Genomic DNA, 228,383 nt, shown 5'->3' with positions numbered 1-228,383 from the left:
ATTCCGTGCGCGGGCGCGATCACGGCCGTGCTCGGCACGCTGCTCGTCTATCCGGCGTTCCGGCTGCGCGGTCACTACGTGTCGATCGCGACGCTCGGCATCGGCGAAGTGGTGAGCCTCGTGATCCTGAACTGGGACGGCCTCACGCGCGGCCCGCTCGGCATCACCGGCATCGCGCCGCTGTCGTGGGCGACGACCGCGCGCGCCGCGTACTGGTTCACGTTCGCGGTGCTCGTCGGGTTTGCGCTCGTGCAGGTGCGGCTGCTGCGCTCGCATCTCGGCCGCACGCTGCGCGCGGTGCGCGAGGACGACGTCGCCGCGCGCGCGCACGGCATCGCGCCGAATCGCTACAAGGCGATCGCGTTCGCGGTCGGCGGGGTTGCGGCCGGCGTGAGCGGCGGTATCGCCGCGCATCTGTACAGCTACATCAATCACCAGACCTTCGATTCGCAGGTGTCGATCCTCGCGTTGACGATGGTGATCCTCGGCGGGCTCGGCAACGTGCTCGGCGGCATCGCCGGCGCGATCGCGCTGATCGGGCTGCCCGAGCTGTTCCGCTGGGCGGCCGACTACCGGATGCTGATCTACGGCGTCGTGCTGTTGCTGCTCGTCCGGTTCCGGCCGCAGGGCCTGCTCGGCACGGTGTGAGGAGGAATGCGATGACCACCACCCGACCCTTGCTCGACGTGCAGGGTTTGATGCGCCGTTTCGACGGCGTGACCGCGCTCGACGGCGCGAGCCTGACGCTCGCCGACGGCGAGCTGCTGAGCGTGATCGGGCCGAACGGCGCGGGCAAGTCGACGCTGTTCAACCTGATCGCGGGCGCGGACCGCCCCGACGCCGGCCGCGTGACGTTCGACGGCCGCGACATCACGGGCACGGCGTCCGAACGGCTCGCGGCGCTCGGCATCGCGCGCACGTTCCAGCACGGCCGCGTGTTCGGCAACCTGAGCGTGCTCGACAACGTGCTGATCGGCGCGCATGCGCGGCTGCGCGCGGCGCGGCCGGGCTGGCCCGTGCTCGGCGCGGCGGCCGAGGTGCTGCGCGCGCTCGTGCGGCCCGCGTCGGTGCGGCGCGAGGAAGCGGCGCTGCGCGACGAGGCGCGCGCGATCGTCGCCGGGTTCGGCGAACGGCTCACGCCGCGCATCGATCACCCGGCGCATAGCCTGTCGTATGCGAACCGGCGGCGCGTCGAGATCGGCCGCGCGCTCGCGCTGCATCCGCGACTGCTGCTGCTCGACGAACCGACGGCCGGGATGAACGAGACGGAGACGGCCGAGATGCTGCAACTGATCCAGTCGCTGAAGGCGCGCGGCCTGACGATCCTGCTGATCGAGCACAAGCTCGAACTCGTGATGCGCGTGTCCGACCGCGTGATGGTGCTCGACAACGGCGTGAAGATCGCCGAAGGCGCGCCGCGCGACGTGCGGCACGATCCGCACGTGATCGAAGCCTATCTCGGCCGCCGCCATGCGGGCGGCGCGCCGGCCGATCGCGCGGCGCAGGCGGCTGCATGACCGCTCCTTCTTCCGGACCCGACACGACCATGACCGACGCGCTGCTGAAACTCGAACACCTCGACACGTTCTACGGGCCGGTGCAGGTGCATTTCGACGTGAACTTCGAAGTCGGCCGCGGCCAGATCGTCAGCCTGCTCGGCGGCAACGCGAGCGGCAAGTCGACGACGATGAAGCTGATCCTCGGGCTGATGCGGCCGCGTCGCGGCGTCGTGCGCTTCGACGGCGACGACGTGACGGCGCTCGCGACGCCGCAGCGCGTGCGGCGCGGGATCGCGGCCGTGCCCGAGGCGCGGCGGCTGTTCGGCGACATGAGCGTGCGCGAGAACCTGCTGATGGGTGCGTACACGCGCGGCGATCGCGCGGCGGTGGCTGAAGACTACGAACGCGTGCTCGACCTGTTTCCGCGCGTGAGGGAGCGGCTCGCGCAGCGCGCGGGCACGCTGTCGGGCGGCGAGCAGCAGATGCTCGCGATGGCGCGTGCGCTGATGGCGCGACCGAAGCTGATCTGCATGGACGAGCCGACGATGGGGCTGTCGCCGCTCTATGTCGACAAGGTGCTCGAACTGATCGACGCGATCAACCGGCAGGGCGTGACCGTGTTCATGGTCGAGCAGAACGCGAGCCTCGCGCTGGAGATCGCGCACTACGGGTATGTGCTGCAGACGGGGCGCGTGGTGCTCGAAGGGCCGGCGAAGTCGTTGCTCGCGGACGAGCGGATCAGGGATGCGTATCTCGGGGGAGAGGTCGCGGCCTAGTCGCGTGAACCTGTCGCGGCGCGCGTCGATGCCGCACCGTGGCGCCGGCGCGGCTTGCCGCACGCACGCCGGGCCGCTCAGCGGAAGATGAACGCGACGACGGCGTCGCAATGCGCATCGATCGCTTTCTCGTCGAGCGCGTCGATGCCGTGCGCATAGCGCATTTCCGCCGTCAGCAGGTAGGGCACCTGCGCGATCGCGGTAATCATGTACAGCAGCACGACCGGGTCGATCCGCGCGAGCCCGTCGGTCGTCTCGCTGACGTAGCGGATCAGCGGCACCGAGCGGTCGTGGCGCGGCCGCACGAAGGTTTCCGCCATCCACTGCAGGCGTTCCGAATCGCGATTGGCTTCCTGCATCATCAGCCGCGCATGCTCGGGATGCGCGGCGCAATACCGCACGTAGTTGCGGATGTATTGCTTGACGGCATCGATCGAGAACGCGTCCGACGCCGGGTCCGGCAGCGCCACGCCCTCCATGAACCGGTCGAACAACTGCGTCACGCTGGCGCGCCACAGGTTCTCCTTGTTGCCGAAGTAGTAGCGGATCATCGCGTGGTTCACGCCGGCCGCGTCCGCGATGTCGCGCACGCTGACCGCGTCGAAACCGCGGGTCGAGAACTGTTCGAGCGCGATGCCCAGAATTTCCGAACGGGTCTGTTCGCTGCGTTCCTGCTGCGCCTGCCGGGCAATCTGCATCTGTCCTGTCCTCGATCGAATCCCCGGATTGTGCCGTCCGGCCGGATTGGCCGCAACGGGTCGTTCCGGTCCGATCCCGCGCGCCGGCGCGACATCGTGGCCCGCGCGGGTCGGGGAAAACCCCGCCGTCGATACCGCCTTTGCACGCTTGACATGCACGCCCAAAACAATAATTATCCACTCGGATAATTATTTGGCAGGAACTGTTCGGCTGACGGCGCAAGCGGGTGTCGGCCGGTCCCATTCATTCGAAGCAACGCGTGATGAAATCCTCGACCCCACTGCAGACTCCCATCGAATCTCCCGCGTGTTCGGGCGCAATCGCGGCCGGCGAAAGCGCTGCGCCGGCGGGTCGCCCTGACTCTGACCCCGACGCGCGTGCGCGAGAAACCGAAGCCCGCATGACCGACGACGAGAGGTTTTCGCTGCTCTACAGCCTGATGGTGCGGGTCTTCGGCCGCACCGGCCGCGAGCCGCGCGTGCCGGCCGACCTGCCCGTCATCGCCGGTTATGTCGGCGGCGTGCCGCGTCTCGGCGTGCCGGCGCTGAAGCTGGCCGACACCAGCCTCGGCCTGCGACATACCGAAACCCCGGACGAGCGCGCGACCGCGTTCCCGGCCGGGCTGGCACTTGGCGCGACCTTCCACCCGGCGCTGGCGCGCCGGATGGGCGCGGCGATCGGCAAGGAGGCGCGCGCGCGCGGCTTCAACGTCGCGCTGGGCGGCGGCATCAATCTCGTGCGCGACGTGCGCAACGGTCGCAACTTCGAATATGTGTCGGAAGACCCGCTGCTGTCCGGGCGGATCGGCGGACGCCTCGTGGCGGGTACGCAGCGCGAGGGCGTGATCGCGCTGCTCAAGCACGTGTCGCTCAATGCCAGCGAGACCAACAAGTTCTTCCTGAACGCCGTCATCGATCCCGACGCGCATCGCGAGAGTGACCTGCTCGCGTTCCAGATCGCGATCGAGGAGGGGCAGCCCGGCTCGCTGATGGCCGCCTACAACCTGGTCAACGGCGCGTATGCGAGCGGCAACCGGCATCTGTTGCAGGATGTCGTGAAGGACGCGATGGGCTTCAAGGGCTGGATCATGTCGGACTGGCGCGCCGTGTACGGCTGGGAGTTCGCGCTCGCGGGCCTCGACCAGCACTCGGGCGCGCAACTCGACGAGGCCGAGTGGTTCAACGCGCCGCTGCGGCGCGCATACGACGAAGGCAAGGTGCCGCCGGCGCGCATCGGCGAGATGGTGACGCGGATCCTGCGCTCCTGTTATGCAGTCGGCATCGACCGCGAGCGTGCGCCGGAGCCGGTCGATTTCGCCGCGCACGATGCGGTCGCGTTGCAGATCGCCCGCGAGGGCATCGTGCTGCTGAAGAACGCGCGGCAGGTGCTGCCGCTCGCGAAAGCCGCGCGACGCATTGCCGTGATCGGGGGCCTGGCACAGGCGGGCGTGCTGTCCGGATCGGGCTCCAGCCAGGTGATGCCGCAGGGCGGTTATACGGCGGTCGTGCCGATGCGGAGTCATCCGCTGCTCGGGCCGACCGCGATGTGCTTCGGCGGCGCGTCGCCGCTCGCGGCGTTGCGCGCGCAACTGCCGGACGCGATCGTCGAATACGACAGCGGTGCGCACGTCGCGGACGCCGTCGCGCTGGCGCGCCGCGCCGACGTCGTGATCGTCAACGCGATCCGTCACGAAGGCGAGCGTTTCGACTGCCCCGACATGACGCTGCCGTTCGGACAGGATGCGCTGATCGACGCGGTGGCGCGCGCGAACCCCGATACCGTCGTCGTGCTGCAGACCGGCAACCCGGTCGCGATGCCGTGGAGCGGCGAAGTCGCCGCGATCGTGCAGGCGTGGTATCCGGGTCAGGCGGGTGCGCAGGCGATCGCGGAAATATTGACGGGCCGCGTCAATCCGTCGGGCCGCCTGCCGGTCACGTTCCCGGCCGATATCGCGGATACGCCGCATCCGGTGCTGCCAGGCGCGGACGTCGAACTCGGCACGCCGATCGATGTGCATTACCACGAGGGCGCGGAGGTCGGCTATCGCTGGTTTGCGAAGACGGGCCGGCCGCCGCGCTTCGGCTTCGGTTTCGGCCTGAGCTATACGCGTTTCGCGTACGACGACCTGCGGCTTGACGGCGGCGACACGGTGACGGCGCGCTTCACGGTAACCAACACGGGCACGCGCGACGGCGACGACGTTCCGCAGCTCTATTTGACGGATGCGTGCGGCGCGCCGTGCATGCGGCTGCTCGGCTTCGAGCGCGTGACGCTGCGCGCGGGCGAATCCGTCCGCGTGTCGCTGACGGTCGATCCGCGCCTGCTGGCCCGGTTCGACGGGCAGGTCGGGCAGTGGCGGATCGTGGACGGCACGTATCGCGTCGCGCTGGCGCGCGCGGCGACCGATCATGCGATCGCGGGAGCGGTGCATCTCGACGGGCGGATGTTCGGGCGCTGAGCGGACGGCGGTGCCGCGGGCGCGGGCCGTCATTCGACGATGAATGGAGAGGGTATGGACGAATTGATGTGTGTATCGGCCCGCAAAGAGGGCAACCGGTATCTCGGCGTGACGCTGACGGTCGCTTTCGTCGGCGTCTGGCTGGCGATGTTGCCGTATCCGATGATGATCCTGCCGATGCTGGCGGAAAGGATTGCGCCGACCGACAAGGCAACCGTGCTGGCGCGGGCGCTCGGCATCGGCTCGTTCATCGGCCTGATCGCCCAGCCGATATTCGGTGTGCTGAGCGATCACACGCGATCGCGCTGGGGAATGCGCAAACCGTGGATCCTGGGCGGCATGCTGGGGGGACTTGGCGCGATGGCGATCCTGGCGACCGCTCGCACCCCCGCGCAACTCGCGCTCGGATGGGGGCTGATGGCGTTGACCTTCAATTCGACCTTGAGCGGCCTCAATGCGGTGCTGCCGGATCAGGTCCGGTCCGCCAAGCTGGGCCTCTATTCGTCGATCGTCGGATTCACGCCACCGATCGGCATTCTCCTGGGCGTCGGGATCGCGAGGCAACTGGCCCCCGATCTCGTTTCGATCGCGCTGATGCAGGGTGCGATCGCGTTGGCGGCCATTGCCTGCTTCGTCGTGCTGGCCGACGACAGGCGGCTGGACGAAAGCCAGGTGCAACCGCTGCGGTGGCGGCAGCTGGCGTCGAGTTTCTGGACCAATCCGGTCAGGCATCCGGACTTCGCGATCGCGTGGCTGTCGCGCGCGCTGGTGTTGTTCGGTGTAAGCAGTTTGCAGTACTACCTGCTGTTCTATCTGCGGGATCGAATCGGCCTGTCTGCGAAAGAGACGCCTCACGCGATGTTCGTGTGCCTGCTGGTGGCCACGACGGCCATGACGGCCAGTGCCCTGGTGTTCGGTCGCTTGTCGGACCGTCTGCGGCGCCGCAAGGTCTTCGTGATCGGGGCGGGCATCGGGATGGCGCTCGGGTTTCCCGCGCTCGTGTACTGCGCGACGTTCTCGCAAATGCTGGTTGTGATCGCATGGATGGGCGTGGCACAGGGCGCGTACCTGGCCGTCGACCTTGCGTTGGTGACCGAAGTGCTGCCCGACCGCAACGCCGCGGCCAAGGACATGGGTGTGTTCCATCTCGCGAACGTCGTTCCCCAGCTTGCCCTTTCCCTTTGTGCCACCTGGCTGACGACGCCGGGCGGCGCCATCCGATTCGACGCGCTGTTCATCGCGGCAGGTTGCGCGACGTTGCTCGGCGCGGTCGTCATTACCGCAATCAGGTCAGTTCGCTGACATCGACTCGTGTTTTGCTACCGGACATTTCATGACTACGAAGCCCAATTTCGTCATCATCGTTGCGGACCAGTTGCGTGCGGACTGTGTTCACGCGATCCATCCCGAGACACCCGTCCTCACCCCGAACCTGGACCGGCTCGCCGCCGACGGCGTTGCATTCACGCAGGCGTTCGGACAGCACAGTGTCTGTTCGCCGTCGCGCGTCTCGTTTCTGTCGGGACAGTATCCGCACGTTGCCGGACATCGAACGCTCGGTCATCTGCTCGGGCCGGACGAGCCGAATTTCCTGCGCGTATTCAAGGAAAGCGGCTATCACGTCGCGATCGCCGGCGGTCGCGGCGACTCGTTCGCGGCCGGCGCGACCGAACGCTCGGCGCATGAACATGGCTTCCTGCCGGAAGAAACGCGGCGAAGCGCGGCGGAATTCCTGCGGAGCAAGGCCCAAGGGGACCCTGCGGACCCGATGGTGCGGGCGTTTTATCGAGGGCAGCGTTCGCAGGAGCAAGCCGCCATCGAATACGACGAAGTGGTGATTCGCACGGCAGAGCATTGGCTCGCCTCTCCGCCGCGCGAACCTTGGGTGCTGTATGTCCCGCTGTTCGCGCCGCATCCGCCGTTCGAGGCAGAGGAGCCGTGGTTCTCGATGTACGACCGCGCCGCGGTGCCGGACCGCGCGGTCGGACGCGGCCGAATGCCGGGTTACGTCGATGCGCTGGCCAAAGCGCATGGATGGGATCGCCTCACCGACGCGCAATGGCGGGAGCTGCGCGCCGTGTACTACGGCATGGTGTCGAGACTGGATCACCACGTCGGCCGCGTGATGGAAGCGGCTGGCCGCGTCACCGAGCCGGGGCGCCTGATTACCACGTTCTTCTCGGACCATGGCGAATACATCGGGGACTTCGGGCTCGCCGAGAAGTGGCCGTCGGGCGTGCACGAATGTCTGTTGCGCAATCCGCTCATCGTATCCGGCGCGTCCGGGCCGGGCGTGGCCGGCACGACCTCGAGCGCGATGGTCGAGATGATCGACGTGTTTCCCACGCTGCTCGAGCTGGCCGGCCTCGAGGCGACGCATGCGCACTACGGGAAGAGCTTCGCGCCCTGCCTCCTGGTGGCCGGGGAGACGCATCGGGAGCAGGTATTCAGCGAGGGCGGTTTCCTGACCCGGGAAGTCGATCATTTCGAACAGGCGGGTTTTCCGTACGACATCAAGGCGAAACTGCAAAGCGGGCAGCCCGAAACCGTGGGCAAGGCCGCGGTCATCCGGACGCCGGAATGGACCTATGTGTGGCGACTCTACGAGGCGCCTGAACTGTATCGTCGAACGACGGATCCCGGCGAGACGACCAACCTGGCGGGGGCCCCTGAATTTTCCGACGTCGAGGCCCGGTTGCTGGAGCGCCTGCTGCGTTGGCAAGTCGAAACGGCTGACGTCCTGCCCGCCGCGAAAGGTGTCCGTTTCCCTTCCGTCGACTTGCCGCGACCAGGGGAGTGGCAAACGCAAGCAGATCGATAAGAAACAACCGGACGCGAAGGCGGTACGTCAGGAATCGATTCGCGTCCGGCTCGTATAGGGCTCGGAGAAGCCTGGTTCGATGCCTTCCGGTTAAGCCGGTAATTTAATAAGGATTATTGATTATTAAAGGAGTGGCGTGGTGAGGAGACTGACTTGGGGCGTGATTGCGCTCGCGGTTACCGGCACGGCGCACGCGCAGTCGAGCGTGACGCTGTTCGGCACGGTCGGCGGCGGCGTTCGATGGACGGATGGCGGAAAGGGCGGGCAGCAAGTCGGATTCGACAACAATCCGATGGCGGGCAATACCGTCGGCTTCACGGGCAAGGAAGACCTGGGCGGTGGCGTGAGGGCCGTCTTTCTGCTGCAGAGCGGATTCAATCTGGGCACGGGCGCGTTGAAAACGTCGAGTACGCTTTTCTCGCAGAGGTCATATGTCGGACTGGAGGGGGGATTCGGGCGTTTGACGCTGGGACGTCAACTGAACGCGGCTGAAGATATCGGCGTTCAGCTCGATCCGAACCAGGCCAACGGCCCGTCGCTCGCGATTTCGCCGGGTATTGTCTGGGGCGGCAATTTCTTTACGCTCGATGCGCGCTTCAACAACACGGTCAAATACGTCGGCCGACTCGGGGGATTCACGCTGAGAGCCAGCTATTCGCCGGGAGGCGTGGCCGGCGACTGGCACGCGGGAACGAATCTGGCGATCGGCACCAGCTACCAGTTCCGCACGCTGCTGCTTGCGGCCGCGTATCAGAAGACTTACAGCGCCACCACCAACCAGTGGGCGCAAACCGCAATGGGCGGCGCGACATGGCAACTCGGGCCGACGCGGCTTTATCTGAGCTACAGCGCACTGGCGGTCTCCGCGGCGAGTGCTAGCGGCAGCGAGCGGCGGGACAACATCCCCGGGGCGGGCATCGTCTACCAGATCACCCCGGCCTTGCAGTTCACCGGCGCCACCTATTACGACATGGCCAGCAACCTGAAAAACGTTGCCGGGGCCGATGGCCGCAAGGTGACTTCGTACGCGATGCTCGAGTATTTCCTGTCGAAACGGTCGGAGCTCTATGTGGAGTTCGACCGGAACGGGTTTTCGGGTGCTTACAAGAAGGATCCGACGAACGTTTCGGCACTGAATCTGCGTCCCGACGGGCGCACGGTGAGCGGCGTCTCGATCGGCGTCATGACGCAGTTCTAGAGGCATTGCCAGCGGCGTCGCGGCGCAAGGTGCGAGGGCGACGCCGGGGAATCACGGGAGAAACGACATGCAGGTTCGCAGAACGGGATGCCGGTACATCGTGGCATCGATGATGGTGATGATTGCGTTGAGTGCGGCGGCTCAGGAGTCGCAGGGCGTGGCGGCATCGACGCCTGCGTCGGCGTCGGGCAGCGAGTCGCGCAAAGTGACGAAGGCAGCAGACCGACGGTTGCGCAAACAGGTGGCGGGTGCGCTGGCTCGAACGAAGCGCCTGGATTCGAGCCGTCTGCTCATCTTCGCGCGGTCCGGTGTCGTCACGTTGTCCGGGGAAGTCGCGGATGCCGAGCAGGCCGCACTCGCCGCGTCGGTCGCGCAACGCGTGCCGGGTGTCAGCGAGGTACGCAATCGGCTCCGCATCAATCCGCAAGCCCGGTAAGACGGGAACCCTTCATTCATCGAATGCCGCGCATCACGCAAGTGGGCGCGGCCGTCCAGGCGGCACGACGCGCGTGAGCGAGACGACGCGCAAGCCCGACGGAACGAGCCACCCGCAACGAATCGAACGCAAAGAGAATTGAACCGATCATGAAAGCCATACTCGTCATGTACGACAGCCTGAACCGGCACATGCTGCCGCCGTACGGCAACACATGGGTCAACGCACCGAATTTCCAACGGCTCGCCGAACGCAGCGCGACCTTCGACAACTGCTATATCGGCAGCATGGCTTGCATACCGGCGCGCAGGGAACTGCACACCGGACGCTACAACTTTCTGCATCGAAGCTGGGGGCCGCTGGAGCCGTTCGACGATTCGATGCCCGACATGCTCCGCAAGAAGGGCATTCACGCTCATCTGGCGAGCGATCATCCGCACTACTGGGAAGATGGCGGCGCGACCTATCACACGCGATACAGCAGTTGGGAATTCTTTCGGGGGCAGGAGGGCGATCCATGGAAGGCGGAGCTGGGGCAGCCCCCGATGCCGGCCCGGCTCAAAGGCGCGCTGAAGGAGAAATCCGCGCGGCAGGATTTCGTGAATCGCCAGTATTACCCGACCGAGGATCTTCATCCGCAAACGCTGACATTCGATGCGGGGGAAGCGTTCCTGAGGAAGAATCACGACAAGGATTCGTGGTTCCTGCAGATCGAGACGTTCGATCCGCACGAGCCGTTTGCCAGTTATCCGAAGTATCGCGACCTTTATCCGTGCGATCGAGGCGACGTGCACTTCGACTGGCCGCCTTACGGCCCGGTCTCCGCCGGCGAGACGGACGGCGACATTCGTACGGCGCAAGCCGGGTACGCGTCGCTCGTGTCGATGTGCGACCACTCGCTCGGGCGGATCCTCGACCTGATGGACGAGCTGGATCTATGGCGCGACACGATGCTCATTGTCTGTACCGACCACGGATACATGCTCGGCGAACACGGGTGGTGGGCGAAGACGGTCCAGCCGTGGTTCAACGAACTCGCCAACACGCCGCTCTTCATTTGGGATCCGCGGTCTCGTCGGACGGGCGTGCGGCGCCAGTCCCTCGTTCAGATGATCGACATGGCGCCGACGCTGCTCGATTTCTTCGGTCTGCAACCCACGCCGGACATGCAGGGCCGATCACTCGGGAAAACGATCGACGACGACGTTCCCGTTCGACAGGCCGCGTTGTTCGGCATGCATGGCGAGCAGGTCAACGTGACGGACGGGCGTTACGTGTACATGCGCTCTGGCCCCGACCCGGACCGTAACGAACCGCTGTATGAATACACGTTGATGCCGACGCACATGCGGGAGATGTTCAGTGTCGACGAACTGCGCGATATCGAATTGTCGGAACCCTTTTCGTTTTCGAAGGGAGTGAGGACGATGAAGATCGCGAGCCGGCCCATCGGATACGCGTACCGTTCGGGGACGCTGCTGTTCGATCTGGATGACGATCCGCGACAGGAGCGGCCGCTGTACGACGAGTCGGTCGAATTGCGGATGGCCGAACTCATGCGCGATCTGATGCGGGCCAACGACGCGCCGCAGGAGCAATACGCGCGGCTGGGTTTGCCGCCCCAAGGCGCGATCGGGGGCGCGCAGCTTCTGGCCCGCAGCCACGCGGATCGAGCCGAACGGTTGCGCTCGCACCTGGCTGTCCAGGCGCAGGCGATGCGCGCCGAGGTCGAGCGCAAGCGCGCGGCCCCGGCCGGGTCGACGTCGGGCGGTTGACGTGCCACGCATGTCGGGATCCGGCATGCAGTGGCCGGCAAACACGAGGAACGGGTTGTCCAGCGGGGAGAAAAATTGAGCAGCGAGAAGCATCGATCGTGCTGTCCCGGAGCGGGACAGCGCCAGCAACTGTCGGCAGTCTCGGCGCATGCATCCGCGTCCGGCGCCCACAGTACAGGCGCCGGTGTGCCGTCGAGCCGGGACATCGTCTGGTTCGAAGCAGGCAGGAGTTGGGTCGGCACGGATACCCCCGTCATCAAGGCTGACGGCGAGGGGCCGCGGCGGCGCGTCACGTTGCGCGCCTTCGGGATGGATCGTTATGCCGTTTCGAATGCGCGGTTCGCGGAGTTCGTCGCCGCGACCGGCTATCTGACGGAAGCCGAGCGCATCGGCTGGAGCTACGTGTTTCGATCGTCCTCCGTGTCCGCGGACCATCTCGTGGGGGTCGCGGACGCACCGTGGTGGCTGGCGATCGATGGCGCCAGTTGGGCGGCGCCGGAGGGGCCCGGTTCGTCGATGGCGGGACGCGAGCAGCATCCGGTGGTCCACGTGTCGTGGAACGACGCCCGCGCGTTTGCGGCGTGGTGCGGCGGTCGGCTGCCGACCGAGGCCGAGTGGGAGCATGCGGCAAGAGGGGGCGCGCAAGCGCGCCGGTATCCGTGGGGGGATGAAGAGCCGTCCGACGAGATGCAGTGCTGCAATATCTGGCACGGCGTGTTTCCCCATCTCAACACGTCGCCGGACGGTTACGCCGGCACGGTTCGGGTCGATGCGTTTTCGCCGAATCCCGCCGGGTTGTACAACTGCAGCGGCAATGTCTGGGAATGGTGTGCCGATCCGTTCGCGACGCAGTCGCTGTCGAGCGCGGGAAAGGCCCGGAACCGTCAGGCGCTCGCGGAGCGGGAGCATACGCTGAAAGGCGGTTCGTATCTGTGTCATCGCGACTACTGCTATCGCTACCGCATCGCCGCCCGGACGGGGCGACCGCGGGATACGTCTACCGGACACACGGGTTTTCGGATTGCCTATGACATTGCGCGCGAGTGATTGACAAAGCGGTCATGGCACCACGATCCGAAACAGTCCCCTGAAACGTCGGGCACAGTCATGAGCTGCCTGGATCGTCCGGACAGGTTGAGGTGCCAGTGTTCGGCGAACCGATGCCGCGCGGCGGAAACCTGCTCAGGCGGCTGGCCGTTCGCGGAGTTTGCCGGTGCCGTCCGCGTGCCCCGCCGCGCGCGGAAACGTCAGCACGACCGCAAACCCGCCCGTTTTGGGAAACGCGAACCCGACGCGCCCGCCGTGCGCCTTCATCACTTCCTGCACGATCGCGAGCCCGAGGCCCGACCCCGTGCGCCGCTCGCTGCCGTCCGGTGCGATCCGCACGAACGGTTGCAGTGCCGCATCCCAGTGCTCGCGCGCAATTCCGCGGCCGTTGTCGGTGACGGTCAGCGTGACCGCGCCGTCGGGGTTGCCCGTGGTCGCGACCGATACGACGATGTCGTCCGCATGACCGTGCAGCAGCGCGTTGTGCAGCACGTTCGACAGCGCTTCCTGCAGGCTGATCGCGTCGCCGTCGATCCATGCGAGCGGCGCGTCGCTCGCGAACGCGACCGCCACATCGCGCTCGCCCGCGAGCGGAATCGTGCGGCCGAGCACGTCCTTCGCGAGCGCGACGAGTTCGACGGGCTGCAGCGGCACGGCCTCGGTGCGATGGATCACCATCGCATGATTGAGCAGCTGGCCGGTGAGTCGGCCGACATCCGCGCAGGTCGCGCGTAGCGCGTCGAGGCGCGCCGCGTGGCGCGCGGGATCGGACTCGCCGTCGAGCAGCTCGATCTGCGCGTCGAGCCGCGCGAGCGGCGTGCGCATCTGGTGCGCGGCATCGGCGATGAAGCGCTGCATCGCGTTGATCCGCTCGGCAAGGCGGTGCATCAGCCCGTTGATCGAACCGATGATCGCGTCGATCTCGCTCGGCGTGTCGACGGCCACGGGCCGCAGGTCGGCCGGGTCGCGCGCGGCGATGATCGTGCCGATCTGCGCGAGCGGACGCAGGCCGTGCCGGATCGCCAAGCCGCTCGCCACGATCGCGAGCACGCTCATCAGCAGGATCAGCGTCCACACCTTGATGCTCATGTCGTTGGTGAGCTGCTGGCGCGCGTTGGTGGTTTGCGCAACGGTCACGAGCGCCCAGCCCGGCGTGCTTTCCTCGGGCATGTAGCGCGCGATGGTCGCGGTGCGGATGCGGTGGCCCTGGTAGACGGCGTTCGCGAACGCGGGGCCCTGTTTCGCGGCGGCGAGCGTCGCGGTGCTCGAGAGGTCGTTGTAGCCGGCCACGACGATGCCGCGCGAATCGACGACCTTGTAGTAGACGAGGTCGTAGCGCGACAGCGTCGACAGCGCGGCCACCGGTGGATTCAGCGCGAGCACGCCGCCCTGCACGTAGAGGTTCTCCGCGACCTGGATCGACGCGCCGGCCAGCAACTGGTCGTACGCGCGTTCGGCAGCGACACCTGCGTAGTAGCGCGCGATCGCCGCGAGCGCGAGCGCGCCGGTCGCGACGACGAGCGCGATGAAGAGCAGCGTGCGCCCGAACAGCGTCTTCGGGAACCAGTTATTGCGCGGCAATCTGGTACCCCATCCCGCGCGCGGTGCGGATCTCGACCGAGCTGCCCTGAAGCTTCTTGCGCACGCGCGTCACGTACTGCTCGACCGCGTTCGCGGTCGGCTCGTTGCCGAAGCTGAACAGCTGGTTCAGCAGTTCCTCCTTCGAGAAGATGCGCTGCGGGCGGCTCGCGAGGATTTCGAGCAGCGCGAACTCCTGGCGCGACAGCGACAGCGGCTGGCCGTCGAGTTCCGCGAGGCGGCTGCTGCGGTCGATCACGAGGCCGCCGAGCATCAGCACGTCGTTCGCATGGCCGCTGTTGCGGCGCAGGAGCGCCTGCACGCGTGCATCAAGCTCACGGTAATCGAACGGCTTCACGAGATAGTCGTCGGCGCCGAAGCCGAGGCCGCTCACGCGGTCGTCGATCGCCGAGCGCGCGGTGACGAGCAGCACGGGTGTCGTGCTGCCGGACGCGCGCAGGTTGCGCAGCACCGCGAAGCCGTCCATGCCGGGCAGGTTCGCATCGAGCACGACGAGGTCGAAGCGCTCGACGCGCAGCAGCCCGTTCGCGGTCGCGCCGTCGGTTTCGAGATCGACGGCGTGGCCGAGCCGCGCCAGGCGGCTGCGGATCGCCGCGCCGATTTCGGCATCGTCCTCCACGACGAGAATGCGCATGGTGCCGTTTTGCAGGTAGGTGAATTAGGGGTTTTCCCGGGGACGGGATGTCAGCATTTTCTCAGACTCGGTCGATAACCTGTGTCGAGCCGGAAGCAGCACGCAAGGACGGCATTAATACCAGAAATACTCAAGGAGACGGCAACATGCAGCATGTCACGGGCACGACGCACGCGCGGCGCGGCACGACGCCGGCCTTCGCGTCGCTGTTTGCCGCCCGCCGCGCGGGGGCCCGCGCATGACGACGTCGCCGCGCCGCCGCGCGTTGATCGCCGCCGGGCTCGGCGTGCTCGCCGCGCCGTCGTTCGTGCGCGCGAAGCCGCGCACGGTCCGGATCTCGAAAGGTTATGGCGTGCTGTACCTGCCGCTGCTCGTGATGGAGAAGCAGCGGCTGTTCGAACGGCACGCGGCGCGGCACGGTGTGCGCGACGTCGCGGTCGACTGGGTGCTGCTCGACGGCGGCAATTCCGTCAACGACGCGATGATGGCCGGCACGCTCGATTTCGCGGGCGCCGGCGCGCCGGGCTTCATCGAGCTGTGGGCGCGGGCGCGCGGCATTCCGAATGTCGAGGTGATCGGCATCAGCGGGCTGTCGACCACGTCGCTGTCGCTGAACGCGAACCGTCCGGGCCTCGTGTCGCTGCGCGATTTCACGCCGTCCGACCGGATCGCGGTGCCCGGCATCCGCACGTCGCTGTCGGCCGTCGTGCTGCAGATGGTCGCGAGCCGGCAGCTCGGCCCCGCGCACTTCGCACAGCTCGATTCGATCACCGTGAACCTGCCGCATCCGCAGGCGATGCAGGCGCTGATCCGCCGCGAGAACGGCGTCACCGCGCACTTCACGTCGCCGCCGTTCTCGACGCTCGAGTTGCGGCAGCCGGGCATCCACCGCGTCGTGAGCTCGGTCGACGTGCTCGGGCCGCTCACGCTCGACGTCGTGTTCGCGCCGAAGCGGCTCGTCGATACGGAGCCCGCGCTGGCCGCCGCGTTTCTCGGCGCGCTCGACGAAGCGAACCGCCTGATCGCGCAGGACCCGCGCGCGGCGGCCGCGCTTTATGCGGCGTCGTCGGGCGTCGGCGTGTCGCACGACGACGTGATGCGGATGCTCGCCGCGCCCGACACGCGTTTCTCGGTGCGGCCGAACCAGCTGATGGACTACGTCGAATTCCTGTACCTGGCCGGCACGATCAAGGCGAAGCCGCGCGCGTGGCACGAGATGTTCGCGCCGATGCTCGACGACTACCGGTCGGGCTGAACGCCGCCGGCCTGCGCCGGACCCCATTCATCGAAACATCCCGCGCCCGCGCCTTCGTTGCGCACGGCGCCGATTCAACCGACACGCAACCGATTCACGTAAGGAGCCTGCAGTGAACGCTACCGAAACACTGGACCCCGCGTCCGCCGAAGAACAGCGCATCATGTCGAAGGTGGCGCGGCGCCTGCTGCCCATTCTCGTCGTGATGTTCCTGATCGCGTTCATCGACCGGCAGAACGTCGGTTTCGCGAAACTGCAGATGGTGCACAGCCTCGGGATGACGGAGGCCGCGTTCGGGCTCGCGTCGTCGCTGTTCTTCATCGGCTACCTGCTGTTCGAGGTACCGAGCACGCTCGCGCTGCATCGCTACGGCGCGCGCGTGTGGCTCGCGCGGATCATGCTGACGTGGGGCCTCATCACGGTGCTGATGGGTTTCACGACGTCGATGCCCGCGTTCTGCTCGCTGCGCTTCCTGCTCGGCATCGCCGAGGCCGGTTTTTATCCGGGCGTGATCTACTACCTGACGCTGTGGTTTCCGCAGAGCTACCGCGCGAAGGTGCTCGGCATCTTCACGCTCGGCAGCGCGCTCGCGAACATGCTCGGCTCGCTGGTCGGCGGCGTGCTGCTGAGCCTGAACGGCGTGTGGGGGCTGGCGGGCTGGCAGTGGGTGTTCATTGCAACGGGCATCCCGGCCGTGATCGTCGCGATCGTCGTGTTCCGCGTGCTGCCGGCATCGTTCCGCGAGGCGCCGTTCCTCGACGAGCGCGAGAAGCAGATCGTCGCGGCCGCGCTCGAACGCGAGAAGCCCGCGCAGGCCGAGCACGGGCAGCCGTGGAAGGCGCTGCTCGATCCGCGCGTGATGCTGTTCGCGGCAACCTACATGCTGATGTCGACGTCGCTGTACGGCGTGACGTACTGGCTGCCGACGCTCGTGAAATCGTTCGGCGTGTCGAGCACCACGAACGGCTTCCTGAGCATGCTGCCGTGGGCGCTCGCGGTGCTGCTGCTGGTGTGGCTGCCGGCGAAGCTGCGCCGCGCGAAGAGCATCCTGCGCACGATCGCGATCGTCGCGGCGCTCGGCGCGCTCGGTTTCCTGCTGAGTCTCGTGCTGCCGTCGACGCCGCTGCGCTTCGTCGCGCTCGTGCTCGGCGGCGCATGCATCCCGCTGCTGTATCCGTGCTTCTGGTCGATGCCGCCGCGCTACTTCACCGGTGCGCGTGCTGCCGCGAGCGTCGCGGCGATCAATTCGATCGGCAACCTCGGCGGTTTCTTCAGCCAGAACCTGATGCCGTTCGCGGGCAAGGTGACGGGCACCGCGTTCGGGCCGATGATCGTGCCGATCGTGTGTCTCGCGCTGCTCGGGATCGGTGCGCTGGTCGCGTGGACGCGCTCGGAACGGGGGATGGTGGCGGCGCGGGTGTGAGCGCGCGCGGCGTCACCGCATCATCACCTGGTTCCCGACGACCTTGAAGTTGGTCGATGCGTGCGTGTTCGACAGCAGGTACTTGAGCGCGGCGATGTCCGGCGCGGTCGTCGAGAAGCGGTTGTCGCCGTCGAATCTGAAGTCCCACGTGATGATGCCGCGGTTGTATTCGGGCATGTCCACGTGGATCTCCTTCAGCGACACGAGCGGATACGCGCGCTCGTGCCAGTCGAACAGGTGCCGCACGTAGAGGTGATCCTGCGTCACGATTTCGTAGCGCCGCAGGAACGGCGTCGCGACGACGAAGAGCACGGCGGTGAAGATCAGCAGCGAGCGGGCCGCGCGCCACCGGACGGCCCGCGATGTGCGGCCGCGCGGCCTGGTGCGGTAACGCTTGAAGGCGGACGGCACGATCAGCAACACGCCGAACCACCAGATGATCGCGATGAACCCGAGCGGCACATTCATGAACGGCACCGACAAGGCGCCGACGAAGCTGGTCGGGAAATCCATCAGCCGCGCGGTCGACACGAATCCGAGGCCGACGTAGCTGCCGGCCGGATGCGGGATGAACAGGGTGGTCGTCAGCGCCTGCAGTGCAAGCAGGACAGGCCAGCACAGCAGCGATACCGCCAGCCAGCCGGCCGCGACGACGACGAAGCAGAGTACGTAGGTGAGGATGGTTTTCATCGTGGTGAAGGGGGATTCGGGCGGCCGGCGCGTTGGCGCGAGAAGTGTGCGGACGGCGATGGCGGTGGATTGTAGCGCTGTGCCGATTCTGTCATCGGGCGCTCGGCGCAACGGGATGGAGGGCAGGGATGAGAACACCTCGCAAGCCGACTATTCCATATGGCCGACTCTTCAGGCTCATGCTGACGTGCTATCATGCATTACATATGTAATGCATGGAGTGTGCGATGAAAACAGCAACGATGCCTGCGCTGCGAGTCGACCCGAAACTGCGTGAAGAGGCGGAATCGGTTCTGGCAGAAAACGAGACGCTGTCTGCGTTCATGGAGTCGGCGTTGCGTGATGGCATTGCGCGCCGGCGCCTGCAGCGCGAGTTCGTCACACGCGGCCTGGCGTCGCGCGACGAGGCGCGGCGTACCGGCGAATACGTCGATGCTGCGGATGTGCAGAACGAGCTTGAGAGCATGCTGAATGCCGCACGTGCGGCGAAGGCGGCTGATTGAGCTACCCGGTCCGCTATACGCAAGCGGCGCGTGAAGATCTGGTTCGACTGTATCGATATCTTCTCGAACGTGATTTGGATGCGGCGGCGAGGGCCCTGGAGGCGATCGAACGCGGCGTCGCGATGCTGCGATTGTTTCCGTTCACTTGTCGCAAGATCGACGAGAGCAATCCGTTTCTGCGCGAATTGATCGTGTCCTTTGGTACATCAGGCTATGTTCTGTTGTTCGAGATCGAAAGTGCGGAGCAGGTAACGATCCTCGCCGTACGTCATCAACGCGAAGACGACTACCACTGACCACGTCAGCGACGCGGCGCTACCGCAAGCCACCGCACCTACCCCCGCGAAACCCCATCCCCGCCATGCGCGACCGCCACGGGTGCGTGCGGCAGCGGAATATCCACCTCGACGGTCGTACCCTCGCCGAGCGTCGTCGTGATCTGCAGCGTGCCGCCGACGAGATATGCACGCTCGCGCAAACCCACCAGCCCGAACGAGCTCGACTTGCGTGGCACGCCGGGATCGAATCCCGCGCCGTCGTCGCGAATCGTCAGCGCGATCGCATCGTCGCCGCACACGAGTTCGACGCTCGCATGCGACGCGGCCGCGTGCCGCGCGACGTTCGCGAGCGCTTCCTGCGCGATGCGGAACACGGCCGTCGCATACGGCTCGTCGAGCTGCAGCTCGGGCGGGTCGACGTGCAGCGTGCACACGATCGCGTGACGGTGCCGGAAATCTTCCACGAGCCATTGCATCGCCGCGGCGAAACCGAGATCGTCGAGCATCAGCGGGCGCAGGTCCGACGCGATGCGGCGCGTCGCGGCCACCGCGCCGCGCGACAGCGTGTGCATCGTCGCGATCTTGCGTGCAAGCGGCGCGTCGTCCTGCGGCACGTGGTCGATCAGCCATTCGAGATCGTTCTTCAGCGTCGCGAGCGTCTGCGCGAGTTCGTCGTGCAGCTCGCGCGCGATGCGGCGTTGCTCGGCTTCGCGCGCGGTTGCGCTGATCGCGGCGATCTCGCGCAGTTCCTCGCGCGAAGCCTGCAACGCCCGCTCCGCGCGCACGCGCTCCTCGACTTCGCGGCGCAGGTCGCGGTTCGACGCGCTCAGTTGCGCGGTACGCGCGGCGACGCGCTGTTCGAGCCGCTCGTTCGCATCGTTCAGCTGCGCGCTCTTCTGCACGACGAGCAGATGCTGGTAGCGCGCGCCGGCCAGCGCGCGCACCGTCTGCGCATGCAGCCGGCCGTTCTCGAACAGCATCGCGAACAGCACGACACCCGATGCGACCAGACCGTACGCGCGGCCCGCGTAGAAGCCCAGATCGTAGCGCCCGTGATTCAGCATCGACGACAGCGCAATGTCGAACAGCCACGCGACGAGCACGGTCATCACCCACAGGTCGAGCACGGAATGGTGGCGCCGCTGCCGCCACATCAGCATCAGCGCGACCAGGTTCAGCCCCCAGACGACCGTGATCGCGTTCGTCATCGTCGCGGCCATCCGGTTGCCGTTCATGATGCGCGGCAGCAGGTCGTGGCCGGCGGTCGCGAGCAGCGCGAGCGCGACCGTCGCGCCGCCCGCCGCGGCGATGCAGAGCGTGACCGGAATCGCTGCACGGCGCTTCGGGGCCGAGACCGGGATCGGGGCCGGACGCGCGCGTGACGCCACGCGCAGCAGCGCGTAGGCGGCGACCGCCAGCGGAAACCCGCCGTGCCAGAACAGGTAGAGCCACGCGGTGGTCTGGTCGCCGGCGCCGAGCAGGCCCGTCGGCGCGAACAGCCCGGGAAAGGTCAGCATGTGCGTGCCGGCCATGAAGCCCGTGAACAGGTAGCCGCCCGCGAGCACGAGCAGCGATTTCTCGCGCAGGATCGCGTACTGGCCGAGCAGGAGGCCGGCCGTCACCATGTCGTTGACGACGATCGCCGACTGATACACGGGGATGAACGCCCAGCCCGGCGCGAGCGGCACGCCCGCGAACGGCGCGAGCGCGGCGAAGAACATCGCCGACACGATGACCGTCGCGAGCGCGAGCCGCCGCTCGCGCCGGCGTGGCGGCAGCGACGACATGAACAGGCGCGACGCGTCCGGCTCGTCGTCGTCCGGGGGCGCGGGCGGGAGGTGAAGGGCGGCCGTCATGCGTCGTCGACGCCGGGGTCGAGATCGTGGCGCACCGCGTAGCGGACCAGCGCGGCTTCGTGCGGCAATTCCATCTTCTCGAGGATCCGCGTCTTGTACGTGCTGACCGTCTTCGCGCTCAGCGCGAGTTCGGACGCGATCTGCGTGACGGTCTGGCCCGCGATGATGCGGTGCATCACGTCGAGCTCGCGCGCGGACAGCCGTTCGTGCGGCAGCGCCGCGGCCGGCGCGCGCAGCGTGAGCGCGAGGCTTTCGGCCGCCGACGGGCTCACGTAGACGCCGCCCGCCGCAACCTTGCCGACGGCCTCGACGAGCTCGGCGGTGGCACTGTCCTTCGTCAGGAAGCCGGTTGCGCCGGCCTTGAACGCACGCGCCGCGTACTGCGCCTCCGCGTGCATCGTCAGCACGAGCGTGCGCAGCGACGGTGCGTGGCGCTTGAGCAGCCGGATCAGCTCGATGCCGGTCGGCGCGGGCATCGACAGGTCGAGCAGCAGCACGTCGGCGGCGGCGCGCTCGGCCAGCGCGAGCGTGGCCGAGCCGTCGCTCGCCTCGCCGACAATTTCGAAACCGCCGGCCATCTCCAGGATGTAACGCAGTCCGTCCCGCATGACTGCGTGATCGTCAGCCAGAATTACCCTGATCATCTTCTAGCGATCCTCTTCGGGATGACGCCGCGAACGGCTGTCCGGTTGCCGCCGCGGCTGTTCTTCTGACCAATATATTCCGCCGAATCCGAAAACGGTACACATCCGGGAAATTTTCGAGATAGCCGAAGGCGGAATGTGCATCAAAACGAAATAATCCACGGGAAAGGGTACGATGCGGAACGCGTGCGTGGCCGGGTATTCCCGGATGACTGCCGCGACCGGGGCGCGCCGGCCGGTGTGTCGAGAGCCGCCCCGCGAACCCTGCTGATTCGGGACTAAACTGGTGCCCGATGCCACTACGTCACCGAGGAGCCCCGCGATGATCGACCTTGCCGATATCCTGCCGTCCGCGCTGCCCGCCGCCGTCGCATGGGCCGAAGCGGAGGCGGCGCGCGGGATCGCCCGGGGCGCGCCGCTGACGCCGGCGCAAGTCGACGACGCGCGCACGGTCGGCGTCGCGCAGCCGGAGCGGATCCGCGTGGTGATCGTCGACCGCATGCCGTTTCCCGAAACGCCCACGCTCGCCGCGATCGCCCGCGACACGGGGCTGTTGTCGCCGGGGACGATCGGCCTGACCCTCGGCCATGCGGTGTATGTGCTGCGCGGGCACGATACGCGCCGCCTGCTGACCCATGAATTCCGTCACGTGCATCAATTCGAGGCCGCCGGATCGATCGGCGCGTTTCTCGCGCGCTATCTGCAGGAGATCGCGACGGTCGGCTACCACGACGCGCCGCTCGAGGCCGATGCGCGACAGCACGAGTTCGATTGACCGCCTACGCCGGCGCGACCGTGCGCATCCCGCGATGAACGTTTCCCACGCCACTGCCGACCCGGTGTTCGCCCGCCGCGCCGCACCGAGGTGGAGCGTGCGATGAGCGACACGATCCACGCGTGGATCGGCGCGATCGGTGCGCATCCGCTGCTCGTGCTGACGGTCGTGTTCGTGACCGCCTGCGCCGAGGCGATCGCGCTGATCGGCACCGTCGTGCCGGCCGGTGCCGTGATGTTCGCGGCCGGCGCGCTGATCGGCGCGGGCGCGCTCGACGGTTGGACGACGATCGGCGTCGCGGCCGTCGGCGCCGTGATCGGTGACGGGATCAGCTACGAGCTCGGGCGGCGCTACCGCGGCGTGATCCGCAATGCGTGGGCGCGCTTCGGTTATGCGGCCGCCTATACGCGCGGCGAGGAGTTCGTGCTGCGTCATGGCATGAAGAGCATCGTGCTCGCGCGCTTCCTCGCGCCGGTGCGCGCGGTCGTGCCGGTCGTCGTCGGCTGCGCGACGCTGCCGCGCCGGTCGTTCTATCCGGTCAACGTGATCTCGGCGCTCGTATGGGCGCCCGTGCATGTGGCGCCGGGCATCCTGTTCGGCGCGTCGGCCGCATTGGCCGCGGCGATCAGCGTGCGGGTCGCCGCGATCCTGCTGGTCGTCGCCGCGCTGGTCGCGCTCGTGTGGATCGGCGTGCGCGTCGCGCTGCGGCGCGGCTGGCCGCTGCTGCGCCGCGCGCTCGTCGCGGCCATGCATGCGTGTGCGCACCGCTGGCCGCGGCTCGGCGCGCGGCTGAACGGCGCGATCGCGCGCGTGCGCCGCCTGCCGGGCACGGTACCCGTGCTCGCGCTGCTGTTCATCGGCTGCGTGTGGCTGTTCGCGGGCCTCGTGCAGGATGTCGTCGCGAACGATCCGCTGATGCACGCGGACATCGCGCTGTATGCGTTCCTGCAGAACCTGCGCACGCCGCCCGTGGACGCCACGATGCGCGCGGTCGCCGTGCTGCACGGGCACGATACGGGGCTGATCGTCGCGGCCGCGTTTCTCGTCTGGCTGTTGATCCATCGCTGCTGGCTGACGGCCGCGTGGTGGCTCGCGACGGTCGGCATCGCCTTCGTGCTCGTGCCGGTGTTCGGCGCGGGCATGCCGGGCACGACGCCCGCGAGCCTGCCGCCCGGCGCGATGCACGTGCCGCTGCCCGATGCCGAAGCCGCGTTCGCGATCCTAGCGAGCAGCGGCCTCGGCTGGGTGCTGACGCGCGACCGGCCCGCACTGTGGCGCATTCCGGTCGTGACGGCCGTCGTGCTGTGGATCGTGCTCGGCGGTTTCGCGCGGCTGTACGTCGGCGACACCTGGCTGTCGGGCCTGCTCGGCGGCTGGAGCCTCGGGCTGGCCTGGTTCGCGCTGCTTGCCGGCGCCTATGCGTATTGGCATGTGCACGAGCATGTGCAGCCGCGGGGCGCGCTCGTCGCGGTGGTGGTGGTGCTGGCGACGGCGGGCGTCTGGACGGTGCCCGCGCAATGGCAGCTCGACCGCGCGTCGCGCCCGCATGTCGGCGACGTGGTTGCGATGACAGTCGACCAGTGGCTGCGCGGTGGGTGGGAGCGCGTGCCGACGCGGCGCACCGAGATCGGTGGCGACCGCGAGGAATATCTGCCGCTGCAATGGAGCGCGACGTCGGACACCCTCGACCGTCATCTCGCGCAGGCCGGCTGGCAGCGCGCGACGCCGTGGTCGCCGGCCACCGCGCTGCGCTGGCTGCTGCCGCAGGCGACTGCCGATACGTTACCCGTGCTGCCGCGCTACACGCACGGCGAAAGCACGCGCCGCGTGTTCGTCCACGTCGATCCGGGCCAGCCGGAAAGCCGCCTCGTGCTGCGGCTGTGGCGTTATCCGTACGTGTTGCAGGACGCGCTCGGCATGCGGCCGTTGTGGTACGGCGCGCTGTATCGCGAGGCGCTGCACCGGCCGGCGCGGTTGATGACGTTCGTGCGTACGACGCCGATCGACGATGCGGCGACGATCGCGCAGGCGCTGGCGGTCGAACCGACGATCGAGCATCCGCCGGCGGGGACGGATACCGCGCCGGCCGAGATGCTGCTCGTGTGGATGGTCCGGCCGTAGCGGGCCGTGTGCCGCTTACGCGTGCGCCGGCTGCGCGGGGACGACGGACAGGCGCAGGCCGACGGTCTTGAGCACCGCGAGCAGGGTTTTCAGCGTCGGGTTGCCGTTGGGGGACAGCGTGCGATACAGCGATTCGCGGCTGATGCCGGCTTCGGCCGCGACCGCGCCGAGCCCGCCGTACGCTTCCGCGACCGTGCGCAGCGCGAGCAGGCCGGCCGCGCGGTTGTCGGGATCGTCGAGCGATTCCATGGCGACGCGCAGATAAGCCACCGCGAGTTCGCGGTCGGCGCTGAGTTCGGCGACTTCCGCGTCGTGGTGCGATACCGCGCCTTTGAGCTTGTTCACATTTGCCTCCGTTTCCAGTTCAACCAGTGTTCCTTTGCGCGCCTGATGTCGTCGGGTTGACTGCCCTTGTCGCCGCCGGACAGCAGCAGCACCAGTGCACCGCCGTACCGGCCGAAGTACACGCGATAGCCGGCGCCGACATGGATGCGCAGTTCGATCACGCCTTCGCCGACAGGCTCGCAATCGCCGAAATTGCCTGTCTGCACGCGGCGCAGGCGTTCGCGAATCCGCGCCTGCGCGAGTTTGTCGCGCACGGCGTTCAGCCATTCGGTGAAAGGCTCGCGACCGTCGTCGCGCTGATAGCGAAGCAGTTCGAACTTGGATAGCATTGTAACTTATAAGCTACAAAAGGGGTGGTGGAAACGATGCGGCTTTTTGGCCTGCGACCGGCGGGGTGAACGGGGTGCGATGCACCGCGCTGCCGATTGCCGGCGCGAGACGGCACGCAGCGCGATGGCGTTGCGTCCGGCGCGCATGCGCTGCTTCATGGTTCGGGATGTCAGGCAGCGAAGCCGGCTTCCCGGACGAAGATCATTCTTTCATCCGGGGCGTACGGCGGCGATTCGGCCGAATGGCCTGTATCGATGACGCGATGAAGGGCACGCGCCGTGGGCGGGGCGTCGGGACGGAATGAAGCGAACGGCAAATCCGCCGGCGCCGGCGCATTGCGCAACCGGCAAGCCGACAGGTTTGTCGCGCGTTACGGCTTCGCGGGCGCGGTGCTGGCGACCTTGTCGAGCGCGGCCGGGATGTACGTGTCGAGCTGCGCGGTCACCGATTCGTAGAAGTCCATCGGCTTGCCCCATGCGTCGGGCACGTCGAGGTGTTTTCCGGTTGCGTATTCGGCGAGCGTGAACACCTTGCCGGCCGCCGACGGATAGAGCGCGAGCACCTTCTCCTTGTGCTTGTCGGTCATCGTCAGGATCACGTCCGAATGCTTGACGTCGTTCGCGTTCAACTGCACCGAGCGGTGCGCGGACGTGTCGATGCCGCGCCGCTTCATCAGGATCACGCCGTTTTCCTCGGGCTTCTCGTCATACGGATCCTCGTCGACCGCGCGCGAGATCACCGCGACATGCGCGTGGCGCTGCGCGATCAACTGGCCGGCAATCGCCTCGGCCATCACGCTGCGCCCGGTGTTGCCCGTGTCGACGAACGCGACCTTCTTCGGTTCGTCGGCGAACGCCGACGTCGCGCACTGGATGCCGACGCAACAGAGCAGCGCCAGCGTGTTGAGGGTGTGCCTTCTTTTCATCATCTCTCCGCCAGGGTGGGGGGCGCCCCGGCGGCGCGCCGGGGCTTGCGGGAGATCATGACGGCCGCGTGCGACAGAAAAAAATAACCGGCCGGTTTTCGCAAAACGGTGTCGCTTCGTTGCAAGCGCGCATGGCGGTCGCGCATGCGGCGTCCGGCCGAGCGCCGCATGTCACCGGTTCGTCGTCACGCCGTCGCGGCGACGCGTTCCATCGCAAACCCCGCCAGCGTCCGCAACGCGTCCCGTGCCGACCGCAGGTAAAACGCCTGCAGATGAAACACATGCCAGCGCGCCGCATGAATCTCCAGCCGGCACGGCACGCCGCACGCGATCGCATGACGCGCGAGCCGCTGCGCATCCGACAGCAGGACCTCCTGGTCGCCGGCCTGGATCAGCATCGGCGGCAGGCCGCGCAGGTCGGTGTCGAGCGGGCCGCGCGCCGCGGCCGAACCGGCGCCGTGATACCAGCGCAGCCCCTGTTCGAGCCAGCCGCGCCGGATCATCGGATCGTCGTGGCGGCGCGATGCCAGCGTCGCACCGCCGAGCGCCGGGTCGGTCACGGGCGAGATCAGCAGAAGCGCGGCAGCGGCCGGCTCGCCGCGATCGCGCAGCGCGATGGCGAGCGACAGCGCGAGCGCGCCGCCGGCCGAATCGCCGGCGATGACGATCCGGTGCGGCGCATGACCTTGCGCGCGCAACGTGTCGTACGTGGCCAGCGCATCGTCGAGCGCGGCCGGGCTCGGATGCTCGGGCGCGAGCCGGTAGTCGGGCACCCACACAGGCAGGCTGGCGTCGTTCGCGAGCCGCGTCGTCACGCCGCGATGCGTATGCGGCCCGCCGAGACAGAACGCGCCGCCATGCAGATAAAGGATCGCGCCGCCCGCATCACCGCGTTTCGGTGCGACGACTTCGACCGGCACGCGATGCGCGGACGTGCGGTAGCGCAGCGTGCCGCCCGCGCCGGGCATCAGCGGCGACAGCAACGCGACGACGCGGCGCTGCATGCGCGCGCCGAACGGCGGACCGATCAGCGGCCGGAACGCGACGCGCAGGAAGCCGCGCAGCGACGCGGCGGCGAGCGCCTCCAGCCGGCCTGTGGGCGGCGCGACCACCACGCCGTGCGTCGTCCCGGCGGCGTCGGGCAGCGGATGCGAGAAGCGGTACGCGGACAGCCCGGTGAAGCGCGTGAGCCACCGGTAGGTCAGCGTGAAGCCCGGCCAGTTCGTGCTGTTGTGCCCCGACGCATCGACGTACCAGCTCTTGCAGCTGCTCCACACCGAACCTGCGAGCCGCTGCTGCACGTGTACGTTGAAGCGCCGGTAGCGGCGCGCGTCGACGTCGATCGCGTTCGCGCCGTCGCGCCGCATCGCGCGCACGCAGCGCATCACATGCGCGATCTGGCTTTCGAGCATGTAGACGATCGAGTTGTGGCCGAGGTTGGTGTTCGGGCCGTACAGCATGAAGAAATTCGGAAAGCCGGGCACGGTGAGCCCGAGATACGCCTGTGCGCCGCGCCGCCACGCGTCGTTCAGATCGAGCCCGTCGCGGCCCGTGATGCGCATCGGCGACAGGAACTTGGTTGCCGCGAACCCGGTGCCGTAGACGATCGCGTCGACCGGATGGTGCACGCCGTCGACGGTCTCGATGCCGTCTTCGGTCACGCGCCGGATCCGCTGCGTGACGAGCTCGACGTTGGCGCGGCTCATCGCGGCAAGATAGTCGCTCGACAGCAGGATGCGCTTGCAGCCGATCGGGTAGTCGGGCGTGAGCCGGGCGCGCAGCGCGGCGTCCGGCACGTCGCGTGACAGCAGCTTGCGGAACGGCCGGCCGACCGCAAGATCCATCAGCCCGTGCAGGCGCGTGAACGCGATCGCGCGCGATTCGTAGCGCAGGTAGATCGATGCGCGATGCAGCTTCATCGCCCACGGCAGCCTGCGAAACAGCGCCTTTTCCCACGGTCGATACGCGCGGTCGGGGCGCGGCATCACGTACGCCGGCGAGCGCTGGAAGACAACCAGACGCTGCACGTCGCCGGCGATCGCCGGGACGAACTGGATCGCGGACGCGCCGGTGCCGACCACCGCCACGCGCTTGCCGGCCAGCGCATAGCCGTGATCCCAGTGCGCGGAGTGAAACGCGCGGCCGCGAAACGTGTCGATGCCGGGCAGGTCGGGCATCGCGGGGCGGCTCAGTTGGCCGGTGCCGCTGACGAGCACGGCGGCGCTCAGCGTCGTGCCGTCGGCGAGTGTGACGCGCCACAGCGCACTCGCTTCGTCGTACCGTGCGTGCTCGACTTCGGCGCCGAAGCGCAGATGGCGCGCGAGGCCGTACTTGCGTGCGCAATGCTGCAGGTACGCATGGATTTCGGGCTGCGGCGCGAACACGCGCGACCAGGCCGGGTTGGGTTCGAACGAGAACGAGTACAGGTGCGAGGGCACGTCGCACGCGGCGCCCGGGTAGCTGTTGTCGCGCCACACGCCGCCGACGTCCTGCGAGCGTTCGACGATCACGAAATCGTGGATGCCGGCGCGTTGCAGCGCGATCGCCATGCCGATGCCGGCGAAACCGGCGCCGATGATGATCGCCGAAAGCGGTGCGGTCGGTTCGATCGCGCGGGAAGTTTCAGGCGACAACATGACGGGTGTCCTCCGGCTGAATGGCAGCGTGTGCGGCGTACGATGCAAGTACGGCGTCGCGGTCAATCGATGCACCGACGGTATCGGCATGCGGTTGCGCAGACGTGCGGCAAACGCCGCGGATCAGGTCGACGGCCTTCTCGGCGATCATGATCGTCGGCGCATTGGTGTTGCCGCCGATGAGCGTAGGCATGATCGACGCATCGACGATGCGCAACCCCTGCAGGCCGTGCACACATAGTTGCGGATCGACGACGGCAAGCGCGTCGCGTCCCATCCTGCAGGTGCCGACCGGGTGATACACGGTGTCGGTGCGTCGGCGCAGCACGTCGCGGATCTCGTCGTCGGTCGTGACGTTCGCGGTGAACAGGTCGCGCGTGATCCATTCGGCGAGCGCCGGCGCCTCCATCAGCCGGCGCGTGAGCCGGAAGCCCGCGACCATGTCGTCGAGGTCGCGCGGATCATCGAAGAACGCGGGATCGATGCGCGGCGCCGCGAGCGGATCGGCGCTGTGCAGCGTGACCGAGCCGCGGCTGCGCGGCCGCAGCAGGCACACGTGGCACGACAGCCCGTGGCCGGCATGCAGCTTGCGCGCATGATCGTCGACGAGCGCGACGACGAAGTGCAGCTGGATGTCCGGCGCGTCGAGGCCGGCGCACGTCTTCAGGAAGCCGCCGCCTTCCGCGAAATTCGACGTCAGCATCCCGCGCCGTTCGCGACGAAAGCGCGCGAACTCGCGCAGCATGCGCAGGCCGCCGCGCGCCGATACGCCCATCGTGTCGATGCTGCGCGACCGGTAGCCGAGAATGAAATCCGGATGATCCTGCAGGTTGCGGCCGACGCCGGGCAAATCGGCGTGCACCGCGATGCCGAACTGCTGGAGTGCGCGGCCCGGGCCCACGCCCGACAGCATCAGCAACTGCGGCGTCTGCAGCGCGCCGGCCGCGAGCACGACTTCGCGCCGCGCGAGCAGCGTGCGGACTTCGCCGTGCTGCCGCACTTCGACGCCGACGGCGCGCGTGCCGTCGAACAGGATGCGCAGCACCTGTGCATGCGTCTCGACCGTCAGGTTGTCGCGGCGGCCGACGTGCGGCAACAGGTACGCGCGCGCCGCGCTCCACCGTTCGCCGTGCTTCTGCGTGACCTGGTAAATGCCGACGCCTTCCTGCTGCGCGCCGTTGAAGTCGTCGGTGAGCGGCAGGCCGGCCTGTTGCGCGGCTTCCAGATAGCGCGCGTGGAACGGGTTGCCGGTGCGCAGGTCGCTGACCCACAGCGGGCCGTCGCGGCCGTGCCACGCATCGTCGAAGCGCTCGTTGTGCTCGCTCAGGCGGAAGTACGGCAGCACGTCGTCGTATGCCCAGCCTTCGTTGCCGAGCGCGGCCCAGCCGTCGTAGTCGACGCGATGGCCGCGGATATAGACCATCGCGTTGATCGCCGACGAGCCGCCCAGCGCCTTGCCGCGTGGCTGGTAGCCGATGCGCCCGCCGAGCCCCGGCTGCGGCACCGTGTCGAAGGCCCAGTTGTTCACGCGGGTCGGCAACATCGCGACCGCGCCGGTCGGCACGTTGACGACCGCGCCGTCGCCGCGGCCGCCGGCCTCGAGCACGCAGACGGTCACGGCCGGGTCCTCGGTCAGCCGCCCGGCGACGACGCACCCGCCCGAACCGCCGCCGACGACGATGTAGTCGAAAATCTTGCTCATGAATCGTCTCCTGATGGTCGATGGATCAAGTGTTGCGCGTCGGCGCGCGGTCGAGGGCGCAGGTTTCGCGCCGCCGTTCGAAGCGGGCGGCGGGATCGGTCGGGCGACTCGGTCGCATGGTGTCTCCTAAGGGGGCGATGGCGTCGTTCGGACGACGACTGGATGACGCCGATGGTGCTGGCCGCATGGGAAAACACCAATGCTGCTTCGGGACAATTGTTTTAGTATTTGGGCCAAATCGGCGCTTCGAGGGTTTCTCCGCATGAGCTTCTGGGACTTCACCCGGAGTCCGGCCAGCGCCCGGCTGCTGGTCGATTTCGGCGACGAACGCGGCGTGCCGCACACGACGCTGCTGGCCGGCACGGGGCTCGGGAATGCGCAGCTCGACGATCCGAAAGTCGAGGTGACGGCCGCGCAGGAACTGCGGCTGACCGGCAACCTGCTGCGTGCGCTCGGGCGCGCGCCGGGCCTCGGGTTCGAGGTCGGCCTGCGCTATCACTTCTCGGCGTACGGCGTGTGGGGCTACGGACTGATCGCGAGCGCGACCGCGCGCGACGCGCTCGCGCTGGCGATGCGCTTCCTGCCGCTCACGTATGCATTCACCGTCATCACGTACCGCGAGGAACCCGACACGGGCGTGCTGAACTTCGGCGCGCCGGAACTCGACGGCGCCGTGAGCCGGTTCGTCGTCGAACGCGACATGACGGCCGCGGCCGTGCTGCTGCAGGAAATCGGCGGCGACGATTTTGCGTTGTCGCGCTTCACGCTGCAGGCCGCGCGCGCGCCGTCGCTACCCGCGCCGCGCATCGCCGGCATCGAACCGGTTTTCTCGGCGCGCGCGAACAGCCTCGCATTCGACCGTGCGTTTCTCGACCGGCCGCTGCCGCATGCGAATCCGCTGACGGTGTCGATGTGCGAGCAGATGTGCGGCCAGCTGGTCGAAGCGCGGCGCGCACGCGTGGGCACGTCCGAGATGGTGCGCCAGTACCTGACCGCGACGCCCGGCGCCGCGCCGTTCTCGCTCGAGGACATGGCGCGGCTGATGAACACGAGCCCGCGCACGCTCAAGCGCCGGCTGCAGGAGGAGGGCACGACGTTTCGCGCGCTGCTCGCGCAGGCGCGCGGCGCGCTGGCCGAGACGCTGCTCGGCGATGCGCGCCTGTCGCTCGCGGAAGTGGCCGAGCGGCTCGGCTTCAGCGACCTGTCGAGTTTCTCGCAGGCGTTCAAGCGCTGGTACGGCGTGCCGCCGGGTGCGTATCGGAGCGGCGTGCTGCGAGACGGCGGCCATCGATGAATCGCGGTACGATCGATTGCATGCCCGCCGACATCCCCTTCACGAGAGCATTCGCATGATCACGCTTCGCCCGATGACCGAAGACGATTTCCCGCGCTTCTGGCCGACCTACCGCGCCATCGTCGCTGCTCAGGAAACCTACGCATTCGATCCCGCGCCCACACCTGAAGCGGCACGCGCGCTGTGGCTCGACGCGCCGCTCTGCACGTGGATCGCCGAAGAGGACGGCGTGGTGCTCGGCTCGTACTACCTGAAGGCGAACGCGGCCGGGCCCGGCAATCACGTGTGCAACTGCGGCTACATGGTGAGCGAGGCCGCACGCGGCCGCGGCGTCGCCCGCCTGATGTGCGAGCACTCGCAGCAGGTCGCGCGCGAGCGCGGCTTCCTCGCGATGCAGTTCAACTCGGTGGTCGCGACCAACGAGGTCGCGGTCGCGTTGTGGCAGAAGCTCGGATTCGACGTCGTCGGCCGACTGCCGCGCGCGTACCGTCACGCGCGGCTCGGCTTCGTCGATTGCCTCGTGATGTTCAAGTGGCTCGGCAGCGAGGCGGCCGCCGAAGCCTGAGCACGCGACTGCCCGGTCAGATGGCGAACGCGCCGTCGAACACGATCCGGTCATCGAGCGCGAGCGTGCCGCGCGCGAAGATCAGGTCGAGATGATGGCTGCCGTTTTCGCCGCCGCCGAGCCCGAGATGCAGGCCCGGATGACGTTCCTCGAACCCCGCGTTGCGGCCGTACAGGCCGCGGATCCCGAGGTTCGTGCCGATGCCGAATTCCTCGATGCGCCGGTGATTCGCGTGCCGGTCGAGATAGGTCGCGAAATCGCGCCGGAAGCCGGGATCGTCGCTGTCGAAACCGACGAGCATGCTGCGTTCGACATGCAGCGTCGCGAGCCGCTCGGCCACCTTGTACTTGATCGCGAACGGCACGGTGCCGAGAAACGTGCCGCTGAACACGACCGAGCCGTTGAGGTCGGTGACGTGCGTCGCGATCTCGCCGGGCACGACGTCGAGATTGCCCATCCCGTCCACGCTCGTCCATTTCTGGTCCGGCGCGAGCGAGCCCGTCAGCGTGTTGCCCGCTTCGTCGATGAAGCGGATCTGCGACGCGTGCGCGGCCGCGTCGATCAGCCGGCCGTTGCGCGCCGCGATGTCGTCGAGCGACTCGGCGAACGCTTCGTCGAGGTGCGGGCCGTAATCCTTGAATAAAACCGACTTGCTCCAGTGCTCGACGATCGCGGGGCGGATCGCGGCAAGGAACGGCGGCCCGCTCGGCGATGGTGTCGGCAGGCACGACGAGTCGTACAGCAGCACGAACAGGTCGGCGCGCTCGAGCGCGGCGGCGATGTCGGCGGGAGGCGTGCTTTCGAGGCAGAGGGTGGTCGCGTCGAGCGAATCGGGCAGGGCGGAAAACGCGCGCAACGCGATGTCGCGATTGCGGGTGTCATGGCCGACCAGCAGTTTTCCCGACTCGCCGCGCGCAAGCTTGTCGCGCAGCGCGGGGTGAAAGCCGAGCGCGCGGTGCAGGTTCAGCATGCGTGTCTCCGGAAACGGCGGAAGGGCCGATGCCCTTCCGCGAGAACGGGTGGCCCGCTCAGACCGGCCAGAGCGCGGTGCCGAACGGCACCACGGCGTCCTCGACCATCATGTCGACGGCCTCGGGGTGCGTGTCTTCCTGCATCCAGTCAAGCAATTCGATCTGCTGGGTTTCCTGCATGTCAACTCTCCTGTGGTGAACATGAGTGCTTCAACATGAAAGCGCGGCTAAAAAGTTGCCACTCCTCATCAGGCATTTCGTGAATGCCGGCTGAGTGGCGTTGATATTAGTCTGACGAATTTGCGAATGCAATGCGTTGCAAGGTTTTTAGCCACAGCGTGCTAAACACGGGGGAGTGGCGAATCGCGCGCCGTAAAGCACGGATAAAGCGAATGACGGATTCGATATCTTTTTTTCAATCGTCGGAATCGGGATCGGTGCTTTGAATTCGGCGATTTTTCATTGGGAATTCGATCGCCTTGATCGTCGTGATCGACGTCGCTCGCGGCGGCCATGCGTGCGAACGTAGCGCCGCTCGGCAGGGGCACGCCGGCGGCCCGATGCCCGTGTCAGCCGAGCAGCGCCTTGCCGAGCGGTTTGGCCGGCTCGGAGCGGAGCACCAGCGACGTCGTGACCGCGCCGAAGCGGGCAATCGCGTCGATGATGGTTTCCAGTTGTCCCGGTGTCGGCACCAGTACCTTCAGCAGGAAACAATCCTCGCCGGTCATCCGGTGGACCTCGATGACGTGCGGCATCTCGGCGAACGCGCGCAGCGCAGGCTTGATGTGTTCGTGCGTCGTCTTCAGCCGGATGATGGCCATCATCCCCAACCCCAGCGCGGCCGGGTCGATGCGCGCGCCGTAGCCCGCGATGATGCCGCGTTCTTCCAGCCGCTTCACGCGCTCCGACGTGGCGGGCTGCGACAGCCCGATGCGTCGGCCCACTTCGGACAGCGGCATCCGCGCGTTTTCCTGAAGCGCCTCGAGGATCGAAAGATCCAGGCGATCGAGTTCTCCGTTCGACATGTCCGCTTTCCCGTTCCGTTAATTCATCGGCATATTGTCTCAATATCCGATGATTTGCCATTCCCGGCCGGCTTCCCGCAGACGAGACTGCGAACTCGCCTGTTCATGGAGAGGGAGACGGAGATGGACCACACGATCGTGATCGTGCCGGGGATCGGCAACTCGGGACCGGATCATTGGCAGAGCCACTGGGAGGCCGCGCATGCGGGTGTCATCCGCATGGCGCCTGCGTCATGGGATGTGCCCGACCTGCGCGACTGGATCGCGGCGCTGGATGAAGCCGTCGCGCAAGCCGACGCGCCGCCGGTGTTGATCTGTCATTCGCTGGGTTGCCTGCTGTTCGCGCACTGGCGTGCGGCGTCGACGCGCGTCGTGCGCGGCGCATTGCTCGTGGCGGTGCCCGATCCGCGCGGCCCGCGTTTTCCGGCCGCGGCCAGCGCGTTCGCGAAGTTGCCGGGCGGCGATTTCGGTGGCGTGCCGGTGCTGGCGATTGCCAGTTCGGATGACGGGTACGACCCGTCCGGGCGCGGCCTTGCATGGGCACGCGAGCGTGGCGCGATGCCGCTGCTGCTCGGCCCGCGCGGCCATCTGAATGCGGCAGCGGGATTGGCGGAGTGGCCTGAGGGACGTGCATTGTTCACGGCCTTCGTGGCCGGATTGCGCGGGTAGCGCAGGCAAGCGGCTGCCGTTCTCCCGCGCTTGCCCCGTGCCGGCTCAAGTATGATCGTTCGACAGGATCGGAAGCCTTGACAGCCGGGATGGGCGCGTGCGGAACGCCGGTTCCGCCGTGACGACTTGCCCGGCTTCGAACGACACAGGAGACACTCGATGCGCGCAGCACCGCAACCGGAGCATGCCGGCCCGTCGCGGCCGGACGCCGGCGCTACCGACCCCGACCGCATGGCCGCGTGGCGGCTCGCGATCGGCCTGTCGCTCGGCAGCGCGATCGCGCTCGGCCTCGCGCGCTTTTCGTATGCGCTGCTGCTGCCGCCGATGAAGGCCGATCTCGGCTGGACGTTCGCGCAGGCCGGTGCGCTGAACACGGCGAACGCGGCCGGTTACCTGATCGGCGCGCTCGTGTTTCCGCTGTTGTCGCGGCGCTGGCATGCGGGCACGCTGCTGGCGGCCGGTTGCGTGCTCACCGCGTTGCTGATGGCCACCTGCGGGCTCACGTCGGACATGCACGCGCTGCTCGTGCAACGCCTCGCGACGGGCGTCGGCAGCGCGCTGATCTTCATCAGCGGCGGCGTGCTGGCCGCACGGCTCGCGTCGGCGTCGCCGCGCGATGCGGGGCTGCTGCTCGGCCTCTATTACGGCGGCACGGGGTGGGGCATCGTCGCGGCGTCGCTGCTCGTGCCGGCGACACTCACGAATGGTGTGCACGGCTGGCAGCCGGCCTGGTTCGCGCTCGCGGTTGCGTGCGTGCTGTTCTCGGCGGTGGCCGTGTCGGCCGCGCGCCGCATCGAGCATGCGCACGCGGCACCGGCCGCACCGCGCGACGGCGCGCCATCGAGTGCGGCCGCGAGCCCGGCCCGCTTCGCGCTCGCGCTGGCCGGCTACGGCCTGTTCGGCGTCGGTTATATCGGCTACATGACGTTCATCGTCGCGCTGCTGCGTGGCGCGGGGATGAGCGGCACGGTGGTCTCCGCGTTCTACGTGATGCTCGGCGTGGCGACCATCGTATCGGCGCGCTTGTGGTCGCGGTTGCTCGACCGGATGCGCGGCGGCCAGGCGCTGGCCGTGCTCAACGCTTTGCTCGGCGTCGCGACGCTGATGCCCGCGATGTTCGTGCACCCGGTGGCCGCGTTCGCGTCGGGCGTGCTGTTCGGCGCGACGTTCCTGTCGGCGGTCGCATCGACGACCGCCTTCGTGCGGCACAACCTGCCGCCCGACGGCTGGGCGAAAGGGATCAGCGCGTTCACGACGGTCTTTGCATTCGGGCAGATCGCCGGGCCGGTCGCGATCGGCTGGGTGTCCGACAGCGCGGGGCTCGCGCGCGGGCTCGTGTATTCGGCGCTGACGCTGTTCGCGGGCGCCGCGCTCGCGGCCGGGCAACGCGCGTTGCGTGCCGCCGCGTAGCTATGTGACGGCTCAGCGCACGCACGCCGTGCGCGACACACGATGAAACGCGCGGCTGAAGTAGATCAGGCTGTCGCCGTCGTCGCGCACGCGGATCGACGTCGCCTCGATGAACATCACCGAATGCGAGCCGACTTCCTTCATCTCGGCGATCGTGCCCTGAAGGCTTGCGAGCGCATCGCGCAGCACGGGCACGTCCTGTTCGCCGCGATCCCACACGGGCAGGTCGAAGCGCCGCTCCATCGGCAGGTCGGTGAGCCCGGCGAAATGCCGCGCGAGCAGTTCGTGCTCGGCCGGCAGCACGTTGATGCACACATGGCGATTGCGCTCGAAGGTCGCGTGCATCGCGCTCGACCGGTTCAGGCACACGAGCAACGTCGGCGGCGCGTCGGTGACGGAGCAGACGGCGCTCGCGGTGATCCCGCAGCGGCCGTACGGCCCCGCGGTGGTGATCACGTTGACGGCCGCGCCGAGGTGGGCCATCGCTTGCCGGAAGGCTTTCTGCGCGTCGGACGGTTCGACGCGCGCCGGTCGCGGGAGTTCGGTCGTGGAGGATGTGGCGGACATGGGCGCTCCTGATGGGACGAAGGCGACGATCGCGCGGTCTGCCGATGCAGCGCCGGATCGTCGACGATGACCCAAGCGTACGTCGCGAAAATGCGGCCGACCATTCGCACGATTGACGATGGAGATGGCGTTCTCGCCAACGCGTCTAAAGGTTCTACCTAGGCGCGCCGCGCATCACGCGAAAAAAACGCGATTGTGCGTTCGTGCAGTACGTAAAAGGGTATTCAGCGGGTTTTCGGCTCGTTATGATGTGCCGCACACCCCCAGCGAACGACGCTCGCGACGAGCCGGCAACCGGCTACATGCGCGGCGCGTGCGATACCCATACCGATATTGAGCGAGACACCCGCGATGACGTCACCCGCACCGATCGTATACATCGTCGACGACGACAGCGGCATGCGGACGTCGCTCGCATGGTTGCTCGAATCGGTCGGCATCGCGTCCGAAGGGTTCGCGAACGCCGCCGACTTTCTCGCGCGCTTCGACGTGAACCTGCCCGCGTGCCTGGTGCTCGACGTGCGGATGCCGGAGAAAAGCGGCTTCGACGTGCAGGCCGAACTGAATGCGCGCGGCGCGACGCTGCCGGTGATTTTCGTCAGCGGGCATGGCGATATCCCGATGTCGGTGCGCGCGCTGCAGAACGGCGCGATCGATTTCGTCGAGAAGCCGTACAACTCGCAGCAGATGCTCGAGCGCGTGCAGCGCGCGCTGCGGCTCGCGCAGCAGCGGCATGCGGTCGGCCAGCGTCATCGCGAGCTGCGCCAGCGGCTCGATGCGCTGACCGCGCGCGAGAAGGAAGTGCTGCGCGGCGTGGTCGACGGCAAGGGCAGCAAGCAGATCGCGTCGGATCTGTCGATCAGCGTGAAGACCGTCGACGTGCATCGCGCGAGCATCAAGGAGAAGCTCGGCGCGACGTCGATCGCCGCGCTCGTGCGCGACGTGATGGTTGTGTGGGGCGACGACGGGGCGTCGTCGCGCTAAAGCACGGGGCGGGCCGCTGCGTTCAGCGCATGTACAGCCCGCCGTTGATATCCCAGCACGCGCCGTTCGCGAAATGCGCGTCGCCGGACGCGAGCAGCACGGCTGCATCCGCAACGAAACCGGCCGACCCGAGCTTGCCGCCCGGCAGGCTCGCGAGCACCTGACGCAGTTTCTCCGGCGCGACGCTTTCATACACGATCGGCAGATCGAGCGGGCCGGGCGAGATCGCGTTGACGGTCACGCCCTGCGCGGCGAGATCGCGCGCGAATACCTTGGTCAGCGTCAGCGTGCCGCCTTTCGCGGCCGCGTAGTGCGCGCCAGTCGCCGAGCCGCCGTTCTGCCCGGCGAGCGACGCGATGTTGACGATGCGGCCCGCGCCACGCGTCGCGAAATACTGGCCGAACACCTGGCAGCCGAACAGCACGCTGCGCAGGTTCACGTCGATCACCTGGTCGAATTGCTCGGCGGTGATCTCCATCGCGGGCACGACCTTCGATGCGCCCGCGTTGTTGACGAGCACGTCGATCGTGCCCCAGCGAGCGACGAGCGCGTCGCGCGCCGCTTCGAAATCGCGCTTCGACGTGACGTCGAGCGGCAGCGCGATTGCGCGTTCGCCGCTCGGGTCGAGTTCGTGTGCATGCGCATGAATGGCGTCGGCGGCGATATCGGCCAGCGCGACGCGATAACCGGCCGCATGAAAGCGCTCGGCGATGACGGCGCCAAGCCCGCGCGCGGCGCCGGTGACGAGGACGACTCGATCTGACATGGTGCGTGATTCCCTGGTTCGCGAGCGCGCGTTTGTCGTGGCGGCGCCCGCATCGTGATTCATGCGGCGAGCGCCGCTTCGAAGTGTGCGGCGATCGAGCATACCTGTTCGTCCGCGCCCTTGCGTCCGACGATCTGCAGGCTGGCCTTCAGCGGCGAACCGGCCAGCGGCAACGGCACGCTGAGCGCCGGATGGCCGCTGAGGTTGAACGGCCGGATCAGCGACGACATCGCGATCACCGATACGCCGTCGCGCGCTTGCTGCAGCGTGATCGGCAACGCGGGCAGCGTCGGCAGCACGAGCACGTCCGCGTGTTCGAGCGCGGCGTCGACCTGCGCGGTGAAGCGCGCGCGCACCGCCTCGGCTTCGTCGAGTGCGGCAGGCGTTGTCGTCGCGGCCGTGCGCAGCCGCGCATCGAGATCGGCACCGAGCTTGCCCGTCGCGACCAGATGCCCGAATGCGCGTGACGTTTCCGCGTTGATCACGGCGAGCCCCGCGGCGAACGCGGCCGGCATCTCGTCGAGCACGATTGCGTGCGAGCGCAGGCCCGACGCGCGCAGCGCCGCATCGAGTGCGGCGGCGATTGCCGGATCGGCGTCGACGGTGATTTGCGCAATCGTACAGTCCGCCGAGGATGCGGCTGCGCGCGCACGATCGAAGCCCGGCGCGATCGCGGCCATTACCGCGGCCAGCGTGTGGACATCGCGTGCGAACGGCCCGACGCAATCGAGCGTCGTGTCGGCCGGTGCGACGCCGCGCCGCGACACGCGGCCGAAGGTCGGTTTCAGCCCGAACACGCCGCAGCACGCGGCCGGCCCGCGAATCGAGCCGCCCGTGTCGGTGCCGAGCGCCGCGTCGACCGCGCCGAGCCCGACGAGCGACGCGGAGCCGCTCGACGAGCCGCCCGGAATGCGCGATGCGTCCTGCGGATTGACGGGCGTGCCCGTGTAGTCGTTGATGCCGGTCATGCCGAACGCGAGCTCGTGCATGTTTGCCTTGCCGGCGATCTGCCAGCCCGCGTCGAGCAGCTGGCGGACCACGTCCGCGTGTTGCGCGGCCGGCGGCGCATCGGCGAGCGCGCGGCTCGCCGCGCGGGTCGGATGGCCCGCGATGTCGATCGTGTCCTTGATCGCGATCGTGGGGCCCGGGCCGCCCAGCGTGAAGGTATCGATGAAGCCTGTCATGGTCGATCTCGTGCGGAAGCGGTGAGAAGCATCAGGACCGTGGCGCGGCGGCGAGCGGCCACGGGCCGTCGAGCACGCGTTCGGTGCGGAAATGACGGATCAGCCAAGTCGAGCCATCGGCGGCCGGCACGAAATCGACGGTCAGCCGCGCGGCGATCAGCTCGGCCGTGCCGCCCGCATAACACGACGCCTGCAGCATGATCCAGCGGCCGCGCGCGGTTGTGTTGCCGGCGCCGACGTCGATCGATTCCGACGTCAGGAAATGCAGGTTCGACGAGAAATGCGGATCGGGCGGCAGATAACGACCCAGCATCGCGACGATCGCGGCCGTGCCTTCGAGGCGGCCGAACTTGCGTGCGTACTGCGGGCCGATGCCTTCCCACACGGCGTCGGCCGTGAACAGGCCGGCAAGCGGCGGGCCGTCGCCGGCATCCTCGGGCACGTCGCACAGCGCCATGTAACGCGTGATTGTCGCGCGCACCGCGCGCTCGACGTCGAACGCCGCCACGCGCTGCGCGAGCGCGTCGAGCAGGCCGGGTGACAGGTCGGTCATCGCTCGCCTCACGACGCGGGCCGCGCGGCCGGCGGCACCGTCAGCGCGCGGCCGACCCGCGCCTCGATCTTGCCGTAGCGCCACAGGTTGTATTCGCCCACCGGCGTCGTGCGATACAGGTTGCACACGGCGACCGTCGTGTCGAAATCGGCGACGTCGGCCATGATGTAGAACGTCCACGGCGCGCCGTCGGCCTGGCCGACCACGAGGCGGTCGTCGTCCATCACGCCGAGCACGCGCACGCCGGGCATCGCTTCGACGGCGGCGAGCATCGCGCCGTACGCCTGCCACACTTCGCCGATTTTCTCGCGCGGCAGGTCGAAGAAGTTTTGCGACACACCGCAGCAGAACAGCACGCGCAGCGGCAGCGGATTCGAATCGGACATATCAGGTTCTCCAGAGGAATCGGTTGAGCGCATGAGCCGGCTGGCGACGGCGCAGCGGCTTCATGCATCTTCAAGAAAGCGGTTTCAGCCGATGCAAGTTACAGGTAGCCGGGAAACGGCGTGACGCCGGTGAATACCGCACCGGCGCCGTCGAAGTTGCCTTCGGCGAGAAACGCGTGCTGCGTGACGACCATCGCGTCGCGCAGCAGCCGCTGCAGCGGATGCGACCGATAGATGGCAGCGGTGCCGCCGAGGCGGTACGCGCGTTCGACGACGCTCGCGCCTTCGCGTGCGATCTGCGTGGCCGCGAGCCGCAGCAGGCTGACCTGGTCGGGTGTCACGGGGTTGCCCGCGAGGATCGATTGCCACACCGTGTCGGTCGCATCGTAGAAGAATGCGCGTGCCGAACGCAGCTGCGCTTCGGCCTTCGCGAGCTCGATTCGGAAATACGCGCGATCGGCGAGGCGCGGCGCGCCGGTCGTCGTCTGGCGTCCGCCCGACATGCGGTTCACGACGTCGAGCGCCGCGCGCGCCAGCCCGAGATTGACGACGGCCAGCACCTGCGCCGCATACGCGACGGTCGGATAGCGGTACAGCGGCTCGTCGACGGTCGGCTCGCCGCCGCGCACGAAGGTCCATGCCTCGGGCACGAAGCGGTCGTCGACGCGCAGGTCGTGGCTGCCGGTGCCCTGCATGCCGACCACGCTCCAGTTCTCGACGATCTCGACCTCGGCGGCGCGGAATACGGCCGTGCGCGGCTTGTTCGGCGCGGCGTCCTGCGCGCCCGGCACGGCGATGCCGACGCCGAGCCAGTCGGCGCCCTTGCAGCCGCTCGCGAATTTCCACGTGCCGTTCACGCGCCAGCCGCCGGGCGCGGGCTGCGCCGGCTGCACCGGAAACAGGCCGCCGGCGAACACCTGGTCGGGGCCGCTCGCGTACAGCTCGGCCTGCGTGTCGAGCGGCAGCGCGGCGAGATAGACGTTCGCGGAACCGAAGCTCGCGACCCACGCGGCCGAGCCGTCGGCGGTCGCGATCCGTTCGATCATGTCGAGGAACGCGGTCGGCGCAAGCGCATCGCCGCCGAAGCGGCGCGGCGTGCCCGCGCGATAGATGCCGGCCTGCTTGAACAGCGCGATCACGTCGCGCGGCACGTGCGACAGGCGGTCGAATTCTTCGCGGCGCGCGGCGACGGTCTCGATCACGGCGTCGAGCGGCGACAACTGCGCGGCCGAAGTCGGCGCGGGTTCGATAGCGAGGGCGGCGTGGGGCATGACTGTCTCCTGGGCGGATAAGGTTCGATTGCGGGGCGGCATGCGTGCTGTGCTTCGAAGCAACGCGGCACGACGATGCAGCCAGTCTAGAAACGCCGAAAACCCGCAGCAATTGGTGCGTTGGGCCGCGCGACTGGTGGCGATCCGTGCCGGCCTAAAGAAATCTTCAGATGCGGGCGGCGCGCGCCGGTGCTATGTTGGGTTTCCGGCCGCGCGACGCCGCGCGCCTTCCTCCGAATCCGATCATGAGTTTTCCCGACGAAGACGATTTCCACCGGCTGCTCGACGCGCTGACCACCTGCGTGCTGCTGCACGACGCGCAGACCAAGGCGATCGTGTGGGCGAATCGCGCCGCGTGCATCGCGCTCGGTTTTTCCGTCGAGGAACTGCTGCCGCTGAAGGCGCCGGACATGACGCGTCCCGAACCGAAGTACCGGCGCGAGATCGGCGTGGGCGCGATGGACCGCGCGATGGTCGACGGGCCGCAGGTGTACGAGTGGTGCTACCGGTCGCGCACGGGCGTCGACATGCTGTCGGAGGCGATCGCCACCTATGTGCCGCTGCGCGGGCGCGATGTCGTGATGGTGCAGTTCCGCGACATCAGCGCGGAGGAGGCGATCCGCCAGCAACTGCGTCGTTACGAGGCGCGGCTGCGCGAGTTCATGCAGGATCTCGACGAAGGCGTCGCGGTCGTGTCGCCGCACGGCGGCGCGCAGTTCATCAGCGAGTCGGGGCGCCGCGTGCTCGGGCTCGCGCCCGACGAAGCGCTCGGCGAGGTGCTCGACTACTGCACCGAGGCCGATCGCGACCGGCTCGTCGCGCAGTTGCGCGATGCGCCGTCGACGTGCCCGTCCGAGCCGCAGCGCTACCGGATCGTGCGGCGCGACGGCTCGACGTGCTGGCTGCGCATCACGTGCCGGCAGGTCGAGATCGAAGGCGATCTCGACGGGCTGCTCGTGCAGTTCCGCGACGTCAGCGACGAAGTCGCGATCGAGGACGCGCGCCGCGCCGAGGCGCGCATGCTCGAATACGCGGGCCGCTACAACGCGATGGGCGAGATGGCGACCGTGATCGCGCACGAACTGAGCCAGCCGCTCGCGGCCGTGCGCAACTTCATCGAGGGCGCGGTGCAGCGGCTGAACGGGCGCGGCGCCGTCGACGATGCGATCTGGGGGCTGCGCAGCGCGGACCGGCAGGCCGAGCACGCGGCGCTGATCATCAAGAGCGTGCGCGAGTTCATCGTGCGGCGCGACACGGTCGCCGCGGTCGCCGATTTGCGCGACATCCTGGCGGACGTCGCGTATTTCATCGAGCTGCGTGCGAAGGAGGCCGGCGTGACGGTCGCAATCGTGCAGGCCGATGCACCGCTGCCGATCCGCTGCGAACGCGTGCTGATCGGGCAGGTGATCCTGAATCTCGCGTTCAACGCGATCGAGGCGTTCGCCGGCTGCGAGCGCGTGCCGCGCACACTGACGCTCGGCACCGCGAACGTGGCCGGGCACGCCGAGCTGCGTGCGATCGACAACGGCCCGGGCATCGCGGAAGGTGCGCACGACCGGCTGTTCGACGGCTTCTCGTCGTCGAAGGCCGGCGGCAACGGAATCGGGCTGTCGCTGTGCAAGAGCATCGTGACGCGCCACGGCGGCCGGATCGGCGCGAGCCCGGCCGATGGCGGCGGCCTCGATTGCCGGGTGACGCTGCCGCTCGCCGGTGAGCACGTATAACGACGACCGGCGTAGCGACGCCCCGCACATCATCAGCGCCCCAGCGCCCGGGCGGTTTGCCCGCCGATGCCGAAGTCCGTGTTCGGAATGTCCTTGATGATCACGCGCGTTGCCTGCAGCGGCGCGTCGAGCACGTTCGCACCGGCATCGGACAACGCGGCGATCAGCGCGCGCTTCTGCGCGTCGGTGCGCCCGGCGATCAGGATCGCGACGATCACGGGCAGCGACGGCGGCGCGCCGTCCGCCGCAGTGCGGCCGCCGAGGCCGATGTGCGTCGCGGGCAATTCGGTGAGCAGCACGCGCACGGATTCGAGCGGCGCGCCGATCGCGTCGACGGTTGCACTGCTCAATCGTGCGATCAGTTCGGCCTTGCGTGCGTCGTCATGGCCGGTCGGCAGGAAAACTTCGAGTGTGGGCATGGTCGTCCGGAAAGGTGAAGGTTGCCGGTTCACCGTTGCGTTTTCGGCGGCGAACCGGCCACGGCTTACAGCAGGAAGCCGATCGCGCTGAGTGCTTCGGTCGAGTCGATCAGGCGCACGACTTTCTCGGCGATCCGCATCTCGCCTTCGGCGTCGACGTGCAGCTTGTGCGTGACGTCGGCCGCGAACAGCGTCGCGACGCCGCGCTTGTACGCGACGACGACCTGCGCGGATTTCAGCTCGACGGTATCGGCGCTGCCGCTTTCGAGCGTGAAGCGCGACACGGTGCGTACGGTGCGCGCCGCGTCGGTCGCCGATGCCGAATAACCGGACACCATCCGCTGCACGCGCTTCTCGCGCATGTCCTGGTCGTCGAACACGTAGTTCAGCGTGGCCGCGAAGTCGGTCGCGTCGGGATCGATCGGCACCACGTAGTGGCCGGCCGGATCCCACAGGTCGAGCCACGCGCGATAGTCGCGGCGATCGAGCATCTCGGCTTCGCGCCACACGAATTCGACCGCGCGGGCGAAGGTCTGCTGCGAGAAAAGGGCGTTGCGGTCGTCCATCACTGTTGCTCCATCATCTTGCGCCATTGCTGGTAGGCCTCGCGCATGCCGGTCTCGTCGGTCGCATGCGCGGTCTTTTCGCCGTTCGCGGCAGTCGTCTCGCGGTTCAGCCCGCGATTCACGAGGATCGGCACGTCGGGGCCCGCATGCGCGCCGCGCTGCACGCGCTCCCACGCTTCCGCGTCGTCGGGGCTGCCGAAGCCGAACGGGCCCTGGAAGTGCTCGTGGATGCGCAGACGCTCGCGGTTCGCTTCGTCGGGGCCGCCGTCCATCGCGAGCGCGACGTGGCGGATCTCGGTTTCGTTCGCGGAGATCGGCCGCAGCACACGGAAGAACGCCATCGACAGCGCGAGGTTCGGGAACAGGTTCAGGTTGAAGCCGACGCCCATCAGCGAGCGCACGATGCGGCGCACTTCGTCCGGCGCGTGGCGTTCGGCGAGTTTCGCGGCGAGCGGCGCGAAGCGCTCGGGCAGCGGCGCGCCGTCGTCTTCGTCGAGGTCGATCAGCTCGGGCATCAGCACCGCGAGGCTGTGGCCGTTGCCGAGCCCGCGGCAGAACGCGGCCTCGCTCGTCATGAAGCTCGTGATCGCGGCAGCCGTCTCGTCGTCGATCGACTTCATCCACGACTTGTGCACGACCGGGAAGTGATAGAGGTCGGTCGTGTTCTCGAGCTGGATCTTCCAGTTGCCCTTGAACTTGAACTTGTGCTCGCCGTTCGCCTTGATCGGGTAGCCGGCGCCCTGTTTCATGAACAGGTCGATCCACGGCTTCGCGCCGCCGAGGAAATCGTCGAGCGGTTCGATGTCGTCGTTGAAGCTCGCGAAGACCAGCCCCTGGTACACGCCGACGCGCAGCTTCACGAGCGGCAGGTCGCCTTTCTCGCACACACCTTCGTAACCGTCGCCATACGGCAGCGCGCGCAGCGTGCCGTCGAGCGCATACGACCAGCTGTGATACGGGCACGTGAAACCCTTCGCGTTGCCCTTGTGCGATTCGCACACGGTCGCGCCGCGATGGCGACAACGGTTCTGCAGCACGTTGATGTCGCCGGTCTTGTCGCGCACGACGATCACCGGCTGGCGGCCGATCGTCGTCGTGATGAAGTCGCCGGGCCGCGGCAGTTCGCTCTCGTGCGCGACCCAGATCCAGGTGCGGTAGAAGATGCGGTCGAGCTCGGCTTCGAACAGCGCGGGGTCGTGATACATCGCGGGCGCGATGCGGTCGGGCTGCGCGAGGCCGTGCAGCGCACGGGTGTCGATCGTCTGGTAGGGAATGTCGCTCATCGTTGTCGTGGGGAAGGAGTCGCGAAAACGGGCCGCGCGGGGCGCGGTATCGAGAGACCAGTCTCGTCTTCCGCTACATATCCGTCAAATTGATCTAAAATTAGCGAGTCAATAAATACGGCAAATGATGGAGGTCACGATGGCGTCGGTCGATCATCTCGATCTGAACCTGTTGCGCGTGTTCCAGGCGATCGTCGAGGAACGCAGCCTGACGAAGGCCGGCGAGCGGCTCGCGCTGTCGCAGCCGGCCGTCAGTTATTCGCTCGGTCGGCTGCGCACGCTGTTCGACGATCCGCTGTTCGTGCGTACGCGTTCGGGCATGCAGCCGACGCCGGTTGCGCTCGAGCTTGCGGGCATCGTCGGCAAGGCGCTCGACATGGTGCGCGTGGCGCTGCGTTATGCGGAGCGCTTCGATGCGGCGACCAGCACGCGCACGTTCCGGTTGTCGTTGTCGGACGCGGGCGAGATGGCGTATCTGCCGGCGATCTGCCAGGCGCTGCGCGAGCGCGCGCCGCGCGCGACGCTGAGCGTGCAGCCGATGCCGGTGGAGGAGATCGAGGAAGCGCTGCGCGCGAGCCGGCTGGATTTCGCGATCGGCAACCTGCCGGAACTGATGCCGCGCACGCGCCATCACGTGCTGTTCGAGGAAACCTACGTGTGCATGACGGGCCGCCGGCGCGGCTTGCCGGCCGGCGCCGCGCTGAGTCTCGACCAGTTCGTGCGCGCCGCGCACGTCAACGTCAAATCGGTCGAGCACAGCCATCACGCGCTCGACGACGCGTTGCGCGCGCAGGGTGTGGGTCGCAACATCGCGCTCGAAGTGCCGCACTTCGTCGCGCTGCCGAGCGTGCTGTCGGTCACGGATCTCTATGCGACGCTGCCGAAGCGGCTCGCGCAGATCCTGAACCGCGACAACGCGTTCCGGCTTTACGACCTGCCGGTGACGCTGCCGCCCGCGCCGGTGACGATGCACTGGCACGAGCACTTCCATGAGGACGAGGGCAACGCGTGGATGCGCGCGCTGCTGGCCGAGATCGTCGAGCGTTTCGACGACGCGTGACGGCCGGCCTGTGCGCGCGTCAGAGATCGAGGACGAGCACCGCCGAGCGCGCGCGCGACACGCAGCAGCAGATCACCGTGTTGCTCGCGCGCTCGGCCTTGCTGAGGCAGTGGTCGCGATGATCGGGTTCGCCGTCGACGACGGGCACCATGCAGGTGCCGCAGACGCCTTCGCCGCATGACGTGTCGACCTCGATGCCGATCCGCGCGAGCGCGTCGACGATCGACGTGTCGGGCGTGACACGCACCGATTGCCCGCTGCGCTGCAGCCGCACTTCGAAGCCGTCGACCGGGCCGGCATCGGCTTTGGAATCCGCATTCGCATTCGTATCGATGGCGGCCGGGTCCGCCGCGAAGCGTTCGAGATGGATCGATGCGTCGGGAACGCGCGTCGCGGCGGCCGCGACCACCGCATCCATGAACGGCCCCGGGCCGCATGTATAGACGTGGGCGCGTGCATCGATCGACGCGACGCAGCGGCCGAGTTCGGCCGCGAGCGCGTCGGGCTCGACGCCGTAGTGGAACGTCACGTGCGACGCAAACGGTTCGGCCGACAGTTCGTCGACGAATGCCGCATGTTCGCGGCTGCGCGCGAAATAATGCAGCCGGTAGCGCGCGCCGCGCCGGTGCAGCGCATACGCCATCGACAGCAGCGGCGTGATGCCGATACCGGCCGCGATCAGCACGTGCTCGCTTGCGTCATCGGTCAGACGAAACAGGTTGCGCGGCGCGCCGATCGACAGTTCGGCGCCAACCGTCACGTCGTCGTGCAGCGAACGCGAGCCGCCGCGCGACTGCGCTTCCTTCTTCACCGCGAACAGGTAGCTGCCGCGCTCGTCGGGGTTGCCGCACAGCGAGTATTGCCGCGTGATGCCGGACGGTGCGGTGACGTCGATATGGGCGCCCGGTTCGTACGCGTCGAACGGCTGGCCGTCCACGCGCGAAACCCGGAAGCAGCGAATGTCCTGCGCCGCGTCGATCAGCGCGTCGATCCGGACCTGGTGGCGGTTCGCTTGCATGGGAAATTCCGTGGGGTAAGGAAAAAGCGGCGCGGCAGACACCGCGCCGTCATGCGATCGAGAATAGGGATGGGCATCACATAAATCAAATCGATAAAAAATCGATGCCGGAATCAGTCGTGTTGATAATTGTCGGGCGGCCGGTTGCGGTCAGCGTGCGGCGACCGCGTCGCCCGCATCGGCCGTGTGCGGTACCACGGCCGATGCATGACCGCGTTCGCGATCGAGGCTGCGGCGATAGTGCCGGCACCCGGCGGCGAGCAGCAGCGCGGCGAGCGTGGCCGCCGCGACGTTGACGATCGACATCGAATGGCCGACCGCCGCCGGCGCGCCGAACACGCGATCGGTGAACAGCGCGACGACGGTCGTGCCGATCCCGAGCGCGATCAGGTTTGACACGAGCAGGAACAGCGCGGAGATCTGCGCGCGCATCTGGTTCGGCGCGAGCGTCTGCATCGCGGCGGTCGACGTCGGCATCGGGAACGACGCGAAGAACATCGCGACGACGAGCATCGCGAGCGACGCCGGCAGGGAGTCGAGCTGCGTGAACAGCGTCGCGGGGATCACCATGCACGCGGCGCCGATCGCGCCGGCGCGCATCGGCGCATCGTTGCGGCCGAGCCGCAGCAGCCAGTCGTTGAGCCAGCCGCCGCAGAACACGCCGGCGGTGTTCGCGACCAGCAGCACGATGCCGAGCGTGTAGCCGGCTTCGACGGCCGTCATCCCGAAGCGGCGGATATAGAACGCGGGCGTCCAGCTCAGCAGGCAGTACAGCGTCATCGCGTAGAACGAGAAGCCGAGGTAGTGGCACGCGAAGGTCGCGCGGTGCGTGCCGACGAAGCGCAGCGAATCGCGCATCGACACGCGCCGCACGGCACCCGAGCGATCCTGCGCGAGCCCCTTGCGCTGCGGGTCGCGCACGGTCGCGGCGAACAGCAGCGCGACGAAGAGCCCCGGCAACCCGACGATCAGGAACGTGACCTGCCACGCATGCACCTGCCCGACTACCGGCAGCGTGAACGCGCTCGCATGCTTGAGCAGCGCGATCACGTAGCCGCCGATCAGGAACGCCACGCCGCCGCCGATGAACGAGCCGAGCGAATACACGGCGATCGCGCGCCCGAGCTTCTCCTTCGGGAAGTAGTCGGCCAGCATCGAATACGCGCCGGGCGACAGCGCGGCCTCGCCGACGCCGACACCCATGCGTGCGATGAACATCTGCACGAAATGCTGGCTGAGCCCGCATGCGGCGGTCGCGACGCTCCACAGCGCGATGCCGATCGAGATGATCCGCGGGCGCGCGTAACGGTCGGCGAGATACGCGACGGGCAGCCCCATCACCGCGTAGAACAGCGAGAACGCGAAGCCGTTGAGCAGGCTGAACTGCGTATCGGACAGGTGCAGGTCGCGCTTGATCGGCTCGATCATCAGCACGAGGACCTGGCGGTCGACGAACGAAAAGACGTACGCGAGCATGCAGATGACGACGACATACCATTCGTACGTATAGCGCTTGCCGTCGGCAGCGCGGGCCGTGGATGCGGACATGCGGATTCTCCAGGAGCGGGCGGTGGGGATGCGCGGCATCGGCCTTGCTGGCCGGCACCGGCGCGGCGCGAAAGCGTGCGGGTGACACGATCGGAGACGCAGCGTAGTCGGCCAAATTCGGCCGCCATAGCCGGAGTGACAGCCGCGCCACACGGACATTTACCGACCCGGATAAAGAAAACACCGAGGCCGTGTGCGCAGGGCGCCGCGCAACACGCATGTGGCGGGGCGCGCGCGCTTCATGCGGCGCGTCTATAAGCGTTATAGATCGCATTGCGTCGACGTCCGAAATTGTCGTTCCTAGACTCGGCCCGTTTTGCATTGGCGGCGTTGGCCCTTCGCGGCGAACGCGCTTCACACCAGACGGCGCGATGCCGACAGGCGCCGGCACTTCTACGGGACGACAACGATGAACCATCCGAACAGGCGGGCCGACCGGCTTGCCGTACCGCTTGCCGTGCTGCTCGCCAGCGCGGCGCTGCCCGCCGCCGCGCAATCGAGCGTGACGCTCTACGGCCGCGTCGACACCGCGATCGAATACGCGAACGCCGGCCCGAACCACGTGACGCGCATGGGCAGCGGCAACCTGTTCGCGTCGCAGTGGGGGCTGAAGGGCGTCGAGGATCTCGGCGGTGGTTATGCGACGATCTTCAAGCTCGAGGACGGCTTCAACGCGGCGAGCGGCGCGCTGTCGAACAGCAGCGCGCTGTTCGGCCGCGAAGCGTGGGTCGGCATCACGGGGCCGTTCGGCGGCGTGCAGTTCGGCGAGCTTTATACGATCGTGCATACGACGCTCGTCACGTACAGCCTACCGGGCCTCGGCGCGGGGCTCGCATGGGGCAATGCGACCAACAACTTCGTCGGGCCGGCATTCCTGCGCGTGCGCAACTCGATGCGCTACACGTCGCCGCGCTATGCGGGCTTCATGCTGCGCGCGATGGCCGCGCGCGGCACCAACGGCGCGGCCGGGCAACCGGCGACGCTCGGCGATACGTATGGCGCGGGCGTCAACTACGCGCGCGGCGGCCTGTCGGTCGACGTCGACACCATGCAGCAGAAGTTCAGCCCGGTTGCCGCGTCCACCCTCGGCGACACGAGCCCGGCCGCGAACGGGAACTACACGGTCGGCGCGATCTCGTACGACTTCAGCGTCGTGAAGGTCGCCGCGCTGTATATGCGCCATCGCGGCGGGCCCGACGTCGCGACCGCGATCGACAGCCAGAGCGCGTATCCGCACAGCGACATCATGGAACTGAGCGCGACGGTGCCGATCGGGCGCGCGTCGCTGCTGCTGAGCGTCGGCCACTACCGCAAGGTCGCGGACAGCGAAGGCAACGCCGATTCGTACGGCATCCGCTTCGACTATCCGCTGTCGAAACGCACGGTGCTGTACACGGGCGCCGCGATGGTGCGCAACGGCGCGCATGCGCGCTTCGTCGTCAACGGCGCGGCGGGCGGCGGCGTCGCGGTTGCGAAGCCCGGCGCGACCGCCAGCTCGATCGTCGCGGGCATCCTCACGTCGTTCTGAGCTTCGCGGCCACGCCGGCCGGCCCGCGCCGGCGTGCGTCGTTATGCGCAGGCCGGCGGCTGCGGCGCGAGCCATGCGTCGAACGGCGCCTGCTGGCCGATGCTGAACAGTTCGAGCAGCAGCGCGCGCAGCCAGCGATGGCCGGGGTCCGCATCGAAGCGCCGGTGCCAGTACGCATTGACGGCCCATTCGCTGGCGTCGGCGATCTCGTACAGCGTGCACGGCTGCCGCGCCGCGAACGTGATCGCGATGGTCTCCGGCAGGATCAGCGCGTAGTCGCCGTCGCGCAGCAGCGCGGGCACCACCATGAAATCGGGCAGCGCCGCGCGTACGCGCGGCATCAGCCCGTGCCGTTCGAGCAACTGCATCGATTGCGGATGCGACGTGACCGCGACGAAGCGTAGCGCGTCGGGCGCCGTGCCGTCGAGCACGAAATCGTCGGGCAGCGCGACGCGCCGCGCGGTGCGGCGCGGCATCAACAGCACGCAGCGCTCGTGCAGCAACGCGGTGCGCTGGAAGTGGCTCGACGCGTCGGCGAAATGCCCGAGCGCGAAATCGATGCGCCCCGATTCGAGCGCGACGTTGAGCTGGCATTCGTCGACATGCAGCGTCTCGATCACCGCGCCCGGCGCACGGCGGTCGAATTCGGCGAGCATCGTCGGCAGGAACGCGCTCGCCGCGAAATCGCTCATGTGCAGGCGGAACACGCGCTGCGTGCTGTCGGGCGCGAAGCGCGAGCCTTCGTCGAGCACGTCCTGCAGGATCGCGAGCGCCTTGTCGACCGATAGCGCGAGCCGCTGCGCACGCGGCGTGGGTTCGACACCGGTGCCGGTACGCACGAACAGCGCGTCGCGGAACATCAGCCGCAGCCGGCCGAGCGCGTAGCTGACGGACGGCTGCGTGACGCCGAGCCGCAGCGCTGCGCGGCCGACATGCCGCTCCTCGTAGACCGCGCGAAACGTCTTCAGCAAGTTGAGATCGAGATCCTGCACGCGCAGGCCGTCGTGTGCGTCGGCGTCGCGCGCGGAAGGTTCGGTGCGGGCGGGGGCCGCGGGGCGGCCGGGGGCGGAGTGCGTCATCGTGTTTGCCTCGCGGTGACGGAAGGCGCGTGGCCGTAACGCCGCGCATACGCCTTCGCGAAATGGCCGAAGCCATGGATGCCGTGCGCGATCAGCACGTCGGTCACGCTGCGCGCGTCGCCGCGTTGCAGCGCCGCGTGCACGGCGGCGAGCCGGCGCTCGCGCACGTAGGCGGCCGGCGTGGTGTGCAGGAACGCGCGGAACGCGTGCTGCAGCGTGCGCGGCGCGACGCCCGCGACAGCCGCCAGCGCGGCGAGCGCGAGCGGTTCGCCGAGATGCGCGTCGACGTGGTCGCATGCTCGGCGCACGTGCGCCGGCAGCAGTGGCGTGCCGCGCGCGAGCGCGTCGCTGTATGAATGCGGCAGGTGCGTGAGCAGCAGCGACATCAGCCACGCGGTGAGATCGGCGCCGAAGGTGGTCTCGGCCGTGCCGATGCCCGGCTGCGCGCCGAGCCGGCACAGATACTCGAACGTCGGCAGCATGAGTGCGGCGCCCGTGCCGGTGCCGCCGGCCGCGAGTTCGAACTGCAGCGGTCGCGCGAGCGTCGCGTGCAGCATGTCCTGCAGCTTGCGTTCGAGCGCGCCGCGTTCGAGCCGCAGCACGAGGTTGCGGCAATCGGGGCTCGTGCTCAGGCGGCTCGCGAGCGCGGGCGACGACACGGTCAGTTCGCCGGGGCCCGCGTGCGCGACCGAGGCGCCGGCCTGCAACTCGCAGGCGCCCGCGAGCGTCAGCCTGAACAGGAAATGATCGGCGTCGCCGCCGAAATCGATGCGGGTTTCGCGGCCGTAGCAGAGTTCGAGCAGCGCGCCGTGATGCAGCGGCACCTCGTACAGTTCCGCGCGAAACGGATCGCGGCCGCGCGCGGCCATCCGGTGCGGTCCGAGCCGGTGCGCGACCGCGCGTTCGACTTCGTCGGGCGCCTGCAGCGTGCCGAGCCGGTTCGGCGCATGGCGGGAAAGGGCGATATCCATTCGTGGGCCTCGGAGCGGATGCGTTGGCGCGTCAACATGCGCGGGCGGCGCATACGTAGTGCCGCGATTGCGTTGCGCGAACGGGCGTGCCGTTGCGCGTTTTGAAGCGACGCGACGGGGGCGGCCGCGTAGTCTCGATCACACTTGATCAACCGGAGACGACGATGAAGGTATGTGTACTGGGCGGCGGCCACGGCTGCCATGCGGCGGTTATCGACCTGCTCGAGAAGGGGCACGACGTGACATGGTGGCGGCGCGATCGCGAGCCGCACGCGCGGCTGCGCGAGCTCGGCGTATTGAACGTGACCGACTATCGCGGCAAGCGGCCGGTTCCGCTCGGCGACGCGCCCGGCGCGATTCGCCTGACCGACGATCTCGCGGCCGCGCTGCGCGGCGCGCGGCTCGTCGTGGTGCCGCTGCCGGCCACGTCGCACGACGCACTCGCCGCGCAGGTCGCGCCGCTGCTGGAGGACGGCCAGGTCGTGTTCCTGCCGCCCGGCACGTTCGGCAGCGTCGTGTTCGCGCGTGCGGCGGCCGACGTCGGCAATCGTTCGCGTGTCGCGTTCGCCGAGACGGGCACGTTGCCGTACCTGGTGCGCAAGCATGGCGACAACGAGGTCGTGATCAGCGCGTATGCGACGCGCCTGCCGACCGGCGTGTTTCCGGCGAATGCGGCCGGCTGGGCGTTCGACGTGCTGCGCGCGGGTTATCCGTCGGTCGAGCCGGTCGAGGACGCGTTGTCCGGCGCGCTGATGAACGCGGGGCCCGTGATCCATCCGCCGCTGATCCTGATGAACGCGGGGCCGCTCGAACACTTCGACGCGTGGGACATCCATAACGAAGGCACGCAACCGGCGATCCGCCGTGTGACGAACGCGCTCGACGCCGAGCGCATTGCGGTGCGCGAAGCGCTCGGTTATCGCGCGCCGCATTTCCCGCTCGCGGATCACTACGCGGCCGACGGCGACGAGTGGATGTACGGGAGAGGCGCGCACGGCAAGCTGACCGATAGCGGCGACTGGCGCGAGAAGATCGATCTGCGCACGCATCGCTACATGCTCGAGGACACCCGGCTCGGGCTGTCGCTCATCGTGTCGTGCGGGCGCTGGGCCGGTGTGCCGACGCCCGTTGCGCAGGGGCTGCTGAGCATCGCGAGCGCGGTCGCGGTGCGTGACCTGTATGCGGAAGGCCGCACGCTGGAGCGGCTCGGGCTGGCGGCGCTGTCGCACGACGCGCTGCGCGCGCTGCTCGACGCGGGGTACGCGGCATGATCGCGGCCGCCGATGTGACGCGCGTGCACGTGCTCGGTGCGGGACGCATGGGGCAGGGCATCGCGCTCGTGTTCGCGTTCGCGGGGCTCGACGTGACGCTGGTCGACTTCAAGCCGCGCGACGCGGCCGGATGGCGCGCATTCGATGCACGTACGCGCGACGAGATCGCACGGCCGCTGCACGCGCAGGTCGCGCTCGGCCGCATCGATGCCGCGCAGGCCGACGCCGTCGTCGCCCGTATCGCGCTCGTCGCTCGGGACGGCGCGGCGGAAGCGGTACGCGACGCCGACGTCGTGTTCGAGGCGCTGCCCGAAGTGCTCGACGCGAAGGCCGACGCACTGCGCTGGCTTGGCGCGCACGTCGATGCACGCGCAACGATCGCGTCGACGACGTCGACGTTCGTCGTCACCGAGTTGCAGCGCCATGTCGAGCATCCGGCACGGATGCTGAACGCGCACTGGCTGAACCCCGCGCTGCTGATGCCGCTCGTCGAGATCAGCCGCAGCGACGCGACGGATCCGTCCGTCGTCGATCGGCTCGCGGCGCTGCTCGTGCGGGTCGGCAAGAAACCGGTGATCTGCGGGCCGGCGCCCGGTTATATCGTGCCGCGCATCCAGGCGCTCGCGATGAACGAGGCCGCGCGGATGGTCGAGGAGGGCGTCGCGAGCGCCGAGGACATCGACACGGCGATCCGCACGGGTTTCGGCCCGCGCTTCGCGGTGCTCGGGCTGCTCGAATTCATCGACTGGGGCGGCTGCGACATCCTGTATTACGCGTCGACGTACCTGGCCGGCGAGATCGGCCCGCGCTTCGCGCCGGCCGACAGCGTCGTGCACAACATGGAGGCCGGGCGCGACGGCGTGCGCACGGGCGCCGGCTTCCACGACTATGCGGAGGTCGACGTGCCCGCGTACATGCGGCAGCGGCTCGGCGAGTTCGCGCGGCTGCTCGACCACCTCGGGCTGGCGCCGGCGTTCGACGGCGCGCGGCGCACCGGCGCGCGCTGAGCGTTGCGCGGTCACGCCGCGTCGCCGCGCGAACCGTCGGGCTGCGTGGTGCGCGTCTCGCGCATCACGCACAGCGTCGCGACCGTGACGAGGCCGAGCGCGACGAGGAACAGCGAGACGGGCCACGACGCGTGATAACGCGCGAGCAGCGCGGTCGCGATCAGCGGCGACATTCCGCCCGCGAAGATCGACGCGACTTCATGGCCGAGCGCGACGCCCGAGTAGCGCACCTCGGTGCTGAACAGCTCGCCGACGAGCGCGGGCAGCGTGCCGATCATCGCGCCGTGGCTGACGGCCGTGCCGATCGTCAGCGCGAGCCACACGAGCGGCGTTGCCCGCGTGTCGAGCAGCCAGAAGAACGGGAACGCGCAGGCGACGAGGCTCAGCGCGCCGATCAGGTACACGGGCTTGCGGCCGATCCGGTCGGACAGCCGGCCCCACGCGAGCATCGCGCCCATCTCGACGATCATCGCGATCATCACGCCGGTCAGCATCACGCCGTTCGGGATGCCGACGTACTTGCCGTAGACGAGCGAGAACGCGAGGAAGATGTACGCGCCGCCGTTCTCGGCCACGCGCAGCCCCATCGCGAGCAGGATTTCCTTCGGGTGGCGGCGCAGGCATTCGACGATCGGCAGATGCGTGTGCGCGCCGCGCTTGCCGGCCTGCTCGAAGTCGCGGCTTTCCGGCAGATGGCGGCGGATATAGATGCCGATCGCGAAGATGGCGATGCTCGCGAGGAACGGCAGCCGCCAGCCCCACGCGCGGAACGCGTCGTCCGGCAGCGCCTGCGCGGCGAGAAACGCGGCCGACGACAGCACGAAGCCGCCGCCCACGCCGAGCTGGCTCCATGCCGCGTAATAACCGCGCTGCTCGGGCGGTGCGTTCTCGCTGATCATCAGCACGCCGCCGCCCCATTCGCCGCCGGACGCGATGCCCTGCAGCAGGCGCAGCGCGACGAGCGCCGCGGGCGCCCACAGGCCGACCTGCGCGTAGGTCGGCAGCAGGCCGATCGCGAAGGTCGATGCGCCCATGATCAGCAGCGTCCACACGAGCGACGCCTTGCGCCCGTAACGATCGCCGACGTGGCCGAACACGATCCCGCCGAGCGGCCGCGCGACGAAGCCAAGCGCGAACGCCGCGAACGCGGCGAGGCTGCCTGCGAGCGGCGACGCGCCGGGCGGAAAGAACACGTGGCCGAACACGAGCGCCGCGGCCGTGCCGTACACGAAAAAGTCGTACCACTCCATCGCGTTTCCGGCGACGGAGGCGATGACGATCCGGCGCAGTTGCCGGTCGGCGAGCGGCCGGGCGGCGCTCGGGGATTGCACGGTGTCGGTCGGGTACATGGCGGACTCTGAAGGGGGAGGCGGGCGCGCGCCGTCTGTGCGGCACTGCGGGCTAGTGTTGTCGGCACCGCCTTCCCGGTCAAATCCGCAGAAAAAGGGGAGTGTCATCACTCCCGCAAATGATGGTCGCGGCGGGGGCGCGCGGCTATTTCACGCGCGCCTGCAGCAGCGCGACGATGCGCTGCACCAGCGGCGGCAGGTACGCGCCCGCCCGATGCATCGCGGCGATGCGCCGTCCGAGGTCGAGTTCGCCGGGCAGCAGGTCGAGCGCGCGCAGCCCGTTGAGCTGATCGAGCGCCTCGGTTCCGCCGACGCAGAGCAGCGGCGTGCCGCGCAGCAGGTGCAGCAGCGACGTGCTGCCGAAATCCGTTTCGACACGCAGGCGCGGGCCGGCCAGGCCGCGCGCGCGGAACGCGTCGTCGATCTGGCGCCGCACGGGCAGCGTCGTCTCGGGCAGCAGCCATTCCTGGTCGACGAGATCGGCGAGCGTGAGGCCGCGCTTGCGCTGCAGCGGATGCGCTTCGTCGGCGAGCACCGACAGGCGGTCGCTGAACAGTTCGACGCGCGCGAGCGTCGGGTCCGGCTGCGTCGGCGCGGGCGCCACGACGAGATCGAGCTCGCCGGCCGCGAGCAGGTCGAGCAGCTCGCGCGCGAGCCGGCAGCGCAGCCGCAGCTTCGCGGCCGGCCGTTCGCCGATCAGTTGCCGGCACGCGCCGAGCACCAGCGCGGTCGGCACGGTCGGCGAGTAGCCGATCCGCACGACACCCTGCTCGCCGCCGCGGATCGCGCGCATCTCCTGCATCGCATCGTCGAATTCGAGCGCGATCCGCTGCGCGCGCGCGACGAACCGCGCACCGGCCGGCGTCGGCGTCATGCCGCTCGCGGTTCGCTCGAACAGCGTCACGCCGACCTGCGTCTCCAGCCGCTGCATGGCCTTGGTCAGCGCCGGCTGCGACAGGCCCAACGCGTCGGCGGCCTTGCCGATGCTGCCGTGCCGTTCGACGGCCAGCAGGTATTCCAGATCGCGCGTATCCATCAGGGGATTCCCACGGGTTATGACTTTATAGCCAGTGATGCATTGTGGTGATGCCCGTGCATCTTACAGACTGGCGGCATCGTTCGACCAGGAGAATTCGCTTGAGCTTCGCCTACTTCCTGCGGCGCGCGGCCCGTTACTGGGGCGACCAGCCCGCCGTGCTGCATCGCGACCGCGCCGTCACCTACCGCCAGCTCGACGAGCGTTCGACGCGCCTCGCGAACGCGCTGCGCGGGCTGGGCTTCGCGCCCGGCGCGCGGATCGCCGTGCAGGCCCGCAACGCCATCGAGCTCGTCGAGATCGAGTGCGCGCTGTACAAGGCCGGCCTCGTGAAGGCCGCGCTGAATCCGCGCTTCACCGCGGCCGAGGCGGCCGATGTCGTCGGCAACTGCACGCCCGTCGCGTTCATCGGCGGCCGCGGCTATACGCATTACACGCCGGACTCGCCGGGCTTCGCGTCGGTGGAGCGGTTCGTATCGATCGACGGCGCGACCGACGGTTACCTCGATTACGAAATGCTGCTCGCGCAGGGCAGCAGCGCGACGCCCGACTACGCGCCGGCCATCGACGATCTCGCGGTGCTGCATTTCTCGTCCGGCTCGACGGGGCGCATCAAGGCCGCGATGCAGAGCTACGGCAACCGGCTCGCATCGCTGCGCAAGATCGTGCTGGGCATGGACCGTCCCGCGCAGCCCGGCGACCGGCTCGCGCTGATCGGGCCGATCACGCACGCATCGGGCATGCTGATGCAGCCGTACCTGTTCTGCGGCGCGACGCTCGTGTTGTTCGATGCGTTCGAGCCCGCGCGCTTCCTCGCCGACGTGGCGCGGTTGCGCATCACGCACGCGTTCATGGTGCCGGCGATGATCAACATGGTGCTGAACGAGCCGGACCTCGTGCACGCCGACCTGCGCAGCCTGAAGGTGCTGGGTTACGGCGCGGCGCCGATGGCGCCGGCGCGCATCGAGGAGGCGTGGTCGCGCATCGGCCCGGTGCTGTCGCAGGGTTACGGCGCCAGCGAGTCGACATCGGGCGTCACGCGTCTCGGCATCGCCGATCACGCCTACGCGCTGCTGTCCGATCATGCGCGGCTCGCGTCGTGCGGCCGGCCGCTCGGCGAGACGGAGGTGCGCGTCGTCGACGCGAACGGACGCGAAGTCGAAGGCGACGCGATCGGCGAGATCGTGATTCGCGGCGCGGACGTGTTCCAGGGGTACTGGAACGCGCCGGAGCTGACGCGTGAGGTGCTGGTCGACGGCTGGCTGCATACGGGCGACCTCGCGCGCACCGACGACGAAGGCTTCATCTACCTCGTCGACCGCAAGAACGACATGATCATTTCGGGCGGCTTCAACGTGTACCCGACGGAAGTCGAGGCAACGCTGTACCGGCACGCGGACGTGCTCGAAGCGTGCGTAGTCGGCGTGCCCGACGAAAAGTGGGGCGAGGCCGTGAAGGCCGTCGTCGTGCTGAAGCCCGGCCGCGATGCGCAGGCCGCCGATCTTGTCGCGCATTGCCGCGCGCTGCTCGCCGACTACAAGCTGCCGCGTGCCGTCGATTTCGTCGCGGAGCTGCCGAAGAACGCCAGCGGCAAGATCGCCCGCAAGCTCGTACGCGAGCAGTACTGGCACGGCGTCGCGCGCCGCGTCAACTGAAGGAGACATCACCATGTTCGATCATCTGGACCGCCCCGAATTCGTCGCGCTGCGCGCGGCCGTATTGCGCTTCGTCGACGACGAATTGCGCCCGATCGAGCGCGAGCTGCGGCTCGACTCCGAAGCCGTGTGGCCGCGCGACGTGCTGCGCCGCGTGTGGCGGCGTTCGTCCGAACTCGGCTTCTACACCGCGAGCCTGCCCGTCGCGCTCGGCGGCAAGGGCCTGTCGATCGTCGAGACCTGTGCGCTGAAGGCCGACCTCGCCGCATCGGGCGCGGCGCTTGCGCCGCACGTGCTCGGCGAACTGGGCGGGCCGCCGCGCGTCGGCAACATGCTGAAGTACGCGACGCCCGCGCAGCTCGAACGCTATTTCAAGCCGGTGATGCGCGGCGAGAAATCGACCTGCTTCGCGCTGACCGAACCGCATTCGGGCTCGGACGCGATGAGCATCAGCACGAGCGCGACCGAGGACGGCGACTCGCTCGTGATCAACGGCGCGAAGCACTACATCAGCGGCGCGCCGTTCGCCGATTTCGCGATCGTGATGTGCGTGACCGACGCGGCCGCGACGCCGCCGCAGATCACGGCGGTGCTCGTCGATCTCGACCTGCCGGGCGTCACCGTCGAGCACGAGTACGTGCCGATGTCGGGCCAGCACATCGATGCGGACATCCGCTTCGACAACGTGCGCGTGCCGCGCGAGAACGTGTTCGGCGGCGTCGGCAACGGCTTCAAGCTCGGCATGTCGCGGATCAACGTGAACCGGCTGCTGCATTGCCCGACGATGCTCGGTCTCGCGATGTCGGCCTATCGTGCGTCGCTCGACTACGCGCGCACGCGCCGGCAGTTTGGCGGCCCGATCGCGCGCTTTCAGGCGATCCAGCACATGCTCGCCGACATGGCCGCCGCGCTGTGGGCGTGCGAGAGCATGATCGCGCACACGGCCATGCTCGCCGACGCGGGCGCCGACCTGCGCATGGCGGCGGCCGCGTGCAAGCTGTTCGTGTCGGAGCGCTGCTTCGAGGTCGCGGACAAGGCCGTGCAGATTCACGGCAACGTCGGCGTGACGCGCGGCCATCCGGTCGAGCAGACCTTCCGCAAGCTGCGGATGTTCCGGATCCTGACCGGCACGAGCGAGATCCAGCGCAACACGATCGCGAAGGCGATTCTCGAACCGGCCGGCGCGGGAGCGTGAGCGATGACGATCGATGCCCCGCGCGATGACGCTCCGGCGCAGCCGCACGCGAAACCCGCGTGGTCGTGCCTGAACGACGTGACGATCCTGGACCTGAGCCAGTTGCTGCCGGGCCCGCATGCGTGCGCGCTGCTTCGGCAGCTCGGTGCCGACGTCGTCAAGATCGAGCCGCCGCTCACCGGTGACGCGTCGCGCCTGCTCGGCGATGCCGTGTTCGCGCAGTTCAACCGCGGCAAGCGCTCGGTCGCGCTCGACCTGAAGGCGCCGGCGGATCGCGATCGCTTTCTCGATCTCGTGCGCGGAGCCGACGCCGTCGTCGAAGGCTTCCGGCCCGGCGTGATGGCGCGTCTCGGGATCGGTTACGACACGCTCGCGCGCATCAACCCTCGCATCGTGATGTGCTCGATTTCGGGCTACGGGCAGGATGGCCCGAATGCGGCACGCCCCGGCCACGACCTGAATTTCCTCGCGGAAGCCGGTTACTGGGCGATCCCGGCGCAGGTCGACGACGTGGTCGGGCGGCCGCGTGTGCGGCTCGCGGACTACGCGGCCGCGATGCATGCGGCGCTGGCGCTGTCGGTGGCCGTGACGAGCGCACGTGCGAACGGGCACGGGCAGCACCTCGATGTATCGATCCACGACGCGACGCTCGCGTGGACGGCGCCAGCCGCATGGGCGTCGCGCGCGCATCGCGCAGCATCGTCCGACGCGCCGTGGGTGATGCCCGACAACGACCTGTTCGAGACGGCAGACGGCCGCCATCTCGCGCTCGGCATCCTCGAGGACAAGTTTTGGATGACGCTGGGCGATGCGCTCGGCGACGCGTTTCCTGCACTGCGCGATCTGCGTTTTGCACGCCGCGCCGGCCGGCAACGGCACAAGTCAGAGGTCAGCGAACTGTTGAAGTCGGTATTCGCGAGCCGCACGCTGGACGACTGGATGCGCGCGCTGCGCGGGTTCGACCTGCCTGTGTCGCCGCTCCTGGACCCGGACGAACTGTTCGCCGATCCGCACGTGCGTGCGCGCGGCGTCGCCCGCGAGATCGACGGGGCGCTCGCCGTGCGCTTTCCGGTGAAGTTCTCGCTGGGGCTGCCGGACGGCGACGACCACGTGCCGGGCTTGGGCGAGCACGACGCGTAGCGGCCGCGCACGACGGCCCTGACAGAAAACACGGAGACACGGATGACGACAGGCGACACGCAATACCGCCCGGCACGGGCATGGTCGATCGCGATCATGCTCGCGCTGATGATGCTGGTGAATTTTCTCGACAAGGTGGCGCTCGGGCTCGTGTCGGTGCCGATGATGCGCGAGCTGCATCTGAGCCCGACCCAGTTCGGCCTGATCGGTGGCAGCCTCAACTGGCTGTTCGCGGTCGCGGCCGTCGCGGGCGGCATCGCCGCGAACCGCTGGCCGGCGAAGTGGCTGCTGTTCGGGATGGCGGCCGCGTGGTCGGTGCTGCAGTTGCCGATGCTGGTTGCGGGTTCGATCTGGGTCGTGATCGCGTGCCGCGTGCTGCTCGGCGCGGGCGAAGGGCCCGCGTCGCCGGTTGCCGTGCATGCGCTCTACAAGTGGTTTCCGGATGCGCGGCGCAACCTGCCGGTCGCGCTGCTGCATCAGGGCAGCGCGCTCGGGATGCTGATCGCCGGCCTGTCGATTCCGGTCGTGACGACGCACTGGGGCTGGCGCGCGAACTTCGCGGTGCTCGCGGCGCTCGGCGCGCTGTGGTGCGTCGCATGGGCCGTGTGCGGCGAGGAGGGCACGCTGGTGCGCGGCGGCCGCGTGGTGGGCACGGCCGGCATCGCGCGCGACGAACGTGTGCCGTACGGGCTGCTGCTGACCGATCGCACGGTGATCGGCAATTTCCTCGGGCATTTCGCGGCGAACTGGATCCTGGCGATGAGCCTGACGTGGATGCCGGCCTATCTGCAGCTCGGGCTCGGTTTCGAGCCGCATGCGGCGGGCCGGATGTTCGCGCTGTTCGTCGCGACGACCTCGCCGCTCAGCCTCGCGCTGGCGTGGCTGTCGCAGGTGCTGCTCGCGCGCGGTGTGCCATCGCGCTACGGGCGCGGCGTGTTCGTCGCGACGACGCTGGCGATCGCGGGGCTGCTGCTGGCGGCGCTCGCGCTGCCGGACCTGCCGCGCGCGGCGAAGCTCGCGGCGCTGACGCTCGGCAGCGGGATGACGCTGACGATGTATTCGATCGGCCCGGCGATGCTGGCCGAAGTCACGCCCGATGCGCAGCGCGGCGGCGTGCTCGCGCTCAGCAACGGCTTCGCGTCGCTCGCGGGCCTCGGCGCGCCGATCGTGACGGGCATGCTGATCGAGGCGGCCGGCGCGTCGACTGCGCGCGGTTTCGAGCAGGCGAGCCTCGTATGCGGCGTGGTGCTCGTGCTGTGCGGCGCGCTCGGCGTGCTGTGCCTCGATCCGCAACGTTCGCTGCGCCGCCTCGCGCAACGGCCGCACGACACGCCGGGCGCGATGCGCGAGTCGCGCGGCTGACGCCGCAGCATCGGCCGTACCGGAATAAAGAGTGTTCCTGAAAGGCAGTAATCCTTATCGATTGGCAGGGAAGCAAGAAAGCAAGAAAAGCGACGATTCGACAACAAGGAGGAGACGCATGAGAAAGGTGATGGTAGCGGCGCTGATCGGCGCGCTTTCGGGGGCCGCGCACGCGCAGTCCAGCGTGACGCTGTTCGGCCGGATCGGCGGCGGCGTGCGCTGGGTCAACGGCTTGCCGGGCGGCAGTCAGGTCGGCTTCAACAACAACATCATCGCGGGCAACGAGTTCGGGCTGCGCGGCAAGGAGGATCTCGGCGGCGGGCTGAAGGCGCTGTTCGTGCTCGATGGCGCGTTCAACAGCGGCACCGGCGCGGTGAAGACGGCCGGCACGCTGTTTTCGCAGGCCGCGTATGTCGGCCTGTCGGGCGATTTCGGCCGCGTGACGCTCGGCCGCCAGTTCAACGCGGCCGAGGATCTCGGCATCGCGCTCGATCCGCTCGGCGGGCGCGGGCAGTCGCTTTCGGTCGAGCCGGGCGTGCTGTTCGACGGCAACTTCTTCACGCTCGATTCGCGCTTCAACAACACGATCAAGTATCTCGGGCAGGCGGGCGGGTTGCGGGTCGGCGCGAGCTATTCGCCGGGCGGCGTCGCGGGCGCGTCGCGCGCGGGCACCAACTATTCGGCGGCCGCGATGTATACGCTGGCCGACCTGATGGGCGGCGCGTCGTACGCGAAGACGTACAGCCCCGACGGCTCGCAATCGGCGCAGACGATCCAGGCGGGCGGCACGCTGCAGCTCGGCCGCGCCCGCTTCTACCTGAGCTATGCATCGCTGAACGTCACCGCGATCAAGGCCGGCGCGCCGTCGCGGCGCGACGACATCCCGTCGTTCGGCGTCGTCGTGCAGCCGCTGCCGGCGGTGCAGTTGAGCGCGGCCGCGTTCTACGACCGCGCACGCAATCTCGGCAACGCGTCGGGCGCGGACGGCCACAAGCTGACGACTTATGCGATCGCCGAGTACTTCCTGTCGAAGCGCACCGAGCTGTATGTCGAAGTCGACCGCAACGGGATGACCGGCGCATACATGCGCGACCCCGCGACGATCGCGGCGCTGAACCTGCGGCGCGGCGCGAGCGCGACGACCGGCGTGTCGATCGGCCTGATGACGCAGTTCTGAGGTTTCCTTCAACCGCTTTTCCGGAGTGTGATTCGATCATGCGTACTTCATCCCGACTTGCCGCGGGGCTGCTGATGGCTGCATGCTGCACCGTCGCCGCCCATGCGCAATCCGATGCCGCGAGCGCGGCGGCCCCGTCATCGGCGCCGGTGCAGGAAGCCGCGCAGGCGCCTACGCCGGCCAGCCTGTCGCCGGCGCAACGCAAGGCAGCCGACCGCAAGCTGCAACGCCGCGTCGGCACGGCGCTCGCACGCACCAAAAACCTGAACGCGACGCGCATCCTCGTGCGGGTGCGCGACGGCAACGTGACGCTGGCCGGTTCGGTCACGGATACGAATCAGGTGAATCTCGCGGCGGCGGCCGCGCGGCGCGTCGACGGTGTCGCATCGGTGTCGAACCTGTTGCGAATCGACGGCCAGCAACCCTGATGGCCGGGCACGTCGCCCGTTCACTTTCCACTACGAGGCATGACTCGATGCGAATTCATCGACGCTTTACAGCTAGCCGGCGCACCCGCCGGCTGGCCGGCACCTTCGTGCTCGCCGGCGGGCTCACGCTCGCCGCGACCGCGCCCGCCGCGACCGACGTCGCCGCGCCGGGCGTGATGCAGGGCTTTCCGCCACCGGCCGACCAGGCCGTCAACAAGGCGAACGCGTTCACGCCGGCGCGACTGCGCTGGGCGTTGAGCAACACGCGGCTGCTCGCGCCGACGGCCGGCATCCGGCATGCGGCCGCGCCGATGCCGCTCCCCGCGCAACCGGCGCCCGGTCTCGACGCGCTGCCCGTCACGATCGGCGGCGAGACGCTGACGCTCGATGCATACCTGCGCGCGACCCATACCGACGGCTTCATCGTCGTGCAGCGCGGCCGGGTCATCTACGAGCGGTATTTCGACGGCTTCCGGCCCGATCAGCCGCACGCATGGGCGTCGATGACGAAATCGGTGACGGGCCTGCTGGCCGCACAGATGATCGAATCCGGTGTGCTCGACGCGGGCGCGCCGCTGTCGCGCGCGGTGCCGGAACTGGCCGACACGCCGTTCGGCAGCGCGACGCTGCAGCAGAACCTGGACATGGAAGTGCCCACCGCCTATACGCCGGGCGTGCCGCCCGATCTCGGCCTGTTCGGCGCCGTCGGGCTGGTGCCGCACCGCGAAGGCGCGCCGGCCAGCATCGTCGAGTTCCTGCAGACCGTGCGGCGCGTGCCGGACGTGGCGCCGGGCAGCCTGTGGTTCTACCAGAACGGCTCGCCGGAAGCCGTCGCGTGGGCGATGCAGCGCGCGACGGGGCAGTCGTGGAGCACGCTGGTCGAGCGGTGGCTGTGGCGCGATTTCGCGGAAGACGATGCCTACGTCGCCGTGGACCGCAACGCGATGGCGATGGCGAGCGGCGGGCTGTATACGACGCTGCGCGATGCCGCGCGCTTCGCGGAACGCGTGCGCACCGGGCTCGGCGGCGCGCCGGGCACGCTGCCCGCCGCGACGATTCGCGCGGCGCTGCAGCCCGCGCACAACGCGGCGCTGTTCGCGAAGGGCAACGTCGTGCCCGGCAAGGACGGTGATGCGTATCGCGACTACTGGTATCAGGTGAACGACGGCGATGGCTCGTTCGCGGCGGCGGGGCGCTTCGGCCAGTCGATCCTCGTCGATCCGAAGACCGCGCTGACGATCGTCAAGTTCTCGTCGTCGCCGGACTTCGCGCCGCGTGCGCTCGATGCGCACGGCGACGCCGTTCGGCCGCGCGCCGCGCTCGATGCGCACGGCGACGCCGTTCGGCCGCGCGCCGCGCTCGAACGCGGCGACGCGCTGAGCATGGTCGCGCGCGCGCTCGCCGAGCGGCTGCGGTAACGCACTCGCGCCAGTACGGGATCAGCGCTCGATCTGCCGGTTCCAGCGCGTATCCCACTGCGCGCGGCGTGCGTTGATCGCGGTCCAGTCGACCACCGTCACCTTGCGCACGAGATCGTCGACATTGCCGAGGCTCTGCTGCATCGCCGCGGGCATCTTCGCGAGCCGGTTGGTCGGGATCTGCTTGCCGGCCTCGGCGGCCTTCGTCTGCGCGGGCGCGGACAGCAGGAACTGCGCGAGCTTTTGCGCGAGCTGCGGATCGGGATTGTTCGCCACCACGCACAGGTCGACGAGCAGCAGCACGGGGCCTTCCTTCGGGTTCGCATACGCGACCGGAATGCCCTTGTCCTGCAGGTCGCCGACACCGGTCGGCGTGAGCGGGAACAGGCCGGCTTCGCCGGTCTGCACCATCTCGGAGATCTTCGCCGAGTTCGGGATGTACTCGACGACGTTCGGCCCGACCGTGCTTGCCCACTTGCTGAAGCCGGGCTCGACGTTCTGCTCGTTGCCGCCGAGCAGCCGGTTGATCGCGAGGAAGCCGTGCAGCCCGAACGTGCTGCTCGACGCCGACTGGAACACGACCTTGCCCTTGTATTTCGGATCGGCGAAATCCATCCACGACGTCGGCGGCGTCCAGCCTTTTTCCGCGAACAGCTTCTTGTTGTACGCGATGCCGGTCATCCCGAGCTGCACGCCCGCGCCGACGTCGTCCTTCATCCGTGCGAACGGATACAGCTCCTTCAGCACCGGCGAATCGTCGAGCTTCTGGCACACGCCGAGGCTGACCGCGCGCGCCATCACGCCGTCGTCGAGGAACGCAACGTGAATCTGCGGCTTGTTGCGGTTCGCGAGCAGCTTCGCGAGCACGTCCGACGACGTGCCGGGCACGACGACGACCTTCACGTTGTTCGCCTTCTCGAAGTCGGGCAGCACCTGGCTCGTATAGGCCTTTTCCATCGGGCCGCCGTTCATGCCGACGTAGATCGTCTTCGTTTGCGCGCACGCGGGCGCGCTGACGCCGGCCATGCAGAGTGCGGCTGCGGCCGCGATCGTTCCGAGCAGTTTCATCGAGAGGTCTCCTCTTGGGGGAAGGGGGCGGCCGGCGCGGCTTGCGGTGCAAAGCGGCCGATCGAGAAGGCAGTCAGGGGCGTGGCGGTTTCGCCGGTCGTGACGAGGTCGGCGAGTACGTCGCCGACGCCCGGCGCGAGCAGGAAGCCGCCGCCGGAAAAACCGAACGCATGCAGCAGGCGCGGCGTCGTGCCGCTCGCGCCGATGATCGGGTTGTGGTCGGGCGTGCAGCCTTCGACGCCGCTCCATGTGCGGATCAGCAGTGCGTCGCGCAACGCGGGCAGCAGTGCGCACGCATCGCGCATCACCGCGCGCGTCGTATCGACCGACGGCTGGCCGAATTCGCCGTCGCCACGGCCGCGCCCGCCGCCGATCACGCAGTTGCCGCGCGCTACCTGCCGCGCGTACACGCCGCCGCCGTACACGCCGAGGTTGTGTGTGATGAACGGCGGCAGCGGTTCGGTGACCCACATGTTCGGGTAGATCGGCTCCATCGGCACGGCTTCGCCGAACCGCTCGGCGATCGTGTTGGCCCAGGCGCCGGCCGAGTTGATCAGCCACGTCGCGGTGCATGCGCGGCCGCCCGCGAGAATGTGGAAGCGCGCGCCGTCGTGGCGAACGTCGTCGACGCTGGTGTGCTCGAACACGTCCGCACCGGCCGCGCGGGCCGCGCGCGCGAACGCGGGCGATACGAGGCGTGGGTTCGCATGGCCGTCGGTTTCACACAGCGAGCCGCCGAGCGCCGCGCGGCCGAGCCACGGATAACGACGGCGGAACGCGTCGCCGCGCATCACCTGCAGCGGCAAGCCGTGCTCGCCGGCGAGCGTCGCGTAGGCGTCGAGCGCGTCGAGATCGGCGTCGCTGCGCGCGAGCCGCAAGTGGCCCGACACGACGAATTCGCCGTCGATGCCGATCAGCTCGGGCAGGCGATCCCAGATGCGCCGTGCGCGCAACGCGAGCGGCAACTGCTCGGCCGGGCGGCCCTGGCAGCGCACGCCGCCGTAGTTCACGCCGCTCGCCTGCGCGCCGCAGTCGCGCCGCTCGAACAGCCCGACGCGCAGGCCGCGACGTGCCAGCGCGAGCGCGGCCGACGCGCCGACGAGGCCGCCGCCGACGATCGCGACGTCGTAATGGCGGGCATCACTCATCGCGTGCCTCGTCGGGAATCGCCGCGACGTCGTCGCCTGCGAGCGCGGCCGAGATCGGGAACGGCTTCACCGGCGGTTGCGCGCGCAACCGGCCGACATCGGCGAGCGGGCGGCCGGTTTCGGCGGCCAGTACGAGCGCGGCCGCGTCGCCGCACATGCGGCCCTGGCAGCGGCCCATCCCGACGCGTGTCAACGCCTTCAACCGATTGAGTTCGGTTGCCGCGCCGGCACGGATGCAGCGCCGCAGCGTGCCCGCGTCGATCTCCTCGCAGCGGCACACGATCGTGTCGTCGGGGCAGCGCGCGGCCAGCCCGTCGGGCGGCGCGAACGCCGCTTCGAGGCCTGCGCGGAATGCGCCGACACGCGCGAGCGTGCGTTCCAGCGTCGCCGCATCGGGTTTGCCGGACGGCGATGGCGAAGGCGATGCGATGCCGGCGTCGTCGAGCAGCGCGAGCGCCGCGCTGCGGCCCGACGCTTCGGCCGCGTCGGCGCCCGCGATGCCCGCACCGTCGCCCGCGACGTAGAGGCCGCGCACTGACGTGCGGCCGGCCGCGTCGCGTTCGGGCAGCCACGCGCGATTGACCGGATCGAAACCGAACCGGCAGCCGGCGAGATCGGCGAGCTGCGTTTCCGAACGCAGGCCGAAGCCGAGGCCGAGCGCATCGCAATCGAGCACATGCAACTGCGCATCGTCACCGGCCGCGCGCCATGCGAGCCCCGTCACATGCTGTTCGCCGAGCACGCGTTCGAGCGTGACGCCCGTTTCGATCGCCACGCCATGCGCGCGCAGCCAGCCGATGTAATAGAGCCCCTTCGCGAAAGTCGACGGCATGCGCAGCAGCGCAGGCGCGGCGGCGGCCTGGCGGCGCAGCGGGCTCGTGTCGAGCACGGCGGCGACCTGCGCGCCGGCCTTCGCATACTGGTACGCGACGAGGTAAAGCAGCGGCCCCGTGCCGGCGAACACGATGCGCCGGCCGATCGCGCAGCCTTGCGCCTTCAATGCGACCTGCGCGCCGCCGAGCGTATAGACGCCCGCGAGCGTCCAGCCGGGCACGGGCAGCATGCGGTCGGTCGCGCCGCTCGCGACGATCAGGTGCGAGTAAGGCACGGTCACTTCGTGGCCGTCCTGCAGCGTATCGACGCGCCCCGCGCCGCACGCCCACGCAAGCGTGTCCGGCCGGTAGTCGACATGTGGCAGCAGCGCGGCCATCGTCCGGTGCACGGCGTCGGCTTTCGCGGCCTCGAAACCGTACAGCGTGCGTTTGCCGCGTGCGAAGCCGCCGTCGGCCGGCGGTTGCCGGTAGATCTGCCCGCCCCAGCGCGCGTTTTCGTCGATCACGACCGGGCGTAGCCCGGCGTCGACCAGCGCTTCTGCAGCGCGCACGCCGGCCGGGCCCGCGCCGACGATCACCGGTTGCAGTGCGTGGTTCATTGCGCGCCTCCGTCCGGTGCGGGCGGCGTGCCGGTCACGATCCGCATGCCTTCGACGATTGGCGTCGAGCATGCGCGCACACGCGCGCCGGCCTCGGTACGCACCCAGCAGTCCTGGCATGCGCCGATCAGGCAGAAGCCCGCGCGCGGCAGGCCGCTGAATTCGCTGACGCGCACGCGGCGCTGCGCGACGAGGATCGCGGTGAGCACGGTGTCGCCGGCGAGCGCGTGCGCGGGGCGGCCGTCGAGCGTGAACGCAACGGCGGCGCGCTCGCGCTCGGCGACGCGCACGAACTGCGCGCCGTCGGCCGGGTCGTTGGTGGAACGGGAAACGGGAGTCGACATCAGTGTTGGCCGATCAGGATGCGGTTCAGGCCGTACACGCGATCGAGCAGCAGCATCGCGCCGGCGGTGATGAAGATGACGAGCGCCGACACCGACGCCATCATCGGGTCGATCGACTCGGTCGCGTACATGTACATGCGCACCGGCAGCGTGACCGTCTGCGGCGACGTGACGAAGATCGACATCGTCAGCTCGTCGAAGCTGTTGATGAACGCGAGCAGCCAGCCGCCCGTGATGCCGGGCACGATCATCGGCAGCGTGATGCGGCGGAACGTCGTCCACGGGTCCGCGCCGAGCGAGCACGCGGCCTGCTCGATGCTGCGGTCGAGGCCCGCGACGGATGCGAGCACGAGCCGCATCACGAACGGCGTGATGACGATCATGTGCGCGAGCACGAGCCACGCGAACGAGCCGGTCGCGCCGATCAGCGCGAAGAAGCGCAGCAGTGCGATGCCGAGCACGAGGCCGGGGATCACGAGCGGCGACAGCAGCAGGCCGTTCAGGAACGCGCGGCCGGGAAACGCCGCGCGGCCGATGGCGAGGCCCGCCGGCAACGCGATCGCGAGCGACAGCGTCGCCGATGCGAACGCGAGCTTCACGCTGTTGAAGAACGCGGTGACGAAGTCGGGATAGTCGAGGATCGCGCGGAACCAGCGCAGCGACAGCCCGTGGGTCGGCAGCGTCAGCGTTTCGTCGGGGGTGAACGCAACCAGCACGACGATCACGAGCGGCGCGAGCACGAACAGGATCACGAGCGTGTGGAACGCAAGGGCGAAGGGGCCATTCTTTCTCATCGCGATGCGCCTCCGAGGCTGCGCGCGTAGCGGCGTTCGAGCACGCGGTAGTAAGTGAGCATCACGACGAGGTTCGCGACCAGCAGCAGCACCGCGATCGTCGCGCCGAGCGGCCAGTTCAGCGAGCCGAGGAATTCGTCGTAGACGGCCGTGGCCGCGACCTTCAGCCGGCGTCCGCCGAGCAGGCCGGGAATCGCGAACGCGCTCGCCGACAGCCCGAACACCATCAGGCTGCCCGACAGCACGCCGGGCATCAGCTGCGGCAGCACGATGCGGCGCAGCGTCGTGAACGGCGACGCGCCGAGCGACAGCGCCGCGTGCTCGGTCTGCGGATCCAGCCGCTGCAGCGCGGTCCACACCGGAATCACCATGAACGGCAGCATCACGTGCACCAGCGCGATCACGATCGCGAAGGTCGTGTATTCGAGCTTGTAGGGCCCGAGGCCGACGAGCCCGAACGCCTGGTTCACGAGCCCGCTCGTGTTCAGCAGCATGCTCCAGCCGAACGCGCGCACGACGACCGACACGAGCAGCGGCGCGAGGATCGCGAGCAGGAACAGCGAGCGCCACGGGTCGCGCATCTTCGACAGCACGTACGCTTCCGGCGTGCCGATCGCGACGCAGATCGCCGTCGTCAGCGCGGCGATCCCGAACGTGCGCGCGAAGATCGTGTGGAAGTACGACGAACCGAGCACTTCCGCGTAATTGCCGAACTGGAACGCGGCGATCGGGCCGGTGGCCGGGTCGTAGCGGTAGACCGTCAGCATGAGCGTCATCGCGAGCGGCACGAGCACGAGCGCGGCGAACAGCGCGAACGCGGGCGCGCACATCAGCCACAGCGGCGCATGCGCGCGCCATGTCGCGCGTTTCGTGCGCCCGGAGGCGGCGCGGGCCGGCACGGCGTCGGGCGCGGCCGGCCGCGCGAGGCCGGCCGTCGCGCCGTCGGTGGGCAGCGGGCGGGAAGGCTGTCGCATTCAGGCCTCCCGGCGCATCACGCGCACCGCATCGCTGTGCCAGTCGATGCCGACCGGCGCGCCTTCCGCGAGCGGCTCCGCACCTTTGTTCTGGCAGCACACGAGCACTTCGCCGAGTGCGCTGTCGACGCGGTACAGCCATTGGCTGCCAAGGAAGAAGCGGCTTGTCACCGTCGCGGCGAAGCGGCCCGCATCGGGCGCGCACAACCGCAGCTTCTCGGGCCGGATGCAGACCGACACGGCATCGCCGACGCGCATGTCGCGTTCGCGCGGCGGCAGGTGCGCGGTGCGGCCCGTCTCGGCGAGATCGTGCCCGAGGTCGATGCGGATCGCGTCGCCGTCGTGCGCGACGATCGTGCCGGGCAGCAGGTTCGCCTTGCCGATGAACTGCGACACGAAGCGGTTTTCCGGGCGCTCGTACGCGCGGTACGGCGTGTCGGTCTGCGTGATGCGGCCGGCTTCCATCACGACCACGCGATCGCTGATCGACAGCGCTTCCGATTGATCGTGCGTGACCATGATCGTCGTCGTGCCGATCTTGCGCTGGATCGCGCGCAGCTCGAACTGCATGTCCTCGCGCAGCTTCGCGTCGAGGTTCGACATCGGTTCGTCGAGCAGCAGCACCGGCGGCTCGATCACGACCGCACGCGCGATCGCGACGCGCTGCCGCTGGCCGCCCGACAGCTCGCGCGGAAAGCGGTGCGCGAGCGCATCGAGGCGCACGAGCGCGAGCGCCGCGCGGATCCGCTCGGCGCGCTCGGCCTTGTCGACGCCGCGCATGTCGAGGCCGAAGCCGACGTTCTCCGCGACGCTCATGTGCGGAAACAGCGCATAACTCTGGAACACGATGCCGAGCCCGCGGCGGTTCGGCTTCAGGTGCGTGATGTCCTGCCCGTCGAGCGCGATGCGGCCGCGCGTGACGTCGACGAAGCCGGCGATCATCTGCAGCGTCGTGGTCTTGCCGCAGCCCGACGGCCCGAGCAGCGACACGAATTCGCCTTGTTCGACCGACAGGTTGACGTCGGCGACGGCGGTGAGGTCGCCGAAGGTTTTCGTCAGATCCGTAAGCGTGAGAAACGACATGGGGAGCTCCGGGTTCGCACACCGAGTGGCCGGTGCACCAATGACGCGGACTCTAGCCAGCCATATTTCGGAGCGTCAATTTCGAATTCTGCTCAACGGGATGAATTTCTGAAAAATTCCGATGACCGGAATGGATCGGCGAATCGCGTGCGAATCGTTCCGTTGAATGAAGGGCGACCGGACCGTGAAATGCACGCGTCAATCCCGTGCACACCCGGATGCCCGGCGAATTTCGGCCGGACGACAATGGCGGCTGACGTATTCCGTTCAATGAAATTGTCGAGGAGAGCCGGCATGCAGGAACCCCTTTCGTCCGGAATGCGCGGCACGCCCGCCGCGCACGCATCCGGCGCCGACGAGGACGCCGATCCGGCCGGCGCGCCGGGCACCGGCATGCTGCAGCGCGCGTTCGCGATCCTGCGCGCGCTGGCCGGCATGCAGCAGGACGGCGTGCGCGTCACGCACCTCGCGAAGGCCGTCGGCCTCACGCAGGGCACCGCGCACCGGATCCTGCAGTCGCTGATCGCCGAAGGGATGGTCGAGCAGGACGAGCAGTCGAAGCTGTACCGGCTGAGCGTCGATTTCTTCGCGCTCGCCGCGCTGGCCGGCAACCCGAGCAGCATGCGCACGCTGTGCCGCCCCGCGCTGCTGCGACTGTGCGCGAGCCTCGGCGAAACCATCTTCCTGCTCGTGAAGAGCGGCTTCGACGCGGTGTGTCTCGACCTGTGCGAAGGGCCGTTCCCGATCCGCTCGTTTACCGGCGATATCGGCGGGCGCATCGCGCTCGGTGTCGGGCAAGGCAGCCTAGCGATCCTCGCGTTCCTGCCCGAAGCCGAACGCGAGGAAGTGATCCGCTTCAACGTGCCGCGCATTCGCGGCTACGGCGTGCTCGACGAGGTGTACCTGCGCACCGAGATCGAACGCGTGCGGCAGCTCGGTTACGCGGGCCGCAACAGCGGCGTGCTCGACGGCATGGCCGGCGTCGCGGTGCCGATTCTCGATCGCACCGGTTATCCGGTCGGCGCGCTGAGCGTCGGCACGCTCGCGTCGCGCCTCGGCGACGACCGGATGCCGATGGTCGTCGAACTGCTGCGGCGCCAGGCCGACGCGATCGGGCCGCGCACCAACCCGTTCGACGCCGCGCTGCGCCGGCCGATGCACGGGCTCTCGGGGAAAACCGCATAGGCGCGGCGCGCGCGCCGTTCCGTCAGCTTGCTTACGCGAGCCATTCACGTCTGAGCAAATCGGGCCCCGTCCAGCGGGCCTGTTCACTTTCGTTTGTCTTGCGGGGTCGCATAGGCCCCGCGCGTTTCCCCTCCATTCGATTTTCAACTGCCGACCAGTTGAACATTTCATTTCTTGATGTGATTGCGGCTGGATACCATCCAGCGACTGTCTAGACAACTCGATGCAACGCGAGCGGGATGCATGGGCAGGACCAACAAAACACAACACAACATCAATGAGCAGGTTTGGAGCGGAGACGACGGAGATGATGCAAATGAAGGGTGGGAAGACGGGCGCCGCAAGCATGGGCGCCGCGATCGCGATGCTGTTTGCCGGCACCGCGCATGCGCAGTCGACGGTGACGCTGTACGGGATCGTCGACGCGGGCGTGACCTACACGAACAACGCGAAGGGCCATGCGCTGTGGCAGTTCACGGGCGGCAATGAATCGGGCCCGCGCTGGGGCTTGATCGGCTCCGAGGATCTCGGCGGCGGCCTGAAGGCGAACTTCCGGCTCGAGAACGGCTTCAACGTCGCGAACGGCGCGCTCGGGCAGGGCGGCCGGATGTTCGGCCGTTCGGCGTGGGTCGGCCTGAGCGGCGCGAACTGGGGCGCGGTGACGCTCGGCCGCCAGTACAACTCGACGCAGGACATCCTCGGCTCGCTGCAGATGAGCAGCTTCCTCGTGCAGAACTCGACGCACCCGTTCGACAACGACGACATCAACAACACGTTCCGTCTCAACAACGCGGTCAAGTACGTGTCGCCGACGATCGCGGGGCTGCAGGCGAACCTGGTGTACGGCTTCTCGAACTCGACCGGCTTCGCGAACGACAACAGCTGGAGTGCGGGCGTCACGTACGCGAACGGGCCGCTCAATGCGGGCGCCGCGTATGCGCGCGTGAACCATCCGGCGAGCAGCGCCGCGGGCGCCGTCGCCTCCGACAACTATTACCCGTCGTCGGCGTCGGTGTTCGGCGCGAGCCTGTCGAGCGCGGTGCGCCAGCAGATCTGGGGCGCGGGCGGCAGCTACGCGATCGGGCAGGCGACGCTCGGGCTGCTGTACACGGGCTCGAACTTCGGTCAGGTGACGGGCGGCGCGCTGCGCTTCAACAACTACGAAGGCAGCCTGCGCTACATGGTGACGCCCGCGCTGATGGCCGCGGCCGGCTACACCTATACGAAGGTCGCGCGTGGCGGCGACAGCGGCCACTACCAGCAGGTGTCGGCCGGCGTGCAGTACCTGCTGTCCAAGCGCACCGACGTGTACGTGAACGGCTTCTACCAGAAGGCGTCGTCGTCGGTCGGCACGGCGTGGATCGACGGCACCGACAGCCCGTCGTCGACGACGTCGCAAGTGGCGGTGGTGGTCGGCATCCGCCAGAAGTTCTGATGCCCTGATGCGCACGCGCGTCTTCCGGAGGAGGCTCACATGAAATTCAAACTGTTGCTGGCGTCGTTGCCGTTCGTCGGGATGTATTCGGGCGGCTCGATCGCCGAGGTGCGGCCGCTGCTGTTCGGGCTGCCGTTCCTGCTCGTCTGGAACCTGATCTGGATGGCGGCGACCGCCGCGATCCTCGCGATCCTGTTCCATCTCGACGAGCGCGACGCGGCCCGCGACGGCCGCACGGGAGACGCGCAATGAACGCTTCGATCATCATCATCGCGGCGTTCGCCGTGTTCGCGCTCGCGATCGGCGTGATGGCGCGCCGCGGCCGCAAGCTCACGCTCGAGCAGTGGGCGGTCGGTGGGCGCGGCTTCGGTTCGCTGCTCACGTTCCTGCTGATGGCCGGCGAGGCGTTCTCGACGTTCTCGTTCCTCGGCGCGAGCGGCTGGACCTACAGCAAGGGCGTGCCGGCGTTCTACATCCTGTCGTACGGCTGCCTCGCGTTCGTGATCGGCTACTGGATGCTGCCGGCGGTCTGGCGTTACGCGAAGGAGCGCGGGCTCGTATCGTTCGCCGATTATTTCGCGGCGAAGTACGACAGCCGCGCGATCGGCGTGCTGGTGTCGATCGTCGCGGTGTTCGCGATGGTGTCGCTGCTGATGATCCAGTTGCGCGGGCTCGGCGTGATCGTGTCGGAGATGTCGTACGGGCTGATTCCGCAGGCGGCCGCGATCTGGATCGCCGCGACGCTGATGGCCGTCTACATGGTCGTGTCGGGCATTCACGGGTCGGCGAGCATCGCGATCTTCAAGGACGTGCTGATCCTCGCGATCGCGATCTTCCTCGGCCTGTACCTGCCGATGCATTATTACGGCGGCCTCGGCGAGATGTTCGCGAAGATCGACGCCGCGCATCCCGAACTGCTGCGCATGCCCGAGCATGGTTTCAACCTGAGCTGGTACAACTCGACGATCCTGCTCACGTCGCTCGGTTATTACCTGTATCCGCACGGCTTCACCGCGATCTACGTCGCGAAGGACGAGCGCGCGCTGCGCCGCAACGTGATCCTGATGCCGCTGTACCAGGTGCTGATCGCGTTCCTGTTCCTCGTCGGCTTCGCGGCCGTGATGACCGTGCACGGGCTCGAAGGCGCGCAGACCGATCTCGCGCTGCTGCGGCTCGTGAAGCAGACCTTCCCCGCGTGGTTCGTCGGCATCGTCGGCGGAACGGGCTTGCTGACCGCGCTGGTGCCGGGCTCGCTGATCATGCTGAACGCATCGACGACGATCGCGCGCAACATCTACCGCGAAGGCTTCGCACCGAACGCGACCGACCGCGAAGTGACGCGCGTCGCGCGGATCGCGCTGCCAATCTTCACGCTGGTGGTTGTCTACTTCGTGCTGCGCGGCGGCGCGACCTTCGTCACGCTCGCGATCTTCTCGTCGAGCCTGCTCACGCAGCTCGTGCCGATGCTCGCGTCGAGCTTCCTGAAGCGGCCGTTCGGCACGCGTGAAGGCGCGTTCGCGGGCATCGTCGCCGGCGCGATCGTGATTGCGATGACGAACTACTACGGCGTGACGCTCGCGTCGCTGTTCCCCGGCGCGTCGAACACGCTGACGTCGATCAACCCGGGGCTCGTCGCGCTCGCGGTGAACGCGGTGGTGTTCATCGCGATCAGCGCGGTGCAGCGCAAGCTGAAGGCCCGTGTCGCGGCGCCGGTCGGCTCCGCGTGACAGCTGCTTCGTCATGACGATAGCGAGCCGCCGGGCACTCAACCGGCGGCTTTGCCGTTCAACGGCGTCATGACCCTCCCGAATCACAACAGGACAATACGCGATGACTACCGAGGTAAAACGAGAGGAAACACGAGAGGACCCGCGCGAAGCGATCGACATCCTGATCGCGAACGGCTGCGTGATCACGATGGACCCGCAGCGGCGCGTGATCGACAACGGCGCGGTTGCCGTGAAGGGCGATCGCATCGTTGCCGTGGGCGGCACCGATGAATTGCAGGCGCGCTACCGCGCCGCGCGCACGATCGATGCGCGCCGCAAGGCCGTGCTGCCGGGGCTGATCGATGCGCATGCGCACGCGGGCCACGCGATGCTGCGCACGATCGGCGGCGCGGACGGCGATGCTTGGTCGGCCGCGGCCGAGACGATCTACACGCGCGCATCGGACGAGGCGTTCTGGGAGACCGAATCGCATCTCGCCGCGCTCGAACGGCTGAAGGCCGGCGTGACGACGGGCGTGTCGTTGCTCGGCGGCGGCAACTCGATCATGCGTGTCGACGATCCCGTGTACGCGCGGCGCCATTGCGACGCGGTCGTGCGCACCGGCACGCGCTCGATCGTCGCGGTCGGCCCGTCGCGTCCGCCCGCGCCGCGTGTGTACACACGCCACACGCCGGACGGCGGCGACACGCGCGACATCGATTTCGACACGATGTATGACGTGTGCGAGGACATCATCGACGCATGCCACGGCGACGCCGACGGCCGGATCCGGATCGCGCTCACGCTGCCCGTGTACGGCCCCGAGCACGACCCGGAACTCGTGCAATACGAGCGCGACTTCCGCGACCAGGCCGCGCGCTACGTCGCCTTGGCGCGTGAGCGTGGGCTGACGTTCACGCAGGACGGCCACCGCGCCGGCACGCTCGCATTCGCGCATCGCGAGCTCGGGCTGCTCGGTCCGACGTCGTTCATGTCGCACAGCATCGACCTGACCGACGACGACATCGCCGCCTGTGTGGAGACGGGCACCGCGATCGTCCACAACCCGAGCGCGATCATGTCGATCATCGGGCGCTGCCCGGTGCCCGAACTGATCGACGCAGGCGTGACGGTGGCGATCGCGTCCGACGGCGCCGCGCCCGATCGTGGCTACGACATGTTCCGCCACATGTGGCAGTGCATGCATTACCACCGCCGGCATTTCCGCGACCCGGACGTGCTGCCGCACGGCAAGGTGCTGGAGATGGTGACGATCGATGCGGCGAAGGCGCTGTCGATCGATCACGAAGTCGGCTCGCTTGAAGCCGGCAAGTTCGCCGACGTCATCCTCGTCGACCTGTTCCGGCCGCACATGATGCCGATGAACATGCCCGTGTACCGCGTCACGTGTTTCGCGAACGCGGCCGACGTGTGCATGACGATGGTCGGCGGGCGCGTGCTGATGGAAGATCGGAAGGTGCTGTCGGTCGATGAGAACGCGATTCTCGAGCGGGTGAACGAAGTCGCGGAACGCACGATTGAACGCAGCGGCCTGCGTCATCTGCTCGACGAGCCGGCGACGCTGTGGGGGCGCAGTCACTATTGAGCGACGGCGGTTTGCGTGGCGCAAACGCGGCAAGGCCAGCCCCGATCGGGGCTGGCCTTTTTCGATTCCGGGTCTTTCGTCAACCGGTGATCGTCGCAGTCGGGCGCACGACGATCTCGTTCACGTCGACGTCGGCGGGCTGGGCGATCGCATACGCGATTGCCGCTGCGATCGCGTCCGGTTCGAGCGCAATACTGCGGTACGTCGCCATCGCGTCGGCGGCGACCGGGTCCGTGATGGTGTCGGCCAGCTCCGACGTGACGACCCCCGGACAAATGCTCGTGACGCGCAGCTTGTCGTTCTCCTGCCGCAAGCCATCGGAGATCGCGCGCACCGCATACTTCGTCGCGCAATAGACGGCGGCGGTCGGCGACACCCGCAGCCCGCCGATCGACGACACATTGACGATCTGGCCGAAACCCTGGCGATTCATCACCGGCAGCACGGCCGCGATGCCGTACAGCACGCCCTTGATGTTGACGTCGACCATGCGGTCCCATTCGTCGACTTTCAGCGACGCCATCAGCGACAGCGGCATGACGCCCGCGTTGTTGACGATGACGTCGATACGTCCGTACTCGGCGAGCGCGGCTTCGACGAAGGCGACGCTGTCGTCGCGACGCGTCACGTCAAGCGCGCGCCACGCTGCGGTGCCGCCATTGGCGCGAATGTCGCCGGCGAGGGCGGCAAGACGTTCGGTGCGACGCGCGCCGAGCATGAGCCGGGCGCCGCGGGCACCCAGATAGCGGGCAGTGGCGTCGCCGATGCCGCTGCTCGCGCCCGTGATCAGGACCACTTTCTGTTCGATGTTGTGGCTAGTCATATCCGTTCCTCGGTTCAGGTGAAGAAGCGACAGCATCGCGTGGAAGGGGCGGCGACCGGTATCCTGCGAGTCCGCATTTCTTGCACGATTCTCCGAAAATGCAGCGGCTGCGATGCGGGCCGCGATCGGGTATGCGACACTCGAACCATGGAAAAAATCACTGACCTCGCGGCGCTGATCGCGCGCCATGCGCCTGCGGACGGCGCGGTCGACACAGCAATTGAGGGTCTGGGCCTGCTGCGCTCGTCGGCCACGACGGAACCCGTGCATACGCTCTACGAGCCGTCCTGCTGCATCGTCGCGCAAGGGCGCAAGCGTGCGGTGGTCGGTGGCCGCGCGTATCAGTACGATCCGTCGAACTACCTGATCGTCGGCCTGGATTTGCCGGTGATCGGTGCGGTGATCGAGGCCAGCGCGGACAAGCCGTATCTCAGCGTGCGACTGCCGCTGAACCGTCAGGCGCTCGCCGACATGCTCATGCACGATTCAGCGAAGCCCGATCGCGGCGCGGAGCGCGCTTCACCCGCGATCGCGGTGGAAGCGGCGACGCCGCACCTGATCGATGCGGCAACGCGGCTGCTGCATCTGCTCGACACACCGGACGACATGCCCGCGCTCGCGCCGCTGATCGAGCGCGAGATTCTCTATCGCCTGTTGCGCGGGCCGCATGCCGGCATGCTGCATCAGATTGCGTATCAGACCGGCCGTATCAGCCGGATTCAGCGAGCGATCGTGTTCATTCGCCAGCACTTCACCGAAGATTTCGCCATCGACGAACTCGCCGCGCTCGCGGACATGAGCGTGTCGACTTTCCACGCGCAATTCAAGGCGGCCACGCACATGAGCCCGCTGCGTTTTCGTGCGCAGATCCGTTTGCAGGAGGCGCGCCGTCTGATGCTGGCGGAAGGACTGGGTGCGGCGGAAGCCGGGTATCGTGTCGGCTACGAAAGCCCGTCGCAATTCAGCAGGGAGTACGGGCGGCTGTTCAACGCGCCACCCAAGCGCGACGCAGAAAAACGAAAGGCCTTGGCACTCGCTTGACGATCAGGACGCACCGAAGCACGGGCGCAAGATGACGAGGTGGCACGTCGTCATCAACGCACGGAAACATTGCCGATGGTTGGCCGTCGGCGGACATGCTAGGATTTCCACCAAACAACTCCGGAGACTGCTATGCCGTTCATCTGCGAAAACGTTGAATGTCGTGCCGTGCTGGCTCGCGGTCAGGTCAGGTCCAGGCAGGAGGACAACGGGTGGTGCTTCTACTGCCCCGACTGCAATGCCAGAAACGAGTTGAAGGATGTCGGCGCACCCGGCGGTCCGGTTGAGCTGGTTCAGCCCGAACGATCCGATCTGCCGCACAAGGTGATCGCAACTGCCCGACCATTGGAGGACGGCAGATACGCCGCGCAATTGCGCGTTCAGCGGGCGCTCGGCGTGAAAGGAACGTACGCGGCCGAAGAGCACTGGGAGCAGCTCGGTGTATTCCCCGACGCGCAGGAAGCCGTCGCGCACGCGAAGTCGTTCGCCACCAACCTGCTGGAACGAACAGCCTAGCCGCTTACACCGTAACGGGTGTTGCGCGGATCGATACGGGCGGCCCACGACCGTGGGTCCGCGCGACAACCGGGCGCCGTGCGGCGTGCGCAAAGGGATACCGCATCACACCGAATCTCCCGCCAGACAGGATGTGACCGGCCTGAATTCGATCAGCGTCGATTCACGCAGCACCGCCGGTCGCGAGCTTGACGAAGAGCCGGGCCGCTTCGTTTTCATTGGACAACGCGCGCAGTGCGAGGGCGAGCGCCAGCTGGGTGTCGTGCGAGGCCGCGCTGCGATCCTGGTCGAACAGCTTGACCGCGTGACGCATGTGCTGCGCGGCCTGCGTGTGCAGCTCGACAGCCGCCGCATGAAGCTTGGCCACGTCCGCGGCACTCGCGTTCGAGCCGGACGATGAAGGTGTAGTGGATGGCGAATTGGCACCGTGCGCGCCGGCGTCGTGTGCCTGATCGATCGCATGCAACGTGTGGCCATGCGCGATCATCGCCTGATGGGCGGCGTGGGCAAAGTCCTTGCCGTCCTCGAAATGCCGCGACGCTTCGCGGTGATATCGCGCGGCCTGCTCGTGGTGCGACGCCGCAGCTTCGAGATGACCTTTCTTGCTGTGCTTCGTGTTCATGCCGGCTCCCGTGCAACTTCAGGATTGACTCGGACGGCGACCGATTCGAAGACACAGCGACAGGTCGCGGCGAGGTCCTAATCTACACGCACTGGCGCCCTGTGTGGCATTTGCGTGTCGCGGCGCATTGGCATCGCGTTCGGATTCGGCCAGGAGCCACCTTCACATGCGTCGTCGGCCGGACGTTCACGCGTCGGTCTCGTAAAACAGACCGTATTCCCCCGTCGTTCGCTTGATTCGCGCGAAACCGAGTTCGCCCAAATGCATGCCGGCGATCAAAAGCCCGTCTGAACTGACCCGGTCCAACAGCCGCGAGCGTGTGGTGGCTGCCAGCGACGGATCCTGATCGAATGCGATCGATACGTCTGGCCGTTTGATCTGGATGTGAGGGAAATGAACAACATCCCCCCACACGAGCAGGCTGCGATCGCCCGATTCGACGAGATAGCCGGTGTGCCCGTCCGTGTGACCCGGTAGCGACATCGCCATGATGCCGGGCAGCACTTCGCCGTCGTCGAACGTACGGAGCCTGTCGCGGTAGCCGTCGAATACCTGGCGCGCGATCAGGAAGTTGCCGCGGGCCCGCTCGCTGGCACGACTCAGATTTCCGTCGTCCTGCCAGAACTTGACCTCGCGTTGATGTGCTACGAGCTCCGCATTCGGAAAGGCCACTTGTCCGGCCGTATTCACCAGCCCGCCGACATGGTCGGGATGCGCGTGCGTGAGCAGGATCGTGTCGATCATGGCTGGCTCGATGCCGGCAAGCAACAAGTTGGTCTGCAGGCGGCCGCCCCATTGCTTGAACCCGCCGGCCCCACCGTCGATGAGAATCGTGCGGCCCGCGCCGCGTACCACGTAGCAGTTGATATGCACCGCGGCGGGCTCGTTCTGCCCGGCATCGCGCTGCATTCTGGAAGCCTCGGACGCGTCGATATTCGACAGGAAGTCGAGGCTGGCGGTGAGGTAACCGTCGCTGATCGCGGTGATCGTGAAATCGCCGGCTTGCTGACTGGGAAAGGTAACGGTGGACACAATGATTCTCCGGACCGATTAATTGCGGGCGTGAATGTTCGACGCGGCATGACCGAAACAACGGATGCGCGCGGTGAGACCGGTGCGGCGAACGATGGCGTTCTCCAGCGCTTCCATGAACCGGTCCATTACCGCGGGTGTGCGAAACGTCTCGACGCGATACTGCACTTCCGCGAAAACGGGATGGCCGTGCCCATGCCGAACCTCGACAAAGATCACGTGAACGTTCTTGAGCGCCGCTTCAAGGACGCGCGTGCAGAGTTCGACGCAGTCGCCGGACAGCTCGGCCAGCCGCTCGTCCGACGGCATTTGCCCCGCAGGGATATGGATGGTGACGTTGGGCATCGCGGATCTATTGTTCCTGTTCGGTCGACACGGTGCGGAAGCGGGTCAGTTGTTCCGTCATCGGCGCGTAGAGGTGGACGCCTTCGGGCACGCTCTCGGTCAACCGAGCGTTTCGCCGAGGCAGCGTGGCGAGCCAACGGCGTTCCGGGCTTTTCTCCAGCGCAACCGCGTGCATGGCCAGCGGCGTGACGCCCATCCGGATCAGCGGTTCGGGGCCGCTTGCACACAGCGCGAGGCGTTCGTCCGCATCGACCGCCGGCGCGGCGCCGATATCGCTGTACAGGTTTCGATGCCAGTCGGTGATGTGTTGCTGCCACCGGGCGAAATTGCCGCCGCCTTTCCGGCGATATTCGTCACCCGTCAGGATCTCGAGACCGTCGATCGTGTGGACGGCCAGGTAGACCGGGCAACCGTCGCTCAGCGCCTTGAAGCGCTGCGACGTGTGAAAGCCGGTAACCGAGATGAGGGCGGGCAGCTTTTCGAGGCTGTAGAAGTCGTTCCATTCGGCTTCGCTGCCGGGGTCGGCGAAGCTGCATTCCACGGTGTAGATCATCAGATTATCCTTCGGGCCGGATGAGTATTTTTCCGCGAACGATCGATGGTCGCTGCGGAAATGTAATGGTAGGCTGATGTTTCCAGCGTAGATAACGAAATAAAGTCAGCCTTCAGTGATCTTTGATCAAGCTGACGTCGGGTGCATACCCATCGGCGAGATTCCCATGCGACGCAAGATTCCAAGCAATTCCGCGCTTCAGGCTTTCGAGGCCGCGGCTCGACACGGCAGCTTCGCCCGCGCGGCCGAGGAGCTGGCGCTGACCGAGGGTGCCGTCAGTCGCCAGATCGGTCGACTGGAGGCGTTTTTAGGTGTCGCGCTGTTCGAGCGCGTGGGAAATCGGGTGCGGCTCGCCGCCAACGGCATGCGATACGCGGGGCAGGTTCGCGAGATTCTGGACCGGCTGGAACGGGACAGCCTGTATCTGATGGGGCAGCCGATCGAGGGCGCGAGCATCGACATCGCCGCCATTCCAACCTTCGCCACCCGTTGGCTTATCCCGCGACTGAAACGCTTTCAGGACAGGCATCCGAACATTACCGTGCATATCGCCGAACGGATGGAGCCCTTCCTGCTTGCCGGTAGCGGTTTCGACGCAGCGATTCATTTCGAGCATCCGGCATGGGCGGGCATGCATCTGCATCACCTGCTGGAGGAGGTGCTGGTGCCCGTCTGTAGTCCGGCGCTTCTCGAAGGCGCCGGTGCGAACGTATCGCTGGATGAACTGCCGCGCCTGCACCGGCGACAAAATCCGGACGCGTGGCAGCTTTATGCACAGGAGTCCGGCATCGCGTTGACCAATTCGGCGGTCGGCGCGCGTTACGACCTGCATTCCATGCTGATCGAAGCGGCGCTGGCCGGCTTGGGCGTGGCGTTGGTGCCGCGTCTTTACATCGAGACCGAGCTTGAACAAGGCCGTCTGGTCGCGCCCTGGCCGGACGGCAAGTCGATTGCCAAACACTTCTGTCTCGTTCTTCCCGAGCCGATCGAATTGAGCGAAGGGCCGCTACAGGCGTTTGCGAAATGGATGCTTCATGAAGCCCGGGGAATGGAGTCATGAAGCAGCGTTTGATGTTCGTCGCAAAATTGTCAGCCCTGCGGCGTTTCTTCCGCCAAGTGGTCGGCTCGCTTTGAGCTGACTTCCGTTCGCAGCGAGTCGGCGAATGGCCGCTGTATCTTGCAAGGCACTGAATATGTCGCGCCGGGTCGACGCGCCGATTCGGGAGGACATGCGCCTGACATGCCGGTAACACGCCGCCACCTTCAGTCGAGCAAGTTCGGTGCCTCGATCGTCAGCAATTGATGTGTAAGGAAGCACCGAGCGTCATTTTGACCATTGTTGACAGCACCACGCTCGATCTCGGGATACTGTTGATTCATATCACCCTGATGAACGTGAGTTTCATATTCATTGCCGGAGCTGCGAGAGGTGTGCTGCCCGGGCCTTCGTGTAGCGGCCGAATCGTTTTACAGTTTTCATGCATGCCAATGTGAAAGCCGAGCATTTTTCTCATCGAAGCGGAAACTCATGAGCCTCCGACTCAAATCGTGGTTACTGGCATTCGCAACGAGCGCCGCGTGTGCCGGCATTGTGGCATCGGTGAATCTGCTGCTCGCCACCCCAGGGCAACCGCAGCCCGCGTGGTTGATTGCTTTCCACGTGGCATGTGCGTTCGTCGGTGCGTTTGCCATCACTCGTTTCATTCAGGGCATTCCCGCTTCGCTGCAGGGGCCAACCACTCGTTCCACCATTGCACAAGGCGTTATCGCCAACAACAGGGTGGGCGTCGTGAACTTCGTCGTGCCCGGCAACAGTGCGTTCTTCTCGATGGCCCGCTGCGCCATGATTCTCTGCTTTGTGCTTTGCCTCATGGCGCAATTCATCCAGGTCGGCAAGTCGGCTGATGACACAAGTGGTTCGCCCGCTGGCGGCGGCCAGCAAATGCGGAGGCTAAGTACGTGACGCCAATCGGCAAGCGGCGCCACGACCCATCGACGACCGCAGACTTCCCGGAAGCAAAGAATAATGTGCGCCGCGGGTCTGCGCAGCAGATGCTTGCGGTCTTTCTACTCGCGCTGGGTATCGCGTCCATCTGCGCGGGACTCTACAGCCTGATTCAAGCCTTCGATGCCCTTGATATTCCGATGGCGTTCAAGGTATGGCTCTCTCGCGCAGTCGCCGCAATGGTGATTGGCTGGATTTGCCTTCACATCGGCGGTAAGCGCGTCGAGACCCTTTAGGGCGAAGCCGAGGAATGCATCTAGAGTTGGAGGTGTCTTTGTATACTCTCGCGCTACTGCCTTTCACGCTTCTGAACCGTGGGCAGACTGCCGCCGCAAGCATCTTCTTCTTCCTCTACGCTGTCATCCTCGTCTGCATCGTCAGGGCTTTATTCGACATTGCCAACTTTGCTGGAGTGAGAGTTCGGACGGGAACAGCTACCGTTGTCGCAAAACGAATTGTGCCGGCCCACTGGGAGTGGGTCGGTCGTGCGCTGGTTCGAGTAAAGGAGTACGAGACCCTTGATCTTCGGATCGACGATAGGCTCGTGACCTACCGACCGGTTCCGTGGATTTTGGAGCGAACCACTGAAAACGCGACGGAACCGGTTCAGTTCAAGGCTGGCCGACTCAATGGAAAAATTCAGGTCGAGAAGTTCAAGTACCTCTGATTGTTTTCAATGCCCGATCGAGACGGTTGACGGATAACGCAGATGCACTGAAGACAGACACGTATCCGTGAGGTAAAAGCCGAGAATGCCCGCTCTCGGAAATCTCGAGTGTTCCTTCAAAGTCGGCCACGGCAGGCTGCGTAAGTCATCGACAATGGAAGTCGGCGAGATACGTTACCCCGACAAAGTCTGCACGCAACTGATTCTAAGTTAGGCATCCGATGAATGCACAAGCCATGTTGATCGGCAGGCAGGAACAGAGCGGGGAAGAATCATCCTCGCGGCAGCGATATCCAGGCGAAAGGAAAAGCAGGAAACGCCACTTTTGCGTGCAAACGGCGTTGGCGCTCATACTCGCGTTGGTCGCAAATTGCGCGTTTGCCGAGAGCGACGTGAGCGACACGGATCAGCAGCAAGCCGCGTTGCGTTCGCTGATGGGCAAGGATCCGGCACCATCGGATAGCGTCAAGGGTCTCGCGCTGGCGCCGTGGACGCATGGGCCATCAACGTCAGGGCCGCTGTGGGTCGTGGCCGCATTGGTACAGCGCCCGAACGATGACGTCGAAGCGGCATTGTGGACAGGCGTCCTGACCCGCGACGAGCAAGGATTCCATCTGCTCGCGAGTGACCGAAGCGAGCGCGTCGATACGTCGCCGCTATTGTGGAACGCATCCGTTGCCATGGATCTTGTCCCGTACCGAATCAGCGACCGGGAAACGGCCTTTGGCGTCCGCTTCGACAACAACTACACATCGACCGCACATAGCGATACGACCGAGATACTGAGCTTGTATCGTTATGCAGAGGGTCGCGTGATGCCCATCTTCACCGCGCTGACGGATTGGTCGACCTATGACAAGGATGAGGCTAGCGATTGCGTGAAGAAGAAGGCCGGGAAGGGCACGAATTCGAGCGATGCCCGACAGGATGCGTGTGATGCGGAAAGTACGACGCAGGCGCACTACGTGCTGTCGTTCAGTCCACACACGACCAATGGGTACCACGATCTGCTAGTGCGCCCCAGGGGCAAGGCTGCGTCGGGCAAGTCCGCGCGTTTTACCTGGAACAACGATACTTATCAACCGCGTCGATTCGCCGGCGACTGGCACTGACATTCAACTGCGGGCCGGGTGAGACGGTCGTACTTTACGGCCGCTTCCCGTCTTTTCCGCCGTCTCGCGTTTCCCCGAAGACATACAGCAAATATTCAGGTCGGACGACGTCCGCCATCGGCTATCTCGCAAGAAAATATCGAATGGCGCTATTCGAGGGTTATCCGTAAAATACGTCACTTCGATGGTTTTCGATCACGACATCATCATGCATCGAATTGGATTCTTCGTTTGCCGTGGCTACGATGCGCTTGACCTGGCCGGACCCCTTTCGGCCTTCAATCAAGTGGTCAGAGCCGCCGGCGATACCCCATACGATCTGCAGGTCATCTCGCAGGCCGGAGGCCCCGTGCTTGGCAATGCGGGCTTTCCGATCGAGACGAAGCCGATCGGGCGGCGCGCGTTCGACACCGTCATATTCGTGGGCGGTGATATCGAACCGATGCAGACATCGGAGAACATCGCCGCTGCCAGGAAATTGGGCGCCAAAGCGTCGCGGGTGGCAAGCGTGTGTACGGGCGCGTTTCTGCTGGCGGAAACCGGCTTGCTGGACGGCCTGAGAGCAACGACGCACTGGCTGTATGCTGCCCAGTTGCAGGCGCGCTTCCCTCGCACCCGGGTCGAGAGCGACAGCATTTATATCGCTGATGGCCGCATATGGACGTCGGCGGGCATCGCCGCCGGAATAGACCTGGCGCTCGCGATGATTGAACGAGACATGGGCGCGGAAATCGCGCGCGCTGTCGCCAGGTATTTGGTCGTTCCGTATCGCCGACCTGGAGGGCAGTCCCAGTTCTCGGCGATGTCGCAAATGGAACCGGAGTCGGATCGTATCCGCATCGCGCTGAATTTTGCCCGCGAGCATCTTGCCGAAGCGCTGCCTGTCGAGCGGCTTGCCGATGCCGCCAGATTGAGTCCGCGGCAATTCGGACGCGCATTTCGCCGGGAAACGGGTGAGACGCCCGCCAAGGCGGTCGAGCGTTTGCGCGTTGAAGCTGCGCGGCTGCGCCTGCAGAGTGGTAGCGAGCCGATCGAACAGATTGCGCTCGCGGTGGGGTTCGCCGATCCGGAGCGGATGCGAAGGGCCTTCGTCAAATTGCATGGACATCCGCCGCAATCGATCCGACGCGAAGGCAGATTGAACGGTGAGCGCTGATCGAGGGCCGATCAGCGCGTCACTTCCCGGTTCCGATGGATCAGGCCACTGCGGTTTGACCTACCGCCCGGGAGACTTTCATCGACACCGACACCGACGAGCGTCGGGTTTCAGCGGGTGTAACTGTTCCAGATGTCGCGATGCAGCTTCCAGGTGTCGCCCTGCTTCACGAAGACAAGGATCTGCTTGCCGCGATATTTGAGCTTGCCGCTCGGATCACGGATCTCGGCATCCGACACTTCGGTCACCATCCGGTCGTTGCCGTAGAACTCGTAATTGTCGAAGGATACGGTGCCCGGCCTGGATCCCGCATATCCTTTGGTGAAATACGCGACGATCGCGCCGGGGCCGGTGACCCGGTCGCCCCCGGGCGGTAACAGTGCGCCGTCTTCGGTATAGAGGCGACCTATCGCAGCGTAATCACCTCGCGCGAAGGCGTCCGCCCATCGTGCATTTTCGGCTTTGATGGCCGCTTCGGGCGGACGCTGGGCGTCACTTGCCGTTGCAGGTGGCGCAACAGCGAAAAGGGCGATGCAGGCTGCAAGGGCAGCAACACAATGACGAGTCTGTCGCATTCGATGATTTCCGATCTTGGCTTGAATTGAAGTGGGCCGCACCGGCTTGGGCAGCCGGGGCGTGCAGACCATGCCGGTTGCGGCCTTCATCGAGGCCAGCGGTGTGGCCTCGCGCACAACGCGTGGAAGCGTTTCAGCGAACACCTGGAATGCGTGCGAGTCCCCTGGATGCGCCCGGCAGTTTCTTGTCGACCATCGCAATGAGTTCTGGCCGGGCATCTCGGGGATGGCCGGAATGGAACGGCGGCGCGGGATCGTATTCGATCACGAGTTGCGTGAATTCGGCGGCCTGTTGACCGCGCAGTTTCGCGGCCACGCGAAGGGCGAAGTCGATGCCCGCCGTCACGCCGCCGCCGCTCATGAAGCGGCCGTTATCGTCTTCCACGAAGCGATCCGGAACGGGGATGGCGCCATATTCGGACAGCTTGTTGACGAAGGCCCAATGGCAGGCGCTGCGCTTGCCCTTGAGAATGCCCGTTGCGGCGAGCACGAGCGACCCGTTGCACACCGACGTCACATGGTCGGCGCGCTCGGCCAGACGCCGGATCTGCGCTTGATATGCCGGCTGCATCGGCGCCGTCAGATTGGATCCGCCGGGAACCAGAATCAGGCCTGCCTTCTCGACGTCGGCCAGTCGTTCGGTCTTGCCATACATGACGCCGAATTCGAGCGGCACATAACCGCCATCGAGGCTCGCATAGCGAACGTTGGTGTTCGGTAGCCGGTGAAAGATCTCGCTGGGGCCGGCGAAATCGAGCAGTGTCCCGCCGGGATAGACCGCGATGACGATGTCGAGCGGATCGGTCGGCGAGAGCATCCCGTCGTTGCCCGCCTGCGCAAAAGCGGAAGCGGGGCGGCCAAGCAGGGTTCCGCCTCCCAGGATGGCGCCTAGCGTGGCGAGGCTGCCAAGCTTGAGCACATCGCGGCGGGAACGGTCCGCGCCAATCGGCCGCTGGCCGGACGCGTTGTTTTCGCTGTTGTCGGTCAAGATATTTTCTCCTTGTACATCGGCCCCGTCTGCGAGCGCAGCCAGGTCGGGCCGGATTGCCGGACCGCCACGACGAAAGGCGCGGCGGGCATGTGATTCACATGGGGAGGCGCCGGGATGTCGTGCATGGCTCCGACATCGGAAACCGAAGCCTTAAAGTTGCGACGCGCCGCCATCGACGACCAGTTCGGTGCCGATGACGTAGGAGGATTCGTCGCTGGCGAGATAAAGCGCCGCGTAGGCAACGTCCTCGGCCTTTCCCATGTGGCCCACCGGGATAGCCTTGGCGAACTCGGCCTTGCGGTCGCGAACCCATTCTTCGGACATCCCCCACTTGCTGATCAGGGGCGTGTCCATCGCGCCGGGAGCGATCGCGTTGAAGCGGATCTTGCGGTCGAGAAACTCGTAGGACCAGCTGCGGGCAAGGGATCGGACGGCCGCCTTCGCCGCGGCGGTCAACGAGATGCCATGCTTGCCGGTCTGCGCGACGAACGATGTATTGAGGATGACTGAGGAACCCTTTCGCAAGATCGGGAGTGCCGCCTGGAGCGTGTACACCACACCCTTGACGTTGATGTCCAGGATCTCGTCGTAGAGTGCCTCGTCGATGTCGTTGATTGCCGACGGGAACGCCCGACCCGCATTGGCGAACACGATATCCAGCCCGCCGAACTGCTCTTTCACTTCCGCGGCAATCGCCCGCATGTCCTCGATCGAACGGACGTCGCCCTTGAGAACGAGCGCATTCTCGCCAAGCTCGCCCTTCACGCGTTCAAATACGGCATCGTCGCGACCGGTAACCGCTACGCGGGCGCCTTCGGCGATGAAGAGCCTGGCGGTTGCAAGACCGATGCCACTCGTACCACCGGTGATCAAAGCTGACTTGTTCTTGAGCCTCATCGTGTGTTCCTTTCTCTGCCTCGTGATTGACCAAGCCGACGGATCAACGCGCAATCGTGTCGATGCGCCTGACTCGTCTTCCATGCCAATTATGAAAGGCGACACAGAAGGCTAAAAGGTCGTATAACCCTCAAAAAACGTCACGTGGTCGCAGGCGGCTGGTCAAACGTCGGGCGGACTCACTTCCACGTTTGATCCGCGAATGGTCGGCGAGATACGGACCGTGATGAAGACGCCGGCCCGCGAGGGAACATGACGAGGGTCGTCGTTGCGCACGCAACGGCCAAGGCTGGACCGAAGTCACCGTGATCGGCGAATGGCTGCTGCGTCTTCAGATACCGCCACTCCCAAAAAAAAGAGGCGCCGCACACTCATGCACGACGCCCCTTCGCCTTCTCCGCCGGCCGTCACCGGCCAACTCGTCACCGCGTCAATTGTAGATATCGAACGAGAAATACTTCTTCGCGATGCGCTGGTAGGTCCCGTCCTGAATCAGGCTCGCAAGCGCCTGGTTGATCTGCGTGCGCAGCGCATCATCGTCCTTGCGCACACCGATTGCCGAACCGACACCGAGCGTCTTCGGATCATGCAATGCCGGCCCCGCGAATTCGAAGTTCGCCCCCTTCGCGGTCTTCAGGAAACCGAGGTCGGCCTGCACCGACGATTGCAGCGACGCGTCGAGCCGGCCCGACAGCAGGTCCTGGTACACGAGATCCTGCGTCTGGTACGTGCGGACGATCACGCCCTTCGGTTCCCAGTACGTGCGCGCGTAGGTCTCCTGCGTCGAACCCTGCTCGACGCCGACGCTCTTGCCCTGCAGCGACTCGGGCGTCGGCTGCAGGTTCGAGCCGCGTCGCGCGACGAGGCGCGGCGGCACGTTGTTGATCTTGTCCGTGAACGCGATCTGCGCGAGTCGTTTCTCGGTCACGCTCATCGACGACAGCACGCCGTCGAACTTGCGCGCCTTCAACGCGGGGATCATCCCGTCGAACGCGTTCTCGACCCATACGCAGCGCACCTTCATCCGTTCGCAGATCGCGTTGCCGAGATCGATGTCGAAGCCGACGAGCTTGCCGTCGGGCGCGAGCGATTCGAACGGCGCATAGCTGGGATCGACGCCGAGACGCAGGACCGCCGGGTCTTTCGCGGCGGCGGCGCCTGCCGTCAGCGCGAGCGCGACGGCCAGAACGAGCTTTTTCATTTGTGTCTCCAATATCGATTGATTGTGTTTGTCGTGAAGCGAACAGCGGCCGATGGGCGTGACGGCCCGCGCCCGGCCATGCGCGGGCGGCTGGACGGTCGCCGGAAGAGTCTGGCGGCCGCCCGGATCAGGAAATCGGGTTCAGTGCGCGGCGCCGGTGATGCGCACCATGCTGTGCCGGTAGCCGGCGGGCGAGAACGCGGCGTTCAGCGCGGCCATCGCCGCGATCACGGCGATGTGCATCCACCACGCGATCGCGAAACCGCCGCCCGCGTCGCGCAGCCAGCCGATCAGCCAGGGGCTCGCCGCCACCGTCAGGAAGCCGATACCCTGCACGAACGCGGCGAGCGCGCCCGCGAGCCGCGCGTCGTGCAGGTGGTCGAGCGTGACGATCAGGCTCATCGAGAAGAAGCCGCCGAGACCGAGGCCGACGCTCGCGACCCACAGCCACGGCGCGAACGCGGGCAGCGTCGCGAACCCGACGAAGCCGGCCGCCTGCAGCGCGAGCGTGAGCCACAGCACGTTGCGACGGTCGGGCGAACGTTTCGCGAGCATCGGCATCGCGAGCGCGCCGGTCGCCTGGAACAGCGCCATCCATGCGAACAGGTTGCCGCTTGCCTGCGGGCTCATGCCGACGCCGCGGTAGAACGCGGGCAGCCACGCGACGAGGCTTGCGTAGCCGCTGTTGCTGAGGCCGAAGAACAGCGCGAGCTGCCATGCGCGCGGAATGCGTGCGAACGCGGTGATCGAGGCCGAGGTGGCCGTCGCGTGCACGGTGTCGCGCGGCGCCTTCGCGCGCCACAGCGCGAGCGTGACGAACGCGGGCACGGCCCATACGGCGAGCGCGAGATGCCAGCCGCCGTGCACGGCGAGCCACGGGCTCGCGACCGCGCCGAATGCGCCGCCGCCGACCAGCGCGGCCGAATAGAGCCCCATCGCGAGCGGCAGCCGGTCGACGAACCAGCGTTTCGCGAGGCCCGGCACGAGCGCCTGGACCACGGCGACGCCGGCGCCTGCGACGATCGCAGTTGCGATCAGGCCCGCACTGCCGCCGGCCCACAGGCGCGCGGTGCAGCCGGCCGCGATCAGCGCCAGCGCGGCACTCAATGCGCGCTGCTCGCCGAAGCGCCGCGCGAGCCCGACGCCGACACCGGCCACGACCCCCATCAGCACGAACGGCAGCGTGGTCAGCAGCGCGGCCGCGCGGAAGCCGAGGCCCGTGTCGGCGCGCACGACATCGAGCACGGGGCCGAACGCGGTCAGGAACGGACGCAGGTTGAGGCCGGCGAGTACCAGCAGCGCGAGCGCGCCATAGGACACGGAGGCCGCATGCGGGCGGTGTACGGCTTGCGCGGTGCCGGGATCGGTCATCGGGGATGCTCCAGGGAAGGGCCGGTGGCCCTGTGATGCGATGCCGAAAGGGTAAGCGCGCGCTACGCCAGGTGAAAATTAAATATTCGACTGGGAATCAGTGCGGATTGCGATGGGATCGCGCGGGGCGATGGGGACGGATGGGCGCGGCCGGCGGGGCGGGCGCCGCCGCGTGGCGCATGGCGCATGGCCCGCGGTGCAGCCGTCGCGCCGGATTACGCGTGGTTATGCTGCCGGCACTTGCTGCGCGCCGGCCTGTTCACGTGCCTGTTCTCGGGCCGCGACGAGCGCCCGGATGCGCGCACGGTCGGCCGCCGTCGAGGGCGTGAAGATCACGAGGCTCAGGTCGGGGCGGCCGATCACCGAGAACGCCGAATATTCGAGCGCGATCCGGCCGGCCTGCGGATGGCGGATCTCTTTCGTCCCTTCGTCATGCGAATGGATATCGTGGTCGCGCCACATCGCGTCGAATTCGGTACTCGCCGCGCGCATCTCGTCGACGAATGCCTGCACGGCCTGCGTCGCGCCGCTGCGCGCGACGTCGGCGCGAAACGCGCCCACCGCGAATTGCGCGACGCGCGCCCAGTTCGACTGCGCCGCGCGCACGCGCGGATCGACGAAGATCAGCCGCAGGATGTTGCGCGCGGACGGTTGCAGCGTTGCATAGTCGGTCAGCGTCGCGGCCGCCGAGTCGTTCCACGCGACGACGTCCCACGTCGCCGTGCGCACGATCGCGGGGCTCGCGTCGAGCGAGTCGAGCACGTGCTGCAGGCGCGGCGTCACGCTGGCGGGGGCGTGATAGCGCACCTCGGGCGGATGGCCGACGCCGATCAGGAACAGGTGCTCGCGTTCCGCTTCGTTCAGCATCAGCGCGCGGGCGAGCCGATCGAGCACGTCGGCCGACGGCGCGCCGCCGCGCCCCTGTTCGAGCCACGTGTACCACGCGGCACTCACGTGCGCGCGTTGCGCGACTTCCTCGCGCCGCAGGCCCGGCGTGCGGCGGCGCGTGGCCGGCAGCCCGAGCGCAGCCGGGTCGAGTTTCTCGCGGCGGTCCCGCAGGTACGCGCCGAGCAGGTTGTCGGGGGCGTCAGCCATATCCTGTTAGTTCGTTTACCGGTAAACCGTCACGACTTCACCGCGAGCGGCCATCGACAGATAGTAAGCCTCCATTCCACCCGGAGGGTTTGAACATGCGTGTCTTTGTCACTGGAGCGTCGGGATTCGTCGGCGCCGCCGTCGTTGCCGAACTCGTTGCCGCCGGGCACTCGGTGCTCGGTCTCGCGCGGTCCGATGCAGCCGCCGCGTCGGTTTCGGCCGCCGGCGCCGACGTGCATCGCGGGTCGCTGGAGGATCACGACAGCCTGACGCGCGGCGCCGACGCCGCCGATGCGGTGATCCATACGGGATTCAATCACGACTTCTCGCGCTTCGCGCAGAACTGCGAGCTCGACCGTCGCGCGATCGAAGCGATCGGCGCGGTGCTCGCGGGCTCGGCGCGGCCGCTGGTCGTCACGTCGGGCCTCGCGCTCGTCGCGCCCGGACGCGAGGCGACGGAGGACGATCCGCACGTGCCGGTGTCGTCGGGTTATCCGCGTGCGTCCGAAGCCACCGCGGCCGCGCTGGAAGCGCGCGGCGTGCATGCGTCGGTCGTGCGCCTGCCGCCGTCCGTGCACGGCGACGGCGACCACGGCTTCGTGCCGCGCCTGATTGCGTTCGCCAGGGAGAAGGGCGCGTCGGCCTATCTCGGCGACGGCGGCAATCGCTGGCCGGCCGTGCACCGGCTCGACGCGGCGCGCGTGTACCGGCTCGCGGTCGAGCGCGGCGCGGCCGGCGCGCGTTATCACGCGGTCGACGATACCGGGGTGCCGTTCCGCGAGATCGCAGCGGTGATCGGCCATCGGCTGAACCTGCCGGTCGTCGCGAAATCGAGCGCGGAAGCGGGCGAGCACTTCGGCTGGTTCGCGATGTTCGCGGGGATGGATGCGCCGGCAACCAGCGAGCGCACGCGTGCATCGCTCGACTGGGCACCGACGCAGCCGGGGCTGCTGGCCGATATCGACCGGCCGCGGTATTTCGAAAGCTGAGCGGGCGGCGCGGCGGCTCGCCGAGACCGCCGCCCGCCATGCGCCGCTCAGACCGTGACGACGATCTTCCCGACCTGCGCGCCGGCTTCCATGTACCGATGCGCTTCGGCGATGTCGTCGAACGCGAACGTGCGGTCGATCAGCGGCTTCAGTGCGCCGGCCGCGAGCCCGTCGACGATGAAGCGCTTCGCGCGTTCGAGCCGCTGCGCGTCGCCGGTGATCTCGAACAGCTCGTAGCCGCGCAGCGTCAGGTGGCGCGCGAGCAGGTCCATCACCGGCACCGGGATGTCGCGCGTGTCGAGCGCGCCGTACTGGAAGAACGTGCCGTGGGGGCGCAGCGCGCGCAGCAGGTTGGCCGCGTCGGGGCCGCCGACCGGATCGAACACGATGCGCGCGCCGCTGCCGCCCGTCATCTCCGCCACCTGCTGCGGCAGGTCCGCGGGGCTGCCGACGATCACGTGCGCGGCACCGGCGTCGAGCAGTGCCTGGCGCTTCGATTCGCCGCGCGTCAGCGCGATCGGCACCGCGTCGATATGGTTCGCCACCTGGATCGCCGCCTGCCCGACGCTGCTCGACGCGGCGCCGATCAGCACCGCATCGCCGCGCTGCAGCCCGCCGAGTTCGATCAGTGCGCCGTAGGCCGTGACGAACATCATCCAGGTCGCGGCCGCTTCCTCGAACGACAGGCTGTCCGGATGCCTGACGACCGCATGCGCGGGCACGTTGACCACCTCGCCGTACATCCCGTAGTCGGCGAACGAGAACGCCGGCACGACGCTCACCGCGTCGCCTTCGGCGAATGCCGTCACGTTGCGGCCGACCGCCGCGACGACGCCCGACGCCTCATAACCGAGCGATGCGGGCAAGCGCGGCATGAACGTGTATTCGCCGCTGCGGTACATGACTTCCGCGCGATTCAGGCCGATTGCCTTCACGCGCAACTGGATGTCGTCCGGCCCGGGCGCGGGCACGTCGACGGTGTCGATCTGCAGCACGTCGGGGCCGCCGATGCGATGGAAACGAACGATGCGGGACATGGATTGCTCCTTCGATGAACGGGGGTTGATGAAGGAGCACTGTAGGCGCGTGACCGCGCCGGATAAACGCGTGACGAAATCATTGATTGTTATTCGAAGAATAACAATCAACCGCGTGCGGTAGCGGACCCGGAACATCGTCGAATGCTTCGCCAAATGAATCAAATCATCCCGGCGTTTCGCGATGTGTGATGACCGCGTGTGAAATTGCTTTTTGTTTGTCGCCGCCTATATTGAGATCTGTTGTTTTCGATATGAGGAATAAAAACGATGACTACTCAATCGAACGTGCTCGACAAATTCAAAATGCGTGCGGCCTGCGGGGGACACAGGCCGGCCGTGGTCTCCGGGCACGAAACCCTGAGTTACGAGGCGCTGGACCGTTTGAGCGACGCGGTTGCCGATGCATTGCAGGACCGGGGAATCGGACGCGGCAGCCTGGTGCCGATCGAGGCGTCGCGCAACGCGCACTTCATTGTCGGCATCCTCGGCATCCTGAAAGCGGGCGCGACCTACGTGCCGATTGACGACCGCTATCCGGATGCCCGCAAGGACACCATCCTGCGCGAATGCAATGCCGCGCTGGTCTTGACGGCCGGCGCGGCACCGCGAAATGTGGCCATCCCGTTCGCTCGCGTGGCCGACCTGAGTGCGCGGCGACCGGATCGGGACGCCGCGCGTGCGACGCCCCGTTTCGATGCGCAGGATGGCGCGATCTATGTGATCTTCACGTCCGGTTCCACCGGGGCGCCGAAAGGCGTGATCGTCGAACACGCCGCGGTGGCGGCACTCGTCGATTGGCACAATACGCGTTTCGCGATGAACGCCGACAGCCGTGCGACGCTGATGGCCGGCCTCGGCTTCGACGTATCGCAGTGGGAAATCTGGTCGACCCTTGCTTCGGGCGCGACGCTGTTTTTGCCCGACGATGAAACGCGCCTCGACGCCGACGCGCTGGTGGGCTTCTTTGCCCGTCACCGGATCACGCATGCGTACGTGCCCACCGTGATGGTTGCCGATGTGGTGGGCGTCGGGCAGCCGGCGGAACTGGTGCTGCAATATTTGTTTACCGCCGGCGAAAAGCTTGGCCCGATCGATACCGGCGGGATCGATTACACGGTCATCGACTACTACGGGCCGACCGAAGCGACGATCTTCGCGACTTGCCACGTCGTTCCGGATGCGGCGCTCGGCCGTCCGGACTCGATCGGGCGGCCCATCGACGGCACGGAGATCCTGATCCTGAACGACGCACTGGAATCCGTGACGGCGGACGAGGTCGGCGAGATCTGCATCGGCGGGCGCAGCCTGGCCCGCGGCTACTTGGGCAACCCTGCGTTGACCCGCGAGAAATTCCGTCCGCATCCGCAGCGTCCGGACCAGATCGTCTATCGCACCGGCGACCTCGGGCGCTGGCTGAACGATGGCTCGATCCAGTTCCTCGGGCGCCTGGACGATCAGGTCAAGATCAGGGGCAATCTGGTCGAGCTGAGTGAAATTCACGCCGCGCTCGTCGGGTCCGGCGAGGTACGCAAGGCAGTGGTGCTGGCGTTGCCCGGCGTTACCGGAACCGGGCCGGAACTGGTCGCATTTGTCGTGCCGCGCGAATCCGGCGCGGCGCCCGCGCGTGTCGTCGACGCGCTCAAGGCGAGCGTGCGGCAAACGCTGCCCGATTACATGTGGCCCGTCAGCCATGTGCTGCTGGACGACCTGCCGATGACGGTGAACGGCAAGACCGACCGCGTCGCGCTCGAACATCGTTACCGTACGGAACAGCGCAACCGCACGGAGCGGGAACTGTACACCGCCGTCGAGCGGATCGTGGCCGATGCATTCGTCGCGTTGATCGGACATGCGTCCTTTCGGAAGACCGACAGTTTTTTCGACATTGGCGGAAATTCGCTGCTGACCGCCAAGCTCGCACGGGCGCTGTCGGATGCCGTGGGGACGAAGATGCTGATCCGGGACGTCTACGAGCATCCATCGGTGGAGCGGCTCGCGGGCGAGATCGAGCGGCGTGTCGCCGTGGTGGCGCCCGAGATCGAGCGCGAACCGGTTTATGTGCTGGCGAACGATATCCGCATACCGGAGCAGGCGGATTTCAGCGGTGCCTTCGACACGGCGCTGCTGGCGCGTCCGCGCACGATCCTGCTGACGGGGGCGACGGGATTCGTCGGGGTTCACTTGCTGGCCGAACTGCTCGCGACGACGTCGGCGGTGGTGCATTGCGTGGTGCGTGCGGCAGATGCCGCCGCGGCGCGCGTGCGGATCGACGAGAAGCTGCATGCCTACGACGTGAACCTCGGGCCGGATGCGCGATCGCGCATCCGCGTGTGGGCGGGCGACTTCACGCAGCCGCGCTTGGGCATGAACGAGCACGACTACGCGGTGCTGGCGGACGAAATCGACATCGTTTACCACTCCGCCAGCGCGGTCAATTTCATTCAGCCGTATTCGTACATGAAGAAGATCAACGTGGACGGCATGTTCGAGGTCCTTGCGTTCGCCGGGTGCCGGCGAACCAAGGCGCTGATCCTGCTGTCGACGATCTCGGTGTACAGCTGGGGGCATCGTTTCACCGGCAAGACGATGATGACCGAAGCGGACGACATCGATCAGAACCTGCCGGCGGTGCTCGAGGACATCGGCTATACGCGCAGCAAATGGGTGATGGAGAAGATGGGCGATCTGGCCGGGCAGCGCGGCCTGCCGCTGATGACCTTCCGGCTCGGATACGCGACGTTTCACGGCGAGACCGGCGTGAGCGCGGATTATCAGTGGTGGGGACGGCTGGTGAAGACATGCATTGCGCTCGGTACCGTGCCGGATCTGCAGGACCTGCGCGAAGGGCTGACGAGCGTGGATTACATGACGAAGGCGCTGGCACGGATTTCACGCAATCCGGCGGCGCTGGGGCGCAAATTCAATCTGATCAATTCGCCCGAGTCCGACCTGACGCTGAGGGAATTCTTCTCGAGGCTGGAACGCTACTTCGGTCTGCGGTTTCAGGTCGTGCCGTTCCGTGAATGGCGCGATGCGTGGAAGTCGGATGTCGACGCGCCGCTCTATCCGTTATTGAGCCTGTTCGACGACAACATTCGCGACGGCATGAGTACCGCCGAGCTCTACCAGAACAATTACGTATGGGACTGCCGCAATGTAATCGAATTTCTCGACGGCAGCGGGATCGAGCAGCCGGCATTTTCCCGGGAGCAGCTGGCGCGGTACCTGGAGCGATCGCTGGGTTATCGCGTCGCGCGGTGACGCACGCAACGCGGTCGCGTGGACGTCGCGCCCGGACCGTCGTCCGGCGTCATCGGGCTGCAAGCATATCGTCTTCGTCGACTGCGTTCGTGCAGGTCCATGACCGGTTCTACACCGGATAGCGGCGCGCGATCAGCTCGGTCAGCCAGTCGATGAACGCGCGCACCTTGTCGGGCAGATGTGCGCGGTTCGGGTACAGCACCGAAATCGGCTTCGGCACGGCCGGCACGCCGGGCAGCAGTTCGATCAGTTGCCCCGAGTCGATGCTCGGCTGCAGCGCGGGCCGCAACGCATGCACGATGCCGAGGCCGGCCAGCCCGCAGGACAGCAGCGCTTCCGAGTTGTTCGTGAGCAGGCTGCTCGCGAGCTTCAGCGCGACGGTTTCGCCGTTAGGGCGGAACGTCCATTCGAGCACCCGGCGATTGCTGCCGGTAAAGAAGTTGACGGCCCGATGCGTGCGCAGATCGTCGAGCGTGCGCGGCAAACCGTGGCGGGAAATATACGCGGGCGATGCGCACGTGACCATCGGCACGGCGCCGACCGTGCGCGCGACCATGCTCGAATCCTTCAGTGTGCCGACCCGCACGACGCAGTCGATGCCTTCGCCGATCAGATCGGACGGCTGGTCGCTCGCACCGAGCACGAGTTCGATCTGCGGATAGCGCTGCTGGAAATCGGGCAGCGCCGGAATCACGACCGTCTTCGCAAGCGCGAGCGCGATGTCGAGCCGCAGCCGGCCCTTCGGCGCCGCGCGCTGCTTGGGGAACGACGCGAACGCGTCGTCGATGCTGCCGAGCAACTGCACGCAGCGCGCGTAAAACGCCTCGCCTTCGGCGGTCACGCTGACGCGGCGCGTGCTGCGATTCAGCAGCCGGATGCCGAGTTCCTGTTCGAGCTGCTGCACGGCTTTCGTCACGGCCGGCCGATGCAGTTGCAGCGCGTCCGCGGCTTGCGTGAAGTTACCGCGTTCGACGATCTGTACGTAGATCTGCATCGTTTGCAGGCGGTCCATGGCGTTCCCGGGTGTCGTGGCGAGCGGCCATCTTCGCACACCGTCCGACCCCGGTGAAACGCCGATGCATGGCTGCCCGCCACGCATCATTCGACCGGATGCAGATCCTGCAGCAGCGTCGGCACCAGCTCCGACACGGTCGGGTGGATGTGCATCGCGCGGCTGATCGTCGTGTACGGCGCGCCGGCGGCCATCACGTCGAGCATGCCGTGCACGACTTCGTCGCCCGTCACGCCGAGGATCGACGCGCCGAGGATCGCGTGGCTGTCCGCGTCGACGATCACCTTCATGAAACCCTGGCTCTCGCCTTTTTCCACCGCGCGGCCGACGCGCGTCATCGGGCGCGTGCCGACCAGCAGCCGGCGGCCCGTCTGCTTCGCTTCCGCGAGCGTCATGCCGACCCGGCCGAGCGGCGGATCGATATACATCGCGTATGCGGTGATGCGGTCGGACACCTTGCGCGGATCGTCGTCGAGCAGGTTGGCCGCGACGATCTCGTAGTCGTTGTACGCGGTGTGCGTGAACGCACCACGCCCGTTGCAGTCGCCGAGTGCCCAGATGCCGGGCACGTTCGTGCGCAACTGCTCGTCGACGTCGATATAACCGCGCGCGTCGGTCGCGACGCCCGCGCGGTCGAGCCCGAGATCGTCGGTGTTCGGCACGCGCCCGACCGCGAGCAGCAGGTGCGAGCCCGCGACCTCGCGGCCGCCGCCCGCGCAGTCGAGGCCGACCACGACGTTGCTGCCGTCGCGCCGCGCGCTCAGGCAGTTCGCGTCGAGCTGCTCGTCGATCCCTTCGTTTTCGAGAATCTCGCGCACGGCCTGCGATACGTCGTCGTCCTCGCGGCGGATCAGGCGCGAGCCCTTCTCGACGATCGTGACCTGCGACCCGAAGCGGCGGTACATCTGGCCGAATTCGAGCCCGACGTAGCTGCCGCCGACGATCACGAGATGCTCGGGCAGGAAGTCGACGTCCATCATCGTCGAGTTGGTCAGGTACGGCACCGAATCGAGGCCCGGCATCGGCGGTACCAGCGCGCGTCCGCCGACGTTGATGAAGATGCGTTCGGCTTCGAGCAGCGCGTCGCCCACGCGCACCGCGTCGGCGCGTTCGAACCGGGCGTGACCCTGGAACACGGTCGTGTTGGCGAGCCCGCGCACCCATTGCTCGACGCCGTGGGTTGAGCGGCCGGAGATCTGGTCCTTGCGCGCCTTCACGGCCTTCATGTCGACGGTGACGGGGCCGCCGACCGACACGCCGTATTCGCTGCCCCGCCGCGCGAGGTGGGCGGCGTACGCGCTCGCGATCAGTGTTTTGGTGGGGATGCAGCCGGTGTTCACGCACGTACCGCCGAAGCGGCCGCGCTCGATGATCGCGACCTTCATCCCGGCGGCCGACAGCCGCGCGGCGAGTGGCGGGCCGGCTTGCCCGGTGCCGATGACGATCGCGTCGAAGTGTTGCGTCATGACGTCCTCCTGCGCGGGTTCTACGTGAGAAGGCGGGCGGGCGAGCCGCGTGCGGCGCCGGCGCACGGTCGCGCGACGGCGAGCGCTTATGTTAGTCCTGTTGGCATGTGTCCGCGAGTATCCGCGGGGCGGGGAGGTGGCGAGCGCGACAGACGGGCCGCGCACCGGTGCGGGCAGGCGGCGGCCGGCGCGCCGCGCTCGGTTGCGGCGCGTTTCGCCGGTCGCGTCAGTCCTTGCGTTTCCACTGCGCGAACGACACCGGCTGGTGCGTGTCGGCGCGCGTGACGGTGACGTGGTCGGGCTTGTCGTCGAGCGGATACGAGACGGTGACGATCTGGTTCGAAAATACCCAGCCGTGCGTGCGCGGGTCGTAGCGGAACGTCACGTAGTCGGTCCAGTGCTGCCCGCACGCGACGAAGTTCTGCACGGTGAAATAGCGGCCTTTCACCGAGAGGCCGTTGTCGGCGGCGTATTCGGGATCGAACGGGTCGCACTGGCCGCCGTCGTTCGCACGCAGGACGACCTCGTCGTTGCGCGCGGCGAGCCGGAATGCGTGATCGGGCTGTTCCTCGAAGATCAGCAGCGGGCGCGGCGACGGCTGCTCGCGCGTATCGACCGCGCGATGCACGACGACCAGAAAGCTGTGCCGGCCGTTGCCGAGATCCGGCCCGGCTTGCGCGAGCAGCGGTTGGTAGTCGGGCGGCAGCTGCGCGGCGATCGACTTCGGCAGCTCGGCGGCGCGGGCGCCGGCAGGCAGCGCCGCGAGCAGCGGGAGCAGCAGGAGGGACAGGCGGAGGACGCGCATGGCGGGGTGTCGGGTCGAAAGGAGGAAGGGCATGCCGGCCGCGCGGGTCACAGATCGCGCCCGAGAAACTCGGTGCCGGGCACCGGATTGAACGTGACGGGCGGCGCGGGCGTGAAGCCGAGCGAAGCATACAGTTGCCTTGCGGCGACGAACTCGGGCAGCACGTCGAGGCACATGCGCGCATAACCGGCCGCCTTCGCGTCGCGCAGCAGCCGTTCGACGAGCTGGCGGCCGACGTTCAACCCGCGCGCTTCGGGGCGTACATAGACGCGCTTCATCTCGCACGTTACCGCGTCGATCTCGCGAAACGCCCCGCAGCCGACCGCGCGTTCGCCGTGCCACGCGAGCAGCAGCAACCCGCGCGGCGCCGCGTATTTGCCGGGCAGCGCGGCGATCTCGGGCTCGTAGTCCTGGAATTCGAGGCTGAAGGTGGGGCTCGCGATGTACTCGCGGAAGATCGCTTCGACGACGCGGGCGTCGTCGGGATAGCGGGCGGCGCGGATCTCGATCATGGGCGGCGGTGCGGGATGACGGGAAAAACGGCCAGCATAGCAGCGCGCGGGCGCTTTCGGCCGCGCGGGAAGCGTGCCAGAATCAGCGCTTCGACCGTCGGAAACGACACGCAGGCGTCGGCGAATCGGCGTCGTTGACCAAGGAGACTTCGATGACTGCATCGGCTGCCGTACTCGCCATCCTGGCCGCGCTGTGGCTCGGCGCGATGATTCCGGGCCCGAGTTTCGTGCTGGTTGCCCGCAATTCGATCGGACTGTCGCGCCGCGACGGCCTTGCCACCGCGCTCGGCATGGGCCTGGGCGGCATCGTGTTCGGCGGCGTCGCGCTGGCCGGGCTCTATACGCTGCTGCAGGCCGTCGAATGGCTGTATGTGGGCCTCAAGGTGGCGGGCGGTGCGTACCTGATCTATATGGCATCGAAGATCTGGCGCGGCGCCGACCGGCCGATCGCGATGGACGATCCGCAGGCGATGGCCGCCGGCAGCGCGCGCAAGTCGTTCTGGACGGGCCTCACGACCCAGCTCAGCAACCCGAAGACGGCAATCTGGTACGGCAGCATCTTCGCGGCGCTGCTCCCGCAGCATCCGCCGCTGTGGTGCTACCTCGCGCTGCCGCCGCTCGTGTTCGGCGTCGAATTCGGCTGGTACACGATCGTCGCGCTGTGCTTTTCCACGCGTCGGCCGCGCGAGCTGTACCTGCGCGCGAAGAAGTGGGTCGACCGCATCGCGGCCGGCGCGATCACGCTGCTCGGGCTGCGGCTGATCCTGAACGCGCCGAAAGCGGGGATCTGACTGCTTTCGATTCTGGTTTGCATTGCATGGCGGCTGGCCATTTACGTGGCCGGCTGCCGGAGCGAGCCGCTCGAACCGCTCGAACGGCGCCAACGCGCATCGGGTTTCCGGAAACCGCGGGTCGTCCGGAAACGCCGTTTCTTCGTCATCACCGGCCGGGCTATGCGCCCGGCAGTCCGATTCCGGCGACTTGCCAGGCCGTCGCCGGCAGTCTTCCCGGCTTCCTGCCGCCCCCCGCCGAGCCTTGCGCGGCGGGCGTTCGCGCGTGTCGCCCGGCACGCGCGACAGCGCCGCTTTCCCGATTCTGGCGGTCGACCTCCCAGCGCCGTGTAAACTGCTGCCTTTTTTGACGGTTTGCAGCATGGTGCACGCTTCCCCGCGCCCGGCACTGACCGGCCCGACGCTCGTCCGGCTGCTCGCGCGCCTGGCCGACGCCGATGTCGCGGAATCCCGGCAAACGCTGTCCGACCGGCTGAGCCAGTGGCTCGGCTGGACCGACGCGATCACGCTGTCGTCCGCGCTGGGTGCGAGCCCGCCCGGCGTCGCGGCCGGCGTGCGCGGCTACGACGCGGAGCGCGACTTCGCGCGTGTGCGCCACGACCTCGCGCAGGCGATCGCGGCCACCAACCGGCCGCGGACGCGGCGCCGGCCCGGCGACCTGCCGCCGCCGGCCGCCGACACGGCCGATTTCGCGGACTTCCGCCAGCGTTATCTGTCCCTGCAGCAGGACATGGAAACGGCGATCGGCCAGTTGCGCGGCCGCCTGCGGGGCGCGCTCGCCGCCCGCTCGTCCGGGATGGCGCGGCTCGCGACGCTCGACGCGATCATGGAGCGCGTGCTCGGCGCGCGCGAGCGCAGCCTGCTGTCGGCCGTGCCCGCGCTGCTCGGCACGCGTTTCGGGCGGCTGCGCGACGCGGAACGGCAGGCGCTGGCCGATGCCGAATCCGCTTCCGCTGTCGCCCCCACCGATGACGGTGCGGTTGCCGACGGTGAGGCCGTCAAGGCGCTCGTGCCCGGCGCCTGGTTCGACACGTTTCGAGACGAGATGCAAGGCATCCTGCTTGCCGAACTCGAAGTCCGGTTTCAAACGGTAGACGGGCTGCTCGCGGCCCTTCGCACCTGCTAATCAACACGCTATGTCCAGAATTCGCATTGATCTCGTTGTCTTCGTCGCCGGTTTGCTCGCAGTGTGCTGGATCGGCGTCGGCTATGTCGCGTCGAACCCGCTGGCGTCGGCCGTCACGCTGCTGATCGGCGCGTGCTACGTCGCCGGCGCGTGGGAACTGCTGCGCTACCGGCAGGCGACCGCTACGCTGTCGCGCGCGGTCGCCGGCCTGACCGAGCCGCCCGCGAAGCTCGACTCGTGGCTCGACACGCTGCACCCGGGCCTGCGCAGCGCCGTGCGCGCGCGCGTCGAAGGCGCGCGCGTCGCGCTGCCGGGCCCGTCGCTCACGCCTTACCTCGTCGGCCTGCTCGTGCTGCTCGGCATGCTCGGCACGCTGCTCGGGATGGTCGTGACGCTGAAGGGCACGGGCGCCGCGCTCGAAAGCGCGACCGATCTCGACGCGATCCGCGCATCGCTGATCGCGCCGGTGAAGGGCCTCGGGTTCGCGTTCGGCACGTCGATCGCGGGTGTCGCGACGTCCGCGATGCTCGGGCTGCTGTCCGCGCTCGTGCGCCGCGAGCGGATCGACGCGGCGCAACAGCTCGACGCGAAGATCGCGACGACGTTGCGCGTGCATTCGTCCGCGCACCAGCGCGACGAATCGTTCCGGCTGCTGCAGCGCCAGGCCGACGTGATGCCGGCGCTGGTCGACCGGCTGCAGACGATGATGACAACGCTCGAGGCGCGCAGCGTCGCGCTGCACGATCGCCAGCTCGACAGCCAGCAGGCGTTTTTCGATCGGACCGAGCGTGCGTACGTGGGCCTTGCGTCGAACGTCGGCGACGCGCTGAAGGAAAGCGCCGCCGAAAGCGCGCGCGTGGCCGGTGCCGCGCTGCAACCAGTCGTCGCGGCGACGATGACGGGGCTCGCGCAGGAGATGGCCGCGCTGCGCGACACCGTGACGGGCGCCGTGCAGCGTCAGCTCGACGGGCTGACGGACGGTTTCGAGAAGAGCACCGGCAACGTGACGGCCGTCTGGAACCGCGCGCTCGACGAACAGCGCCGCGCCGGCGACGCGGTTGCGCAGCAGCTGCAGACGACGCTTGGCCAGTTCACCGACACGTTCGCGCAGCGTTCGACGGACCTGCTCGACGGTGTCGCGACCCGCCTCGAATCGACCGAAGGCCGCCTGTCGGACGCATGGCGCGATGCGCTGTCGCGCCAGGAGCAGGTCGGCGAGACGCTGGCCGGCCAGCATGCGCGCGCGTTGGGCGAAGCCGCCGCGACGTTCGAGCGGCATTCGGGCGCGGCGCTTGCCGCGATGCGCGAGTCGCACGCGGGGCTGCAGACCGAACTGGCCGCGCGCGACGAACAGCGCCTCACGGCGTGGAACGATTCGCTGGCCGCGATGGCCACGAAGCTCGGCGACGAATGGCAGCGTGCGGGTGTGCACAGCGCCGGCCGCCAGCAGGAAATCTGCGACGCACTCGCGCAAACGACGCGCGAACTCACCACGCAGGCAACGACCTTCGAACAACGCTCGAACGACTTGCTGTCGACGATCCGCGATTCGCACACGGGTCTGCAGACGCAACTCGCCGCACGCGACGAAGAACGCCTGTCGGCATGGAACGACTCGCTGGCCGCGATGGCCACGAAGCTTGGCGACGAATGGCAACGCGCGGGCGTGCACAGCGCCGGCCGTCAGCAGGAAATCTGCGACGCGCTCGCACAAACGACCCGCGATCTCACCACGCAGGCTTCAACGTTCGAACAACGCTCGAACGACCTGCTGTCGACGATCCGCGATTCGCACACGGGCTTGCAGACGCAACTCGCCGCTCGTGACGAAGAACGCCTGTCGGCGTGGAACGACTCGCTGGCCGCGATGGCCACGAAGCTCGGCGACGAATGGCAGCGTGCGGGCGTGCACAGCGCGGGCCGTCAGCAGGAAATCTGCGACGCACTCGCGCAAACGACGCGTGATCTCACTGCACAGGCAACGACCTTCGAACAACGTTCGAACGATCTGCTGTCGACGATCCGCGATTCGCATACGGGCTTGCAAACGCAACTCGCCGCACGCGACGAAGAACGCCTGTCGGCATGGAACGACTCGCTGGCCGCGATGGCGACGAAGCTCGGTGACGAATGGCAACGCGCAGGCGTGCACAGCGCCGGCCGCCAGCAGGAAATCTGCGACGCACTCGCGCAAACGACGCGCGATCTCACCACGCAGGCAACGACCTTCGAACAACGGTCGAACGATCTGCTGACGACGATCCGCGAATCGCACACGGGCCTGCAGGCGCAACTCGCCGCACGCGACGAACAGCGCCTGTCCGCGTGGAACGATTCGCTCGCCGCGATGGCGGCCGCGCTGCGCGACGAATGGGCGCAGACGAGTGCGCAGGCCGCGACGCGCCAGCAGGACATCTGCGACACGCTCGCCCGCACCGCGAACGACATCACCGCGCAGGCGCAGGTGCATGCAAGCGACACGATCAACGAGATCGCGCGCCTCGTGCAGGCCGCGTCGGAGGCGCCGAAGGCCGCGGCCGACGTCGTTGCCGAGTTGCGCCAGCGCCTGTCCGACAGCATGGTGCGCGATACCGCGACGCTCGAGGAGCGCAGCCGCCTGCTCGCGACGCTCGAAACGCTGCTTGGCGCGGTCAATCACGCGTCGACCGAACAGCGCACCGCGATCGATGCGCTCGTCAGCACGTCGGCCGACCTGCTCGATCGTGTCGGCGCGCGCTTCAACGACACCGTCGATGCCGAAACGCGCAAGCTCGACTCGGTGGCCGCGCAGGTCACCGCGGGCGCCGTCGAGGTCGCGAGCCTCGGCGATGCGTTCGGGATGGCCGTGCAGGTGTTCGGCGAATCGAACGACAAGCTGCTGAACCATCTGCAGCGCATCGAGGCCGCGCTCGAGAAATCGCTCGCGCGCAGCGACGAGCAGCTCGAGTACTACGTCGCGCAAGCGCGCGAGGTGATCGACCTGAGCATGATGTCGCAGAAGCAGATCGTCGAGGATCTGCAGCAGCTCGCCGGCCGGCGGGCGCCCGTCGGAGCGTAACGCATGCACGACGAAATCGACGGCGGCGCGCCATCCGCGCCGGTGTGGCCCGCGTTCGCCGACCTGATGTCGGTGCTGCTCGGCGCGTTCGTGCTGATCCTCGTCGGCGTGATCGGCATGCAGCTTCAGCTCACGTCGAAGCTCGAGGAAGCCGTGCGCGCGCGCCAGCAGGAAGCGCAGCAACGCAAGTCGCTCGAACAGGCGCTCGCGGGGCCGCTCGCGGCCGGCCGCGTGACGCTCGTCAACGGCCGCATCGGCATCAGCGGCAACGTGCTGTTCGCGCTGAACTCCGACCAGTTGCAGCCCGCGGGCCGTGACTTGCTGAAGACGCTAGCCGGGCCGCTGGCCGCCTACCTGAAGACGCGCGACGAGATCCTGATGATCAGCGGTTTTGCCGACGACCAGCAGGTGCATGCCGGCAACCGCCAGTTCGCGGACAACTGGGAACTGTCGGCCAAGCGCGCGCTGACGGTCACGCGTGCGCTGATCGATGCCGGCGTGCCGGCGCCGTCGGTGTTCGCGGCCGCGTTCGGCTCCGAACAGCCGGTCAGCTCGAATGCGGACGATGAAGGCCGCGCGAAGAACCGCCGCGTGGAGATCGCGCCGGTGCCGCGCAAGAGCGCATCGAACGGAGGGAAGGCGCAGTGACGGGCGACGCGACGCACGCCCGCGCGACGCTCGACGCATGGCGCGAGCGGGGCGCGGATCGACTCGATCCCGTGCGCTTTCACCGGATCGACGCACTCGAACGGCGCGCGGCCGCGCTCGATGGCGACGCGCGCGGGTTGCTCGACGCGCGGCTGGCGACGCTGATCGAAGGTTTTGCGGCGATCGTCGCGCAGGCCGATGACGCAGCGGTAGTGAGCGAGACGGCGGAAGCCGCGGCAGATGCGCCGCCGCGCGGCGCGCTTGCCGGGCTCGTCGATCGGCTCGCGCGCGATGCGCAGGCCGACCGGCGCGGGCTCGATCCCGAGCTGGTCGACTACTTCCGCACGATGTGGTCGAAAGTCCGCACGGAACAGCAGTATCGCCAGTCGCTCGACCAGGTGCCGCGCAACGCGGGGCCGCTCAATTCGAACAGCCTCGTGCACCGGTCGCTGGCGACGATGCGCGAGCTGTCGCCGGCCTATCTGCAGCAATTCCTGTCGTACGTCGATGCGCTCGCGTGGCTCGAGGATCTCGCCGGCGGCGGCGCGCAACCCGAGAAGGAAGCACCGCGCGCGAAGGTGGTGAAGAAGGGCACGCGGAGCAAGAGCCGGTAGCACGACCTCGCACCATTGCAGCCGGGGCAATTACATCGACACCCCGCCCGACGTCGTTGCGCTTTGATACCGGGCCGCGCTGATGAATTTCGAAAAGCGCTCGCACCAGATCACGACCGTCGTGTATTGCGCGGGATTCACGTCGTCGGGAAGCGGCACGACGAAATTGCCGAAGGTCTTCAGGTCGCCCACGCGCGCGGCACGCGCCTTGATCGCGAGGAACGACGCTCGCGTGTCGACGAATTCCGGAACGAGATAGATCTTGTAGTCGGGCCCCGGCGCGATGTCGCCTTCGAAGGCGATCGACGAGTCGGTGATCGTCAGCTTGCCATTGGCCCAGTGCAGCGGATCGCTTCCCGGCAGGTCGCGTTCGAAGCGGCCGGTATGTCGCGTATTTTCGGCGGCCACCTGCAGTTCGACGGCGCTTGCGCCTTCCGATGCCGTCAGGATCGGGAGCACGTAGATGCCCGCTGCGAATGCGACGAGACCCGTCGCGAGATGCGACGCGATCAGTATCCAGATTCTGCTTTTCATATCGGACCCTTTGAACGAGAACAGAGGGTGGCGCACGGCCACGACGCTTTAGTCGCGCGAGCCGGCGAAATCTGACAGTCGATCGGCATTCACATGCGTATGCCGTTTGCGTCGGACGCGACGTCGAAAAAATTTCGCCGACGCGTGTCATCTTTGCGCTCGCGGGTCGACTCACTCTCCATCGACAACGTCGTCGATGCTCAGGAGAGATCAGATGAACAAGCTTGCTCTGTATGTTCTTGCGACGGTTGCCGCGACCGCTTCCGTTTCCGCATGGGCCGCGCCGCAGTCCACCGTGACGCGCGCGGAGGTCACGGCCGAGCTGGCCGCACTGCACGCGGCCGGCTACCGTCAGACGGGTGAAGATCCGCACTATCCGGCGCGACTGGCGGAAGCGCTGACGAAGATCGGCTCGACCGGTACGTCGACGGCCGATACGAGCGGATACGGGACGATGTCGCCGACCGCGAGCGAATCGGGTTCGATTACCCGCGACAATCCGATCTATCGCGGACGATGATCCGGGCTGGACATTGCGCCTGTCGACAGGCGCAATGTCCGATTCGTTTGGACTGCGATGCGTTGCCGGATGCGCAACGTCAGTGCGGCGGCTCGCCTTCGGTTATCGCCGCGCCGAGCGCCTGCAATGCTTCGGCCAGCACCGACGCGAACGGCGGATGCGCGGCGATGCCCGCGGCGTCGAGCTGACTCCCGAGGATCGGCAGCGTGATCGACGCGGGCTCGATGATGCGCGCCGACATCACGGATAACGTTTCCCGCAGCGCCGCGTTCGCATGCGTTGCGCGCGGCGATGCGTTCAGCACCGCGACCGGCTTGTGAACGATGGCCTCGCACCCCACGACCCAGTCCAGCGAGTTCTTCATCACGCCGGTTACGCCGTGCGCGTATTCCGGGCTCGCGATCAGCACGCCGTCCGCCGCGTTCAGGCGATCGATCAGGTCGCGCACGGCGGCGGGCGACGGAAATTCCGCATCGGGATTGAACAGCGGGAATTCGCCGAGGCGATCGAAGCGCGTGATGCGCATGCCGCGCGGCGCGACGTGTGCGGCTGCATCGAGCAGCGCGGCGTTGTACGACTGCGACCGGAGGCTGCCGCACAGGGCGACGATGTCGATGCGGCGGTCGGCGTCGGTTCGGAATTCGGTGGTCATCGATGAGCGTTTCGGTTGGCGTGGTGCGCAGCCGCGTCACGCGGACCGGACGGATTATCGCATCGGCGTTCGATCGGCGTCGGCCATCCCGGCCGCGCGTGCGAATGCGCCGATTTCCCATCCGTTGCCGAGCAACAGCCGCCGCGTATGCAGCGCGCCGTGCACGTCGTCGGCGACGGTTTCGCCGAGATAGCGCAGCGCGCGGCCCTCGATATCGACGAAGCCGTGCCGGTAATCGTGCGCGAGCGTGGTCCACAGCTGCGCGGCGCCGACCGACTGGCGCGCGCCGCTGATCAGGCACAGGCCCGCGTCGAGCCCCCAGCGATACAGCGTCGTCGCGAGGCCCTTGCGTTGCGACGAGCCGCGCAGCCGCGTATGCGGCGCGCGCAGGTAGCGGTCCGCGCGGCGCGGGATTTCGGGAAGGCGGTTGAACACCGTGTAGCCGGCGAGTTGGCGCGCGGCCGGATCCTCGATGTACAGGAAGTATTCGCCGTCCGCCTCGCGGTGGCGGACGATCAGGCCCGAGCGGCCGAGCGCGACGGCCGGCAGGCCGTGCAGACGATGGCTCGGCTGGTGGAGGCGCGCGTAGAGCGTGTCGAGTTCATCGTCGATGTCGTGCTGGGAGTGCTGTACGTCGATGCGCATGGCAAAAGTCGCCCGTCCCGGGCGGTTCGAGAAAGGGGTTCATCGCAAAAAGGGGAGAGGAGCGGGTGCGGCCCCCGGGCTCGGCGAAGCGAGCCGGGGCCGCGAATCAGCTGGGGATGTGCTGGAAACCGGCGGCGATCGCGGCGAGGCCCGCGATGCAGAGTGCGAACAGGATCAGGACTTTGTGGATCACGCCTCTTTCCTCATGAATGCGCGGCGCCGGCGGGCGGCATCGCGGAGACGGTGAGCGGCGGGCACGGCCCGCGCGGCCGTCGTGCGGGACGACGGTCGGGTGTCCGGGCGACGGGGCGCACGCGGACGGCCGGAACCATACGCCAGGCGATCGAGCTGGGCAATCGGACTGGCGGGGAAAAGCGACGAAAAGCGGAGAAAAGCGTTGTTTCGCGACAATTGGCCGCAACGGAGCTGCGTATCGCGGGCGGTGCGCGAGTCGCGGTCAGCGCGGCACTGTGCGATTGGTTAGGGAGATTCGTCATCGCGACCCATCGAGCTTGAAAGACATCGATGCGACCCAGTGCCGAAAGGGTCGCGCTGCTGTTGCAGATCCGCGACACCGTGAGCGATGCGCCGCTTGTGTTCGACGCCCTGAACTCGCGGGCTAGGCACGTGATGCGAATGTCAATGAAAAAACTCAAGTTCCCATTTTGTGCTCCCGGGTTCGAACGCATTTTCACGCTGGATAAGTGACGTGAGCTGTAGGACAGATCCTTGATCTGAACGACGTCGATCCGCCGCTTTCCGATCAATTCAGTGCTGAATCGCGATGAGCGTACGCGATGCCGGTCCTGAAGATGATTTTCGTATTCGGATTATTAAAAATCGGAGGGCACCAATTAAATGGTTTCAAATCGTTAAGGAATCGAATCGGTCGATGAAGTTTTTGAGCTGAACTCCACGTGAAGCATGGCCGAAGGAACGGATGCTTAACCGAGAGCGCGGTGCGTTTTAGCAATTCCTGACACTGTGCCGACAAATATTTCGATAGATTACGCCACGAGAGACCAATCCATTTCGCCGTAGCCGGAGTGAAGAAGAGTCGGGGAAAGCTCGGCAGCGTTGTTCTTGGCGCTACTGTCCTCTTCTGCACTTGCGCGCGGCGTTTCGCATTCATCCGCTTGGCGCGTGATCGCGCGTCCGTCGCACCATGAACAAAAAACAATATCGTCTGGTATTCAGTTGCGTCCGGGGTATGTTGATCGCGGTCGAAGAGACCGCCAACTCGTCAGGAAAGGTACGCAATGGAGAAACGGTTCGGGCCGAGGGCGGCCGGTTGCAACGTGCGGCGGTGAGGTTTGCGCTGCGCCACGCGGCGTTTGCGGCGCTGGTTGCGACAGGGGCGACACCGCTTTGGGTGGGCGCGCAGGTAGTCGGAGCGGGGGCGAATGCACCCAAGGTCGTGCAGACCCCGAATGGCTTGCCGCAGGTCAATATCAACAAACCCAGTGGCGCCGGTGTTTCGCTGAACACCTATTCCCAGTTCGATGTTCAGAAGCCGGGCGTGATCGTGAACAACTCGCCGGTGATGACGAACACGCAGCAGGCCGGCTATATCAACGGCAACCCGAATTTTGGCGCGAACGACGCAGCCAGGATCATTATCAATCAGGTCAACAGCAACAATCCTTCGCAACTGAGGGGTTATGTCGAGATTGCTGGCCAGCGCGCCGAGATGATTATTTCGAATCCGTCCGGATTGGTCGTTGACGGAGGTGGATTTATCAATACCTCGCGCGCAATCCTGACAACCGGAGCGCCGAGTCTGAATGCGGATGGGTCGCTGGCCGGTTTCAACACGACGCGCGGCCTGATTGCGGTGCAGGGTGCCGGCCTGAATGCCACGAACGTCGATCAGGTCGATCTGATCGCCCGGGCCGTACAAACCAATGCGGCCATTTACGCGAATAACCTGAACGTTATTACAGGTGCGAACCAGGTAAACCACGATACGCTGCAGACGACGCGAATTCAGGGCGAAGGCGCCACGCCCGCCGTGGCAATCGACGTCGGTCAACTGGGCGGCATGTACAGCAACCGGATTTTCCTGGTCGGCACCGAGGGCGGTGTCGGGGTCCGGAATGCCGGGACGATCGCAACGGATGCAATGGGCCTGACGCTGACGGCGGACGGCCGGTTGGTGCAGTCGGGCAAGATCAGTTCTCTCGGCAACGTCGCAATATCGGCTGCCGGCGGTGTCGAGAACAGCGGCACGACCTATGGGCAGCAGTCGGTGTCGCTGAATACCGGCGCGGACGTGGTGAATACCGGTACGCTTGCCGCGCAGCATAACGTGGGCGTGACTGCGGGTTCGCTGAATTCGACGGGCCTGCTCGGCGCGGGGGTGAACAGTGACGGCGTCGCCACGCAGGCGGGCGATCTGCAGGTCACGACGACGGGCCAGTTGAACGCGACCGGCAAGAACATCGCGGGCGGCAACGTATCGGCGACAGGCTCCGCAGTGAACCTCGCAGGAAGCACGACGGCCGCGAATAGCGGCCTGTCGTTGACCGCAACAACCGGCGACGTGAATCTCGCGAACGCGACGACGAGCGCCCAGGGCCCGATTACGGCGAATGCGGCCGGCACGGTCAACAACGACCATGGCAACGTGACGAGCGGCGGCAGTACGAGCCTGACGGGCGGCCACGTCTCGAATCAGGGTGGCACGGTATCGTCGCGGGGGCCGCTGTCGGTGACGGCCGCGGGGCAGATCGCCAACCAGGCAGGTGTGCTCGTGTCGGAAAACACGATCGCGCTGCGCGCCAACACTATTGCAAACAATCAAGGCACGATCCAGGGCGCCGGACATGCGACTGTCGATGGCAACACGATCGACAACACGGCGGGCCGGATCACGTCGCTCAATACCGACGGGCTGGAACTTACCGCGACCGGTCAGCTCACGAACGTGGTCGGCACGACGGCGAACGGCGCACAAGGCGGCGTGATCGGCGGCAACGGCGATGTGACCGTGCGAGGCGGGAATATCGCCAACCACGCGACGATCACGTCGAACACGAACCTTCAGGTTTCCGGTCAATCGGTCGACAACCGCGGTGGCACGCTGAAGGCTGCGCAACAGGTGGCGGTCGATGCGGGCGCGCGGCTGACCAACAACGACGGCACCATCGTCGGTCAGACAGCTGCACTGACTGGCACGACCCTCGACAACAGCGCCGGCAATGTACAGGCCGATCAGATTTCGTTGTCTGCGACCGATGTGGTGAACCACGGCGGCACGATTACGCAGACCGGCGTCGGCGCGATGGCCGTCAACGTCTCGGGCACGCTCGACAATTCGAGCGGCGGCATGCTGCAAACCAACAGCACCGACCTGATGCTCGCGCCCGCTTCGTTGCTGAACGACGGCGGCACGATCACGCATGCGGGCGCCGGCACGCTGACGCTCGGCAATGGATCGGGTTCGGTGTCGAACGTCGGCGGCACGATCGCCGGCAATGGGCGTATCGCGGCTCAAACCGGGTCGCTGAACAATACGTCGGGTTCGATCAATGCGCAGTCCGGGTTGACCACCACGGTCGGCGGTACGTTGAACAACACGAACGGCAAGCTGCTGTCCAACACCGACCTTGACGTCACCGCCAGCGCTTTGACGAACAACGGTGGCCAGATCGGCGCGGGCACGAATGCGTCGATCCAGGTCGCGTCGATGACGAATCAGGGTGGCGCGATTGTCGGTCCGAATCTGAGCGTGCGCGCAAACGATTCACTCGACAACAGCGGCGGCAAGCTCGAAGCCAACCAGCTCGCGCTGACCACGCCGACCCTGACGAATCATGGCGGCACCATCACGCAATATGGTTCATCGGCGATGAGTGTCGATGTGAGCGACACGCTCGACAATTCCGCGGGCGGCGTGATTCAGACGAACAGCACTGACCTGACGCTTGCCGCTGCGCAATTGAACAATGCGGGCGGCACGATCACGCACGCGGGCACGGGCACGTTGACGATCGCACCGGGGCGTGGATCGAGTACGCTGGAGAACGCTGCAGGCACCATCGTCACGAAGGGGCAAGCTGTTCTCAATGCCGGCAACTGGAACAACGCGAACGGTATCCTCGCGGCACAGCGCGGCATCAGTGCCACCATTGCCGGCGACGTGAACAACGCGCAAGGGCTGGTGCGCGCCGGAACGTCGGTGTCGTTGACGAACGGCGGCGCGCTGCTGAACCGGGGCGGTCATATTCAGGCAGGACAGGCAACAGCGGGTGATGCGAGCACGCTCGCGATTCAATCCGGATCGATCGACAATGCCGACGGCTCGATTACCGATCTTGGCGCCGGCAAGATGACCGTGCAGGGCGGCAGCCAGATCGTCAACAGCCACGCGGGCGGCGTGTCGGGGATGGGGGCCATTACCGGTAACGGCGACGTGACGGTCAACGCGGCGTCGATTTCCAACACGCAAGGCGGGCAACTGAGCGGCGCGTCGCTGCATGTCCGGGGCAATACGCTGGACAACTCGGGCGGAAAAATCGGTAACGTCACGAATTCGAACGGCGACGTGGACGTGACGACGAGCGGTGCGGTCACGAACACGGGTGGGCACATCAGCTCCACGCACGACTTGGCGGTCACGGCCGCGACGCTGCAAGGCGGGGGCACGTACAGCGCGGCTCACGATGCCAACGTGAGTCTGCAAGGCGATTACACGACGACGCCCGACACACAGTTCAACGTCGGTCACGATCTCGCGTTCACGCTGCCCGGCACATTTGCGAACAACACAAACCTGCAGTCGGTCAACAACCTGAGCGTCAATGCAGGCAACATCGTCAACGTGGGCACGATGATGGCCGGCGGCTTGCTGCATACGCAGTCGGGCAATCTGACCAATACCGGTTCGATCATCGGCGGCAGCACGTCGATCAATGCGGCAGGAACGGTGTCGAACCTCGGGCCGACCGCATTGATCGGCGCATCGGACAGCAACGGCACGCTCGAAATCCTCGCGCGCGACATCGAGAACCGCGACGACACCACGGCGACCGATTCGATGGCGACAACGGCCATCTTCGGCATGGGGAAAGTCGTGCTCGCGGGTGGCAAGGACGCCAGCGGCAACTACACGAACGCGGCGCTCATCAACAATGCGTCGGCGTTGATCCAGTCCGGCGGCGACATGGAGCTGCATGCCGACAAGGTGACGAACACGCGTCACGTGATGACGACCACCGGCTACACGAACAATGTCGATCCGGCCACCCTGGAAAAGTACGGCATCAGCATGTCGGGCTGCGTAGCCTATTACATGGAAGCTTGCAGCGGCAAGGATGTCCACTGGATCAACCTTTCGCGCGATCCGAACTTTCCCGATTACGATCCCGCCCCAGTCATCGCTAAGCTAAAGGAACAGCCTGGTGGCGTATTCACCGTTCCGCCGAACGGCGGGCAGTGGAACAGCGGCTATCAGTACACGACCTACACGGGCGTTGCGGTCGCGAACATGATCAAGGACATCAGTCCAGCCGGACAAATCGTCTCGGGCGGTGCGATCGACGCATCGTCATCGGGCACGGTGCAAAACTACTGGAGCAATATCGCAGCGGTAGGCAATCTGAAGCTGCCTGCCAAGTACGATGGGGACGGCTGGGCGGCGACGGGCCAGCAAGCGCCGGGCGTAACGGTCACCTACTCGGGCCAGTATCACTACAACAACTACGACAACACCGAGCACAACTGGCAGTTGCCGTTTGGTGACGCACCGTTTGTCGGCGGTCACCCCGGCGGCTATACGCAGGCGGCGCCGGCCGATGTCAAGAAGTACGGCTTGCCGGATTACAGGTCGACGTTGGGTTCCAACGGGACGATCTCCGGAACCGGCGTGAGCATCAACAACACGGCCGCGTACGCGTCGATTCCGTCTCTCGGCCTGCTCCCCGGGCAGGCCGTGCCGGGCCTGACGATCGGTGGCTTGAGCGGCAGCGCCAACGGGGCGAAATCGGGGGCGTCGGCCGTGCATGGCGGCGTGACGACGATCGATCCGGTCATCGCGAGCGCAACGGCGCTGAACGTGCTCAACAACCTGACGATTCCGCAGGGCGGCTTGTACCGGCCGGACTCGTCGCCGAACGCGAGCTACGTGATCGAGACGAATCCTGCGTTCACGAATCAAAAGAACTTCATTTCGAGCGACTATTTTTTCAGCCAGATCGGCGTCGATCTCACGCATATTCCGAAGCGGCTGGGTGACGGGTTCTACGAACAGCAACTGGTTCGCAATGAAGTGACGGCGCTGACCGGCAGGGCCGTGCTGGGACCGTACACGGATCTTCAGACGATGTACCAGTCGCTGATGGCGGCCGGTGCAAGCGTGTCGAAATCGCTCGATCTGCCGATCGGCGCGAGTTTGTCGGCCGACCAGGTGTCGAAGCTGACCGGCAACGTGATCATGATGGAAACGCGCGTGGTCGACGGGCAGTCGGTGCTGGTGCCGGTCGTGTATCTCGCGCAGGCAAACCAGCAGAACGTCAACGGACCGCTGATTACCGCGACCGACATCGATTTGAAGGACGCGCAGAACTTCACGAACAGCGGCACGATGAAGGCGGACAACACGCTGTCGATTCAAGGCAAGCAGATCGACAACGCGTTCGGCACGCTGCAAAGCGGCGGGCTGATGTCGTTGACGACGACCGGCAATGTCGACTTGACCTCGGCCAAGGTGAAGGCCGGCAGCCTCAATGTGGACGCAGGCGGTAACCTGATTCTCGACACCGCGACGAAGACCGACACGCGGGTGAGCCGCGACGGTGCAACGAGCGTCACGACGACGCTCGGGCCGACGGCTCAGGTCGACGTGACGGGTGACGCGGCGATCAGGACAGGCGGCGACTTCCAGCAGAACGCGGGGAATCTGTCGGTCGGCGGCAATTTCGGCGCGAGTATCGGCGGCGACTGGACGCTCGGCACGCAACAGACCGGCGAGCACAAGATCGTGCAGCGTGCGAACGGGGTGTCGGATACGAACCTCAACAGTGTGGTCGGCAGCACGGTCAAGGTTGGCGGGGTCTCCAATATCGGTGTCGGTGGCGATTTCACGGCGAAGGGCGCGCAGATCGACCTGGGCGGCGGCGGCACGATCGCGGCAAAAGGCAATGTGACGCTTGGCGCGGCGAGTACGACGTCGACAGTGAACGCCAGCAGCTCGGGAGACGAGGGTAGCCGGAGCTACGCGGAAACCAAGCATGCGTCGGATCAAGCGCTGACTGGAACGACGCTGACGGGAGGCAATACCGTCAACCTCGTGTCGGGCAAGGACATCGCGCTTTCCGGCAGCGCAATCAGCCTCGACAAAGGCAATGCGAACCTGCTGGCGGCGGGCAACGTGAACGTCGGCGCGGCGACCGCGACGCGCGAATTCAATTCGCATGAAACGCATAGCCATAGCAATGTCGTCAGCGGGTCGAAGGTCGCGAGCGGGATCGATCAGACGGCGACCTATAGTCAGGGCAGCACGATTTCGGCGGATGGTGTCACGGTTACTAGTGGTCGGGACATCAACGTGACGGGCAGCAATATCGTCGGCACGAACGATGTGTCGCTGTCGGCCGCGCGGGACGTGAACATCAAGACCTCACAGGACACGGTTCAGTCGTCGACTTATTACGACAAGAAGGAAACCGGTCTGATGTCGAATGGCGGCCTGTCGGTGTCGGTTGGTTCGCGTTCGAACTCGGACAAGCAGCAGTCGTCATCGGTGACGAACAACGGCAGTGCGATCGGGGCGCTGAACGGTAACCTGACTATGAGTGCGGGCAATGATCTGCACGCGACTGGCAGCATCTTGCATGCGGGCAACGACGTGAATCTCACTGGCAAGACCGTGAAGATTGACGCCGCGACGGATACATCCAACTTTGCAGAACAGCAGCAGTTCCGTCAGGCCGGCGTGACGGTGGGCGTGACGAATCCGGTCGTCGCGGCGGTGCAGACTGGTCGGCAAATGACGAACGCCGCGCAAAGCGTGGGTGGCGATCCTCGCCTGATCGCGCTGGCAGCCGCCACGACGGGCCTTGCTGCAAAGAACACCTATGATTCGCTGAAGCAGATGGGTGGTGACCCGGTGAAAGCCGCGACAAGCGTCGGGATCAACATATCGGTTGGGGCAAGCAAGAGCGACAGTCAGATGCAGGCGCAGTCGAGCACGGCGGTGGGAAGTACTGTGTCGGCAGGCCGCAACGTTACGATCGCTGCCGCCGGTGCCGGCAAGGGTAGCAATATCGACGTGATTGGCAGCACGATTTCGGCAGGCAATAACGCGAAGTTGGCTGCCGAAGGCAATGTGAACCTGCAGGCGGCAGAAAATACCAGTAGCCAGCACAGTACGAACAGCGGGTCGAGTGCATCGGTGGGAGTGTCGTTCACCGTCGGCGACAAGACGGGGGTAGCGTTCACGGCGGGCGTCGCTGGCAATCGCGGCAACGCGGATGGGGATTCGTCGACATGGACGAATACGCATGTGACTGCGGGCAACCAGCTTACGATTCAGTCTGGCGCGGATACGAATCTGAAAGGCGCAGTTGCGTCGGGAAAACAGGTGATTGCCGATGTCGGCGGTAACCTGAACATCGAGAGCCTGCAGGACAAGGATCACTACGATTCGAAGCAGCAAAGCGCGGGCGTATCGGCGAGCGTGTGTGTGCCGCCACTTTGCACCGGGAAGTCGAGTGTGGCGGGCAGCGTTGGCCAGACGAAGATGAACAGCGATTACGCCAGCGTAATTGAGCAATCTGGTATCAAGGCCGGCGACGGTGGCTTCCAGATCGACGTGAAGGGCAATACCGATCTCAAGGGTAGTGTGATTGCGAGCAGCGACAAGGCCGTCCAGGAAAACCTGAACAGTCTGACCACCGCGACTATTACCCATAGCGACATCGAGAACCACGCAGTGTACGACGCATCCTCGATCGGACTCTCGGGCGGCTATGGCGGCACCATCGGCAAGGATCAGAAAGGCACGGCGAATAACGTGAATCCGGTGCCGGGGACGTCGCTGCCGAAGGGGGGCGGCGGTTTGCAGGTTGCGCCGCCAGTGGCGCTCAGTGCTTCCGGCGATGCGAACTCCACGACCAAGAGCGGTGTCAGCGGTGGCGCTATTGCAATTACCGACGGCACGAGACAACAGCAGTTGACAGGCCAGACTGCCGTCGAAACTGTGGCGAGCATCACTCGTGACACCTCGAACACCGGAGGTGCGCTTGCACCGATCTTCGACAAAGAGAAAATCCAGGCCGGGTTCGACATTACGAGCCAGTTCATCAATCAGGCGGGAACGTTCGTGGCGAATCGCGCGGCGGAAGCCGACGCAGCGAAGGCGGCCGCGAATAACCCGAATCTGACACAGGATCAACGTGCAGTTGCCCAGCAGCGTGCCGATGAGTTAAATGCTAATTGGGGGCCAAGCGGTACCTATCGTCAAGTACTGACGGCGTTGTCGGTGGCAGCGGGCGGCAATGTTACAGGAGGCGTGGGCCAACTCGCGCAGAGTGCGACGGTGGTGTATCTGCAAGAACTTGGTGCAAACCAAGTGAAGCAGATTGCCGACCACATGGGTAGCGAAGAAGCGCGTGCCGCACTTCATACGATTGTCGGTTGTGCAGGCGCGGCTGCCAGCAGCCAGAGTTGTGGCGCGGGTGCAATGGGGGCGGCGACTAGTTCTGTCCTCGGGAGTCTGCTTGCGCCGTCCAATGGACTGTCAGCATCGGAGCGTGAGGCGCGCGACAATTTAGTGACTAGCTTGGTTGCTGGCGCCGCAGCGGTGTCGAGTCAGAATGTAGCTACCGCGGCTGGTGCCGGTAAAGTTGAGGTCGAGAACAATCAGGTCGCACCGATGGCCCCGGTTCCCGGCTGGTTCGCTGGATTCAAGCTACCGGGGTACAAGGGCGAGACAGCAGGCAAAGGCGATGGCGTGATAGCCGATCCGGCTACTGTGCTTGATCCGAAGATCAAGCCAAATGGGCCGTTGATCTATCCTTTACCTGACGCCAAGACGGTTGGGGACTGGATTACGGCGATTTTCCCGGATCAGGCGAAGGGGTTGGTGGATTATGTCATCAACTCGTGGAAGACGACTGGAACTGGTGGTGAGCCAAATGGAAAGGGTGATGCACGTACGAACACTAAGGATCTTCAGAATTCAGCAGATCAACCCTTTAACGATTCAGGATTATCCGCGGCGGCCAGAGCGTGGGATAAGCACGCGGGTCGTCCAGGAGGGACATTCGAGCCGCTTTCTGGATCTATTGCTGATAAGAATGCCGCGGCAAGCGAGTTTGTGAGTAAAGTACTAAATTCCCCAGACACAACGAGGACGGATCTATCGCGTGGAGGTGTTGAATTTCGATTGCCTAGCGGACAGGGGGTGCGATTTAACGCGGATGGATCATTTTCTGGCTTTCTGGATCCAAGGAAATGAGGTGAATGTTATGAGTGGATTTGGTGTCGACTTTGTTAGTGATATGAGTCACGAACATCTGATGGCCGAGATCAGTTTTAATGGTCAGCGACTTTGTATTTTGGATAAGGAAAACGGAAATGACAAAATTGAAGTTGAATTCTTGGTTGATCTGTATGTCTTGGCTGAAGCTGTGAAAATGAAGTTTAGTCTTGATGAGTTTATTAAAGTGATGGAATTGGCGAAGTCTGACCTAGTGAAGTGCGTGTGATTGGTACTGTGAAATTGGATGGATTCTTTGTGATAGAGGATAAGGCGTGTGGAATTTCAAGGCGTTGTGCGAAATGCGATTAAGAAGCTCGGGATGTAAATGGCGTTGGGGTGTGAAGTAAGTGTCGTCGTTGAGGTGCGAAAATTTCTGGTTGTCGAGCACCATGCTTCGTCGATCGGGCGCTCGGGTTGGTTCGACATTGGCAAAAATCAGTAAGATGCTGCGAATATTCGGAGCCCGATGCCAGATATTTATCCGTCGAATGGAAATGTGGCCAAAATAGCTGTAGATCTTTATCCGTGAAGGTATGGCAATGAACCATGCAATGACGACGTTTCCGAGTTGGGGGCCGGTGGCTCTAATGATGTCGGCAATATTTTTTTGCCTGTTCCTTTATCCGTATGTTCGAATTTTGCATCGAACAGGACATTCGGGTTGGTGGGTGATTATGCTGTTGATTCCCGGTGTGAATCTCGCTGCGATTTGGATTTTTGCGTTTGCGGAATGGCCAGCGTTCAACCGAAAGTGACGCTTGATAAGCGTGTGACGCTGCCATCGGTCATGATCAAGTTTCTAAAAAATACATGAAAACCATTCACCGGGGAAAATCTGCAGCGGCAACGCTGCTGTTTGTCGCGACCAGCTTGTCTGCGCAAGAAGCACCGCGCCCTATTCTTCCTGGCAATGACCAGCAGGCGCGTCAGCAAGAAGAAGCACGCGAGCGTGAACGAACAGTTTCCGCGTCGGGCGTACGCTCGGGCGTGACGGCAAGCTCCGGGCATCCAATGCTGCCGTCGGAAGTGCCCTGCTTTCGCATCGACCGGTTTGTGCTCGACGTACCGAGTTCATTGCCCGATGCAGTAAAGGCACAAGGTGCCTCGGCATTACCGATGGATAGTTTCGCGTTTGCGCGCGAGTGGCTTGGCCACTACGCAGGGCAGTGCGTCGGCAAACAGGGGCTCGACGTGCTCGTCAAAGGCCTGTCGCAAGCGATTCTGTCGCGCGGCTATGTCACGACACGCGTACTGGTGCCCGAGCAGGATCTGGCCTCCGGTACGTTGAAACTCGCGTTGATCCCGGGAGTGATTCGTCATTTGCGCTTCGCCGATGAAAAACTTCGCGGTACCTGGAAAACTGCATTCCCGACGCGCGATGGCGATCTCCTGAATCTGCGCGACCTCGAACAGGGTCTCGAACAGATGAAACGCGTGTCGAGCCAGGACGTGTCGATGCAGATCGTCCCGGCTGACGTTCCCGGCGAAAGCGACGTAGTACTCGATGTAAAACGCAACAAGCCCTGGACCGTCGTCGCATCGATCGACAACTCCGGCACGCGCGCCACCGGCAAGCTGCAAGGCAACCTGTCGCTCGGCATCGACAACCCGCTCGGCCTGAACGACATGTTCAACGTCGGCGTCAGCCAGGACCTCGAATTCGGCGACAAGCGTCTCGGTTCGCATGGCTGGAACGGCTTCTATTCGATTCCATGGGGTTACTGGACAGCCACGCTGTCCGCGTACACGAACACCTATTACCAGCAGATTGCGGGTGTGAATCAGACATTCGTCGCGAGCGGCAACTCGAAGACGGTCGATTTCAAACTGGCCCGCGTGCTGGCGCGTAGCCAGAACGACGTGTTCGGCGGGTATTTCCGTTTGTCGCGCCGCTTCGGGCAGAGCTTCATCGAAGATACCGAGATTTCACAGCAGCGCCGCAACAATACGATCATCGAACTTGGCCTGACCGATCGCCACTACTTCGGCGGCGCGCAGTTCGACGGTTCACTTGCCTACCGTCAGGGTGTCGGCGGATTCGGCGCGCAGGACGACATGCTGGCGGCAGGCGGCGGCCCGACCTATCGCTTCAGGATGGCAGTGCTCGACGCGAACTTGTCGGTGCCGTTCGCGATCGACAAGCAGCCATTTCGTTACGTCGGCACGTTCCACGGTCAGTACACCGGAAACACGCTGTACTACATCGACGACTTGACCATCGGCAGCCGCTACACGGTACGCGGTTTCGACGGCGAAACGATGCTTGCCGCGGCGCGCGGCTTCTACTGGCGCAACGAGTTGCAAATGCCGATCGGCCAAACGGGGCAGGCGGTGTATGCGGGGCTGGACTACGGGCGCGTCTGGGGGCCGCAGCCGATCGTGCTGGTCGGGACGCAACTGGCCGGAGCGGTGGTCGGCGTGAAAGGCAGTATCGGCACGCGTTTTGGCGCATACGCGTACGACTTGTTCGCGGGCACGCCGATCTACAAGCCGTCAGGTTTCCCGACCGCGCGTGTCACGGTCGGGTTCCAGGTCACTGCACAGTTTTAAGCAGGGCATTTCGCGTCGCCGAAGATGTGACATTGAGGAATGTGGGCGGCTTGATGTTATTTGTTAGGAATATTTAACATTTTTGAGGGTGAGTCATGAAGAAGCAAGTGCTTTTGGCCGGTGTGATGGCGGCGACGGTCCTGCTGGCGGCATGTGGCGGTGACGACGGTGGGGTTGCCAATGCGGGCGGCAGCACATCGAACAGTAACGACGCAGGGACGCCGACCACCACGTCGCCAGGTGTGTCCCAGCCATCGGCCCAGGCGGCATGCCGACCGAACGGCCGTTTCACCTATTCGGGGTCCGCGTCTCAGGTAGCGGCGAACAACGGCCAACTGGCCGTGCTGGTTGTACCCAGTCTGCCGACGGCCTATCAGAAGAACAGAAACATCACCGCGTCGAACGCGCCCGCATCGAGTCAGGTGCAGCAGGCAAGTGGTGCGTTTACGACGCTTGCGTCATCGGCTGCTGCGACCGACTGTCTTGGGCTCGACCATGGGGCGGTGACCGAGATTCAGAGTGTCGGCAGCGATGTGGCGATCGGTCGGTGGAATCAGGCGATGGACACGGATGGCAATACCTATACCAGCGAGCAAGGCATTCATTACGCGGTCGGTACGCCTTTGTCGTTGTCTGCGACGAGCGGCACGCTCGCGTGTACCCAATTGATCGCGGACACGGTGGCACAAAACAATGGCAACGCATCCGGCACGCTTGGCACAAGCTCGGCCACGCTCGATCTCGGGGCGCGCAAGCTCACCAATCTGAGCCTGTCGATCAATCTGGCGAATACGCAATACACATTGACGAACACACAGGCACCGTTGAATGGTGTCTCGACGACCGGGCAGTTGTCGGTGCAGTCGGTTGTCGTGGGGCATGATGCGACGCAGCCGCTGATCGCCGTTGGTTACTCCGCGACATTGCCGAACACGCAAGGGATTGGCGGCGTAGTGATCCTGTCGTGCCGTTGATCGCGATCGGGGCTTTAGCGGAGCAAATAATGAAGATTCAATGGTTTCTGGCGGGACTGATGGGGTCGGCAGTCCTGCTGACGGCTTGTGGTGGCGGTGACGGCGGTGGCAGTTCGACGAGCAACAATGGTTCGGCAGGTTCGACCGCTCAGACCGGGACGAACAGCACAACCGATACAACCTCGCAGGCAGGATCGGATGGACAAGCGAATGCAGTCAAGTGTCCCGACAGCTATAAGTCGATACAGGTGACGAAGAGCGCGATTCCGAATGCAACGATGACGCTCGTCACCGACGACGGTATCGCCACGTTGACCTTCAAGACACCGCCTGATGGCGTAGTTCGCGACGGGACGATTTGCCTGGGCAAGCCCGACCCGGTGCCGGCCGGCGTGAAGGCCGACTATGTGTACGAGATCAAGGCGTACGGGGCTTTCGACAACATGTTCAACCGGACACTGACCTTGAACTTCAAGACGGACGTGGTCCCCGATCCGAACCCGCCCGTTGTGGAAATGGCGGATCTGTCGAGCGGGAACGTGACCTACAAGCCGACCATCCCCGGTTCGGTGTATTCGGTCCGACCGAACTACAGCCTGGCTGTTGCCGCAAACTTTCCCGGTCTGTACGTCGTGCGTCTGACGCGGTAAAGGCCGGCTCCGCACCGCATGGATCGTCGGCGGTGCGGGCGTGTTCGCGGTTCCGTTGCTTCGTTATGCCGGCTGCCGCGCGCCGGAGAACGCCTGCCTGATCCGCGCGAACAGCCCGTGCTCCGCGATCCATTCGGCATACGCGCGATAGTCGGGGTCGCGCATCAGGTGGCGTTCTTCCGTCTTCGCGCGCAGGTAATAGATCAGGTTGACCGCGACGAGCGCGGCGCAGTGCATGAGCCCGATCTGCCAGCCGAGCGGCTCGACGAACGGCACCGACACCATCCAGTACGACAGGTTCTTCGTGATGTACGCCGGATGCTTCGTGAAGCGGTACGGGCCCGACGTGATGATCCCGCGATTGGTGAGGTTCGAGAAGCGCAGCCCGAACGAGATCGTCGACAGTGCATACGTCAGCAGCAGCAGGATGATCAGCGCGCCCCAGATCACGCGCAGCGTCGGCGCGGACAGCAGCCAGTTGTCCCAGAACAGCGAGCCTTCGTAGCGGATGTAGTGGCCCGAGATCAGCGACCAGAACGGTTGGTAGCAGATCAGCGCGGCGCCCCAGCCGAGTGCCGTCGGTTCGACCGTGCGCACGTGGCTGTCGAGGATGCGGAACGTGCACAGATAGCCGACGGTGCCGAACATCAGGTCCATCGTGAACGACAGGTCGTACATGAACGTGAAGGTCGCGATCGACATCGGCGCGCTCATCGCGTGCGCGAGCGACGCGGTCAGATGATCGGCGTCCTTCGACAGGTAGACGGTCATCAGCGGCAGGAAGAACGACTTCACGCCCCAGCCGGCGAGCATCTCGCGCACCGGCTGCCAGCTCGCGGGCTTCTCGCGGCGGAACAGGAAGCGGCCCCACAGCAGGTACGCGTCGTCGGTTTCGCGCTGATGGCGGTCCATCCACATGAAATAGAACGGCGCGGCGACGATCACGTACGGCGCGAGCGCGCGCAGCAGCGACCAGAACGGCAGGTAGAAATCGCCGTGATATTCGGGCAGCAGCCAGTACAGCATCCCGATGCCCGCGTAGATCGACGTGAGCGCGCCGAGCCGTGTCGCGACGCGCGCGAGGCTAAGCGGCCGCACGGCCTGGCGCGACAGCCCCGCGCTCGGGCGCAGGTAGACGCGCGAGATGAGGATTTCGTGCAGCGCGATCGTGCCGATGATTGCGAGGCTCGCGATGATCGCGCGCGTCGCGGCGTCGAGGGCCGGCTGGTCGCGCGTGAACCACAGCGCGAGGAGCCCGGCCGTGATGCCGAGCAGGCCGGCACGGAACGGTGTGGCGGAACGGGGCGGGCGGTCCTGGACCGCGGCGATGCCGTCGAGCGTGGAATTCATGATCGGATCCTCGTCGGGATGAGGGCCGGCGCCCCCGCTTGGCGGGTGACGCCGGCCGTCGGCCGGGCTTTGTATTGATGCGTGCCCGGCCATTGGCCTGTGGTTCTGGTAGGTAAGACGTTACTTCTTGGTGCCGCCGCCCAGCAGACCGCCGAGGAGGTTCGTCACCGGCGACAGCAGGTTGGCTGCACCACCCGCGGCACCGCCGTTCGAGCTGCCGGTCAGACCGGCCGCCACGGTGCCGCTGCCGGCCGGTGTCGTCGCGGTGCCGGCCGCGCCGCTCGGGGTGACCGTCGCGCCGGCACCGGCGCCGCCGGCCGGCGTCGTCAGCGCGCCCGTCAGCGTGCCGACCGGGCCGCTCGTCAGCAGGCCGCCGAGGGTGCCCGTCACGTTGCCTCCCGGCGTCGTGACCGTGCCGGTGAGGCTTGCGCCGAGCGGCGTCAGCGAGTTGACGAGGTTGGTGACCGGCGCCAGCAGGCCGCCGACGCCCGACCCACCGGTGCCGCTCGTGCCGCCGGTTCCGCTGGTGCCGCCCGAGCCGAGGCCGCCGAGTGCGCCCGTCACGGTACCGAGCAGGCCGGTGACCGGTGCCAGCGGGCCGCCGCCGGTGCCGCTCGTGCCGCCGGTCCCGCTGGTGCCGCTCGAACCGAGGCCGCCGAGTGCGCCGGTCAGCGAGCCGAGCAGGCCCGTGACCGGTCCGAGTGGGCCGCCGCTCGTGCCGCTGGTGCCGCCCGAACCGCTCGAGCTGCCGCCGCCGAGCCCGCCCGTCAGCGTGCCGAGCAGGCCCGTGATCGGGGCGAGCGGGTTGCTGCCGCCGGTGCCGCTGTTGGAGCTGCCTGCGTTGTTGTCGTGGACGAGGCCGCCGGTGGACGTCACCGTATTGCCGAGCTGGGCCACGACGCCGCCGAGACCCGCGCCGAGCGGGTTGTCGGTCGCGCCGCCGACCTTCGTGCCGGCGGTTGCGAGGCCGTTGCCGAGCGTGCTCAGCAGGCCGTTGAGCGGCGTGCCGAGCAGCGTCACGCCGCCGAGCGTCTGCGTGGCGCCCGGTGTCGTGACGCCGCCGGTCAGCGTGTTCGTGATCGGGTTGATCACCTTGCCGACCTGCGTCTCGAGCTGCTGGACCGGCGAGCTGTTCAGCGCCGTGTTGAGGCCGGACGCGGTCGAGTTGACGGCGCCGCCGACGGTGTTGACGAGATCGCCGACGAGCGTCGTCACGGGCGACAGCGGCGACAGCGGGCCCGAGCCGAGGCTCTTCACCGCGTTGCCGAGGTTGTTGACCGTGCCGCCGGCGCCGGTCAGCAGGCCGGTGGTCGACGTCAGCGTCGGTCCGAGCGGGTTCGCCGACACGCCGATCGAGCCGAGACCGGCCGCGACGCCGTTGCCGAGCGACTGCACGCCGTTGCCGAGGCTCGTGACCGCGTTGCCGATGCTGGTGGCCGTCGTCGGGTTCGTGCCGGGGATCTGCACGCCGCCGATCTGCGCGCCGCCGTTCGCGACCGTCGTGCCGAGTGCCGTCACGAGGTTGCCGGATTTCTGGAGGACATTGCCGAGCGGGGTGACGCCGGTGCCGGAGGTGCCCGAGGTGCCGGAAGTACCCGACGTACCGGAGGTACCCGAGGTGCCAGACGTACCCGAGGTGCCGGAAGTGCCCGACGTGCCAGAGGTACCCGACGTACCGGAAGTGCCCGAGGTGCCGGAAGTGCCCGAGGTGCCGGAAGTACCCGAGGTGCCGGAAGTACCCGAGGTGCCGGAAGTGCCCGAGGTGCCGGAAGTACCCGAGGTGCCGGAAGTGCCCGACGTACCGGAGGTACCCGAGGTGCCGGAAGTGCCCGACGTGCCAGAGGTACCCGACGTACCGGAAGTGCCCGAGGTGCCGGAAGTACCCGAGGTGCCGGAAGTGCCCGACGTACCGGAGGTACCCGAGGTGCCGGAAGTGCCCGACGTACCGGAGGTACCCGAGGTGCCAGACGTACCCGAGGTGCCGGAAGTACCCGACGTACCGGAAGTACCCGACGTACCGGAAGTGCCCGAGGTGCCGGAAGTACCCGACGTACCGGAAGTGCCCGAGGTACCGGAAGTACCCGAGGTGCCGGAAGTGCCCGACGTACCGGAAGTGCCCGACGTGCCGGAAGTGCCCGAGGTGCCGGAAGTGCCCGACGTACCGGAGGTGCCCGAGGTGCCGGAAGTACCCGAGGTGCCAGACGTACCCGAGGTGCCAGACGTACCCGAGGTGCCGGAAGTACCCGAACTACCGCCCCCCGACGTCCCCGACGAACCGCCGCCCGACGTGCCGGAAGTCCCCGAACTGCCGCCCGTCCCCGACGTGGTCGGCTTGATCGTCGGCGGGGTCGTCGGTCCGTCGACCGAACCGCAACCATATAGCGCGAGCAGCGACGTGACGGCCATCGTTACCGTCGTCTTCTTGAAAATGTTGTGCATGTTGGCCTCGACATTGGAAGTGTGTCCAAGCCTGCACTGCAAATTCCGCGCCACGACAGGTTCCGCGAAACGGTGTCGCGCTTTGTTGCGAAAATCGGGAATATCAACGCGATTTAAACGCATGAATGACGGTTTCGCGCGGCCGGCGCGTAAGGTGCGTCAGTGCGTACATGGCGATGTTCCCGTGAGCCGCCGTAACGCGCGGCGCAATGTTACGTAGCGTTCGACATCGCGTCACGCGGTCGGCCGCGAACCGAGGGCCGCGTCTTTGACGAAACGCGGCGGCCCCGTGAACATGACGCGACATCTCCCGGCCGCCGGCGCCGCCGAAACGGTCACGACCTCACACAGGACACCGACATGAGCGAACAGGACAGGGAATACGGCAAGGCGCGGCGGATCGACGTGATGGGCGAGGCGTTCGTCGAGCGCGCGATGCGCGATCTCGACGGTTTTTCGCGGCCGCTGCAGAACTGGCTGAACGAACACGCGTGGGGCAGCACGTGGCAGCGGGGCGGGATCGACCTGAAGACACGCAGCCTGTGCACGTGCGCGATGCTGGCTGCGCTCGGCCGCAGCACGGAACTGAAAGGTCATATTCGCGGTGCGCTCAACAACGGCGCGAGCCTCGTCGAGATCCGCGAGGTGCTGCTGCACAGCGCGCTGTACGCGGGTGCGCCGGCCGCGGTCGAGGCATTCCGCAGCGCGCGCGAGGTGATCGCCGATCTCGGGCTGTCGGTGCCCGACGACGAAGCCTGATTCCGCCGCGGCGCCGGCTGTCCGGCACGGGATCAGGCCTCGTTTCGTTCCGGCCTGGTGCTGGGTGCTCAGTGCTCGACACGCGCCGTTTGCGCGGCGGCATCAGCGGGCGCGGCGGCGACTTCGAGCAGCCAGTCGGCCGTCGCATCGGCAATCGTGATCGGCAGCATGTGACCGCCTTCGACGACCTTCAGCCGCACGCGTGCCGATTTCTTTGCCAGCGCGTCGCCGTGCTCGCGCCAGTTCAGGATCGGATCGGCGCGGCCGTACAGCACGTCGACCGGCAGCGCGAGGTCCGCGTAGCGGCGCTCCATCGCGGGCAGGTCGACGGGCGCCGACAGCAGGTCGGTTGCCGTCGCGTAGAACACGTGCGGCCGCATGCCGAGCAGCCCGCCGCCCTTGACGGGGAAGTCGCGCGGCACGTCTTCCGGCGCGAACACCTGGCGCACGGCCTTGCGGCCGGTCAGGATCGTCAGCGGGATCGCGAAGGTCCACGACACGAAACGGCGCACGAGCGGCGACGGCAGCATCAGCGGCCGGAACGGCGCCGGCGGCTCGGGCTGCTGGTGCGACAGCGGCGCGATCAGCGCGAGCCGGCTCACGCGGTCCGTGTGGTTGAGGCCGACCGCGAGCGCGATCGCGCCGCCGAGCGAATGGCCGACGAGCACGGGCTTGTCGAGCCGCAGCGCGTCGATGAACGCGGCGACCGTGCGGGCCTGCGCGAACACGTTCGCCTGCGAGCCCGCACCGCGGATCGAGCGGCCGGCGCCGGGCCGGTCGATGAGGATCACGCGATGCTGCTGCGCGAGCCGCGTGAGCGGCAGATACGCGAAGTTGCGCAGTTGCCCCGCGAGCCCGTGCACGAACACGATCGGCGGGCCGTTGCCGTATTCGACGTAGTGGATGCGGTCGCCGCCGATGTCGACGAAGCGGCCTTCGGGCGGGAACGCGCGCGTCACGCGACGGGCCACATAACCGGAAAACAGCGCGAGCGCGGCGAGCACCGCGACGACGCCGAGCAGCACGTTCTGGATCAGATGGAGCGTATGGGTCATGTCGGTCTCAACGGGTTTCGAGTGCGGGTTCGGCAACCGGCGCGGTGGCGGCCGGGCCGGCTTTCGCGCGGCGTTCGAAATGCATCGCCGAATCGGCGAGCGCGCTGAACTTCAGCGATGCGAGATCGAGCACGTAGTTCTGATGGAATTTCCACGGCTTGCGGTGGCCCTGCTTCGGCAGGATGCCGGCCGCGCGCTGGATGTAGCCCGAGCTCAGGTTGACGGCCGGCACGTCGCCGAGATCGCCGGCCCCGAGCCGCGGCACGCACGTGTCGTAACCGTTCGCACGCATGTGGTTGAGCAACCGGCACACGTAGCGCGCGATCAGCTCGGCCTTCAGTGTCCACGACGCGTTCGTGTAGCCGAACGACGACGCGAGGTTCGGCACGTCGCTGTACATCATCCCCTTGTACGACACGGTGTCCGGCAGGTCGACCGCGCGGCCGTCGACCGTGACGCGCGCGCCGCCGAGCATCTTCACCTTCAGCCCGGTCGCGGTGACGATCACGTCCGCGTCGAGCTGCTGGCCGCTCTTCAGCTTGAGGCCGGTCGGCGTGAAGCGCTCGATCTCGTCGGTGACGATCGACGCGCGGCCCGCGCGGATCGACTTGAACAGGTCGCCGTTCGGCACGAGGCACACGCGCTGGTCCCACGGCATGTAGCGCGGCGTCAGGTGCTTCTCGACGTCGAAGCCGGGGCCGAGCTGCTTGCCGGCCGCGCGGATGATGAACTTCTTCGTTTGATCGGGTTTGCGGCGCGACACGTTGTACAGGTACATCGTCAGCAGCACGTTCTTCACGCGCACGAGCCGGTGCGCGAGCCGCGACGGCAGCACGCGGCGCAACGCGTTCGCGATCTTGTCGCGCGCGGGCAGCGACACGATGTAGGTCGGCGAGCGCTGCAGCATCGTCACGTGCTGCGCGTCGGCCGCCATCGACGGCACGAGCGTGACGGCCGTCGCGCCGCTGCCGATCACGACGACGCGCCGGTTCGCGTACGACAGATCCTTCGGCCAGTGCTGCGGATGCACGAGGTTGCCCTCGAACGTGTCCATGCCGGGCCAGTCGGGCCGGTAGCCGGCGTCGTAGTCGTAGTAGCCGCTGCACATGAACAGGAAACGGCAGGTATAGACGAGTGTGTCGGCCGCGCCGTCGCGCGTGCGCTCGATGCGTACCGTCCAGCGCGCGCGGTTCGAGTCCCAGTCGGCCGCGACGACTTTCTGGCCGTAGCGGATCGTCTTGTCGATGCCGTAGGTGCGTGCGGTGTCGCGGATGTAGTCGAGGATCGTCTGGCCGTCCGAGATCGCCTTGTCGCTATGCCACGGGCGGAAGCTGTAGCCGAGCGTGAACATGTCGGAATCCGAACGGACGCCCGGATAGCGGAACAGGTCCCAGGTGCCGCCGCTCGCCTCGCGCGCCTCGACGACCGCGACGCTCGCATGCGGGCAGCGCTGCTTCAGGTGGTACGCGGCGCCGATGCCGGACAGGCCGGCGCCGACGATCAGCACGTCGAGGTCGCGGTTGTCGCCGTCGTCGCGGCGGGCGCCGGGGGCGGGCGGCGCGTCGCGCCGGTCGGTCGTCGTCGAGGTCATGCGGGGTCCTTGGTCGGCGTGGTCGGGAGTGCGGCCGGGGCGTGGGTGCGTTCGAGGTTGCGTGCGCGGGCGCGGCGCACGTAGCGCAGCATCAGCCGCTGGTAACCGGCGCCGAGCACGCGTGCGATCCGGTCGAGACGGCGCGCGTCGGCGCCGACGAGCACGCGGCGCGCATTACGCTCGACGCCCGCGAGAATCTGCCGCGCGGCATCGTCGGCCGTCGTCGCGTTGATCAGGCGGTTCGCCTGCCGGCGATGGGTCGCTTCGTCCTGGCCCGTGAGCGCGTGGATGCTGGTATCGACGCGGCTCGCGTCGACGATGTTCGTCGCGACGCCGCCCGGATGCACGCAGGTCGCGCTCACCGGCGCGCCGTCGAGTTCGAGCTCCATCCGCAGCGCCTCGGTGAAGCCGCGCACCGCGAACTTGGTTGCGTTGTACGCGCTTTGCGTCGGCATCGCGACGAGCCCGAACAGGCTCGACGTGTTGACGACGTGCCCGTCGCCCGACGCGCGCAGATGCGGCAGGAACGCCTGCGTGCCGTGCACGACGCCCCAGAAGTTGATGCCGACGATCCATTCGAGATCGGCGATGCGCGCGGTCTCGGCGCTGGCGGCCAGCGACACGCCCGCGTTGTTGAAGACCAGGTTGACCTTGCCGTGTTCGGCGCGGACGAAGTCGGCCCACGCGAATACCGCATCGCGGTCGGCGACGTCGAGCCGCCGCGTGCTCACGCGCACGCCGTGCTGCGCACAGGCGGCCGCCGTGCCGGCGAGCCCGACATCGTTGACGTCGGCGAGCGCGACCGCGCAGCCGCGCCGCGCGAGCTCGACCGCGAGGCTGCGGCCCATGCCCGAACCAGCGCCCGTGATCGCGGCGACTTTCCCGGAAAACCCCTTCATCCGTCGTTCCTCCCGTTCCGCTTGCGCTGCGCCGGCGGCGCGTCTATTGTGGTGTTGATCGTCACCACTTTAGTTTTCGGGTGTCCTGATGTCAAATAGCGGAATGGAGAAAGCACTCGAAACGGAAAAACGGGGCCGCTCGTATGGCGGCGTGGCGCCCGAGGTGCGTGCCGCCGAGCGGCGCGATGCGTTGATCCGCGCGGCGACGCGCGTGTTCGGCACGGTCGGGTTCCGCAAGGCGACCGTGCGGTCGATCTGCCAGGAAGCGAAGCTGAACGATCGCTATTTTTATGCGGCGTTCGCCAGCACCGAGGATTTGCTGCGCTGCACCTACCTGCATCACGCGCAGCAACTGCATGACGCGGTCGCGCAGGCGGTCGCCGCGCGCGGCGGCGATCTGCGCGAGAGCGTCGACGCGGGGCTTGCCGCGTTCTTCGCGTTCCTGCGCGACCCGTGCGCGGCGCGCGTGCTGCTGCTCGAGGTGATGGGCGTGAGCCCGGACACCGACATGACCTACCAGCGCATGCTGATCGACTTCGGCAAGCTGATCATGGCGATCGGCGCGCCCGGCGAAGCGACGACGCCCGCGGAGCGCACCGAGCAGCGGCTGATCGGGCTCGCGCTCGTCGGCGCGATGACGAACGTCGGCGCGGCGTGGCTGCTTACCGACTATCGCGACCCGGAAGCGCAGATGGTGGCGAGTTGCAGGAAGGTGCTGCTGGGGACGTTGCGGGAAATCGGGTAATCGGCAGGCATTGCACCGTTCGCGTCACCGCCCGGCAATGGCAGGCTGAAAATGAAAAAAAGCGACAACTGCACGGCGCACTGGACGCTGCGTCGTTTGCGTGTGCGATTTAATCGTCTTTTGAGTAAATAAAAAGGCGGTCGATTTTTGATTGAAAAGCGGATGTCGGGAAGTCGTCATTTTTAATTTCGGTCCCATGTGACGATGAATTGATGCAATCAATGTGGAGCGAATTAAAAAGCAGCGCAATGCGAGAATATGTTCGCATTGCGCCGATCGTGGCGCAAATCCTTTGCGCCCCAGGCACGCTCGATCAGGAACCCGTATATCCGCCACGCGTCCAGCCATCACCATCCCAGCACCACTCGGTCGTCGAGCCCCCGCTGGTCGCGTAGACACGAATCGACGGTGTGGTTCCCGATGAAATTGTGGCGGCTTACATTTCAAACCCCTTGATTGATTTAATGAGTCGGAGAATTGAAGTGCTTCGGCAAGCGCAGGTCAGCGAATTGCCATGAACAAGTTTAGAGGATAAGCCGCAAATTAAATATCGGAATGTTTGGATTCAATAATCTCGTTTATTCACAGTTGCGGAGCGGTTCGAAAGCGAACTGGAAGCGTGGGGAAATCGCCGCATGCCGGCATTGCGCGGGCCGGATCCGGTCGGGCGCGCCGGGCGGCCGTATGCGGCACGCAAGCGCTTGCGTCCCGTGCCGATGAGCCGGCTCACGCGGGCCGATTGAAAACGGAGGTCTGGCGCTCGCGTTCGCCCGTGATCCAGTCGCCGAACAGCTGGATCTTCTGCTGCTGCTCGGCGCCGCCCGGATACACGAAGTAATAGCCCATCCCGGTCGGCAGCGACACGTCGAACGGCGTCACGAGCCGGTGCGCCGCCACGCTTTCGTCGACGAGCGTCCGGTCGCCGATCGCGATGCCGTAGCCGTCGATCGCCGCGTGGGTGGCGAGGTCGAGCGTCTCGAAGCTCAATCCGCGCGTCGAGTCGACGTGCGGTGCGCCCGCATGGTCGAGCCACCGTTTCCAGTCGCGGTGATCGCGGGTCGGATGCAGCAGCGTATGGTCGGCCAGGTCGTCGACGCTTGCGAGTGGATGCCGGTTCAACAGGTCCGGCGAGCATACCGGCGTGAGCCGCTCTTCGAACAGCGGGATCGCATGCATGTCGGGGCCGGCGCCGGGGGCGTAGATCACCGCGGCGTCGAACGGCTCCATGCGGAAATCGACGTGATGGCCCCAGGTCGTCGTGATCTGCACCTGGAGTTCCGGGTGCTCGGACTGAAACCGCATGATCCGCGGCAACATCCACTGCATCATGCAGGTCGGCACCTTCAGCGCAAGTTCGGTGCGCCGGCGCGACAGGCGCATCGATACCTCTTCGATGCGCGCAAAGCTCTCGCGCACCGTCGGTAACAGCAGTTCGCCTTCCGCCGTCAGCGTCAGTCCCTTTGGCGTGCGCTTGAACAGCGGGAATTGGTAGAACGCCTCCAGCGCGAGGATCTGCCGGCTCACCGCACCCTGCGTCAGGCACAGCTGTTCGGCGGCGCGCGTGAAGCTGCCGTGGCGGGCGACGATGTCGAAGATCTGCAGCGCGTTGAGGGAAGGCAGTCGTTTCATCGGAAAGGCCGGCATGGAACGGGCGATCGGAAGGGGCGGGTGCGGCGCGTCGTGCGGCACGACGCGTCGCGGCAGCGTTCAGTGCAGGATCTTCGCGAGGAAGTCCTTCGCGCGTTCCGATTTCGGATTCGAGAAGAAATCGTCCTTGCGGTCGTCCTCGACGATCGCGCCCTTGTCCATGAAGATCACGCGATGCGCGACCTTCTTCGCGAAGCCCATCTCGTGCGTGACGACCATCATCGTCATCCCTTCCTGCGCGAGTTCGACCATCACGTCGAGCACTTCGTTGATCATCTCGGGATCGAGCGCGGACGTCGGTTCGTCGAACAGCATCGCGATCGGGTCCATCGACAGCGCGCGCGCGATCGCGACACGCTGCTGCTGGCCGCCCGACAGCTGGCCCGGGAACTTGTGCGCATGCGCCTTCAGGCCGACGCGATCGAGCAGCTTCATACCCTTCTCGTTCGCCTCGTCCTTGCCGCGGCCGAGCACCTTGACCTGCGCGAGCGTCAGGTTCTCGGTGATCGACAGGTGCGGGAACAGCTCGAAATGCTGGAACACCATCCCGACCTTCGAGCGCAGCTTCGACAGGTTCGTCTTCTTGTCGCCGACCGACTGGCCGTTCACCAGGATCTCGCCCTGCTGGAACGGCTCGAGGCCGTTCACGGTCTTGATCAGCGTCGACTTGCCGGAGCCCGACGGGCCGCACACGACGACCACTTCGCCCTTCCTGACCGCGGTCGTGCAGTCGGTGAGGACCTGAAACTGGCCGTACCACTTCGAAACGTTGCTGATGGAAATCATGGGGGATACCTGCATCGTAATGAGGCGCGCGCGGCGCCGGTTCAGCGTGCCTTCGCGACGCGGTAGCGGCGTTCGAGCACGCGGGCGTACCACGTCAACGGGAAGCACATCGCGAAGTAGAGCAGCGCGACCATCGCGTAGATCGGAAACGGCTTGAACACCGCGTTGGTGATGATGTTGCCGGTCTTCGTGAGTTCGGTCAGCCCGATGATCGACGTCAGCGCCGTGCTCTTCACCGCCTGCACGAGAAAGCCGACGGTCGGCGGCAGCGCGATTTTCCATGCCTGCGGCCACACCGCATAACGGAGTTGTTGCGTCCACGTCATGCCGAGGCTGGCTGCCGCACTCCACTGGCCGCGCGGCACGGCGTCGACGCAGCCGCGCCAGATGTCGGCCAGGTACGCGCTCGCGTTCAACGTCAATACGACCGATGCGGCGACCCACGGCGTCACGTCGATGCCGATCAGCGGCAGTCCGAAGAAACCGAGGAACAGCTGCATCAGCAACGGCGTGCCCTGGAACAGCTCGACGTACAGGCTCACGAAGCGGCGCAGCGCCGGTACCGGCGAGATGCGCATCGCGAGCAGCACGAACCCGGCGACGCTGCCGCCGACGAACGTGATCAGCGACAGCAGCATGGTCCAGCGCGCGGCCAGCAGCAGGTTCCACGCAATATCCTGGAAGGTGAATTCGATCATCGGGCACGCTCCGTCGGGAGGCCGGTTTCAGGGGAGCGCGCGCGCCACGTAAAGCGTGCGACGCACGAGCGGCGCGGTGCGGCGGCCGCACTATTTGGCGCGCGGCCCGCGAACAGCCTGCGGCCGGCGCGATTGAGCAGCATGCGCAACGCGATCGACAGCAGCAGGTAGATCGCAGTCACGACGATGTAGATCTCGAACGCACGGAAATTGCGCGACTGAATGAAGTTCGCCGCATAGGTCAGGTCGGGCACCGAGATCTGCGACACGACGGCCGAGCCGAGCATCACGATCAGCACCTGCCCGAGCAGCGCGGGGTACACGTTCGCGAGCGCCTGCGGCAGCACGACCTGGCCGAACACCTGCCGGCCGTGCAGCCCGAGCGCGCGCGCGGCCTGCGTTTGCCCGTGCGGCACCGATTCGATGCCGGCCCGCAGGATCTCGACCGCATACGCGCCCAGGTTGACCGTCATCGCCAGCACGGCCGCCTGCGCTTCGTCGATGTGCACGCCGATCCCGGGCAGCCCGAAGAAGATGAAGAACAGCTGGACCAGGAACGGCGTATTGCGGATCAGCTCGACGTAGGCCGCGACGAGTGTGCGTGCCCAGCGCGGGCCGGCGAGCGCGGCCCACGCGCCGGCGGTGCCGATCAGGCCGCCGAGCGCGGTGGAGACCGCGGTGAGGCCGAGCGTCACGCCGATCCCGCGCGCGAGCATGCCGGCGTAGAGGCCGAAATCGCTGAAGTCGAACACGTAGGTCATGACGATACCTTTCGTCGTGAATGCGGGGCGGGCGCGGCGCGCATCACAGGTCGGCCGGCAGTGCCGCGTGCAGCCACTTCTGCGACAGCGTGTTCAGCGTGCCGCTTTTCTTCGCGCCGGCGATCGCATCATTGACCTTCTGCATCAGGCGCGGCTCGTTCTTGTTCAGGCCGACGTGATCGGGCGAGCTGAACAGCGAGAACTTCTGCTCCGGATCGATCGACGGATGGCGCGCGATGATCGTCGCGCCGACGTCGTTGCCGACCACGAGCAGTTGCGCCTGCCCCGACAGGAACGCCGCGATCGCGCCGTTCGGATCGTCGAAGCGCTTGATCGTCGCGTTCGGCGGCGCGACCTTGCTCACGCTCAGGTCCTCGAGCGTGCCGCGCGCGACCGCGACCGACTTGCCGGCGAGATCGGCGGTGCCTTTCACGGCGAGCGATTTCGGGCCGAATACGGCGAGATAGTACGGCGCATACGCGTTCGAGAAATCGATCACCTTCGCGCGCTCCGGCGTCTGGCCGACCGACAGCAGCATGTCGGTCTTGCGGTCGGCGAGATACGCCATCCGGTTGTCGCCGGTGACCTGCACGAGCTCGACCTTCGCGTTGAGCGCCTTGCCGATCAGCGTCGCCATGTCGATGTCGTAACCTTGCGGCTTCATGTCGGGGCCGATCGAGCCGAACGGCGGGTAGTCCTCGAACACGCCGATGCGCACGACGCCGGATTTCGCGATCGTGTCGAGTGCGTCGGCATGCGCGAGCGGCGCGACGGCGGCGAGACCCGCCGCGCAGGTGCAGACGAGGGCGGTGCGGGCGAGCAGGCGTCGCACGAGACGGTGGGCTTGGGTCGATGCGTTCATGGTGGAGTCCTTGTTGCTGCGCTGGGGAAAGAACAGGAAATCAAGCGCCGCGTGCGGCGATCAGCTTGCATGCATGCGCGGGTAGCTCGGCGGCGACCGGCATGCCGACGTGCAGGTCGGGCGTCTCGCGCGGCGTCGTCGCGGCCGTCAGCGTGAAGCCGCGGCAATCGATCGTCGCCTCGATCGACGCGCCGACGTCGCGCACGAACGTGACCGTGCCGGCGAGCGTGTTCGGCGCGGACGGCGAGGCCGGGGCCGCGCGCACGCACACGTCCTCGGGGCGAATCAGCAGGCGCACGGCGTCGTCCGCGCGCGGCGCGTCGGGCGCGCGCCGGATCGCGAGCCGTTGCCCGCCCGGCAGCACGATCGCGTCGTCGCCGTCGCACGCGACCGGCAGGATGTTGCCGAGGCCGATGAAATCCGCGACGAATTCGTTGACCGGATCGCGATAGATGTCGAGCGGCCGGCCGACCTGCTGGATGCGGCCTTTCTCCATCACGACGATCTCGTCGGCCATCGTCATCGCTTCGCGCTGGTCGTGCGTGACCATGATCGTCGTGATGCCGAGCCGTTGCTGGAGCAGCCGGATCTCGACCTGCATCGCCTCGCGCAGCTTCGCGTCGAGCGCCGACAGCGGCTCGTCGAGCAGCAGCAGGCGCGGCGACGAAGCGATCGCGCGAGCGATCGCGACGCGCTGGCGCTGCCCGCCGGACAGTTGCGTGACGAGCCGGTCGGCCAGGTGCGGAAGCTGGATGAGTTCCAGCAGCTCCGCGACACGCTGCGTTTGAGCCGTCCTGGCCGTCTTGCGCAGCCGCAGCGGATACGCGATGTTCTGCGCGACCGTCATGTGCGGGAACAGCGCGAGCGACTGGAACACCATGCCGAAGTCGCGCCGGTTGGCCGGCACGTGCGTGAGGTCGCGGCCGGCGAACGTGAGCGTGCCGGAAGTCGGCGTCTCGAGGCCGGCGATGATCCGCATCAGCGTGGTCTTGCCGCAGCCCGACGGGCCGAGAAAGCAGACGAGCTTGCCGTCCGGCACGGACAGGTCGACGTGATCGACGGCATACGCGTGGTGGAAGCGCTTCGTCACGCTCTGAAGGGTGAGCTGGGTCATGGGGAGTCCTTGGATGGGCGAGGGCGGAGTCGTGCGCGTATCAGAGCGCAACGCCCTTGTCGCCGACGAGTTTTTCGAGCATCCAGATCAGCGCGAAATCGATCGCGACGGTGAACACCGCGAAACAGAACACGGTCGGGTCGAGCGACGACACGGTGCGGCTGTAGAGCCAGACCGGCAGCGTCATCGTGTCGACGCTGTACAGGAAGAACGTCACCGTGAACTCGTTGAACGACACGATGAACGCGAACAGCATGCCGGCGAGGACGCCCGGCCGCATCAGCGGCAGGACGACATCGACGAACGCGCGGCGCGGGCTCGCGCCCATCAGGCACGCGGCTTCCTCGAATTCCGGGCCGATCGACGCGACCGATGCCGCGCAGTTCTTCACGGTAAACGGCAGCGTCAGGATCACGTGCGCGACGACGAGCCGCACGAGCCCGAGTTCGACCGGCAGCGCGTTGAAAACGAGCAGCAGCGCGAGGCCGAGCATGACGAGCGGATAGACGATCGGCAGCGCGACGAGCTGCTCGACGAACGTCTTGCCGCGGAAGCGGTAACGCGACAGCGCGTAGGCGGCGGGTACCGAAACCGCAGTCGCGACCAGCATCGTCGCGATCGCGACGACGAGGCTCGTCGTCAGCGCGGCGCCCATCGATTGCGCGCTGCCGGCATCGGCGGTCACGAAGGTCTGCCAGGCGGCGCGGTACCAGTGCAGGCTGAAATCGCGCGGCGGGAATTCGAGCGTGCCCGACGAGCCGAACGACATCGTGATCATCGTCACGATCGGCAGTGCGGCGAGGCACAGCACGAGCGTCGCGAGGGCGCCGGTCGCGCGGCTCAGGCGGCCGGGCAGCGGTGCTCGCGGCAGAAGGGCATTCATCGGTTCACCTCGTCACGTTGCAGGGCGCGCACGAGGCGCTGGGAAACCGCCATCACGACGAGCGTCGCGCCCATCAGCACGACGCCCGAGGCCGACGCGGCCGGCCAGTTGAGCAGCGGTGCGACCTGGTCGTGCACGAGCACCGCGAGCATCGGCACGCGCCGGCCGCCGAGCAGCAGCGGCACCGCGAACGCGCTTGCGTTGTAGGCGAATACGAGCAGCGCGCCCGATACGAGCCCCGGCATCGCGAGCGGCAGCGTCACATGCCGCAGCGTCTGCCAGCGCGTCGCGCCGAGCGTCGCGGCGGCTTCGTCGTACGCGCGGGACACGGCACGCAGCGCGCTCGACAGCGGCAGCACGGCGAGCGGGAATGCGGTCTGGATCAGCCCGAGCAGCACGCCGTGTTCGCGGTACAGCAGCTGCAGTGGCCGTTCGATGACGCCGGCCGCCAGCAGCGAGCGGTTGAGCAGGCCCGCCGGGCCGAGCATCACGAGCCAGCCGTAACCCTGCAGCAGCAGGTTGACGAGCAGCGGCAGCAGCACGCCGGCAAGCATGAGTCGCCGCGCGAGCCGCGATTCGGCGCGCGCCATCGCCAGCGCGACCGGGATCGCGAGCAGCACCGCGCACACCATGCTCTGGAACGCGAGGCGCAGCGTGAGCCACAGCGAGTGCATGAAGTACGGGTCGGCGAGATCGGCGTAGTTCTGCAGCGTGAACGTGCGCCATTCGTCGCCCGGCGTACCGACGCTCATCCGCAGAACGGTGAGCGTCGCCGCCGCGAGCACCGCGAGGAATGCGAGGATCGGCGCAAGCAGCAGCCACGGCGGCACGCCGGGCCGCGCGGCAGCGGCGGCCGAAGCGCCGCCGGACGGACCGGCGGCGACGGGTTCCGCGTGACGGGAGGAAGGCAGCGAGGCCATGTCGTCAGGCCGCGAAGAGGCTGGTATAGCGCTTGATCCACGCCGGCTGAACGGCCGCGAGCGCCTTGTCGTCGTGCAGGATGGCCTTCTCCGCGATCTGCTGCGGCGACGGCACGAATGCGCGGCTTTCCGCCGGGATCACGGCCTTCGAATTCACCGGCCCGTTCAGCACGTCCGCCGCCATCCGGCCCTGCACGCCCGCGTCGAGCGTGTGGTTGATGAACGCATGGATCAGGTCGAGGTCGCCCGGGTGCGCTTTCGGAATCACCGTGAACATCAGTTGCGTCGCGAAGCCTTCCTTCATCCCGTACGTCACGCCCATCTTGTAGTCGGGCTTGCGGATCTGGTCCGGGAAGAACGCGGGCGAATAGATGCCGCCGATGTCGAGCGAGCCGGTGCGGAACAGGTCGGCGACCTGGTTCGGGTTTTCGCCGAGCGTCATCACGCGATCCTTGAGCGCCGCGAGCTTGCGGAAGCCCGGCTCGATGTTCTGCTGCGAACCGCCGGCCAGCTTCGCGGCGACGATCGCGAGATCGACTGCCTCGGCCCACTCCGGCGGCGGCAGGAACAGGCGCCCCGCATATTTCGGATCCCACAGCGCTTCGTAGCTCGCCGGTGCGGTCTTGACGGTCGACGTGTTGTAGATCAGCCCGTCCGACCACAGCAGGTAGCCGACACCGAACCCGTTCGCGCCCGTGCGGTACTGCGGCGCGACGTCCTTCAGGTTCGGCAGCCGGTTCAGGTCCGGCTTCGCGAGCAGGCCCGCGTCGGCGAGGCCGGCCGCACCGACGCCGGCCAGCGTGATCACGTCATAGGTCGGCCGCTCGCCGGCGGCCTTGACCTTCGCGACCATGCCCGACGTGCCGTCCGCGCGGTCGGCGATCACGCGAGCGCCGGTCTGCTTGCTGAACGTTTCCGCGATGTTGCGCAGCGCGGCCGCACCGGTATCGTCAGACCACGTGAGGATGCGCAGCGTCTTGCCCGCGAAGCTGCTCGTATGTGCCTTCGCAGTACTGATGAACGGCATCGGAAGGGCGGATGCGGCGAGTGCCGTGCCGAGGGTTTTGATCACCTGCCTTCTGCCCGCCTTGAAGTGTTGCATGGCCGTCTCCTGATGAACGATGCCGGGTGGTTCGATGCCGGTCGCCGAACGGCGGCGCGGGGTGTGGATGAACTGTAGGGAGGTCAAATTTCCGCAACAAACGAAATATCCGCATGCGCGGCATGACATAAACGCATGGGCCGGACGGCCTCAGCGGGCCGGCATCATGACCTGCTTGATCTCCTGGAATGCGGCCAGCCCGAACGGGCCGAGCTCGCGTCCGACGCTGCTGCGCTTGTAGCCGCCCCATGAGGTTTGCGGATAGATCAGTTGCGGCGTGTTGATCCACACGACGCCTGCCTCGAGCGCGTCGGCGACCCGCTTGCCGCGTGCCGCGTCGCGCGTGACGACGGTCGCGACGAGCCCGTATTCGGTATCGTTGGCGGCCGCGATCGCGTCGTCCTCGGTATCGAACGTGCGGACGCACAGCACCGGCCCGAAGATTTCGTCGCGCCATAGCGCGCTGTCGGCCGGCACGTCGGCGAACAGCGCGGGCCGGATGAAGTAACCGGGGCCGACGGGCACGTCGCCGCCCGTCACGAGCCGCGCGCCGTCGGCGCGGCCTTGCGCGATGTGGCGCTTCACGCGTTCGTATTGCGCGCGGTTCGTCAACGGGCCCATCTGCACGCCGGGCGCGAACGGCGGGCCGACGACGGTTGCGTCGATCCGCCGCGCGAGGCGCGCGATCAGGTCGTCGGCGAGCGGCGCGGCGACGAGCACGCGCGAGGTCGCCGAACACATCTGCCCCGCGTTGAACAGACCGCCGCCCGCGATCAGCTCGACCGCGTGGTCGGGATCGGCGTCGTCGAACACGACGATCGACGACTTGCCGCCGAGTTCGAGGCCGACGCCCTTGATCGTGTCCGCGGCCGTTTTCATGACCTGCGCGCCGACCGCCGTGCTGCCGGTAAACGACACCTTCGCGACGAGCGGATGCGCGCACAACCGGGCACCGACGTCGGGGCCGGTGCCCGTCACGACGTTCAGCACGCCGGGCGGCAGGCCCGCTGCGGCGGCGATCGCGACGAGTTCGAGTTCCGGCAGCGGCGTGATCTCGGACGGCTTCAGCACGACGGTGCAGCCGGCCGCGAGCGCGGGCGCGAGCTTCCACGCGGTCGTCACCATCGGGAAATTCCACGGCACGATCAGCGCGGCGACGCCGGCCGGTTCGCGCCGGATCCATGCGCGGTGGTCGTCGCCGGGCAGCGCGACCTCGGTTTCGCCGTCGGTGTCGACGCGTTCCGCGAGGCTGGCGTAGTAGTCGAACGTGGCGATCACGTCGGCGACGTCGATCTCCGCTTCGGCGAACGGCTTGCCGTTATTGAGCGACTGCAGCGTCGCGAGCCGTGTGCGGTGCGTGTCGACGCCGCGCGCGATCGCGCGGAGCAGGGCCGCGCGCGCGGCACCCGTCGTGCGTTTCCAGCCGGGAAACGCGCGGGCCGCGGCCTGGACGGCGCGCGCGACGTCCGCGCTGCCGCCGGCAGCCACATGCGCGAGGACCGCTTCAGTCGACGGATCGACGATCGGCAGCGTGGCGCCGTCGGCGCCGGGCCCCCACGCGCCATCGATGAAAAGCCCGGTACGCAGCGGCGGATCGAAGTGAAAATCGGGGGCCCGACTCATCGTTGCACCTGCTCGAACCATGTCGCTTCGTCGATCTCGATCACGGTCGGAATCGCGCGCGCGACGGCGTCGCGCAACGTGGCAGCCAGTGCGTCGGGCGTCGCGGCCGCGTGCGCCGCGCAGCCGAAGCCGCGCGCGAGCGCCAGGAAATCGGGCGTGTACGGATCGACGCCGACCGGCGTGATGTCGCGCGCGACCATGTATTTGCGGATCTCGCCGTAGCCGCGGTTGTTCCAGACGATCACGATCACCGGCACGCGGGCCTCGACCGCGCTCGCGAGCTCCGGCAACGTGAACTGCAGGCCGCCGTCGCCGATCAGGCAGACGACCGGGCGTGCGGGCGCGGCGAGTTTCGCGCCGATCGCGGCGGGCAGCCCGTAGCCGAGCGTGCCGTAACCGGTAGACGAGTTGAACCAGCTGCGCGGCGCGTGCGCGTCGTGGGTGAAATTACCGACGTACACAGGGCTCGTCGAATCGCCGGCGACGATTACGCCAGGCAGCGCCGCGACGATCGTGTCGATCAGCCGCGCCTGCGCGCGTGCGGGGCCGTCGTGGCCGGACGCGATCGCGGCGCGCACGGCGGCCACGCGCGGCGCGCCCCAGCCGACTTCGGGGGTCGGCGCCGGTTTTTCGTGCAGGCGGGTCGACAGCGCGCCGAGCGCCAGCCGCGAATCGCCGGCGATGGCGATCTCCGCGCGCGCATTGCGCATCAGCTGCTGCGCGTCGATGTCGATGCGAATCAGCCGGCCATCGATCGCGAAGCCGCCGTCGAACGTGACGTCGTAATCCGTTTCGCCGAGCTCGGTGCCGACGGCGAGCACCACGTCGGCGTCGCGGATCGTCGCGCGGGTGGCGGGCAGCGATTGCGTGGAGCCGATCAGCAACGGATGGCCGGCCGGCAGCAGGCCCTTCGCGTTGATCGTCAGCGCGACCGGCGCGTGCAGGCGTTCGGCGAGCTCGCGCAATTCGGCCGCCGCATGCACGGCGCCGCCGCCCGCCAGGATCAGTGGCCGGCGCGCATGGGCGAGCAGGTCCGCGGCCGCCGCGAGCGCGCCGGCGTCCGGTGCGGGGCGGGCGGGCAGCGTGGGCGGCGCGGCGGGCAGCGCGGGCGTCGGCATCACGATCACGTCGAGCGGAATCTCGATGTGCACGGGCCGCGGCCGTGCGCTTTCGAAGACCGCGAAGGCGCGCGCGAGCACCTGCGGCAGATCGGCCGCGTCGAGCAGCGTGTGCGAGAACGCGGTGAGCCCCGCGAAGACTTCACGCTGCGACGGCAGCTCGTGCAGGCGGCCGTCGCCGCTGCCGAGCTCGCGCCGTGCGTTGACGCTCGAGATCACCAGCATCGGGATCGAATCCGCGTAGGCCTGTGCCATCGCGGTCGCGATATTGGTCATGCCCGGCCCGGTGATGATGAAGCAGACGCCCGGCCGTCCCGTGACGCGTGCGTAGCCGTCGGCCATGAAGCCGGCCCCCTGTTCGTGGCGCGGCGTCACATGGCGGATCGTCGACTCGGCGAGCCCGCGATACAGCTCGACGGTATGCACGCCGGGAATGCCGAACACGCATTCGACGCCATAACGTTCGAGCAGGTCGACGAGTGCTTCGCCGCAGGTGCGGGGACGGGCAAGGAACGGTGCCGGCGCGGCCGTGCGGGCCTCGGCGATGCAGGAGAGGGGGACTGGATGGTTCATGGATCGTGACGTGCCGATTGGGAGGGTGAGTGGCCCGTACCGCAAACGAAGGGGCATGCAGCGGATTGTCGGCGTCGATCCGGGGCGCCAACAATCGATTAGTTTTCATGCCGCGCATGAGCGCCTTGCATGGCGATGCGTGGTCGCGAGGATGTCGCGATACATCGGAGGAATGGAATGCGCGGGCCGGCAACGGCGGTCCGGTCGCCGGCCAGGACGCGGCGCGAAACCCGCAGCGACCGGCAACCGGCGCGGCGTGCAGCCGCAACGGACTTCGGCGTGCGCTAGCGTTCGCGTTTCGTCTTGCGTGCCGGCCGCGTGTCGTCAATCCTCTGCTTCATCGCATCGATGAACGCCCGCACCTTCGGCGAAGGCAGCCGCGTCGACGGATACACCGCATGAATCCCGGCCGGCGCCGCGCGCCATGCGGGCAGCAGCCGCACGAGCCGGCCGGCCGCGACGTCGTCGGCGGTCGAGAAATCCGTCAGCAACCCGAAGCCGCCGCCCGCGAGCACGATCGCGCGGCACGCCGTCGCGGTATTCGACACGACCGGCGCGACGCAGCGCACCGACGCGTTGCCGCCGCGTGCGTTGTCGAGTTCGAGCGTGTGCGGGCGCGGCAGCGTCGACAGCATCACGAACGGCAGTGCGGCGAGCGCATCCGTGTCGCGCGGCAGCCCGTGGCGCGCGACGAACGCGGGGCTTGCGACCAGCCATTTCTCGTACGTGCCGAGCTGCGCCGCGCGATAGTTCGAATCGGCGAGACGGCCGATGCGGATCGCGACGTCAAGGTTGTCCGCGACGAGATCGACGACGCGGTCGTTCGCGACGAGCTCGACGTCGAGCCCCGGATGCGCGTCGCGCAACGCGACGACGGCCGGCGCGACGACCAGCGCGCCGTAGTCGATCGGCACGCTCACGCGCAGCGTGCCGCGCAGCGGCCCCGTATCGGACGACACCGCGTCGAGCGCGCTTTCGGTGGCGCGGATGATGTCGCGGCACGCGTCGTAGAACGCGCGCCCCGCGTCGGTCACGCTCAACCGCCGCGTCGTGCGCACCATCAGGTTCGCGCCGACCTCGGATTCGAGGCGCTGCATGTGCGTGCTGACGACCGTCTTCGCGAGGCCGAGCCGCTCGGCCGCGGCCGTCAGCGAGCCGGCATCGACCACCGCGACGAAGATCGCCAGCCGGTTCAGGTTCACGTCGCGCAGATCGGCCATCGTCGATTGTCCTATAAGAGTGGATAATGTTTCAGCGATTATCCGTCTTCTGGCCGCGAACGGCGAGCGTTACGCTGGAGCCGTTCGTCGCCGATTCCCGGCGGCGCGAGATTCCGGAGTGTTTTCATGTCCGCCAAGCCCGCCGCCGGTAAGCCCGTCGCACCGATCCGCGTTTATTCGTTCCTGCTGTCCGGGCACGCGCACCGCGTCCGGTTGTTCCTGTCGCTGCTCGGTCTGCCGTCCGAGACTGTCGAGGTCGATCTCGCGGCCGGCGCGCAGCGTGAAGCGGCGTTCCTCGCGCTCAATCCGCTCGGGCAAGTGCCCGTGATCGACGACGGCGGCACCGTGATCGCCGATTCGAACGCGGTCCTCGTGTATCTCGCGAAGCGCTACGGCGACGCGCACTGGCTGCCCGACGATCCGGCCGGCGCGGCGGTCGTGCAGCGCTGGCTGTCGTATGCGGCCGGCCCGATCGCGACGGGGCCGGCCGCGGCGCGGCTCGTGACCGTGTTCGGCGCGCCGCTCGACCAGGATGCGGCCAAGCGCACGGCCGCCAAAGTGCTCGACGTGATCGACCGCGAGCTGGCCGGCAAGCCCTTCGCGGCCGGCGTGCAGCCGACGATCGCGGATATCGCCGCGTACACGTACATCGCGCACGCACCGGAAGGCGGCGTGTCGCTCGAACCGTATCCGCACGTGCGTGCATGGCTCGCGCGCGTCGAGGCACTGCCGGGCTTCGTCGCCATGCCGACGACACGCGTGGGCTTGCTCGCCGCGTAACCTCACTCAACGCCACGCCTTCTCAGGGAGAACGCGATGAACGCCCCGACCGCCGTCGTACCAGGCTGGGAACTCGATGCCGCGCCGTTTCACGCGGGCGAACTCGCCGTGCAGCAGCGCGCGGGCGTCACGGAGGCCGCAGGTTCGGCCGGCCGGCGCGGGATCCGGCGCTTCATGCCGGACCAGCACCGGACGTTTTTCGCGCAACTGCCGTTCTTCGTGCTCGGCGGCGTCGATGCGCACGGCCAGCCGTGGGCAACGTTGCGGGCAGGCGCGCCGGGGTTCGTGACGTCGCCGGACGCGCGTACGCTGCGCATCGCCTCGCCCGCGCTGCCGGGCGATCCGCTGGCCGGCGCGTGGCGGCCCGGTGCGCCGCTCGGCGGGCTCGGGATCGAGTTCGATACGCGGCGGCGCAATCGCGTCAACGGCATCGTGCGCGCCGTCGACGACGATGCGCTGACGATCGCGGTCGAGCAGAGCTTCGGCAACTGTGCGAAGTACATCCAGGGCCGCAAGCCGACGTTCGTCGCGCGCGATGGCCATGCGCACGGCGCGCCGGACGTGTCGGACCAACTGAACGATGCGGATCGCGCGCTGCTCGCGCAGGCCGATACGTTCTTCGTCGCGAGCGCGAACACGTCGGCGGACGCGGGTGCCGCACGCGGCGCGGACGTGTCGCATCGCGGCGGGATGCCGGGCTTCGTGCGCGTCGACGATGCGCGCACGCTGACGACGCCGGATTTCAGCGGCAACCGCTTCTTCAACACGCTCGGCAACCTGCAGCACGATCCGCGCGCGGGGCTGCTGTTCGTCGATTTCGACAGCGGCGACCTGGTCTATGTCGCCGCGCACGCCGAGATCGTGTGGGACGGGCCGCTCGTCGCGTCGTTCGACGGCGCGCAGCGCGTCGTGCGGTTCCATGTGCGGGAAGTGCGGCGCATGCGCGCGGTGCTGCCGTTCCGATGGTCGGCGGTCGAGCGCGCGCCGCAGTTCGCGGCGATGGCGGCGGGCGCGGCGACGACGGTCACACCCGCAGCCGTGCCTTCCGTATCGGCAAGCGCGTGGCGGCCGCTGCGCATCGCGAGGATCGTCGACGAAGCGCGCGCGATCCGCTCGTTCCATTTCGAACCGGCGGACGGTGGCACGTTGCCCGCCTACGAAGCCGGGCAGCATCTGACGCTGCGTATCACGCTGCCGGGCGGCGACACGCCGTCGATTCGCAGCTTCACGCTTTCCGATGCGCCGGGCGGCGCACATTACCGGATCACCGTGAAGCGCGACGGGCACGTATCGGCGTGGCTGCACGATCACGCGCAGGCGGGCATGACGCTCGACGCGCAGATGCCACGCGGCCGCTTCACGTTCGATGCCGCAAGCCCGCGCCCGGCCGTGCTCGTGTCGGCCGGCATCGGCATCACGCCGATGGTCGCGATGCTGCGCGGCGCGCTGGCCGACGCCGCGCCGTCGCGCCGCGTGGTGTTCGTGCACGGTGCGCGTGAAGCGGCCGACCGGCCGTTCGCGGCGGATCTGGCGCGTGTCGCGGCCGCCGATGCGCGGCTGTCGCTCCACTGGTTCGACAGCCGTCCCCAAGGCGACGCGGCAGCGCAGGCGGGCCGGATCGACATCGCGCAACTGAAGCGGATCCTGCCGTTCGACGACTACGACTTCTACCTGTGCGGGCCGTCGGCGTTCATGCGCGACCTGTACGACGGGCTGCGCGCGCTGAACGTGCCGGACGAGCGCATCCGTTTCGAGGCGTTCGGGCCGTCGAGCGTGGCCCGCACCGCGACCCGCGCGGCGGGCATGCCGGCGGTGCCGAGCGTGCCGGTCGTGTTCCGGCGCACGGGGCGGGAAGCCGCATGGACGCCCGTCGACGGCACGCTGCTCGAATTCGCGGAAGGGCAGCGCGTCGCCGTGCCGTCCGAATGCCGCTCCGGTTCGTGCGGCACGTGTGCGACGCGCGTGCTGTCCGGCGCGGTCGATTACGAGCAAACGCCCGATGCGGCGGTCGAACCCGGCTGCGCGCTGCTGTGCGTCGCGCGGCCCGCGCAAGGGGCCACGGAGCCGCTCGTGCTCGACCGCTGACGCGCCTGCGACATGCCGCCGCAGATGGCGTGCTGCGCGAAAATCGCGCGCAACTGCTTCTTTTTTCGGATGCCGGTCGGATCGACGATAGCGTCAACCGATAGACGAAAGGAGCAACATCATGAAACTGCTCGGCATGATCAAGCTGGTCCTGTGGAGTTTCTTCGGCGTGCGCAACAGCAAGGCGCACGCGGCCGATCTCGCGAACGTCAACTTCACGCTGTTGCCGTTCGTGGCGATCCTGCTCGCGCTGCTCGTCGGCGCGATCATTTACGGCGTCGTGCATCTGGTCGTCGATCCGACGGTGACGATGCAGGGGTTCTGAGCGGCCCGTGAACCGCGAGCGGGAGATCGTTCCCGCTCCGGTTTCCAACCGCATGACCGGCGCATGATCGCGCCGGTCTTCGCGGTTGCCGCGCACGACGAGCATCGCGGCTACAACGCCGCCGTTGCCGTGTTGCACGAATCGCGTTTTGCCCTTCCTGCTGTTCTTCCCCCCGTTCCGCCCAATTCCACGGCCTTCGGCCCCGCCCGGGGTAAAATGCGCGCCACGCCGCGATGTCGCGCGCGACGGGCAGGCCGCCGTTCCAGTGAACGGCGCGCGCCAGTGCCCGCCGTTCGCACCGTGGCGTTCGAAGCGCCCCCCGCATGACAAGACCGCGCGATGCAGCCGGCCGCCCGACAGGCACCCGACGAACCCGTCGACGGCTGCGTCGGTTCCCGGTGCGTCACCTGAATCCGATGTCCCATCCTGCGTCTTCCCGTCCGATCGGCCCGCATGCGTGCCGTATCGTCCGATTCGTCTGATGAATATCGTGCCGACGCATGCGTCCGGCGATCGGGAGCGGGTTCGTGCGCGGGCGCGCGCTTCGCAGCTTCGTAACGTGTTTCGACAGGGTCGAGTGGCGAGTTTTCCATCCAGAACAATGACGGTGAATAGAACAACAGCGTCGCCCGCACGGCGGCGGCGCGCGAAGGTCGGGCTCGGTGTCGGTCTCGGCATCACGCTTATCGCGGCGCAGGCGGCCGCGGCCCAGGGCGACACACCGGCACCGGATACCGATGCGGCCGGCAGCGCGACGCTGCCGACGATCACGGTGAGTGGCGAACGCGGCAATGCGTTTCGCGTGCGCAACGCATCGGTCGCGGGGCTCGACGACACGCCGCTGCGCGATACGCCGGCGTCGGTGAGCGTCATGACGCGCGCGCTGCTCGACGACCAGCAGGCGAAGCGGCTGAGCGACGTCGTGCGCAACGATGCGTCGGTCGTCAACGACTATGCGCCGGTCGGTTATTACGAAGGCTTCGCGATCCGCGGTTTCCCGGTCGATCTCGCGAGCGCGATCCGGATCGACGGGCTGACGGTGTCCGGCGAGCAGAACGTGCCGCTCGAGAACAAGGAGCGCGTCGAGATCCTGAAGGGGCTCGCGGGCATCGACAGCGGCGTCGTCGCGCCGGGCGGCGTGATCAACTTCGTGACGAAGCGCTCCGCGAACGTCGCGAGCGTGACGACCGGCGTCGACAGCCGCGGCTCGACGTCGGCGGCCGTCGATCTCGGCCGCCGTTTCGGCCCCGACAACCAGTTCGGCTTCCGGATCAATGCCGCGAAGGAGAACATGCACTCTTACATCGACGGCACGAACGGACGGCGCACGTTCGGTTCGATCGCCGCGGACTGGGACATCAGCCCGCGTGCGAGCCTGCAGCTCAACGCCGAATTCCAGCAGTGGATCCAGCGTTCCGCGCCCGGCTACCAGTTGCTCGGCGGCACCGTCGTGCCGTCCGTCAACACGACGTCGAAGGCGCTCGGCACGCAGCCGTGGGCGAAGCCGGTGACCACCGACGCGCTGAACCTGAACGCGCGTTTCGACTACCAGTTCAACGACGACTGGAAGGCCTATATCGCCGCGGGCCGCAGCCGCACGATGATCGACGACAACAGCGCGTTCGCGTATGGCTGCTCGTACGCGGCGAGCTGCACGGCCGGCGTGACGTCGCCGTTCTTCTTCGGCGCGAACGGCGACTCCGACGTCTACGACTTCCGCAGCCCCGGCGAGTACCGGCGCAACGACGACCTGCGCGCGGTCACGACCGGCAAGTTCGCGACCGGGCCGCTGCGGCACGAGCTGACGCTCGGCGTGAGCGTGCAGCGCCGTGTCGTGCACATGGCCGACGCCGTGTACGACTACGTGGGCAGCGAGAACATCTACGGGCCCGACGTGGCCTTCCCGCCGTCGCCGAATTCGCCCGGGCCGTCGTATCCGCGCCTCGATGCGTGGCAGTACGGCGTGTTCGGGCTCGACCGCATCAGCATCGGCGAACACTGGCAGGTGCTCGCGGGCGGCAAGGAAGTGCTGCTGCGCCAGCGCAGCTGGAGCAGCCTCGACGGCGCCGATACGCGCACCGACCGCTCGGTGTTCCTGCCGCAGGTCGCGCTCGTCTACAAGCCGGTGAACGTGCTGTCGCTGTATGCGTCGTACAGCAAGGCGCTGTCGCTCGGCGACCAGGCGCCCGTGCGCGCGACCAACGCGTATGCGTTCCTGCCGCCCGTCGAGTCGCACCAGATCGAACTCGGCGCGAAATACGACTGGCTCGACCGGCTGAGCCTCACGGCCGCCGTGTTCTCGATCAGCAAGCCGTTCCAGTTCGCCGATCCGGATGCATCGGGCACGACCTACACGTTCGTGCAGCGCGGCACGCAGCGGCACCAGGGGATCGAGCTCGGCGCGGCCGGGCGCGTCACCGAGCGGCTCGGGCTGACGGCCAGCGTCGCGGCGATTCGCGCCCGCGCTTACGATTCGGGTTCGCCGGCGTACGAAGGGCACCAGATCATCAACGTGCCCGCGCTGCGCGCGTCGCTATATGCGGACTATGCGGTGCCGGGCGTCGCGGGCCTGAACGTGCTCGGCGGCGTCGAGTACAGCGCGGCCCGCAACGCAAACGAGGAAGGCACCGCGCGCGTGCCGTCGTGGTTCGTGTTCAATCTCGGCGCGCGCTATACGACGAAGATCGGCGGTCATCGCACGGTGCTGCGCGTGTCGGTGGACAACCTGTTCAACAAGTTCTACTGGCGCGACGCGGGCGAACAGCAGGGCGATGCGTACCTGTTCCCGGGTGCGCCGCGCACCGCGCGCGTATCGTTGACCTATGATTTCTGACCGGCCGGAACCGGCCGCGTGACGCGCGGCCCCGGCAGCCAACCTGGAGAGCACAGACGATGTCCCCACTCGAAATCGCCGGCGTGATCGTCAGCGCGCTCGCGATCTGGCTGACCGCGAAGCGGCGCATGCTGTGCTGGCCGGTCGGGCTCGCGTCGGTCGCGCTGTACGGCTGGATCTTCTTCGATGCGAAGCTGTACTCGGACATGCTGCTGCAGGGCGCGTTCGCGGTGCTGCAGGTGTACGGCTGGCAACGCTGGCTCGCGCAGCGCGCGAGCGAGGCCGGCGGTGGCGCGGCATCGGCAGGCGACGTCGCGCCGGTCACGGGCGTGCGGCCGCGGCAGATGCTGCCCGACCTGATCGCGGCTGTCGTCGGCAGCGCGCTGCTCGGCGGCATGATGGCGCGCTGGACCGATGCGGCACTGCCGTTCGTCGATGCGTCGCTGACCGCGTTCAGCCTCGTCGCGCAATACTGGACCGCGCGGCGCTACATCGCGTCGTGGGGGCTGTGGATCATCGTGAACGTCGTGTACGTCGGGATGTTCGTGTTCAAGGAGCTGTATCTGACGGCCGGGCTCTATGCGCTGTTCATCGGGCTCGCCGTCATCGGCTGGCGCGACTGGAGCCGGACGGCCGCAACGCTGCGCGCGGCGGCCGGCGGCGCGCTCGCGCCGGGCGGCGGTGCGCGCTGATTCACGCGCCGATTCAACTACGGAGCAACGTCGTTCATGTCATTCCCACTCGAGCAGGACGGGCCCGTATCGCGTGACGTCGCGCCGCCGCAATTCGGCGTCGACGGCGTGCAGGCCGAACGCGACTGGCCGCTGATGACGCACGACGAGGTCGCGGCGGTGCTCGCGCGGATCGACGGCGCTGGCGAGCCGGCCCGGCTGACGTGGCACAGCCCGCGACAGTTCGCGGCGGCCGTGCTGGTGCGGATGGCGGACGGGCGCGGGCTGTTCGTCAAGCGTCATCACGTGAGCCTGCGCGATGTCGCGGGGCTCGAGGAAGAGCATCGCTTCATCGCGCATCTGCGTGAACGCGGCGTACCGGTGGTGGATGTGCTGGCGGATCGCGACGGCGCGACCGCGTTCGCATCCGGCGACTGGACCTACGAGGTGCATGTGCTCGCGCCCGGCGTCGACCCGTATCGTGGCGTGATGTCGTGGCAGCCGTTCACGCATCCCTCGCACGCGTACGCGGCCGGCCGCGCGCTCGCCGAGCTGCATCGCGCGTCGGCCGGCTACGATGCGCCCGCGCGGCCCATTCGCACGCTGCTGTCGAGTTTTCGCGTGCTGTCGTCGGCCGATCTGGCGGGCGCGCTCGAACGCTGGGTCGAAGCACAGCCGCTGCTTGTGCGCGCGCTCGGCACGCGCGACTGGCGCGGCGACGTGGCCGACGCGATCGGCCCGTATCACGCGCGTCTCGTGCCGTTGCTGCCCGCGCTGCCTCCGCTGTGGACGCACGGCGACTGGCATGCGTCGAACCTGTTGTGGACCGATGCGGGGCCCGGCGCGCAGGTGCGCACCGTGCTCGATTTCGGGTTGTCGGATTGCACCTGCGCGGTGATGGATCTTGCGCTCGCGATCGAGCGCAATACCGTCGACTGGATGGCACCGGCCGATGCGCGGCGCGTCGAATATGCGCAGATCGACGCGCTGCTCGACGGCTACGAATCGCTCGAACCGCTGAGCGACGATGCCTATGCGGCGCTGGTCGCGCTGCTGCCGATCGTGCATACGGAGTTTGCGCTGTCGGAAGTCGCGTATTTCGGCTGCATCATCGATGCGCCGGCGATCGTCGACATCGCGTACGACGGCTACCTGATCGGGCACGCGCGCTGGTTCGGCGAACGCGACGGGCAGCAATTGCTCGACTGGCTGGTGCAACGCCGGCGCGCGAAGCAAGGGACCGCCTGATTCGCATAGCGGGGAGGTCGGCACGCCTATGCCGATTCCCCGCACCGCTGCAGTCTTCCGTGCGGCCGTCGCGCCGCACGTTCACCGAATCCTCCTGATCGTCGACGCGGGACGCCGTTCCAGCGGGGTGCCGCACGCGTGCACGCAGCCGTGCCCAAGATGACGGAAATGTCATCTTCGCCTCATGTTCGCACTGCGGCCGGACCGTAGCATCGGTCGCAAACCGTTACCGCAGAACCGAACATGCTCAAGCTCACTCTCGCCGCGGCCATCGTCTTCGCGATGGCCGCGACGGCTCATGCGCAGCCGCCGCTGTCGCCGGAGCCGGCCCCGGCCCCGGCTGCTTCCGGCAGCGCACCTCCATCTGACGCACCTCCTGCCACGACACTGACGCTGCCCGATGCGCTCGCGGTTGCCGCCCGTAACAATCCGGCGCTGCGCGGCGCGCGTGCGGACGTCGATGCGTCGGCCGGCGCGCTGATGCAGGCCGGCGCGCGCCCCAATCCCGAAGTGTCGTTCCTGCAGGAAGGCTTCAGCCGCGCCGAGCGCACGTCGACGGCGCTGATCAACCAGACCATCGAGCTGGGCGGCAAGCGTCGCGCGCGGCTCGACGTCGCGTCGTACGGACGTGAGTCTGCCAACGCGTCGCTCGACGAGCAGGGCGCCGCCGTGCGCGCCGACGTGATCGCCGCGTTCTACGGGCTGCTCGCCGCGCAGCGCCAGCTTCAGGTCACCGAGGAATCGGCCGCGATCGCCGCGCGCTCCGCGGATCTCGCGGGGCGTCGCGCGCAGGCCGGCAAGGTGTCGCCGGTCGAGGCGACGAAGGCGCACGTGGCGGCGGCCGGCGTGCAGATCGAAGTCGTGACCGCGCGCGGTCGCGTCGACGTCGCGCGCGAGAAGCTGAACGCGGTGATGGGCGAAGCGCGCGGCGACCGGCTCGCGGTGCTCGGCGACCTCGAAGCCGTGCCGCCGGTCGAGCCGCTGTCCGCGCTGACCGCACAGCTCGACGACGCGCCGCTCGCGCGGATCGCGCGCGCCGAGATGCTGCGCTCGAACGCGGCCGTGTCGCTCGAACGCGCGCGGCGCATTCCGGACGTGACGGTCAGCGCGGGCGTGAAGCGGGTGACCACGGGCGGCGTTCCGGATAACCAGGCGGTGGTCGGCGTGTCGATCCCGATCCCGCTGTTCAACACGAACAAGGGCGCGCTGCTCGAAGCGACGCACAAGGCCGAGCGCGCGAATGCCGATCTCGATCGCGAACGCACGCGCCTGCGGCTGGAACTCACGCAGGCATACGCGAATTTCGAGGCCGCCGAGCAGGAAGCGCAGCGGCTGAAGGCCGACATCCTGCCGGCCGCGCGGCTCGCGCTCGACGCGATGTCGCGCGGTTACGAACTCGGGAAGTTCAGCTTCCTCGACGTGCTCGACGCGCAGCGCACGCTGTTCCAGGGGCAGTCGCAATACGTCCGCGCGCTCGCCGGCGCGCACGCCGCCCGCGCCGACATCGGCCGTCTCGTCGGCACACCGCTCGCGGCCGTCGCGCGATAAGCGCCCCTCTTACCTGAAGGATCATCATGTCACGCAGCAGAATCATCGTTATTGCGGCGGCCGTGCTCGGCGCCGCCGGGATCGCGCTCGGCGCGCTCGCCGTCACGCGGGGTGGGAGTAATGCATCCGCGCCCGCTGCCGCCGAAGCCGCGCGGCCGGCCGAAGGCGTCGGCGCGCGCGGTGGCGTCGTGCTGAAGCGCGGCAGGCTCGCCGTCGAGATCGTGATGACGGAAAAACCCGGCGACGCGCGCCTGGTCGTCTATCCGTTCGTCGACGGCAAGCCGGCCGACAAGGGCGTGACCGTGTCCGGCACGCTGGTCCGCTACGACCGCACGCACGAACCGCTGCGTTTCGACGCGGCCGGCCAGAAGTTCGTGTCCGCGCAATCGATCGCGAAGCCGCACGTGTTCGATGCGACGATCGACATCAAGGCGGGCAACGACGCCGCGTCGTTCCCGTTCGCGCGCGCCGACGGCGCGATCGCGCTGACCGACGCGCAGTTGGCGACCTCGAAGATCGCGCTCGCGAAGGCCGGTCCCGCGCAGATCGCGACGCCGTTCCAGTTGCCGGGCGAGATCAAGTTCAACGAGGATCGCACCGCGCACGTGGTGCCGCGCGTGGCCGGCATCGTCGAACAGGTGTCGGTGTCGCTCGGGCAGAACATCGCGAAGGGGCAGGTGCTGGCCGTGATCGCGAGCACCGATCTCGCCGACCGGCGCAGCGAACTGCTGACGGCCGAGCGCCGGCTGTCGGGTGCACGCGCGACCTACGAGCGCGAACGCACGTTGTGGAAGGAGCGCATCTCGGCCGAACAGGACTACCAGCAGGCGCAAGTGCAGCTGCGCGAGGCCGAGATCGCCGTGCAGAACGCGCGGCAGAAGCTCGCCGCGCTGAACGCGCCGGTCGGCGCGGGCGCGCTGAACCGCTACGAGCTGCGTGCGCCGTTCGCGGGCACGATCGTCGAGAAGCATGCGACGCCCGGCGAGGCGATCGCCGCCGATGCCAGCATGTTCGTGATCTCCGACCTGTCGACGGTATGGGCCGAGATGGCCGTGCCGGCGCAACGGCTCAACGACGTGCGGGTCGGCCGCGACGCGACCGTCAGCGCGACCGCGTTCGAATCGCGTTCGAGCGGCCCGATCGCGTATGTCGGGTCCTTGCTCGGCGAGCAGACGCGCACCGCGCCGGCGCGCGTCGTGCTGCCGAACCCGGACGGCGTGTGGCGGCCCGGGATGTTCGTGAACGTGTCGGTCGACGCGGGCAGGCAGGGCGTGCCGCTCGCGGTCGCGAGCGACGCGCTGCAGGACGTCGACGGCGCGCCGTCGGTGTTCGTGCGCTCGCCGAAGGGGTTCGTTGCGCAGGCCGTCGAGACGGGGCGGCGCGACGAGCGCGCGACCGAAGTGCTGAAGGGGCTCAAGCCGGGCCAGGAATACGCGGCGTCGAACAGCTTCGTGCTGAAGGCCGAGCTCGGCAAGGGGAGCGCGGAACATGAATGAGCGTCACGCGCGTGCCGTCGCACGATTCGCAGCCCGAAACGTGGCCCGCCCTGCGGCGCGCAATTCACCCCTCCGGGTGACCGGCCGGGCGGCCCGTCCGGTGCGGGCGACCGTCCCCCGTTTCAAGGATTTCCGTCATGTTTGAGCGCCTGATCCGCTTTGCGATTGCGCACCGCTGGCTCGTGATGCTGGCGATCGCGGCCGTGGCCGCGCTGGGCGTCTTCAGCTACCAGAAGCTGCCGATCGACGCGGTGCCCGACATTACCAACGTGCAGGTCCAGATCAACACGGCCGCGCCCGGTTATTCGCCGCTCGAGGCCGAGCAGCGCATCACCTATCCGGTGGAGACTGTGATGGCCGGGCTGCCGGGCCTCGAGCAGACGCGCTCGATTTCGCGCTACGGGCTGTCGCAGGTCACCGTGATCTTCAAGGACGGCACCGACATCTATTTCGCGCGGCAACTCGTCAACGAGCGCATCCAGGAAGCGAAGGACAAGCTGCCGCCCGGCATCGCGCCCGCGATGGGTCCGACGTCGACGGGTCTCGGCGAGATTTACCTGTGGACCGTCGAGGCCGACGCGGCCGCGCGCAAGCCCGACGGCACGCGCTATACGGCGGCCGACCTGCGCGAGTTGCAGGACTGGGTCGTCAGGCCGCAGCTCAGGAACGTGCGCGGCGTGACCGAGGTCAACTCGATCGGCGGCTACGTGAAGGAATACCGCGTCGCGCCGAATCCGGCGAAGCTGATGTCGTACGGGCTGACGCTCGCCGACGTCGTGCGTGCGCTGGAACGCAACAACGACAACGTCGGCGCCGGCTACATCGAGAAGCGCGGCGAGCAGTATCTCGTGCGCGTGCCGGGCCAGGCACGCACCGTCGACGACATCTCGAACATCGTGCTGACCAACGTCGGCGGCGTGCCGGTGCGGATGAAGGACGTCGGGGTGGTCGACATCGGCCGCGAGCTGCGCACGGGCGCGGCGACGTCGAACGGCGAGGAAGTCGTGCTCGGCACGGTCTTCATGCTGATGGGCGAGAACAGCCGGACCGTCGCGAAGGCCGTCGCCGCGAAGATGGAGGACGTGAACCGCACACTGCCGTCCGGCGTGAAGGCGATTCCGGTGTACGACCGCACCGTGCTCGTCGAGAAGGCCGTCGCGACGGTGAAGAAGAACCTGCTCGAAGGCGCGATCCTCGTGATCGCCGTGCTGTTCCTGTTCCTCGGCAATATCCGCGCGGCGCTGATCACCGCGCTCGTGATCCCGCTGTCGATGCTGATGACCTTCACCGGCATGGTGAACGCGAAGGTGAGCGCAAACCTGATGAGCCTTGGGGCGCTCGACTTCGGGATCATCGTCGACGGCGCGGTGGTGATCGTCGAGAACTGCGTGAGGCGGCTCGCGCATGCGCAGGCCGCCGCCGGCCGGCCGCTCACGCGCGACGAGCGCTTTGCCGAAGTGTTCGGCGCATCGCAGGAGGCACGCCGCGCACTGATCTTCGGGCAACTGATCATCATGGTCGTGTACCTGCCGATCTTTGCGCTGACCGGCGTCGAAGGCAAGATGTTCCATCCGATGGCCATTACCGTCGTGATGGCGCTCGCGGCTGCGATGGTGCTGACCGTCACGTTCATTCCGGCGGCCGTCGCGCTGTTCATCGGCGAGCGGGTCGAGGAGAAGGAGAACCGGCTGATGGGCTGGGCGCGGCGCGCGTACGAACCGGTGCTTGCCGCGTTCATGACGCGCCCGGCGCGCGTGATGATCGGCGCGGGCGCGATCGTGCTGGTTACGCTCGGGCTCGCCACGCGGCTCGGCAGCGAGTTCATTCCGAGTCTCAACGAAGGCGACCTGGCCGTCTCCGCGCTGCGGATTCCCGGCACGAGCCTGTCGCAGTCGGTCGAGATGCAGAAGTCGATCGAGAAGACGCTGAAGACGCGTTTCCCCGAAATCGAGCGCGTGTTCGCGCGCACCGGCACGGCCGAGATCGCCGCCGACCCGATGCCGCCGAACCTGTCGGACGGTTACATCATGCTGAAGCCGGCCGATCAGTGGCCCGACCCGAAGAAACCGCGCGACACGCTCGTGCGCGAGATCGAGGAAGCGCTGGCCGAGCTGCCGGGCAACGCGTACGAGTTCTCGCAGCCGATCCAGCTGCGCTTCAACGAACTGATCTCGGGCGTGCGCAGCGACGTCGCCGTGAAGATCTTCGGCGACGACATGGCCGTGCTGAACCAGACCGGCGAGCAGATCGCGGCCGCGCTGCAGAAGGTGCCGGGCGCGTCGGAGGTCAAGGTCGAACAGACCACGGGCCTGCCCGTGCTGACCGTCACGCTCGACCGCGACAAGCTCGCGCGCTACGGCGTGAGCGTCGCCGACCTGCAGGACACCGTGGCCGCGGCCGTCGGCGGGCAGAAGGCCGGCACGCTGTTCCAGGGCGATCGCCGCTTCGACATCGTCGTGCGGCTGCCCGACGAGCTGCGCTCGGACATCGAGGCGATCAAGCGGCTGCCGATCGCGCTGCCCGCGCCGGCGGCCGGCGCCCGCGCACCGCTCGCGGCGGCGCCGTACGTGCCGCTCGCGGAACTCGCGACGATCGACGTCGCGCCGGGTCCGAACCAGATCAGCCGCGAGGACGGCAAGCGGCGCGTCGTCGTCAGCGCGAACGTGCGCGGCCGCGACGTCGGCTCGTTCGTCGCCGATGCGCGTGAGCAACTGCAGCAGGACGTGCGCGTGCCGGCCGGTTACTGGGTATCGTGGGGCGGGCAGTTCGAACAGCTGCAAAGCGCGAGCGAGCGCCTGAAGCTCGTCGTACCGCTCGCGCTGTTCATGGTGTTCGTGCTGCTGTTCGTGATGTTCAACAACGTGAAGGACGGGCTGCTCGTGTTCACCGGCATACCGTTCGCGCTGAGCGGCGGCGTCGTGTCGCTGTGGCTGCGCGGGATTCCGCTGTCGATCACCGCGGCGGTCGGCTTCATCGCACTGTCCGGCGTCGCGGTGCTCAACGGTCTCGTGATGATCTCGTTCATCCGCAACCTGCGCGACGAAGGGACGCCGCTCGATGTCGCCGTGCGCGAAGGTGCGCTCACGCGGCTGCGCCCCGTGCTGATGACCGCGCTCGTCGCGTCGCTGGGGTTCCTGCCGATGGCGTTCGCAACCGGCACCGGCGCCGAGGTGCAGCGCCCGCTCGCGACGGTCGTGATCGGCGGTATCCTGTCGTCCACGGCGCTGACGCTGCTGGTGCTGCCCGTGCTGTACCGCGTCAGCCATGCGGTGTCGTGGCGCGCCGCGTTTCGCGGTGGTTTCGGCATGGGCATGCTGCGCCGGCTGGGTTTCTTCAAGGGTAATGCGTGATGCGAATTCTGATTGTCGAGGATGAACCGAAGACGGGCGCGTATCTGCGCAAGGGCCTGACCGAGGCAGGTTATGTCGTCGACTGGGTCGAGGACGGCATCACCGGCCAGCATCAGGCCGAGACCGAGGAGTACGACCTGCTCGTGCTCGACGTGATGCTGCCCGGGCAGGACGGCTGGACGCTGTTGCAGAACCTGCGGCGCAGCAAGTCGACGCCCGTGCTGTTCCTTACCGCGCGCGACGACGTCGGCGATCGTGTGAAGGGGCTCGAGCTCGGCGCCGACGACTATCTCGCGAAACCGTTCGACTTTGTCGAGCTGACCGCGCGCATCAAGTCGATCCTGCGGCGCGGCCAGCCGCGCGATTCGAACACGCTGCGCGTGGCCGATCTCGAACTCGACCTGACGCGCCGCAAGGCCACGCGGCAACGCGACACGATCCTGCTGACCGCGAAGGAATTCGCGCTGCTGTGGCTGCTGATGCGCCGCGAGGGCGAGATCCTGCCGCGCGCGACGATCGCGTCGCAGGTGTGGGACATGAACTTCAACAGCGACACGAACGTCGTCGATTCGGCGATCCGGCGCCTGCGTTCGAAGATCGACGACGCGTACGAACCGAAGCTGATCCACACCGTGCGCGGGATGGGCTACGTGCTCGAAGCGCGCGGCGGCGCGGCCGCATGATCGCGCGCCTGCTGCCGCGCACGCTGCGCGGACGCCTGACCGCGCTGATCATCCTGTCGACGTCGGTGATCCTCGCGTCGAGCGGCTTCGCGCTTTACGAAGCGCTGAGCAACCGCGTCGAGACGACGGCGGCCGAGCAGATGGCCGGCATTTCCACGGCGCTGGGCGGGCACCTGGCCGACGCGCGCACGACGGCCGAGGTCGCGCGCAACACCGATATCTGGATCGACCAGCTGCACGGCCATCCGAACATGGATCTCGCGATCTACGATGCGGCGGGCACGCGCCTCGTCGGTACGCCCGGTTTCCGCCTCTATGGGCCGCTGCTGTCGATGGACGCGGGGCGTGTGCCGGTCGGCGTCGCGCCCCCCGGTGCGCGGCACCAGTATCTCGTGACGACCGTGCCGCTCGCCGGCGCGGGCGCGCCCGTGGTGCGCGTCGCGGTGCAGTACGACCGCAGCGCCGACGTACTGCTGTTGCGCACGCATGCTTATACGATCGTCGTGATCGAGGTGTTCGGCGTGGTGCTCGCGGCCGCGATCGCGTACGGCATCGCGGCGCTCGGGCTGAGCCCGCTGCGGCGGTTCGCGGCGCGTGCCGAGCAGATGTCGTCGAGCCGGCTTGCCCATCCGTTGCCGGAGCTCGATACGTCCGGTGAGCTGAAGGAGCTGGAGCATGCATTCAACGGGATGCTCGCGCGGCTGGACGAATCGTTCACGCGGTTGAGCCAGTTCTCGTCGAATCTCGCGCACGACATGCGTACGCCGCTGACGAACCTGCAGGCGGCCGCGCAGGTCGTGCTGTCGCAGCCGCGCAGCGCGGATGAATACCGGAACGTGATCGAGTCGAGCATCGACGAATACCAGCGGCTGTCGCGGATGATCGAGGACATGCTGTTTCTCGCGCGCTCGGAACAGGCCGGCACGTCGATCGACGTGCAGCGCTTGAATGCGGCGGAGGAGGCCGGGCGCGTCGCCGGCTACTACGAGTCGCTCGCGGAGGATGAGGGCGTGTCGGTGAAGGTCGACGGCCATGCGTGGGTCGATGCGGATCTGATGCTGTACCAGCGCGCGCTGAGCAACCTGCTGTCCAATGCGCTGACCTATGCGCCGCGCGGCAGCGTCGTGACGATCGACTGCGTGGAGCAGGGCGGCGCGACGACCATCGCCGTGTCGGATACGGGGCCCGGCATCGACGCGCAGCATGTCGGGCGGATCTTCGAGCGCTTCTATCGCGTCGATCCGTCGCGGCACAATTCGGCATCGGGGACGGGGCTGGGCCTGGCGATCGTCCGGTCGATCATGGACAACCACGGTGGCGATTGCGGCGTCGACAGCGACCCCGGCCGGCGTACGACGTTCTGGCTGCGCTTTCCGCGGCGGCCGGCCGAACCACAGCGGCCACCGGCCAGCGCCGCCTGACCTGCGGGCAGGCACGCCCGCGCGTTCGCCGTGAGGCGGCCGCGCGCGACACGTTGCCCGCGATCGGTTGCCGGCGCAACATCAGCGCTTGGCCAGGTCGTCGTGGTTGTCGGTTTGCGGCGCCTTCTCGCCGCGATGCACCGAAATCCCGTGAAGCTCCTTGTTGCGCGCGACCATCTCGCCGGTCGGCGGGTACTGCGTCTTGCCCGTCGGCACGACACCTTCATGCTGCGCCTGCTTCAGTTCATTGACGACCTGCGTGCGGGTCTTGCCCTGCGTTTGCGTCTGCGACTGTGCAAACGCGGCCTGCGTGGCGAGGCCGAGCGACAGCGTGGCGGTGACGAACAGTGCTGCGAGTTTTGCGGTGTTCATTGAGTGCTCTCCTTGATCAGGGTCGCCGGGTGGCGAACCGTGGACCCAGTATGCGAAAGCAGCCGTGCGCCACCGTGATCGGCAGATGAAAAAAACGTCAGATTGCGCGGCGGCGCGCGGGTCGCGCTCGATCGGCATGACGCAATCGTCATGTTCGCGTCATGGGCGCAATGAGCGGGAAGTGGAACATGAAGTCTGCCGATGGCCGTCGCGGTCGTCGGCTTTTTCACCGCTCGCGACAGCAGCATCGAACGCGGGCGGTCCCGTTCAGACTTTCATTCCGGACCGAAAAGTGCATCGTCCCGCCATTCGCCTGTCTTTGATCGCAATCCTGATCGTCCCGTTGTTCGCGGGCTGCGTATCGACACGTTCCGATCCCGGCATGACCGTGTCGGCCGCCGCGCGCAAGCCGGTGCCGACCGACCTGATGCCGGGCGAGCAGATCGACTATGCCGGGCATCGCTGCGGCAATCCGAACCTGTACGTGAAAACGCATCCTTGCCTGTTCCCGCAACGCAATCCCGCACGGTGAGCGCCGAACCCGCAAAAAAAGGTTCATCGCGGATTACCGGGGAACGCGAGGCAGACTGTCGGCGATCGGCCGATTCCGTTGGAATACTCGGCTCGGACGACGTCCATAACTCACTTGCACTTGCGATGAGGTTCGGTTGAATCGATGCGCCTGACTTCGAAGAAGCTTTCGCCTCTCATCGCATGGCTACACCGCCATCGCAATCATCTCGTTGCCGAGCGGCGTCAACCGGTTAGCCATTCGTCGCAGGTTTTGCGCAGTTGTTGCCAACAGGAATTCGTCCTGCACTCCGCTCAGCTCTCGTGGCCTCAGCGATCGAGCTTCAGATGCGCGAACAGCATCTCGACCTTCTTTCGCTCGCGGCGCTATTGTTTGAACTCAGGTGTGCCGATAGCTTCCGCACCACGTCCCGAGCATTTTCGTGAACGCGCGCGCAATCTTGCGGAACGGCATTGCAAGGAACCTTATCGACTCGAAATTGGGGCGGCTTCATGTTCAACGACTGCCGGAGAGATATCGCCGCCCCCTAACGTCAATTGGATTCCGGTTCAAGCGTGGCAGGTAACTTTCGGGTCCCACTGATAATATCCAATCTTGCCGATATTTCCAGTTCTGCGATCAACCTCCATTAACGCAAACACTACAATATAATTATCTGTGCCAGTGCCAATAACAGAATAATCGATACGGTTATCCAAAAACTGCTTAATATCGTAAGGTTCACCTTTGTCAATGTTGTAACCCAAATAAGACCCCGGGACATCACACGGAGGGCCCTTAAATTGAAGGACATGTAGGACCCCATTAGGTTTGATCGCAACTAGGGCTCCCGCATGGTTGATGTTTCCACTGAAGGAGAGACCGCGCCAACGGACGGTATCGCCGGTAAGGCCATAGATCGTGAGATCCGGTGTCGCGTTTGTATCGGGCTCCACATACTCCTCAGGAGCAACCAGATACGCATATTTTACTGATTTTGGCCCGTGTTCGATCCACGTGGCGGTCTGAGGGGTATTATTATTCTTTATTGGATAATCGTGCAGAATTAATTCGACGTCAAACAATGCAATAATTTCGATTGTTGCGGGTGCGCCAGCGAGAATTTCGCGATGTCCCATGATTTTCTCCGAAGTAAATTTGTGTCAAAGCAAAGGTGCTTGCGGCACCCATTTCTCTTCTGGATTTAAAATCTTCTCGATCGAAGAATTCGAATCTTTCCAAAGAGTTCTTGCAGCGTAGGCGGAATTGGCGCGCGAATCGATTACACTCGATTACAGTCCGATGTGGCCGATAGAGGAGTATTGCCCACTAGCAGATTCCGCGCGATTCGCAGCAGTGGGGCGGACAGCGACATCCACGGAAATCCGCGATGAACCAAAAAAAAGCCCGGTACTCGACGAGTCCGGGCTGAACGCGTGATCGTGTCGTGCGACAGCGATCCGCTGCGTGGGTGGGAACGGGCCGCGCCCGTTACCGTTCCGATCGTAGCGGCACGACGCATCGTGAACCTGATCGGAACGTGACATTTTCGTCACGCAGGCGCGCGTGCCGCCGTCGCGATCAGAACCGGTGGCGCAAGCCGAGATTGACGATGCCTTGCGTGCGCGTGCCGCCGTAGCCATACGAGCCGATCGACGCCTGCGCCGTTTGCGTGCCGCCGTCGAGCGTGCGCTGTTCTCCGTTCGCGCGCTGCCATGCACCGACCGCATAAAGATCGGTGCGCTTCGACAGCACGTAGTCGGCGCCTGCGGACACCTGGTGATAGGTCGCACTCGTATCGCCGCGGGCCCGTGTGTAGCTGTAGCCGACGCCGACGAGCAGGCTGGGCGTCGCCTGATAGTTGAAGAAACCACGCGCGGTGTCGTACTTCTGCGTGCTGCGAAACGCGGACATCGCATCGGCCTTGTACAGCGCGTTGCTGTAGTCGACGCCGACCGCGAACGGCGCGAAGTTGTAGCGCAGCGCGCCGCGTGCGATGCCGATCGATTTCGCGGAGATGTAGCCGCCGTTGACCAGCGACCCGTCGAACGTTCCGTCGGAGGTGCCGTTCCAGCCGGTCCGGATCCCGTTGGCGAGCGACGAACGATTGGCCGCGTAGTAGTAGCCGCCGGCCATGTCGACCGGGCCGTTGCTGTACGACAGGCCGGCCGACCAGGTTTGCCCGGCGCCGCTCTTGCCGGCCACGCCGCCGAGCGCATACATGCCGACGAACTGGAATCCGCTGATTACGGGCGACGTGTACTTCACCGCGTTGTCGGTGCGTGACGACGTGTCGTAGTTGTCGACGTCGCCGGGCGTCGCGTACACGCTGCCGAAGTAGAAGTCGCCAGTCACCGGCCATGCGACATCGGCGAGCGCGTCGTACTGGCGGCCGAGCGTCAGCGTACCCCAGCGTGCGCTTTCGAGACCGACGAACGCTTGCCGGCCGAACATCCGGTTGCCTTGCCCGAGCGCGCCGGTGTTCGGATTGAAGCCGTTCTCCAGCGTGAAGATCGCCTTCAGCCCGCCGCCCAGATCCTCCGAGCCTTTCACGCCGAAGCGGTTGCCGAGCAGATTGCCGTTGCCGAGGCCGACGAGGTTTTTGCCGTCCGCGTTGGCGTTCCACACATACGTCAGCGACGTATCGAACAGACCGTACAGCGTGACTTCCGACGCGTGCGCCGCGTGGGCGGTCGCAAGCAGCGCACCTGACATCATGACGAGCCGAACTGGAGTTTTCATGGAGTGTCCCTGAGGTTCAAGATGATCGTTCCGCGCATCGGTCGATTCCGGAGCCGCGTCTTTTGCCGGCGAGCGGGAATGTCGCGAACGCGCTGGCGATTCTGGGAAGCGTTCGGATCGTGAAGGTGAGGGACAAATGAGAAAAATGTCATCGAGACGTCATGAGGACATCGATTCATGCGTAGGTTCATTCGCACTGCGATGGAGTGCATGCGGAAACCGTGACGAAACCGTCACGCTGCGCTCACGATTCCGCACCGCCGCCGGATCAAAGTGAAGGCTCCCGTCACGGATACCAGCAAGGAGCGAACCCCATGAACATTCGGCGACCGATGATCGTTCTGACCGTTGCCGCGCTGTCGATCGCGGCCTTCTCGCAAGCCGCGGCCGCGCAGGCGAAGACGCGGCAGGAAGTGCGCCAGGAGCTGGTGCGCGCGCGGCACGACGGCGTGATCCCGAGCCCGAATCACGACTATCCGGCGAGCCCGGCAACCGTCGCGCGCAACCAGGAAATCCATCGCTCGACGGTGCATCGCGGCGAGAAGGCGCCGACGGTCGATGTGCACGACAACCGCTTCGCGATGCGTTGATCGTTCATTCACGGCCGACCACGGTAACGCCGCTCGGCCAATTCCCCCTATGACAAGGAGCGCGCCATGCGCACTATCGCAACAGGAATCGTGTTTGCCGCCTGCTTGATGTCGACGGCGGCGATGGCGGCCGGCTGGCCGGAACGGGCGTTGTCGCATGCGTCGGCGCACGATGCCGGCAGCCGTGCGAACGAGCGGATGCGCTGCGAATTCGCGGCCGTGCCGGCAGGCGAGTGGAGCGCGACATTCACGCGCGGGCAATGCGAAGTCGACAACGGCCGGCTGACGTTCGTGCCGACCGACGCGGGCGGCGAGTCGAACGTCGCGGAGAAGCGGATTCTGCTGGGTGAAGTCCGTACCGCATCGCATCAGTCGCGCAAGCTGAAGGAACAGCTGCAACTGACGACACGCGACGAAGTGATCGCGCTGAACGTGCTGACCGACGACGGCAGTCGCAAGTCGCGCGAACACGCGATCGACCTGTGGGCCGCACTGCGCAACGAGGGTGTCACGCCCGTCAACGGCACGCGTTTCGTCGACACGTATCCGGCGGGCGCGACGACGTGGTAGCCGGCGCGCCGTCGCGAGCGGCTTACCCGGCCTTCACCGATCCTTCGATCAGGAAGAACACGATGAAGCCGATGAAGAAGGCGGCCGTCGCGAACGGTGTCTCAGGTACTTCGTGCGCTTCGACCAGCAGTTCCTCGGTGACGAGGTACAGCAGCGCGACGGTGCCCAGCCCCAGCAGCGCCGCGTAGATATTCGCCGGCAGCCCCGCGAACGCCGCGTTGCCGGCCACGGCCGCGATGCTCAGCAGCGCCGCGAGCGCGACCGGCACGACGATCGACAGCGTGCGGCCGATGCCGGCCGCCGCGAGCGCCGCGCTGACCGACAGCGCGAGGAACAGCACTTCGAGCGTCAGCGCGACGGTCAGGATGATGCCGCTTTCGTCGCTCGCGGAGAACGCGATGCCGAGCACGAGGCCGTCGACGACGAGGTCGATCGCGGTGACGATGATCAGGCTGAAGGGCAGGCGCGCTTCCTCGAAGCGCGTCTCGATCGCACCCGACAGCGCGCGGATCGCGAGCATCAGCGCGATGCCGAGCACGAAACCGACGACGACCGGAAACAGCGCGTGCGCGCGGTCCTGTGGCAGCAGTTCGAGCGCGGCGGCCGCGAACACGATGCCGCCGGTGAAATGCTGGATGACGCTCGACGTCTTCGGGCCGGGCGCGCGCCATGCGGCCGCGAGTGCGCCGAAACAGGCCGCCAGCACGGGCGGTAACGTGAGCAGCGCAAGCTTCGCGGTCGGTGTCATGTGGCCTCGGGCAGTAGGCGGGCCGCAGCGGGCGTACTGTCCTGCACCCGATGCGTCGCGCGGTTCGTACGCGCCGGGCGATGCCCCGGCGTCAACCGGGGATTGAACACCCTGAAGCCGCTCCAGGGTCAAGGCATTTGATGAGAGCGGGCGCGCGCCGGCCAGCCCGCGCGCCCGTTCCGGTCAAAGCTGCGCGAGCGCCTGATCGAGATCGGCGAGCAGGTCGTCGATATGCTCGATGCCGATCGACAGCCGCACCGTTTCCTCCTTCACGCCGGCCTTCGCGAGTTCGGCCGGCGACAGTTGCCGGTGCGTCGTCGACGCCGGATGCGTCGCGAGCGACTTCGTATCGCCGATGTTGACGAGCCGCGTGAACAGCTTCAGCGCGTCCTGGAATTTCGCGCCGCCGTCGCGGCCACCCTTCACGCCGAACGTCAGGATGCCCGGCGCGCGGCCCGACAGGTAGCGCGCGACGAGCGGATGGTCGGGGTGATCGGGCAGGCCTGCATAGTTCACCCACTCGACGTTCTCGTGGCGCGCGAGATGCTGCGCGATCTTCAGCGCGTTGTCGCTGATCCGTTCGACGCGCAGCGCAAGCGTCTCGATCCCCTGCAGGATCTGGAACGCATTGAACGGCGAGATCGCCGCGCCCATGTTGCGCAGCGGCACCACGCGCGCGCGGCCGATATAGGCGGCCGGCCCGAATGCTTCCGTATAGACGACGCCGTGATAGCTGACGTCGGGTTCGTTCAACCGCTTGAAGCGGTCGGCGTGCTGCGCCCACGGGAACTTGCCCGAATCGACGATCGCGCCGCCGAGGCTCGTGCCGTGCCCGCCGAGATACTTCGTCAGCGAGTGCACGACGATGTCCGCGCCGTGCTCGAACGGGCGCAGCAGGTACGGCGACGGCACCGTGTTGTCGACGATCAGCGGGATGCCGTGGCGATGCGCGACTTCCGCGAGCGCGGCGATGTCGGTGACGTTGCCGAGCGGATTGCCGACCGATTCCGCGAAGATCGCCTTCGTGCGCGCGTCGATCAGCGGCTCGAACGACGCGGGGTCGCGCGGATCGGCGAAGCGCGTCGTAATTCCGTACTGCGGCAGCGTATGCGCAAACAGGTTGTAGGTGCCGCCGTACAGCGAACTCGCGGACACGATGTTGTCGCCGGCTTCGGCGATCGTCTGGATCGCATACGTGACGGCGGATTGCCCCGACGCGAGCGCGAGCGCGCCAATGCCGCCCTCGAGCGCGGCGATCCGCTGTTCGAGCACGTCGGTCGTCGGGTTCATGATCCGCGTATAGATGTTGCCCTGGACCTTCAGGTCGAACAGGTCGGCGCCGTGCTGCGTGTCGTCGAATGCGTACGCAACGGTCTGGTAGATCGGTACCGCGACCGCACGCGTGGTCGGGTCGGGACGATAGCCGCCGTGCACGGCGATGGTTTCGAGACGCCAGTTCGAAGAGGCCTGATCGGTCATGGGTGCTCCGTTTGTTGTTGTGAAGGTCGAGAGTCCGGCTGTCCGGCGATTATAGGAGCACGTGCGCTGCTGTCCTTAGAACGAATGGTTTGTTGCTTATGGGGTCGCGGCGCATAGAATGCCTTTTTCCGCAGACTAGGGGTGCGCGATGGATCAGGATCAGTGGAACCAGGTGGATGCGTATTTCTCCGCGACGCTCGTGCCGTCCGACGACGCGCTCGACGCTGCGCTGGCGGCGAGCGACGCGGCCGGGCTGCCCGCGATCAACGTCGCGCCGAACCAGGGCAAGCTGCTGCAGCTGCTCGCGACGATCCGCGGCGCGCGGCGCATCCTCGAGGTCGGCACGCTCGGTGGCTACAGCACGATCTGGCTCGCGCGCGCGTTGCCGCCGGGCGGCACGCTCGTGACGCTCGAGCTGAACCCCGAGCATGCGAAGGTCGCGACGCAGAACATTGCGCGCGCCGGGTTCGCGGAAGTCGTGTCGGTGATCGTCGGCAGCGCGAAGGACAGCCTCGCGCGGCTCGTCGACGCGGGTGAGCCGCCGTTCGATTTCATCTTCATCGATGCCGACAAGGACAACAACCCCGTTTATCTCGACGCGGCGCTGAAGCTGTCGCGGCCCGGCACGGTGATCGTCGTCGACAACGTCGTGCGCGGCGGGCGCGTGGCCGATCCCGACAATCGCGAGCCCGATGTGGTCGGCGTGCGCGACGGGTTCGCGCGTCTCGTGGCCGAGCCGAAGCTCACGACGACGGCCGTGCAGACGGTCGGGCAGAAGGGCTGGGACGGGTTCTCGATCTCGATCGTCGGCGCGTGACGTGACGGCGGCACGCCCGCGCGGGCGGGCGTCGCGTTAGTTCTTGTCGGGGTTATCGGCGCTGCACTGGTCGGGATCGTCGCTCAGCACGATGCGGCGGATGCGGCCGTTGTCGTAGAACGGCACGTCGGGGCAGAACTTCATGCCGGCACGGGTTTGCGTACGCTTCCACGTGACCTTTTCGGTGCGAACGAGCGTCGGTGCGTGGCCGGGCGCACCCGGTTTCCAGATGTCGATATACACACGCGTCATCGACGGCGAATCGCTCGCGTCGCAGCCTTTCGGGTTGCCCAGCGTTGACCGCAGCCCGGTGCCGGTCTGTTCGATGCGCTCCGGAAACGCGATATAACCGTCGCCGTAACCGGGTATGACGTAGCAATAGCGGCGCGTGGTCCCGTCGAGCACGGGCAGCATGTAGCTGCTGGCCGAATCGATTTCCTTCACGTCGTTTCCCTGCCAGCGGTAGGTCGTCACGCCGTGCTCGCAGCAGCTCGCGCGCCAGCTCGTCCAGATGATCCGGTGCACGGGATCGAAGTCCGGCGACGTGATGTCCTGCAGCCCTTGCGGGGCGTCGGTGAAGCGGCGCGTCTTCGGGTCGAAGATCCACGTCTGGTACGGAATGTTCGGGCCGGCGCCCATCGATTGCGCGAGCATCAGGTCGGGCCAGCCATCGAAGTTCACGTCGGCGAATTCGGGCGTGAACAGGTTGCAGGTGCCTTGCGAATCGGTCTGCAGCGTTTGCACGAGGCGGCCATGATCGTACAGGCGGATCGCGCTGACGTGCGGCACGTCGTTGCATGACCCGCTATCGTCCGGCAGCTTGTCCGCAACGAGGCGGATCTCGTAAGGAAACGGCTGGCCGTCGTGTTTCAGCGCGAGCGAGACAGGCAGCGTGCGCTTGCCGTCCGGCGACGCCCACGTGCCGGTCGCCGTGCCGTCGAGCGACGCGACGCGCCATGTGCCTGTCGTGCGATCGGCATCCGTCTTTGCGCCGATGTCGCGTTCCGACAGCGTCGCGCCGTGCGCATCGAGCGATCCCTTCAGCGCCAGCCGATAGCGTTTGTCCGATGCGCAGGGCGCGTAGCAGTACCAGCCGGATACCGTGTCGGCGACACGCGACAGCGACACGTCGACGTGCCGGTTGCCGATCGTGCCGGTCCAGTTGCGCGACCAGAACGGGATCTCGACCGAATCGTCGGCGCTTGCCGCGTGAGCCGGCGCGAACGCGAATGCGGTGACGGCGACCAGCACGCACGAAAGCGCGAAGCGCCAGCCGAACGTGCGCTGCGTCGCGCTTGCGGTTGCGCCGCGCGACGCGTCGATGGACGGGAGATGCATGGGGTGGCCCCTCGGATTGTTGTGGTTTTTTCGGTGCGTATCGGCGCGATGCGCGCGTCAGCGGTTTCCTGTCGCGTCGGCCCGGCGATACAGGCGCGGCCATTGATCCTGGAACAGGCCGTTGCACGTGCCGTGCGTGGCGATGTCGTGGAGCACGAAGCGCCGGCCGTCGAAGATCCACGACGCGGTCGAGCCGCAATCGCCGGCACTGCGCAGCCTGACCTTGCTCGACAGCGTCGCGTTGGCGGAATCGTAGCCGGCCTCGGTCAGTTCGTTCGCGGACGACGCCGAATCGAGGCCCGCGTTCGCGTTCTCGCCGAAATTCATCGCCGTCGGCGCGTACGGCGCCGTACGTCGCACGCGGTACCACAGGTCGGTGTGGTTATACATGCTGCTCGTCTGGCACGGTATCGCGACGAGCGCTTCGTCGGCCGAGATCGCCACGGCGCGCGACATCTTCCTGCGATCACCGGCCGACATCTCGTCTTCGACATCGGCCGCACATTGCTTCACGTCGCTGCCGAATTTCGCGAGCACCGCGTCGACGAGCGGGCGCTGCTCGGCGGCTGGCAGGTCGGCGACGGGCGGCGCCGGCGCGATGGCGGGCGGCAGTGCCGGCGCGGCCGGCACCGACGACGCGGGCCGGGTGCCGGGGCGCAGCAGCGCGGTGACCGTGCCGACGCGGCCCTGCGTGTCGTCGATCAGCAGCAGCGCGGCATTCAATCCCGACAACGGCGTGCGTGCGGTTTGCGCCGACGCCGGATCGCCGAAGCTCAGCAGCTGCGCATTGCGCGCCGCCGCGAGCCACGCGGCAACCGTGGCCGGATCGCTCGTCCGGATCCGGAACGGGTGCACGTCGTCGTTGGTCTTGTCGCCGGACGCATGCCATTGAGCCGGCATCGCATCGAACGGGCGACCGTCGACGCGGGCGGTGCGCAGGTCCAGCGGTGCCGACGCGAAGATGTCGAGCAATGCTTGTGCGTCGGGGCCGGCATCGCGCGTCACGCGCAGGATGAGGCTGGTGCGTGCATCGTCGATATCGTCGGCGTGGCTTTCGGCGATGCAGCGGTTGCCGTTGTCGCAGACGACCGACCAGCTCTTGAAGTCACGCTCGACCGGCGGCCGCGAGAGCGGGCGAGCCTGCGCGGCGAGCGGGGAAGTAACGAGGAGGGCGGCGAGGGCGAGCGAAAGGCGGTGCGACATGACGGTTCGTATCGGCTGTGAATGGGCGGGCGGAAGACGTCGGACTGCAAGCGCATCGTCAGCAAGCGGTGCACGTCGAGTGCAGCGGCGCATGATGCGGCGCGCTTTGGCGAACGAGACCGAGTATACCGCCGCAACGGGTCGCGACCGGTGTGGCGATGTGCTGTGTGCGGGCACGTACGTTTCTTGACGGCAGCGGCCGGGCGTACGCACAAGTAAAAACGGCGCGATGCCCGCAGGCACCGCGCCGTTCTTTTTTCATCGACCGTCGATCACGTCGCGCAGGAACGTGTCGAGCATCGCGACGTCGCCCCACGGCCGCTTGTATTCGCGATCGTGTTCGGCATCGGCGAGCATCGATTCGACGAGCGTGTGGATCGCGGGTCGACGCGGCCCGTACTCGCTTTCGTTCGCGCTCATCTTCAACGCGAGCAACGCATCGAGTTCCGCGCGCACTGCCGCCTCATGCACGGTGCCTTCGACGAGATCCGCGAAGCGCATCGGCGGCATGCCGAGCCCCATGTCGATCCAGCGCACCGCGAGCAGCGGCCGCAGCACGTACAGGTACTTCTTGTAACGCACCGTGTCGCCTTGCAGATATCCGCGAAAGTTCTTCTTCGCCATCGCGAGGTAGTGATGACGCCCCCGCACCGGCGAGAAGAACGCCGACGCCAGCGACCGGAGCCGAGGTGCCCAGCGCGCGTCTTCGCGATACACGACGGGCGAGTCGAGCCATTCGAGCAGCGTCGGGTTCGAGCGGCGCAGCAGTTGCAGCGCCTTGCGCAGTTCCCAGCCGCTCACGTCGAGCTCGTCGTCGAGCGGCCGCTCGATCACGTCGCGTTGCGGTTCGACACTCAGGTACCAGTCGCGTCGATGCACGTACACGAAGCGCACGTCGTAATCGCTGTCCGGCGAAGCGAAGCCCCAGCCGCGGCTGCCCGATTCGCAGGCGAACAGCACGCTCACGTCGTGGCGGCGCTCGACCTCCGCGAGCTCCGCCATCACGCGCGCACGCACGGCCGGTTCGACCGGATGTGCGCTGCGCACGGTTGTCATTGCCTTTTCCGTTTTCATCTTGTTGTTTCCGTTTCGTTGTGCGCGGCCGCCGGCCATCGGCTGCGCACCGCGCTATCCCTTCACGCACACCACCTGACGCAGCGTATGCACGACTTCGACGAGGCTGCGCTGGGCCGCCATCACCGCGTCGATGTCCTTGTAGGCCATCGGGATTTCATCGACGACGCCCGCGTCCTTCCGGCATTCGACGCCTTGCGTCGCCTTCACCTGGTCGGCGGCCGTGAAGCGGCGTTTCGCTTCGGTGCGGCTCATCGTCCGGCCCGCGCCGTGGCTGCACGAGCAGAAGCTTTCCGGGTTGCCGAGCCCGCGCACGATGAAGCTCTTCGCCCCCATCGAACCCGGAATGATCCCGAGCTGCCCCTTCTGCGCGGACACCGCGCCCTTGCGCGTCACGAGCACGTCTTCGCCGAAGTGGTGTTCGCGCTGCACGTAGTTGTGGTGGCAGTTCACCGCGTGCTCGTCGACCGCGAATGGCTTGCCGATCACGCCGCGCGCCGCGCCGATCACCGCGTCCATCATCGCCTGCCGGTTGCGCCGCGCGTAATCCTGCGCCCAGCCGACCGCTTCGAAGTAATCGTCGAAGTGCCGGCTGCCTTCGGTGAAATACGCGAGGTTGCGGTCCGGCAGGTTCGCGATGTGCTGCCGCATGTCGGCCTGCGCGAGTTCGATGAACAGGCTGCCGATCGCGTTGCCGACGCCGCGCGAGCCGCTGTGCAGCATGAACCACACGTGGTCCGCTTCGTCGACGCACACTTCGATGAAGTGGTTGCCGGTGCCGAGCGTGCCGAGATGCGCGTAGTGGTTCGTCTTTTCCAGCTTCGGATACTTGTCGACGATCCGCTGGAAACCCGGCTGCAACGCCTTCCACGATTCGGTCACCGCGGCCGGCGTGCGATCGCCCCACGCACCCGGATCGCGGCGGCCCGGCGCGCGGCCGTGCGGCACCGCGCGTTCGATCGCGCTGCGCAGCCCCGCGAGCGAGTCCGGCAGGTCGGACGCCGTCAGCGTCGTGCGCGCGGCCATCATCCCGCAGCCGATGTCGACGCCGACCGCGGCCGGAATGATCGCGCCCTTCGTCGGAATCACGCTGCCGATCGTCGAGCCCTTGCCGAGGTGGACGTCCGGCATCACCGCGACGTGGCGGAAGATGAACGGCATCTGCGCGGTGTTGCGCAGTTGCGCGCGCGCTTCGTCTTCTACGGCGACGCCTTGCGTCCACATCTTCACCGGCTTGCCGTGCGCCAGTTCCATCAACTGATAGTCCATGTTGCTCATCTGCTTCACCTGATTCGTTCATTCGTGCGGCGCGGCTCTTCTATGCCGCGCCGTTTCATGCATTAAGCGCCCTTGATGCTGACGAGTCCGTTCAGCACCTGGTCGAGACCGCCGAACACCGAGATGCGGTCGATCCGTTCCGCGACGCGCTCGAGCGTTTCCAGCTCCTTGAGCCGCAGCGCGGTCGGGTTTTCTTCCATCACCTTCGCGGTGTTCAGCAGCGAACGCGTCGCCGCCGTTTCCTCGCGGCGGCGAATCACGTTCGCCTGCGCGGCCTTTTCCGCTTCGACCACCTGCGCGAGGATCGTCTTCATGTCGCCCGGCAGCACGATATCCTTCACGCCGACGCTGCGCACGTCCACGCCCGAGTTTTCGAGGCGTGCACGCACCTGCGCGATCACGACGTCGTCGATCGACTGCTTGTCCTCCAGCAGCTCGTCGAGCGAGCGCGTGCCGACGGCCGCACGCAGTGCGAACTGCAGCTCGCGATACAGGTGCTCGACCGGCTTCTGCAGCTGGCCGAACGCATGCAGCACGTCCGCATAGCACCACGTCGCCGACAGGTTCAGCCGCAGCGCGACCTTGTCGCGCGTCAGGATTTCCTGCCCGCCGACCTCGAGCGCCTGCACGCGCAGGTCGACGAGTTCGACCGCGACGTCGCGGTTGAAGCGCCAGAACGCCGACACGCCCGCGTCCAGCAGCCGCTCGATCTTGCCGTCGATCTTCAGCACGCCGACGTGGTACGCCGGCACCTGCGCCAGCAGCACGCCAGTCAGCCCCGCCACGCCGCGCGCACGCAGCGCCGGTTGCACGATGCGCTTCACGAGCGCGGCCGGCAGCATGCTGTTCTCCGCGAGATCGACGCGTTCGAGGCGGTGCGTGGTCAGGCCGCGCCAGTACAGACGGCGCGTGCCCGGTGCGAGGATCTCGACGAGCACGTCGTCTTCATAGCGCAGGCCGGCTTCGTCGTCGGCGAGATCCATCGCGACGAAGTATTGCGCGAGCACGTCCTGCGCATCGTGACGCAGGTAGTCGGCCAGCGCCTCGTCGGCGAGCGGCGCGTCGAGACGCGCGGTCTGCACCGACAGGCGCTTGAACGGATCGAAGGCCTTGAACACGCCCGGTTCCAGCACCTTCACGAAATCGCCCTCGCTCATCAGCAGTGCGCGTTCGTTCTTTTTCACTACATGACGCTTCCACATATTCTTGTCCTTTTTTTAAATGACCGCCGGGTGACGCGCATCGTGCGGATCGCGGTGCGACGCAATCGGGCGGGCGGCGCGGGGCCGGCACGGGTGCGGCACGGCAACGCATCCTGCCTCGCGTCGTCGTGCGCATTCGCGCGGGCCGTCCGGCCGCCCGGCCGATCGCGCGGAACCGCAACCGGTCCGACGCGCGGCGGGCCTTGCGGCCCGCACCGGCGGGTACTGCTTCCATCAAGAGACTGTCCTTGCGGACAGCGTTCGAGCGGGATTCGAACCCGCCACCGGCCGGCTTTCGCCGGCTGCTCGACCTATGAGCTTCCGAACAGCGGGCGCCCCGGGATTCGAACCCGGACGTGGCATGCCTCGCGCGCCCCTTTGCCTTCATCTGTCCATGGCGGCATGCGCTGCCGCGACGAACGAGGTTCGGCGGCGGCGCACCAGCAGGGCTTGGTGAACCCTGGCTCGCGGGCCAGCGGGACATCCGGCGCCTTCTATTTAGCGAGGAGCGTGCCAGCGGGCGTGGCGGCGCTCGAAAAATTTCTTAATCGATTGAAAGTAAAGGGAAATTGAGTTTGTGGAGAGGGTTCGAGACGGCCTTGCTTGTGCGGGATGATCGAGAAAATTCGATACAATCAGATCGCCTCTTATCCCGTGAGATAAACATGCGAAAGACCGTCGCAATCGGTTTTCTGGGCACCGTGCTCGACCAGGGCGGCCGCGCGCCGCGCCGCTACCGCAAATGGCGGCCGACGATCTCGCTGTGCGAGCAGCCCGACCTGCCGGTCGACCGGCTCGAACTGCTGCATCCGCCGAGCCACACGCGCCTCGCCGAACAGGTGCGGGGCGATCTCGCGCGCCTGTCGCCGCATACCGACGTGCGGCTCACGCCGATGACGATCCACGATCCGTGGGATTTCGAAGAGGTCTATGCGACGCTGCACGACTATGCGCGTGCGTATCCGTTCGACCTCGACCACGAGGATTACCTGATCCACATCACGACCGGCACGCACGTCGCGCAGATCTGCTGGTTCCTGCTGGCGGAAGCGCGCTACCTGCCCGCGCGCCTCGTGCAGACGGGGCCGCCGCGGCAGACCGACGAAGGGCCGAGCGGACCGGGCACCGTATCGGTAATCGATCTCGACCTGTCGCGCTACAACCGGATCGCGCAGCGCTTCACGCGCGAGCGCGACGAAACGGTGTCGTTCCTGAAGGCCGGCATCGCGACGCGCAACGCGCGTTTCAACGCGCTGATCGAACAATTGGAGCGTGTGGCCGTGCGTTCGCGCGCGCCGATGCTGCTCGTCGGGCCGACGGGCGCCGGCAAGTCGTTTCTCGCGAAACGCGTGTACGAGCTGAAGCGCGGCCGCCATCGGCTCGCGGGGCCGTTCATCGAGATCAACTGCGCGACGCTGCGCGGCGACGCGGCGATGTCGACGCTGTTCGGTCACGTGAAGGGCGCGTTCACCGGCGCGCAGTCGGCGCGCGCGGGGCTGCTGCGCGCGGCGGACGGCGGCCTGCTGTTTCTCGACGAGATCGGCGAACTCGGGCTCGACGAGCAGGCGATGCTGTTGAAGGCGATCGAGGAGAAGCGCTTTCTGCCGGTCGGCGCGGATGTCGAGGCGACCAGCGATTTCGAGCTGATCGCGGGCACGCACCGCGACCTGCGGCAGATGGTGGCGGCCGGCACGTTCCGCGAGGATCTTTATGCGCGGATCAATCTGTGGACGTACGAACTGCCGGGGCTGGCCGAGCGGCGCGAGGACATCGAGCCGAACCTCGAATTCGAGCTCGACCGGTTCGGCCGCGAGCAGGGCGAGCAGGTGCGTTTCAACGTCGAGGCGAAGCGGCGTTATCTCGCGTTCGCGGCGTCGCCGCGCGCGGCGTGGGCAGGAAACTTTCGCGAGTTGTCCGCATCGGTCACGCGGATGGCGACGCTGGCCGATGCGGGGCGGATTACCGAGGATCTGGCCGAACAGGAAGTCGAGCGGCTGACGCGCACGTGGTCGTTACCGGGTGGCGCGGGGGCATCCGACACGTGCGTCGACGCGGTGTTCGGTGCGCGTGCGGCGGAACTCGACCTGTTCGACCGCGCGCAGCTTGAGCGCGTGCTCGACGTGTGCCGTGAGTCGGCGAGTTTGTCGGAAGCCGGGCGCACGCTGTTCGCAGTGTCGCGGCAGAGCAAGAAGCAGCCGAACGATGCGGACCGGCTGCGCAAGTATCTCGCGCGGTTCGGGCTCGACTGGGAAGGCGTGCGGCAGGTGCTCGACGCGGTGCGTTAAGTGCGGCGGCGCGGATGCTGCGTGGTACCGGAAGGCTCCGCACGCACGCATGCGGGTTGGGTTATGCCGCCGCCGCTTGCCGGAACGGCGCCAGGAATGCCCAATCCGGCTGCGTTGCCGCGACATCCGCCAACCCGCGCGCGAACGCGTGCGCCGGCAGCCACGGATATCCGAACGACGCGTGCAGCACGTCGAGCTTCGACGACCGCGGATCGTCGATCGTATCCATTCTTGCGATATGAATGTGCAGCGCGGCGATCCGCGCAACGCCTTCACCATCGCACGCGAACTGCCAGCGGTACGCGCCATGCCCGATCCGCAACGCGCCGTTGTCCTTCTGCCGCATCACGACGAGCCACGGCATCGTGCTGACGCCATGCGCGTCGACGGCCGGTTCCGTGCAGAGGTAATAGGTCCGGCATCGCTCGAACCGCTCGCCGAATTCCTCGACCAGCGTGCGCGCAATGGCTGCCGCGCCCGCCACGCGCGGCGGAAAATCGATATCGTTGTTCGCAAGCGAAAAGCTCAGCTCGGCATCGGCCGCGAAGCAGTCGGCGATCAGCGCGGGCCGGTTCTGGTCCTTCGCGCGCAGATAGCATTCGAGCAGCGCGCGAACCGGCGCGGGATCAAGCGGGAAGGGCATGGTCGAGGCTCCTTAATCGGGAAATCGGGCCGCACGCTCCGGAATGCGGATGCGGTGGATACGCTGAACGTTGTGGGCTGACGTAATTGAACGCGCATTCATGCGCGGCAGATCGCGATGATCTCCGCGCTCGTCGCGTCGTCGAACGGCGCGCGTTGCCAGTCGCCGTACCAGTCGGCCGACGAGAATCCGGCGGCCGCCACGCGTGCCCGCAGTTCTGATTGCGCGATGAAACGCAGCCGGCTCGTGTTCGTGAGCCGCGATTCGTCGCGGCGGAAGCGGTAGTGCGTGTCGAACGTCACGATCGCGCCGTCGACCGCGCTCACTGCATGATGGAGATCGACGACGCCGAATTCGCGCGATTCGACGCTGCATGCCGAATGCTCGGGCGTCCACGCACGCCACGGCGCGACGCGTGGGTTGCGGGTATCGAACAGGAAGCGGCCGCCGTCGGCGAGCATGCGCCGCACGCCGCGCAACGCCGCGTCGATGTCGTCGTCGGTCAACAGGCACTGGAATGCGTGCCCGGTCATCACGACCGCGTCGAACGGCGCGCCGGGCGGCAGGCCGTCGCGTGCGCACGCGTGCCAGCGCACCGCGTCGGCACCCGGCTGGCGTCGTGCGTATTCGATCATCGCCGGCGCGGGATCGATCGCGACGACGTCGTGCCCGGCCGCCGCGAGCCGGCGTGCGAACGTGCCGGTGCCGCAACCGAGATCGAGAATGCGTTGCCGTGCGACGCCGATGACGGACGCGTAGAACGCGAAGTCGTGATCGCCCGCATTGAACAGGTCGTAGACCGCGACGAGGCGCGAGTCGGTGTAGAGGGCTTCGCCGGCGGGCGCCGTGCCGAACGTCATGCGGCCGCGCGCATCAGCGCTGCTGCACGGCCACGCGCAGCCCGAGCGTGATGAAGATCGAGCCGATGATCTTTCCCTGCCAGCGCGTGAGCCACGTGAGCCGCTTCACGATGCGGCCGAGCGGGCGGATCGAGCACGCGATCAGCGTCGTGTAGAGCGAGCTGAGCACGACGAAGATCAGCCCGAGCACCGCGAACTGCACGAACGTCGAGCCGCGTTCCGGATGCACGAACTGCGGCATGAACGCGAGGAAGAACAGCGCGGTTTTCGGATTCAGCACTTCGGCGGGAATCGCCTGCAGGTACGCCTTGAGCGGCGTGACGGGCGACACCATCGGCAGCGACGGATCGGACGCTTTCTCCAGCAGCGCGCGCACGCCGAGATAGATCAGGTACGCGGCACCCACCAGCTTGACGACGTTGAACGCGAGCGCCGACGTCATCAGCAGCGCCGACAGCCCGACGGCCGCGAACAGCGTGTGCACGAAATCGCCGCTCGCGACGCCGAGGCCGGTCAGGATGCCGGTCTTGCGCCCGCCCTGCACGGTGCGGCTCAGCACGAGCAGCACGGCGGGGCCGGGGATCAGGAACAGGCCCAGAACGACGGCCGTGAAGGTGGTCAGCGTGGTCAGGTCAAACATGGCGGCTCCGGCAGGTTGGCGCAGCGGCGGGGATCGGGGCATTGTATTCGGTTCGGCGCGCGGCCGCAGGCGCGGCTGGCGAACGGCCCGGCTGCGCCGGCGCCTTTCTGGTATAAGCACGAAAGGGCGCGCGGGCACGGCGTCCGGCTTCTTCCCTCGTCGACCGTTTCATGCGCAACCTTCCACCGCACACCGATCCCGCAGCGGACGCCGCCGTGTATCACGTGCCGCGTCCGCTCGTCGTCTTCGGCGGCTCGGTCGTCGAGCCCGAATGGCGGCTGGAGCGCCACAGCCATCGCCAGGCGCAGCTGCTCTACACGCTGAGCGGCGTCATCTATTGCGAGATCGACGGCGGCGTGTGGAGCGCGCCGCCGCAATGCACGGTGTGGATTCCGGGCGACGTCCCGCATGCGGCTCGCGGCTCGGCAGGCGCGACGTTCTACGCGGTGCTGGTCGAACCCGACGCCGCGCTCGACCTGCCCGCGCGCTGCTGCACGCTGTCCGCGTCGCCGCTGTTGCGCGAGCTGCTGCTGAAGGCGGCGAGCTTCCCGAACCTGTACGACGTCGACGGGCCGCAGGGGCGGCTGATGGCGACGCTGCTCGACGAACTCGTCGCGGCGCCGGTCGAGGATCTGTACCTGCCGATGCCGGCCGACCGCCGGCTGCGCAAGCTGATCGACCACCTGCTCGACGATCCGGCCGACAAGTCGCCGCTGCCCGAACTCGCGCGGCGCGCGGGCATCAGCGAGCGCAGCCTGACGCGGCTCGCTACCAAGGAGCTCGGGATGAGCCTCGGCGACTGGCGCCGGCGCCTGCACGTCGCGCTGTCGCTGCGAATGCTGACGACCGGCCGCCGCGTGCACCAGATCGCGATCGATCTCGGCTACGAGAGCGCGAGCAGCTTCGTGACGATGTTCCGCAAGGCGACCGGCAAGTCGCCGACGCAATTCCTGACTGACCGGCAACGCTGAACGTGCGGCCTCGCACCAGTGCGAGCACGTTTGGCCGGATTGAAAAAGCTCTTGGCCGGGATGAGAAATGACGTGTCGGGCCTCGATCCATAAAATGAGAATCGTTCTCATCTGGAGGCCGACATGCAGATCGTCACGACTGAATTCCCGTTTGTCTGGTTGCGTTACGCGCGCTCGCCGCACACCGATCCTACCCACCTGATTGATGCACTCGACGCGTTGCTGGCGCGCCGCGAACGCTTCGTTCTTCTGACCGACGACGCGCCGTCCGGCGACGATCACGACGCCGGCGATCACGAGCTGCGCAAGCAGCTCGCGAAGTGGAGCAAGGCCAACCGCGCGCAGTCGCACGAATGGATCCCCGCGATGATCGCGATCGAGCCTGATGCATCGCGGCGCGTTGCGCTCGACGCGTTTTCGGGCACGTTCGCGAAGGTCTGGGGTTATCCGCTGCACGCGGCGGCGACCCGCGACGACGGCCTCGCGCTGGCGCAACGGCTGCTCGACGAGCCGGCGCGCGGCGCCACGGCGGCGAACGGCTGAACCGGCTGAACCGGCTGAACTGACGGCCGCGCCGGCTGCGCGGCTTTCCTCGACACGCATGCACGGCGCGCGCGCACACGCGCGTCGCGGCATGCTGCAACCACGCAGGGGTGTCCGGTGGACAATCCGATCCGCGCGATGCGCATCTTCACGCGCATCGTCGAAATGAACAGTTTTACGCGCGCGGCGCAGGTGCTCGGCATTTCGCGCGCGACCGCGACGCGCACCGTGCAGGAGCTCGAGGCGGCGCTCGGCATGCCGTTGCTGGTGCGCACGACGCGTGCGCTGCGTGCGACGCCCGAAGGCGACGCATATTACCGGCGCTGCCTGAGCATCACGGCGGACGTCGATGAACTCGAAGCCAGTATCCGCGGCGCCGCGCTGCGTCCGAGCGGGCCGCTGCGTGTCGAGCTGCCGGGATCCGTGGCGGGCGCGATCGTGCTGCCGGCGCTCGGCGAATTTCACGCGCGGCATCCCGATCTCGTGTTGATGCTGGGCGTGTCCGGGCGCGCGGCCGATCGCGTCGGCGACGCGACCGACTGCAGCATCCGGCTCGGCGAGCTGCCCGATTCGTCGCTCGTCGCGCGCCGCCTCGGCGCGCTCGAACGCGTGACGTGCGCGAGCCCCGCGTATCTCGATCGCTACGGCGTCCCGCGCACGCTCGATGAGCTTGCCGCGCATCGCGCGGTCAGCGGGGCGTTCGTTCCCGGTCAACGTGTGGCCGAGCTCGATTTCACGGTGGATGGCGCGGTGCGCAAGGTCCGGCTCGACGGCATCGTCAGCGTGGACGACGAGCAAGCGTATCTGGCGTGCGGCGTGCATGGTCTCGGGCTGATTCAGCCGCCGCGTATCGCCGCGCAGCCGCTGATCGACGCGGGACGGCTGCGGGAAGTGCTGCCGCGCTGGCGGCCGGGCGCGATCGCCGTGTCGGCGGTCTATGTGAAGCGTCCGCATGTATCGCCCGGCGTGCGCGCGTTCGTCGACTGGATCGTCGAGCGGTTTGAGCAGGATCGGGAGGGCGTGGTCGTCGCGGGGGCCATGGCGCGACGGCCGGTGCCGGAGATCGTCGAGATGAACGACCGCGAGGACAGTCAGGTGGCGATGGCGTGAACGAGGCGCGCTGAACGAAGGTGGATCAATCGTTCGCGAGATGGAATGCGTCGGCCATGCGCTCCTGTTCCCGTGCGGGCAGTGCGAGTCGTGTCGCGAGCGTTCTCCATTGGCTGACGATGCCGCGGAAGTCATCGATGATCTCGTCGGCGTCCTGCAGCTTGAGCCGAAAGTATTCGCATACCTCGCGGGCGAGTTCGAGATTGAGCGCGTTGTCGGCTTCCGTAATGTTGAGCTTGAGACCATCGGCGACGGCGACAGGATTCATGTCGTAGGCCGCCGAAAGCCGCCAGCCCGAACCCGGCACCAGAATGAATCCATGATTGCGGAGATGATCGTCGGTGTTCGAGACCAGGAGGTTGAAGACGATCCGGGACCACAGCTCGCGCAAGTCGGCATTCGGTTGTGCGCCGTGCCGCATGAGCACTTCGGCCAATTCCAGGTAGCTGGCACCCGTCGACGCATCGTCGCCGTCGACATGGCCGGTCATGGTCATTGCCGACGCGAAATGCAGACGTCGGCCTTCGGCTGTCCGATCGAAGCGCCGAACCAGGAAGCAGTGATGGTCGCTTGCGAATTTTCGTGCCTCGGCGTGGGCGACATTCAGGCCGCAGCCGACCGCGAGCGCATTGACGACCATTTCCCAGCCGCCGACGTCGTAATCGTCTCTTGCGCTCGGGAACTTCGCGATATACAGATGGCCTTGATTGTCGGCCACGCTTGCCTTCGGTCTTGCGCCGCCGAGCGAGCCGCCAGGCGCGATGAGCATGGCTAGCCAATCGCGGCCATCTGGGGCAACGTTATCGACGTCTTCCTCCAGTGCTCGACTCGCGTGTTCCAGTTCACGAATCTCCGCAAACGGTGGCGCGGCGAGATCAAGACGGTCGTCAAGGAATTCTCCCGCGTCCTCGAGCTTGTAGCGCAACGCGCCGACGCGATAAAGATCATGAACGCCAAGCAGGTAGTCCGATTCGTGGAGTCGCGTGCCTTTCGGTCGCAGGCCGGCACGAATGTCTCGCTCCAGCCTGCGATCCATCAGCATGCGGCCCCACCGATCGGGGCTGGAATCGGCGAAGGCGCCGAATGCGTCCCGCGGCGGGGCCGGATATTGGGAGCCTTCAAAGAGACCGATTGCCGGATCGATCTGCACGTTGGCGAACTCGGGAGCCGCCAGTGCAGCGGAGGCGTACTGAAATTCGAACCGTTCGCTCGCCCGCGTCTTGCGACTGTGCAGGAGTCCGAGCTTTCGCGGTTCGGGCAAACCGTCCCAATCTGCGTAGACACCGATCGTTGTCATTTCCCGCGATGCTCCCCATGCCGTTTTCTTATCGGCTTCAGCAATGCAGCCAGATCGGCCGCCGTCGTGCCGTGGGCATCGCCGGGTTCGGTGGTTTCGAAGGTCGCCGTGCCTGCTTCGGTCGTTTTCTCGGCGGAGGAAGCGCTTGCGCGCATGCGCCGGCCAGGCGTGGGCGATGTGGCGGAGGAGAGGGATGGCGCGGTTCGTCGGGCGGATCGTGGTTTGACCAGGCGGGCGTCCTGAAGCTGACGGCCGAATTCGTCCGTGGCGGCCAGCTTTCCCAGATCGTCCTGGAGCCCCAGCACCTGCATGACAGATAGATAGGCACCGATGGTGACACCCGACCCGCCGGCTTCCAGCGAACGCAGCGTCATCGGCGACATGCCGGCGCGTTCCGCAACCTGCTTGGCCGTCAGCTTCCTGCGCAGGCGAGCAAGCTTCAGCCGCTCGCCAAATTCGGCGAGTAGCTGGCTCGATACCGGCAGGAGTGGGGCTGTCTTTTGTGCCATGAGGCTAATATTTCAATGCTTTGCTAACGAAGATGCCAAAATATTAGCACAATCGATGTGGCGCGTGAGCGTCTTGGGGGTGCATGTGAAAGTGTAAATATTTTGGCGATTAATCGATAAATTGGCCAAAATAATAGACATTTTTCATCCATTTCATGCGCGCGGAGTAGCCGTGCACCCCACCTCGATTCCTACACCGCCCTCAACCGCCCCAACTCCTCCGCCAGAAAATCGACGAACGCGCGAATCCGCGCGGACATCTGGTGACGCTGCGCATACACCGCATAGATATCGGCGCTTGGTGTTTCGTGGTCGGGCAGCACGATCACCAGGCGACCGTCGGCAAGATAGTCGCGGATATCCCATTCCGCGCGCATCAGGATCCCGTGCCCGTCGAGCGCCCACTTCACGGCGATCTCGCCGTCGTTCGTCGTCAGGTTGCCGTTGATCCGCACGGCTTCCGTGTTGCGCGCCGCGCCGCGGCCGCTCGTCAGCCGCCACACGCCGTAACCCTCGTCGCCTTGCCGGATGCCGATGCAGTTGTGCCGCGTCAGGTCGTGCGGCGTGGCGGGAATCCCGTGCCGCGCGAGATACGCGGGCGCCGCACACAGCAGCCGGCGGTTCGGCGCGAGCCGTCGCGCGATGACGCGCGTGTCGGGCGGCTCGCCGAAGCGGATGCACACGTCGAATGCATCGTCGGTGAGCGGCGGCGGCATCACCGACAGCTGCAGTTGCACCGACACCTCCGGATAGCGCGCGACGAAGCGCGAGATCGCGGGGCCGACGTGGCTGCGCCCGAAGCCGAGCGTCGCGTTCACGCGCAGCAGTCCCTTCGGGCGCTGCTTCGCGCTGCCGAGCAGTTCGCCCAGCTCGTCCATCTGGTCGAGGATCCGGCGCGCGTAGTCGAGATACACGTCGCCTTCGGGCGTCAGCATCATCCGCCGCGTCGTGCGGTTGACGAGCGTCACGCCGGCGCGCCGCTCCATCTGCGTGAGCCGCTTGCTGACGGCCGCCGCAGTCAGCCCGAGTTCGCGCGCGGCCGCGCTCAGGCTGCCCGATGCGGCCAGCGTCGAGAAGAAGCCGAGATCGGCCGGCTGGACGGTATCCGCCATGACGGGATTCGTGAATTGAAGTTAAAGATGCTTTGAGTCTAGCACCGGTTCCTGCACTGCCGGTTCGGTAAAGTGCGTTCACGCTCACGATCAATCGAGGATCTCCGCATGAAGACCTACCGTATCGCAACGATTCCCGGCGACGGCATCGGCAAGGAAGTGGTGCCGGCCGGCAAGCAGGTGCTGGAAGCGCTGGCCCGCGGCAGCGACCGTTTTGCATTCGCGTTCGAGGATTTCGACTGGGGCGCCGACTACTACCGCCAGCACGGCGCGATGATGCCGGCCGACGGCCTCGACGCGCTGCGCGACAAGGACGCGATCCTGTTCGGCTCGGCGGGCGACCCCGACGTGCCCGACCACGTGACGCTGTGGGGCCTGCGCCTGAAGATCTGCCAGGGCTTCGACCAGTACGCGAACGTGCGCCCGACGCGCATCCTGCCCGGCATCGACGCGCCGCTGAAGCGCTGCGGGCCGGACGACCTGAACTGGGTCATCGTCCGCGAGAACTCCGAAGGCGAATACGCGGGCGTCGGCGGCCGCGTGCACCAGGGCCATCCGATCGAGGTCGCGACCGACGTGTCGATCCTCACGCGCGCCGGCGTCGAACGCATCATGCGCTACGCGTTCCGGCTCGCGCAGTCGCGTCCGCGCAAGCTGCTGACCGTGATCACGAAGAGCAACGCGCAGCGGCACGCGATGGTGATGTGGGACGAGATCGCGAAGCAGATCGCGCAGGAATTCCCCGACGTGACGTGGGACAAGGAGCTCGTCGATGCGGCGACCGCGCGCATGGTCAACCGGCCGGCGTCGCTCGACACGATCGTCGCGACCAACCTGCACGCGGACATCCTCAGCGATCTCGCCGCGGCGCTCGCCGGCAGCCTCGGCATCGCGCCGACCGGCAACATCGATCCCGAGCGTCGTTATCCGTCGATGTTCGAGCCGATCCACGGTTCCGCGTTCGACATCATGGGCAAGGGGCTCGCGAATCCGGTCGGCACGTTCTGGTCGGTCGTGATGCTGCTCGAGCATCTTGGCGAAACGGAAGCCGCCGCGCGCGTGATGCAGGCGATCGAGGCCGTGACGGCCGACCCGTCGCTGCATACACGCGACCTCGGCGGCAGCGCGACCACCGCGCAGGTGACGGCGGCCGTCTGCGAGCGCGTCGCGAACGCGGTGACCACTGCCTGACAATCCCGACGATCACGGCGGTGCGTGCGCGCAACCGGTAGCGCGGCTGCCGCCCGTTCATCGTCCGCCGCATTTTCTTGCCCGCGACTCGCGCGTTCGACGCGAGCCGGGCGCCGGCCCGCACGCTTTGTGGCGGCGCCGGCGAGCATTCACAGACAGAGCACGGCTCGACCTCGAAGGAGGAGACACATGCAAGCGGAACTCGAAACCCGTGTCGCGCGGAAACTGATGTGGCGCATCATTCCGTTCGTGATGCTGCTTTACTTCGTCAGCTTTCTCGATCGCGTCAACGTCGGCTTCGCCGCGATGACGATGAACCACGCGATCGGCCTGTCGCCGACCGCGTTCGGATTCGGCGGCGGGCTGTTCTTCATCGGCTACTTCCTGTTCGAGGTGCCGTCCAACCTGATTCTGCACCGCGTCGGCGCGCGCATCTGGATCGCGCGCGTGATGATCACGTGGGGCCTCGTGTCGGCCGTGTCCGCATTCGCGGCCGGGCCGACCAGCTTCTACGTGCTGCGCTTCCTGCTCGGCGTGGCCGAAGCCGGGTTCTTCCCCGGCATCATCCTGTACCTGAGCCTGTGGTTCCCCGCGAAGCAACGCGCGGTGGCCGCCGCGTGGTTCATGGCGGCCGCGCCGATCTCGACCGCGATCGGCTCGCCGCTGTCCGGCGCGATCATGCAGATGCCGCCGATGTTCGGGCTCGCCGACTGGCAGATGCTGTACATCATCGAAGCGCTGCCGGCGGTCGTGCTCGGCTTCGTCGTGCTCAAGTGCCTGACCGATTCGCCGTCGAAGGCCGCGTGGCTGCGGGCGGACGAGCGCGACTGGCTGATCGCGAAGCTGAAGGCCGAAGCCGACGTGCGCCACACGCATGTCGGGCATACGGCCGGCGCGTGGCAGGCGCTGCGCGATCCGCGCGTGCTGGCGCTCGCGCTGATCTACTTCGGCACGTCGGCCGGGCTGTACACGCTCGGCCTGTGGGCGCCGCTGATGGTCAAGCAGTTCGGCTTCACCGCGCTGCAGACAGGCTTGCTCACCGGCATCCCGAGCATTGCCGCCGTCGTCGCGATGATCGCGTGGGCGCGGCATTCGGATCGCACCGGCGAGCGCACGTGGCACGTCGTGATTCCGTGCGTGCTCGCGTGCATCGGCTTCGTGTTCGCGGGGCAGGCGAGCACCGCGCTGCTGACCGTGCTCGCGCTGGTCGTCGTCAACATCGGGATCAGTGCCGCGAAGGCGCCGCTGTGGGCGATGCCGAGCGCGTTCCTGTCCGGCGCCGGCGCGGCCGCCGGGATCGCGATGATCAACTCGATCGGCAATCTCGGCGGGTTCGTCGGGCCGTTCGCGATCGGCTGGCTGAAGCACGTGACGGGCGGGTATGCGGCGGGGCTCTATGTGGTGGCGGGCACGCTCGCGGTGTCGGCGATCGTCACGCTGATGTTGAGTCGGAAGGGCGCGAGGGAAGAGGCCGTGGCGGGCGTGCGGCATCACCCGTAAGCGCGGCGCGTGCGCTGAAACGCCGGACCGGGCGCGCATCGCGTGCCGGTCCGGCGTACTGCGTCATGATGTGCGATTACGCATGCGTCAACGTCAGCGCATAGAACTTCACGACGGTGCCGGGTGTCGTCAGCGGTGTGCCTGACACCGCCGTCTGATCGTAGTCGCCGGCCTTGAAGTAGAAGCTCTCGCCGTCGAAGCTCGAATCCATCGTGAAGGTCTTGGTCGTGCCGTTCACCGTGACGGTGATCGTCGTGCCGCTCAGGCTCAGCGCATAACTGAACGTCGTGCCGACGCCGACCGTCGTGATCGCCGTGGTCTTCGCCGAGCCGCCCTGGTTGGTGTTTTCGAGCAGCAGTTGCACGACACCGCCGGACGTGACCTGCAGCTCGCACAGCGGCTTGCTCGGGCCGGTGCCCTGGAAGATCTGGCCGATCGTCGTGTGACTGGGTACCTGCGTGACGGCCACCGTCGCATTCAGCCGGTTGGTGCCGGACGTCGGCCAGATCGTGTTCTCTCGCAGTTCGGTGCGCGGGTGCAGCGAGCCGGACGTCGTCCAGCCCTGCGTCGGGTCCATCATCACCATCGAGCCGTCGCTCGCGTCCGTGTAGAAATACGTCGGGTTCACGTAGCCGCCCGCGAGCGATGAACCGCTCACCGTGTCGACCTTGCCGGACGAGCCGGTCGGCAACTGCAGCGTGAACGGCGCGAGGTTGAAGTTCGAGCCGGGCGGGTTCGACGGGCTGAGCGCCATCGTCGTGGCTTGCTGGCGGGCGACGGCGGCCGGGCTGGCCGGGTCGTCACCGCCGCAGGCGGACAGGCACGCAACGGACAGAACGGCGACGACGCAAGGGATGATCCTGTTCTTCATGGTGTCTCTCTCTGATGGTCCGTGGCTGGGCGCCACGTTGTGGATAACGTTTTCCTTTTATGGCGCACGATCGCCGGAGGGGAGATCGGTTGCCTGTAGAAAGCACTCCAAAATACAGAAAGCAGGTATGTCTAGAAGGCTGAAAGAATGAGGCAGTAAATCGCGGGATAAATGGAAAACGTGAAGCTTGCAATCGACTTTCTGCGGCGACTTCATCAGTCGATCGAGGGTGATGCTAGCAAGAAGCTCACGAAGAGTAAACGTTTTCCTTTTGTGGTGAATCGGGAGGGTGAATCCCTGCGTACGCAACGAATGATCGTCGCGATCGCAGCGACGGATGCCGCTTCGCGCGTCGGCTTGTCGTACGTCGACCAGCGGCCGTCAGGACGCCGCGTCGGCGACGTGCTGCGCGATACGCGCCGCACAGGCATCGGGCGTCGCGCCGGACGTATCCAGCACCATCTGGCTGAATGCCCGCGACGCATAACCTTCGCGATACATCTCGGCGATTCGGTTGCGCTCCCAATCCGTCAGCGCGCGCGAACCGCGATTCGACGCTGCGATCGCTTCGGGCGGCGCGAGCGTGACGACGAACAGCCGTGCGTCGCGCGCATCGCAGGCCGCGCGCAACCGTTCGAATTCCGCTTCGCCGATCGGATAGGCAATCACCAGGTGACGCTCGCGCGCATTCGCGACCTGCGTGACGAGACGTTCCAGCGCGATCGCCCATTGCACGTCGAACGGTGCGTCCTCGGGCGCATCGTGATCGTCGCCGTCGATGAAGCGCGCGTCGGGCAGCACGCGTGCGAGTGCGAGGCCGATCGTCGTCTTGCCGCTGTTGATCGGGCCGTTCAGGTGGATGACGGTGAGAGGGCTCATGAGGACGGACAGGAATCGGACGACTCGCAGCTTGCCATGACTGCCGTGGCGGTGCAGTGCCGTTTGGGCGTGGCGCGGGTTGGTGCGGGTGGTGCGATTGCGGAGGGAAAGCGGAACGGCGGGGAGAGGCGGGAGGAACAGCATGCTGCGTGCGCGATGATTTGCACACGCAGCCTGCTCGGCCGTGCCGCATTCAGCGATGCGGCACGGCGTCGAACGAAGCGACTTACTTGTCGTCGCTCTTGATCTGCGGCAGCGCCGACGATTCACCCGGCGTCAGTAGGCCGACTTGCGCATACACGCGCAGCTTGTCGCGCGTATCGGTGATGTCGAGGTTGCGCATCGTCAGCTGGCCGATCCGGTCGCGCGGCGAGAACGTCGACGCGACCTTCTCCATCGACAGGCGTTCCGGCTGGTACGTGAGGTTCGGCGACTTCGTGCTCAGGATCGAGTAGTCGTTGCCGCGGCGCAGTTCGATCTTCACTTCGCCGGTGATCGCGCGCGCGACCCAGCGTTGCGCGGTTTCGCGCAGCATGATCGCCTGCGGGTCGAACCAGCGGCCCTGGTACAGCAGGCGGCCGAGACGGCGGCCGTTCTCGCGGTACTGCTCGATCGTGTCTTCGTTGTGGATGCCGGTGACGAGACGCTCGTATGCGATGTACAGCAGCGCGAGGCCCGGGGCTTCGTAGATGCCGCGGCTCTTCGCCTCGATGATCCGGTTCTCGATCTGGTCGCTCATGCCGAGGCCATGGCGGCCGCCGATGCGGTTGGCTTCCAGCAGCAGCTCGACCGGGTCGGTGAACTCGATGCCGTTCAGCGCGACCGGCTGGCCGGCTTCGAAGCGCACCGTTACTTCTTCCGCGGCGATCTTCACGTCGTCGCGCCAGAACGCGACGCCCATGATCGGGTTCACGATCTTGATGCCGCTTTCGAGGCTTTCGAGATCCTTCGCTTCGTGCGTCGCACCGAGCAGGTTCGAATCGGTCGAATAGGCCTTCTCGGCCGACATCTTGTACGCGAAGCCCGCCTGGCGCATGAATTCGGACATTTCAGCGCGGCCGCCGAGCTCGTCGATGAACGTCTGGTCGAGCCACGGCTTGTAGATCTTCAGATCCGGGTTCACGAGCAGGCCGTAGCGGTAGAAACGCTCGATGTCGTTGCCCTTGTACGTGCTGCCGTCGCCCCAGATGTTGACGCCGTCTTCCTTCATCGCGGCGACGAGCATCGTGCCCGTCACGGCGCGGCCGATCGGCGTCGTGTTGAAGTACGTGACGCCGGCGGTCGTGATGTGGAACGCGCCGCTTTGCAGCGCCGCGATGCCTTCGGCGACGAGCTGCGCGCGGCAGTCGATCAGACGGGCGCCGGCTGCGCCGTATTCGATCGCACGCTTCGGGATCGCGTCGTAATCGTCTTCGTCGGGCTGGCCGAGGTTCGCCGTATATGCGTACGGGACGGCGCCCTTCAGTTTCATCCAGTGCAGCGCGGCGCTGGTGTCCAGGCCGCCGGAGAAGGCGATACCGACCTTCTGGCCGGTCGGGAGGCTTTCGAGAATCGTGCTCATAGGAATTACCGTGGATTGGGTCCGGTGGGATCGTATTTCGCGGAATATGCGAGTATCGGCTGTCCGGGAAGTTGGAGCAAGGGCTGATTTTCGCGCGGATTCGTCGTCGGGCCTGTCGCGGCGGGCCTGGCGGGCGGTTAACCAGGCGGAGAACGCCGTGCGAATCGGTGCGAAATGGCGGCCGAAACGGGCTGGGCAAGCTGCAGTCGCGGGTCGTATTTCCGGGGCCGGATCGGTGGAAGGGCGGGGCCGTCGTCGTCAGGTCGCCGACCCACCGTACCGAAAGGCATATGAAAGACAGGCGTGTGAAACCCGGATTCCCGCTTGCTTCAGATATTCCACGACTGGGCGGTATCGAGCAGCTTCTCGCGCAACTGATCGACTTCGCCGGCCAGCTTGGCCGTGATCGACACATAACCGGACAGTTGCGGCGGTGGCGCGTCGTGCGGCGGATCGGCCGGCCGGCGGCGCGGCGCGAGCCGGCCCGGCGTGCCGAACTTGAGCGCGCGGCTGGCACCGACGAGCGTGTCGCGGATGCGCCGGTTCACGGCTTTCATGTCGACGCGCATGTATTCGCGGGCCGCGACGTCGTCGCGGGCCGGCACCGCGCTCGACAGGATCTCCAGGTAGCCGATGCACAGGCGCAGGCTGCGCTGGATCGCCTCGAGCTGCATCATCGACGTCTCGCATTCCTTCGACACCGACGGCATCAGCGAACGCAGCTGCACGAGCAGCGCGCTCAGCGCGGCCATTTCCTTCAGGTGCGCGTCGTCGCTCACGTGGCGGTCGCCCGCGAGCCGCGCATGCACGGCCGCGCACGCGCGCAGCGCGTCGGCCAGCTTGTAGCGCCACGAGTAGGTCGCATAGAGCGGCAGCGCGAACGAGAACGCCAGCGCGATCGCGATGCCGGTCAGCACGTTCACCGCGCGCCACAGGCCGTCGACGATCTCGTTGTCGCCGTGCCCGGCCACGATCACCATCGTGATCGCCGACAGTAGCGCGATATAGCCGGCCTTGCCGATCGCGTGATACGCGCAGAAGCCGCAGGCCACCGCCATCAGCAGGTAGATCGCGAGCGGCGCGTGCACGACCGAATACAGCAGGATCAGCCCGAGCCCCGCGAGCGCGCCGATCGACGTGCCGAGCGCGCGCTCGGCCGCCTTCTTGCGGATGTTGCCGTGATGCTGCAGCCCGCCGACGACGATCAGCACGGTGATCGTCGACCACTCGCCGTGCGGCACGCGCAGGCCGGTGGACAGGCCGATCGACACGAGAATCGCGAGCGCGACGCGCGCCGCATGGATCAGCTTCGCGTGCCGGTAGCGGCGGTACGGGTCGAACAGCGGGCGAAGCGCGTTGCGCAGGAGCAGCGGCAGCCGGGTAGGGAGAGAGGCGGTCATGACGGAACTGGGGTGGCCGGATTGCGCACGGCGGCCTGCGCGGGCCGGCGCCGCGCCGCGTGCGCAGCAGACGTAACGTAGCCGAACGCGCGCGGGCTGTCCACGGCGGGGCGGTCCGGCCGGGCCGGCCGCCGCGTTACGTCACATCACGTCACGCCGCGTCCTGCGTCGGCTGCGCGTCCGACACGCGGTTGCGGCCGCCGGACTTCGCGCGGTACAGCGCCTCGTCGGCGCGCCGCAGCAGCGTCGCGGCGTTCATGCGGCCGTCGGCGGCGGTCGCCGTGCCGATGCTGGCCGTGACGCGCCCGTACGGGCTTTGCACATGGTCGATGTCGAGCCCCGCGATCGCGCGCCGGATGCCTTCGGCGACGGTCGCCGCCCCTTGCGCGTCGGTGTCGGGCAGCGTGACGACGAATTCCTCGCCGCCGTAGCGCGCGACGTGGTCGCCGTCGCGGCGCAGGCAGCGCGACGCCGATTGCGCGACGCGGCGCAGCACCTCGTCGCCGGCCAGGTGGCCGTAGTAGTCGTTGAACGCCTTGAAGTGATCGACGTCGACGAACAGCACCGACAGCGGGCGGCCGCTGCGCGCCGCACGCTGCGTCTCCTTCGTGAGCACCGCGTCGAACGTGCCGCGGTTGTCGAGGCCCGTCAGCGAATCGGTGTGCGCGAGCCGGTACAGCTTCGATTCGGCGATCTGCCGGCGCTTCAGCTCGCGCGACAGCGCCAGCGAACCCCACGCGATGAACCCGGTGAACAGGCACATCAGCACGACGGTCCAGACCGCGCGGTGGTGCCACGACGCGTAGATGTCGATCTCGGCGGGTGCGACGTCGACGATCAGCGGCAGGCCGGCGAGATGCTTGTAGACATAGACGCGCCGGATGCCGTCGATCGCGCCGGTGCCCGTCAGCTCGCCGGCGCGGCTGTGCAGCGACTCGATGAACAGCGGCGAATTGTGCAGGTCGAGGCCGACCACGCGTGCGTCGTACGGCAGGCGCGACACGAGCGTGCCGTTGTCCTCGACGATCGCCGCGCTGCCGTGCTTGCCGACCGCGAGGCCGTCCAGCAGCGCGCGGAAGTAGTCGACGCTGAGCGTGCCGACGACGATGCCGCCGAACGTGCCGTCGGACAGCGTGATCCGGCGGCTGAGCGCGATCGTCAGTGCGCCGCCGCGCAGCCGGGACGCATACGGCCGGCTGAGGTACAGCCCCTGGACGAGCCGGTCGCGATGCGCGGCGAAATAGTCGCGGTCGGCGAAATTGCCGTTGCGCGGCGGCGATGCGCCCGAATCGATCACGATATTGCCGTGCGGGTCCATCACGAAAATCGACCCGAGATACTCGCCGGTCGCCGCGCGGTCGAACAGCAGCCGGTGGCGCTGGCGCGGCGGCAGTGTCATGAGCTCCGGATCGGCGATGCCGTCGACGACGTTTTGCAGCGACAAATCGTAGAGTTCGATATTGCGCGCGATATCGCGTTCGATCAGCAACATCAGGTTGCGCGCATTTTCGACCGCATGGTCATACGCGTCGCGTCGCGCCTCGATTAATAGCGACGTGGAAAGTCCCCAACTGAACATCAGCAGGACGATGCCCGCAACGAGCACGCCGCGGGGCGACAGAACGCGTGCCACGATCGACGCCGTATGGCGGCGCAACGTGGCGGGCAGTGGGAATGACTTCATCCTCGAGGGGTGGCGGGCGGCGGATATTCGCGTCGTCGACGGTTCCGCGCGCTGATTATTTCGAATTAAGCCGCATTATCTCGCGAATTCCTGCAACTCGCGTGCGCATGCAAAACATGCATGCGGGAACGGCGATTCGAAACGATTACGCATCATTACCGCATTGCACGCGGGCGATTTGATTTGAATCAATTATCAGTATCGGTCGTTTTGTCTGAATAATGATGCGCTCATCGGTTGATTTGGCGTATCGACGCGGTATTTGGCGGATTGCGACAGGAAGGCGCGTACTTTTTACGAATCGGTAAACCGGATAACCCCCATGCATTCGTGGTTATTGCACCGGGACGCGCCATGCGTGGAACGGATGCCGCCAACTCCTTGATTCTGCGAAATCTCCCCCGCGGCGGCGGGCGTTTGCGCGTGCGCTGTCCCCGTGGCGAATCAGGTAGAATCCGCGCTTCGCCGCAGGCGCCCGCCGCGCAACGCGTATCGGGGCCGCATCGAATGCATCGCAGGACGCGCCTCGCGCTCCGATTCCGCATGCGCCGGCTACGGATGCCGGCCCGCTCAACGTTCGTCTCGTTTATGTCCGCAATTCCGAAATCCGACCCACCCGGTTCGTCCGCGAACCCACCCAAGCTTCATCGCGCGCTGAAGGCGCGCCACCTGACGATGATCGCCATCGGCGGCTCGATTGGCACGGGCCTGTTCGTCGCGTCCGGCGCGTCGATCTCGCAGGCCGGCCCCGGCGGCGCGATGGTCGCGTACATGCTCATCGGCCTGATGGTCTACTTCCTGATGACGAGCCTGGGCGAGATGGCCGCGTTCATGCCGGTGTCGGGTTCGTTCGCGACCTACGGCGCGAAATACGTCGACGAAGGCTTCGGTTTCGCGCTCGGCTGGAACTACTGGTACAACTGGGCCGTGACGATCGCGGTGGAACTGGTGGCCGCGCAGCTCGTGATGCACTACTGGTTTCCGGACGTGCCGGGCGTGTGGTGGAGCGCGGCCTTCCTCGGCGTGATGTTCCTGCTTAACGCGCTCACCGTGCGCGGCTTCGGCGAAGCCGAATACTGGTTCGCGCTGATCAAGGTCGTCACCGTGGTCGCGTTCATCGGCGTCGGCCTGCTGATGATCTTCGGCATTCTGAAGGGCGCGCCGAGCAACGGCTGGGGCAACCTGACGATCGGCGACGCGCCGTTTGCGGGCGGCCTGCCGGCGTTGATGGGCGTCGCGATGATCGCGGGCTTCTCGTTCCAGGGCACCGAGCTGATCGGCGTCGCGGCCGGCGAATCGGAGAACCCGCGCACGACGATTCCGCGCGCGGTACGCCAGGTGTTCTGGCGCATCCTGCTGTTCTACGTGTTCGCGATCTTCGTGATCGGCGTGCTGATTCCCTATACCGACCCGAACCTGCTGAAGACGGACGTGACCGACATCGGCGTGAGCCCGTTCACGCTCGTGTTCCGCCACGCGGGCCTCGCATTCGCGGCCGGCGTGATGAACGCGGTGATCCTGACCGCCGTGCTGTCGGCCGGCAACTCGGGCATGTACGCGTCGACGCGGATGCTCTACACCCTCGCGACCGAAGGCCGCGCGCCTAAGGTGTTCGCGAAGCTGTCGCCGGGCGGCGTGCCGCGCAATGCGCTGTATGCGACGACGGCCGTCGGCGCGCTGTGCTTCTTCACGTCGCTGTACGGTGACAAGACCGTGTACCTGTGGCTGCTGAACACGTCGGGGATGACGGGCTTCATCGCGTGGCTCGGCATTGCGGTCAGCCATTACCGGTTCCGCAAGGGCTACGTAAAGCAGGGTTATGCGCTCGACCAGCTGCCGTACCAGTCGAAGTGGTTCCCGTTCGGCCCGCTGTTCGCGTTCGTGCTGTGCCTCGTGATCGCGCTCGGGCAGGACTATCAGGCGTTCCTCGCGAACCGGATCGACTGGGCCGGCGTGATCGCGACCTATGTCGGCATTCCGCTGTTCCTCGTCGTGTGGCTCGGTTTCCGGTTCCTGAAAAAGAGCCGTTTCGTGCGCTACGAAGACATGGAAATCGCGCCGTGGATCGCCGCGAGCCGCGGCGCGCAACCGCAGTCGGTGACGAATCGCGAAACCGCGGGCTGACGCGGGCGCGGCACGCAGCCGCGCGACGTGCGATGAAACGGGAAGCCTTGCGCTTCCCGTTTTTTTTGCCCGGCTTTTGCCTGCACGGGGTCAAAGCCGGTTATATTGCCCGACCCTACCGGGCCACGGCCCGGCCGGCGCGACAGGCGCAGCGCGGATCGGCATCCGGCGCGCGCGGCGCGCGACGGCCGGCGGCGCCCGGCGTTTCCATCGTTCCATCCGGGCCGGCACGGCCCGCGGAGCGCGCATCCCAGAGGAATCCATGAGCGCATCACCCGCCGAGCGGAAGGCCGGACCCGTTTCCATCGTGCGAATCGAAGCCGCGATCAACGCGTGGCGCGAAGTGTACCCGCCGGCACCGGACGGCGAGGACGGCTACGCGCTCGACGCCGGCAGCAACTGCCTCGCCGAGCTGTACGGCACGATGATCTGCTATCAGCTGCCGGACGTGCCGCTCGACTCGCTGAGCAACGCGCAGCGCGACGCGCTCTACGCGACCGAGGTGTGATGGGCGGTCGTGACGCTGCCGTCAGGCGGCGTCGATGAAACAACGGGAAGCTCGCGGGCTTCCCGTTTTGCTTTGGGCGGCGCGGCGCGTGGCGGTTGGCGCCGCCTGGGGTATCGTCATGGCATGGTCCGGCGGTGGCTTGACGTCGGGACCCTGTCCGGGAGACATCGAAAATGGAGTTGAGACACCTCCGCTACTTCGTCGCGGTCGCCGAGGAGCGGAATTTCACGCGGGCGGCGGAACGGCTGCATATCGCGCAGCCGCCGCTGAGCCGGCAGATCCAGCAGCTCGAGGAGACGCTCGGCGTGCCGCTGTTCGAGCGTAACGCGCGGCCGCTGAAGCTGACCGACGCGGGGCGCTTCTTCTATTCGCATGCGGTGCAGCTGCTCGCGCAGACGACCGAACTCGAATCGATGACGAAGCGGGTCGGCAAGATCGAGCGCAGCATGTCGGTCGGTTTCGTCGGCTCGACGTTGTACGGGATGCTGCCGAAGATCATCCGGCGCTTTCGCAGCGAGTATCCGGCCGTCGAGCTGAGCCTGCACGAGATGTCGACGATGGACCAGATCAAGGCGCTGAAGGAAGGGCGCATCGACGTCGGGTTCGGGCGTATCCGCCACGAGGATCCGAGCGTGCGGCGCGTCGTGCTGCGCGAAGAGCGGATGATCGTCGCGCTGCCGGTCGGCCATGTGCTCGACAGCGCGAAGCCCGTGCTGTCGCTGCACGATCTCGTGAACGACACGCTGATCATCTTCCCGAAGGCGCCGCGCCCGAGCTATGCGGACCAGGTGCTCGCGGCGTTCCACGATCGCGCGCTGCAACCGCGGCGGATCTACGAGACGCGCGAACTGCAGATCGCGCTCGGCCTCGTCGCGATGGGCGAGGGCGTGTCGGTCGTGCCGCACAGCGTGTACGGGCTGAAGCGCGACGACATCAGCTACAAGCCGCTCGACGATCCGAACCTCGTGTCGCCGATCATCATGAGCATGCGGATGCTCGACGAATCGGAGGACATCCGCGCGATGCAGGCGCTGATCTACCGGCTGTACGACGAAGCGCAGATGGAGTACCTGCCGCCGCAGCCCGAATGAGCCCGCGCGCGGTGAGGGCTTGCTTGACGCCGCGCGCGCTCGCGGGCCAACATGCGGCGATTCGATGGGGCCGTCCATGGACGGCCGCTTTTACGCAGACGACAGACACATGACCGAGAGCCTGATCGAGGAGACCACCATCGAGACGCCGCAAGGGCGTCTCTTTGCGAAGCGCTGGCGCGCCCGTCCGCTGCAGGACGCGGCGGGCGTATCCGCGCCGGCCGCACCGATCGTGCTGCTGCACGATTCGCTCGGCTGCGTCGACTTGTGGCGCGACTTTCCCGCGCAACTCGCCAGCGCCACGCAGCGCGACGTGATCGCGTACGACCGTCTCGGCTTCGGCCGTTCGGACCGTCATCCGGGAACGCTCGGCACGACCTTCGTGCGCGATGAGGCCGACCACGCGTTCGACGCGTTGCTCGAACAGCTCGGCGTCGATGCGTTCGTCGCGTTCGGGCACAGCGTCGGCGGCGGGATGGCGGTCGGGTGTGCCGCCGCGCATCCGGATCGTTGTCGCGCGCTCGTCACGATCGCCGCGCAAGCATTCGTCGAGGATCGCACGCTGGCCGGCATTCGCGACGCCGGGCAACAGTTCGACGAACCGGGGCAACTCGACCGGCTCGCGCGTTATCACGGCGACAAGGCCGAATGGGTGCTGCGCGCGTGGGTCGACACGTGGCTGTCGCCGGCCTTTCGCGACTGGAATCTCGACGACGACTTGCCGCGCGTGCAATGCGCGACGCTCGCGATTCACGGCGAAGACGACGAATACGGGTCGGACGTGCATCCGAAGCGGATCGCCGCGCGCGTCGCGGGGCCGTCGTCGTTCCTGTTGCTCGGCCAATGCGGGCACATGCCGCACCGCGAGCGGACGGACGACGTGCTGGCAGCCGTGGCGACGTTCCTGCGCGACGCGGACGCCTGAGCGCCCCGGCAACCGGCGGGCCGGGCCCGCCGGCTGTCAGAACGCCAGCTGGATCGCGAGGTCGATCGCGAGCAGCGCGATCGAGCAGCCGATGCCGAGGATTACGTTCGGCAGCCGGTGTTCGAAATCGCGATTGTCGCGGCGCATCGCGGCGCCGAGCAGGAAGATCGCCTCGACGACGATCTGCAGCCCGACGAACAGCAGCATCAGCAGATACTCGTAACCCATCTGCTTGAACGCGGCGAATTGCATCCCGTGATCGCGGATCCACTGGCCGACGCGCAGCAGTTCGTAAACGAACAGCAAGGCGGGAAACAGGTAGCTGATGAAATAGGTCGGCGCGGTGGCGTGCCGTAGTTCGAGGTGGAAATACTGATGCGTGGTGGTCATCACGAATCCCTCCTTGCAACGCATGATTGCGGTTGCGACGGCGGCGCGACAACGTGCGAATGGCGGGGTTACCCGAGGCACCGTGCGCAGCCGTACGACACCAGCATACTGCTGCGCGGGAAATTTGGCATGCAGTGCGTGCGTTCGTCGTAAAAATCCGTCAGTGCCGCGCGACGCGCTCACGGCGCCGTACGGGCCGGATGCGTGGTGCCCGATACATTCGGTAACAACCATTCCGGATGCTGTTCCAGATCGCCGGCCAATGCGCGCAGCGCACTCGACGTTCGTGCGAATTGTGCCAGCGTGCGGTGGAGGTTCGATGCGCTCGCACCCTCTTGCCGCAGCGTCGCCTGCGCGGCTGTGAATGCCTGTCGCGCGTTGCTCAGCGCATCATGCGCATGCGGTGCAAGTTCGGTATCGAGTTGCGCGAACAGCGCATTGGTGTTCACGAGCGCTGCGTTCAGATTCGCACCCATCCGATCGAGCGGCAACCGGGACAGGGTTCCGGCGATGTCTGCAATTTGTACGCGCAGCACGTCGAGCGTGCCGGGCACGGTCGGGAGCGCGATCGGCTCGCGATTCGTGTCGACCGACGCGGGCGGCGCGTGCGGGAACATGTCGAGCGCGACATACGAGCGGTTCGCGATCGGATTGCCCATGCGCAACTGGCCGCGCAAACCGCGCGCGACGAGCGTGCGCAGCAGCGCCTTGCCGGCCTCGGTGTTGCCGTCGCCGAGCACGTCGCGGTAGCGCTGCCCGAGGCGATCGGGGTAGAGCGCCATCGTCACGCGCATCGTCACGTCGCCGCGTGCTGCGTCGTATTCGGTACCGACGGCCGTCACGTTGCCGAGTTCGATGCCGCGAAAATCCACCGGCGCGCCGACATCGAGGCCGCGCAGCGAGCGATCGAAACGCATCACGACGGGCGCGGCCGGCGCGTTCGGCGTGCGCATCGCATCGATTTCATCGTCGGCCACGCGAAAGCGCGCGCCGTCCGGCGCCGCGTCGATCGACGTGCGCCCCGGCGGCGCCGCGAACGCGAGCGCGCCGGCGAGCAGCGCGGCGAGCGATGGCGTGCCGAGTGTCATGCCGCCCGCGTCGAGCCGCAGGCCGAGGCCACCGGCCTGCCACCAGCGCGCGTCCGTATCGACATACCGATCGAACGGCGCGGCGACGAACACGTCGATCGAGACGCCGTGCCCGCCGGTATCGAGTGCATAACCGGTCACCTGGCCGACGCGCGCGCGCCGGTGATAGACCGGCGAGCCGATCGCAACCGAGCCGAGCGAGGTCGCGCGCAGCGTGTAGTGACGGCCGCGGTCTTCCGTGAGCGGCGGTGCATCGAGCCCGACGAACGTCGTGCGCGATTTGCGCGAATGGCCGAGCGCGGCCGCGATGTAGGCACCGGACTGCAACGAATCGAGACCGGAAAGGCCACCGGGCCCGATGCGCGGCCGCACGATCCAGAAGCGTGTGTCCGCAACCGCCAGTGCCCGAGCATCGGTGTCCAGTCGTACCTCGACGCGCACGCCCGGTTGCCCGCGCAACGCGCGTACGTTTGTGACGCGGCCGACTTCGACGTTGCGCAGCCGCAGCGTCGATCGGCCGGCTTCCAGTCCGTCGGCTGTCGCGAACGCGAGCGTGATCGTCGGCCCGCGACTGCCGAGCGACGTGACACCCCATGCGACACAGAACGCGGCGGCCGCGAGCGGAACGATCCAGAAGAGCGCCGCTCGCGGCCAGCGGGCATGCATCTGCGCGAAACACGCCAACGTGTGCCGGCGCGTGTCAGTCGAATTGCGCGACGAGTGCATCGGCGCCCTTGTCGATGCCGGTTTTCGCCGCGCTGAGCGCGCCGAAACTCGCGCCGATGTTCATCGCATTCGGATACTGCTTCGTCACGTACGCGTTGATCAACCGGTTCGTCGCTGCATCGCGGATCTCCACCGCGTAGATGACCGAGCCCGTGAACGCACCCTCGCGGCCACGGATCGCCTGCACACCGTTGTAGACGTTGCCCGCGAGATCGAAATGCGCGAATGCGCCGGCAAACGTCGTGGTCGTCACGGCGCCCGTCAGCGTCAGCTTCACACGCAGTGTGTCGGGGCCCGGCGTGCTCGTCAGCTCGAAGCGCTTGCCGAGCTTCTTCGCGAACGTGTCGCCCATGTACGCGGCAAGCGTCGATTTGTCCTGGTCGGTCAGGTCGCCGAACTGATGGTCGGTGCCGCGATAGACGGCGACCGGGTCCAGGATCAGCTTCCGGTACTGATGCCAGTCCGCCGGCAGCGCGTAGCGGTAGGGCACGCGGCCGGACTTGTCCTGCGGATCGCTGCGCAGATAGGGCGACGATTCGATGCCGCTGTAGCGGGCGGGCTGGACGCCGGCGCATCCGGCGAGCGCGACGCACAGTGCGGCATTGAGCAGGTGGCTGGGCTTGATCGATCGGTTCATCTGATTCTCCGGGTCGGGGTTCGCGCCGGGGGTGCCGGTGCGAAGGGTGGTGCAACGGGGTGGTGTCGCCGCTTGGGGTTCATGAAAAAAACCAACCAGACGGTTTGTTTTTGGGGCGTAATGACCGCATGAATATCGGGAGCGGCAGGTGGTCCGGCAGTGCTCATCGGCCCGGCAGTCGTGCCACAGGCGGCGATCGCGTACCGGTGACCGGTGCGCGAAACAGCCGTGAATCCGGCCGGAGCCGATGCGGGAGCCGATCGTAGCACCGCCATTTCCGGATGTAAACCGACCAGGCGGTTTGTTTGTGATAGACTCCGCGCACTTCCTGCATGCGACCGGGCCGGTTCGGCGCGGTCGCATTGCGCCACTCCATACCGGGGAAAGTTCATGGATAACCCGACGCGTTCCGAGCGAACGCGCACTGCCGCGATCCAGGCGGCGCTCGCGATCCTCGAGCGCGACGGCCCGGGCAAGCTCACGTTCGATGCGATTTCGCGCGAAAGCGGCATCAGCAAGGGCGGGCTGATGCATCAGTTCCGTACGAAAGGCGATGTGCTGAACGCGCTGATGGAACATCAGCAGGAGTACTACCAACGATTCCAGCGCGACTACCTGGCGGCACGCGATCCGGGTGAGGCGCAGCCGACGCTGTCCGCGCAGATCGCGACGATGCGCGAAGTGATCGACCAGCAGCCGTCGGCGGCGCTCGCGATCATGGCGGCGCTGGTCGAGGATCCCGCGCCGCTGCAGCGGGTTCGGGATATCGATGGCGAGAACGCGAAGCGCATCGCGGCTGAATCGGGCGATCCCGATCTTGCGCTGCTGCGCTGGAAGGCGGCCTGGGGCCTCGCGTTATCGGCGATGTTCGGGCTGTGTCCGCTGTCGGACGACGAACGCGCGCGGCTGTTCGATCGTTTGCTCGACGAGACGCAATGGCCGTCGGGCGGCGATGCTGCCGCCGCGCAACGCGGCACACCGGCGGCGAAAGCGTCGCGGAAAAAATGAAGCGCGCGTTTGTCGCATGCGGCGCGGCGGTCGCCCGTTTCGTGCGCTCGCTGCTCGCGGTCGTGCTCGGGCGCTTGTGAGTTGATGAGCTTATGACCGCCTGACCGGCGGTTTGCGCCGCTCAGCGCTTCGCTTCCGCGCCTTCGACAAACAGTTTCGCGACCGACTGAAACTCCCGTTTCAACGACAACCCCGGCACGGTCAGCCAGCGCAGCATCGCCGCGAGATACAGGTGATGAAACCACGTCGCGAGCTGGTCGGCCCGCAGCGTTGCGTTCAGTTCGCCGGATTGCTGCCCCGCGACGATCAGTTGCTGCCAGACCAGCGCGATATCGCTGCCGTTCTCTCCGCCGCTTTCCGGTTCGACCGTGCCGATGCTCAGAAAGCGGTGCCGCAGATAGGCGAGCAGGTACACCGGATGTTGCTCGCACCACGCGGCCGATGCATCGAGTACGCAGCCGATGCGTGACGCGAAGGTCTTGCGCCGCGCAACGTCACGCTGCAGATGCGCAAGATCGCGCGCGAGTTCGCCTTCGAGCCAGTGCGCGAGCACGGCTTCCTTCGTCGGAAAGTGGTTGTACAGCGTGCGCTTCGCGACGTCGGCCTGCGCGGCGATCTGCTCCATCGTGACGGCCTCGTAGCCGTGTGCATCGAACAGGCGCGCGCCGGTGGCGGCGAGATGCGCCAGCATCTGGATGCGCTTGCGCGCTCGGCGGCCCGGATCGTCGGTCGGAATCGGCATGGCGGGAGGGATTGACTGAAAGTGCACGAATTGCATTAGTATACGACGTGCACTTTTATGAATCCACCCGTTTCCATCCGTTTCTGCTGCGTACGAGGAGTCATGCATGAAGCTCGTCATCGCCACCTACGGCACCGAAGGCGACACGCGCCCGCTTGCGGCGCTCGGCCGTGCGCTGATGGACGCCGGCCACGACGTCCGGCTGCTGGCCGATGCCGCGACGCTCGGCTCGGCCGCCGCGCTCGGTGTGCCGTCGGCGCCGTTGTCCGGTGATATCCGCCGCGCGATTGCGCCGGATGGCGCGTTGTCGGATGCAGTGCGCGGGCGCGGCGGCTTCAACGACACGTCGAAGGCGCTTGCGGCGATCGCGAATGCGAACACGGCCGCATGGATGCGAGAAATCACTGACGCGTCGGCCGGTTGCGACGCGATCCTCGTGTCGGGCCTCGCGTCGTTCGTCGGGCTGTCGGTCGCCGAGTATCGCGGCGTGCCGGCAATCGGCACGGGCATGATCCCGATTACGCCAACTGCGGAATTCGCGTCGCCGTTCCTGCCGCCGGGCAAGTTGCCGCGCTGGCTGAACCGCGCGAGCCACCGGTTCGTGAACGCGCTGCTGTGGCAGGCATTCAGGAAGGCGACGAACGCGGCGCGCGCAAGCGTCTGCGGGTTGCCGCCGCGCAAGCGGGTGTGGACCGACCATCCGATGCTGTACGGCGTGTCGCCGGCGCTGTTGTCCGGGCCGGCCGACTGGCCGTCGCAGGCGCTTGCATGCGGCCAGTGGCGGATCGATGCGCGCGCATGGATGCCACCGCCCGAACTTTCCGCGTTTCTCGACTCGGGCGATCCGCCGGTGTATATCGGTTTCGGCAGCATGGCCGGGTTCGACCGGGCCGCGATGGCCGACGCGCTGGTCCATGCGCTCGCCGGGCGGCGCGCGCTGTTCTATCCGGGCTGGAGCGGCATCGATGCGTCGCTGTTGCCGGCGCACGTGTGCGTGATCGGCGAAACACCGCACGACTGGCTGTTCCCGCGCACGTCGATGGCGATCCATCATGGCGGGTCGGGCACCACGCATTCGGCCGCGCGGGCCGGCATTCCATCGGTCGTCGTGCCGTTCGCGGGCGATCAGTTCTTCTGGGCGGACCGGCTGAAGAGGCTTGGCGTGACGGATGCGCCGGTGGCGGGGCGGCGCATGGACGCCGCTGCGCTTGCACGGGCGATCGCGTTTGCCGAACGCGGCGACACGAAGGCGCGTGCCGTGGAACTCGGCACGCGTATCGCGCAGGAGGACGGTTTGAAACTGGCGGTCAGTGCGATCGAGCGATGGGGGCGGCCCGGCGCGCGCTGATGCCGCGCGTCAGAAATGCCCGGTGAACCGGTAACGGCTGCCCGGATGCCACAGGTTGGCGACCGACGCGACCATTCCTTGCGACCACGTGCGCCGATGCAGCAGCAGGCACGGCTCGCGGTCGTCCATCGTCAGATGGCGGCGCGTTTCGGTGTCGGGCATCGCGGCCTCGATCCGGTATTCGACGCGCTGCAGCGGCGCGACGCGTGTCAGGTACTGGTTCGGCGTCGTCGTCGTGAAGTCCTGCAACGCGTATTCGGGCGCGCAGGCCGGATTGACCCAGCGCTCCTCGAGCTGCACGGGCGTGTCGTTTTCGAAGTGCAGCACGCGCGAATGGAAGATCGGGCTGCCCGTGTCGAGCTGCAGTTCGTCGGCGAGCTTCGCATCGGCGATGGCCGCGCCGACCTGCAGCACCTGCGCGCGATAGCCGTGGCCGCGCGCGGCGACTTCGTCGGAGATGCTGCGGATCGCGACGAGCGTCGATTCGTATTTCGGCGACGCGACATACGTGCCGGAGCCGCGCGTGCGCGTGAGCACCTGCTCGGCCGTCAGCTCGCGCAGCGCGCGGTTGACGGTCATCCGCGCGACGTTGAATTCGCGCGCGAGCTCGTTCTCCGACGGCACCTGGTCGCCTTCCGCCCATTCGCCGGCATGAATGCGCGCGAGGATGAAGTCCTTGATTTCCTGATAGATCGGTGTGGTCATGGGATCACGGTTCGAGTGTCGGCAGCGGCCCGCCGCCGATTGCCGATCCGGCGCGCGCCCGGCGCCGAGTGTACCGGTTTCGCGGACGCGCGGGCCCGGATTTCCCGAATGATCCCTGTTCGGCCGGCGCGCGTCCATGCGGGATTGCACAGAGCGGCCGGCCTGCGACGATGCGCGCGCGGTCAGAACCGATGCCGGATCCCGACCGTCGCGACCACCTGCGTGTTCGTCGACGAAGCCGCGAGCCCCGTGACGTTCGCGAACCCGAGCGTCGTGCCCGACGGCACGCCGAACTGGTGCTGGTACACGGTTTCCGCATACACGTCGGTACGCTTGCTCAGCGCGTAGTCGGCCATCAGCGTCACCTGATGCCATTTCGGTCGGTGGCTGCCGGTTGCATCGTCGTAGCGGCCCTCGGTGAACGTATAGGCGCCCGCGAGCGAGACCGCCGGCGTCAGCGCGTAGCGCGCATTGACCTCGTAGTTGTCGAAACGCAGCGCGTTCAGCGCGCCAGGCAGCGACGATTCGGCCGTTTCGTCGAACATCGAATGCGTCCACAGCGCGCCGACTGTCAGCCGGTCGAACGCGTAGCTGCCGCCGGCGCCCATCACGCGCTGGCGCACGGCCGGGAAGTTCGCCCCGTCGTTGTTCGACAGCGCACCGCCGGCCGTCAGCCCGCCGCGGTTGAGCTGCAGGTACGCGGCGCCGAGGTTGACCGGCCCGTTCGCATACGACACGCCGGCGCTGTACGCACGGTTGTTCGCGAAGCCGCCGGCCGCGTTGCTGAACCCGTACAGGCCGCCGAACTGCCAGCCGGCGAGCGTCGGGCTCGTGTATTTCACCGCGTTGTCGATGTAGAACGAATCGTCGATGTTGTCGTTGTCGAACGGATGCGACGCGAGGTTGTTGCCGTCGCCGTTGTTCGCCATCGCGAGCGGGCCGAGATAGTCGACGACGGCGTCGTACTGGCGGCCGAGCGTCAGCGCGCCGTACTGGTCGCTCTGCAGGCCGACGTACGCACGGCGGCCGAACATCGTGTTCCGGTACGACTGCGTGCCGTTGTTCAGGTTGAAGCCGTTCTCGAGGCGGAACAGCGCATGCAGGCCGCCGCCGAGATCCTCGTTGCCGCTCAGGCCGAAGACGGTATTCGACAGCAGGCCGCTGCCTTGCTGCCACGCGCTTTTACCCGACTGGTTGTTCGTATAGACGATACCTGCGTCCAGCATCCCGTAGAGCGTGACGCTGCTTTGCGCATGCGCGGCGGCGCCGAAGAATGCGAGGGAGAGGGTACCGACGACTGCTTTTTTCATGGAGAGTGCTTCCTGGAAAGGCCCGTCACGACGGGAACGACGATCCGTCGCGCGCACCCGTCGCGAACGCACGCGGCTCGTGAAGAACCGTGCGCGTTCGCGCCGGATACGCGCGTTCGAATCGATGAAAGGGTGATGGACGCGTGACGCGTGTCACGTGTGGCCGCAGTAAACGCCGGCTAGTGCTGCAACAAGCGGATCGTGCCGAATTCGGCGGCCGGCAACAGGCGGAGGATCGACAGGATTGCCGGCGACGCCTGCGAGCGCGCGACTTCGAGCTCGATGCACGCGCGCCCGGTGCGGTTGTCGATCGCGGCGGTGTAGAAGTTGAGCGCGGCGCCGACGGCCTGATGCAGGCGACGCCGCACGAGCGCGAGGTTGTCCGATTCGACGCGGATCGACAGCAGCACGAGTTCGTCCGCGGGGGACCGGCGCCGCGAACGCACGGGCGGCAGATCGCGTGAAGCAGCGGATTCGGTTCTGGTCGGTTTCATGCTTTCATCCCCGGGTCGCATCATGCTCCGCACCGCGGAGATCTCGTGTTGTTCATGGCGCCCATTCTAGGAATCGCCGCGGCGATACGGTGTATAGACTCGCACCGACCCTGAAAAGAACGCGTAAAGACACCGGTTCCGCCGGCTTTCGTCTTTACGGCTTTTTTATTCCCTGTAAAGAAAATGAACACCGCTTTGATACGCGGATTTCTACACTGTCGCATCCCATTCGCCAGTCGAGCATGGGGGCGTCACTCGGGCCACCGCCGACACGGCAAGGCCGATGCGCCGACGATCGCGTGGATAAGCCGCGCAACCGAACAAAAAGGGGAAAGCCATGTTGTGGATCACCGGCGCGTTATCAATCGCGCTCTTTATCTATCTGTTTCATGCGTTGATCAAGCCCGAGCGGTATTGATCGGCGCGATTCAACAGAAATTCGAAACTATCGGTGGATGTCATGAGCGATCTGCTTTTCGTACTGTTCACACTCGCGTTCTTTGTATTGACGGCCGGTTTCATCACCGGCCTCGACCGGATCTGAGCGAGCGTCGACATGTTCAACAACTTCATTCAATTCGCGATCGTTCTCGCGATCATGCTGGCGCTGGTACCTGTCGTCGGGACATGGCTCGCGCACGCCTTCACGAGCCCGCGCCACGCGTGGGCCGAACGCCGTACCTATGCGCTACTCGGCGTGAATCCCGACGAAGCGATGTCGTGGCAGCGCTACGGCATGGTGCTGCTGCTCAGCAATGCCGGGATGATGCTGCTCGGTTATCTGCTGCTGCGGATCCAGGATGCGCTGCCGTTCGATGCGCTGCAGCGCGCTGCGCAAAGCCCCGACCTCGCCTTCAACACGGCCGCGTCGTTCATCACGAACACGAACTGGCAGGCGTATGCGGGCGAGAGCAGCCTGTCGAACTTCTCGCAGATGGCCGTCATCACGTTCCTGATGGTGGTCAGCGCGGCAACCGGCGTTGCGGCCGCGGGCGGTTTCATCCGCGGGCTGAGCCGCAAGAGCGCCGCCGACATCGGCAACTACTGGGTCGATTTCACGCGCGTGACCTATCGCGTGCTGCTGCCGCTCAGCTTCGTGATGGCGCTCGTGTACGTGTGGCAGGGCATGCCGCAGACGCTCGCGTCCGACGCATGGGCGACCACGCTCGAAGGCGTGCGCCAGCAGATCGTGATGGGGCCGGTTGCCAGCCTCGAGTCGATCAAGCATATCGGCACGAACGGCGGCGGCTTCTTCAGCATGAACGCCGCGCATCCGTTCGAAAACCCGACGCCGCTCACCAACACGCTGCACATGCTGTCGATGCTGCTGATTCCGTCCGCGCTGACCTACACGCTCGGCACGATGATCGGCCGGCGCCGCCAGGGCTGGGTGATCCTCGGCGCGTTCGTCGTGATGTTCGTCGGGTTCCTGGCCGTGATCTACCAGGCCGAGCAGCACGGCAATCCGTTGCTTACCGGGCTCGGCGTCGACCAGCAGATGAGCGCCATGCAGCCGGGCGGCAACATGGAAGGCAAGGAGATGCGCTTCGGCATCGCGCAGACGAGCCTGTTCGCGACCGTCACGACGGCTGCGACCACCGGTTCGGTCGACGCGATGCATGATTCGCTGACGCCGCTCGGCGGGCTCGTGCCGATCGCGCAGATGATGTTGAACAACGTGTTCGGCGGCGACGGCGTCGGGCTGATCAACCTGTTCACGTTCGCGATCCTCACGGTGTTCCTCGTCGGGATGATGATCGGGCGCACGCCGGAATTCCTCGGCAAGAAGATCGAGGCGCGCGAGATGAAGCTCGTGATGCTCGCGGTGCTCGCGCATCCGTTCAGCATCCTCGGCTTCACCGCGCTGGCGGCGATGCTGCACTCGACGATGGACAGCCTCGCGAACCTCGGCCCGCACGGCTTCAGCGAAGTGCTGTACGCATACACGTCGGGCACGGCCAACAACGGCTCCGCGTTCGCGGGCCTGAACGCGAACACGCCGTTCTTCAACACGACGATCGGCTTCGCGATGCTGATCGGCCGCTACCTGACGCTGCTGCCGATGCTCGCGGTCGCGGGCAGCCTCGCCGCGAAGAAGAGCGTGCCGGAAAGCGCGGGCACGCTGTCGACGTCGACGGGCCTGTTCGCCGGCCTGCTGATCTTCGTGATCCTCGTCGTCGGCGGTCTCACGTTCCTGCCCGCGCTCGCGCTCGGCCCGGTCGTCGAGCACCTGCTGATGTCGGGCGGCCAACTGTTCTGAGGGAAACATCATGATGCAAGGCAATCGCCAGGCAGCGGCCGCCGCCGCGCCGGCACCCGGTTCTTCGTTCGGCGCGGCGACGCGCGGCCTCGTGCGGCCGGTGATCGCATCGTCGGTGCTGTTCATGCTCGTCACCGGCATCGCGTATCCGCTGCTCACCGCGGGCGTCGCGAACGTGCTGTTTCCGTCGCAGGCTCGCGGCAGTCTCGTCCAGCGCGACGGCACGACGATCGGCTCGGCGGTGATCGGGCAGAACTTCACGCGCGCCGGTTACTTCCATTCGCGGCCGAGCGCGACGACCGGCACCGATCCGGCCGATCCGTCGAAGACGATCGACCAGCCGTACAACGCGGCCGGCAGCGGCGCGAGCAACCAGGGCGCGACCAGCAAGAAGCTGCTCGCGGATATCGCGCAGCGCGTGCGGGCGTACCGGCAGGAGAACGGGCTCGCCGACGGCACGCCGGTGCCGGCGGACGCCGTCACCGCGTCCGCGTCGGGGCTCGATCCCGAGATCTCGGTCGCGAACGCACGGCTGCAGGCGGCGCGGGTCGCGCAGGCGCGCGGCGTCGATGCCGCGCAGGTCGCGGCACTGGTCGACCGGATCGCCGCACCGCGCCAGCTCGGCGTGCTCGGCGAACCGCGCGTGCGCGTGCTCGACCTGAATCTCGCACTTGACCGCGCATTCGGCCACGCGGCCGGCGCGCGGCAAGCGCAGCAATAACGGAGTCACTCATGTCTCATATCGAAAGCCCGATCAACCAGGCAGCCATGCCGATCGGCGGCGCGCCGTCGATGCGCTGGACGGCCGTGCTGCGCGAGGCGTTCCGCAAGCTCGCGCCGCGGGTGCAGTTGAAGAACCCGGTGATGTTCGTCGTTTATCTCGGCAGCATCGTCACGACCGCGCTGTGGCTGCAGGCGCTGACCGGCACGGGCGACGCGCCGGCCGGTTTCATCTTCGCGGTCGCGTGCTGGCTGTGGTTCACCGTGCTGTTCGCGAACGCGGCCGAGGCGCTGGCGGAAGGGCGCGGCAAGGCGCAGGCCGACGCGTTGCGCGCGGCGCGCAAGCGCGTGTATGCGAAGGTGCTCGACGAGCCGAAGCAATTCGGCAGCACGAGCCATCGTGTGCCGAGCGACGAGCTCGCCGCCGGCAGCATCGTGCTCGTCGAAGCCGGCGACACGATTCCGGCCGACGGCGAAGTGATCGACGGCGTCGCGTCGGTCGACGAATCGGCGATCACCGGCGAATCCGCGCCGGTGATTCGCGAGTCGGGCGGCGATTTCTCGTCGGTGACGGGCGGCACGCGCGTGCTGTCCGACTGGATCATCGTGAAGATCACCGCGCAACCCGGCGAAGCGTTTCTCGACCGGATGATCGCGATGGTCGAAGGCGCGAAACGCGGCAAGACGCCGAACGAGGTCGCGCTGACGATCCTGCTCGTTGCGCTGACAATCATCTTCCTGCTCGTCTGCGTGACGCTGCTGCCGTTCTCGCAATTCAGCGTGCTGCTGAACGCGTCGGGCTCGGCCGTGAGCCTGACCGTGCTGATCGCGCTGCTGGTTTGCCTGATCCCGACGACGATCGGCGCGCTGCTGTCGGCGATCGGCATCGCGGGGATGAGCCGCATGATGCGCGCGAACGTGCTTGCGACGTCGGGCCGCGCGATCGAGGCGGCCGGCGACGTCGATGTGCTGCTGCTCGACAAGACCGGCACGATCACGCTCGGCAACCGCGAGGCCGTGCAGTTCCGGCCGGCGCCCGGCGTGGACGAGCGTGCGCTGGCCGAGGCCGCGCAACTGTCGTCGCTGGCCGACGAAACGCCCGAGGGGCGCTCGATCGTCGCGCTCGCGAAGCAGCGTTTCGCGCTGGACGTGAGGGCGGTCGACGGCAGCATCGCGGTGCCGTTCAGTGCACGCACGCGGATGAGCGGCCTCGATATCGGCGAGCGGCAGGTGCGCAAGGGCGCGGCGTCCGCGATCCGCGCGCACGTCGATGCGCTCGGCGGCGCATTTCCGCAGGCGGTCGAGACGGCCGTCAACGATATCGCGCGACGCGGCGGCACGCCGCTCGTCGTCGCCGACGGCGCCAGGGTGCTCGGCGCGATCGAGCTGAAGGACATCGTCAAGCACGGGATCGGCGCGCGCTTTGCCGAGCTGCGCAAGGTCGGCGTGAAGACGGTGATGATCACCGGCGACAACCGGCTGACTGCGGCCGCGATCGCGGCGGAAGCCGGCGTCGACGACTACCTGGCCGAAGCGACGCCCGAAGACAAGCTGCGGCTGATCCGCGAGCACCAGGCGAAGGGCCATCTCGTCGCGATGACGGGCGACGGCACCAACGACGCGCCCGCACTGGCACAGGCCGACGTGGCCGTCGCGATGCACAGCGGCACGCAGGCGGCAAAGGAAGCGGCCAACATGGTCGACCTCGACAGCAACCCGACCAAGCTGATGCAGGTCGTCGAGGTCGGCAAGCAGATGATCATGACGCGCGGCGCGCTGACCACGTTCAGCGTCGCCAACGATCTCGCGAAGTACTTCGCGATCATTCCGGCCGCGTTCGTCGCGACGTATCCGGCGCTCGGCGCGCTGAACGTGATGGGGCTGCACAGCCCGACGTCGGCGATCCTGTCGGCGGTGATCTTCAATGCGCTGATCATCGTCGCGTTGATTCCGCTCGCGCTGAAGGGCGTGAAATATCGGGCGGAGCCGGCCGAAAAGCTGCTGTGGCGCAACCTGCTGATCTACGGCGTGGGCGGGATCGTCGCACCGTTCATCGGCATCAAGCTGATCGACATGCTGTTGACGCCGTTTATCTGACCGAACGCGCCGTCGCGGCCCCGCTCACGCCCTCGCGGCGTGCGCGGGGCCGTTCGGCGTTTCAATTGCCGGAAGCGATCATGGATGTGAACGTGAACGAAGCGAATCGACGGGCCACGGGGCTGCGGGATACCGCCGCCCGCCACCGCGCGGCCGGTGCACGGCACGAGCGCTGGCGGATCGTGCTGCGCGCCTGTGCGGGCATGGCCGACCGCATCGCGGGCGCCGGGCCCGACACGCGGCCGGCGCTGGCCGTGCGCGAAGCGCGCCCGCACACGCACGTGTGGGTGTCGCAGTACGCGGTGCCGCTGCTGTTGGCCACGCTCGTCTGCGCGCTGGCGACGCTCGCGGCGAGCGCGCTGTTGCGCGTGTTCGATCTGTCGAACGTCGTGATGCTGTTCCTGATGACGGTCGTGCTGATCGCGCTGCGGCTCGGCAGGCTGGCCGGCGCGTGGGCCGCGTTCGTCTGCGTCGGCTGCTTCGACTTCTTCTTCGTCGAGCCAAGGCTGTCGTTCGCGGTGTCCGATACACAGTACGTGTTCACGTTCGCGCTGATGCTGGCCGTCGCGCTCGCGATCGGCCAGCTCGCGGCGCGCCTGCGTGCGGAGGCGCGCGCCGCGCGCGCGAACGAAAAACGCTCGGCCGCGCTCGCGCGGGTCGCGCACGATCTGTCGGCCGCGATCGAGACCGAGCAGATCGCGTCGATCTGCACCGGCACGATCGCGCCGCTGCTCGGCGTGCGCGTCGCGCTCGTGCTGCCCGATGCGGACGACCGGCTGGCGCCCGTGCCCGGCGCGTGGTTCGTCGATCTGTCGGCCGCGCACTGGGCATACGAGCAGGCGCGCAGTGCCGGGTGCGGGATGCCGCCGTTCGAGCGTGCGGCCGCTCAGTACCTGCCGCTGAAGGCGCCGATGCGCGTGCGCGGCGTGCTCGTGCTGTTCGGCGACGCGCAGCCGGTGCCGACGGATCCCGACGATCGCCGCCTGATCGACGCGCTGTGCTCGTCGATCGCGATGGCGCTCGAACGCGTGCACTACGTCGGCGTCGCACAGCACACGCTCGTCCGGATCGAAGGCGAGCGGTTGCGCAACGCGCTGCTGGCCGCCGTGTCGCACGACCTGAAGACGCCGCTGACCGCGATTCGCGGGCTGGCCGAGACGCTGGAGCGGCCCGAGCGTCTGGCCGACGGGCAGCCGGCGGCACTCGCGCACGGCATTCGCAACCAGGCCGAGGCGCTGCACGGGCTCGTCGTGAACCTGCTCGACCTCGCGCGGATGCAGAGCGAAGGCGTGCGGCTCAATCGCGAGTGGCACATGCTCGACGAGATTGTCGGCAGCGCGCTCGCGCATTCGGCCGGCGTGCTGGCCGGCCGCGACGTGAGTGCCGACTTGCCGGCCGATCTGCCGCTGATCGACGTCGATGCGCTGCTGATCGAGCGCGTGCTGATGAACCTGCTCGATAACGCCGCGAAGTATGCGGGCGCGGACGCGGCCGTGTCGGTGCGCGCGCGCGTGTTCGGCGAAACGCTCTACGTGTTCGTCGAGGACGACGGGCCCGGCTTCGTCGCACGCAACACCGAGCCGCTGTTCGAGCCGTTCGAGCGCGAACGCAAGGAATCGTCGATCAGCGGCGTGGGGCTCGGGCTCGCGCTGTGCCGCAGCATCGTCAACGCGCACGGCGGCTCGATCCGCGCGGTGCCGCTTGATCCGCACGGCGCGCGGTTCGAGATTCGCCTGCCATTGGGCGCGCCGCCCGACATCGAACACGAGAGCCGCACATGATCAGATCGAGGGTACTTATCGTCGAGGACGAATCGGACATCCGCCGTTTCGTCCGGATGGCGCTGGAACAGGAAGGGCTCGACACCTGCGAGGCGTCGACGGCTCGCGAGGCGCGGATGTATGCGACGAGCAGCAAGCCCGATCTCGTGATCGTCGATCTCGGGCTGCCGGACGACGACGGCAAGACGTTCATCCGCGAGCTGCGCGAGTGGTCGACGGTGCCGGTGATCGTGCTGTCGGCGCGGCAGCAGGAAGTGGAGAAGGTCGCGGCGCTCGACGCGGGCGCGGATGATTACCTCCCGAAGCCGTTCGGCGTGCCCGAGCTGCTGGCACGGGCGCGTGCGCAGTTGCGGCGCGCGGCGTTCGTGTCGGCCGACGGGCAAGCGTCGTCGGTCGTGCGCTTCGGCGACGTGACCGTCGATCTCGGCCGGCACGAAGTCGTCCGCGGCGGCGAGCCCGTCCACCTGACGCGCCTCGAATTCCGGCTGCTCGCCGCGCTGATCCGCGCGCGCGGCGGCGTGATCGCCGCGCGGCAACTGCTGGCCGAGGTCTGGGGCATCCACGACGCGGATCGTGCGCACTACGTGCGCGTGTACATGACGAACCTGCGGCAGAAACTCGAACCCGTGCCGGCGCGTCCGCGGCACCTGCTGACGGAACTTCAGTTCGGCTACCGGCTGGTCGGACTGGAAACGGTCGGCGCGGCCCGGGGAGTATAGACAGGTGCCACGTGCCGTCCGGTCTTGACTGTAGGCATCGAGAAAGTCTTAATTCAGCATTGCGTAATGCGTAATTAATTGAAATATAAGGATATTATCGACCCGCGACTAAAACTCGCCGACATAGAGATAAACACGGATTGCTGGTGATGCCCCCGGAAAGGCAAAGTTGTATGTACAACTTCGGGCGTCGCCAAAAGGGGCGATTTCCGGGTTGGAAGGGTTCGCGGCGGAGTCGCCGTGCCGGCAGCGCCGGCGCCCTTGCCCAGTTCGCCTCTGACAGGAACGCCATGAAGAAACTCGCGCTCAGTATTGCCCTTGCCTGCATCGCGGTCGGTGCCCACGCCAAGGATTGGTCGACGATCCGGTTCGGCGTCGACGCCAGCTACCCGCCGTTCGAATCGAAGGACGCAAGCGGCAAGGTCGTCGGCTTCGACGTCGATCTCGGCAACGAGATCTGCGCCCGCCTGAAGGCGAAATGCGTGTGGGTCGAAAACGACTTCGACGGGATGATCCCGGCGCTGAAGGCCAAGAAGTTCGACGGCGTGCTGTCGTCGATGTCGATGACGCCGGCGCGCGCCGAGCAGATCGCGTTCTCCGACAAGCTGTTCAACACGCCGACGCGTCTCGTCGCGAAGAAGGGCGCGAATCTGCAGCCGACGGCCGAATCGCTGAAGGGCAAGTCGGTCGGTGTCGAGCAGGGCACCATCCAGGAAACCTACGCGAAGGCGTACTGGGCGCCGAAGGGCGTGCAGGTCGTGCCTTACCAGAACCAGGACGGCGTGTACCAGGATCTGACGTCCGGCCGCCTCGACGCGGCGCTGCAGGACGCGGTGCAGGCCGACATCGGCTTCCTGAAGACGCCGCGAGGCGCGAACTTCGAATACGCCGGCAAGGACATCGACGATCCGAAGACGCTCGGCAACGGCGCCGGCATCGGCCTGCGCAAGGACGACGCCGACCTGAAGGCGAAGATCGACCACGCGATCGCCGACATCATCAAGGACGGCACGTACAAGAAGCTCGAGAAGAAGTACTTCGCGTTCGACGTCTACGGCGGCTGACCGACCATGCGGCGCGCATCGGCTGCGGTGCGCGCCGCGTCTGTTACCGGGCGCCGCCCGCGTCACGGGATGCGTCGGGCTTGATGAGCAGGTTGCATCAGGTAGTGCGTAGAAATCGTTTGATGCGCGGGTAATGGCTATTGACAATCCAGCCACATCGTTCTGGATCCCTTATATGATCTTCCAAGGATTTGGCCCGCTGCTGTGGGCCGGCACGGTCGAGACCGTGAAGCTCGCGGTGCTGTCGCTCGCCGCGTCGCTCGTGCTGGGCCTCGTCGGCGCGAGCGCGAAACTGTCGACGAACCGTGTGCTCAAGGCGATCGGCACCTTCTACACGACGCTGATCCGCGCGGTACCGGATCTCGTGCTGATGCTGCTGCTGTTCTACGGGATCCAGATCCTGCTGAACAACTTCACCGACATGCTCGGCTGGGACCAGATCGACATCGACCCGTTCGTGGCCGGCGTCATCACGCTCGGCTTCATCTACGGCGCGTACTTCACCGAAACATTCCGCGGCGCGTTCCTCGCGGTGCCGCGCGGCCAGCTCGAAGCAGGCTTCGCGTACGGGATGAGCGGCTGGCGCGTGTTCCGCCGCATCCTGTTCCCGCAGATGATGCGCTTCGCGCTGCCCGGCATCGGCAACAACTGGCAGGTGCTCGTGAAAGCCACCGCGCTCGTGTCGATCATCGGCCTCGCCGACGTCGTCAAGGCGTCGCAGGACGCGGGCAAGAGCACCCTCGATTTCTTCTTCTTCACGCTGGCTGCAGGCGCGATCTACCTCGCGATCACGACGGTGTCGAACGTCGTGCTGCATCACCTCGAGAAGCGTTATTCCGTCGGCGTCCGGAGGCTCGCACTGTGATCGAACTCGTCAGCCAGTACTGGCAAAGCTATCTCTACACCGACGGCTACCGTTTCAGCGGCCTTGCGATCACGCTGTGGCTGCTGGTCGTGTCGATCGCACTGGGCTTCGCGCTCGCCGTGCCGCTCGCGATCGCACGCGCATCGTCGAACCGCTGGATCTCGGGCCCGGTGTGGCTCTATACGTACGTGTTCCGCGGCACGCCGCTCTACGTGCAGCTGCTGATGTGCTACACGGGCATCTACAGCCTGCAGGTCGTGCACAACCACGTGCTGCTCGACGCGTTCTTCCGCAACGCGATGAACTGCACGCTGCTCGCGTTCGTGCTGAACGAATGCGCGTATGCGACGGAGATCTTCGCGGGCGCGATCAAGTCGACGTCGGCCGGCGAGATCGAGGCCGGGCAAGCCTACGGGATGTCGCGCTTCAAGCTCTATACGCGGATCATCCTGCCTTCCGCGCTGCGCCGCTCGCTGCCGAGCTACAGCAACGAAGTGATCCTGATGCTGCACGCGACGACACTCGCGTTCACCGCGACCGTGCCCGACATCCTGAAGGTCACGCGCGACGTCAATTCGGCGACGTACATGTCGTTCCAGGCCTACGGCATCGCGGCCGTGCTGTACGCCGCCGTCGTGTTCACGCTCATCTGGGTGTTCCGCAAGCTCGAGACGCGCTGGCTCGCGTATCTCTCGCCGCGCAGTCATTAATGCATTCGCAAGATTCGCAAGGAAGGACCAAGCATGTACAAGCTCACCGTTGACAACCTGCACAAGAAGTTCGGCGACAACGAGGTGTTGAAGGGCGTGTCGATGAAGGCGAAGGCCGGCGACGTGATCAGCATCATTGGCTCGAGCGGCTCCGGCAAGAGCACGTTCCTGCGCTGCATCAACTTCCTCGAGCAGCCGTGCTCGGGGCAGATCACGATCGGCAGCGAGCCGATCCAGACCACGCGCGACCGCAACGGCTCGCTGCGCGTGGCCGACCAGAAACAGCTGCAGCGGATGCGCACGAAGCTGTCGATGGTGTTCCAGCACTTCAACCTGTGGGCGCACATGACGGTGCTCGAGAACGTGATCGAGGCGCCGATGGCCGTGCTCGGGATCGGCAAGGACGAAGCGATCGCACGGGCGCGCAAGTATCTGGAGAAGGTCGGGCTGGCGCCGCGCGTCGAGGGCATGTATCCGTCGCACCTGTCGGGCGGCCAGCAGCAGCGTGTCGCGATCGCGCGTGCGCTCGCGATGGAGCCCGAAGTGATGCTGTTCGATGAACCGACGTCGGCGCTCGATCCGGAACTCGTCGGCGAAGTGCTGAAGGTGATGCAGAAGCTCGCCGAGGAAGGGCGTACGATGGTCGTCGTCACGCATGAGATGGGCTTCGCGCGCAACGTGTCGAACCACGTGATCTTCCTGCATCAGGGGAAGATCGAGGAAGAAGGGAATCCGCAGGAGATTCTCGTGAATCCGAAGAGCGAACGGCTCGGGCAGTTTTTGTCGGGGCGGTTGAAGTAAGTCAGCAGCGTTGCGGCCGTGGATCCATCCGTGCTGGAACGCTAAATGCTTGTCACGCGTGATCCTTTCGATGAAGGAGCATCGCGATGAGCACGCCGACGACCACCCATTTTTCCCATGTGAAGCCGCAGGACACCGCGTATCAAGGCGAAGGCCTGCGCGACTTCTTCCTGTACCGAGATCTCGGCATTGCCGCCGCGACGAACGGCAAGGTCGTCGCGCAGCTCGTCAGGGCGAATCATGCACCGGCGGCGGGCACCGGCTGGCACCGTCACGAGGCCGAGTTCCATATCGTGATCATGCTGAAGGGCTGGGCGCGCTTCATGTACGGCGAGCAGGAAACGCTGGTGTCCGCCGGCGACTGCGTGCATCAGGCGCCGGGGATCGTGCATTACCTGTTCGATTACTCGCCGGACATGGAGTATCTGGAGATCGTCGGGCCGGCCGATTTCAAGTCGATCGACGTCGACGGACCGTGCGAGGTGCCCGCGCCGACGCCGTGGGGAGAGACGGGGGCGTAGCCGCCGGTTGATTTCCTCTGCACGTCATGCGCATGCTCGCGACAAACCGCCTTCGGGCGGTTTTTTCTTGGGTTGTTCCGCCGCTCACGCTGCCGGCTCCGGTAACAACGACCGACTGCAACGCACGAGCGCTTCATTCGAATTCCGAAGGGTTTCAGTCGTGAAAGCTTCGAAAGCAGGCGGGGCGTTTTTGTCAGCTTCGCGTGACGATTTGTTACGCGCTGTCAAAGATCGTCAATTCGGCGCAAGTGCGTGCACGGCCTGTCGACGACCGGCGTTAAGGAGGTACCAGCCGGATCACCGGCTGCCCTACCCAGGAGAATGTCATGACCCGCATCGCGAAGATCCTGACCGCGACGGCCGTTGCCTGCGTCGTCCTCGTGCCGACGCTTGCCGAAGCCCATTCGCACCGCGTGTGCCATTACGATCACCACCACCATCGCGTGTGCCGCTGGGTGCGGTAACCGGGATATCCCTCGGGTACGCCCGGGACGCTTTCACCATTCAGGCAAATCAGGAGAGGACTATGAAAAAGACGATGTTGATCGCCGCGCTGGTCGCAGGCATGGGTATGTCGCTCGGTGCGTTCGCACAGGTTCCGGCCAGCGCGCCGGCCGGCACGACCGGTCTGTGCAAGGACGGTTCGTTCTACTCGGGCGCGTCGAAGAAGGGCGCATGTGCGGGCCACAAGGGCGTGAAGACCTGGTACGGCGCATCGGCTGCTGCAGCAGCCAGCGCGCCGGCCGCGATGGCCCCGGCGACGGCGGCTTCCGCTACGGCAGCATCGGGTGCCGCGCCCGCGAAGAGCGCGCCGGCGACGACCGCAGCCGCGGCGCCGGGCGGCGGCCCGGGCAAGGTGTGGGCCAACGACAGCACGAAGGTCTACCACTGCTCGACCGACAAGTACTACGGCAAGACGAAGCACGGCAGCTACATGACGGAAGCGGATGCGAAGGCGAAGGGCTACCACGCATCGCACGGCAAGGCCTGCTCGTAACACGGGCCGGACGCGCGAGGTCATTTCTTCGCGCGTCGCCTGAAGGCTGTCGTTTATCTCGCCCCGCCATCACGGCGGGGCGATTTTTTTTTGCGCCGCTGCACGGGTTCAGTGGGCGTGATGCGGTCGTGTTTCGGCCGCTGCATCGGGCCCGGTTGCGCGCGCATCGAGCAGCGCACGCAGCGTGACGTAGTGCGTGCCGTTCGCGTTGCCGTCCGCATCCGCCGTGCGATCGTACGGCTCGTTGTCGTGGATCGTCGCGCGCACGATCGGATAGATCTGCGTTTCCCAGCGACTGCCGTTGAACACGCCGTAGTGGCCCGCGCCCGTCTGCACGTGGTGGGTCTTCAGGTACGGCGGCAACCCCGAACACAGCTCCTGCGCGGCTACCGTCTGGCCGACCGCGCAGATATCGTCCTTCTCGCCTTCGATCGTCAATAGCGCGGTGCGGTGAATCGCCGCCGGTTCGACGAGCGTGTCGCCGACCGTCAGTTCGCCGCGCGCGAGCGCGTATTGCTGGAAGACCTTCTCGACCGTTTCCAGATAGAACTCCGCGGTGAGGTCGGCCGTCGCGAAGTATTCGTCGTAGAAGTGCCGCAGCGTGTCGGCCTTCGCAGGGTCGCCTTTCGCGCGCTCGTAATACAGGTCGGCAAACGATGCCGCATGACGGTCGGGGTTCATCGACATGAACGCGCCCACCTGCACGAAACCCGGATACACGCACCGCTGCGCCCCGACGAAGCCCGCCGGCACGACGCTGATCAGGTTCTGCGCGAACCATTCGATCGGCTGGCTCGTGGCGAGCGCGTTGACCTTCGTCGGATTCACGCGGCAGTCGATCGGGCCTGCCATCAGCGTCAGGCTCGCGGGCTGCGCCGGATCGCCGCCGGCCGCCATCAGCGCGACCGCCGCGAGCGCGGCGACGGTCGGCTGGCAGATCGCGAGCACATGCGCGTCCGGGCCGATATGGCGGATGAAATCGATCACGTGCACGACGTATTCGTCGAAGCCGAAGCGTCCGGCCGTCAGCGGGATGTCGCGCGGGTTGTGCCAGTCGGTGATGTACACGTCATGGTCCGCGAGCATCGTGTGCACCGTGCCGCGCAGCAGCGTCGCGAAATGCCCGGACATCGGCGCGACGATCAGCACGCGCGGTTGACGTGCGACCGGGTGCGCCTTGCGGAAATGCAGCAGCGTGGCGAATGGCGTGACCGCCGCGGCTTCCTCGACGATCGGCACCGTTTCGCCGTCGACGACGATCGACGTGATGCCGAACGGCGGCCGTCGATGCGAGAACGCGCAGCATTCGAGCAGTTCGCACAGCGCGTCGAGCATGCGGCCCGTCGGGGTCGACGTGGCAGGCGGCCACAGCGACATCGTCGCGCGTGTGGTGGCGGCCCATGCACGCGCCGGGCGCAGGCATTCTGCAGACCATTGGTAAAACGGATAGGCAAGCAGATTCATGACCTTCGCTCGTTGCGCCGCGTTGCATTGAACGAGGCAAGCCGTGTGCCAGCACGCGGCTGGCACGCGCGTTGCACGCGGTACGGGAACGCTGTGGCGCAGGTGGCACGCGACGACGGCTGGCCGGGGGCGATGCATTGCCGTACCGGTCCGGCGCACGATGCGTGCCGCGACATCGTGCGGCGCTGCGCCAGTTCGGCGAATCCGCCGCACAGGCATGGTGCGGGTTACGTCACGCGGCGTCCGTTATCGGTGCAGGGGTACGAACGGCATTCAGCAGAGGAGCGACATGGAATCCACCGGACAGACGACGTTGACCATCAGCAGCCGCAATTACTCGTCGTGGTCGATGCGCGGCTGGCTGCTCGCGAAGCTGAGCGGGCTCGCGTTCGACACGGTCAGCGTGCCGATCGATGCTGCGTCGCGCGCGGAGTTGTTGCTGCTGTCGCCGTCGATTCTCGTGCCGTGCCTGACACACGACGGCAACGCGGTGTGGGACACGCTCGCGATCGCCGAATACCTGAACGAAATCCGGCCGCAGGCGCGGCTGCTGCCTGACGACCGGCATGCGCGCGCGCATTGCCGGTCGATCTGCGGCGAGATGCATTCCGGGTTCAGCGCGTTGCGCTCCGCGCTGCCGATGAACCTGCGCGCGCATTTCCCCGGCTTCCGGATCTGGTCGCGCGCGCAGCACGACATCCAGCGGATCGTGACGATCTGGCACGAGTGCCTGGCCGCGTATGGCGGGCCCTGGCTGTTCGGCGCGGAGATCGGCATCGCCGACGCGATGTATGCGCCAGTCGTTACGCGCTTCCTGACCTACGACGTGAAGCTCGAACCGGAGATCGCCGAATACTGCATGCGCGTGCTGGCGCATCCGTTCGTCGCGGAGTGGATCGACGCGGCGAAGGCGGAGCAGGAAGACATCGACGAACTCGACATGGAGTTCTGACGCGCCGGATCACGTGCGGCGCACGCGTGGAAACGCGCGACGCGTTCAACGATCGGACGAATGGCGTCTGATCATGGGGCGCTTAAATCGGAGGAATCGACTTTCGTCGTGAGGTCTCGTGCGGCGGGCTTCGCGCGCGATCGGGGTAAACATCGCGGACGCGTTGCCGATAACGCAGGTCCAGTGCCCGCGAGAGAATCACGTGAAACCGTTCTTCATGCTTGTCAGTGCCGCTGCGTTGGTCATGTCGGCCGGCTGCGCCCAACTTCAATCCGGACGTCAGGACGCGAATGCGCATAACGACGCGCCCACTGCGTCGACGCCGCTCGTCGATTTCGTCATACCTGCCGATGCGCTTGGCGCACGCGATCCCCAACTGACCGCATTGCTGGCGAAAGTCGGCGCGCTCGCGTCGAAGCAGACGCAGCCGATGACGATTCGCGTGGCCGCGCTGCCGCAGGATTTCGGCTACCTGAACCAGTCGCTCCGACGTGGCATCGCGGCGCCGCGTGGCGCGGCGGTGCGCGTCGAGAACGTCGCGGCCGGGAGTTGCCGGCCGTACAGCGTGCAAGTCGCACCGACCCAGACCCAGTGACAGGAGATATCACGATGCGACGACTGTCGATCTGTGCGGCCATGCTCGTGTGCGGCACCGCGTTTGCGGCACCACCCGGAGACGGTGCGCCGTTTGCCCCTGCCGCATCCAATCAGGTGTTTCCGCCGCTGCCGCCGTACGCGTCGCTGCCGCCGGGGGCGGGCGGTGACGACGAAGCGCAGGCGCCTGCGCCGGCGGGCGGGCGTCACACGAAGAAGCAGCGCCACGCGCTGCCCGTGAAGAAGGCGCCGGAATTTCAGGTGCGTCTCGTCGTGACCGACGAGTCGCGTGCGGCGCTCGCCGCCGAGGACAAGAAGCTCGACGACGCGCTCGCGAAAAGCGTGCACGAGCGGCGTACGACAGGAACCGGCGCCGCTGCGCTGGCGATGACGCAATGAAGCGGCAGGATCAAAGCGGCGGCTACGTGACGACCCGGACCCGGATGGTCTCGATGCGGCGAGGTTGGACGTCATGGCTGTGGTTCGCGATGTTGCTGAGCGCGCTGTACATTGCGCCGGTGCGTGCGGACGACGCCGTACCCGGCAGCGCCTGCTTCGAGCGGGCAGCCGGCTACCAGGGCGTCAACCCGCAGATCCTGCGCGCGATCGCCTGGTACGAATCGAAGGGCAATCCTGCCGCCGTGCATCGCAACGCGGATGGCAGTATCGACGTCGGCCAGACCCAGATCAACTCGGTGCACTTCGGCGAGTTGCGCCGCTACGGTGTGCCGCCGGGCGCGTTGAAGGATGCGTGCGTGAACAT

Annotated in this window: 207 protein-coding genes and 1 tRNA gene (2 of these 208 only partly in view); 105 read left to right on the top strand and 103 right to left on the bottom strand. The window is 67.0% G+C overall.

From position 1 onward, the window contains the following. The 3 genes in view from ACTRWB_RS02315 to ACTRWB_RS02305 are tightly spaced (at most 11 nt apart) and all read left to right on the top strand, a layout consistent with a single transcriptional unit that may run on beyond the window. Positions 1–648 carry the 3' portion of an ABC transporter permease gene (locus ACTRWB_RS02315; RefSeq protein ID WP_446901401.1) on the top strand. The gene continues 1,164 nt to the left of window position 1, outside the view, so only the last 648 of its 1,812 coding nucleotides appear in the window; its start codon lies beyond the left edge, outside the window; it ends in the stop codon at positions 646–648. A gap of 11 nt (positions 649–659) precedes the next feature. Beyond that, positions 660–1,517: an ABC transporter ATP-binding protein gene (locus ACTRWB_RS02310; RefSeq protein ID WP_446900784.1), complete on the top strand. Its 858-nt coding sequence runs from the start codon at positions 660–662 to the stop codon at positions 1,515–1,517. Beyond that, positions 1,514–2,275, top strand: a complete 762-nt coding sequence (locus ACTRWB_RS02305) for an ABC transporter ATP-binding protein (protein ID WP_343490682.1) — start codon at positions 1,514–1,516, stop codon at positions 2,273–2,275. The genes ACTRWB_RS02310 and ACTRWB_RS02305 overlap by 4 nt, the downstream gene beginning before the upstream one ends. Before the next feature lie 77 nt (positions 2,276–2,352). On the opposite strand, the gene ACTRWB_RS02300 is transcribed toward ACTRWB_RS02305, so the two are convergent. After that, positions 2,353–2,973 carry a TetR/AcrR family transcriptional regulator gene (locus ACTRWB_RS02300; RefSeq protein WP_193101255.1) on the bottom strand — a complete coding sequence of 207 codons (621 nt, stop codon included), beginning with the start codon at positions 2,971–2,973 and terminating at the stop codon, positions 2,353–2,355. 401 nt (positions 2,974–3,374) lie between these two features. Here ACTRWB_RS02300 and ACTRWB_RS02295 point away from each other — a divergent pair, with 401 nt between their 5' ends. From ACTRWB_RS02295 to ACTRWB_RS02265, 7 genes are all read left to right on the top strand, one after another. After that, positions 3,375–5,432, top strand: a complete 2,058-nt coding sequence (locus tag ACTRWB_RS02295) for a beta-glucosidase (protein ID WP_446900783.1) — start codon at positions 3,375–3,377, stop codon at positions 5,430–5,432. A gap of 54 nt (positions 5,433–5,486) precedes the next feature. Then, positions 5,487–6,734, top strand: a complete 1,248-nt coding sequence (locus ACTRWB_RS02290) for an MFS transporter (RefSeq protein ID WP_446900782.1) — start codon at positions 5,487–5,489, stop codon at positions 6,732–6,734. Positions 6,735–6,765: 31 nt separating this feature from the next. Beyond that, positions 6,766–8,253, top strand: coding sequence for a sulfatase-like hydrolase/transferase (locus ACTRWB_RS02285; protein ID WP_446900781.1), 1,488 nt, complete (start codon positions 6,766–6,768; stop codon positions 8,251–8,253). 139 nt (positions 8,254–8,392) lie between these two features. Next, positions 8,393–9,451 (top strand): porin, encoded by a 1,059-nt coding sequence (locus ACTRWB_RS02280; RefSeq protein WP_446900780.1) that lies wholly within the window; start codon positions 8,393–8,395, stop codon positions 9,449–9,451. Between the two features lie 109 nt (positions 9,452–9,560). Next, positions 9,561–9,887, top strand: coding sequence for a BON domain-containing protein (locus tag ACTRWB_RS02275; RefSeq protein ID WP_446901400.1), 327 nt, complete (start codon positions 9,561–9,563; stop codon positions 9,885–9,887). A gap of 149 nt (positions 9,888–10,036) precedes the next feature. Then, positions 10,037–11,662: a sulfatase gene (locus tag ACTRWB_RS02270; protein WP_446900779.1), complete on the top strand. Its 1,626-nt coding sequence runs from the start codon at positions 10,037–10,039 to the stop codon at positions 11,660–11,662. Between the two features lie 75 nt (positions 11,663–11,737). Next, positions 11,738–12,709, top strand: a complete 972-nt coding sequence (locus tag ACTRWB_RS02265; protein ID WP_446900778.1) for a formylglycine-generating enzyme family protein — start codon at positions 11,738–11,740, stop codon at positions 12,707–12,709. Between the two features lie 135 nt (positions 12,710–12,844). Here the strand turns inward: ACTRWB_RS02265 and ACTRWB_RS02260 are convergent, their stop codons facing one another. Beyond that, positions 12,845–14,290 carry a sensor histidine kinase gene (locus ACTRWB_RS02260; protein WP_446900777.1) on the bottom strand — a complete coding sequence of 482 codons (1,446 nt, stop codon included), beginning with the start codon at positions 14,288–14,290 and terminating at the stop codon, positions 12,845–12,847. Further along, positions 14,277–14,942 carry a response regulator transcription factor gene (locus tag ACTRWB_RS02255; RefSeq protein ID WP_446900776.1) on the bottom strand — a complete coding sequence of 222 codons (666 nt, stop codon included), beginning with the start codon at positions 14,940–14,942 and terminating at the stop codon, positions 14,277–14,279. The genes ACTRWB_RS02260 and ACTRWB_RS02255 overlap by 14 nt, the downstream gene beginning before the upstream one ends. Before the next feature lie 238 nt (positions 14,943–15,180). Here ACTRWB_RS02255 and ACTRWB_RS02250 point away from each other — a divergent pair, with 238 nt between their 5' ends. Further along, positions 15,181–16,197: an ABC transporter substrate-binding protein gene (locus ACTRWB_RS02250; protein ID WP_419687838.1), complete on the top strand. Its 1,017-nt coding sequence runs from the start codon at positions 15,181–15,183 to the stop codon at positions 16,195–16,197. Between the two features lie 112 nt (positions 16,198–16,309). Then, the gene (locus tag ACTRWB_RS02245) at positions 16,310–17,620 is read left to right on the top strand and encodes an MFS transporter (RefSeq protein WP_129516607.1); all 1,311 of its coding nucleotides are present in this window, start codon (positions 16,310–16,312) and stop codon (positions 17,618–17,620) included. A 12-nt stretch (positions 17,621–17,632) separates the two neighbouring features. Here the strand turns inward: ACTRWB_RS02245 and ACTRWB_RS02240 are convergent, their stop codons facing one another. Next, complete coding sequence (locus ACTRWB_RS02240; protein WP_446900775.1) at positions 17,633–18,310, bottom strand: hypothetical protein; 678 nt, start codon at positions 18,308–18,310, stop codon at positions 17,633–17,635. A 227-nt stretch (positions 18,311–18,537) separates the two neighbouring features. Between ACTRWB_RS02240 and ACTRWB_RS02235 the strand changes: the two genes are divergently transcribed. Next, entirely contained in the window at positions 18,538–18,813 is a 276-nt protein-coding gene (locus ACTRWB_RS02235; RefSeq protein WP_446900774.1) for a YlcI/YnfO family protein, read from the top strand. After that, complete coding sequence (locus ACTRWB_RS02230; protein WP_446900773.1) at positions 18,810–19,109, top strand: type II toxin-antitoxin system RelE/ParE family toxin; 300 nt, start codon at positions 18,810–18,812, stop codon at positions 19,107–19,109. The genes ACTRWB_RS02235 and ACTRWB_RS02230 overlap by 4 nt, the downstream gene beginning before the upstream one ends. Positions 19,110–19,147: 38 nt before the next feature. Here ACTRWB_RS02230 and ACTRWB_RS02225 read toward each other — a convergent pair whose 3' ends face one another. Next, positions 19,148–20,947 (bottom strand): MASE4 domain-containing protein, encoded by a 1,800-nt coding sequence (locus ACTRWB_RS02225; RefSeq protein WP_446900772.1) that lies wholly within the window; start codon positions 20,945–20,947, stop codon positions 19,148–19,150. After that, positions 20,944–21,591, bottom strand: coding sequence for a response regulator (locus tag ACTRWB_RS02220; RefSeq protein ID WP_193101242.1), 648 nt, complete (start codon positions 21,589–21,591; stop codon positions 20,944–20,946). Before ACTRWB_RS02220 ends, ACTRWB_RS02225 begins: the two co-directional genes overlap by 4 nt. Before the next feature lie 322 nt (positions 21,592–21,913). On the opposite strand from ACTRWB_RS02220, the gene ACTRWB_RS02215 reads away from it, so the two are divergent. Beyond that, entirely contained in the window at positions 21,914–22,366 is a 453-nt protein-coding gene (locus ACTRWB_RS02215; RefSeq protein ID WP_446900771.1) for a hypothetical protein, read from the top strand. A gap of 102 nt (positions 22,367–22,468) precedes the next feature. Next, positions 22,469–24,487: a VTT domain-containing protein gene (locus ACTRWB_RS02210; protein WP_446900770.1), complete on the top strand. Its 2,019-nt coding sequence runs from the start codon at positions 22,469–22,471 to the stop codon at positions 24,485–24,487. A gap of 15 nt (positions 24,488–24,502) precedes the next feature. Here the strand turns inward: ACTRWB_RS02210 and ACTRWB_RS02205 are convergent, their stop codons facing one another. The 5 genes from ACTRWB_RS02205 to ACTRWB_RS02185 form a co-directional block, all read right to left on the bottom strand. Continuing rightward, on the bottom strand, positions 24,503–24,832 hold the full coding sequence (locus ACTRWB_RS02205; RefSeq protein WP_446900769.1) for an addiction module antidote protein: 330 nt from the start codon (positions 24,830–24,832) through the stop codon (positions 24,503–24,505). Next, a complete protein-coding gene (locus ACTRWB_RS02200) occupies positions 24,829–25,161 on the bottom strand; it encodes a type II toxin-antitoxin system RelE/ParE family toxin (RefSeq protein WP_343490663.1) in 333 nt (110 codons plus the stop codon). The genes ACTRWB_RS02205 and ACTRWB_RS02200 overlap by 4 nt, the downstream gene beginning before the upstream one ends. A gap of 371 nt (positions 25,162–25,532) precedes the next feature. Further along, on the bottom strand, positions 25,533–26,087 hold the full coding sequence (locus ACTRWB_RS02195) for an arsenate reductase/protein-tyrosine-phosphatase family protein (RefSeq protein ID WP_193101239.1): 555 nt from the start codon (positions 26,085–26,087) through the stop codon (positions 25,533–25,535). 185 nt (positions 26,088–26,272) lie between these two features. Next, positions 26,273–28,723 carry a flavin-containing monooxygenase gene (locus tag ACTRWB_RS02190; RefSeq protein WP_446900768.1) on the bottom strand — a complete coding sequence of 817 codons (2,451 nt, stop codon included), beginning with the start codon at positions 28,721–28,723 and terminating at the stop codon, positions 26,273–26,275. Then, on the bottom strand, positions 28,710–30,425 hold the full coding sequence (locus ACTRWB_RS02185; RefSeq protein WP_446900767.1) for a GMC family oxidoreductase: 1,716 nt from the start codon (positions 30,423–30,425) through the stop codon (positions 28,710–28,712). The genes ACTRWB_RS02190 and ACTRWB_RS02185 overlap by 14 nt, the downstream gene beginning before the upstream one ends. A 262-nt stretch (positions 30,426–30,687) precedes the next feature. Between ACTRWB_RS02185 and ACTRWB_RS02180 the strand changes: the two genes are divergently transcribed. Together ACTRWB_RS02180 and ACTRWB_RS02175 are read left to right on the top strand one after the other, a co-directional pair. Continuing rightward, positions 30,688–31,719, top strand: coding sequence for an AraC family transcriptional regulator (locus tag ACTRWB_RS02180; protein ID WP_446900766.1), 1,032 nt, complete (start codon positions 30,688–30,690; stop codon positions 31,717–31,719). A 55-nt stretch (positions 31,720–31,774) separates the two neighbouring features. Continuing rightward, positions 31,775–32,284, top strand: a complete 510-nt coding sequence (locus tag ACTRWB_RS02175) for an N-acetyltransferase family protein (protein ID WP_446900765.1) — start codon at positions 31,775–31,777, stop codon at positions 32,282–32,284. Positions 32,285–32,300: 16 nt separating this feature from the next. Here ACTRWB_RS02175 and ACTRWB_RS02170 read toward each other — a convergent pair whose 3' ends face one another. The 3 genes from ACTRWB_RS02170 to ACTRWB_RS02160 form a co-directional block, all read right to left on the bottom strand. Continuing rightward, positions 32,301–33,254, bottom strand: coding sequence for a leucyl aminopeptidase (locus ACTRWB_RS02170; RefSeq protein WP_446900764.1), 954 nt, complete (start codon positions 33,252–33,254; stop codon positions 32,301–32,303). Between the two features lie 58 nt (positions 33,255–33,312). Next, positions 33,313–33,435, bottom strand: coding sequence for a hypothetical protein (locus ACTRWB_RS02165; RefSeq protein WP_006479692.1), 123 nt, complete (start codon positions 33,433–33,435; stop codon positions 33,313–33,315). A gap of 389 nt (positions 33,436–33,824) precedes the next feature. Beyond that, positions 33,825–34,280, bottom strand: a complete 456-nt coding sequence (locus ACTRWB_RS02160) for an Lrp/AsnC family transcriptional regulator (protein ID WP_011356102.1) — start codon at positions 34,278–34,280, stop codon at positions 33,825–33,827. A gap of 123 nt (positions 34,281–34,403) precedes the next feature. Between ACTRWB_RS02160 and ACTRWB_RS02155 the strand changes: the two genes are divergently transcribed. Further along, positions 34,404–34,949: an RBBP9/YdeN family alpha/beta hydrolase gene (locus ACTRWB_RS02155; protein ID WP_446900763.1), complete on the top strand. Its 546-nt coding sequence runs from the start codon at positions 34,404–34,406 to the stop codon at positions 34,947–34,949. A 159-nt stretch (positions 34,950–35,108) separates the two neighbouring features. After that, entirely contained in the window at positions 35,109–36,359 is a 1,251-nt protein-coding gene (locus ACTRWB_RS02150; protein WP_446900762.1) for a YbfB/YjiJ family MFS transporter, read from the top strand. A 12-nt stretch (positions 36,360–36,371) separates the two neighbouring features. Here ACTRWB_RS02150 and hpaC read toward each other — a convergent pair whose 3' ends face one another. Next, complete coding sequence (gene hpaC, locus ACTRWB_RS02145) at positions 36,372–36,926, bottom strand: 4-hydroxyphenylacetate 3-monooxygenase, reductase component (RefSeq protein WP_446900761.1); 555 nt, start codon at positions 36,924–36,926, stop codon at positions 36,372–36,374. A 351-nt stretch (positions 36,927–37,277) separates the two neighbouring features. On the opposite strand from hpaC, the gene ACTRWB_RS02140 reads away from it, so the two are divergent. Further along, a complete protein-coding gene (locus ACTRWB_RS02140) occupies positions 37,278–37,910 on the top strand; it encodes a response regulator transcription factor (RefSeq protein ID WP_193101230.1) in 633 nt (210 codons plus the stop codon). A 22-nt stretch (positions 37,911–37,932) separates the two neighbouring features. On the opposite strand, the gene ACTRWB_RS02135 is transcribed toward ACTRWB_RS02140, so the two are convergent. The 5 genes from ACTRWB_RS02135 to ACTRWB_RS02115 all read right to left on the bottom strand — a co-directional run bounded on the left by ACTRWB_RS02135 (position 37,933) and on the right by ACTRWB_RS02115 (position 42,070). Further along, a complete protein-coding gene (locus ACTRWB_RS02135) occupies positions 37,933–38,676 on the bottom strand; it encodes an SDR family NAD(P)-dependent oxidoreductase (RefSeq protein ID WP_446900760.1) in 744 nt (247 codons plus the stop codon). A 59-nt stretch (positions 38,677–38,735) separates the two neighbouring features. Beyond that, the gene (locus ACTRWB_RS02130; protein ID WP_446900759.1) at positions 38,736–39,860 is read right to left on the bottom strand and encodes an amidase; all 1,125 of its coding nucleotides are present in this window, start codon (positions 39,858–39,860) and stop codon (positions 38,736–38,738) included. A 31-nt stretch (positions 39,861–39,891) separates the two neighbouring features. Continuing rightward, positions 39,892–40,413 carry a nuclear transport factor 2 family protein gene (locus tag ACTRWB_RS02125; protein ID WP_446900758.1) on the bottom strand — a complete coding sequence of 174 codons (522 nt, stop codon included), beginning with the start codon at positions 40,411–40,413 and terminating at the stop codon, positions 39,892–39,894. An 8-nt stretch (positions 40,414–40,421) separates the two neighbouring features. Beyond that, entirely contained in the window at positions 40,422–40,799 is a 378-nt protein-coding gene (locus tag ACTRWB_RS02120) for a hypothetical protein (RefSeq protein WP_011660268.1), read from the bottom strand. 98 nt (positions 40,800–40,897) lie between these two features. Beyond that, entirely contained in the window at positions 40,898–42,070 is a 1,173-nt protein-coding gene (locus ACTRWB_RS02115) for an acyl-CoA dehydrogenase family protein (RefSeq protein ID WP_446900757.1), read from the bottom strand. Positions 42,071–42,240: 170 nt separating this feature from the next. Here ACTRWB_RS02115 and ACTRWB_RS02110 point away from each other — a divergent pair, with 170 nt between their 5' ends. Continuing rightward, a complete protein-coding gene (locus tag ACTRWB_RS02110) occupies positions 42,241–43,794 on the top strand; it encodes an ATP-binding protein (RefSeq protein ID WP_446900756.1) in 1,554 nt (517 codons plus the stop codon). 32 nt (positions 43,795–43,826) lie between these two features. On the opposite strand, the gene ACTRWB_RS02105 is transcribed toward ACTRWB_RS02110, so the two are convergent. From ACTRWB_RS02105 to ACTRWB_RS02095, 3 genes are all read right to left on the bottom strand, one after another. Beyond that, positions 43,827–44,213, bottom strand: a complete 387-nt coding sequence (locus ACTRWB_RS02105) for a tautomerase family protein (RefSeq protein WP_446900755.1) — start codon at positions 44,211–44,213, stop codon at positions 43,827–43,829. A gap of 65 nt (positions 44,214–44,278) precedes the next feature. Continuing rightward, positions 44,279–44,782 carry an aromatic-ring-hydroxylating dioxygenase subunit beta gene (locus ACTRWB_RS02100; protein ID WP_129516632.1) on the bottom strand — a complete coding sequence of 168 codons (504 nt, stop codon included), beginning with the start codon at positions 44,780–44,782 and terminating at the stop codon, positions 44,279–44,281. Next, on the bottom strand, positions 44,779–46,062 hold the full coding sequence (locus ACTRWB_RS02095) for an aromatic ring-hydroxylating oxygenase subunit alpha (protein ID WP_446900754.1): 1,284 nt from the start codon (positions 46,060–46,062) through the stop codon (positions 44,779–44,781). The genes ACTRWB_RS02100 and ACTRWB_RS02095 overlap by 4 nt, the downstream gene beginning before the upstream one ends. Before the next feature lie 139 nt (positions 46,063–46,201). Here ACTRWB_RS02095 and ACTRWB_RS02090 point away from each other — a divergent pair, with 139 nt between their 5' ends. Beyond that, complete coding sequence (locus ACTRWB_RS02090) at positions 46,202–47,122, top strand: LysR family transcriptional regulator (RefSeq protein WP_048245771.1); 921 nt, start codon at positions 46,202–46,204, stop codon at positions 47,120–47,122. A gap of 19 nt (positions 47,123–47,141) precedes the next feature. Here ACTRWB_RS02090 and ACTRWB_RS02085 read toward each other — a convergent pair whose 3' ends face one another. Together ACTRWB_RS02085 and ACTRWB_RS02080 are read right to left on the bottom strand one after the other, a co-directional pair. Further along, entirely contained in the window at positions 47,142–48,140 is a 999-nt protein-coding gene (locus tag ACTRWB_RS02085; RefSeq protein WP_446900753.1) for a PDR/VanB family oxidoreductase, read from the bottom strand. A gap of 150 nt (positions 48,141–48,290) precedes the next feature. Continuing rightward, positions 48,291–49,688 carry a spinster family MFS transporter gene (locus tag ACTRWB_RS02080; RefSeq protein WP_446900752.1) on the bottom strand — a complete coding sequence of 466 codons (1,398 nt, stop codon included), beginning with the start codon at positions 49,686–49,688 and terminating at the stop codon, positions 48,291–48,293. Between the two features lie 409 nt (positions 49,689–50,097). Between ACTRWB_RS02080 and ACTRWB_RS02075 the strand changes: the two genes are divergently transcribed. Beyond that, complete coding sequence (locus ACTRWB_RS02075; protein WP_446900751.1) at positions 50,098–51,216, top strand: porin; 1,119 nt, start codon at positions 50,098–50,100, stop codon at positions 51,214–51,216. Between the two features lie 41 nt (positions 51,217–51,257). Here ACTRWB_RS02075 and ACTRWB_RS02070 read toward each other — a convergent pair whose 3' ends face one another. Together ACTRWB_RS02070 and ACTRWB_RS02065 are read right to left on the bottom strand one after the other, a co-directional pair. Beyond that, complete coding sequence (locus tag ACTRWB_RS02070) at positions 51,258–52,295, bottom strand: LysR family transcriptional regulator (RefSeq protein WP_446900750.1); 1,038 nt, start codon at positions 52,293–52,295, stop codon at positions 51,258–51,260. Beyond that, complete coding sequence (locus tag ACTRWB_RS02065) at positions 52,292–53,266, bottom strand: AraC family transcriptional regulator (RefSeq protein WP_446900749.1); 975 nt, start codon at positions 53,264–53,266, stop codon at positions 52,292–52,294. Before ACTRWB_RS02065 ends, ACTRWB_RS02070 begins: the two co-directional genes overlap by 4 nt. A gap of 164 nt (positions 53,267–53,430) precedes the next feature. Here ACTRWB_RS02065 and ACTRWB_RS02060 point away from each other — a divergent pair, with 164 nt between their 5' ends. Beyond that, positions 53,431–54,537 (top strand): NAD/NADP octopine/nopaline dehydrogenase family protein, encoded by a 1,107-nt coding sequence (locus ACTRWB_RS02060; protein ID WP_446900748.1) that lies wholly within the window; start codon positions 53,431–53,433, stop codon positions 54,535–54,537. Then, positions 54,534–55,544 carry a 3-hydroxybutyryl-CoA dehydrogenase gene (locus ACTRWB_RS02055; protein WP_446900747.1) on the top strand — a complete coding sequence of 337 codons (1,011 nt, stop codon included), beginning with the start codon at positions 54,534–54,536 and terminating at the stop codon, positions 55,542–55,544. The genes ACTRWB_RS02060 and ACTRWB_RS02055 overlap by 4 nt, the downstream gene beginning before the upstream one ends. An 11-nt stretch (positions 55,545–55,555) precedes the next feature. Here the strand turns inward: ACTRWB_RS02055 and ACTRWB_RS02050 are convergent, their stop codons facing one another. Both ACTRWB_RS02050 and ACTRWB_RS02045 read right to left on the bottom strand, forming a co-directional pair. Next, on the bottom strand, positions 55,556–56,893 hold the full coding sequence (locus ACTRWB_RS02050; RefSeq protein ID WP_446900746.1) for an MFS transporter: 1,338 nt from the start codon (positions 56,891–56,893) through the stop codon (positions 55,556–55,558). A 145-nt stretch (positions 56,894–57,038) separates the two neighbouring features. Further along, positions 57,039–57,929 (bottom strand): LysR family transcriptional regulator, encoded by an 891-nt coding sequence (locus ACTRWB_RS02045; protein ID WP_129516642.1) that lies wholly within the window; start codon positions 57,927–57,929, stop codon positions 57,039–57,041. Positions 57,930–58,030: 101 nt separating this feature from the next. Here ACTRWB_RS02045 and ACTRWB_RS02040 point away from each other — a divergent pair, with 101 nt between their 5' ends. The 7 genes from ACTRWB_RS02040 to ACTRWB_RS02010 all read left to right on the top strand — a co-directional run bounded on the left by ACTRWB_RS02040 (position 58,031) and on the right by ACTRWB_RS02010 (position 66,304). Next, on the top strand, positions 58,031–59,584 hold the full coding sequence (locus tag ACTRWB_RS02040) for an AMP-binding protein (RefSeq protein WP_446900745.1): 1,554 nt from the start codon (positions 58,031–58,033) through the stop codon (positions 59,582–59,584). Between the two features lie 13 nt (positions 59,585–59,597). Beyond that, positions 59,598–60,779: an acyl-CoA dehydrogenase family protein gene (locus ACTRWB_RS02035; protein WP_446900744.1), complete on the top strand. Its 1,182-nt coding sequence runs from the start codon at positions 59,598–59,600 to the stop codon at positions 60,777–60,779. Between the two features lie 3 nt (positions 60,780–60,782). After that, positions 60,783–61,919 carry a CaiB/BaiF CoA transferase family protein gene (locus ACTRWB_RS02030; protein ID WP_446900743.1) on the top strand — a complete coding sequence of 379 codons (1,137 nt, stop codon included), beginning with the start codon at positions 60,783–60,785 and terminating at the stop codon, positions 61,917–61,919. A 42-nt stretch (positions 61,920–61,961) separates the two neighbouring features. Continuing rightward, positions 61,962–63,281: an MFS transporter gene (locus tag ACTRWB_RS02025; protein WP_446900742.1), complete on the top strand. Its 1,320-nt coding sequence runs from the start codon at positions 61,962–61,964 to the stop codon at positions 63,279–63,281. Between the two features lie 118 nt (positions 63,282–63,399). Beyond that, a complete protein-coding gene (locus tag ACTRWB_RS02020) occupies positions 63,400–64,458 on the top strand; it encodes a porin (protein ID WP_446900741.1) in 1,059 nt (352 codons plus the stop codon). A gap of 38 nt (positions 64,459–64,496) precedes the next feature. Continuing rightward, complete coding sequence (locus tag ACTRWB_RS02015) at positions 64,497–64,886, top strand: BON domain-containing protein (protein WP_446900740.1); 390 nt, start codon at positions 64,497–64,499, stop codon at positions 64,884–64,886. Between the two features lie 47 nt (positions 64,887–64,933). Beyond that, a complete protein-coding gene (locus ACTRWB_RS02010) occupies positions 64,934–66,304 on the top strand; it encodes a serine hydrolase domain-containing protein (RefSeq protein WP_446900739.1) in 1,371 nt (456 codons plus the stop codon). Positions 66,305–66,325: 21 nt separating this feature from the next. Here the strand turns inward: ACTRWB_RS02010 and ACTRWB_RS02005 are convergent, their stop codons facing one another. From ACTRWB_RS02005 to ACTRWB_RS01975, 7 genes are read right to left on the bottom strand one after another with little or no spacing between them, the layout of a single operon-like run. After that, the gene (locus ACTRWB_RS02005) at positions 66,326–67,372 is read right to left on the bottom strand and encodes an ABC transporter substrate-binding protein (RefSeq protein ID WP_129516650.1); all 1,047 of its coding nucleotides are present in this window, start codon (positions 67,370–67,372) and stop codon (positions 66,326–66,328) included. After that, positions 67,369–68,520 carry an NAD(P)/FAD-dependent oxidoreductase gene (locus tag ACTRWB_RS02000; RefSeq protein WP_446900738.1) on the bottom strand — a complete coding sequence of 384 codons (1,152 nt, stop codon included), beginning with the start codon at positions 68,518–68,520 and terminating at the stop codon, positions 67,369–67,371. The genes ACTRWB_RS02005 and ACTRWB_RS02000 overlap by 4 nt, the downstream gene beginning before the upstream one ends. Further along, entirely contained in the window at positions 68,513–69,952 is a 1,440-nt protein-coding gene (locus tag ACTRWB_RS01995; protein WP_446900737.1) for an FAD-dependent oxidoreductase, read from the bottom strand. Before ACTRWB_RS01995 ends, ACTRWB_RS02000 begins: the two co-directional genes overlap by 8 nt. Next, on the bottom strand, positions 69,949–70,296 hold the full coding sequence (locus ACTRWB_RS01990) for a (2Fe-2S)-binding protein (protein WP_446900736.1): 348 nt from the start codon (positions 70,294–70,296) through the stop codon (positions 69,949–69,951). Before ACTRWB_RS01990 ends, ACTRWB_RS01995 begins: the two co-directional genes overlap by 4 nt. Beyond that, on the bottom strand, positions 70,296–71,090 hold the full coding sequence (locus tag ACTRWB_RS01985) for an ABC transporter permease (RefSeq protein ID WP_129516654.1): 795 nt from the start codon (positions 71,088–71,090) through the stop codon (positions 70,296–70,298). Before ACTRWB_RS01985 ends, ACTRWB_RS01990 begins: the two co-directional genes overlap by 1 nt. After that, the gene (locus ACTRWB_RS01980; protein WP_446900735.1) at positions 71,087–72,064 is read right to left on the bottom strand and encodes an ABC transporter permease; all 978 of its coding nucleotides are present in this window, start codon (positions 72,062–72,064) and stop codon (positions 71,087–71,089) included. Before ACTRWB_RS01980 ends, ACTRWB_RS01985 begins: the two co-directional genes overlap by 4 nt. Further along, a complete protein-coding gene (locus ACTRWB_RS01975; RefSeq protein ID WP_446900734.1) occupies positions 72,065–73,147 on the bottom strand; it encodes an ABC transporter ATP-binding protein in 1,083 nt (360 codons plus the stop codon). A 294-nt stretch (positions 73,148–73,441) separates the two neighbouring features. Here ACTRWB_RS01975 and ACTRWB_RS01970 point away from each other — a divergent pair, with 294 nt between their 5' ends. The 5 genes from ACTRWB_RS01970 (at position 73,442) to ACTRWB_RS01950 (ending at position 79,082) form a co-directional block, all read left to right on the top strand. Beyond that, positions 73,442–74,332, top strand: coding sequence for an IclR family transcriptional regulator (locus ACTRWB_RS01970; protein WP_129516657.1), 891 nt, complete (start codon positions 73,442–73,444; stop codon positions 74,330–74,332). A 310-nt stretch (positions 74,333–74,642) separates the two neighbouring features. Then, a complete protein-coding gene (locus tag ACTRWB_RS01965) occupies positions 74,643–75,767 on the top strand; it encodes a porin (protein ID WP_446901399.1) in 1,125 nt (374 codons plus the stop codon). Between the two features lie 39 nt (positions 75,768–75,806). Then, positions 75,807–76,019: a DUF3311 domain-containing protein gene (locus ACTRWB_RS01960; RefSeq protein ID WP_129516659.1), complete on the top strand. Its 213-nt coding sequence runs from the start codon at positions 75,807–75,809 to the stop codon at positions 76,017–76,019. Beyond that, on the top strand, positions 76,016–77,494 hold the full coding sequence (locus tag ACTRWB_RS01955; RefSeq protein ID WP_343490614.1) for a sodium:solute symporter family protein: 1,479 nt from the start codon (positions 76,016–76,018) through the stop codon (positions 77,492–77,494). Before ACTRWB_RS01960 ends, ACTRWB_RS01955 begins: the two co-directional genes overlap by 4 nt. A 103-nt stretch (positions 77,495–77,597) precedes the next feature. Next, positions 77,598–79,082, top strand: coding sequence for an amidohydrolase family protein (locus ACTRWB_RS01950; RefSeq protein WP_446900733.1), 1,485 nt, complete (start codon positions 77,598–77,600; stop codon positions 79,080–79,082). A gap of 79 nt (positions 79,083–79,161) precedes the next feature. On the opposite strand, the gene ACTRWB_RS01945 is transcribed toward ACTRWB_RS01950, so the two are convergent. Continuing rightward, positions 79,162–79,905, bottom strand: a complete 744-nt coding sequence (locus ACTRWB_RS01945) for an SDR family oxidoreductase (protein WP_446900732.1) — start codon at positions 79,903–79,905, stop codon at positions 79,162–79,164. On the opposite strand from ACTRWB_RS01945, the gene ACTRWB_RS01940 reads away from it, so the two are divergent. Next, positions 79,894–80,946: an AraC family transcriptional regulator N-terminal domain-containing protein gene (locus ACTRWB_RS01940; RefSeq protein WP_446900731.1), complete on the top strand. Its 1,053-nt coding sequence runs from the start codon at positions 79,894–79,896 to the stop codon at positions 80,944–80,946. The genes ACTRWB_RS01945 and ACTRWB_RS01940 overlap by 12 nt on opposite strands. Before the next feature lie 132 nt (positions 80,947–81,078). Continuing rightward, positions 81,079–81,462, top strand: a complete 384-nt coding sequence (locus tag ACTRWB_RS01935) for a hypothetical protein (RefSeq protein WP_446900730.1) — start codon at positions 81,079–81,081, stop codon at positions 81,460–81,462. Between the two features lie 163 nt (positions 81,463–81,625). Here the strand turns inward: ACTRWB_RS01935 and ACTRWB_RS01930 are convergent, their stop codons facing one another. From ACTRWB_RS01930 to ACTRWB_RS01915, 4 genes are all read right to left on the bottom strand, one after another. Further along, positions 81,626–82,084: a hypothetical protein gene (locus ACTRWB_RS01930; RefSeq protein ID WP_446900729.1), complete on the bottom strand. Its 459-nt coding sequence runs from the start codon at positions 82,082–82,084 to the stop codon at positions 81,626–81,628. 186 nt (positions 82,085–82,270) lie between these two features. Continuing rightward, entirely contained in the window at positions 82,271–83,116 is an 846-nt protein-coding gene (locus ACTRWB_RS01925; RefSeq protein ID WP_446900728.1) for an MBL fold metallo-hydrolase, read from the bottom strand. A gap of 18 nt (positions 83,117–83,134) precedes the next feature. Then, a complete protein-coding gene (locus ACTRWB_RS01920; RefSeq protein WP_446900727.1) occupies positions 83,135–83,461 on the bottom strand; it encodes a tautomerase family protein in 327 nt (108 codons plus the stop codon). A gap of 7 nt (positions 83,462–83,468) precedes the next feature. After that, entirely contained in the window at positions 83,469–84,014 is a 546-nt protein-coding gene (locus tag ACTRWB_RS01915) for a sugar ABC transporter (protein ID WP_446900726.1), read from the bottom strand. A gap of 166 nt (positions 84,015–84,180) precedes the next feature. Here ACTRWB_RS01915 and ACTRWB_RS01910 point away from each other — a divergent pair, with 166 nt between their 5' ends. From ACTRWB_RS01910 to ACTRWB_RS01885, 6 genes are all read left to right on the top strand, one after another. Continuing rightward, positions 84,181–85,074: a LysR substrate-binding domain-containing protein gene (locus ACTRWB_RS01910; protein WP_446900725.1), complete on the top strand. Its 894-nt coding sequence runs from the start codon at positions 84,181–84,183 to the stop codon at positions 85,072–85,074. A gap of 468 nt (positions 85,075–85,542) precedes the next feature. After that, a complete protein-coding gene (locus ACTRWB_RS01905; protein WP_446900724.1) occupies positions 85,543–85,977 on the top strand; it encodes a hypothetical protein in 435 nt (144 codons plus the stop codon). Beyond that, positions 85,974–86,255: a hypothetical protein gene (locus ACTRWB_RS01900; RefSeq protein WP_446900723.1), complete on the top strand. Its 282-nt coding sequence runs from the start codon at positions 85,974–85,976 to the stop codon at positions 86,253–86,255. The genes ACTRWB_RS01905 and ACTRWB_RS01900 overlap by 4 nt, the downstream gene beginning before the upstream one ends. 38 nt (positions 86,256–86,293) lie before the next feature. Continuing rightward, positions 86,294–86,686, top strand: a complete 393-nt coding sequence (locus ACTRWB_RS01895; protein ID WP_446900722.1) for a hypothetical protein — start codon at positions 86,294–86,296, stop codon at positions 86,684–86,686. Positions 86,687–87,078: 392 nt separating this feature from the next. After that, on the top strand, positions 87,079–87,798 hold the full coding sequence (locus tag ACTRWB_RS01890) for a hypothetical protein (protein ID WP_446900721.1): 720 nt from the start codon (positions 87,079–87,081) through the stop codon (positions 87,796–87,798). A gap of 208 nt (positions 87,799–88,006) precedes the next feature. After that, on the top strand, positions 88,007–88,954 hold the full coding sequence (locus tag ACTRWB_RS01885) for a GlxA family transcriptional regulator (protein WP_446901398.1): 948 nt from the start codon (positions 88,007–88,009) through the stop codon (positions 88,952–88,954). A gap of 110 nt (positions 88,955–89,064) precedes the next feature. On the opposite strand, the gene ACTRWB_RS01880 is transcribed toward ACTRWB_RS01885, so the two are convergent. The 6 genes from ACTRWB_RS01880 to ACTRWB_RS01855 all read right to left on the bottom strand — a co-directional run bounded on the left by ACTRWB_RS01880 (position 89,065) and on the right by ACTRWB_RS01855 (position 95,084). Next, positions 89,065–89,529, bottom strand: a complete 465-nt coding sequence (locus tag ACTRWB_RS01880; protein WP_446901397.1) for a YybH family protein — start codon at positions 89,527–89,529, stop codon at positions 89,065–89,067. Between the two features lie 133 nt (positions 89,530–89,662). Further along, positions 89,663–90,517, bottom strand: coding sequence for a DJ-1/PfpI family protein (locus ACTRWB_RS01875; protein ID WP_446900720.1), 855 nt, complete (start codon positions 90,515–90,517; stop codon positions 89,663–89,665). Positions 90,518–90,670: 153 nt separating this feature from the next. Next, a complete protein-coding gene (locus ACTRWB_RS01870) occupies positions 90,671–91,417 on the bottom strand; it encodes an SDR family oxidoreductase (protein WP_446900719.1) in 747 nt (248 codons plus the stop codon). 430 nt (positions 91,418–91,847) lie between these two features. Continuing rightward, positions 91,848–92,618: an ABC transporter substrate-binding protein gene (locus ACTRWB_RS01865; protein ID WP_096475021.1), complete on the bottom strand. Its 771-nt coding sequence runs from the start codon at positions 92,616–92,618 to the stop codon at positions 91,848–91,850. Positions 92,619–92,759: 141 nt separating this feature from the next. Further along, entirely contained in the window at positions 92,760–93,989 is a 1,230-nt protein-coding gene (locus ACTRWB_RS01860) for a cyanate transporter (RefSeq protein WP_446900718.1), read from the bottom strand. A 225-nt stretch (positions 93,990–94,214) separates the two neighbouring features. After that, positions 94,215–95,084 carry a helix-turn-helix transcriptional regulator gene (locus tag ACTRWB_RS01855; protein ID WP_446900717.1) on the bottom strand — a complete coding sequence of 290 codons (870 nt, stop codon included), beginning with the start codon at positions 95,082–95,084 and terminating at the stop codon, positions 94,215–94,217. 95 nt (positions 95,085–95,179) lie between these two features. On the opposite strand from ACTRWB_RS01855, the gene ACTRWB_RS01850 reads away from it, so the two are divergent. Beyond that, the gene (locus ACTRWB_RS01850) at positions 95,180–96,073 is read left to right on the top strand and encodes an SDR family oxidoreductase (RefSeq protein ID WP_446900716.1); all 894 of its coding nucleotides are present in this window, start codon (positions 95,180–95,182) and stop codon (positions 96,071–96,073) included. 47 nt (positions 96,074–96,120) lie between these two features. On the opposite strand, the gene ACTRWB_RS01845 is transcribed toward ACTRWB_RS01850, so the two are convergent. Beyond that, positions 96,121–97,110, bottom strand: a complete 990-nt coding sequence (locus tag ACTRWB_RS01845) for a zinc-dependent alcohol dehydrogenase family protein (RefSeq protein ID WP_446900715.1) — start codon at positions 97,108–97,110, stop codon at positions 96,121–96,123. 270 nt (positions 97,111–97,380) lie between these two features. Here ACTRWB_RS01845 and ACTRWB_RS01840 point away from each other — a divergent pair, with 270 nt between their 5' ends. Next, positions 97,381–100,374, top strand: a complete 2,994-nt coding sequence (locus ACTRWB_RS01840) for an amino acid adenylation domain-containing protein (RefSeq protein WP_446900714.1) — start codon at positions 97,381–97,383, stop codon at positions 100,372–100,374. Between the two features lie 109 nt (positions 100,375–100,483). Here the strand turns inward: ACTRWB_RS01840 and ACTRWB_RS01835 are convergent, their stop codons facing one another. From ACTRWB_RS01835 to ACTRWB_RS01820, 4 genes are all read right to left on the bottom strand, one after another. Continuing rightward, positions 100,484–101,386, bottom strand: a complete 903-nt coding sequence (locus ACTRWB_RS01835; protein WP_419687756.1) for a LysR family transcriptional regulator — start codon at positions 101,384–101,386, stop codon at positions 100,484–100,486. Between the two features lie 86 nt (positions 101,387–101,472). Beyond that, complete coding sequence (locus tag ACTRWB_RS01830) at positions 101,473–102,852, bottom strand: FAD-containing oxidoreductase (RefSeq protein ID WP_446900713.1); 1,380 nt, start codon at positions 102,850–102,852, stop codon at positions 101,473–101,475. A gap of 226 nt (positions 102,853–103,078) precedes the next feature. Further along, a complete protein-coding gene (locus tag ACTRWB_RS01825) occupies positions 103,079–103,657 on the bottom strand; it encodes a hypothetical protein (protein WP_446900712.1) in 579 nt (192 codons plus the stop codon). Between the two features lie 47 nt (positions 103,658–103,704). Then, complete coding sequence (locus ACTRWB_RS01820) at positions 103,705–104,169, bottom strand: GNAT family N-acetyltransferase (RefSeq protein WP_446900711.1); 465 nt, start codon at positions 104,167–104,169, stop codon at positions 103,705–103,707. A 152-nt stretch (positions 104,170–104,321) separates the two neighbouring features. On the opposite strand from ACTRWB_RS01820, the gene ACTRWB_RS01815 reads away from it, so the two are divergent. From ACTRWB_RS01815 to ACTRWB_RS01795, 5 genes are all read left to right on the top strand, one after another. Then, complete coding sequence (locus ACTRWB_RS01815; RefSeq protein ID WP_048245273.1) at positions 104,322–104,960, top strand: LysE family translocator; 639 nt, start codon at positions 104,322–104,324, stop codon at positions 104,958–104,960. A gap of 361 nt (positions 104,961–105,321) precedes the next feature. Next, positions 105,322–106,086 carry a DUF3348 domain-containing protein gene (locus ACTRWB_RS01810; protein WP_446900710.1) on the top strand — a complete coding sequence of 255 codons (765 nt, stop codon included), beginning with the start codon at positions 105,322–105,324 and terminating at the stop codon, positions 106,084–106,086. 10 nt (positions 106,087–106,096) lie between these two features. Continuing rightward, on the top strand, positions 106,097–109,144 hold the full coding sequence (locus tag ACTRWB_RS01805) for a DUF802 domain-containing protein (protein ID WP_446900709.1): 3,048 nt from the start codon (positions 106,097–106,099) through the stop codon (positions 109,142–109,144). A gap of 3 nt (positions 109,145–109,147) precedes the next feature. Further along, positions 109,148–109,792 carry an OmpA family protein gene (locus ACTRWB_RS01800; RefSeq protein WP_129516685.1) on the top strand — a complete coding sequence of 215 codons (645 nt, stop codon included), beginning with the start codon at positions 109,148–109,150 and terminating at the stop codon, positions 109,790–109,792. Beyond that, the gene (locus tag ACTRWB_RS01795; RefSeq protein ID WP_446900708.1) at positions 109,789–110,406 is read left to right on the top strand and encodes a DUF2894 domain-containing protein; all 618 of its coding nucleotides are present in this window, start codon (positions 109,789–109,791) and stop codon (positions 110,404–110,406) included. The genes ACTRWB_RS01800 and ACTRWB_RS01795 overlap by 4 nt, the downstream gene beginning before the upstream one ends. 30 nt (positions 110,407–110,436) lie before the next feature. On the opposite strand, the gene ACTRWB_RS01790 is transcribed toward ACTRWB_RS01795, so the two are convergent. Then, positions 110,437–110,940 (bottom strand): DM13 domain-containing protein, encoded by a 504-nt coding sequence (locus ACTRWB_RS01790; RefSeq protein ID WP_446900707.1) that lies wholly within the window; start codon positions 110,938–110,940, stop codon positions 110,437–110,439. 214 nt (positions 110,941–111,154) lie between these two features. Between ACTRWB_RS01790 and ACTRWB_RS01785 the strand changes: the two genes are divergently transcribed. Further along, on the top strand, positions 111,155–111,460 hold the full coding sequence (locus ACTRWB_RS01785) for a DUF4148 domain-containing protein (protein WP_048245277.1): 306 nt from the start codon (positions 111,155–111,157) through the stop codon (positions 111,458–111,460). A 79-nt stretch (positions 111,461–111,539) separates the two neighbouring features. On the opposite strand, the gene ACTRWB_RS01780 is transcribed toward ACTRWB_RS01785, so the two are convergent. Together ACTRWB_RS01780 and ACTRWB_RS01775 are read right to left on the bottom strand one after the other, a co-directional pair. Beyond that, the gene (locus ACTRWB_RS01780) at positions 111,540–112,112 is read right to left on the bottom strand and encodes an NADPH-dependent FMN reductase (protein ID WP_446900706.1); all 573 of its coding nucleotides are present in this window, start codon (positions 112,110–112,112) and stop codon (positions 111,540–111,542) included. Positions 112,113–112,166: 54 nt separating this feature from the next. Continuing rightward, on the bottom strand, positions 112,167–112,757 hold the full coding sequence (locus ACTRWB_RS01775; protein ID WP_446900705.1) for a histone acetyltransferase: 591 nt from the start codon (positions 112,755–112,757) through the stop codon (positions 112,167–112,169). A gap of 1,165 nt (positions 112,758–113,922) precedes the next feature. On the opposite strand from ACTRWB_RS01775, the gene ACTRWB_RS01770 reads away from it, so the two are divergent. From ACTRWB_RS01770 to ACTRWB_RS01750, 5 genes are all read left to right on the top strand, one after another. After that, a complete protein-coding gene (locus ACTRWB_RS01770; protein WP_446900704.1) occupies positions 113,923–123,216 on the top strand; it encodes a hemagglutinin repeat-containing protein in 9,294 nt (3,097 codons plus the stop codon). Next, a complete protein-coding gene (locus ACTRWB_RS01765) occupies positions 123,179–123,466 on the top strand; it encodes a hypothetical protein (RefSeq protein WP_446900703.1) in 288 nt (95 codons plus the stop codon). Before ACTRWB_RS01770 ends, ACTRWB_RS01765 begins: the two co-directional genes overlap by 38 nt. Before the next feature lie 584 nt (positions 123,467–124,050). Continuing rightward, positions 124,051–125,790, top strand: coding sequence for a ShlB/FhaC/HecB family hemolysin secretion/activation protein (locus tag ACTRWB_RS01760; RefSeq protein ID WP_446900702.1), 1,740 nt, complete (start codon positions 124,051–124,053; stop codon positions 125,788–125,790). A gap of 95 nt (positions 125,791–125,885) precedes the next feature. Beyond that, a complete protein-coding gene (locus ACTRWB_RS01755) occupies positions 125,886–126,764 on the top strand; it encodes a hypothetical protein (protein WP_446900701.1) in 879 nt (292 codons plus the stop codon). A 29-nt stretch (positions 126,765–126,793) separates the two neighbouring features. Next, positions 126,794–127,414: a hypothetical protein gene (locus tag ACTRWB_RS01750; RefSeq protein WP_446900700.1), complete on the top strand. Its 621-nt coding sequence runs from the start codon at positions 126,794–126,796 to the stop codon at positions 127,412–127,414. A gap of 63 nt (positions 127,415–127,477) precedes the next feature. On the opposite strand, the gene ACTRWB_RS01745 is transcribed toward ACTRWB_RS01750, so the two are convergent. Both ACTRWB_RS01745 and ACTRWB_RS01740 read right to left on the bottom strand, forming a co-directional pair. Then, positions 127,478–128,764: an isoprenylcysteine carboxylmethyltransferase family protein gene (locus tag ACTRWB_RS01745; protein ID WP_446900699.1), complete on the bottom strand. Its 1,287-nt coding sequence runs from the start codon at positions 128,762–128,764 to the stop codon at positions 127,478–127,480. Positions 128,765–128,884: 120 nt separating this feature from the next. After that, positions 128,885–131,203 (bottom strand): collagen-like triple helix repeat-containing protein, encoded by a 2,319-nt coding sequence (locus tag ACTRWB_RS01740; RefSeq protein WP_446900698.1) that lies wholly within the window; start codon positions 131,201–131,203, stop codon positions 128,885–128,887. A gap of 360 nt (positions 131,204–131,563) precedes the next feature. Here ACTRWB_RS01740 and ACTRWB_RS01735 point away from each other — a divergent pair, with 360 nt between their 5' ends. Then, positions 131,564–131,962 (top strand): carboxymuconolactone decarboxylase family protein, encoded by a 399-nt coding sequence (locus tag ACTRWB_RS01735; RefSeq protein WP_343490577.1) that lies wholly within the window; start codon positions 131,564–131,566, stop codon positions 131,960–131,962. 68 nt (positions 131,963–132,030) lie between these two features. Here ACTRWB_RS01735 and ACTRWB_RS01730 read toward each other — a convergent pair whose 3' ends face one another. From ACTRWB_RS01730 to ACTRWB_RS01720, 3 genes are read right to left on the bottom strand one after another with little or no spacing between them, the layout of a single operon-like run. After that, positions 132,031–133,017, bottom strand: coding sequence for an alpha/beta fold hydrolase (locus tag ACTRWB_RS01730; RefSeq protein ID WP_446900697.1), 987 nt, complete (start codon positions 133,015–133,017; stop codon positions 132,031–132,033). A gap of 7 nt (positions 133,018–133,024) precedes the next feature. After that, entirely contained in the window at positions 133,025–134,608 is a 1,584-nt protein-coding gene (locus ACTRWB_RS01725; RefSeq protein ID WP_446900696.1) for a flavin-containing monooxygenase, read from the bottom strand. Next, positions 134,605–135,507, bottom strand: a complete 903-nt coding sequence (locus tag ACTRWB_RS01720) for an SDR family NAD(P)-dependent oxidoreductase (protein ID WP_412025112.1) — start codon at positions 135,505–135,507, stop codon at positions 134,605–134,607. Before ACTRWB_RS01720 ends, ACTRWB_RS01725 begins: the two co-directional genes overlap by 4 nt. 88 nt (positions 135,508–135,595) lie before the next feature. Between ACTRWB_RS01720 and ACTRWB_RS01715 the strand changes: the two genes are divergently transcribed. Then, positions 135,596–136,252, top strand: coding sequence for a TetR/AcrR family transcriptional regulator (locus ACTRWB_RS01715; RefSeq protein WP_193101168.1), 657 nt, complete (start codon positions 135,596–135,598; stop codon positions 136,250–136,252). Positions 136,253–136,276: 24 nt separating this feature from the next. Here ACTRWB_RS01715 and ACTRWB_RS01710 read toward each other — a convergent pair whose 3' ends face one another. The 13 genes from ACTRWB_RS01710 to ACTRWB_RS01650 all read right to left on the bottom strand — a co-directional run bounded on the left by ACTRWB_RS01710 (position 136,277) and on the right by ACTRWB_RS01650 (position 149,559). After that, positions 136,277–136,606, bottom strand: a complete 330-nt coding sequence (locus ACTRWB_RS01710) for a hypothetical protein (protein WP_446900695.1) — start codon at positions 136,604–136,606, stop codon at positions 136,277–136,279. 372 nt (positions 136,607–136,978) lie between these two features. Further along, entirely contained in the window at positions 136,979–137,881 is a 903-nt protein-coding gene (locus ACTRWB_RS01705) for a LysR substrate-binding domain-containing protein (protein ID WP_446900694.1), read from the bottom strand. 78 nt (positions 137,882–137,959) lie between these two features. Continuing rightward, positions 137,960–138,685, bottom strand: coding sequence for an amino acid ABC transporter ATP-binding protein (locus ACTRWB_RS01700; protein ID WP_193101165.1), 726 nt, complete (start codon positions 138,683–138,685; stop codon positions 137,960–137,962). A 41-nt stretch (positions 138,686–138,726) separates the two neighbouring features. Continuing rightward, entirely contained in the window at positions 138,727–139,383 is a 657-nt protein-coding gene (locus ACTRWB_RS01695) for an amino acid ABC transporter permease (protein WP_193101164.1), read from the bottom strand. Then, positions 139,380–140,144, bottom strand: a complete 765-nt coding sequence (locus ACTRWB_RS01690) for an amino acid ABC transporter permease (protein ID WP_446900693.1) — start codon at positions 140,142–140,144, stop codon at positions 139,380–139,382. The genes ACTRWB_RS01695 and ACTRWB_RS01690 overlap by 4 nt, the downstream gene beginning before the upstream one ends. Positions 140,145–140,187: 43 nt before the next feature. After that, on the bottom strand, positions 140,188–141,006 hold the full coding sequence (locus ACTRWB_RS01685; RefSeq protein WP_048245291.1) for a transporter substrate-binding domain-containing protein: 819 nt from the start codon (positions 141,004–141,006) through the stop codon (positions 140,188–140,190). Positions 141,007–141,046: 40 nt separating this feature from the next. After that, positions 141,047–142,120, bottom strand: a complete 1,074-nt coding sequence (locus tag ACTRWB_RS01680; protein WP_446900692.1) for an ABC transporter ATP-binding protein — start codon at positions 142,118–142,120, stop codon at positions 141,047–141,049. A 40-nt stretch (positions 142,121–142,160) separates the two neighbouring features. Further along, on the bottom strand, positions 142,161–143,003 hold the full coding sequence (locus tag ACTRWB_RS01675; RefSeq protein ID WP_343490568.1) for an ABC transporter permease: 843 nt from the start codon (positions 143,001–143,003) through the stop codon (positions 142,161–142,163). After that, the gene (locus ACTRWB_RS01670) at positions 143,000–143,923 is read right to left on the bottom strand and encodes an ABC transporter permease (RefSeq protein ID WP_446900691.1); all 924 of its coding nucleotides are present in this window, start codon (positions 143,921–143,923) and stop codon (positions 143,000–143,002) included. Before ACTRWB_RS01670 ends, ACTRWB_RS01675 begins: the two co-directional genes overlap by 4 nt. A 4-nt stretch (positions 143,924–143,927) precedes the next feature. Further along, positions 143,928–145,025 (bottom strand): ABC transporter substrate-binding protein, encoded by a 1,098-nt coding sequence (locus tag ACTRWB_RS01665; protein WP_059484182.1) that lies wholly within the window; start codon positions 145,023–145,025, stop codon positions 143,928–143,930. Between the two features lie 150 nt (positions 145,026–145,175). Continuing rightward, on the bottom strand, positions 145,176–146,648 hold the full coding sequence (locus ACTRWB_RS01660; protein ID WP_446900690.1) for an aldehyde dehydrogenase family protein: 1,473 nt from the start codon (positions 146,646–146,648) through the stop codon (positions 145,176–145,178). Then, complete coding sequence (locus tag ACTRWB_RS01655) at positions 146,645–148,339, bottom strand: 5-guanidino-2-oxopentanoate decarboxylase (RefSeq protein ID WP_446900689.1); 1,695 nt, start codon at positions 148,337–148,339, stop codon at positions 146,645–146,647. Before ACTRWB_RS01655 ends, ACTRWB_RS01660 begins: the two co-directional genes overlap by 4 nt. A 284-nt stretch (positions 148,340–148,623) precedes the next feature. Then, complete coding sequence (locus ACTRWB_RS01650; protein WP_446900688.1) at positions 148,624–149,559, bottom strand: LysR family transcriptional regulator; 936 nt, start codon at positions 149,557–149,559, stop codon at positions 148,624–148,626. Between the two features lie 126 nt (positions 149,560–149,685). Here ACTRWB_RS01650 and ACTRWB_RS01645 point away from each other — a divergent pair, with 126 nt between their 5' ends. From ACTRWB_RS01645 to ACTRWB_RS01595, 11 genes are all read left to right on the top strand, one after another. Then, positions 149,686–150,339 carry a glutathione S-transferase family protein gene (locus tag ACTRWB_RS01645; RefSeq protein ID WP_446900687.1) on the top strand — a complete coding sequence of 218 codons (654 nt, stop codon included), beginning with the start codon at positions 149,686–149,688 and terminating at the stop codon, positions 150,337–150,339. Positions 150,340–150,375: 36 nt separating this feature from the next. Further along, entirely contained in the window at positions 150,376–152,424 is a 2,049-nt protein-coding gene (locus ACTRWB_RS01640) for a pyridoxamine 5'-phosphate oxidase family protein (protein WP_446900686.1), read from the top strand. 121 nt (positions 152,425–152,545) lie between these two features. Next, positions 152,546–152,749, top strand: coding sequence for a DUF2970 domain-containing protein (locus ACTRWB_RS01635; RefSeq protein ID WP_048245300.1), 204 nt, complete (start codon positions 152,546–152,548; stop codon positions 152,747–152,749). A gap of 601 nt (positions 152,750–153,350) precedes the next feature. Continuing rightward, entirely contained in the window at positions 153,351–155,582 is a 2,232-nt protein-coding gene (locus ACTRWB_RS01630; protein WP_446900685.1) for a TonB-dependent siderophore receptor, read from the top strand. 59 nt (positions 155,583–155,641) lie between these two features. Then, entirely contained in the window at positions 155,642–156,274 is a 633-nt protein-coding gene (gene pnuC / locus ACTRWB_RS01625; protein WP_446900684.1) for a nicotinamide riboside transporter PnuC, read from the top strand. Between the two features lie 36 nt (positions 156,275–156,310). Further along, positions 156,311–157,501 carry a phosphotransferase enzyme family protein gene (locus ACTRWB_RS01620; RefSeq protein WP_446900683.1) on the top strand — a complete coding sequence of 397 codons (1,191 nt, stop codon included), beginning with the start codon at positions 156,311–156,313 and terminating at the stop codon, positions 157,499–157,501. A gap of 243 nt (positions 157,502–157,744) precedes the next feature. Further along, on the top strand, positions 157,745–159,049 hold the full coding sequence (locus ACTRWB_RS01615; protein ID WP_446900682.1) for a TolC family protein: 1,305 nt from the start codon (positions 157,745–157,747) through the stop codon (positions 159,047–159,049). A 26-nt stretch (positions 159,050–159,075) separates the two neighbouring features. Then, positions 159,076–160,545 carry an efflux RND transporter periplasmic adaptor subunit gene (locus ACTRWB_RS01610; RefSeq protein WP_446900681.1) on the top strand — a complete coding sequence of 490 codons (1,470 nt, stop codon included), beginning with the start codon at positions 159,076–159,078 and terminating at the stop codon, positions 160,543–160,545. A gap of 137 nt (positions 160,546–160,682) precedes the next feature. Continuing rightward, positions 160,683–163,895 (top strand): efflux RND transporter permease subunit, encoded by a 3,213-nt coding sequence (locus ACTRWB_RS01605; protein ID WP_412025102.1) that lies wholly within the window; start codon positions 160,683–160,685, stop codon positions 163,893–163,895. Continuing rightward, the gene (gene irlR, locus ACTRWB_RS01600) at positions 163,895–164,578 is read left to right on the top strand and encodes a heavy metal response regulator transcription factor IrlR (RefSeq protein ID WP_446900680.1); all 684 of its coding nucleotides are present in this window, start codon (positions 163,895–163,897) and stop codon (positions 164,576–164,578) included. Before ACTRWB_RS01605 ends, irlR begins: the two co-directional genes overlap by 1 nt. Next, complete coding sequence (locus ACTRWB_RS01595) at positions 164,575–165,999, top strand: heavy metal sensor histidine kinase (RefSeq protein ID WP_446900679.1); 1,425 nt, start codon at positions 164,575–164,577, stop codon at positions 165,997–165,999. Before irlR ends, ACTRWB_RS01595 begins: the two co-directional genes overlap by 4 nt. Before the next feature lie 81 nt (positions 166,000–166,080). Here the strand turns inward: ACTRWB_RS01595 and ACTRWB_RS01590 are convergent, their stop codons facing one another. Further along, positions 166,081–166,371: a DUF4148 domain-containing protein gene (locus tag ACTRWB_RS01590; RefSeq protein ID WP_129516710.1), complete on the bottom strand. Its 291-nt coding sequence runs from the start codon at positions 166,369–166,371 to the stop codon at positions 166,081–166,083. A 64-nt stretch (positions 166,372–166,435) separates the two neighbouring features. Here ACTRWB_RS01590 and ACTRWB_RS01585 point away from each other — a divergent pair, with 64 nt between their 5' ends. Further along, on the top strand, positions 166,436–166,903 hold the full coding sequence (locus ACTRWB_RS01585; RefSeq protein WP_446900678.1) for a hypothetical protein: 468 nt from the start codon (positions 166,436–166,438) through the stop codon (positions 166,901–166,903). 548 nt (positions 166,904–167,451) lie between these two features. Here the strand turns inward: ACTRWB_RS01585 and ACTRWB_RS01580 are convergent. Together ACTRWB_RS01580 and ACTRWB_RS01575 are read right to left on the bottom strand one after the other, a co-directional pair. Then, on the bottom strand, positions 167,452–168,021 hold the full coding sequence (locus ACTRWB_RS01580) for an AidA/PixA family protein (RefSeq protein ID WP_446900677.1): 570 nt from the start codon (positions 168,019–168,021) through the stop codon (positions 167,452–167,454). 442 nt (positions 168,022–168,463) lie between these two features. Then, positions 168,464–169,624, bottom strand: coding sequence for a porin (locus ACTRWB_RS01575; RefSeq protein WP_446900676.1), 1,161 nt, complete (start codon positions 169,622–169,624; stop codon positions 168,464–168,466). A 314-nt stretch (positions 169,625–169,938) separates the two neighbouring features. On the opposite strand from ACTRWB_RS01575, the gene ACTRWB_RS01570 reads away from it, so the two are divergent. Together ACTRWB_RS01570 and ACTRWB_RS01565 are read left to right on the top strand one after the other, a co-directional pair. Next, positions 169,939–170,214, top strand: a complete 276-nt coding sequence (locus ACTRWB_RS01570; protein ID WP_446900675.1) for a DUF4148 domain-containing protein — start codon at positions 169,939–169,941, stop codon at positions 170,212–170,214. 66 nt (positions 170,215–170,280) lie between these two features. Beyond that, a complete protein-coding gene (locus tag ACTRWB_RS01565; RefSeq protein ID WP_446900674.1) occupies positions 170,281–170,784 on the top strand; it encodes a hypothetical protein in 504 nt (167 codons plus the stop codon). Positions 170,785–170,806: 22 nt separating this feature from the next. Here ACTRWB_RS01565 and ACTRWB_RS01560 read toward each other — a convergent pair whose 3' ends face one another. Together ACTRWB_RS01560 and ACTRWB_RS01555 are read right to left on the bottom strand one after the other, a co-directional pair. Beyond that, complete coding sequence (locus tag ACTRWB_RS01560; protein WP_048245314.1) at positions 170,807–171,532, bottom strand: ZIP family metal transporter; 726 nt, start codon at positions 171,530–171,532, stop codon at positions 170,807–170,809. A 183-nt stretch (positions 171,533–171,715) separates the two neighbouring features. Then, entirely contained in the window at positions 171,716–173,011 is a 1,296-nt protein-coding gene (locus ACTRWB_RS01555) for an O-acetylhomoserine aminocarboxypropyltransferase/cysteine synthase family protein (RefSeq protein WP_193101144.1), read from the bottom strand. Positions 173,012–173,159: 148 nt separating this feature from the next. Here ACTRWB_RS01555 and ACTRWB_RS01550 point away from each other — a divergent pair, with 148 nt between their 5' ends. Beyond that, complete coding sequence (locus ACTRWB_RS01550; RefSeq protein WP_446900673.1) at positions 173,160–173,828, top strand: O-methyltransferase; 669 nt, start codon at positions 173,160–173,162, stop codon at positions 173,826–173,828. A 36-nt stretch (positions 173,829–173,864) separates the two neighbouring features. Here ACTRWB_RS01550 and ACTRWB_RS01545 read toward each other — a convergent pair whose 3' ends face one another. From ACTRWB_RS01545 to ACTRWB_RS01520, 6 genes are all read right to left on the bottom strand, one after another. Next, a complete protein-coding gene (locus ACTRWB_RS01545; protein ID WP_446900672.1) occupies positions 173,865–175,166 on the bottom strand; it encodes an XAC2610-related protein in 1,302 nt (433 codons plus the stop codon). A 57-nt stretch (positions 175,167–175,223) separates the two neighbouring features. After that, a complete protein-coding gene (locus ACTRWB_RS01540) occupies positions 175,224–176,369 on the bottom strand; it encodes a DUF1176 domain-containing protein (RefSeq protein ID WP_446900671.1) in 1,146 nt (381 codons plus the stop codon). A 258-nt stretch (positions 176,370–176,627) separates the two neighbouring features. After that, positions 176,628–177,443 (bottom strand): nucleotidyltransferase domain-containing protein, encoded by an 816-nt coding sequence (locus ACTRWB_RS01535; protein WP_446900670.1) that lies wholly within the window; start codon positions 177,441–177,443, stop codon positions 176,628–176,630. Between the two features lie 54 nt (positions 177,444–177,497). Next, positions 177,498–178,721 (bottom strand): RtcB family protein, encoded by a 1,224-nt coding sequence (locus ACTRWB_RS01530; RefSeq protein WP_446900669.1) that lies wholly within the window; start codon positions 178,719–178,721, stop codon positions 177,498–177,500. Positions 178,722–178,783: 62 nt separating this feature from the next. After that, on the bottom strand, positions 178,784–179,923 hold the full coding sequence (locus ACTRWB_RS01525; protein WP_446900668.1) for a slipin family protein: 1,140 nt from the start codon (positions 179,921–179,923) through the stop codon (positions 178,784–178,786). 257 nt (positions 179,924–180,180) lie between these two features. Then, positions 180,181–180,251: transfer RNA gene (locus tag ACTRWB_RS01520), tRNA-Phe, on the bottom strand. 337 nt (positions 180,252–180,588) lie between these two features. Between ACTRWB_RS01520 and rtcR the strand changes: the two genes are divergently transcribed. Further along, on the top strand, positions 180,589–182,208 hold the full coding sequence (gene rtcR, locus ACTRWB_RS01515) for an RNA repair transcriptional activator RtcR (protein WP_446900667.1): 1,620 nt from the start codon (positions 180,589–180,591) through the stop codon (positions 182,206–182,208). A 61-nt stretch (positions 182,209–182,269) separates the two neighbouring features. Here rtcR and ACTRWB_RS01510 read toward each other — a convergent pair whose 3' ends face one another. The 3 genes from ACTRWB_RS01510 to ACTRWB_RS01500 all read right to left on the bottom strand — a co-directional run bounded on the left by ACTRWB_RS01510 (position 182,270) and on the right by ACTRWB_RS01500 (position 184,351). Beyond that, complete coding sequence (locus ACTRWB_RS01510; protein WP_446900666.1) at positions 182,270–182,851, bottom strand: nuclear transport factor 2 family protein; 582 nt, start codon at positions 182,849–182,851, stop codon at positions 182,270–182,272. A 98-nt stretch (positions 182,852–182,949) separates the two neighbouring features. After that, positions 182,950–183,711 (bottom strand): class I SAM-dependent methyltransferase, encoded by a 762-nt coding sequence (locus ACTRWB_RS01505; RefSeq protein WP_446900665.1) that lies wholly within the window; start codon positions 183,709–183,711, stop codon positions 182,950–182,952. A 13-nt stretch (positions 183,712–183,724) separates the two neighbouring features. Beyond that, positions 183,725–184,351, bottom strand: a complete 627-nt coding sequence (locus tag ACTRWB_RS01500; protein WP_446900664.1) for a LysE family translocator — start codon at positions 184,349–184,351, stop codon at positions 183,725–183,727. 170 nt (positions 184,352–184,521) lie between these two features. Here ACTRWB_RS01500 and ACTRWB_RS01495 point away from each other — a divergent pair, with 170 nt between their 5' ends. The 3 genes from ACTRWB_RS01495 to ACTRWB_RS01485 all read left to right on the top strand — a co-directional run bounded on the left by ACTRWB_RS01495 (position 184,522) and on the right by ACTRWB_RS01485 (position 186,975). Beyond that, the gene (locus ACTRWB_RS01495) at positions 184,522–185,322 is read left to right on the top strand and encodes an AraC family transcriptional regulator (RefSeq protein WP_446900663.1); all 801 of its coding nucleotides are present in this window, start codon (positions 184,522–184,524) and stop codon (positions 185,320–185,322) included. Between the two features lie 123 nt (positions 185,323–185,445). Then, positions 185,446–185,865: an ATP--cob(I)alamin adenosyltransferase gene (locus ACTRWB_RS01490; RefSeq protein ID WP_446900662.1), complete on the top strand. Its 420-nt coding sequence runs from the start codon at positions 185,446–185,448 to the stop codon at positions 185,863–185,865. A gap of 117 nt (positions 185,866–185,982) precedes the next feature. Further along, positions 185,983–186,975 (top strand): LysR family transcriptional regulator, encoded by a 993-nt coding sequence (locus tag ACTRWB_RS01485; RefSeq protein ID WP_193101133.1) that lies wholly within the window; start codon positions 185,983–185,985, stop codon positions 186,973–186,975. 25 nt (positions 186,976–187,000) lie between these two features. Here ACTRWB_RS01485 and ACTRWB_RS01480 read toward each other — a convergent pair whose 3' ends face one another. The 3 genes from ACTRWB_RS01480 to ACTRWB_RS01470 form a co-directional block, all read right to left on the bottom strand. Next, on the bottom strand, positions 187,001–188,272 hold the full coding sequence (locus tag ACTRWB_RS01480; protein ID WP_446900661.1) for a type II toxin-antitoxin system HipA family toxin: 1,272 nt from the start codon (positions 188,270–188,272) through the stop codon (positions 187,001–187,003). Then, positions 188,269–188,781: a helix-turn-helix domain-containing protein gene (locus ACTRWB_RS01475; protein ID WP_446900660.1), complete on the bottom strand. Its 513-nt coding sequence runs from the start codon at positions 188,779–188,781 to the stop codon at positions 188,269–188,271. Before ACTRWB_RS01475 ends, ACTRWB_RS01480 begins: the two co-directional genes overlap by 4 nt. 191 nt (positions 188,782–188,972) lie before the next feature. Continuing rightward, on the bottom strand, positions 188,973–189,893 hold the full coding sequence (locus ACTRWB_RS01470; protein WP_129516731.1) for a LysR substrate-binding domain-containing protein: 921 nt from the start codon (positions 189,891–189,893) through the stop codon (positions 188,973–188,975). Between the two features lie 108 nt (positions 189,894–190,001). On the opposite strand from ACTRWB_RS01470, the gene ACTRWB_RS01465 reads away from it, so the two are divergent. Both ACTRWB_RS01465 and ACTRWB_RS01460 read left to right on the top strand, forming a co-directional pair. Continuing rightward, complete coding sequence (locus tag ACTRWB_RS01465) at positions 190,002–191,084, top strand: tartrate dehydrogenase (protein WP_446900659.1); 1,083 nt, start codon at positions 190,002–190,004, stop codon at positions 191,082–191,084. A 189-nt stretch (positions 191,085–191,273) separates the two neighbouring features. Beyond that, the gene (locus ACTRWB_RS01460) at positions 191,274–192,584 is read left to right on the top strand and encodes an MFS transporter (RefSeq protein ID WP_446900658.1); all 1,311 of its coding nucleotides are present in this window, start codon (positions 191,274–191,276) and stop codon (positions 192,582–192,584) included. Between the two features lie 76 nt (positions 192,585–192,660). On the opposite strand, the gene ACTRWB_RS01455 is transcribed toward ACTRWB_RS01460, so the two are convergent. The 5 genes from ACTRWB_RS01455 to ACTRWB_RS01435 form a co-directional block, all read right to left on the bottom strand. After that, complete coding sequence (locus tag ACTRWB_RS01455; protein WP_446900657.1) at positions 192,661–193,455, bottom strand: polysaccharide lyase family 7 protein; 795 nt, start codon at positions 193,453–193,455, stop codon at positions 192,661–192,663. A 381-nt stretch (positions 193,456–193,836) separates the two neighbouring features. Then, on the bottom strand, positions 193,837–194,334 hold the full coding sequence (locus ACTRWB_RS01450; protein ID WP_446900656.1) for a shikimate kinase: 498 nt from the start codon (positions 194,332–194,334) through the stop codon (positions 193,837–193,839). A gap of 226 nt (positions 194,335–194,560) precedes the next feature. Next, a complete protein-coding gene (gene argG, locus ACTRWB_RS01445; RefSeq protein ID WP_343490521.1) occupies positions 194,561–195,895 on the bottom strand; it encodes an argininosuccinate synthase in 1,335 nt (444 codons plus the stop codon). Between the two features lie 329 nt (positions 195,896–196,224). Further along, complete coding sequence (locus tag ACTRWB_RS01440) at positions 196,225–197,295, bottom strand: FUSC family protein (protein ID WP_446900655.1); 1,071 nt, start codon at positions 197,293–197,295, stop codon at positions 196,225–196,227. A gap of 151 nt (positions 197,296–197,446) precedes the next feature. Continuing rightward, entirely contained in the window at positions 197,447–198,979 is a 1,533-nt protein-coding gene (locus ACTRWB_RS01435) for a sensor domain-containing diguanylate cyclase (RefSeq protein WP_446900654.1), read from the bottom strand. Between the two features lie 588 nt (positions 198,980–199,567). On the opposite strand from ACTRWB_RS01435, the gene ACTRWB_RS01430 reads away from it, so the two are divergent. The 4 genes from ACTRWB_RS01430 (at position 199,568) to ACTRWB_RS01415 (ending at position 203,627) form a co-directional block, all read left to right on the top strand. Then, the gene (locus tag ACTRWB_RS01430) at positions 199,568–201,103 is read left to right on the top strand and encodes an amino acid permease (RefSeq protein ID WP_343490518.1); all 1,536 of its coding nucleotides are present in this window, start codon (positions 199,568–199,570) and stop codon (positions 201,101–201,103) included. 262 nt (positions 201,104–201,365) lie between these two features. Further along, entirely contained in the window at positions 201,366–201,611 is a 246-nt protein-coding gene (locus tag ACTRWB_RS01425) for a DUF3717 domain-containing protein (protein WP_048250082.1), read from the top strand. Between the two features lie 173 nt (positions 201,612–201,784). Further along, complete coding sequence (locus ACTRWB_RS01420) at positions 201,785–202,702, top strand: LysR family transcriptional regulator (protein WP_412025077.1); 918 nt, start codon at positions 201,785–201,787, stop codon at positions 202,700–202,702. A gap of 109 nt (positions 202,703–202,811) precedes the next feature. Beyond that, complete coding sequence (locus ACTRWB_RS01415; RefSeq protein WP_446900653.1) at positions 202,812–203,627, top strand: alpha/beta fold hydrolase; 816 nt, start codon at positions 202,812–202,814, stop codon at positions 203,625–203,627. A 36-nt stretch (positions 203,628–203,663) separates the two neighbouring features. Here ACTRWB_RS01415 and ACTRWB_RS01410 read toward each other — a convergent pair whose 3' ends face one another. The 3 genes from ACTRWB_RS01410 to ACTRWB_RS01400 all read right to left on the bottom strand — a co-directional run bounded on the left by ACTRWB_RS01410 (position 203,664) and on the right by ACTRWB_RS01400 (position 206,468). Further along, positions 203,664–204,017, bottom strand: coding sequence for a hypothetical protein (locus ACTRWB_RS01410; RefSeq protein ID WP_446900652.1), 354 nt, complete (start codon positions 204,015–204,017; stop codon positions 203,664–203,666). Between the two features lie 179 nt (positions 204,018–204,196). Then, on the bottom strand, positions 204,197–205,771 hold the full coding sequence (locus ACTRWB_RS01405) for a PqiB family protein (RefSeq protein WP_446900651.1): 1,575 nt from the start codon (positions 205,769–205,771) through the stop codon (positions 204,197–204,199). A gap of 34 nt (positions 205,772–205,805) precedes the next feature. Further along, positions 205,806–206,468, bottom strand: a complete 663-nt coding sequence (locus ACTRWB_RS01400; RefSeq protein WP_048250086.1) for a DUF3313 domain-containing protein — start codon at positions 206,466–206,468, stop codon at positions 205,806–205,808. A gap of 390 nt (positions 206,469–206,858) precedes the next feature. Between ACTRWB_RS01400 and ACTRWB_RS01395 the strand changes: the two genes are divergently transcribed. After that, a complete protein-coding gene (locus tag ACTRWB_RS01395; RefSeq protein WP_193101117.1) occupies positions 206,859–207,476 on the top strand; it encodes a TetR family transcriptional regulator in 618 nt (205 codons plus the stop codon). A gap of 121 nt (positions 207,477–207,597) precedes the next feature. Here the strand turns inward: ACTRWB_RS01395 and ACTRWB_RS01390 are convergent, their stop codons facing one another. Beyond that, positions 207,598–208,218, bottom strand: a complete 621-nt coding sequence (locus ACTRWB_RS01390; protein ID WP_446900650.1) for a TetR/AcrR family transcriptional regulator — start codon at positions 208,216–208,218, stop codon at positions 207,598–207,600. Between the two features lie 106 nt (positions 208,219–208,324). On the opposite strand from ACTRWB_RS01390, the gene ACTRWB_RS01385 reads away from it, so the two are divergent. After that, positions 208,325–209,566: a glycosyltransferase gene (locus ACTRWB_RS01385; RefSeq protein WP_446900649.1), complete on the top strand. Its 1,242-nt coding sequence runs from the start codon at positions 208,325–208,327 to the stop codon at positions 209,564–209,566. Between the two features lie 9 nt (positions 209,567–209,575). On the opposite strand, the gene hutC is transcribed toward ACTRWB_RS01385, so the two are convergent. The 3 genes from hutC to ACTRWB_RS01370 form a co-directional block, all read right to left on the bottom strand. Then, positions 209,576–210,271: a histidine utilization repressor gene (gene hutC, locus ACTRWB_RS01380; RefSeq protein ID WP_048250090.1), complete on the bottom strand. Its 696-nt coding sequence runs from the start codon at positions 210,269–210,271 to the stop codon at positions 209,576–209,578. Positions 210,272–210,453: 182 nt separating this feature from the next. Then, entirely contained in the window at positions 210,454–211,581 is a 1,128-nt protein-coding gene (locus tag ACTRWB_RS01375) for a porin (protein ID WP_446900648.1), read from the bottom strand. A gap of 179 nt (positions 211,582–211,760) precedes the next feature. Then, on the bottom strand, positions 211,761–212,075 hold the full coding sequence (locus ACTRWB_RS01370; RefSeq protein WP_226800393.1) for a hypothetical protein: 315 nt from the start codon (positions 212,073–212,075) through the stop codon (positions 211,761–211,763). Positions 212,076–212,412: 337 nt separating this feature from the next. On the opposite strand from ACTRWB_RS01370, the gene kdpF reads away from it, so the two are divergent. From kdpF to ACTRWB_RS01305, 13 genes are all read left to right on the top strand, one after another. Beyond that, entirely contained in the window at positions 212,413–212,493 is an 81-nt protein-coding gene (gene kdpF, locus ACTRWB_RS01365; protein ID WP_063778223.1) for a K(+)-transporting ATPase subunit F, read from the top strand. Positions 212,494–212,631: 138 nt separating this feature from the next. Then, positions 212,632–214,335 carry a potassium-transporting ATPase subunit KdpA gene (kdpA, locus tag ACTRWB_RS01360; protein WP_446900647.1) on the top strand — a complete coding sequence of 568 codons (1,704 nt, stop codon included), beginning with the start codon at positions 212,632–212,634 and terminating at the stop codon, positions 214,333–214,335. A gap of 10 nt (positions 214,336–214,345) precedes the next feature. After that, a complete protein-coding gene (gene kdpC, locus ACTRWB_RS01355; protein WP_446900646.1) occupies positions 214,346–215,056 on the top strand; it encodes a potassium-transporting ATPase subunit KdpC in 711 nt (236 codons plus the stop codon). A gap of 47 nt (positions 215,057–215,103) precedes the next feature. After that, positions 215,104–217,152: a potassium-transporting ATPase subunit KdpB gene (gene kdpB, locus ACTRWB_RS01350; protein ID WP_446901396.1), complete on the top strand. Its 2,049-nt coding sequence runs from the start codon at positions 215,104–215,106 to the stop codon at positions 217,150–217,152. An 80-nt stretch (positions 217,153–217,232) separates the two neighbouring features. Then, on the top strand, positions 217,233–218,933 hold the full coding sequence (locus ACTRWB_RS01345; RefSeq protein ID WP_446900645.1) for a DUF4118 domain-containing protein: 1,701 nt from the start codon (positions 217,233–217,235) through the stop codon (positions 218,931–218,933). Continuing rightward, positions 218,930–219,652, top strand: a complete 723-nt coding sequence (locus tag ACTRWB_RS01340; protein WP_446900644.1) for a response regulator — start codon at positions 218,930–218,932, stop codon at positions 219,650–219,652. Before ACTRWB_RS01345 ends, ACTRWB_RS01340 begins: the two co-directional genes overlap by 4 nt. Before the next feature lie 290 nt (positions 219,653–219,942). Beyond that, positions 219,943–220,716, top strand: coding sequence for an ABC transporter substrate-binding protein (locus ACTRWB_RS01335; protein WP_048250099.1), 774 nt, complete (start codon positions 219,943–219,945; stop codon positions 220,714–220,716). 175 nt (positions 220,717–220,891) lie between these two features. Next, complete coding sequence (locus ACTRWB_RS01330) at positions 220,892–221,581, top strand: ABC transporter permease (RefSeq protein WP_446900643.1); 690 nt, start codon at positions 220,892–220,894, stop codon at positions 221,579–221,581. Continuing rightward, positions 221,578–222,291 (top strand): ABC transporter permease, encoded by a 714-nt coding sequence (locus tag ACTRWB_RS01325; RefSeq protein WP_412025065.1) that lies wholly within the window; start codon positions 221,578–221,580, stop codon positions 222,289–222,291. The genes ACTRWB_RS01330 and ACTRWB_RS01325 overlap by 4 nt, the downstream gene beginning before the upstream one ends. 33 nt (positions 222,292–222,324) lie before the next feature. Beyond that, the gene (locus ACTRWB_RS01320; RefSeq protein WP_042973307.1) at positions 222,325–223,092 is read left to right on the top strand and encodes an ABC transporter ATP-binding protein; all 768 of its coding nucleotides are present in this window, start codon (positions 222,325–222,327) and stop codon (positions 223,090–223,092) included. Positions 223,093–223,178: 86 nt separating this feature from the next. Beyond that, on the top strand, positions 223,179–223,613 hold the full coding sequence (locus ACTRWB_RS01315; protein WP_129516758.1) for a cupin domain-containing protein: 435 nt from the start codon (positions 223,179–223,181) through the stop codon (positions 223,611–223,613). 326 nt (positions 223,614–223,939) lie between these two features. Further along, positions 223,940–224,077: an HHHH-motif protein gene (locus ACTRWB_RS01310; protein ID WP_164992092.1), complete on the top strand. Its 138-nt coding sequence runs from the start codon at positions 223,940–223,942 to the stop codon at positions 224,075–224,077. A gap of 62 nt (positions 224,078–224,139) precedes the next feature. Further along, positions 224,140–224,610, top strand: a complete 471-nt coding sequence (locus ACTRWB_RS01305) for a hypothetical protein (RefSeq protein WP_419687645.1) — start codon at positions 224,140–224,142, stop codon at positions 224,608–224,610. A gap of 108 nt (positions 224,611–224,718) precedes the next feature. Here the strand turns inward: ACTRWB_RS01305 and ACTRWB_RS01300 are convergent, their stop codons facing one another. Beyond that, on the bottom strand, positions 224,719–226,074 hold the full coding sequence (locus tag ACTRWB_RS01300) for a polyhydroxyalkanoate depolymerase (protein WP_446900642.1): 1,356 nt from the start codon (positions 226,072–226,074) through the stop codon (positions 224,719–224,721). A 289-nt stretch (positions 226,075–226,363) separates the two neighbouring features. On the opposite strand from ACTRWB_RS01300, the gene ACTRWB_RS01295 reads away from it, so the two are divergent. From ACTRWB_RS01295 to ACTRWB_RS01280, 4 genes are all read left to right on the top strand, one after another. Continuing rightward, positions 226,364–227,026 carry a glutathione S-transferase family protein gene (locus ACTRWB_RS01295; RefSeq protein ID WP_048250105.1) on the top strand — a complete coding sequence of 221 codons (663 nt, stop codon included), beginning with the start codon at positions 226,364–226,366 and terminating at the stop codon, positions 227,024–227,026. Positions 227,027–227,243: 217 nt separating this feature from the next. Then, positions 227,244–227,621 carry a hypothetical protein gene (locus tag ACTRWB_RS01290; RefSeq protein WP_446901395.1) on the top strand — a complete coding sequence of 126 codons (378 nt, stop codon included), beginning with the start codon at positions 227,244–227,246 and terminating at the stop codon, positions 227,619–227,621. Between the two features lie 14 nt (positions 227,622–227,635). Continuing rightward, complete coding sequence (locus ACTRWB_RS01285; RefSeq protein ID WP_446900641.1) at positions 227,636–228,019, top strand: hypothetical protein; 384 nt, start codon at positions 227,636–227,638, stop codon at positions 228,017–228,019. Between the two features lie 89 nt (positions 228,020–228,108). Next, on the top strand, positions 228,109–228,383 hold the 5' portion of the coding sequence (locus ACTRWB_RS01280; RefSeq protein WP_446901394.1) for a lytic transglycosylase domain-containing protein. The gene runs 154 nt beyond the window's last position; only the first 275 of its 429 coding nucleotides appear in the window; the start codon lies at positions 228,109–228,111; its stop codon lies off the right edge, out of view.

It is taken from the genome of Burkholderia sp. YIM B11467 (assembly GCF_052952715.1).
Note: the sequence above shows the minus strand (reverse complement) of the source record. Positions and strands in the feature narration are given on the sequence as shown.

Coding starts and splice junctions, on each gene's coding strand:
- ACTRWB_RS02310 (WP_446900784.1), top strand. CDS start 660: ATGACCACCACCCGACCCTTGCTCGACGTGCAGGGTTTGATGCGCCGT.
- ACTRWB_RS02305 (WP_343490682.1), top strand. CDS start 1,514: ATGACCGCTCCTTCTTCCGGACCCGACACGACCATGACCGACGCGCTG.
- ACTRWB_RS02300 (WP_193101255.1), bottom strand. CDS start 2,973: ATGCAGATTGCCCGGCAGGCGCAGCAGGAACGCAGCGAACAGACCCGT.
- ACTRWB_RS02295 (WP_446900783.1), top strand. CDS start 3,375: ATGACCGACGACGAGAGGTTTTCGCTGCTCTACAGCCTGATGGTGCGG.
- ACTRWB_RS02290 (WP_446900782.1), top strand. CDS start 5,487: ATGGACGAATTGATGTGTGTATCGGCCCGCAAAGAGGGCAACCGGTAT.
- ACTRWB_RS02285 (WP_446900781.1), top strand. CDS start 6,766: ATGACTACGAAGCCCAATTTCGTCATCATCGTTGCGGACCAGTTGCGT.
- ACTRWB_RS02275 (WP_446901400.1), top strand. CDS start 9,561: ATGATGGTGATGATTGCGTTGAGTGCGGCGGCTCAGGAGTCGCAGGGC.
- ACTRWB_RS02270 (WP_446900779.1), top strand. CDS start 10,037: ATGAAAGCCATACTCGTCATGTACGACAGCCTGAACCGGCACATGCTG.
- ACTRWB_RS02255 (WP_446900776.1), bottom strand. CDS start 14,942: ATGCGCATTCTCGTCGTGGAGGACGATGCCGAAATCGGCGCGGCGATC.
- ACTRWB_RS02250 (WP_419687838.1), top strand. CDS start 15,181: ATGACGACGTCGCCGCGCCGCCGCGCGTTGATCGCCGCCGGGCTCGGC.
- ACTRWB_RS02240 (WP_446900775.1), bottom strand. CDS start 18,310: ATGAAAACCATCCTCACCTACGTACTCTGCTTCGTCGTCGTCGCGGCC.
- ACTRWB_RS02235 (WP_446900774.1), top strand. CDS start 18,538: ATGAAAACAGCAACGATGCCTGCGCTGCGAGTCGACCCGAAACTGCGT.
- ACTRWB_RS02225 (WP_446900772.1), bottom strand. CDS start 20,947: ATGACGGCCGCCCTTCACCTCCCGCCCGCGCCCCCGGACGACGACGAG.
- ACTRWB_RS02220 (WP_193101242.1), bottom strand. CDS start 21,591: ATGATCAGGGTAATTCTGGCTGACGATCACGCAGTCATGCGGGACGGA.
- ACTRWB_RS02215 (WP_446900771.1), top strand. CDS start 21,914: ATGATCGACCTTGCCGATATCCTGCCGTCCGCGCTGCCCGCCGCCGTC.
- ACTRWB_RS02210 (WP_446900770.1), top strand. CDS start 22,469: ATGAGCGACACGATCCACGCGTGGATCGGCGCGATCGGTGCGCATCCG.
- ACTRWB_RS02200 (WP_343490663.1), bottom strand. CDS start 25,161: ATGCTATCCAAGTTCGAACTGCTTCGCTATCAGCGCGACGACGGTCGC.
- ACTRWB_RS02195 (WP_193101239.1), bottom strand. CDS start 26,087: ATGAAAAGAAGGCACACCCTCAACACGCTGGCGCTGCTCTGTTGCGTC.
- ACTRWB_RS02190 (WP_446900768.1), bottom strand. CDS start 28,723: ATGTTGTCGCCTGAAACTTCCCGCGCGATCGAACCGACCGCACCGCTT.
- ACTRWB_RS02185 (WP_446900767.1), bottom strand. CDS start 30,425: ATGAGCAAGATTTTCGACTACATCGTCGTCGGCGGCGGTTCGGGCGGG.
- ACTRWB_RS02180 (WP_446900766.1), top strand. CDS start 30,688: ATGAGCTTCTGGGACTTCACCCGGAGTCCGGCCAGCGCCCGGCTGCTG.
- ACTRWB_RS02175 (WP_446900765.1), top strand. CDS start 31,775: ATGATCACGCTTCGCCCGATGACCGAAGACGATTTCCCGCGCTTCTGG.
- ACTRWB_RS02170 (WP_446900764.1), bottom strand. CDS start 33,254: ATGCTGAACCTGCACCGCGCGCTCGGCTTTCACCCCGCGCTGCGCGAC.
- ACTRWB_RS02165 (WP_006479692.1), bottom strand. CDS start 33,435: ATGCAGGAAACCCAGCAGATCGAATTGCTTGACTGGATGCAGGAAGAC.
- ACTRWB_RS02160 (WP_011356102.1), bottom strand. CDS start 34,280: ATGTCGAACGGAGAACTCGATCGCCTGGATCTTTCGATCCTCGAGGCG.
- ACTRWB_RS02155 (WP_446900763.1), top strand. CDS start 34,404: ATGGACCACACGATCGTGATCGTGCCGGGGATCGGCAACTCGGGACCG.
- ACTRWB_RS02150 (WP_446900762.1), top strand. CDS start 35,109: ATGCGCGCAGCACCGCAACCGGAGCATGCCGGCCCGTCGCGGCCGGAC.
- hpaC (WP_446900761.1), bottom strand. CDS start 36,926: ATGTCCGCCACATCCTCCACGACCGAACTCCCGCGACCGGCGCGCGTC.
- ACTRWB_RS02140 (WP_193101230.1), top strand. CDS start 37,278: ATGACGTCACCCGCACCGATCGTATACATCGTCGACGACGACAGCGGC.
- ACTRWB_RS02135 (WP_446900760.1), bottom strand. CDS start 38,676: ATGTCAGATCGAGTCGTCCTCGTCACCGGCGCCGCGCGCGGGCTTGGC.
- ACTRWB_RS02130 (WP_446900759.1), bottom strand. CDS start 39,860: ATGACAGGCTTCATCGATACCTTCACGCTGGGCGGCCCGGGCCCCACG.
- ACTRWB_RS02125 (WP_446900758.1), bottom strand. CDS start 40,413: ATGACCGACCTGTCACCCGGCCTGCTCGACGCGCTCGCGCAGCGCGTG.
- ACTRWB_RS02120 (WP_011660268.1), bottom strand. CDS start 40,799: ATGTCCGATTCGAATCCGCTGCCGCTGCGCGTGCTGTTCTGCTGCGGT.
- ACTRWB_RS02115 (WP_446900757.1), bottom strand. CDS start 42,070: ATGCCCCACGCCGCCCTCGCTATCGAACCCGCGCCGACTTCGGCCGCG.
- ACTRWB_RS02110 (WP_446900756.1), top strand. CDS start 42,241: ATGCGGGCGGCGCGCGCCGGTGCTATGTTGGGTTTCCGGCCGCGCGAC.
- ACTRWB_RS02105 (WP_446900755.1), bottom strand. CDS start 44,213: ATGCCCACACTCGAAGTTTTCCTGCCGACCGGCCATGACGACGCACGC.
- ACTRWB_RS02095 (WP_446900754.1), bottom strand. CDS start 46,062: ATGAGCGACATTCCCTACCAGACGATCGACACCCGTGCGCTGCACGGC.
- ACTRWB_RS02090 (WP_048245771.1), top strand. CDS start 46,202: ATGGCGTCGGTCGATCATCTCGATCTGAACCTGTTGCGCGTGTTCCAG.
- ACTRWB_RS02085 (WP_446900753.1), bottom strand. CDS start 48,140: ATGCAAGCGAACCGCCACCAGGTCCGGATCGACGCGCTGATCGACGCG.
- ACTRWB_RS02080 (WP_446900752.1), bottom strand. CDS start 49,688: ATGTCCGCATCCACGGCCCGCGCTGCCGACGGCAAGCGCTATACGTAC.
- ACTRWB_RS02075 (WP_446900751.1), top strand. CDS start 50,098: ATGAACCATCCGAACAGGCGGGCCGACCGGCTTGCCGTACCGCTTGCC.
- ACTRWB_RS02070 (WP_446900750.1), bottom strand. CDS start 52,295: ATGACGCACTCCGCCCCCGGCCGCCCCGCGGCCCCCGCCCGCACCGAA.
- ACTRWB_RS02065 (WP_446900749.1), bottom strand. CDS start 53,266: ATGGATATCGCCCTTTCCCGCCATGCGCCGAACCGGCTCGGCACGCTG.
- ACTRWB_RS02060 (WP_446900748.1), top strand. CDS start 53,431: ATGAAGGTATGTGTACTGGGCGGCGGCCACGGCTGCCATGCGGCGGTT.
- ACTRWB_RS02055 (WP_446900747.1), top strand. CDS start 54,534: ATGATCGCGGCCGCCGATGTGACGCGCGTGCACGTGCTCGGTGCGGGA.
- ACTRWB_RS02050 (WP_446900746.1), bottom strand. CDS start 56,893: ATGTACCCGACCGACACCGTGCAATCCCCGAGCGCCGCCCGGCCGCTC.
- ACTRWB_RS02045 (WP_129516642.1), bottom strand. CDS start 57,929: ATGGATACGCGCGATCTGGAATACCTGCTGGCCGTCGAACGGCACGGC.
- ACTRWB_RS02035 (WP_446900744.1), top strand. CDS start 59,598: ATGTTCGATCATCTGGACCGCCCCGAATTCGTCGCGCTGCGCGCGGCC.
- ACTRWB_RS02030 (WP_446900743.1), top strand. CDS start 60,783: ATGACGATCGATGCCCCGCGCGATGACGCTCCGGCGCAGCCGCACGCG.
- ACTRWB_RS02025 (WP_446900742.1), top strand. CDS start 61,962: ATGACGACAGGCGACACGCAATACCGCCCGGCACGGGCATGGTCGATC.
- ACTRWB_RS02020 (WP_446900741.1), top strand. CDS start 63,400: ATGAGAAAGGTGATGGTAGCGGCGCTGATCGGCGCGCTTTCGGGGGCC.
- ACTRWB_RS02015 (WP_446900740.1), top strand. CDS start 64,497: ATGCGTACTTCATCCCGACTTGCCGCGGGGCTGCTGATGGCTGCATGC.
- ACTRWB_RS02010 (WP_446900739.1), top strand. CDS start 64,934: ATGCGAATTCATCGACGCTTTACAGCTAGCCGGCGCACCCGCCGGCTG.
- ACTRWB_RS02005 (WP_129516650.1), bottom strand. CDS start 67,372: ATGAAACTGCTCGGAACGATCGCGGCCGCAGCCGCACTCTGCATGGCC.
- ACTRWB_RS02000 (WP_446900738.1), bottom strand. CDS start 68,520: ATGAGTGATGCCCGCCATTACGACGTCGCGATCGTCGGCGGCGGCCTC.
- ACTRWB_RS01995 (WP_446900737.1), bottom strand. CDS start 69,952: ATGAACCACGCACTGCAACCGGTGATCGTCGGCGCGGGCCCGGCCGGC.
- ACTRWB_RS01990 (WP_446900736.1), bottom strand. CDS start 70,296: ATGTCGACTCCCGTTTCCCGTTCCACCAACGACCCGGCCGACGGCGCG.
- ACTRWB_RS01985 (WP_129516654.1), bottom strand. CDS start 71,090: ATGAGAAAGAATGGCCCCTTCGCCCTTGCGTTCCACACGCTCGTGATC.
- ACTRWB_RS01980 (WP_446900735.1), bottom strand. CDS start 72,064: ATGCGACAGCCTTCCCGCCCGCTGCCCACCGACGGCGCGACGGCCGGC.
- ACTRWB_RS01975 (WP_446900734.1), bottom strand. CDS start 73,147: ATGTCGTTTCTCACGCTTACGGATCTGACGAAAACCTTCGGCGACCTC.
- ACTRWB_RS01970 (WP_129516657.1), top strand. CDS start 73,442: ATGCAGGAACCCCTTTCGTCCGGAATGCGCGGCACGCCCGCCGCGCAC.
- ACTRWB_RS01965 (WP_446901399.1), top strand. CDS start 74,643: ATGCAAATGAAGGGTGGGAAGACGGGCGCCGCAAGCATGGGCGCCGCG.
- ACTRWB_RS01960 (WP_129516659.1), top strand. CDS start 75,807: ATGAAATTCAAACTGTTGCTGGCGTCGTTGCCGTTCGTCGGGATGTAT.
- ACTRWB_RS01955 (WP_343490614.1), top strand. CDS start 76,016: ATGAACGCTTCGATCATCATCATCGCGGCGTTCGCCGTGTTCGCGCTC.
- ACTRWB_RS01950 (WP_446900733.1), top strand. CDS start 77,598: ATGACTACCGAGGTAAAACGAGAGGAAACACGAGAGGACCCGCGCGAA.
- ACTRWB_RS01945 (WP_446900732.1), bottom strand. CDS start 79,905: ATGACTAGCCACAACATCGAACAGAAAGTGGTCCTGATCACGGGCGCG.
- ACTRWB_RS01935 (WP_446900730.1), top strand. CDS start 81,079: ATGCCGTTCATCTGCGAAAACGTTGAATGTCGTGCCGTGCTGGCTCGC.
- ACTRWB_RS01930 (WP_446900729.1), bottom strand. CDS start 82,084: ATGAACACGAAGCACAGCAAGAAAGGTCATCTCGAAGCTGCGGCGTCG.
- ACTRWB_RS01920 (WP_446900727.1), bottom strand. CDS start 83,461: ATGCCCAACGTCACCATCCATATCCCTGCGGGGCAAATGCCGTCGGAC.
- ACTRWB_RS01915 (WP_446900726.1), bottom strand. CDS start 84,014: ATGATCTACACCGTGGAATGCAGCTTCGCCGACCCCGGCAGCGAAGCC.
- ACTRWB_RS01910 (WP_446900725.1), top strand. CDS start 84,181: ATGCGACGCAAGATTCCAAGCAATTCCGCGCTTCAGGCTTTCGAGGCC.
- ACTRWB_RS01905 (WP_446900724.1), top strand. CDS start 85,543: ATGAGCCTCCGACTCAAATCGTGGTTACTGGCATTCGCAACGAGCGCC.
- ACTRWB_RS01885 (WP_446901398.1), top strand. CDS start 88,007: ATGCATCGAATTGGATTCTTCGTTTGCCGTGGCTACGATGCGCTTGAC.
- ACTRWB_RS01880 (WP_446901397.1), bottom strand. CDS start 89,529: ATGCGACAGACTCGTCATTGTGTTGCTGCCCTTGCAGCCTGCATCGCC.
- ACTRWB_RS01870 (WP_446900719.1), bottom strand. CDS start 91,417: ATGAGGCTCAAGAACAAGTCAGCTTTGATCACCGGTGGTACGAGTGGC.
- ACTRWB_RS01865 (WP_096475021.1), bottom strand. CDS start 92,618: ATGAAAAAGCTCGTTCTGGCCGTCGCGCTCGCGCTGACGGCAGGCGCC.
- ACTRWB_RS01860 (WP_446900718.1), bottom strand. CDS start 93,989: ATGACCGATCCCGGCACCGCGCAAGCCGTACACCGCCCGCATGCGGCC.
- ACTRWB_RS01855 (WP_446900717.1), bottom strand. CDS start 95,084: ATGGCTGACGCCCCCGACAACCTGCTCGGCGCGTACCTGCGGGACCGC.
- ACTRWB_RS01850 (WP_446900716.1), top strand. CDS start 95,180: ATGCGTGTCTTTGTCACTGGAGCGTCGGGATTCGTCGGCGCCGCCGTC.
- ACTRWB_RS01845 (WP_446900715.1), bottom strand. CDS start 97,110: ATGTCCCGCATCGTTCGTTTCCATCGCATCGGCGGCCCCGACGTGCTG.
- ACTRWB_RS01840 (WP_446900714.1), top strand. CDS start 97,381: ATGACTACTCAATCGAACGTGCTCGACAAATTCAAAATGCGTGCGGCC.
- ACTRWB_RS01835 (WP_419687756.1), bottom strand. CDS start 101,386: ATGGACCGCCTGCAAACGATGCAGATCTACGTACAGATCGTCGAACGC.
- ACTRWB_RS01830 (WP_446900713.1), bottom strand. CDS start 102,852: ATGACGCAACACTTCGACGCGATCGTCATCGGCACCGGGCAAGCCGGC.
- ACTRWB_RS01825 (WP_446900712.1), bottom strand. CDS start 103,657: ATGCGCGTCCTCCGCCTGTCCCTCCTGCTGCTCCCGCTGCTCGCGGCG.
- ACTRWB_RS01820 (WP_446900711.1), bottom strand. CDS start 104,169: ATGATCGAGATCCGCGCCGCCCGCTATCCCGACGACGCCCGCGTCGTC.
- ACTRWB_RS01815 (WP_048245273.1), top strand. CDS start 104,322: ATGACTGCATCGGCTGCCGTACTCGCCATCCTGGCCGCGCTGTGGCTC.
- ACTRWB_RS01810 (WP_446900710.1), top strand. CDS start 105,322: ATGGTGCACGCTTCCCCGCGCCCGGCACTGACCGGCCCGACGCTCGTC.
- ACTRWB_RS01805 (WP_446900709.1), top strand. CDS start 106,097: ATGTCCAGAATTCGCATTGATCTCGTTGTCTTCGTCGCCGGTTTGCTC.
- ACTRWB_RS01800 (WP_129516685.1), top strand. CDS start 109,148: ATGCACGACGAAATCGACGGCGGCGCGCCATCCGCGCCGGTGTGGCCC.
- ACTRWB_RS01790 (WP_446900707.1), bottom strand. CDS start 110,940: ATGAAAAGCAGAATCTGGATACTGATCGCGTCGCATCTCGCGACGGGT.
- ACTRWB_RS01785 (WP_048245277.1), top strand. CDS start 111,155: ATGAACAAGCTTGCTCTGTATGTTCTTGCGACGGTTGCCGCGACCGCT.
- ACTRWB_RS01780 (WP_446900706.1), bottom strand. CDS start 112,112: ATGACCACCGAATTCCGAACCGACGCCGACCGCCGCATCGACATCGTC.
- ACTRWB_RS01775 (WP_446900705.1), bottom strand. CDS start 112,757: ATGCGCATCGACGTACAGCACTCCCAGCACGACATCGACGATGAACTC.
- ACTRWB_RS01770 (WP_446900704.1), top strand. CDS start 113,923: ATGAACAAAAAACAATATCGTCTGGTATTCAGTTGCGTCCGGGGTATG.
- ACTRWB_RS01765 (WP_446900703.1), top strand. CDS start 123,179: ATGGATCATTTTCTGGCTTTCTGGATCCAAGGAAATGAGGTGAATGTT.
- ACTRWB_RS01760 (WP_446900702.1), top strand. CDS start 124,051: ATGAAAACCATTCACCGGGGAAAATCTGCAGCGGCAACGCTGCTGTTT.
- ACTRWB_RS01755 (WP_446900701.1), top strand. CDS start 125,886: ATGAAGAAGCAAGTGCTTTTGGCCGGTGTGATGGCGGCGACGGTCCTG.
- ACTRWB_RS01750 (WP_446900700.1), top strand. CDS start 126,794: ATGAAGATTCAATGGTTTCTGGCGGGACTGATGGGGTCGGCAGTCCTG.
- ACTRWB_RS01745 (WP_446900699.1), bottom strand. CDS start 128,764: ATGAATTCCACGCTCGACGGCATCGCCGCGGTCCAGGACCGCCCGCCC.
- ACTRWB_RS01740 (WP_446900698.1), bottom strand. CDS start 131,203: ATGCACAACATTTTCAAGAAGACGACGGTAACGATGGCCGTCACGTCG.
- ACTRWB_RS01735 (WP_343490577.1), top strand. CDS start 131,564: ATGAGCGAACAGGACAGGGAATACGGCAAGGCGCGGCGGATCGACGTG.
- ACTRWB_RS01730 (WP_446900697.1), bottom strand. CDS start 133,017: ATGACCCATACGCTCCATCTGATCCAGAACGTGCTGCTCGGCGTCGTC.
- ACTRWB_RS01725 (WP_446900696.1), bottom strand. CDS start 134,608: ATGACCTCGACGACGACCGACCGGCGCGACGCGCCGCCCGCCCCCGGC.
- ACTRWB_RS01720 (WP_412025112.1), bottom strand. CDS start 135,507: ATGAAGGGGTTTTCCGGGAAAGTCGCCGCGATCACGGGCGCTGGTTCG.
- ACTRWB_RS01715 (WP_193101168.1), top strand. CDS start 135,596: ATGTCAAATAGCGGAATGGAGAAAGCACTCGAAACGGAAAAACGGGGC.
- ACTRWB_RS01710 (WP_446900695.1), bottom strand. CDS start 136,606: ATGGTGATGGCTGGACGCGTGGCGGATATACGGGTTCCTGATCGAGCG.
- ACTRWB_RS01705 (WP_446900694.1), bottom strand. CDS start 137,881: ATGAAACGACTGCCTTCCCTCAACGCGCTGCAGATCTTCGACATCGTC.
- ACTRWB_RS01700 (WP_193101165.1), bottom strand. CDS start 138,685: ATGATTTCCATCAGCAACGTTTCGAAGTGGTACGGCCAGTTTCAGGTC.
- ACTRWB_RS01695 (WP_193101164.1), bottom strand. CDS start 139,383: ATGATCGAATTCACCTTCCAGGATATTGCGTGGAACCTGCTGCTGGCC.
- ACTRWB_RS01690 (WP_446900693.1), bottom strand. CDS start 140,144: ATGACCTACGTGTTCGACTTCAGCGATTTCGGCCTCTACGCCGGCATG.
- ACTRWB_RS01685 (WP_048245291.1), bottom strand. CDS start 141,006: ATGAACGCATCGACCCAAGCCCACCGTCTCGTGCGACGCCTGCTCGCC.
- ACTRWB_RS01680 (WP_446900692.1), bottom strand. CDS start 142,120: ATGACCCAGCTCACCCTTCAGAGCGTGACGAAGCGCTTCCACCACGCG.
- ACTRWB_RS01675 (WP_343490568.1), bottom strand. CDS start 143,003: ATGAATGCCCTTCTGCCGCGAGCACCGCTGCCCGGCCGCCTGAGCCGC.
- ACTRWB_RS01670 (WP_446900691.1), bottom strand. CDS start 143,923: ATGGCCTCGCTGCCTTCCTCCCGTCACGCGGAACCCGTCGCCGCCGGT.
- ACTRWB_RS01665 (WP_059484182.1), bottom strand. CDS start 145,025: ATGCAACACTTCAAGGCGGGCAGAAGGCAGGTGATCAAAACCCTCGGC.
- ACTRWB_RS01660 (WP_446900690.1), bottom strand. CDS start 146,648: ATGAGTCGGGCCCCCGATTTTCACTTCGATCCGCCGCTGCGTACCGGG.
- ACTRWB_RS01655 (WP_446900689.1), bottom strand. CDS start 148,339: ATGAACCATCCAGTCCCCCTCTCCTGCATCGCCGAGGCCCGCACGGCC.
- ACTRWB_RS01650 (WP_446900688.1), bottom strand. CDS start 149,559: ATGGCCGATCTGCGCGACGTGAACCTGAACCGGCTGGCGATCTTCGTC.
- ACTRWB_RS01645 (WP_446900687.1), top strand. CDS start 149,686: ATGTCCGCCAAGCCCGCCGCCGGTAAGCCCGTCGCACCGATCCGCGTT.
- ACTRWB_RS01640 (WP_446900686.1), top strand. CDS start 150,376: ATGAACGCCCCGACCGCCGTCGTACCAGGCTGGGAACTCGATGCCGCG.
- ACTRWB_RS01635 (WP_048245300.1), top strand. CDS start 152,546: ATGAAACTGCTCGGCATGATCAAGCTGGTCCTGTGGAGTTTCTTCGGC.
- ACTRWB_RS01630 (WP_446900685.1), top strand. CDS start 153,351: ATGACGGTGAATAGAACAACAGCGTCGCCCGCACGGCGGCGGCGCGCG.
- pnuC (WP_446900684.1), top strand. CDS start 155,642: ATGTCCCCACTCGAAATCGCCGGCGTGATCGTCAGCGCGCTCGCGATC.
- ACTRWB_RS01620 (WP_446900683.1), top strand. CDS start 156,311: ATGTCATTCCCACTCGAGCAGGACGGGCCCGTATCGCGTGACGTCGCG.
- ACTRWB_RS01615 (WP_446900682.1), top strand. CDS start 157,745: ATGCTCAAGCTCACTCTCGCCGCGGCCATCGTCTTCGCGATGGCCGCG.
- ACTRWB_RS01610 (WP_446900681.1), top strand. CDS start 159,076: ATGTCACGCAGCAGAATCATCGTTATTGCGGCGGCCGTGCTCGGCGCC.
- ACTRWB_RS01605 (WP_412025102.1), top strand. CDS start 160,683: ATGTTTGAGCGCCTGATCCGCTTTGCGATTGCGCACCGCTGGCTCGTG.
- irlR (WP_446900680.1), top strand. CDS start 163,895: ATGCGAATTCTGATTGTCGAGGATGAACCGAAGACGGGCGCGTATCTG.
- ACTRWB_RS01595 (WP_446900679.1), top strand. CDS start 164,575: ATGATCGCGCGCCTGCTGCCGCGCACGCTGCGCGGACGCCTGACCGCG.
- ACTRWB_RS01590 (WP_129516710.1), bottom strand. CDS start 166,371: ATGAACACCGCAAAACTCGCAGCACTGTTCGTCACCGCCACGCTGTCG.
- ACTRWB_RS01580 (WP_446900677.1), bottom strand. CDS start 168,021: ATGGGACATCGCGAAATTCTCGCTGGCGCACCCGCAACAATCGAAATT.
- ACTRWB_RS01575 (WP_446900676.1), bottom strand. CDS start 169,624: ATGAAAACTCCAGTTCGGCTCGTCATGATGTCAGGTGCGCTGCTTGCG.
- ACTRWB_RS01570 (WP_446900675.1), top strand. CDS start 169,939: ATGAACATTCGGCGACCGATGATCGTTCTGACCGTTGCCGCGCTGTCG.
- ACTRWB_RS01565 (WP_446900674.1), top strand. CDS start 170,281: ATGCGCACTATCGCAACAGGAATCGTGTTTGCCGCCTGCTTGATGTCG.
- ACTRWB_RS01560 (WP_048245314.1), bottom strand. CDS start 171,532: ATGACACCGACCGCGAAGCTTGCGCTGCTCACGTTACCGCCCGTGCTG.
- ACTRWB_RS01555 (WP_193101144.1), bottom strand. CDS start 173,011: ATGACCGATCAGGCCTCTTCGAACTGGCGTCTCGAAACCATCGCCGTG.
- ACTRWB_RS01550 (WP_446900673.1), top strand. CDS start 173,160: ATGGATCAGGATCAGTGGAACCAGGTGGATGCGTATTTCTCCGCGACG.
- ACTRWB_RS01545 (WP_446900672.1), bottom strand. CDS start 175,166: ATGCATCTCCCGTCCATCGACGCGTCGCGCGGCGCAACCGCAAGCGCG.
- ACTRWB_RS01540 (WP_446900671.1), bottom strand. CDS start 176,369: ATGTCGCACCGCCTTTCGCTCGCCCTCGCCGCCCTCCTCGTTACTTCC.
- ACTRWB_RS01535 (WP_446900670.1), bottom strand. CDS start 177,443: ATGAAAACGGAAAAGGCAATGACAACCGTGCGCAGCGCACATCCGGTC.
- ACTRWB_RS01530 (WP_446900669.1), bottom strand. CDS start 178,721: ATGAGCAACATGGACTATCAGTTGATGGAACTGGCGCACGGCAAGCCG.
- ACTRWB_RS01525 (WP_446900668.1), bottom strand. CDS start 179,923: ATGTGGAAGCGTCATGTAGTGAAAAAGAACGAACGCGCACTGCTGATG.
- rtcR (WP_446900667.1), top strand. CDS start 180,589: ATGCGAAAGACCGTCGCAATCGGTTTTCTGGGCACCGTGCTCGACCAG.
- ACTRWB_RS01510 (WP_446900666.1), bottom strand. CDS start 182,851: ATGCCCTTCCCGCTTGATCCCGCGCCGGTTCGCGCGCTGCTCGAATGC.
- ACTRWB_RS01505 (WP_446900665.1), bottom strand. CDS start 183,711: ATGACGTTCGGCACGGCGCCCGCCGGCGAAGCCCTCTACACCGACTCG.
- ACTRWB_RS01500 (WP_446900664.1), bottom strand. CDS start 184,351: ATGTTTGACCTGACCACGCTGACCACCTTCACGGCCGTCGTTCTGGGC.
- ACTRWB_RS01495 (WP_446900663.1), top strand. CDS start 184,522: ATGCGCAACCTTCCACCGCACACCGATCCCGCAGCGGACGCCGCCGTG.
- ACTRWB_RS01490 (WP_446900662.1), top strand. CDS start 185,446: ATGCAGATCGTCACGACTGAATTCCCGTTTGTCTGGTTGCGTTACGCG.
- ACTRWB_RS01480 (WP_446900661.1), bottom strand. CDS start 188,272: ATGACAACGATCGGTGTCTACGCAGATTGGGACGGTTTGCCCGAACCG.
- ACTRWB_RS01475 (WP_446900660.1), bottom strand. CDS start 188,781: ATGGCACAAAAGACAGCCCCACTCCTGCCGGTATCGAGCCAGCTACTC.
- ACTRWB_RS01470 (WP_129516731.1), bottom strand. CDS start 189,893: ATGGCGGATACCGTCCAGCCGGCCGATCTCGGCTTCTTCTCGACGCTG.
- ACTRWB_RS01465 (WP_446900659.1), top strand. CDS start 190,002: ATGAAGACCTACCGTATCGCAACGATTCCCGGCGACGGCATCGGCAAG.
- ACTRWB_RS01460 (WP_446900658.1), top strand. CDS start 191,274: ATGCAAGCGGAACTCGAAACCCGTGTCGCGCGGAAACTGATGTGGCGC.
- ACTRWB_RS01455 (WP_446900657.1), bottom strand. CDS start 193,455: ATGAAGAACAGGATCATCCCTTGCGTCGTCGCCGTTCTGTCCGTTGCG.
- ACTRWB_RS01450 (WP_446900656.1), bottom strand. CDS start 194,334: ATGAGCCCTCTCACCGTCATCCACCTGAACGGCCCGATCAACAGCGGC.
- argG (WP_343490521.1), bottom strand. CDS start 195,895: ATGAGCACGATTCTCGAAAGCCTCCCGACCGGCCAGAAGGTCGGTATC.
- ACTRWB_RS01440 (WP_446900655.1), bottom strand. CDS start 197,295: ATGACCGCCTCTCTCCCTACCCGGCTGCCGCTGCTCCTGCGCAACGCG.
- ACTRWB_RS01435 (WP_446900654.1), bottom strand. CDS start 198,979: ATGAAGTCATTCCCACTGCCCGCCACGTTGCGCCGCCATACGGCGTCG.
- ACTRWB_RS01430 (WP_343490518.1), top strand. CDS start 199,568: ATGTCCGCAATTCCGAAATCCGACCCACCCGGTTCGTCCGCGAACCCA.
- ACTRWB_RS01425 (WP_048250082.1), top strand. CDS start 201,366: ATGAGCGCATCACCCGCCGAGCGGAAGGCCGGACCCGTTTCCATCGTG.
- ACTRWB_RS01420 (WP_412025077.1), top strand. CDS start 201,785: ATGGAGTTGAGACACCTCCGCTACTTCGTCGCGGTCGCCGAGGAGCGG.
- ACTRWB_RS01415 (WP_446900653.1), top strand. CDS start 202,812: ATGACCGAGAGCCTGATCGAGGAGACCACCATCGAGACGCCGCAAGGG.
- ACTRWB_RS01410 (WP_446900652.1), bottom strand. CDS start 204,017: ATGACCACCACGCATCAGTATTTCCACCTCGAACTACGGCACGCCACC.
- ACTRWB_RS01405 (WP_446900651.1), bottom strand. CDS start 205,771: ATGCATGCCCGCTGGCCGCGAGCGGCGCTCTTCTGGATCGTTCCGCTC.
- ACTRWB_RS01400 (WP_048250086.1), bottom strand. CDS start 206,468: ATGAACCGATCGATCAAGCCCAGCCACCTGCTCAATGCCGCACTGTGC.
- ACTRWB_RS01395 (WP_193101117.1), top strand. CDS start 206,859: ATGGATAACCCGACGCGTTCCGAGCGAACGCGCACTGCCGCGATCCAG.
- ACTRWB_RS01390 (WP_446900650.1), bottom strand. CDS start 208,218: ATGCCGATTCCGACCGACGATCCGGGCCGCCGAGCGCGCAAGCGCATC.
- ACTRWB_RS01385 (WP_446900649.1), top strand. CDS start 208,325: ATGAAGCTCGTCATCGCCACCTACGGCACCGAAGGCGACACGCGCCCG.
- hutC (WP_048250090.1), bottom strand. CDS start 210,271: ATGACCACACCGATCTATCAGGAAATCAAGGACTTCATCCTCGCGCGC.
- ACTRWB_RS01375 (WP_446900648.1), bottom strand. CDS start 211,581: ATGAAAAAAGCAGTCGTCGGTACCCTCTCCCTCGCATTCTTCGGCGCC.
- ACTRWB_RS01370 (WP_226800393.1), bottom strand. CDS start 212,075: ATGAAACCGACCAGAACCGAATCCGCTGCTTCACGCGATCTGCCGCCC.
- kdpF (WP_063778223.1), top strand. CDS start 212,413: ATGTTGTGGATCACCGGCGCGTTATCAATCGCGCTCTTTATCTATCTG.
- kdpA (WP_446900647.1), top strand. CDS start 212,632: ATGTTCAACAACTTCATTCAATTCGCGATCGTTCTCGCGATCATGCTG.
- kdpC (WP_446900646.1), top strand. CDS start 214,346: ATGATGCAAGGCAATCGCCAGGCAGCGGCCGCCGCCGCGCCGGCACCC.
- kdpB (WP_446901396.1), top strand. CDS start 215,104: ATGCCGATCGGCGGCGCGCCGTCGATGCGCTGGACGGCCGTGCTGCGC.
- ACTRWB_RS01345 (WP_446900645.1), top strand. CDS start 217,233: ATGGATGTGAACGTGAACGAAGCGAATCGACGGGCCACGGGGCTGCGG.
- ACTRWB_RS01340 (WP_446900644.1), top strand. CDS start 218,930: ATGATCAGATCGAGGGTACTTATCGTCGAGGACGAATCGGACATCCGC.
- ACTRWB_RS01335 (WP_048250099.1), top strand. CDS start 219,943: ATGAAGAAACTCGCGCTCAGTATTGCCCTTGCCTGCATCGCGGTCGGT.
- ACTRWB_RS01330 (WP_446900643.1), top strand. CDS start 220,892: ATGATCTTCCAAGGATTTGGCCCGCTGCTGTGGGCCGGCACGGTCGAG.
- ACTRWB_RS01320 (WP_042973307.1), top strand. CDS start 222,325: ATGTACAAGCTCACCGTTGACAACCTGCACAAGAAGTTCGGCGACAAC.
- ACTRWB_RS01315 (WP_129516758.1), top strand. CDS start 223,179: ATGAGCACGCCGACGACCACCCATTTTTCCCATGTGAAGCCGCAGGAC.
- ACTRWB_RS01310 (WP_164992092.1), top strand. CDS start 223,940: ATGACCCGCATCGCGAAGATCCTGACCGCGACGGCCGTTGCCTGCGTC.
- ACTRWB_RS01305 (WP_419687645.1), top strand. CDS start 224,140: ATGAAAAAGACGATGTTGATCGCCGCGCTGGTCGCAGGCATGGGTATG.
- ACTRWB_RS01300 (WP_446900642.1), bottom strand. CDS start 226,074: ATGAATCTGCTTGCCTATCCGTTTTACCAATGGTCTGCAGAATGCCTG.
- ACTRWB_RS01295 (WP_048250105.1), top strand. CDS start 226,364: ATGGAATCCACCGGACAGACGACGTTGACCATCAGCAGCCGCAATTAC.
- ACTRWB_RS01290 (WP_446901395.1), top strand. CDS start 227,244: ATGCTTGTCAGTGCCGCTGCGTTGGTCATGTCGGCCGGCTGCGCCCAA.
- ACTRWB_RS01285 (WP_446900641.1), top strand. CDS start 227,636: ATGCGACGACTGTCGATCTGTGCGGCCATGCTCGTGTGCGGCACCGCG.